The organism is Acidiluteibacter ferrifornacis, from assembly GCF_009909615.1.
Taxonomy (GTDB): Bacteria; Bacteroidota; Bacteroidia; order Flavobacteriales_E; family Vicingaceae; genus Acidiluteibacter; species Acidiluteibacter ferrifornacis.
Map to the genome: position 1 here is coordinate 173348 of NZ_WWNE01000005.1, position 230686 is coordinate 404033.

Consider the following 230686-nt stretch of genomic DNA (forward strand, 5'->3'; position numbering starts at 1 on the left):
CTAAAATTAATTCCTGAAACAACGGGATAGATGCCTCAGGGTTGTTAAGTGCCAATTGTAATTCAATTCTAAACTCTAATGCTTCCTTAATTTGATCTTTTGCTTGGATTTTCTTCGCTAAAGTGTAACTGCTATCTGCATAACGGGAAGCTACTTTGAAATCTTTTAATTCAAAATTACTTTTGGCAATCCCTAAATATTGTCTGGTGATTTCATCAGTTTGATTTAACTCTTTAACCATTTTTAAAGCCTGTAACCTATTTTGAATAGAACGATGATAATCTCCTAATTTAAAATAGACGTTTCCAATATTGCCTACAATTTGTGCCTCATTAAGATAATTGTTGGTTTTTACCGCAATAGCTCTTGCCATTTCATAATGCTTTAGGGCCTCTGAATAGTTTCCTAAATCACTAAACAGCATTCCTATATTGCTTAATGGACTAATGAAACTCGACGTATCCATTAAACTTTTAGAATCGGCCAAAGACTCCTTGAAGTATACTAGTGCATTCTTTTTATCCCCCAATTGGTAATAGGCAATTCCAATAAAGTTTTTGACTCTAGATCTACTTCGAACACTCCATTCGTCGGTCAATCCCTCATATTTTCTTGATGATTCCATCAACAATTCAATACTTTTCAAGTAATCTCCCTTTTCGCTATACACCGAACCGATCATTAAAATGGTGCGTGCTTCCCAGATGCTGTCGTTTAGAGATTTAAATAGTGCCAAACTGCTATCAAAAGCATTCAGGGATTGAGGGTATTTACCTGAATTTCTATAAATAGTCCCATAACAAGAAAGCGCTATCGCTAAGCACCTTTTGTTATTATACTCATTGGCAGTTTTTTCTATAAGTTGAGTAAAATACAGTGCTGAATCGTGATCCTTATAAAAATATTTTCGAGCAGAATAGAAATATTCTTTACAAATGGAATCCTCTTGATTTTCCTGCGTGAAGGAGGTTTCAAGATTAAAAAAATAGAAGATGAAAAAGAGGAGTAGAGGCAGTATCTTTTTTTTCACTCAAGCTGAATTTATTAAAAAGAAAACATTTTTAGCATTGCAAATTAAGTAAAACAATTGATGAAGTTAGTCGATTCTTAAACCTTTAGTTGTAGATTTTACTGACTTATATTTTGTAAAAACATTGTCTATAAAAATATAACAGTTTGAAATTTAAGTTTTGATTGAAGTTTATATCTAAGCTTTAATTCCAACACGGACGGTATAGTCTATTCTATGAAGCAATAAATGGATGTTGTTTTCTTGGAAATACTCATCTACAGCTTTTCGGCAACCTTCCCAATGACCATAATCATCAATCACTAAAACCCCTTTTTGTTCTAATTTGGGGTAGAGGTAGTTTAATTCATGCTTAGTGGATTCGTACCAATCTGTGTCTAATCGAAGCAATGCAATGTTTTCTTTGGGCAGGTTTTCAGGAATTGTATCTTCTACCATTCCTTTGATATAAGTGACATTCTCCTCAGGAAATGAGGTCAAACGCATATTCTTTTGAACATCTTTTAACTCTGCTAAACACCATACTGATTCTTCTTTATTGTGTTCATTATCGGTCAATAGGGTCGAAGCTTTTATTCCTCTAATATCTAAATCATTATTAGTAGGTTGAGACATTCCCTCAAATGTATCAAATAGATATAACCTTCTATCAGTGATGCTACGGTTTTTCAACATTTGAGCAATTAGCATTGAACTTCCTCCCCTCCAGACACCACACTCTAAAAAGGCTCCTTTAATGTTGTTTTTCAAAACGTAGTCTACCGAGCAGTATAACGAATATAAAGATTCAACATTGGTCATAGTGAAGGGTTTACAAACTTCGTAAATTTCCCAAAACTCTTTATTTTTTATATCGGAATAAGGTGGTTTACTTGAATCTATTTTATTAATCGAATACCCTATTTTGTTTAAAATTGTTTTGAGTAGTTCTTTCATGGAAATCAAATTTAGCGAGCGGGAAAGATATTAATTATTTCACGCATCTAGCGAAGAAAGTTAAAAGAATACAAAACGATAAGCAGTGAAATTGTGTGGGTCTAGAAGTGTGTGTTTTTCTGTAATTTTGCCGCCTACAATTACATACATGAAAACAAAGACATTAAAGAAAAACAAAGTCAACGTAGTTACACTAGGTTGCTCGAAGAACATATTTGATTCAGAAGTAATGATGAGTCAATTAAAAGCGAACAATTTTGAGGTGGAGCACGAAGCCAAACAAGATGATTCTGAGATTGTGATTATCAATACTTGCGGATTCATCGATAATGCGAAGCAAGAGTCGATTGATACCATCATCAGTTATGTAGATGCTAAAAAAGACGGAAGAGTAGATAAAGTGTATGTAACAGGATGTCTTTCTGAGCGCTACCGTGAGGAGTTGCAAGAGGAAATGCCTGAAGTAGATTCCTTTTTTGGAACTCGTGAGTTGCCTAGATTGCTGAAAACTTTGAAAGCTGATTACAAGCACGAATTGGTTGGAGAACGATTATTAACTACACCAAACCATTACGCTTACTTTAAGATTGCAGAAGGTTGCGATCGTCCTTGTTCATTCTGTGCGATTCCGCTAATGCGTGGAAAGCATGTTTCTACACCAATTGAACAATTGGTAAAGAATGCACAGTCATTGGCTGCGCAAGGGGTAAAAGAGTTGATTTTGATCGCTCAAGATTTGACTTATTACGGATTAGATATATACAAGAAAAGAAATTTAGCAGAATTGCTTCGCAATTTGTCTGATGTAGAAGGAATCGAATGGATCCGTTTGCATTATGCATTCCCTACAGGTTTTCCTGAGGATGTTTTAGAAGTGATGCGTGAGCGTGATAACATCTGTAATTATATTGACATTCCATTGCAACATATTAGTGACTCTGTATTGAAATCTATGCGAAGAGGAACCACTAAAGCAAAAACAACTGCATTGATTGAGAAGTTTAGAAAAGAAGTTCCCAATTTAGCGATTCGTACCACCCTAATTGTTGGATACCCCGGAGAAACGGAGGAAGACTTTGAAGAAATGTTGAAATGGGTTGAAGAAAGTAGATTTGATCGATTAGGTGCGTTTACTTATTCTCATGAGGAGAATACTCATGCTTATAATTTAGTGGATGATGTGCCTCAAAAAGTGAAGGAAGAAAGAGCGGAACGAATCATGGATGTTCAGAGTGGAATCTCTTTTGAACTGAATCAAGAGAAAATCGGCAAAGAGTTCAAAGTGCTTATTGATCGAGTAGAGGGCGACTACTTTATTGGTCGTACAGAGTTTGATTCTCCTGAAGTAGACAATGAGGTTTTAATTCATAAAAAGGATCATTTTGTGAGGGTCGGCGATTTTGTGAATGTAAAAGTGAGAGAAGCCGACCATTTTGACCTTTATGCTGACCCAATTTCATAACAAACACTATGTTGCATCAAACCATTCCTTTTCAGGCTACCGGATATTTTTCACCAATAGTCATTGATTATTTGAATCAATCGGAACGATTAAAACCGTTTTATGGAACTTACCCAAGTATTGAAAATTTTAAAGGAATCATTGATGCTAAAAGTAAGGAACCGATTGATCGTGAGGTTTTAGTAGCCGAGTTAACAGCTCAATATTCAAAATCAAAAATCAAAAAGGCTCCAGAGACATTTGAGAACATTGCTCAATTGGGAGAATCCAATACGTTCACGATAACAACGGGTCATCAGTTGTGTTTGTTCACTGGGCCACTGTATTTTGTGTATAAGATTGTCAGTATTATCAATTTGTGCAAGCAGTTGAAAGCCGCATATCCAGAGCAAAATTTTGTTCCAGTATATTGGATGGCGACTGAAGATCATGATTTTGAAGAGATCAATCACTTTAACTTTAAGAATAAGAAATTACAATGGAATTCAGGGCAGACAGGTGCTGTTGGACGGTTTCATTTAGAAGGAATAGAGGAAGTATTTGTTGAGTTTGAGAAGCTTTTAGGCGATTACAATGAGAATACCACCTTTATTAAAGAATTGTTCAAGAAATCTTATTTTCAACAATCTAATCTAGCGGATGCGACTAGAGTATTGGTGCACGAATTGTTCAAATCAGAAGGATTAGTGATTATTGACGGAGATAGTGCTGCATTGAAGAAATCGATGATTCCTGCTTTTAAAGAAGAATTGTTGAAGGAAGTGTCGTCAGACTGTATAGAGCAGACCAATGAAGAATTGGCGAAGCACTATAAAATTCAAGTAAATCCAAGAGACATCAACTTGTTTTACATCGAAAATGATATTCGTGAGCGAATTGTAAAAACAAAGGAAGGGTATCAAATCAACGATACAGAATTGACTTTTTCGGAAGCTGAAATGTTGAACTTATTGGAAACAAACCCAGAACGGTTTAGCCCAAATGTGGTGTTGAGACCTTTATATCAAGAAACTATATTACCTAATCTAGCCTATATTGGTGGAGGTGGTGAGTTGGCATATTGGTTTCAGTTGAAGTCGGTTTTTGAGAACTTTAAGGTTCAATTCCCTGCATTGATTTTAAGGAATTCTGCAGCAGTTTTAGACAATAAGCAAAGTAAATTATACCAAGAGTTATCCATCAGCTTGACTGAATTATTTACTCCTACAGTAGATTTAGTGAAATTGTTGGTGCAACGAAATGCCAATCACGATTTATCCATAACTGAAGAAAAAGAGTGGATTGAAAAGGCATATGCTTCTTTAATCGACAAAGCTGCTGATTTGGATGAAACGTATATTCCTCATTTCAAAGCACGATTGGCAAAGCACCTGAATGATTTGGACCACAGCAGCAAGAAGTTAATGCGAGCAGAAAAGCGCAAACAAGCTACTTTGGTAGAACGCATTGAGCGTCTGAAGCAGGATTTATTCCCAAATGGTGGATTGCAAGAGCGAAAAGACAACTTTACATCCATCTATTACCATTATGGTCAAGATTTTTTTAGAGCGCTGTATGCCAACTTCAGATTACCATCATCAGATTTTTCAGTTTTTATAGACGATCAGAAATAAAAAAACCGCAACATAAAATGCTGCGGTCTATCTATTTGTTGATTTTTTTATTACTTATTTCCAAAATAGTCTCCTGCTTGATTGCTACCAAATGGCATATACTTCGCACTTCCAAATGCCAATATGGGATAAAAAATATAAGGAAATAACAGTAATCCAAAGGTGTATAATTCATCTTTTCCAAATCGTTTAGCCAATAAGTTGGTCGACCATATGGCAATGATGACATTAGCAACAGGGATAAATAATAAGATAAGCCACCACGAAGGCTTGCCTATGATTTTAAGTAAAATGTAAAAATTGAAGATGGGAATAATACTCGCCCAACCCGGTTGTCCAGCTTTGGTGAAAAGCTTCCAATGTGCGATTACCATTATAAGCCAAATGATCGAACTGATTAAAAAAAATGAAAAGATAAATGCCATTCCAAGGCCTGAGACAACTGCTTCCAATGGATCCATAGTGGTTAATTTATAGTTAATAATCTCAAATATAGTGCATAATACTTGTTGTCTAATTAAAATGAACAAAAAAAAACCGCAGCATATTCCGCGGCGGTCAATTTTTCTTAAAACTTCTATTGCATTACAGCGGATAGTTCTTCTCCAAGAAGGCCTTCATGTCTTCCCAAGATTTTTTATCGGCAGCTTCGTTGTAGGCTATCGGAATACCAAATTTCTTACCTACTTCGGTTGAGTTTTCATTTGTGAAAGCGTGTGTAGCATTCTCGTAATTGATAAAATCATAATTTGCTGAAACGCTATCCATCCCAGCTTTAAATTTGCTCACATCTGCGTCAGAAACGAATTGATCGGATAATCCATGACAAACCAGAACGTCCGTTTCTTTCATTTCTTCTGTTGCATTAAAACCTGCTAAACCTCCGTGGAAAGAAACTACAGCATCTAAAGGAACTCCTAAGTTGGCCGCATTTAAAGAAACTGTACCACCGAAACAATAACCAATCGCAGCCATGCGATCAGGATTTACATTTTCCAAAGAAGCAAACTTCTCGTATCCTGCCATCATTCGAGCTTTCAATAATTCAGGATTGCCGTAAATTTTACCAGATTGTTCAGATGCATCAGTAGGACTTTCAACCGTCAATCCATTTCCATACATATCCACTGTAAAAGCGGCGTAACCCATTTCAGCTAACATTTTAGCACGTTTTTGTGGATATTCATTATTTCCCCACCATTCATGAACCACCATGATTCCCGGCTTCATTTCAGTAGAATTTTCGTCATAATAGTAATAACCTATTAGTGTGTCATTTCCTGATAGGTACTCCATTCTTTCCTGTACAATGTTAGGAGCCTTTTCTAAAACAATAGTGGAATCTGTCGATTCCTTAGAAGCTGTGTCATCAGTTTTTGGCTGTCCACAACCTACAATTATTAATGAGGAGAGTAAGGCAATAGTTATTCTTTTTTTCATTTGTTTATTTTTTATAAAGGTATTGATTGTGGGTGTAACAATTCAAATTACTTCCTGTTTCTAAATTATTTTCTTTTTTATTTGAAAATAATTTTAAAATTAATGAGCTGTAATTAAGTACTTTAAATACTAAATACTCTAATGCATAAGAAAATTAGGTATTAAATTGTTGTATACATAAGATTGTTATGTATATTTGCTCCATGTATTCATCAGAACTAATTAAAGGAACTTTAAAAACCATCGTGTTGAACTTGCTAAAAGAGCAAGGGAGAATGTACGGTTATGAAATTACCCAAAGGGTAAAAGATTTAACAAACGGCAAAATTCAAATTACGGAAGGGGCGCTGTATCCTACTTTGCACTCATTGGAGAAATCAGGTGAGCTGGAAACAGAAAAGGAGTATTTGGGAAAGCGAGTGCGGAAGTACTACACACTCACTGAGCAAGGCCAAACTACTGCAAGCCAAAAAGTAAATGAATTGACCGAATTCATGCAAACCATGAAGTTTTTGTTAGATCTAGACCCCCAATTAGGAAATGCGTAACGTCACCGATGAAGAAGTTATTTTCATTGATCATGATTTAGCAGCACGTGGAATAGTCTTGGAGGAGCTACGAGACAATTTGATCGATCACATTTGCTGTATCATTGAGCATGAAAGTACCATGGAAGAGGACTTTTACAAGTGCTATGAACGCGTATTGCCTCAATTTTTCAAGGAAGAATTGCAGGAAATACAAACAGAGACAGACAATTTACTTCAATTTAAAAACTTTTATACCATGAAAAAAATCATGAATATTTCAGGAATAAGTACCGTGTTTCTTATTCTTGTTGGCGCCATTCTGAAGTCGCTACATTTACCAGGAGCGGCGGTTACATTTCTTTTAGGAGGATTTACTTTCGCGTTTATGTTTCTTCCTATTTTAATCATTATTAAGCTAAAAGACGATGAGTCCACTACAGATAAAGTAGTTTTTAGTTTTGGATTGTTATTGGCAATGGCAATAGCTGTGGGGGTAATCTTCAAAATTATGCATTGGCCTTATGCCAATATGTTGATGTATTCTGGAACTATCATTTTTACCGCACTTTATGTTCCACTTTATTTCTTTACGCGTATCAGACGGCCTGAAATAAAGTTCAATACGATTGTTAATTCTGTATTGATGATTGCATTCGGAGGTATTATGTATTCTCTATTTGACTTAAGTTATAGTAAAAAATATGCCGATCAGATGCAAGAGAACCATTATTACTTGCACGATAATGCAATGTTGTTGTTCGAGACAAATCAGAGTCTGTATGCTGCTATTCCCGCATCCGAGCAAGCTAATCAATTAAAATCAATCACGTCAGAGGTAAATACTAATTTGGAGAAAATGGTGGGAACTCTAGTTAAAAATAAGAGTACTAGTGGACTAAATTCTTCTGTTCCGGAGCTGATGACAGCATTGAATCAATACAATTCTTTTGTTGGTACTTTAAATAACGCTAGTCTTAAGTCTATAGATGATAGTGGATTAAAGGTGATTGAAAGAATTAATACAGAGCTAGCTATGAATATTTTGGCAAGAGTTCAGCAGCAATTGGCTGTCAATGAGAGTGTGTTTTTAGGAAATCAAGTAATTGATAAGCAATTAGTTGCAAATTGATAATTATGAGAAGAAATATTGTTGTAATTATCGCAGCTTTTTGGCCACTTCTAATGGTATCACAAAATACTATAGAACTCAAGATTGACTCGATTTTTAACACTCTCTGCAAAGTGGAAAGTTCTCCAGGTTTTAGTGTCTGTGTTATCAAAGACGGTAAGCCTATATTGAATAGGGGGTATGGATTGTCGAGTTTGGAATATGGAATTAAGAATACAGACTCTTCTGTTTTTGATGTAGCATCTATGGCTAAGCAATTTACTGCAGCTTGTATCTGGGTTTTAGTCAATAAAGGGGATTTGTCTTTGGAGGATGATATTCGAAAATATCTTCCTGAATTGCCCGATTGGGGAGATACAATAAGGATAAGGCATATGCTTAATCATACCAGTGGTCTTAGAAACTACGCCACTATACTTGAGTTATCAGGATTCAATTATGAGGAACACTTTTTTGATAACCAATCTATTTTGGAACTCATGAGAAGACAAAATGGGTTGAACAACGAACCGGGAAAGAAGATGCTGTATGGGAATACACCGTATAATTTGTTGACAATTATCGTAGAACGAATAAGTGGAATGAGTTTTAAGAGTTTTGCGGATCAAAACCTGTTTATTCCGCTTGGGATGAAAAATACAACATATAGAGTGGACAACAACAGTATTGTGAAAAATAGAGCTGAAGGATATGTTTTATCAGAGGAATCGGTTTATAAAAAGTATCCTAGAATTGAGTCATGTTATGGCGCAGGAAGCCTATGGTCTACAGTTGACGATTTAGCCAAATGGGCTCAATTACTTCTGTATCCTGACCAAAATTATCAAAGTTTAGCAGATTTTTTACTCACAACCGTTGATTCAACCAATGCAAGTGCCGTTTCAACATATGCTAGAGGACTTAACCTGGATGATTATAAAGGGTATCAAACCATTCATCATAGCGGAATGACTCGGGGATATCGTTCAAATATGATCACTATTCCTGAAATTGAGCTAGCTGTTATTATTTTGGCAAATTTTGAGGCTGTTAACCCTGTAGAAATCACCTATCAAATTGTTGATTTTTTTGTTCCAAACGTTGAGGAAGAATTAGTAATAACAGAAAAGTACATCCATTCATTATCAGAGTTGCCAAAATATGAAGGAGGCTTTCAAGAGTTAAACAGTTGTTTAAAAATGGAAATTGTTTTGAAAAACGATACTTTGTTTGCTAAAAGCAGCCTTGGTAGGAATGCCGTCCCGTTAAAATCAAAAAGTGCTAATTCTTTTTGTCGTATGGATGATGAAAGTGTTGATTATGTTTTTGACCAATTGAATGAAAGTGATTTGTTGATCTATTTTGGCGGAACTCCATTTTACTTTAAACGTGCGACTTGGGCCAAGCTTTCCGAAATAAATTTGGATAATTACTTAGGAGAGTATTACTCAAAAGAACTAGATGTAACCTACACTATCTATAAAAATGGAGATGAATTATTTTTAGCTTATCCAAGGAATCCCAAAATTAAGCTTATTGCAGGACAGAAAGATGAATTTGGCAATGGTTATAGGACCAATTATTCGTTTTATAGAAATGAAAATGAATTGATTGAAGGGTTTAAGGTAGCCTCGGAAGGTATAGTTAAAGACATTGATTTTAAACTTAAAGTAGGAAATTAATTCCTGCTTTATTCCCAAAGTCCAATGGGGAATTAATGGACTTAAATGCCTTTTGAGCATATTTTGTTAAACAATTGAAAGCTTCCAAGGAGTGTGTCCTTGGAAGCTTTTGTTTATCCATGTATGGTTTCTGATTTACCGTATCGCTGAATCACTTCTGCTTCAAATTCTACCAACTCCTTCCATCGTCTATCTACATCAATGTCTTTTCCGTATTTTCTAGCGAAAGTGATGAAAGTGGTATAGTGACCGGCTTCACTAATCATTAGTTCTCGATAAAATTTCGCTAATTCTTGGTCGCTAATGGTTTCCGATAATAGCCGAAAGCGTTCACAACTTCTTGCTTCTATCATCGCCGAAAATAACAATCGATCAACTAATGCCTGTTGTCGGCTACCACCTTTGTTCATAAACTTATACAATTCATTGACATAGCTGTCTTTGCGCTCTCTACCTAAAGTGTATCCTCGCTTTTTGATGATTTCATGAACCATTTGAAAGTGCTCCAATTCTTCTTGCGCCAAGGCTAATAAGTCGGTTACCAATTCTTCGTGTTCCGAATTGTTGGTGATGATCGTGATTGCATTGGTCGCTGCTTTTTGTTCGCACCAAGCATGATCTGTTAAAATCTCTTCAATGTTTGATTCTACTACATTAACCCATCTTGGATCAGTCACTAATTTCAGGTGAAGCATGTGTGGTTTTTTTTGCAAAAATAAGGATAAAAGCTAATTGTTAATTATCGATTGTTATTGAGTCTGGAGTATGACTAACTTGAATCAATAGTTTGAAAATTTATCTGCAGCAAAGCGGGGGCAGCGCCCTGAAATCTTCGTAGAAAATAGAGTTTTAGTCCGAACAAGGGCCGTAGTCCTGATATTAATTTTTTTAACTACAAAAAAACATCCTGTCTATTGGAATAAACAGGATGTTGAGTTTCTTTTGTTCTATTGGTGTGATCAAAATCAACCTTTCAAATGAGTACTGTACAGCTTTCTGAACTTACTCAGTTTTGGATTAATCACTGCTTGGCAATATCCCGCATCACTGTTATTTTTATAATAATCTTGGTGTTCAGGCTCAGCCCAATAGAAGGGTGCAGATGCGGCCAATTCTGTTACTATTTTAGCATCGTAAACGGTTTGCACTTCCGCAATTGCTTCTTCTGCTATTTGCTTCTCAGCTTCGTCAGCATAAAAAATAATACTTCTATATTGTGTTCCTATATCTGCTCCTTGACGGTCTTTCGTAGTAGGGTCATGCGTGGTTAGGTGAATAATCAACAGGTTTTTTAAACTGATTATTTCATCATCATAATGCACTTCAACTACTTCGGCATGACCTGTTCTGCCAGTACATACTTCTCGATAAGCTGGGTTTTTGATAGCCCCCCCACTGTAACCGCTGTTTACTGCTGATACGCCTTTCAATTCTGAAAATATGGCTTCTGTGCACCAAAAGCATCCTCCTCCAATTATAACCTTTTTTGTCATTTTAAATCTTCTCTTTCTGTTCAACTTTCTTTAATGATAGTGCATTCATGCAAAATCTGAGACCACTAGGAGCAGGCCCATCCGGAAATACGTGTCCGAGGTGAGCATCGCACACATTACAAGTGGTTTCAACTCGAATCATGCCGTGGCTCGTATCTTTAATGTGAGCAATGTGATTGTCTTTAATGGGCTGAGTAAATGATGGCCAACCAGTTCCACTTTCAAACTTTTCTTTGGCATCAAAGAGTAAGGTTCCACAACATTTACAGGCATAAACTCCTGGTTCAAAAAGACTACACAAGTCAGAGCTATTGGCCCTTTCCGTTCCTTTTAGCCGAGTAACATAGTATTCTTCATCTGTCAATAAGGCTTTCCATTCTTCTGGTGCTTTCTCAACTCGTTTTGGTGGAGTTAAGTTGCCATTATTCGCATAGTTGATTACATCTTTCCAAGTCATCATATCTTTCTATTTCCTTCGGGATTATTATCAGTTTTGATCCAAAGTTACTTTCTTCTGTAACAATACTCGCTCGAATTGGTTTATTCATTGCTGATTAATTGGAGCTGTGGAAATATTGGATGTGCTATTAGTTTGCGCTGTATTTATTGATTTTTTCTTGCAGAACCGATTGGGGTTGATTGCCTTGTAGTTGGTCTATCACTTTGCCGTTTTTGATAAAGAATAGAGCCGGAATACTTCTTACTCCAAATTGTTGAGCCAATTCAGGCTGTTGATCTACATTCACTTTGTGAATTTCGAAAATAGCTTCATTTTTAGCAGCTAGTTCTGCAACTACTGGAAGTAAAGCCTGACATGGGCCACACCATTCTGCGTAAAAGTCTAATAAAATTGGTTTGTCTTGGGATAATAAGGTGTTATATTCTTTAACGTTATTGATTTCTTTCATCTTTCTGGAATTTAATTTTTTGTAAAGAAATAGGGAGAGATTGCCCATTTACAAATGCTCTCCCCATTATGGCTTTATATCTTTTCAGCAATTGGAAAGTCAATTGCAAAGTCCGCCAAATTATGAATGTAATTACTGATGATTTTGTCACCAATCAGCACTACTACATCAATCATATTTTCTTCGGTGTAACCAGCATTAAAAAATGCTTCTTTTGCGATTAAATCTACTTTCCCTCTATTGGTCACTACTTTGCTAGTGAATTCTGCCAATGCATTTAATTTGGAGTTGAAGGAAGCATTTCCTTTTCTGATTTCAAGTATTTCATCTTCTGAAAAGCCATTCATTTTACCAATAGCGGTGTGGGCAGATTGGCAATATTCACAACCATTTATTTGGCTTGTCACCAAATTAACGACTTCCTTTTCTTTATTGCTTAAAGTGGTTTTTCTACTTTGTAATGCTAAATAATCACCCAATGCGGTCTCGCTTTTAGCGTAATAGGCATATAGATTAGGAACAAAACCTAAGTTCTTTTCAAGGTTAGTAAATATCGCTTGATTGTTTTCTGATACTTCTGATTTTGTCGGTACTGAAAATGTTGTTACTGTCATCGTTTATATTTTTTAGTGTTATTAAAAATTTACACTGCAAAGTTGCGACGATAGTACTTCCTTCTGTTAGACTAGATTTCATGATGATTTATCAATTTTTCCCTATTTTTTAGATAGTCTGTATTCTGTAGGTGAGCAACCTTCTTGATTTTTAAAGAATCGACTAAAGGATTGGATGTCATTAAATCCCAATTCATCTGAAATGAGAGAAATGTCCTTTTCGGTATAGGACAATAATCGCCTAGCCTCCAACAGAAGCCGTTCTTGGATCAATTGGATAGGAGACTTTAAACCTAGCTTTTTGAAGGTGTTGGAGAGTGTTTTGGGGGATTTAAATAATAACTCGGCGTAATCAGCAACGGTATGTTTGGAACGAAAATGAACTTCTACTAAGTAATTGAATTCCCTTAAAAGGTCGCTTTGTTTAGGGTTGATAGGATGAGTTTTATCTTGATTACTACTTTGCTTGTTGTATATTCTTGTACAGAGTATTAAAGTCCGCTTTAGCATCATTTGTAGCATTTCCAGCTGCAAATCGTCTTTCATTTCAAATTCCAGTGCTGACATTTTCCATGCGGTCTCTAATATTTCAAGCTCCATCTCATCCGGAAACAATATCGGTAATTGAGCAGCGCCATAATATAAAACTCCTTTGCAACCGACCTCACTATCATGATCTATTATGCAAAAGAATGGACGGTTGAATCGCATAAGTTTCACTTCATTTATGCGATGGACAATGAGTTGGTGAAACTGAGTTAAGCAAACGATTTCATTGGCATTAAAATGATACTTTTTCCCGTCGATAATTAATTCATTTTCGCCCTCCGTGAACCAAAGTAGGAGAAGGGTTTCATTTTTTTGTTCCTTTAATAAATGACAGTTATTAGCATTAACTGTATCTAAACTAAAATATTCCCCTGTTTTTCCTATATATTCCATTAGTTCATTTGTTTTTTTGATGCTCTATTTTTCACAAACAACAATAATCCAAAAACAGCGAATCCCAGGATTGATAAAATAATGGAACTATTCCAATAGGGTGGGGTGAATTCCAATTCAATGGTATGATTTCCGGGAGTTAATGGAACCGCCATAAATCCCATATTGGCCAAATAGAGTTTCTCTTCTTTTCCATCCACTTTAATTGTCCAAGAAGGATCATATGGAATGGAAAAAAACAATGCTTTTGCCGAAGTAGTGGTAATGGTTCCTGTGATATGATTGTGAGAGAATTTTGTCATCACCATTGTTTCTGCTCGTCGATTGTTGACATCAGCCAAAATCATCTCAGGGGCATATTCTAGATTAATAGAGGAGGAGTTAAATTTAGACAACCCGTTAAATGCCACTAAATCTTCAGGTGAAAGTGCGATGGCTTTCAATAATGTAATCTGCTTCGCCAGGCTTTGATTGGTTTCGTCTTTTAGTTCTAAAAAGGATGGACTGTCAATCACCTGATCATAAGTAAATCCGAATGGGATAAACAATGGATTTTGTAATATTTTCAAGGCACCAACATCCATATAATCCTTGAACCAGAACCGTTGCGTGTTATTGTCTTTTATAAAAGCATATTTGGTGGAAGTCAATAATAAAAGTAGTGGACGAGTAAATAACCCTCCTGCCCATCGAGTTTGATGCTCGTTTGAAGCATCTATGACATCTAACGCTGCTAAAAAGTTGATGTAGTTTTTCTGATTGAAGGAATGGTATGAAGGTGAAGAAAAATACCCTTGCACTTTTGAATCGTTGTTACTTGCATGTATGGCAGGACCTGACCTAAAGTCAATCTTTTCAACTCGATAAAAGGTGGGGTCAGATTCCTTCAAGAATGCCATCGCGTCTATGGTTTCATCATTATAACCTACTTTTTGAGTAAATTCTAACTTCGACACGGTTTGACGCTTGGAGTTAAAAGTTGCATTTCCAATAAAGCAGGCCTCAATTGCCACTATCACCATGAGTGTATACACAGCTGGTGTTCGAAAGTTTTGGTATTTCATTCCTGCGATTACTAAAGTTTCCAATACCAGGAAGAATAATAGAATATTTTGCAAGTTATGGTCAATCGACACATTTGTCGCGTTATTAAAAGGGATATAAATGAGTAAAGCCACCACTAAGAATGAAGAGAATAAAGTAATCAAATGCACCGATTGCTTTTTATAGATAAAATGGAGTGCATGAATACTCCACATCAATAATCCAAGGGATACAAATAAAGAATACATTCGATAGTAATTTCCTGAAAATAGCCAGATGGCATTGCGGAAAAATGGAAAGAAAAAAGGAATTAGCACCAATACAAGACCAGTGATGTAAATGATTTTTTTACGCCTATCGAGGTGAAAAAGCAATTGAGGTAACAAAATTAAAGTGCTTAGTCCACAATAGAATGCAGGAGCTTCTAAATAATTGTTCCACCCTTTGTAAGCCATTTTGTTCTGTCCATTTAGGACTTCAAATTGAGCACCGAAAAAGAAATCATTGGAGAATAATCGACCTAAACCGGTGAGGAACTCTTTGCTTTCAATTATCGCCCACGGCGAATTGGCCATCAATTGTGCAAAAAAAGCCGATTCTCCCGTTCCTCTCGGGCTGTTGATGACTTGGTCAATCGTACTGACTAGCATGAATGTACTCATCAAAACACCCAAAGCTCCACAACCGATAAGGGTGAGGTATAGCATTCCCAACTGTTTAAAAATAGGCTGATTCTTATTCGATTCTAATGCCCTTAAGGTGCTATATATCAATAAAAATAGAGCGGCTAAGTATAAGTCGAACGGAAAGTTGAAAGCGAACAAGAAAACAGAAAGGGTGAACATCCACCATGATTTGTTTTGAAATAAACGTTCAAATCCCCAAAGCATCAAGGCGATGTATACCCCTTGAGTGGTGAAAATATACCAATTAGAACCTACAATCATAAATCCGCTAAATGCGTAGAGTAAGGCTCCAATTATCGCAGGGAAGTAGTTGATTTTTAAACTTCTTAAATAACAGTAGAACAGCATTCCAGCAGTAAATATTTTTAGTATTTCTACCCATGCAATTCCGAATGCGAGCTTGTCTTTTCCGATTAAATATAGAATCCAATTGAACGGGTCGCCAATGCTTAAAGGGAGTATATTTTGTCCCAATCCCTGACTGAACGACCATTTTGGAATGCCTTCCGTTGCTAGGTAGTTGGCAATATGCACCAATTGAGGATAAAAAACATTGATGGAATCGCTGGCGATGTCTTTAAACAAGAATAAACGGCCTCCAAATATAAAATCCCGAAAAACAAACAGCAGCATAACGAGCAGCAAACTACCCATCAATACCAATGCATTTTTTGGCGTCAAGCTTTCGAAGAAGTCTGGTTGAGGGAGTGTGTTTTTTACTGCAGTTGTCTCTTTTTTAGGTTGCTGCTTTAGTTTTGGCGATTTCTTGGAATTACTTTTAGCCATTTTGTTGTTCAGTTAGCCAGTCCTTTTGGACGAGGCTGTAAAATAGCAAAAAATCTTACTTTCTTGCAAGTGGAGGAGAGCGTTTTGAATTCTCCTCCAACAATACTATTATAAATTGGCGTGTTGTAAATACAAACGTTCACGTTAGAAGTATACATATATGTATAAAAATGAAATAAAAAGAATAGTTATATGTATTCTTTTTGTAATGAAGAAAGATTTTGGGAAGAAGGAATGGTCAGGAAGAATTAGATTCTTATAGATATATTAACTCTTTCCCCCTCGCTTCAAAATACGTCCTCTCGGCTCATTACCTTTGTGTAGCACAATGTCTGAATGTAAGAATGCTGCAGCTTTTGCTGAATCTTTTACTTTAATAGCACTGCGTTTCAACATTTCCGATTCAAAGTTCCTCAACACACTTTTTCTTAGTCCGGTAGTTCGCCAATTGGTATAGGCACCGCATTCTTTTCTGATGTTGCGAGCCAGCTCCAAAGCATCTAACAAGGCTTGATTGGCGCCTTGCCCTTTGAACGGACTCATTGGGTGAGCGGCATCACCGATTAAGGTGACATCTCCTAGCTTTTCCAATATTTTCGGTGTTAGTAATTCACGGTCATACACTGGATAACCCGAAATTTGAGCTTCTTCCGTTGCTGCTAAAATTTCAGGAATAGGAGAGTGCCATTGTGTTCTACGACAAGCTTCTGCTTTCAAAGCTGCAGCTCCTTGCGCACTCAACGCTCTCGCATCTTCCTCTGCCATTGGGAAACTGAGTTGCCACATCACCGTTTCTGCATCATAAGGCATCATGTAGATGCGTTCGTTTCCATTGGCGGTTTGAAACACCGTTGCCGAATCCAATAACGGACTTTCCACCGTTTTTAAATCAGCCAACGAACAAATACCCAAAATCACGATGCAATCGAGGTAACGCAAGGGCGCCTGGTCTTCGCCAATCAATAATCGCCTCACCGAACTGCGTATGCCGTCAGCACCGACTACCAAATCAGCTTTGGTGGTTGTTGTTTTTCCACCCACTTGGAAGGTGAGTTCAGACTTTCCTGCTTCACACTTTTTTAAGTCGACCAATTGATGTCCCCATTGCAGAGAATCATGTCCTCCCAATTGCTCCAACAAAGCCAACCGAAGCGATTGCCTTGCGATGTGTACATTGGTTCGCCTAGGAGACGATTGTGTATCCGATTGCATCCATTTTCGCATTCCCCATTCGCCAATCACATTTCCGTCCGTGGTATGCACCAAATGTCGTGTAGAAACCACGCCATTTTTCAAAGTAGAAATACCCAACCCTTTTATCGCATTGCTCGCTTGTTGAAGTGTCAATCCATACCCTTGAGAGCGCGTATCGAAACTGTCGTCTCGTTCATACAATGTAAATGGAATTTCTCGGTGTAAACAGGCCACTGCGAGGGCTGCGCCACCGATTCCACCACCAATAATGGCCACATGTGGGTAATTTTCTTTGTCGGCTGCAGGAGGTTTTGCTGAAGGAACCAAACCCGAACCTGAACAGGTAGGGCAAGGGTATAAAGTACCTTTTGGACGAACTGGAGCTGTTCCTTGGCGGCCGTTTTTTTCGAATTCATCCAATGCCAATTGGTAGAGGAGACGTAGCTTTTTACGAAGCCTATGCCTTTTCTTTCCACGTCCTTGACAATTTGGACAAAACGACCAGCTGTCCTTTTTGTTTTCCACTCTTTCTACTTTTAACCGCAATATAAGATTATAGCGCGCAAAGTTAAAGACACCTTTTTTAAGTTAAAGGCTGGGCAGCCCTAAAATAAAAACATCCAGATTTAAACAAACTTATTTCAATTTATATTCTAAACTGAATCAACTAAGTTGTTAGTTAGAGTGATAGCTGAATAGTTTTTTGATATTATGTTGCGGGTTGCTGTAATGTTTTGACAAAAAACACATCGTCCACTGAATTATTTACAAAACCATTCGGTAAGTCCTTTTTTGAGATGGACTCAAATCCATTCTTTGCATAGAATTTATGCGCTGCTTTAAATTGACTCATGGTTCCTAAATAAATGTGACTGATGCCCGCAGAGCTGCACCAATCATACACTTTTGTGAGTAGCAATTGAGCTGTACCCAACTCTTTTCCTCTAAATTCTTTCTTCACAAACATGCTTTTCAAAACTGCGCAATCGGCATCGAATTGAATCACTTTTATGGTTCCTACTATTTCCGTGTGGTGTTTCGCTATCCAATAATTATCTATGGATGGATCAGTTGGTTGATTGGGATTGAAAATAGAAATTTCGAACTCAGAGTCAATTGCTCGCATCATTTCATTCACTTCCAATTGATGCACTTTTTCGAAAGGGTGAATGGTGATCATAGTGGTGGGTGTAAAGAATATTTATGCCAATGTTTCAATGAATTGCTTAGCAGTCATTGTTGGGATTATTGAATTTTTAAAATCTTTTAGATTTCGTGTAATAATTACTTCTTGTTGATTTTCAACGGCGGTAAAATATTGAAGCCCACCTTCAAAATCTGTAAATGTATCATCATTCAATGCCAATCCAACCACTTTATCATCCAATGGTAAAATTTCTAGAATCAACTTTAACTTTCTTAAAATTGACTTAGTTTTACTTGAATCCATTTGTCTAAGCAGTGTGTAGCTCGTGTTTGCGATGGTTAATGATGAAATGGATAATTCAACCTGCTTTTTATCTGCAAGGGAGAATAGTATAGCAGCTTCTTCGAAAAAAGGTTCTCTACGTGATAATAGATCAATCACGATATTAGTATCGACAAATAGCTTTTTCATTTGTATTTTTTTTCTAAATAATCGCGATAATCTTTCTTGTAATCAAAGTCATTAGGTAAATCTATTACGCCACTTAAACTTTCTACTAGAGGAGTAATAGAACTTTTTTCTTCTCCCTTTTCTTTTTGTTGAGTAATGCTATCTAGGTAAAATTCGATCATTTTAGATAGACTAATTTTATGATTACGAGCATATTCTTTAGCTCGTTCGATTACATTTTCATTTAGTCTTAATGTCAACTTAGTTTCCATATGTGCCTGTATTAATTACGTACAAATATAATTAAATTATACGTCAAAATAAATTGTCAAATAATATTTGATTCCTCTGAGTTTTAAAAAGTTTATGAAATGCTAGGTTTATAAGTTAGTTCAAATTTAGTTTCTTTCCTTCAGATCAAATAACTACACCTCTTCAATAATGGACTGTCCTCTGGAACAATCACCTGAAGTCCATTCCCATGTTTCGTGCAATCGAATTTTGCCATTGGGCATGATTTCGGGAGTAGAAAAACAAATCCCCGTCATTAACTCACCCTTTTGATTGATTTGATGGTAACGCATTTCTATGTTGCCGTTTTCATCCACTAACCCGATTAAATGACCTTTCACAATATGCCCGCCTTTGTACTCGGAGGTCAAAATATTGCCAGTTTGTTGATACTCAAAGGTAGTTTCTTCAGAGGTTTCTCCATTGGCTGAATTTTGAACTGGTCTAAATGTCTTGTTGTGGTAGTTCATGGGTTGTTTAGTTGTGGGTTTTTCTTTTGAGTGGACGGAAAGTAAGAGTCAGTGGAGTTTTTTTATTCTTCAATATATTTATTAACGTCTTTTTGAAGTAAGTAAATTGAGAATGTGAAGTAGAACAGGTGGAAGAACCTAAAAATATAGTCTCTTGATTTTGTGAATCCTCCATAGTATTCATTATCCTTATTTTCTAAATCTATCATGTTTCTACTTACAATACCATTACAAGTAAACCAAATTCCAAAAAAGTTAAGGGGACTGTTAGATGAGCAAACTCAGGGATTTCTATACCGTAAATAAAAAGTCCGATTGGTATAATAAAAATAACGAATATATAACCTATTAATATTGAAGAAAGATAATTGAAGAATTTGCTATCTCTTCCATTTGCTTCAATGGCATACAGACCAATATGTCTTAACCAAATAACGAACATTGGCAGAAAAAGTTCATAACTCCATAAGGCCTTGTTTGGATTAAGGCTTATAATTTTCTTGGTGAATTTGCTTTTTCTGAAATCGCTCATTTGGTTGCAATGTAACGTTTTGACTATGGCAAGTAGGGCAGTAGAAAGCAATAAACTTTCATCCCGATAGTTAACGGGATTGCATTGAGCCAAATCGTTTTTTATTTTTTTCTTTTATTATTAATTCCTAATAGTGGACTGGATAATAGCGAGAACTTTGAGTTTTTAATTTCAAAAACCAAGGTTCCACTGAAATCCACTGGTTTTTCTCTTTGGGTTGCGACAGTCCAAGTCAATTGTGATTGTAAGAATTCATTTATACCACAGTCAATTGTATCTCTTTTGAAAGTCTGAATTATGTAATCGAAGTCTTCGCCCTCGCAATTAAGCTTGAATTGAATTATAACTTTATCTCCATCTGTAATTTCACAGTCGTCAATGGAAAAGTTTGAGTTTAATAAATCGTCAATTAAAATGAGTTCAGGAGTTGATTTTGGCATTACCTCTGTGACTGTGAAAATCTCCCCGTTTTTACCAAAACATAACTCTTGACTTAATAGTGATTGGTAAGAAATCAATGTCAAGAAAATAGATATTAATGATTTCATGTTATTATTATGTTTGCTAACGTTTTGACTATGGCAAGTGCGTGTTAAAACCTACTTCAATTTCTATTTGCAAAGTCAGTAGCCAATTGCCAAGGCGATTGGCTAATTTACTTTTTATAAGCCAATTCGCCGAAGGTGAATTGGCGAGCAAGTAGAGAGGAAGTGTCGGTTTTCTAAGGAGCAGCATTTGCTATAGTTGGTGTTAGCAAAAGTTTTTACTTTTAGTTATCATAAAGTATATTAACTTAATTGACCTTCATCTATTCCTCCAAATTGATTAAAGTATTCACCTCGATAAACGATAGATGCGAATGGATTACATTCTGAATTTCCTTCTAGATGGCATTGGTAGCAAACACTATATAGTCTGTAGTCAAAATAATTTTCTTTGCATGAATAGCACAATAATCGATTTGCTCTGTCCATCGTTGCAGCACAAGTTTTACAAAAGGTTACAGCATTAACAAGGTCATAATATGTTTCACTATGTTCCATTGAAATTACCAATGCTAATTTTCCTAAATCTTGCTCCCATGAATTCCAAAGCTTCTGCTTTAAGTCATAATATCTTTGATTACTGGCTTTGATATTTAACCTTTCTCTGACGTCGTCTTCATTTGGTCTCATTTGAAGGTCAGGTATATATTCAATAGTTTCTGGTTCATTAAACTCGCTCCAACAACCTGAACACCTATATTTTGGCTTCATTGTTTTTCTGACCGATATGCTTTGTTTTAAGCAATTGGGACAGACTTCTCTTATTTCAACATGTTTTTTTAGATATTTTTTATATTCTTCATCTGTTATTGTAGGTTGTGAGAAATTAATATCTTCTTTTGAACAATGTTGCTCAAATTTTTGCTCGAATAGAGTATTTCGGATATCTTTAAATTTTGGAGGTTGGACAAGATGTTGCACATACATTGGTTTGTACGCTTTATTTATGCCACATTGCTCACAATTTGATTTTATAAATTGCTCTCTTTTCTTTTTCCATTCTTTTGAGTGCCATGGTTTCGGCAATCTTTTTAAAAGTTCAAAAGCTTCCGAGTAATCAATTTTGTCACTTAATAAATCTTCTTTTATTTTAACTCTATTTGCGTCCATTTGAGAGAATAAAAAGTTTGATTTCTAATTTTTGCTAACACCAGGCTATGTTTTGTTAGAAGTACCTTATAAATTTTCTCTTAATCAACTAGGTTACTTCTAATGAAATATAGACGATGTTGTGTTATCGTATTTTTTATTAGCCTATTTTTCTGTTCAGTCTTACACTCTATAGGAGAATAAAAATACTTTAAATTTATATAAATAACTTAATTCCTCTATTTAAAGTAAGATACGATCCTCCGTCTATAATTTTTACTTTATTAATCCGTTTGAGAGGATTATCAATCTGCTATTTTATCTCTTTTTTATGAATTATAAAGATCATATGGTTTGTCAAAAAGAGGGTAGCTTGTCCATTAATCAGAACGTCAATAATAGGGCTGATTTTGAAGTTTGTCGACTTAAAAACTTGACTTTGTCATTTTTAAAGCCGAACTTCACTTTAAGTCTTTGGACGATATCACTCGTCAGAAAGTAAAACTTTCCACGGTAACACCGCAAGACTTAATTGAGTGATGACCTTCGTCATCTCTTTAAATCAGTCCTTTTATTGATCCCCTTCTCAAGCTAAAAATCTAGCAGATTTCTAACTCTAAAATTATCTATGGAACACAACAAGTGAATATGACGCACTTTGTGCGTCATATACCTATTTTAAAATGTTAATTTTTTATTTTAATAAAACTACTAATTGCTTTGAAATCAAATATAAAATCATTTATTAGTCGTTTGTTGTCGTTTCCACCAAGGCGGACGCATAAAAACGGATAAATGTTCAGCATCAAATTCGTAGTTAGTTTTTTCCAACCCCGAAGATAAGCCAAAAAGCCAAATAATCCACAGTCCGTTGAAAAATAAAGTGTTAAATGTTTAATGCGTTTTACTTTGTTGGAGCTTCTAACAATTCAATGTAAGATTTCCAATCCCACTCACTTTTGCTATAAAAACATCCATCATAAGAATAAATCATTTTCAAATTGAATGCAGTGCATACAATGACCAGAACTGTAAAAGAGATCCTCTTTATTTTGTTTAGTTTACCAATTTTATTGAATAAGTATGCCATTGGAAGTGAGAAAATTGCTAGATATTCAACATAGCTTCTACCACCGAAAGAACATCCAAAATTCCATGACCACCAAGATGAAAAAACATAAGAAATGAGTAAAAAAAGAATGAGTACTAAAAGACCATTCTTTTTTTTGTTTTTAGCCATAACTAGCATGGAAGCAATGATTAAAAAGTAAAATGGGGAGTATAGAAATAAACCATTGTCGGGAGAAAACCAAGATTTTAAGAACTGAGGATTTAACCAATTGAAGCCTTCATTTCCGTAGGAGTAAGTTAAAACTGAACCTTTAGTGTATTGCCAATAAATTAATTGTGGTAGAATAATACAGAATGCTGTTAGAACCATAGGAACTAGTCGCTTGGGATGGACCAATCTCTTAACTCTAAGTAAAATCTCCTTAATATTAGTATGGTCTAGAAAAAGGAAGGCCACTAAAAATAGTAGGTTAGTTGGTCGAATTAAAATGATTAACCCCACCAAAAAACCAAATATAATACTCTCATCTACTTTAGGATGTTTTAAATAATTGGTCTTTTGGATAAAGTATAGAAAAATACAGAATAGAGAAAAGGAGTATACATGTGACATTCCAGTGTCGTCTATTGCATAGTAATACAGATTGGTAGCAAAAAAAATGGACAATACGGTAAAGAGCGAAATTAGACGGCTAAAACGAACAATGAGAAACTGATAAAGAAACAGTAACCCTAATGTCAAGTAAAAGATGGCAGCAACATTGATACTCCAATGGTAAATAGGAGAGAAACCACTTTTTTCATGATCAAAGGCAGTTGCAGAAATGTTTGCGAGACAGAAAAAAGGTAATTGCATTAAGGCCACACCGTAGGTGTATTTTGTGATAACTTTTCCACTCGAAGGGTCTAGTTGAAAGCCATTTCCTGTTTTAGAATCAATTGAGTCTGGAAAGTTATTAGCATCGAAATCATAGAGTATGGCAGCAGGCAAATACACGTAATAACCGGCTTTGTCTGCCCATATTTCGCTGTGATAATTATAATATCCTGATTTGCTGTGTTTATTGAACGTCAAGAACAGAAGGACACCTATGAAACATATTATTACTAAGGCGTATACTTTTTTAACTTTCATATTTGTATGGAATGTTTGGAGTGAAGTAAGTGATAATACTTTCTATAGAATGGCCTGGCCTTGAAGCATTGGTTAATGGACTTTTAATGGTCTACAAAGAAATGATTAACGTCGTTTTGCAGCATAAAAATAGAGAATGTGAAATGGATAATTGAGAGAAACTAAAAACATAGTCACTTAATTTTGAAAATACTCTTTTATATTCATTCAAAACTTGCAGAAAAGTAAGGCGAAGTGCCTTGTATTTAATACGGCTTGTATCAGCTTTGTTTTTAATCCAATTTTGGGCTTGAGCAGCGATTACTAGTGTTCTAGTCAGTTATTTTTATTTTCTGAATCTAATTATAAGTTCAGCAATACCTATGTTTACTATCCATCCTAACCATGAAACTATCTGATAAGTATCCATTGGTGGTAGGGCAAAAGTGCCCACGATAATCCATTTGAACAATCTCAAACTTATAGCAGATAAGGTGAGAGCATAGCTGCGATAGATAAAGTTTTTGTGAAAAGTCCATTTTTTTGTTTGAGCATATTTATAAGCCATTAAAGAAAAGTAAATCCATAGAATAGATAGAAGACAAAAAGATGTTTGTGAATAGATTCCTCCATTAGCATGATAGCCCATCACAAGTCCAGAGGGTCCTGCAAGGATTACGATAATTCCAATATAGAATTTTCCAATGCTTCGATGCAGTTTTGGATACTTTATACGAATTGTACTTGAGAACTGGAAAAAGCCAAGTAGCAGAGTGAAAATACTTGTATAAACATGTGTGAAGAATGCAAGCTGATAATATGGTAGTTTAATTTCATTTTGTTTTATACCTAAGAAAGCCGTATTAAAATCAATAGGGATATATTGTATTGTAATCAAGATCATTAAATAGCTGAAATAGCCTAATAGGGCGTATATCAATAATTTCAATATGCCTTTCCGATTAATTACAACCCCAAACATAATCATCTAGGTCATAATCAACATGGGTATAGCTATAATGCCACCATTCAAATGGATAAAAGGTGAAACCCGCTTCTGCCATAATACCTTTCAGTAGAATCCTATTGTAAATAGCCAAAGAGTCTAAGTTTTTAAATGAGTGGTGAGACCTTTCAGAAAAATCATCAAAGTTTCCACCAAAATCTAGGATATTACCTAACGAATCAGTCAATGCTATATCAACAGCTAAACCTTTGTTATGCATAGAGCCTCCTTTTTTGGGTTCTGCTACATATCTAGGGTCTTCTACAATATCAAACATTTTTTGTTGATAGACTGCCGGGCGATAACAGTCAAACAAGAGTAGTCCTAGCCCTTTGGTTTTTGCTATACTATTTGCTTTTAGTAATGCTTTGGCTGCTTCAGGTCTTAGAAAGCAACGAGCACAAGGGTATATTCTTTGGCCAATAAAATTGCTTGAATCTGCATAGGCCATACTTTCAAAGATACCATCGTTTTTGAAAATTATTTCTGTCCATAACCTATCGTTAAAATCCAAAATTTGATTAACAAATATTGAGTCTGGCTCGTTTAGCATTAGTGAATCTGTTGCTGATGATTCAGGGGAGGTAGAACAACTTATGAGTAGACTAACCCCTGCCGAAATAATCATAATACTCTTTAGCATTTTTCTCATATCTTAATAGAAGTTGAATATTCTTTTTTTCAATTTCTGTTAAATCTTGCTTTATATCTGCATGAACTGGGATGTACCAATCTTGAGCATCAAAGAATACTCGTAAAGGCCTGCTTTTAAATGAATAACCATGACGTGCATAAATTGTATTTCTTATTACTACTAAATCACTATTTGTTAAGTTTTCTACGTCTTCTTTTGTGAGCTCTTTATTGGAAGCGTTTATCTCGTAAATTTTTTCAGTAGAAGATGCATATTCTCTTTTAACCCATTCATAAACTTGTTCATCTGGAGTTCCTTCATCATATACTTCAATTTGAGTCCCATAGTCTATGAATTTATCCCAATTTCCATATCTTCCGGCTCTTTCCAACATAATGTCGGGGTTATATACATATGACATTTGGTTTAATATATATTCTCGTTTAGGAATTTCAATACTTTGATATGCTTCCCAAACTCCAATCAAATGACCATCTACAATCTCAAAAGTAAATTCTCCATCGTATTTGTCATCCCCTGGTTCTTTAACAATGTATTTTCTCCCTTCATCAGTTGTTTTATGTTTACCATAAAAAGGTCGGTGGTTGCCTGCTACAACACTGTGTCCGATGATAGAGTCTCCTAGAATTGTATCAATTGAAATACTAATTTTATTTCTTCTTCCCCAATATAATCCTTCATCTGCAGCAATGTACTTGCCTTGTAGGTCAACCTCTTTATGAGGATTGAAGTATCCTACCCAATAATTATTTGTCGATGTATTTACGTTTTCAGATTTTGTTTCGTTAATTACTGAATCAATGGCGGTCCCATCTTCCACTATTATTTCAGCATCATTATTTTTAATAACATTATTACATCCAAACATGGAAATAATGGAGAGAAGTATTGTAATAGTTTTAAGCATCCTTCTTAATATTTAAATTGCCCACAACGTTTAGTATATGGCAAGTTGGGCAGTAGAAAGCGATAAACTTTCGAGTTTGCTCTGGGCCAAATGGTTGTATTTTGTTTTTATTTTATTCATTCTTAAAAGCCAAATCAACGATTTGGCGGTGTTGGTAAATAGCACTGAACTTTCGGAAACCACTAAACGCCATATTTGCTAGATACCGTGTTACCACCAGTTATTTTTCTTTCGTTGTTGTCAACCACGGTGTTAATATTAATGAAATTAGTCCTGCTGAAATAGCTGTCACGATTACATTTCCGTATTGTTTCAGTTCAAGTCCGCTTAAAAGTTTTACTGCAATAATTGTCAAAGTTAATCCCGCTAAAATTGCCCAATATTTCAATTTTCTATTTTCTTTTTCTGTCTTATTTATAGGCAGTTTGTAAATAGCAATAGCAATTACAAATCCACCAAGTAATGTTGAAGTGTGTTGTAATATTTTCAAGATTGGAATTTGTCCACTCAAAAATTCCACCGAGTTTTGTAATACAGGAATTGTTTGTACAAAATATCCGTGGTCGTGAGTAAAACTGTCCCAAAATATGTGAGAAGCCGCACCTATTAGAATTGAAACTATCACTACGAACCAGTTTTTTTTAAAGTGTACGTTCCAGTCAAACTGTCTAAATGCAGAAAATCTTGATTTTAAAATTGTCGGTAAGTTGTTAATTAAGCTGTCTCGAACTATGTTGTGAAAAATGAAAGCAAGCAAAACGCCTAATGGTAAGTCGAACCAAAAAAGTCCATCAATTGTATGACTGTAATTGCTCTGAATTTTCATTCTTAAAAAATATTCAAAGTCGGGTGTCATACTGCCGATTACAAGTCCAGTCAACGAGTACCATTGTCGAGGCAAAAATGTCAACGGTAAAACTATTGCTGGGTGTGAAAATGTAAATGGCATTTCTTCTTTGTCAGTTCTATATTAGTTACGGTGTCGTCTTTTTATAATTGGTGGTAACGTTTACTGTATGGTGCGTTGTGGTTTTGATAAAGATACTATTTCAGTTTAGCACTTAGCAAAAACCGCAAAGCGGTTTTGTAAATTGCTTTCAAAAACAAAATCCGCTTGCGGATTTTGCGACCCTCAAATAGCTACTAAATTTACTAAACCACCTTTCCCACAATGCACTATACAGCGTGTTGGCAATAGTTATTTTTCTAAAATATTTTTCACCGGCATTAAATATTCTTGATAATCAGTTGATCCAAGAAAGGTTAAATAATTTGTTTTTGCGTGTCTTGTAAGAGAACTACACCAATCTTGTACATTTTTTATTTCTGACTTTTTTTCCGACATATTCAATTCCAAAAATTCAGATTCTGCAATTGGTCCACCGTGAATATATGATGAAGTTTCATTATAAATCTCAGTCAATTTGGTCATGAAATTGTGTAAATCAGAAAAATCTGAATTGTTATATTCATTATTTAGTGCAGAAATTATTTTTTTTATATCAAACAGATTTGCTTTCCTATTTATCTCAATATAGTCTGCATCTTTCATGAAGCTGAATTCAGGGTGATTTTGGATAAGTCTTGCTAACCCTCTTTCCCCTTTTACATTCGTAATTGAATCTTGGGTCATAGCATTATAATTCTCTCTTTTAAACCCTTCTTGGCAATAGTAATATTTATAATAATCTTCACCTACTTCGTCACTTTTATCTTTCGATGTCCTAACATAAATATAATGTCCTACCAAGTATAATTCAATTGCTACTCTTTGTAGAATCTTTGACGAATAGAAATTATCATTGATTGAATACGAACCTTTACTAATTTGCTCAAGTTTTCTGATATTCTGAAAAAGTGCTTTTGCTGTATTTGGAAAATTAGAAGATTGTGTGTCCTTTTCTATTTTCTCTATGTTTTTAGAGAAGAAAGTTTCAATAGTTTTTTTGGGTTTTAATCTACTGTTTGTATCCATTCGTTCATGTAGTTCACAAATTTAAATTGTCCTTTTTCAGGGTAATCGTCAAAGAATGTTACAAAATAACCCCAATTTAACTTATGGGTTATCGTATTTTCAATTTGTAGTTCTCTAGAATGAATAAGACCTACTAAATTTTTGTTATCAAAAAGCAGGACAATTCTGAAGCCTGGTGAAGGGTCTTCTATTGAATTTTCGTAATTATATAACGATTCAAACTCATCATAATCAACTGCGTCTTTGTCCAATTTGAAGGTCTCTATAAACCCTTTCCAACCTGAAAAATTACGTCCATTTTCCGTCAAATTATTTTTAAAAGCGGTCTCAATCACGGTTTCTGGTTTAATATTATTCTTGTGAGTATAACCGTAAAGCATGGCATATGCAAAATCTCTGCCTTGACCCGAGCTTATGGAATGAGATTGAATGACTTTTCCGATTGTGTCGTTATTTACAATTATCAATCTGTCTTTCAGAATTGAATCCATCGGATATTCATTATAGTCAATGTCTGCATACACAAGAACTTGATACCAATCGTTTACAGGTTTTGTAGTTACTTCAATTAAGGCATTGTCTTTTAACTCGAATAGAATGTCACCGTTCGGTTTGTGACGAATATTTGCTGGTCCGTCAATTCTTTCTCCAATAATCAAATTAGTTTCCTTTGATTCAGATACTCTTGAATTTGCATTTTCAGTCTTATCAGCTACCTTTTTTTCTGACTGTTTGATGTTACAGGAGCAAATTAAGATAAGTATAAATATGGAGGTTAATTTTTTCATTTTGAATTATTGCCAACGGTCTCGGGTATGAAACGTAGGGCATTTCGAAGTACTTATCTGTCCACCGAAACGAACTTTACTAAGAGTTTAGAACTTGCGGAAACCACTGTCCGCCCTATGTTTTATACCCATTGTTGGCCACAGTTATTTTTTCAAATTATTTCTGTCACTTTCTCATAGAGATCGGGTAGGCAGTTTTGTCGTAACCTAAATTTTGTCCCGTGATTGTGACCTGTTCTTGCGTCAAAGTCGATTAAAATATTTCCTGCTTCTAATTGCTTCAAAAATCCACTAAAGTCAAACCGTTGGAGCATCAGCACCTTAGAATAATGGTAATATTCTTTTTTGGTTTCTTTATCCCTTTTAACAGCCGCTTGGACATAAAAGGCGTTCAATAGCTTGGTTCCTGCTTTATGTTCTAAATCGTCAAAACCCCAATAAGGTTGTGGGTCGATTTCACCAAGGCCAATATTTTTCTTAACTCCTTCTAGCCAAACAGAATGTCTTTCTCCAACTTTGCTGCTATCAAAAGAAATTAAAACTTTTCTTTCTTTATTGTCAATTTGAACACCGAATCCACGGTCACTCCTACCGTTCCCGTGAATAGTCATTCTAAAACTTCTTTCTGTTTCTGGATATTTTTCACCGGCTCTTTGGTGTGGCCAACCATAATGAGGAAGTAAAATGGAGGGCACAAATTTCATGGCTCTAGGTGAAGGCTCGATATGGAATAAAGTTGTTAGGGAGGAAGTTTTTAACCTTTGAGTTTTCAATTCCCATTCAGCAGCATTTGGAATTGGTAAATTATTTTCTTCAATTCCTAATAGGTCTTCAAGAGTGTTTCCAATTCCACCGTCATTTCCGTGTCTTCCATTTTCTATCCAACCTTGAGCAGAAATTTCTTTGAGTTTTTCAATCAAACTCTCTTTGGTGTATATGTTCATACAAATAGTTTTGTTTGTGCTTTGAACTTATTTAGTTCTGAGTGTATTTTGTTTTTTTCAATTCTTTTTTCCGCCATTTCACAGTAGTCAGGTGAAATGTCAATTCCAATAAAGTCTCGTTTATTTCCCATTGCAGTTATGGCAGTTGTGCCGCTACCCATAAATGGATCTAGAATAATTTGAGCATCTGTCGAGCATATTATTCTATCAATTAGCTGAACTGGGAAAGGAGCAGGGTGACCATTTTTCATTTCTTGGGTGAATTCCCAAACATCTCCATGTGCATTTGCTTTAGGAGCTAGTTTGAATTTTGGTTTTGCTATCAGATAAATCACTTCATATGTCGGTAGGAAATAGCCTTTATTAAAGTTTATTCCACCTTTTCTACGCCAAATAATTATTTGCCTAACAGGAAATCCATGAACGATATCCTGTCGGTCTTGTAACAAACCTGCTTGAACTCTCCATTTATGATTGTAAAAAATAGCTCCATCATCTTTAATCAACCGAAGCATTTCAGTGAGACAATCTCGTTGCCATTTTGAATATTCTTCGTGTGGCATATTATCGTCATAGTGCGAATAACCATTTATTAAAGAAGCATTTGACCATTTTCCGCCACGACCATCCTTCATTCCGTTCCCTGTCGAGTTTTTGAGGTTATAAGGAGGAGAAGTAACGACTAAATCAACACTTTCGTCAGGCATTGATTTCATGACTTCTAGGCTGTCACCACATATTATTTTATTTAAATAGTCGTTCTCAAAATTCATTTTGCTAATTTAATCAATCGCTGTCGGTTTTTTTAATTGTGGCCAACAAGTGGATATGACGCACTTTGTGCGTCATATCCATATTTTAAAATGTTAATTTTTTATTTCAATAAAACTACTAATTGCTTTAAAATCAACTATAAAATCATTTATTAGTCGTTTGTTGTCGTTTAAAAACGGATAAATGTCCATCATCAGATTCTTAGTTAGTTTTTTTCTAATTCCGAAGATAAGTGAAAAAAATCAATAAATAGAGTGGGAGTGTTTAAAATTAGAAACTTAAGTTGCTTTTTGGATAAAAGAGGTTCCTACTCTTAATAACTCTTTCTAAATTTCTTTTCTACGGAGAAATTAATCAAGTTCATGAAATTTTCATGCACGCCTAAGGTAATGTCCAGTTTCAATTGCTCGATCAATTTTAAGATTTGATCTGGTTGAAACTGTAAATCAGGAATAGAAATATATTTCTCGAAAAGTCCACCGATGCTTTTGTAGTACAATTGCTCAAAAATGTTCAAGTTCTCCGGCATTTCTTCGATGTACTCATAAGTGTTGATATTAAAAGATTCCAAAACATCTCCTACATAGTCTTTGTGTAAGATTTGTTTGGGGTTAACGATGTTCAACTCTTTAATTTCTGGGTTTAAATAGGCATATAATACTGCCTTAGAAACGAAGTCCACAGGAACGATATTCAGTCCACTTTTTTTGTCAATCCAAATCCTAAAGTTTTCTAACGACTTACTAGCATATTTATCCAGAAAAATTGCCCATGAGTAGAAGACGTCAAATTTAGGGGTTTCAAAGAATGGCATATCCAACAATCTACCACATATAATACTCGGACGAAGAATCTGAGCATTGATTTTTTTGGCAGTACATGTTTCTTTAACAAATAGCTCACATTCGTATTTCGATTGTTCATATGGGTTTCGGAAGTTTTTAACCTCATATTGCCCAATACTATCGTTTACTTTTTTGTTTTGAATACCATAAGAATAGGCAGTGCTGATGTAAAGAAATCGATTCACTTTTGATGGAAGTTCTTCTAGCAATCGTTTAGTAACTAATAAGTTCTGGGTGTGTACTTTCTCCTTTGATTCAGTGGTATGCAAAAGACTAGTTGAGCCGGCACAGTGAATCACCGAATCGAAATCATAGCGATTCAATACTTGGTTGTCTATCGTAGATAAATCATGGGCAATTACAGTAACTTTTTCGAGGCAAGCCTCTATTGAGTAATCATTTAAGAAAGCTGGACGAGATGGAGCTTTTAGTATCTCTAATAACCGCTGTTCGGCATTTACTTTTCCATCTCTTATTATCACATATAAATGATTCACTGATTGATCAACTATGGCTTTTCGGATCCATTCAAAAAGTATGTGACTTCCAACAATTCCTGTTGCTCCCGTTAATAGACAATTCATAGTATAATCATTATGCTAAATATATGCTGCAAAACTACTATTCCCTTTTTGTATTCCTAAAGGAAGTTAATTAATGTTTAGAAATTTCAATTTAAAGTGTCAATATCTTGATTAGTAGCGCCTTATTTAGTTTTTGCGGTGGTAATTCTGTATAAGCCAAACAAAATAAAAAAGGCGCAATGGAATTTTCATCGCGCCTTAGTCTAATTGTTCAGCTATTAGTGTTAATTATCGGAAGGCTTAACTTTCCTTAAATCAAAAATATCTTTTCTTCGGTCTCTTAGATTTCGAACACTTCCAAACTGATTCAATTCTCTTAATAAATCAATGTCACAATCTGCAATCAATATCATCTCGGTATTGGTAGTGGCTTCCGCTTTTATACCGTTGGCAGGAAAAGAAAAGTCGCATGGAGTAAAAACCATTGATTGAGCAAATTGAATATCCATATTGTGAACTTTAGGGAGGTTGCCGACACTACCTGCTATAGCCACATAACATTCATTTTCTATGGCCCTAGCTTGCGCACAGTGGCGCACTCTGGAATAACCATTCTGGGTATCGGTCAAAAATGGGATAAATAAAATATCCATTCCTTCGTCAGCTAATAATCGACTTAACTCGGGAAATTCGGAATCATAACAAATTAAAATTCCAATTTTTCCACAATCGGTGTCAAAGGTTTTTAATTCATGGCCACCTTGCATTCCCCATACCTTGGCTTCGTCAGGGGTAACATGTATTTTCTCATACCTTTCTACAGTTCCTTCTCGTTTGCACAAATAGCCCACATTGTAGAGTAAATTATCTTTGATTTCAGGCATACTGCCTGTAATGATATTGATGTTGTAGGATATTGCTAATTCAGAAAAACGTTTCACAATTTCAGGTGTATGCTTGGCCAATTCACGGATGGCTTCAGGTTCTGATAAGTGATTGTTTTCAGCCATCAATGGCGCATTAAAGAATTCAGGAAATAAGGCAAAGTCAGATCGGTAACCTGAAACCGCATCTACAAAATATTCCGCTTGTTGCATCAATTCTTCTAAGTCTTTATATAGCCTCATTTGCCATTGAATCAACCCTAAACGAATGACTTTCTTTTGTGTAAAGGCAACGGTTTTCTTCTTTTCATAATAGATATTATCCCATTCCAATAAAACGGCAAATTCATTGGATGCTTCGTCTCCTTCTAAGTAACCTTTTAAGACTTTTGAAGGATGAAAATCATTGGACATTTGAAAATTCAAAACAGGATCGTGAATTTCTTTTCGTTTCACCTTTTCGATATACTCTTTTGGTGTAAGTTGGTCAGCATATTTATGATAATTTGGAATTCGACCACCAAACGCGATTCCTTTAAGGTTGCGCTCTTCGCACAATTCTTTTCTGTAGTCATACAGTCGTCTTCCAAGTCTTAGTCCTCTATACTCAGATTTAATAAATACATCAATTCCGTAAAGGATATCACCTTTATTATCGTGTGTCTTAAAAGTATAGTTTCCAGTAATTTCTTTGTAGGTATGGTGTTCATCAAACTTGTCGTAATCCACAATAATGGAAAGTGCACAACCTGCTAGTTCTCCATTTATTTTAATAATGACTTGTCCTTCCGGAAATTTCTTAATTAATGATCCAATATGAGACTCCTTCCAGTAAGAATTGGGCATTGTGGAATAAGCTTCAATCATTACTTCTTTCAAGTCCTTATAATCATCTAAAGTAAGGTATCGTAACTCTATATTCTCGATGTTTTCTTTCATATTTATAGCTGTGATTTCTGTATCGTTTCACAAGCAAAGATACAATTAGTCTAAACATCAAAATAGACTCTAAATGCGTTAGCTTAAAATAAGTTGTACTGTATGAATTTAGGATTGAAACCAACTCAAAAAAGAGTAGTTGGAGAAAGGGAGGGTTTGGAATAATTAAGTTTCAGAGCTAGTCTTAGTACTTGTATAATACTCTAAAACTTTTATTAATATTTCCTTTATTTCATCTACCGACTTTGAGTGAAATACCTTGAAGGGAATTTCCCAATTTTCATTTTGAATCATTTGAATTTTAAACTCACCCTGATTGTCAGCAATGTTGCCATACCATCCTAAATCAATGATCATATCGTCTTCTTCAAATTTGCATTGTAAAAGGTCTTCGTATAGGTAATCCAGATTATCAGACTCATTGAAATTATTTACTGGATCATACGTGTAAAAGTCATGATGAATCACTTTACAGTCGGCAGGGAAATCAATTGCTTGAAGTCTTATCATTGGTCTTTAGATTTATAGTTTGAGGTAAAATTAATAGTATACGAAAAGTATTATTATTGTTCGGGTAGGTCAGAATGCATTGGTTCGGAATTACTTTTTATAACTCCATGCGATTATTCTACTTGTTTTGTTTCTCGTTCCCATGTTGATGGTTTTGATGTGCTTAGCTTTTGATTGCTTTAATAATTTATAAATGCCTTTTAGGTTAGATTCTTTTGAAACCAAAGTGGTAAACCAAGTTACATTCTTAAAAAATAGTTGGCTTTCATTAATCATATTTGCAATAAATTGGAATTCTCCACCTTTAAAGACCAGTTCATTCAGATTGCCCGAAAAATTTAGAATAGGAGATTTTACTTTTTTACCTGATAAGTTTTTTACTTTTCGAAGTGTTCCCTTTTTTGCCTCAGCAATAGAGGCATGAAAAGGAGGGTTACACATTGTGAAATCGATGGATTCTTCTTGGTTGAGAATTCCTTCAAAAATATGATTGGATTTGGATTGAATACGGCACTCTATTTTATCCTTCAAGATGGGATTGGCGTCAATTATTCTTTGAGCAGAAGAAATGGAGTTGGAGTCGATATCTGTTGCTATAAACTGCCAATCGTATTCTACAACTCCAATTATTGGATAGATGCAACTGGCTCCTGTTCCGATATCTACTCCAATTATCTGTTGGTTCTTGTTGATGTTAGTTTGAGGGCTATTCTTTAACAAATCAGCTAAATAGTGGATATAATCAGCTCTACCTGGGATAGGAGGACATAAATTGTCATCGGAAAATTCCCAATTCTGAATTTTGTAATAGTGATGGAGTAGTGCTTTGTTTAATAGTTTTACAGCTTTAGGATTTGAAAAGTCTATTGAATCCACGCCATATTTGTTGGGAGAAATAGATTTTTTTAACTCAGGAAAGGCCTTGATTAATGCCTCCAAATCATATTGTTCTCTATTTTTATTTCTAGGGTGTAAATTGGATTTAATGATTTGATTGAAGTTAGAGGCCATGTAAATTCCTTTTGAACTGACAAATCTAACGATTAGGCGATAGAGTTCAGCTCAAAGTTGAACAGATGTAAACGCAATACACGGTAGATTTTTAAATGTTGTATTCCAGGTCTCTGGGTAAATGAGATGTTATTGCCCTGAACTTAAGGCTAAAATTAGAAATACATTTACTCCTAAAGCAATTCCCCAATTGGTCCAAACCTTTCCTTGCTTGATTTTTTTGGCTTTGAATTTATAGCCTGTATAGTATTCGTCTTTGCTCATTAATTGAGCGTCGGGGTAGTTAAGGTTCCGTTCTTTAGGTGCAGATGCTGAACATAGGATTGCAGGAATTAATCCCGCAATTGGTGACAGCAGACTAACTACTAAAGTACCAGTGCCTGCCCCTTTGTAGCCGTTATAATATCTTACAGCATCATTTTGCCCTTTATAAAAAAGATTTTCAGTTGAAACGGTAGTTTCAGCAGTGGTAGTAGATGGTTCGGCTTTTTCTACATTGAATATCCCTTTTGTACCATTTTCATAACGAATCATTAAAACATCAGCTACTAAAACGATATGAACAGGTCCTTCAAGGTTATCAAATCTTTTGTATTTTATTTCTGTTGGTGATACTTCAAGTACTTTCGCTTTTATGTCTTCACTTGTTTTTAATGTTATAGTATCTTGTGAAAAGCAAATGGATAAAGTAAAAAGGGACAGAAGTAAAGAAATAATTATTTTTTTCATAAGTCAGCAGATGGAGATAATAAATATTTATAAATGATAGTTGGCTTTCTAATTTTCAAGAAGTAAGCCCTGCAATATTAATTGAAACTTTTTTAAAATCACACTGAATCTATAAAAATATCTATAAATTAAGAATTTAAAAATCAAGCAACTGAATTGCTATTAAAGTAGTTATTATACGCTCATTTCCTATGAATGCCCTACTTCAATTTTGACTATTTTTGTTTCAGATGAAAGTTTGTATAGCAGAAAAGCCTAGTGTAGCTCGTGAAATTGCCAATGTCTTAGGCGCAAATAATAGGCACGATGGGTATTATGAAGGAAACGGTTATGTGGTTACTTACACTTTCGGACACCTATGTACCTTGTTTGAGCCCAATGATTATGAACCTCATTGGAAAAGTTGGAACCTCAGTTATCTCCCAATGCTTCCTGATAAGTTTAAAACGAAAGTTGTCAATAATTCAGGAATCAAAAAGCAGTTTGAAATTGTCAAAAAATTATTTGAGACTGCTACTGTAGTGATCAATTGTGGTGATGCCGGGCAAGAGGGAGAGTTAATTCAAAGATGGGTTATAGAGCAGGCAGAATATAAAGGCGAAGTCAAAAGATTATGGATTTCTTCTTTGACAACAGAAGCGATAAAGGAAGGTTTTGAAAATCTACAACCAGCTGAAAAGTATGACAATCTATACTATGCCGGATTTTCTAGAGCCATTGGAGATTGGTTGTTGGGGATGAATGCCACAAGATTATATACTGTAAAATATGGCGGTTATAAGCAGGTATTGTCTATTGGTAGGGTACAAACCCCCACATTGGCAATGATTGTCAATAGATACAAAGAAATTCAAAACTTTCAACCTAAACCCTTTTGGGAATTACAAACAGTATACAGAGAGACGCTGTTCAATTGTGAAGAAGGTAAGTTTTTGAAGAAAGAGGAAGGAGAAGCTTTTGCTAATGTGGTAAAAGAGAATGACTTCGAAGTGCTTGCAATTACCAAGAAAAAAGGGAAAGAGTATGCTCCTAAATTGTTTGATTTGACAGGATTACAGGTTTATTGCAACAATAAATTTGGACTTTCAGCGGATGAAACCTTAAAAATAGCTCAGAAATTATACGAGCAGAAAGTGATCACTTACCCAAGAGTTGACACGACATTTTTGCCCAATGATATATATCCAAAAGCCCCTGGAATATTAGAAAAATTGACCACCTACCAATCTTTAACACAGCCGTTACTTGGGAAAAAATTAAGGAAGTCAAAAAAAGTGTTTAATGATAATAAAGTAACTGACCATCATGCATTGATTCCTACGGGAATACAAGCTCCTTTACATGGCAATTATTTAAAAGTATACGACATTATAGTTAAACGATTTATCGCTGTTTTTTATGACGATTGTTCGGTTGCGAATACCACTGTTTCAGGAAAAGTAGATACTGTGCCTTTTAAAACGACGGGAAAAGTGATTTTAGAAAAAGGGTGGAGGGTTGTTTTTGAAACAGCAGAAAGCAAAGACAAAAAAGAGAAAGATGAACTACCCATGTTTAAAAAAGGAGAAAAAGGCCCTCATGAACCTACCTTTTTGGAAAAAGAAACCAAAGCGCCTAACCAATATACGGAAGCTACTTTGCTAAGGGGGATGGAAACCGCCGGTAAGCAAGTGGACGATGAAGAAATGCGCGAACTAATGAAAGAGAATGGTATCGGTAGACCTTCAACTCGAGCAAATATTATTGAAACGCTGTTTAGACGGAAATACATTGAACGAAACAAAAAGCAAATTCTACCAACGGAAACCGGAATACAACTGATTGAAATTATTAAGAATAATTTATTAACCTCTGCAGAATTGACTGGTCAGTGGGAAAAACAGTTAAAAGAAATCGAAAAAGGTAAATTTCATGCTAGCTCATTCGTGAATAACATGAAGAATATGGTACATCATCTGGTCTACGAGGTGCGAATGGAACAAATCAATACAAAAATATCTCATTCTACAGAAGATGATTCTACAAAACTCGATGCACCATCTAAAAAGACTGCAATTGTTGGGCAGTCATGTCCAAAGTGCCAAGAGGGTTCTTTATTGAAGGGAAATTCAAGTTATGGCTGTAGTCGCTATAAAAGTGGATGTCATTTTATACTGCCCTTTTCATTTGAAGGAAAGAAGATATCTGAAAAGCAATATTTACGGTTGTTGCAAAAAGGAAGTACCGTCAATTTAAAAGGCTTTAAAACTTCTGACGGAGAAAAAGAGGGTTTGGTAAGATTTAGTGATGATTTTCAACTGGTATTGGAAGAAAAGAAAGGAGAGAAGTCGACTGTAACCCCAAACAAGCCTACTATTCTAGCATGCCCAAAATGTAACACAGGGACAGTAATCAAAGGAAAAACAGCTTATGGATGCAGTGCATACAAAGAAGGATGTGATTTTAGGTACAGTTTTGATACCATTCGAGAGAAGGCAAAGTCGCAGCCATTAACTGCAGAATTTGTTACCTCTCTATTAACAGAAAGTGCAATAGAATAGTTAGAAGCTCATAAAAATCAGGCTTCGATTACGGTGATAACCTTTTATAATTCGATAAAAAGTCCAAAATAGAACGCAGGGTGGTTTAATTCCTTATCTACATTTAATTCACATTTAACGGAGGCGGAACATAAGCCTTTTGCTAGCAAATCACATCCAGAGAAGAAGGGAGCACTTTTATGACTAAATCTTCCTTGACTTTTATGGGTTCTCCATCAATGTGGGCAATGTCTCTATGGTGCTTTATCTTAATCTCTTTTCCTTTATATGTTTTATAGTACTTCGACTTCTCCAACTGTTTACTAAAGAGCTTGAAAATCATATCAGGTACCATTAACGCTGGGAATTGTTCAAGTACACATACTGATATTAATCCATTGTCGATTTCAGCAGAAGGAGCTATCCACGCATTATTGCCGTATTGAGAAGAATTGGCAAAGCTGACTAGAAATGCATGGGATTCAATATTTTTACCATCAACCTCAATGGTGTACCGGTCTGGGATGAACTTGTAAAATTCATTAGCTGTTACTTTCATATAAGAGAAAAAGCCCCTTTGACCAAATTCTGAAAATTTCCATCCGACATGCGCATCAAACCCTAAACCTGCAGTTCCTAAAAAAGGTTCTCCATTGATTGTAGCGGTGTCTATGCGTTTTCTTTTAAAACGATTAATACATTTTATCGCCTCAACGGTATCCATTGGGATTTTAAGCGAACGTGCTAATCCATTTCCTGAGCCAAATGGCAAAATTCCTAAGGCAGTATTGGTATGAATTAAGGCTTGACCTACTTCATTTACTGATCCATCCCCTCCAACGGCAATTACTGCATCTAACTTATTTAATACACCATCTTTACTTAAGGTAACCGCATGTTTCGGGTGTTCCGTATAGATCACCTGATAGTTAAATTTTGAATGATCTAAGTGTTTTTCGATCAGCTGAATAACTTTGTCTTTGGACTGAACACCTGAGTTAGGATTGATAATGAAAAGTAACTTATATTTTGAGAGCGATACGGACAAGGGCTAAATTTTAGAACCCCAAATTTAAAGACTATTTCTTTAAGGAAAGTTCATTTGTTATCATTCTGTGGTTATACTGTTGAATTATTGCCTTCAACTGTTTTTCCATTTTATCCCTCTGTTTATTTTCAATTTCCATTAAATTGTTAACAAGAGTTGTATCCGAAGGGAAGTGATAAAGTCCAATCGTTTTTTCTCCGTCAAAATGTAGCGAGTAATCTTCTTCAATTAATTGATATACGCCTGTTAGATAGTTGACTGCAAAATGCTGATTTGTTGAGTCTAAGGGGTAGTTTCCAAAATTGAGTGCTTTTCCATCAAAGTTGGCTATTTCAAGACAAATGGAAGAAATATCTGCATGTTGAGTTACAGGTTGGTAATGGCCAATCGATGGCCCATTTTTCCAATTATATATAATTAATGGTACACTGAATATCCCTAGTCGATTCAAATATTTTGGTCGAATAGATTGAGCGGTGTGATCAGCGGTAATTACAAAAACTGTATTTTCAAACCAAGGCATCTTTTGAGCGGTTTCGAAAAACCTTTTAAGGGAATGATCTGAATATCCTACGCTCTCATGAACTTCAAGGATTCCTTTTGGAAATTTTCCTTGATGTTGATCAGGAATGGTGTAAGGGTGATGAGAGGATAAACTAAATATAGTAGAGAAAAAGGGTTCTTCTTTTTCACTCAACTCTTTAGCGAAATATTGAAAATATGGCTCGTCAAAAATTCCCCAGTTTCCATCATAGTCTGCTTCATTATCGTATTCTTTTCGCCCATAATATTTTTCGATTCCAGACATTTGTGCGAATGCGTCAAAACTCATGGTTCCGTTAGTTCCACCATGATAAAAACTACTGGAATAATTTAATTCAGAAAGCAGTGTTCCTATTCCTTGAATAGAATTATTATTATACCCGGAAGTTATGTATGGACTATCCATTAGGCTTGGTAATCCCGCCAGTATAGAAGGTAGGGCTTCTATAGACTTTTTACCGTTAGCAAAGGCATTGTCGAATACTATACTGTGCTCCATTAATGAGTCCAAGAATGGAGTATAACCCTTACCATTGTGGTATCCGCCAATGTATTCTTTTGAGAAACTTTCCAAAATAATCAAGACAATGTTTGGTCTTAGGTTAGTGTCCGCTTTATAGTATTGGACAGGGTTAAATCTTTGAGTAAGCTCTTTGTCATCAAAATAGTTCACTTCAGTGATTTGAGCCTTAAATAGTGTTCTAGTAATGGTGAAGGGAGTATTTAAAACCAAAGGAACATTTTGCACATTAGAATATTGACTTGCCTGAAGGGATGTGATAGGGCGTAACTGCCAACCACCTCTGCTGCTTAAAACAGCTATTCCAAGCCAGAGAACAAACAACAACCATTGGGTCCAAAATTTTGTTTCAGGAACAAAGTTGGACAAGGTTTTATTGTAGGTCCAATTGATTAACCATAAAAAAGCGACGAATACAATCCCTAAATACCAATAATCGAGTAGGAACTGAGGAATTAGTCTTAAGGTGTCATCTCCGGTTGTTACAAAATCTAATATATCAGCAGTGGTGCGCTTTAAGGTAAAAGGAAAGTAGGCCATGTCTATGACTGAAACCAAAACACAAACCACTGTTGAGAACAAAAAAAGTGCTTTTAATACTTGTTGATAACTGCGCTTATTTCTCAACTTTAGTGGCAGAATAGAGCCAAGAATGAAAGGTAAATAAGTGTAAGCAATTGCTGCTATATCAAAACGAATACCACCTATAAACACCCTGTAATCATAAGCAGAAAAATAAGCGTAATTAAAAACTAAAAAGGTTATTCTTAAAAGAGTAAATAATAAAAGAGCAATACCAATTCGCTTAATTAAAAGTAATGAATGGTGAAAATAGAGACTATTCAACGCTTAGGCTTTTGTTTCAACTGGTAAATATATAAAGAAAGTGCTGCCTTTGCCGACTTCACTTTTAGCAGTAATGTATCCATTGTGGTTTTCTACCACGCGTTTTGAGATGGCTAAACCAATACCCGTTCCACTATATTCAGAACGGCCATGCAGTCTTTGGAAGATAGTGAAAATTTTGTCTAAGTATTGCTCATCAAACCCAATACCGTTATCATTGATAGTTATTTCTATAAATTCTTCACTTACCAATAAGGGTATTTTCTGTTCTAATTTTACAGCAGGAATAATCTTAGTTTTTATTTTTAACACTGGATTGGTATCCTTTTTACGGTATTTAATCCCGTTAGAAATAATATTTTGAACCAATTGGCGCAATTGAACTGGAGTTCCATTTATTGTCGTCTCCGTTGTTAACTTCAATTTTACTTTTCCTTTCGCTTCGTGGATAGATTCACTTAAATCTTCCAATACTTCATTAATTAGATTGTTGATTTTAATCGATTTTCGATCTCCAATGTTTCGGGTAGAGCGTGAAAAGTTCAATAAATCCTGAATCAAAGTCTGCATTCGCTCCGTAGAATTAATCATTCGATCAAAATAAGTGCGACCTTTTTCATCAAGCTGCTCAGCGTGCTTTCTTAAAATAATATCGGAAAATGAAATCACTTTTCTCAGGGGCTCTTGTAAATCGTGTGAAGCGACATAAGCAAACTGCTCTAATTCTTGGTTGGTTTGGCTCAATCGATGAATGGATTCTTGCAATTGATCCTCCAAAGCACTTCTTAATTGAATATCTCTAATAAAGTGCAAATAGGCTAGAAGGATGATAATGAGGGTTAAAGCCGCAAAAATTGAAATAATTAAATAGTTTTCTTCTAAGGCAATGTCAACATCGTTATTACGTTTTTTTAGCAGATTCTCTTCGGTTTCCTCAATTAAGCTGATGATGGATTGAATATTTTCCATCACATCGATCTCCCGCTTCAGTGAAGTTTTTATCATAGCCTTATTGAGGATACTATCTTCTTTAGCGATGTGGATATCTTCAACTAAAGCATACCATTTGTCTATTAATGTCAATAACTGCTTGAAGCGCTTTTGTTGTTTGCTATTGTCTCTGGTCAATTCTTGAGACTCATTGTAATATTCCATCACTCCAATTTTGGAGTTAATGTATGGACGTCTAAATGTTTCGTCTTCAGAAACTAAGTACGCACGATGATTGTTCTCAGCATCTTTCAATTCCACTAACAATCGCTGCACATTAAACAATACTTCAGAAGTATGAGCAACCCAAGCACTCTTTACTTTAAAGGAATTTAGACTTCTATAAGAAACGATAGACAGTATTATCAAAAGCAGGATAGCTGCGCTTAATATAATTCTCAGCCGATTTTCAATTCGATTATTTTTCTTTTTTAATGGCATAAAAGGGGGTTAGTCTTTTCCGTTGATTCGATCGCTTTGCTTTTTCATTTCCATTAATCCGCATTTATCACAGTTGTGCGATTTAACTTGATTTCTAAAATTATATATCAAATAAAAAATAGCAAGAATAAGTAGTGAAAATATTCCGATAGTTTCTAAAGTCATTTTGTTGAAAAGAGCTAATGGATTTCTCCAAAGTTAGCTAAATTCACATAACTTTGATTGCTTTTAATATACCAAACTCAACACAATGGGCTTACTTTTTGATCATAAAGACATTCCACACTCTACACTTAAGGAGTTGTATAAAAACCTACTGAAGCCAAGAATGATAGAGGAAAAAATGTTGTTGCAATTACGTCAAGGCAAGATTTCAAAATGGTTTTCAGGAATCGGTCAGGAAGCTATTTCAGTGGGGACAACTTTAGCCCTTAACCCTGAAGAATACATCCTCCCGATGCATAGAAATTTAGGAGTTTTTACTTCTCGAGGTATTCCGTTGAATCGTCTTTTTGCTCAATTTCAGGGTAAAATGAGCGGGTTCACAAAAGGAAGAGATCGTTCGTTTCACTTTGGGACCAATGATTACAAAATTGTAGGTATGATTTCTCATTTAGGACCGCAATTGGGTGTAGCCGATGGAATAGGATTAGCGAGTTTATTAGATCGAAAGAAAGAAGTGACAGCTGTTTTTACTGGTGATGGTGGAGCTAGTCAAGGAGATTTTCATGAATCGTTGAACGTAGCTGCTGTCTGGAATTTACCGGTATTGTTTATCGTAGAAAATAATGGTTATGGTTTATCTACACCCTCTTCGGAGCAGTTTAAGTGTCAGCAGTTTATCGATAAGGGAATTGGTTATGGAATGGAAGCTGTTAAAGTAGAAGGAAACAACATATTGGACGTTTATTCTACAATAAAGTCATTGGCAGAATCGATGCGAGAAAATCCTCGACCAATATTGGTGGAATGCATGACTTTTAGAATGCGTGGACATGAAGAAGCATCAGGAACGAAATACGTACCCAATGAATTGTTTGAGGAATGGGAAACCAAGAATCCGGTAGACCGATATAGAGAATATTTGGAATTGATTGGCGTATGGGATGCTGATCAAGAGTCCCTCCTGCGATTGGAAATAAAGAATGAAATAGAAGAAGGCCTTACAATAGCTTATGCGGAAGACGATATAGTAGCTAATACTGAAACTGAGCTGTCAGATATGTATGCGCCATTTGATTTTCAGGAAACTGATCCAACTGGTGAAGTGGTAGAGAAAAGAATGATTGATGCCATTTCAGACGGCTTAAGAGAAGCCATGATAAAACATGACGACTTGGTGTTGATGGGGCAGGACATCGCAGAGTATGGCGGTGTATTTAAGATTACAGATGGATTTGTAGCACAATTTGGAAAAGAAAGAGTTCGAAATACACCATTATGTGAATCGGCTATTGTCGGAACCGCTTTGGGGTTGTCCATAAAAGGAAAGAAAGCCATGATGGAAATGCAATTCGCCGACTTTGTGACCGAAGGATTCAATCAAATCGTTAATAATCTAGCGAAAATCCATTACCGTTGGGGACAAAATGCAGACGTAGTCGTTAGAATGCCAACAGGAGCAGGAGTGGCAGCAGGTCCATATCATTCTCAGAGCAATGAAGCTTGGTTTACGCATACTCCGGGCTTAAAAGTGGTTTATCCAGCTTTCCCTGAAGATGCAAAAGGATTGTTGTTGACCGCTTTCGAAGATCCGAACCCGGTGCTGTTTTTTGAGCACAAAGCCTTATACAGAAGTTTGAGTGGTAAAGTTCCTGAAGGATATTATACCATACCTTTTGGGAAAGCAAGAGCCGTAAAAGAAGGAACACAGGTTTCTATCATTACTTACGGAATGGGCGTGCATTGGGCATTGGCCGTTTTGGAGAAGCACCCAGAGATTTCAGCCGACTTGATCGATTTAAGAACCTTGAGTCCGTTAGATACGGAAACCATCTACGCATCGGTGAATAAAACAGGAAGAGCTATTGTTCTGCAAGAAGATGTAATTAGTGGAGGAATCGCCTCCGACATTTCTGCATTGATTATGGAGAATTGCTTTACTCAATTAGATGCTCCAGTAAAACGATGCGCAAGTTTGGATTCAGCCATTCCGTTTAATCCTGTTTTGGAGAAAAACTTCTTGGCATCGAATCAGTTTGAAGCGGATTTGTTGGACTTGATAGCCTATTAAAAAGAGAATCACACAAAATTTATACTAACGACTCTTCCATTTTGGGAGGGTCGTTTTTTTTGCGCCCACATTGTTAATGAATCTTAAATCCTCTGTATATTTGTTTGATTGACTATTGAATAGAAAAACGATTATTACTTATGAGAACTAGACTGAAATTAATCTTATTACCTACTCTAATATTCTTTTCAACATGCATTTTTGCTCAAAAATACGAGATGTGGGGGATGACCTCAGAAGGAGGGGAGTTTGGAGCGGGTACCATATACAAAACAGATTCTTTTGGAAATAATTTAACCAATGTTCATTCTTTTGAATTTAATAAAGGAGAAGAACCTTATTACTCTAAAATATGTGAAGCGACCAACGGTAAATTCTATGGTTTGACTTCAGATGGAGGGCGGAGAGGTGATGGTGTATTGTTTGAATACAATGATTCCACAAATGAGTATAAAGCAATTTATGAATTTACTAGTTATTTCTCTGGGAGTTTACCACTCGGTGGAATCATTCAGGCTTCAAATGGAAAGCTTTATGGGATGACATCAGAAGGTAAACTAAACAATTCAGGGGTTCTGTTCGAATATGATTTAGTTGCAAAATCTTATCAAATACTATTCGAATTTGGAACTGCGAATGGAGGTAGGCCAAATGGTACATTATTAGAGGCTTCAAATGGAAAGTTATATGGAGTTGTTCCTTTTGGTGGAACATTTGGGGGTGGAATTTTATTTGAGTACAACACTTTAAATAATACTTTCACAACAAAGGTTAATTTTAATAGGTTAACAATTGGTAGTAATCCACAAGGTAGTTTAATTCAAGCGACTAATGGCAAATTATATGGCGTAACATCTTTTTTAAGTGGATTCTCTAGAGTAGGAACTCTGTTTGAATACGATATTTTACTGGATACCATTATCAAGAAATCAGAATTCTCGGGACTCAAAGGTTCAAATCCTCTAGAAGGACCTATTGAAGCATCTAATGGAAAATTCTACGGAATGACCAATACAGGAGGGGTTAATAATTTTGGTGTGATATACGAATACGATTTGGTTACAGATACCTTAATAGTAAAAACACACTTTGATAGCCTAACAAGTGGTAAGCATCCCACTGGTAGTTTGGTTGAGATTTCAAACGGACTGTTTTATGGTGTAGCGCGGTATGGGGGAATTAACAATGATGGAGTATTATTTGAATATAATAATCAGAACGATTCCTTATTGAAAAAGATTGATTTTGAATATACTCAGAATGGATATCAGCCAATGGGATCATTAACCTTAACTTCTTCAAATAAGTTGTTAGGGACTACTTTTTTAAGCGATACCGGAGCAGGGTTATTATATTCCTATGATTATATAGGGAATCAATTGAATAATTTAAAATTCCTAAACCATTCAGCTATTGGAAGACACCCTGAAGGAAGTTTAACCTATGCCAATAATGGAATGTTGTATGGAACTTCTAGAGAGGGTGGAGCTAACTATTGGGGTTCTTTATTTGAGGTAAATCCCTTAACAGGAGAAGTAAAGACTAAAGTTAATTTTGATTTAGTTAATACAAATGGCTTTCCTCAAGATAATCTACTTTATACAAAAACTAATAGAATGTTTGGAGTAGCGACATATGGAGGTACTTACCGAAGCTCAATATTATATGAATATGATTTTTTATTAGATACCATTTCTATTGCACATGAGTTTATTTATGGTACGAGCTCTAAAAGTAGTTTAATTGAACATTCTAATGGGAAAATATATGGCTTATCCTATCAAGGATCCTTCAGCAATAGTTTAGTAATTTTTGAATTTGACTATAATTCTAAAATATTTCGATCATTGAGTCCAATACCCGGATCTTCTTCTTATGGAATGATAATCGAAGGACCAAATGGTATATTATACGGTGTAAGTACTTCGGGGGGTGTAAACAATAGTGGATATTTGTTTTCTTATGACATCACTACGAATGCATTTAATTCGTTGTATGATTTTAATGGAGTTAGTGGTCAAGCTCCATTCAATGAGTTAACATTAGCAAGTAATGGTAAACTCTACGGAATGACTTTGTATGGTGGATCAAATGGCGAGGGCGTATTGTTTGAATATGATGTTACAACTTCAACTTACACTAAAAAGTTAGATTTTGTTGATACAATCAGTGGAGGTAACCCTGAATGTCAATTAAGGGAACTGAATCACGGCAAACTTTATGGAGTTGTGCCTTATGGTGGTAAAAATTACGGGGGGGTATTGTTTGAGTATTCTTTTATAACAGACACTTTGATTAATAAATATGAATTTAGTGGAGGATTAAATGGTGCAGAGCCATATGGAAGCTTGATAAAAATACCAACTTGTATTATGCCAAAAGGAACTAGAACAATTACTGCATGTAAAAGTTATGTTTCACCAAGTGGTAATCATGTTTGGACCAGTTCAGGACTATACTCTGATACGCTTCAAATTTCAGGCTGTGATAGCGTGATCTCTGTTGATGTAACCATAAAAAAAGTAGATGTTTCTATAACTAATTTAAGTGGAAATACATTAGTAGCAGGAGCACTTAATGTTTCATACCAATGGCTCGATTGTATTAATAATTATTCAATTATTACCAATGATACTAATCGAATATTCAGACCAGAAACAAGTGGCATTTATGCTGTTGAAATTACTTCAAATGGTTGTATAGATACTTCCGCTTGTTATCCAATAACAGTGGTAGGTATTTCTGAAAATCAACTCAGCAATAATTTCGCAGTATTTCCCAATCCGACCAATAGCAATGTCACACTATCTTTAGGTGGAATGTATGGCGCTTTCACCACTCAAGTATATAACGTACATGGAATGCTGATCAACGAAAGTACTCACCAATCTGCCAATCAAGTTGAGGTAGAGTTAGGAGAATCGGAAGGTATCTATTTCATTCACTTAATTACGAGCAATGGAGAAAAGGTGGTTCGGAAGGTAGTGAAGAACTAACATTATAAATCATAGAAATATACTAACGACTCTTCCATTTTGGGAGGGTCGTTTTTTTTTGCATAGAATTAAAAAAAAAGGGACAAATGTTAGATGAATGATGCAACTGTTTAGTTAATTTAAACGTTTATAATTAAATCTATTAATGGAAGATTTCAAACCTAAACTTACCTTTATGATGAAAAATAGACTAAAGCTACCTGTACTAATTCTCTTGTTACTTCTTTCAATTTTTACTTTCTCACAGAAACATGAAATGTGGGGTGTCACGACTCGTGGTGGACTATCAGAAAGAGGAGTGATATTTAAGGTTGATTCTTTGGGGAATAACTTTAATATCGTTTACGACTTCCCCGCCATAAATGCTTCAGAGCCAGGTTATGTAAATCTTTGTGAACATCCTAATGGTAAATTGTATGGTACAACAACTTCAACTTTTAGCAGTGCTAATGGAACAATTTTCGAATACGATCCTATTCTAAACGAAATTACTGTGAAAATTAATTTCGATACTTTGTATCTAGGTAATCCTTTTGGCGGGTTAACATTAGCGCCAAATGGAAAGTTATATGGGAATACTAGTTCAGGAGGAATATATAATGGAGGTACTATCTATTCATTCGATCCTGTAACAAATAAATATAGTTTAATTCACCAATTTCAAGATACTGTAACAGGTAAAAGACCTTTGGGTGATTTGCTTTTAGCAGCAAATGGAAAAATGTATGGACTGACAAGTTTTTATGACGGATTAAAAAATGTAGAAGGAATATATGAATTAGATATTATAACAAACACTGTAATTAGTGTTGCTGAATTTCCTAACTCTAGTGTTGGGGAATCCCCATCTGGTAAACTAATACAAGCTTCAAATGGTAAACTATATGGGCTAACAAGTGCAGGTGGAGTGAATGGAAAGGGGGTTCTTTATGAGTATGATTTAGTTTTAGATACCTTAATAAATAAATATAGTTTTAATCAATCTATAGGAGAGAATCCAGTTGGGTCCCTATTTGAAGCTGCTAACGGTAAGTTATATGGATTAACATATTGGGGTGGACTTAATTATAAAGGAACACTTTTTGAGTATGATATTTCTATCGATACTGTTATTAAGAAGGTTGATTTTGGTCGTGGATTTAATTTTAATTATTATCCAAGGGGAGTTTTTTTTGAAGATACAATTGGAACACTTATGAATCACGACGGACGAAACATTGTAACTTATAATTATTTAACTGACACATTAATTTTACAAGCGGGTTTTATTTCAATAGGCGTTAGTGCAATTGCAGGAGATTTAATTAAAACATCATCTGGAAAGTACTATGGGTTGGCAGCTTCGATTAATAATGATAATCACGGTGGGGTTTATGAGTACAAAAAAGCCACAGATAGCTTAGTCATTAAAAATAGGTTTAATTACAACGAGTTGGGAGGATCTCCAGTTGGAAGTTTGTGTCAAGCAGACAATGGAATGCTTTATGGAGCTACAGTTATTGGCGGCGAATTCAATGCAGGAGTTATTTACGAGATTAATCCAAATAATAATTTTATCAGAAAGGTAGTTGATTTAAGTTTTGGAGTACAGTATCAATTGATCCAAGCCTCCAATAAAAAATTATACGGCGTAAGTGGGAATAGTATTTTTGAATTAGATTTGAGTACTGATAGCTTAACAATAGTACATACTTTTAATACCTCAGGGATAAATTCTCCAATTGGTAGATTGTTGGAAGCAAGTAACGGAAAACTTTATGGGATTGGTCAAAAATATCTTTCTGGAGGACTAGGAGGTATTTTTGAATATGACATTCAGACTAATACTTTGGTAGAAAAACATTTATTCCTGAGCTCTTTCCCAGAAAGATACTCTGGAGGTTTAATAGAATCAAATAATAAACTGTATGGGGTGAATGCTTCAGGTGGATTTCACGGTAATGGTTCTATTTATGAGTTTGATTTATTGACAAATACTTTTTCAACTAAGTATAATTTTGTTGATACCATAGTAAACCCAAATGGAGAACTTTTGGAAACTTCCAATGGCGTCTTTGTGGGAACAACAAAGCGTGGAGGGGCAAACAGTGTTTTTGGTGTTAATGGTTCCGGAATTCTATATGAGTATGATAACAACAATAATAAATTTACAATTAAGAGTTTATTCATTAAGGATAGCACTGGATATTATGCCAATGAGGGTCTAATTAAAGGAGGAAATGGCAACTATTATGGGGTAACTAAATATGGCGGAAACAATAATAATGGAGTAATATTTGAATACAATCCTTCTACTAATATCAATTTACCTAAACATTCATTATCAATGTCAAGTACGGGAGGTATCCCATTTAGTTCTTTGACTAAGGTTTTAATTTGTCCTTCAGCGACAGTTACTTCTCTAGGAAGTAGTCTAAAAGCAGATGTCTCCAATGCCACCTACCAATGGTTAGATTGCAACAACAACTATGCAATCATCCCGAATGAAACAGGGCAATTGTTTACAGCAACAGCAATAGGAAACTATGCTGTTGAAATTACTTCAAATGGTTGTGTGGATACTTCCACCTGCTATCCAATTACAGTAGTCGGCATTTCTGAAAACCAACTCAGCAATAATCTCGCAGTATTTCCGAATCCAACCAATAGTATTGTCACATTATCTTTAGGTGGGCTATATGGTGCTTTTACTACTCAAGTGTATAACGTACATGGAATGCTGATCAACGAAAGTACTCACCAATCTGCTACCCAAGTTGAGGTAGAGTTAGGAGAATCGGAAGGTATCTATTTCATTCATTTAATTACGAGCAATGGAGAAAAGGTGGTTAGAAAGGTAGTGAAGAACTAACATTATAAATCATAGAAATATACTAACGACTCTTCCATTTTGGGAGGGTCTTTATTTTGTGTTCTTCTGGGTAACAAAAAAATGAATAAAACAATTCTGAAAAATTCGATTGCATTTCACCTTTCAAAGAGAATGTTGTTTGATTTCAAGAAGGTTAGGTTATTTTAAAATTATAATAAAAAGCCTTACATTTGCAGTCCAAAAAATCGACGTATTGGTATAGTCGGTTAACTATTAATTTCTTTCGTTTAAATACCAACAAGTAAACGAAATACAAGTAATTATTCAGAATGTCTGAAAACAAAGAAAAGGATACGAACCCTGCAGAGGAGATCGTGAACAAAGCAAAAGAAGTAGCAACTAATGCTGTAGAAGCAGTTAAAGACGCAGCAGAGGCTGTAGTTGAAGCAGTTGAAGATGCAACTTCAGAAGAATCAAATGAGCCAAAAGCAGATAACAGCATTAATGCTTCTGTAGCGGCTGACTCTAAAGATTTTGATTGGGATTCTATCGGTAAATACGATGAATTGTATTCAAAAGCTGAAAGAGAAAAAATGGAAGAAGTATATGGAGATACTTTAACTTCTATTAATGAGCAAGAAGTGTTAGATGGAATCATTGTTTCTAAAAACACAAGAGAAGCTGTTGTAAACATCGGTTACAAGTCTGATGGTGTTATCCCAATGTCTGAATTGAGATATAAAGACGAAGTAAAAGTTGGAGATTCAGTTGAAGTATTTATTGAAAGCCAAGAAGATAAAAATGGTCAATTATTATTGTCTCACAAGAAAGCAAGAGCGCTTAGAGCATGGGATAGAGTAAATGATGCGTTGGAGTCTCAAGAAGTAATCAAAGGTTATGTGAAATGCAGAACTAAAGGTGGATTGATCGTTGATGTATTTGGTATTGAAGCATTCTTACCAGGTTCTCAAATTGATGTGAAGCCTATCCGTGATTACGATATGTACGTAGATAAAACGATGGAATTTAAAGTTGTGAAAATCAACAAAGAATTCAAAAACGTTGTAGTATCTCACAAAGCACTAATTGAGGCTGAGCTTGAAGTTCAGAAGAAAGAGATTATTGCTCAATTAGAAAAAGGACAAGTATTAGAAGGTACTGTTAAGAACATTACTTCTTATGGAGTATTTATTGATCTTGGTGGTGTTGATGGTTTAGTTCACATTACCGATCTTTCTTGGGGACGTGTTAATCACCCAGAAGAAATCGTTGAATTAGATCAAAAGGTTAATGTTGTTATCCTTGATTTTGATGATGACAAGAAGAGAATTGCTTTAGGTATGAAGCAATTAGAGAAGCATCCGTGGGATGAGTTAGACGAGAAATTAACTGTAGGCGACAAAGTAAAAGGTAAAGTTGTTGTAGTTGCTGATTATGGTGCTTTCGTTGAAATTCAGCCTGGTGTTGAAGGTTTGATCCACGTATCTGAAATTACTTGGTCTAACCACTTGAAGCCTGCTCAAGAATTCTTTACTGTAGGTGATGAGGTTGAAGCTCAAATTTTAACCTTAGATAGAGAAGAAAGAAAGATGAGTTTAGGTGTTAAACAATTGACTCCTGATCCATGGGAAGGTATTGTTGAGAAATTTATCGTTGGTGATAAGCACAAAGGTAAAGTAACTAACATTTCTGACTTTGGAGTATTCGTTGAATTAGAAGAAGGTGTTGACGGTTTGGTTCACATTTCAGATCTTTCTTGGTCTAAGAAAATCAACCATCCTAAAGAAGTTACCGCTGTTGGTGATGAATTAGAGGTAGTTATCTTAGAAGTTGATAGAGAAAATAGAAGATTAAGCCTAGGTCATAAACAATTGGAAGAGAATCCATGGGAGACATTTGAAACCATTTTTGAAGTGGGTTCAATCCACCAAGGAACTATTACAGAAATCAATGCAAAAGGTGCAACAGTTGTTTTACCTTATGGAGTTGAAGCTTTAGCTACGAAGAAAAATATCGTAAAAGAAGATAATACTACTGCTGCTGTTGATGAAGTACTAGACTTTAAAATTGTAGACTTTAATAAAAATGCACGTAAAATTGCAGTGAGTCATACTCAAATTTTCAAGGATGCTGAGTTTGAAGAAGTAAAAGAGAAGAGAGCTTCTGCTAAAGCGGAGCATGCTCAAACTGCGAAGAAGATTAAGACGATGCAAGATTCACAAGAGAAAACAACTCTTGGTGATTTAGATGCTTTGTCTAAATTGAAATCAGAGATGGAAAAAGGAGAGAAGAAGTAATTTTCTTTTCGAAACCATAATAATTGATCCCTTCCTGATAAAATCAGGAAGGGATTTTTTTATATTTCAATTTTAATACATATTGAGTAAGTATGGAAATAATTACCGACCAGTTTTCTGAGGCAGCATTAAATACCTGCAAAACTTGTAAAACCGAATTACTCGGCCCGTATTGTTATCATTGTGGACAACGAAAAATAGCTAAGCGGTTTCAACTAAAAGATTCTATCAAATGGGTTTTTCATCAACTCTTTAATATGGATCATGGTCTGTTTTTTACAACTTTTCGGTTGTTTAAAAATCCACAAAAAGTTCTTTTAGACAACATTACTGGTGCGACAGTTAAGTATTTACATCCCTTTCGATTTATTTTTATTTGGGCTACCATTAGTGTTCTAATATCCTTGCTATTTGGATTGAATGAAAAAGCTCAAGAGTTAGGTATGCCCCAATCTGGAATAAAGGCGCAAGAAGTTGGAAAAGATGTTCAAGAGTTTATCAATAAATACCTTACACTGATAACAATAGGCACAGTACCCTTTTTTGCTTTTTACAGCAAACTCTTTTTTAGAAAGTTCAAATTGAATTATGCTGAACACCTAATTATTAATTCATATAGTTACGGGGTTACAATTGCCGTTGGTACATTGTTTTATTTCTTATGGCTTATTCCTGGATTCTTTTTGTGGTCTACCGCAATTTCTGCACTTATTACTGTGATAATTTTTTCTTGGATTTATAATCGGTTTTTTCAGGTGAATTTTTTGATAAGCCTAATCAAATCATTTTTAATCTATATCATTTCATACTTTACCATAATCCTGATAGGAGGGGTTATTGCTGGTTCAATGGCTATAATCAATAAGATTTCGTTTTAAAATCTCATTAAGAATTACCTTAAAAATACTTCAGCTTCATTAGTAAATGCTTTAAGTTCTATAGGGTTTCCACTAGGGTCTAAAAAAAACATGGTGCGCTGTTCTCCTGTTTTTCCTTCATATCGAAGTGTTGGCTTGATAATAAACTTGGTCTGTATGCTCTCTAGCTTACTTTGGATACCTTCAAACTCTTTAACGGTAATCAGACAGCCAAAATGGGGGATGGGTACTTTGATTCCATCTACGTTACCACAATAATCTAATGCTGGAATGTCTTTACTTACGTGAGCAGATAATTGATTGCCAAAGAAATTAAAATCGATCCAATCTTCAGTGGAGCGACCTTCAATACAATTTAATAATGCGATATAAAATTGGCGTGTACTTGCTATATCTTTCACCTTAAAGGCGTAATGGAATGTTTTCATGATGGTGTTTTAAATCTAAAAAGTACAAAAAAAACTCCCTACCTCATGGAGGTAAGGAGTTAATAAACTATAAAGAAATGGTTGTTATTTTAAATAGGTTACTCCCTGATTCCATAGGACAAAGCTCCAAATGTCAGCCCACTCTTCTATGGTTTTTGAAGTTGGTTTTCCTGCTCCATGTCCTGCATTTACATCTACGCGAATTAGCAATGGGTTTTTATCTGAACCTTTTGCTTGTAGTTCTGAAATGAATTTAAATGAATGAGCAGGAACCACTCGATCATCATGGTCAGCAGTAGTCACCATAGTCGCAGGGTAGTCTGTTCCTTTCTTCACATTGTGCAATGGAGAGTACCGATATAGATTTTCAAAACTTTCCTTTGTTTCACTATCTCCATATTCACCTGCCCATGCCCAACCAATAGTGAATTGATGATAACGTAGCATATCTAAAACACCTACACCAGGTAGTGCTACTTGAGCTAAGTCAGGACGCTGTGTCATTACAGCTCCTATTAAGAGTCCACCGTTACTTCTTCCGTGTATTGCCAATTTTTCAGTAGAGGTGTACTTGAATTTTTTTAGGTATTCCGCAGCTGCAATAAAATCATCAAAAACATTTTGCTTTTTTTCCTTCATCCCTGCCTTATGCCAATCTTCACCATATTCGCTGCCACCTCGCAAATTGGCAACGGCATATATTCCACCTTGTTCCAAGAAAACGGTTGTTTTTACATCAAAATAAGGCTTTATACTGATATTAAATCCACCGTATGCATAAAGAAATGTCGGATTCTGCCCATCCATCTTTAAACCTTTTTTGTGGGTAATAAACATCGGTATTTTAGTTCCATCCTTACTTTCATAAAATACTTGATTGGTTACATAATTGTCTCCATCGAAAGCGGTTTTAGCTTCATACCAAATAGAAGATTTCTTGGTTTTCATGTCATACTTGAAAATGGTTCCAGGTTTTGTATAGGACGAAAATGAATAAAAAGCTAATGAAGTATCTTTGTCTCCACTGAAGCCCGCAGATCCCAAACCAGGTAACTCTATTGCATGGCTGAAGGTTCCATCTTTTTCATAGATTTCAAGAGCAGTTACAACATCTTTCATATAGGAAGCTACCAATTGATTATTAGCTATGGTCACACTGTTTAAATAGTCCGTTTTTTCTGGTAAAACATCCACCCAATTTTCTTTCGAAGGATTTTTTAAATCTACTTTTACTAGTTTATTATTAGGAGCATTGACATTGGTAAATAATAAAACTTCTCCATTTTCGTAACCAACTACATTCTGTTCGTTTTCAAAATCATCCACTAAAGTGATAAAACCTTCATTTTTATCCAATTCTTTTACCATTAAAGTATTTCCTGAAGTCGATTCAGACCCTGAAATAATGAGTAGGGTTTGAGCTTCATTCACACCGGCATAAAAGTTCCTTTCCGGATTGACTTTATCTTCAAAAATTAATTGATCAGTTGACTGAGGAGTTCCCAGTTTGTGGTAGTACACTTTATGAAATTCGTTCTTGTTTGAGAACTCTGAACCTTCTTTAGGAGCATCATAACTACTGTAATAAAAACCATCTTTATACCAGGATATACCTGAAAACTTAACCCACTTAACGGTGTCTGCAGTCATTTCCATTTTATCCATGTTCATTACTTGAATTTCAATCCAGTCTGAACCTGCTTTAGAAACCCCAAAAGCCATATATTCTGCATCTTTAGAAAAGCTTAAACCATTCATGGCAGCTGTACCATCTTCTGACCATTCATTTGGATTTAATAGTACTTTTTCTTCTCCTTCTAGGCCTTCTCTGTAATAAAGAACAGATTGATTTTGAATACCATCGTTTTTATAGTAGAAGTAGTATTTTCCTTTGTTAAAAGGGGTAGATACTTTTTCATAATTCCAAAGTTCTGTCAGCCTATTTTTCAATTGATCGCGATAGGGTATCTGACTCAAATAATCAAAAGTAACTTCATTTTGTGCTTTTACCCAGTTCGCAGTTTCTTCAGAGCGATCGTCTTCTAACCATCGATAGGGGTCGTTTACTATTGTCCCAAAGTAATCATCAGAGATACTATCTTTCCTAACTTCAGGATATGGTTTTAAAGTTATACTAGTATTCAATTCTTCTTTTTTTTCTCCCTCTCCACAAGCAAACAAGCTAAGAATAGAGGAGGCTATAATTAATTTTTTCATTGATTAGTTTTTGCGTTTCAATGGTAAACTTAATCATTTGATTAAAATCAAAAATGGATTTAGTAAATCGAATAAGAAAATTGTACTTTCGAATTGTAATAAATTTCTAAGAAGATGAAGAAAATTATCGGATTGATAGTCGTTTGTATGATGATAACAGCTTGTTCTCATACTGACAAAAGTAAAAATGAGGTTGTTAATTTAGACGCTCAATTTGATACTTTTAAAACAGGTTTCATTGAGGAACTGTGGAAAATATTTCCAAGTTGGGCTTCAGCTGAAGGAATGCACGATTATGATCATATTTTGACAATCCCTAACGACTCATATCGTAACGAGGTGATACAGTTTTTAGACTCTTCTAAAGCGAGATTAAGTCGATTTAATTTAAAAAGTTTATCTGGTGGAAATACGACCGATTATTACTTGATTAGAGATTTTATTGATGGGCAGTATTTTCAATTGAATGAATTAAAGTCATACGAATGGAATCCTTCACAGTATAATCTAGGAGGTCAGTTTTTTACTGTTCTCAACTACCGAGACCATTCTCTAGAAAAACGACTTCAAAACATTTCTGAAAAATTAAAAGCTGTAGGAGATTTTTATACAACCGCAAGAAATGAAATTACGGCACCTACTTTAGTTCATACTAATTTGGCTATTCAACAATTAAAAGGGTCAATAAATGTTTTTGATAAAGCGATAAGAGATTCATTGGACGTCTCATCTTTAAATGATTCGGAGAAAAATGAAATTACCTTACTAGTAGATTCTGCTGTAGCTTCTATTAATGGTTTTGTTGGTTGGTTAGAAAATGAATTAAAGCCTCAGGTTGAGCGTGGTGAACGTTCTATTGATTTTCGATTAGGCACAGATTTGTACGAAAAGAAATTTAAGCACAACATGTCGTCAACGTTTACAGCCAGAGAAATCTATCAAAAGGCGATTGAGAGAAAGAATGATCTGCATGAAAAAATGTTTGCTTTAACAAAAAAAATGTGGTCTAAATATCTACCTGAATCAAAAATGCCTGAATGGAAGGAGGACGCCATTAGAATGATGATAGATACCTTATCAGGAATCCATGCTGATCGAGATTCATTTATTGTTACTATTCGCAAGCAAATTCCCGAATTAGAGCAGTTCGTAATTGAAAATGATTTAATGACACTCGATCCTGAAAAACCTTTGGTGGTAAGAGCAACCCCGGAATATATGCGTGGTGTTGCGGGTGCGTCTATTTCTGCTCCTGGTCCTTATGACTCAGAAGCGGAGACTTATTATAATGTCACTCCACTGGATCATTATTCACCAGAGCAAGCAGAAAGCTATTTGCGTGAATACAATCAATATATGTTGCAGATATTAAACATTCATGAAGCGATTCCTGGTCATTATACTCAACTAATTTATAGCAATCAATCACCCAGTTTAATCAAGAGCATTTTAGGTAATGGAGCGATGATTGAGGGTTGGGCCGTATATTCAGAATTGATGATGCTAGAAAATGGTTATGGTAATCATTCAGATGAGCTCTGGTTAATGTATTATAAATGGAATTTGAGGACTGTTTGTAATACGATTTTAGATTATAGTGTTCATGTCTTGAGTATGAATGAAGAAGAAGCTCTTCAACTTTTAATGAAAGAGGCGTTTCAACAAGAAGAGGAGGCAAGAGGAAAGTGGAGAAGAGTGCAATTATCATCCGTTCAATTGTGCAGTTATTTCACAGGGTTTTATGAGATAATGGAGCTAAGAAAGGAGTTACAAAAAAGAAAAGGAGAGTCCTTTGACTTGAAGGCATTTCATGAAGAGTTTTTAAGTTACGGAAGTGCCCCCGTGAAGTATATTAGACAACTAATGCTGAAATAATCCATAGAGTCGGATAGAAAATTCACTAGTTTTTAAGAGAGCAAAGTGGAATCATAGGTTATAATGATTTCTTGCATCTAATGATAATAATGAGAAGTAGCGAATATGCCAAGATGACTACAAACTAGTCGGTTTTAATTTTTAACTCACTAGCGACTTTTCCTGTTTCTGCATCAAATTGGATTTTTATAATTTGATAAGAGCAGGTTTTACAAATACCATCAAAGTAGTAATAGGTTAATTTTTGACCTAATTCATATCCTTTTCGATTATAGTGCTCAACTTTTCCTCTTTTTAAAGTGATACGATTCCAAATGGCATCAGGATATTCTTCCAACACTTTTACTTTTGCATTTTCTAATGAGGTAAGTTCTCCATTTGCAAGTTGGATGGCATAGCCTAGTTTAACCAATTGACTATCTATTACATTAAATTGATGGTCTAAATAAAATGATATGGAATCAATTAAGTTAGAATCAGTATATAAATAATAACGTGCTTCAGTTCCAAGTATGGTAGTATCAAATCGGATACTGTCGTTAGGTAAGAGACTGTCAGGTACTTTCGTAATTTCATTTTTGATTAACACAGTATCCAATCTAAATGTAGGAGCCATTTCTACGTTCCGATTCAAATAGTCAACCATATAATTGTGGATGGATTCTATCGTTTTTACTTTAGGGTCAATTTTTACCGCTAGTGTTTTATCGGTTTTAACAGAGCTCTTCTTTTTTGTTTGTGCAAAAGAAATCATGGAAAGCAATAAGCTTATTGTCAAAAGTGTTGTTTTCATGATTTTAGCTTAGGAGTATACGATTTGGTTATGGTTGATAATTCCTAAAGGTTTTCCAATTAGTTCCATTCCTATAAATGGGCTGTTCTTAGATTTAGAGGCGATGTCGCTTTTTTCTAGTTTCCAATTTTCTTCAGGGGAAAATAGTGTAAGATTAGCCATTTCTCCTTCTTTAATTTGAATGGGTTCCAATCCAAGAACTCTTCTGGGATTGTCTGCCAACTTCTCTATAATTTCTTCTAACTCTAATTTACCTTTCAAAGCCGTGTTAGCTGCTCCAAATGCCGTTTGAAGGTTGATAATACCGAAAGCAGCGTGATCAAATTCTCGCTTTTTAGCTTCTATATCCTCAGGCACGTGATTGGAAGTAATTACATCAATGGTTTTGTCTTTTAGACCTTTTATTAAAGCCTTAATGTGCGATTTGTCGCGAAATGGAGGTTGAACCTTGAACCTTGTATCAAACTCGTCCAGATAACTATCATCTATAAGTAGATGAGCAGCACTGACATCAGCGGTTACTCTTAACCCTTTTTTCTTAGCTTCTTTGATTAACTCTACACTTTTAGCGGTGCTGAGTGTAGAAAAATGTATTTTACCTTCTGTGTATTCTAGAAGATATAAATCCCGATTCACGATGATTTCTTCTGCTAATGCAGGAATTCCTTTTAAACCTAAATGCATGCTTTTCTCGCCTTCATGCATCATTCCTTTATGGCTAAGGTCTTTATGATCTGCATAATTAATAACCAAACCATCAAATGCTTTACAATAGAGTAGGGCAGTTTTTAATAAATTAGGATTCTGTACAGAAGCCTTTCCATCAGTAAATGCTACAGCGCCTGTTTCGTACATATCGAAAAGTTCAGCTAATTCAATACCATGAATTCCCTTAGAGATGGCTCCCATTGGCAATAGGTCCACAATAGCACCATTTGCCTTATTTTTTACATATTGTACTATCGATTTATTATCAATAGGTGGCTCTGTAGCAGGAGATATTGCCACAGCTGTGAATCCACCCTTGGCAGCTGCATTTATTCCACTTTCAATGGTTTCTTTATGTTCGTTTCCAGGATCTGAAAAATTTGCACCCAAGTCTAACCATCCAGCCGAAATATGCAGATTATTGTGGGTGTAGATATTAACCTTTTCTGGTGGAGTTAAGTTGTTTCCAATTGCTTCAATCTTACCATTATTAATGTATAAGTCTATGACTTGATTATGGAATTCAGAATGTTTTGAAATCAATTTGGCCGATTGAATAAAAAGCTTCATTTGCAATTGGTTTTTTAATGATAAAGTCTCAACAAAATTACTTCAAACCCTAAGAATAGCAAACATAAAATGATGCAATACTTCCACAAAGAAAATCCTTGGGTGTTTTCAGTTATTTCTTGACTCAAAAGTTCGTTATTCGAAGATAAAATTGCATATTGATTCATCCCATTTTGATCTAAGGAAGACCTTAACTCTTCCGAATTGAAAAACTCCATAGAAGATTCTCTTCGGTCATAATTGAAGCTTACTCCATTTATTAAATCTTCAGCATGATAAATATTAAAATTGCCCGCTTTTCCAATTTGTCCATGGGTAAATAATACAGTTTCACCATTTAAGTTACGCTGTTCAGGTATAAAGTCTGTTGAAGTTCCTCTAATAGTTAACGGCTGTTCGCTTTGACGATAATTTCCTACTTCTATTTTATTGTTAGAATTTAAAAAGTAAAATAGTGGAGTGGAGCGTTGACTTCGAAGCGCAATGTTGTATAAAGTAGGAACAAAAATAGCGTGCTCCGTAAAATTACTTGCAGATGTTGAAAGCTCTGTTGCTAGGGTGTAGATGTTTCCTTTATCAAAATTGGAATGAATTAAAAATGGCTTTCTATTCTGAAATCTTAAAAGTACTTCTCCTATTGATTTTATTTCAATATACTTCTCTACCACTGGTAAGTTTAAATTTTTTGGAACGTTCTCAAATACGTTCTGATATATAGGTGCATCCGTATTAATATAATCCACTTTAGAAGGAGCAGAAATTAATTTTCCATAAGAAACCGATAAGGCATTCAAACTATTTGAAATGGACGATTGTTCTGCAGTAGAACTTGAAATAAATAAACTTCCACCATTGCTTACAAATTTTTTTAGTTCCTGAACTAATCCACTCGAGTAGGAAGACAGTCCATTCACAATGATTAATTGTTGAGTATTGAAGTCGGAATAATTTACTTGATCTTTCGGTGATTGTGTTAAAGTGAAAAATGCATCGTTACCAAAAAGTGCTTTCAAAGATTTATTCTCTTCTTTTTCATTAATAACCATTATACTAATGTTGTCTTTGAGCATATAATTAAAATAGAACTCATCATCGAAAGTTATGGGGTAATCTTTGATACTGATTTTTGCCATTTGTATACCTTTTTCAGCATTCGTAAAGCTTAAAGTATCAGTTGTACTCTCATTGGGGCCAATATTAAAACTGCCTGGTGTTTTAGTTTTTCCATTAATTTCTAGTCGGATAGGTATGTTTTCATAACTTTTGCCTGAAGCATTGGTAATTTTAACGACAATTTTTTCCATGCCATTCGCTTGTCGATAAGGGCTGTAGAACCAGCAGCTGTCAATATACAAGTTAGATAAGGTAGTAGCTTCTAATGGTACAAAGTTCAGTGGAATAACCGTATCTAACTTAATGTCTTCAATTTTAGAGGTCTTCTTTTGAAAATCGGAAATCAAATAACACTGTTTGTTTGGTGCTTCATTAGAAACCATAATGTCCTTGAGGCGCTTTTCTACTTCAGCAATGGTTTTAGTCGCCGGACTTAAAGTAACAGTTTGAATCAATTCGATGAATTGTTCCTTATTGACCGCTCTTTGATGTTTGCCTTCAAAATCATTGGTCAATAAAACAAATTGATCATCAGGTCGATATGCCTCTAAAATGCTTAAGGTTTTATTCTTTGCTAAATCAAGTAGTTGACCGTTATTATTTTCGGCTTGCATACTGAATGAATTGTCTAGATAAATTCCAATCAATGAATTTCCAACTTTAGGAGCAGAATCACCAGAAGGTAGAATAGGTTGTGCAAAGGCAAAAACTAGAAATGTAATGGCTAAAATTCTACTTATTAATACCAATAAGTGTTTTAGTTTATTAGCAGATTGTGTTTCTTCTTTGATGTCCTTCAGAAAACGAACGTTGGTGAAATAGATCGTCTTGTATCTTCTAAAATTAAATAGATGAATGATGATAGGAATCGCAATGGCGATTAGGGCGTAAAGGAAATCGGGGTATACAAATTTCATCAAAGGTCGAAATTACAAATTAGAACCCAGTTGAACACTAATTTTGATGATGAATTTGAAACCATTGTTGCGCAATAATGGTTTTGGCATCTTCAAAGGTAGTTTGTAAAAAGGTGGTAGCATCCATTTTAATTAATTCGATGTTTTCATGTTCATCTTTAACCCCGCCTCCAGATCCACTCTGGTGACTCACTTCGGCATAAAACAAGGTCATGCGCTCGGTAACGGGACCAGGAGTTGTAAAAAACTTCGCTATTTCTTTGATTGAGTCAGTTTGGTAGCCTATTTCCTCCTCTATTTCCCGAATGGCGGTAGTGCTAGCAGATTCACCTTCTACATCTCTCTTACCTGCAGGAATTTCTATTAGTGCTTTTTCAGCACCTACTCTAAATTGCTTCACCAAGATGACTTTCTGTAATTGTGTATCCCAAACCAAAGCTGCTACAGAATCAAATAGATTAAACTGTTCTCGGTCAATAATTTTACCACTATATTCTTCTTCCAACTTCACGCTAAAGAGTTCATAAAAACCTTTAAATACAGACTTTTTTTCCCTTATTTTCATAGCTATTGGTATCTTTATCGTTTTTTTAAAGCAAAGTTAAGCTATTTATTAGCAAATAATTGAAGCTAAATTAGATTGATGATGGAAGTTGAGAAAATGGAATTCGAAGACATTAGACCGCTGCACGACAGTGAAGTAAAAGAAGGTATCGGCCGGTTACTAGCAGTAAAAGAATTTCGAGGAATGGTGGAATATGCTTTTCAGGGGATGATTCCATTCGAGAAAGTAGAGGAACAATTAAAACGCATTGAAACGGTTAAAGAATTTCAAAGTGGATTGATTACTAAAATGCTTGGGTTTGTAATCCAAAAAACTTCCGATTCTTTCACTTTTTCAGGATTAGAAAATATAGAGAAAGATAAAGCTTATTTGTTCTTATCAACACATAGAGATATCGTTTTAGATTCAGCGTTAATGAATTTGGTTTTAAACGATAATGAATATGAAACAGCTAGAATTGCCATTGGAGATAATTTAGTTAAAGAACCTTGGATAAATGATTTAGTTCGATTGAATAAAAGTTTTATCGTTAAAAGAGGTCGACAAGGGAAAGATAAAGTTTTGGCTTCTATGCAATTATCTAGTTATATCGCTCATTCAATCAAAACAGACAATGAAAGTGTATGGATTGCACAAAGAGAGGGTAGAACTAAAGATGGGATAGATAAAACACAACCTGGGTTAATTAAAATGTTATCTATTGCAGGGCGTAAAGATCCTGTAAATCATTTAAGATCATTGAATATTGTTCCTGTTTCTATTTCTTATGAATACAATCCCTGTGATGCGATGCTCTTGCCAGAATTGTTAGCGAAGAGTGAAGATCGTGAATATGTTAAATCACCAATGGAGGATTTAATGAGTATGATGAAAGGGATAGAGGGGAAGAAAGGTCGAATTCATTTGCATTTTGGCAGACCACTAAATGATTTTAGTGAGAACTTGAAGAACGTCAATGGAGAGAAATTTGTAAGTCAGGTGGTTTCTCTTGCAGACCATGAAATTTATCACACTTTTAAATTATGGCCCACCAATTATATAGCTTGCGATTTGCTTATAGGAAATCAACGTTGGGAGAATGAATATTCAGCGGAAGAAAAGGCCACTTTTGAAAAGGTGATGACCCAAAGAGTAGCCTCGGTGGAAGGAAATCCAGACAAACTAAAAGAGCTATACCTGAAAATGTATGCCAATCCTGTGATAATGAGGATGACTGAAACGAATGAAGAGAATTAATTCAAGGTTTTACGGATTCCTATAAAGATCAATATAAAAGCAGAGTAGTATATAAAAAACGGAATAATATAGTCTGCTAAATCGAAAGAAAGCATAATCCCCATCAATAACAATTGAAATCCTAATCCAAAGGTTGAAACAGCTGTCATAAGCCATTTTGGTATAAATTGATCTTTACAAGCGGTTTTGTCTAATTGGTAAATCGATCGATCAAATAAAGAATAGAAAAGCTGATAGAGTTTAAAAAGTAGGTTTACATTTTTTTGATGTTCCCCTTTTAGTGCTTTGGGCGCTCTTTTTTCAAAAACTCTACTCGTAGTATCTCCGTTATGCTTATTTCGAAGTATTACATAATAGTAATTGTATAACGTCCCTTGAAGTTGTAATCCTACGAAGGCAAGTATCATTTGTAGAAGTGAAGCTGTAGAAATGTACTGAATTGAAAGTAATAGTAAGAAATTCAGTATAATATCGGATACAGAGTCTAGGTATCTACCGACATAAGACGGTTGATTCTTAACACGAGCTAGTTCTCCATCTGCAGCATCTAATATAGATTTTAAGACTAAGAAAAATGCTGCTGCCCAATAATATGCATTCAATAGGCAACCAATGGCTATTAAGCCTGAAAATATAAATGCTACAGTAAGGTGTATTGCAGTAAACTTAGTGTCTTGTAGACTACTGGCTATCCATTTGGCAGCAGGTCTTCCATAATCGGATAAATCAAGAAATTGATTTTCCTTCGGTAATTTTGACATTTTTAAATCGACGCAGGCGGAGGGATTAAGACAGCTACGACAACACGCAAGTCTTTTAAATTATCTTTCTGCACTTTTTTTGTAAAAATACGACAGATATAACGAATAGACTGATAATTAAATAATTGATTTTTATTTTCTAAAAATTAAACTGAAGTCTAATGTTCAGTTGTCTAGAAGTTAAATAATTAGGGACAGCATATTGTTGGTTGCTAACATCGGTTACCCATAGGTAGGAAATCGTATTATTACGCTGCAATAGGTTAAATACTTCTGCGCTTAACCAAATGCTCTTAAAGTGTCTAAATGGATTTTTTTCTGAAAGTACACGCTTTTCTGATTTCAACATTTTTGAAAAACCAATATCTACTCTTAAATAAGCCGGAATTCTTAAGGTGTCCTTATAGCGCTCATTAGAGGGAGGTCCAAATGGTAAACCTGTAGCGTAATGGAAGGTTAAATTCGCTTTTAGGGTTGGATTCTTTGGCAAATAATCTTGAAAGAATAGACTAAAATTAAAACGATGGTCTGTAGGTCGGGGAATGTAACCTGGTTCATGTCGAATACTATCAACAGGAACACTGTTAAAAGTATAACCCGCAATTATTTTTTCACCATCGCTATTGAAATAATCAACGTAAAAATCATCTAAAATATCTTCTTCTGTCTTCATAAATCCAATGGTAGCCCATGATTCAACTCCTTTCACAAACTCTCCATTTACTTTCATATCCAATCCTGTGGCATAAGCATTGGCATTGTTTTCAGCATAATATCGGATTCTTACATTGTCAATTTCGTAGGGTATTACGTTCGTCATGTGTTTGTAATACACTTCCGTAGTCCATTTAAATGGTCGATCCCACGCTTTAAAGTTATAATCCACAGCACCAACCAATTGTATGGATTTTTGGGATTTAATATTCTCATTTAACTCTCCTTCAAAGTTTCTTAACTCTCGATAAAAAGGAGCTTGATAGTAGTAACCTCCTGACAATCTGAATAAGAAGTCTCTATCCCAATTGGGTTTAACCGAAAAGCTAGCTCTTGGACTAATGATGTTGTCGTTATTAAACGTCCAATAATTACTTCTAATCCCTGTTGTAAAGGTAATTTCAGTAGTGTCTTTTAATCGAAAAAACCAGCTTCTTTGAACATATCCCGTCACTCGATTAGAATTGATACTATTTTTAGCTTTGTAGACGTTACTCAACTCCAACTGCTGTTCTCTGATTATTGGTATCAAAGTGGAATCATATCCAATATAATCTTTAGGGTGGGGGAGAGAATAGCCAGCAGAATCAATCATGGTCCATTCACTTAATTTATCCTTTATCATTTCGCGTTGAAGTTTCACTCCCCATTCCCACGCTCCATTATTTTCAAATATTTTACCTTTATGCTCTACATTCACAACGCTTACTTCCAACATGTTTCGAGCATGGTTTCTAAATCCACCAACTCCTCTATTGAAAGCAACATCGCCAAAATTTTCGCTGCCAAGATCTCTATCCAATTCATCAATATAGTATTCTCCTAAAACATCAAAAGTTTCATCCTCATAGGCTTTGTAGGCCGACGTAATTAATTTTAAACTAGTGTTGGAATTTGGTTTATATTCATTGGTGAAGGCTCCAAAATAAGTTTCGTAACCGTTTAACTCTTGTCCCTCAAAGTAAACGGTCAACCGCAATGCTTCGTTAACTCTGCCAAACTCGGTTGTTCTAGTTTGAGGAATAAAGTTATATTGATTGCGAGAAATATTGCCTAAAAATCCTATTTCCCACTTTTCTGAAATGTCATATGTAATGTATGTTTGTGCATCAAAAAAGTTAGGACGGTATTGACCATCAGTATCTAAACTTCCTAATACGTACCTGTTGGTGCGGTATCGAACGCCAGCTAAGTAGGTCAATCGGTGATCACCAGGAGACCCTTCTAAGTGCATGCTAGCTCCTTGTAAACTTCCGCTAACAGAACCTGCAAACTCAGTTGGCTCCTTGTATTTAATATCTAATACGGAAGAATATTTATCACCGTATTTGGCATCAAATCCACCGGCTGAAAATTCTATTTCTGAAACCATGTCAGAATTGATAAAACTCAATCCTTCCTGTTGTCCTGATCTTACTAGAAATGGCCGATAAATTTGTACATCATTGACATAAATTAAGTTTTCATCAAAATTTCCACCTCTAACAGAATATTGACTGCTTAATTCATTGTTTGAAGTTACTCCTGGAAGTGTCTTTAGTAGGGATTCAAAATTTCCTGAAGGGTTTGGAATGAGATTGACATTCTTAGGATCAATTCGCTGCATGGTAGATGTGCGGTTTCGTTCTTCTTCTACACCCACTTCATTAATCTCATATGCTTTTGCCTCAATGGAGGTATTAATTTCCTTTTTTTCGCCTTCCTTTAAATTGACAGTAATGGTATTAATGGAATAACTAATATGAGAAATTATAATGGTTAGGTTTTTATTGGCTGAAACCGATAAAGAGTAATTTCCTTTTAAGTCGGTGGTTGTACCACCCGACTCACCTTTTACAGAAATATTTGCTGCAAAAACCGCATCTCCTTTTTCATCAGTAATGGTACCGTAAATTTCAGCGAATTGAGCTTTAGCCAATAACACTGAACTAAAGCAAATAAAAAGGAGAATGAGTTTCTTTAACATCGAGGGCAAAAGTAGTAAAATCGGGGAACGTACAATTTAATTTATTTGATGTAAAAACTTTCCTTGAACTGTTTTTATTGTCCATCAACGGTGCTTACATTTACTTAATGGATCAAAAATCTGGAATAAGTCGGTTTAATGTGCGAATTTATGGTGTTTTGTTTTCCAATGACCGTCAGCGAGTTTTAGTTTCAGATGAGTTTCGTTTCGGGCGAGCGTTTACAAAGTTTCCTGGTGGAGGATTAGAGTTTGGGGAAGGGGTATTGGATGCTTTAAAACGAGAGTTTTATGAAGAAATGGAGATAGATGTACTCAAAGCATCTTTATTTTATATCAACGAGAATTTTCAAGATTCTGCTTTTAGTAAGAAAGAGCAATTATTATCTATTTACTATTTAATAGAGGAGTATTCAGGACGGTTGCCAATGATTGCACAAGAACGATTTGATTTTGATCAGGTAGAAGAAGCGCAATCTTTTAGATGGATAGAAATATCCAAAATGTCTGAGGAAGAATTTACTTTTCCTGTAGACAAAGTAATTAGTAATAAATTAAAGTTGCTATAAATCAATTTTTTGTAAAATATCTATCAAACTTTCATTCCACTATTGTTCAACAATCATTATTTATTTTACCTTTGCCGCGTTATTGGTTTTTGATCCCCATGGGGTCGGAATTAAAAGGGAATTCGGTGAGAATCCGAGACTGTTCCCGCAGCTGTAAGCTTCAATAACTCTTTTACAACCCTTTGCCACTGTCCGGAATTTAGCGGATGGGAAGGCCGCTAAAAGAGGAAGTGAGTCAGAAGACCTGCCTATAACTTATAATGCTTTCGGGATAAAAGTGAAGTATAGGTTATTTGTCCGTCCATTGGATAATCTTTCTTTTCATTTTCCCGGTTTAATTATTTATTAATCATCAAATTAATTTAAACCGATGAAGAAACTTTTACTAATTTTTGTAGCAGCTGTAGCTGTGAATTCTGCATCTGCGCAGAAAGTGATCCTTGTAAATGGAGGCCAATATGGCAACAACTCTAGTAATGTAAATGTGGTAACTTATGATGTTGCTACAAAAGTGTATACCACTATTGATACCATTCAAACTCAATCAGTACAAGAGCTTTTAATTGATGGGAATACCGCTTACGTGGCTGCCCAAGATTCTATAGTAGCTTATGATTTAACGACTGACAAAAGAGTTGCAGCCACTCAATTTGCTGGCTTGAGTACTAAAAGTATAGCAGTTTATAACAACTATTTGTTAGCAGGAAACTGGTATGGTCAAACAAGTAACAATTTGTATATCTACGATAAGACTACTTTGACTTTAGTAGATTCTGTTCCTCAGATTACAAAAGGAGTTTCAAGTATGTTGATTTATGATACTACATTATTTGTAGCACAGAATTATTCAACAATCGGATATACAGATTCGGCAGGGTATTTAGCGGTAGTCAATTTAAATACAATGGACTATATTAACGACATTCAATTCAATAATAATGGTGAGGATTTGGGATACTTGATTCAAGATCCGAGCGGGAATGGATTAGTTGCGATTAATTCAGTTTCCAATACACTTTCTTACTACAATTATTTTTTTCCATTTACTTCAACTGACTCAATTGGCTTTGATATCTCAGCGCATGCGTCAAAACAAACGATATTTCATGATACTTTGTTTTTAGAAATGAATAATAGAATCGCGGCATATAATTTATTAAATAGAACAATAATTGACACCAATGTAGTAGATTATGATTCTTATGCTTTTACTTACGATACGTTGAATAATATGTTTTACGCGACTGCAAGTGACTTTTTTAGCTTTACTGAGGGTAAAATATTTAATAGAAATGGTGTACTAATAGACACTATGATTGTTGGTTACTCTCCTGAAGTAATCGGAATGTATTATAATCAAGTGACTTCTATAAGTGAAGAAGTTGCAAGTCAATTGAATGTGAGCGTTTACCCCAACCCAACAACTGATTATTTAACTATTTCTTCTAAAAACAACGAAGCGTCTGTTCAAATTAGAATAGTTGATTTGAATGGCAAAGTAGTATATGATGGTGTAAAAACAAGTTCATTTGATTTAAAATTAGATTTGACTTCTTACCCATCAGGCGCATACTTATTGATGGCATTGTCTGGTAAAAACTATACTGTTCAGAAGATAATCAAGAACTAATGAAGTATTTATTCAATATAATTTTATTGATGAGTTCAACGGTGCTTTTAGCACAAGGTCCTTATGCAGATCGAGCTGGCTTGGCGGGCAGCAGCGCGATGCATAAAGATTCTTCTGCATTCATTGGTTGGGCAAGTCAATGCCTTGTGCAAAGAGGATTGCAAGATACTGCAGACGCTTCTTCGGGATATGCAACGGTTGGAACTGTTTCTTCTGCTATAGGAAAGGCAGGATTAAATGGTGTTGTTAGTTTAGGAGATGGTGGAAAAGCTATCCTACAATTTGATTATCCCATTTACGACGGTCCAGGTCCTGATTTTGCAGTTTTTGAAAACTCTTTTTCACCAACATTTTTAGAGTTGGCATTTGTCGATGTGAGCTCAGATGGGCAGAACTACTTTAGATTTCCTGCTCATTCATTGACGGATACTACTCAGCCTATTGGCGGATTTGGAGCAGTAGATCCTACCAATATCAATAATTTGGCAGGAAAGTATGTAGCAAACTACGGTACTCCTTTTGACTTGCAAGAAATCCCGAATTCACCTTTATTGAATAAGGGTCAAATAACTCATATTCGAATAGTTGATGTCGTAGGTGCGCTCAATGAAAACTTTGCGACCTACGATACTGCTGGAAGAGCGATACAAGATCCATATCCTACACCGTTTGCATCTTCGGGGTTTGATTTAGATGCCGTAGGGGTTATTCACTCTTCGATTACTTCAATAAGAGAGAATTCGCTTTCCACCATAAAGGTTTTTCCTAATCCTGTTGAAGATGAAATAAATCTTTTAGGTGTTATTCAGAAGGTAGACTTTCAATTGAGTAATGCCTCGGGGAAAATAATTAAAAATGGTACTACTCAAAATAGGATAGCGGTTAATGAACTTGAGTCAGGTTTCTATTTTTTAAAAATTATTGAAAATCAACAGTTAAGAGTGATTAAAATTGTCAAAAAGTAGTGAGGCTAATATTCATCATAACAGCTTTTTTGTTGTGGGGAATTCATCCTGCTATTGCTCAATTTGGAGTAAAAGATACCGTTAAAATTAAAGAGGTGAAAATTTATAATTCACCTCAAATTGTAACTCCTGAATCAGCTTTCAAATCATTAGAAGTTGATTCTCTTGAACTGAGCGAGAAAAGCAGCGGAAATTTGGCGGATGTGCTCAATGAGCACTCGACCATTTTTGTAAAATCATATGGGAGTAACGGACTTTCTTCTGTTTCATTTAGAGGAACTTCTGCTGCTCATACCATGTTGTTGTGGAACGATATTCCTATTAATTCTTCAATGAATGGACAAGTGGATTTTTCATTAATTCCACTTGCCTTTTTCGATGGAGTGGAAATTGATTTTGGAGGAGCTAGTTTAGATAAGAATGCTGGAAGTTTAGGAGGAAGTATCAATTTGAAAAATGAAGTAGATTATTCCAATCGATTATCTATTTCTGCTCAGCAACGAATAGCCAGTTTTGGAAATAGTGGAACATCTTTCATTGTAAAAGGTGGGCGCGAAAAGTTGCAAGTACATTTAAGGAGTTTTTATAAATTCGGGGAGAATAATTATTCCTATGTCAACAAAGGTAAAGAGGGTTTTCCAGAAGAAGAGTTGGAAAATGCTGCAACACAGCAAACTGGAGTCATGGGAGAGTTGTTTTATCTTTTATCCAAAAGGAGTGAGGTGTCAGCACAATTCTCCTCCTTAATTTCTAAGCGAGAGATTCCTTCCATAATGTTGATAAACAATAACCGAGAAACGCAAAATGATTATTCTAATCGTTTTTCTTTAGGCTATATTTTTAATAGTGACTTTTGGCAGCTGAGTATAAAAAGTAGTCTTTTCGGAGACCAGTTGGATTATGAAAATCAATTGTTGCAAACCCAAACATCAACAGCTTTTAGAGGGGTTAAAAATGTAGCTACTTTTGTTTTTCAGCCTTCTACAAAGCATAGCTTTAAATCTAAATTACACTATGATTATGATGTAGCTGAGAATAAAGCCTATCCACAAGATGAAGAGCTTTCAAGAAAGGCTTTCTATTTAAATTATTCTTATTCTCCTTCCTCAAGAGTTATATTATCTTTAATCAATAGAGTAGAGGTAGTAAGTAATCAGCCTGCATTGATATTACCAGCATTTGGAATTTCTTACCAATTGTTTGAAGAAAGTAATTGGCTTTTGCGATTGAATGCATCAAAAAACGCTAAATATCCAAACTTAAACGATTTATATTGGCAGCCCGGTGGAAATGAAGATTTGAAGGTAGAACGTAGTAATGGTTTAGAATTAGGAATTGTGAATTCAGAATTAAAACTTTCAAAATCGGCTCAGTTCGATGTTAATGCCAATCTCTTTTATTTGAATATCCAAGATTACATATTGTGGGAACCCTCAGCTTTTGGTTATTGGAGGTCAAGAAATATAGAGGAAGTAGAAAGTAAAGGAGGAGAGCTAAATATAGGAATGTATCTAAATTGGGGGAAGTTAAAAAGCAGAACTATAGCTCAGTACGGATATACTTCCTCAGTGAATAAGCAGGTAAAGCAAGTCAATGATGCTTCTGTAAATAAACAATTGATTTATGTACCTGCTCACTCATTTAATTTTCGTTCCTCTTTTGAGTGGAAAACATGGTCGTTAATTTATCAAATGAATTATAATGCTGAAAGGTATACAACAACAGATAATAGCGATTATCTTCCTTTTTACACTCTACATAATTTACAATTTCAAAAGCAACTTACTGTTAGAAAACAACGTTTGGTAATTATGGCTGAAATAAATAACGTTTTTAATAGCAATTATCAAGCTATTCAATGGCGACCAATGCCCGGTAGAAATTATGGAATCACAATTAACTATCAATTATTAAAATGATGCGCTATAAATCAATACTACTTTGGCTGATAATAGTTCTACTGTTTTCTTGTAAGACCGAAGAGGATAAGAAAATAACTCCTTTGAGTAATGAAAGTGGAGTGGATGTAATTATTTTGAATGAAGGCAACTTTGGTTCAGGAAATGCGTCAATTGATTGGTACAATAGCTCAAACAATAAACTTTACGACCACGTTTTTAAATCAAATAATCAGAACAGACCAATTGGTGATGTAGTTCAATCCATGCAAATAATAGGAGATAAAGGATACATAGTTGTGAACAACTCTCAGAAAATTGAAGTGGTAAATTTGTCTGATTTTAAGTCGATTGGAAGTATCCAAGGATTAACCTCTCCAAGGTATATTTTGCCAATTAATGAAAGTAAAGCATATGTTTCTGATTTATATGCGAATGCTATTTCTGTGATTAATCTTAAAGATCGAGTAGTAGAAAAAACAATCCCCACCAATGGTTGGACGGAACAAATGGTTAGAATAGAAGATTCTGCTTATGTGTGTGACTTGACCAATAATCAACTTCTCGTATTGAATCTCCAAACTGATTCCATAATTAAAAGAACGCAGTTGATTCGTCAACCGGGCTCAATGGTTAAAGATAAAAACAATAATTTATGGGTGTTATGCAATGGAGGTTTTGATGAAATGATTCCTCGCTTATATCAAATAAATACTTCAGGTGATGTTATTCAAGTTGTTAATTTTGATAACATCAATCAATACCCTTCCAACTTGTTAATTAACGAAGAGAAAGACCATCTTTTTTATTTTAATGACGGAATTTTTCGGATGTCTATCACTGATAAAAGTTTGCCCAGTCAACCTTTTATCGAAAAGAAAGGTCGTTTGTTTTATGGAATGGGATTTCACCCCTCGTCTAGTGAGTTGTATGTAGCTGATGCAATTGATTATCAACAGCGAGGAAAGGTGTATAGATTTGATTTAGAAGGGAATGAAATTGCCACATTTCAAGCTGGAATAATACCAACAGGATTTATTTTTACACCATGAAAAAACGAATTGCATTTTCTTGGAGTGGAGGCAAAGATTCTGCATTGGCGCTTTACTTTTTGTTAAACGACGATTGGTACGAGGTGGTTTGTTTAATCTCGAATTTTAATGCAAACGGAAAGCTCAATATGCATGCTGTTCCTTCTCAATTGATTCAAAAGCAGGCACAACAGATTGGACTCCCGTTAAAAGAAGTCCATGTTAAAGACAATGACAATAAATCCTTCGAAAATGCAATGCGCGCAACACTGTTGGAACTAAAATCTGAAGGGGTAGAAGGAGTTGCATTTGGAGATATTTTTCTAGAAAATTTAAAAGAATATCGGACGAATAAACTCAATGAAGTTGGAATGGATGCAATCTTTCCTTTGTGGAGTAAGGATCCTCATGAGTTGATTGATTTGTTTCTGAAATTTGAGTTTAAAACATTGACTTGCTGTGTCAATGAAGACCTTTTGGGAGAACGGTTTATTAATCGATTACTTAACGAAGAATTTTTTGAAGAACTTCCTGATCATGTTGATGTTTGTGGTGAAAATGGGGAGTATCACTCTTTTTGTTTTGACGGTCCAATCTTTAAAAATCCTGTACACTTTGAAATGGCTGAAAGTTGGACAAAAGATTATGAATTTGAATTGGACGATGGTTCCCTAATGCAATCAACTTACCGATATAGTAGTTTAATTTCTTAATATCAATGGGTTAAAAAACCTTATCAAAAGTGATAAATCATAGGGATAATCAATTTTGAATTACGATATTTGTTATTACACAATAATTTGATTGAAAGCGCATTTTAAGGATATGAACAAAGCTTTAAAACTCACTATATTTTCCCTATTTCTTTTTATTTCAAGTCAAACACTTTATGCCCAAGATTGGAAAATGGTGTTAGAGGCCGTTGTAACAGAAGACGGCAGGAAACTTCCTAATGCATCTGTAACGGTGTATAAGAATGGGACAAAGGTGGAAACTGTAAATACTGATGCCAAAGGAAAAGCTACTTTAACCCTGGATGCAGGGGCCAATTACATGGTAACATTTTCTTCCATGGGGATGATTACTAAGAAATTAAATTTAGATACTAGAAATGTTCCACCAGAAGATGGAGGTCAGGATTTTTTCTTTCCAGCCGAAGTCGATATTTTTCAAAAAATTCCGGATTTAGATATTAAAATATTAGATCAACCGATTGGAATTATTCGATACAATCCGAGCATTTCCAATTTTGATGTGGATTTAGATCACACTCGAAAAGTAAAAGCAGAGTTAGACAAACTTCAAAAAGAATATGAAGCTAAGAAAGCTGCTGAGGCTGCCAATGCCGCCAATGCTCAAAAAACGTATGATGCTGCTGTAAAAAAGGCAGATAAATTTTTTGCAGCAGAACAATGGAAGGAGGCAAAAGCAGAGTATTTAATAGCTCAAAAAGCAAAACCCGACGAATTACACCCATCCTTTCAGTTGGGTGAAATTCAGTCCAAACTAATTAAAGAAGAACAGTCTGATGCCAAATATAACGCAGCTATGGAAGCTGCGAATAAGGCATACACAGCAAAGGATTATCAGCGAGCAATAGGGGAATATCAAACTGCGAAAAGTTTAAAGCCTTCTGAATCAGAACCAGAAGCTAAAATAAAAGAGATCCAAGGATTATTAGCGAATCAAGCTAAAACAGAGCAAGAATATTTAGCTGCTATTAATGAGGGTGATAAGGCGTTAATCGTAAATAATTTAGAGCAAGCTAAAACTGCATTTCAAAAAGCTGCGGAGTTAAAGCCATCGGAGTCCTATCCCAAAAACAAAATAGCCGAAATTAATGATGTATTGGAAAAGGCTGCTGCTAAGGATAAAGAATATGCTGCTGCTGTGGAGACAGGAAATAAAGCCATAGCCAGCAAGGATTTAACTGCTGCAAAGGCTGCTTTTCAAAAGGCACAGAGTATAAAACCTAAAGAACAACTGCCGCAAGACAAGTTGAAAGAAATAGAAGGCTTAATGGCTGCGCAAGCGAAATTAGAACAAAGTTATCTAGCAGCTATCCAAAAAGCGGATGATGCTTTAAAGGCGAATCAGTATGAATTAGCTAAAGCTGCTTATTCTGAGGCTTCTGGAATAAAGCCGACTGAAGAATACCCAAAGAACAAAATCAAAGAAATAGAGGATTATTTGTCGAAGCAACAAGCAAAAGAAAAGGAGTATACGGATGCAATAGCTGTTGCAGATAAGGCATTTAAGGACTTAGATTATGCGACAGCAAAAACCAATTATGAAAAGGCAATAGGAATAAAACCACAAGAAGCCTACCCTAAAGGTAAAATAACTGAAATTGAAGGTATTTTAGCCGAAAATGCTAAAAAGGAGCAAGAGTATACTACTGCTATTCAAGAAGGAGATAAAGCCCTTAGTGCTAAAAATTACGATGGTGCAAAGCTAGCTTATGAAAAGGCTAAAGGACTAAAGCCAAATGAAAAGTACCCACAAGATAAAATTGCAGTAATTGACGGTATACTCGCCGAACTCAACAAGAAAAATGAAGAATATCAAAAAATAATTGCAGAAGGGGATGAAGCCCTGTCAGCTTCAAATTATACCGCAGCAAAAACGGCATTTGAGAAAGCGGGTAGTTTGAAACCTGAAGAAGCTTATCCAAAGAATAAGTTGAAAGAGATTGAAGGCATTTTAGCAAAAGAGGCCGCTAATGAAAAAGCTTATGCAGATGCAATTACATCTGGAGATAACGCTTTGAAGGAGAAAAAATATGATGTAGCTAAGAAAAGTTATGAAGCTGCTATTGCTCTAAAATCTGCTGAGCAATATCCAAAGGATAAAATTAAAGAAGTAGAGTCTATTTTGGCAGAACAAGCTAAAAAGGAGCAGGAATATACGGCAACAATAGCTGCTGCTGATCAAGCATTGACAGCAAAAGATTATTCCACAGCAAAGTCTGAATTTGAGAAGGCCAGCGGTTTAAAGCCAAATGAAGCTTACCCTAAGGATAAAATTAAGGAAATTGCAGCGTTACTAGCTGAGGCCGAGAAAAATGAAGCTGCTTACGCAGAAGCTATTAAAAAGGCGGATGCTGCTTTTGAAAAAGAAACCTTTGAAGAAGCAAAAGCATCCTATAGTGAGGCGCTTAAGTTAAAGCCAACTGAGACTTATCCAAAAGATAAGATTGCAGAAGCTGACGCTAAAATAGCTGCAAAACAAAAGGAATTGGAAGAGATTCGTATTGCTAAGGAGAAAGAAGCAGAGCAGGAAAAGCTATATCAAGACGCTATTGCAAAAGGCGATGCCGCATTGAAAGCTAAAGATTACGCTGCAGCTGTTACTGCTTATCAAGGAGCATTAGCGATTAAAGCCGAAGAATCATATCCTGCGGATAAGATCAAAGAAGCTCAAACAGCCATCGCTGCACTAGAAAAAGTAGAACAGGATTATACTTCCGCTTTAAAGGAAGGAGATGATGCGCTAGCTGTTAGTGATTTTGTAACAGCCAAGGCTGCATACAACAAAGCCTTAGGCATTAAACCAGATGAAAAATATCCAAAGGATAAAATAGCTGAAGCAGATAAATTAGCAGCGAATGCTGAAGCTGCAGCATTGGCAAAAGCTGAAGCTGAGAAAAAGGAGAAAGAATATCAAGAGAAAGTGGCCGCAGCAGATGCAGACTTAAACGCAAAAAACTATGAGGAAGCTAAAGTAAAATACAATGCTGCATTAGCGATTAAACCCAATGAGCAATATCCAAAGGATAAAATTAAAGAAGCAGATGGTCTTATTGCAGCTGCTTTAAGCGAAAAGGAAGCTGCTGCAAGTGCGGCTAAGAAAGAAGCCGAATACGCAGCCTTAATAAAAGAAGCCGATGCCGCTCTTTCTTCAAAAAAATATGAAGAGGCTAAAGTTAAATATAATGCAGCCCTTCAGTTAAAGGACGAACAATATCCTAAAGATAAAATAAAAGAAGCTGATGATCTTATTGCTGCTGCAATGAATGAGAAAGAGGCTGCTAAAAAGGAAGCAGAATACCTAGCGGTTGTTGCAGAAGCTGATGGCGCAATACAAGCAAAGAAATATGATGCCGCAATTGATTTATACAACAAAGCATTAACTATAAAGCCTTCAGAGGCATACCCTAAGACTAAAATTGATGAGATCAATGCTCTAATAGGAGAAAAAGCCGCCGCAGAAGCAGCCAAAAAGAAGGCAGAAGAAGAACTAGCAAATTACAACAAGCAAATTGCTATCGCTGATGAATTGTTAGCCAAGAATAGTTTAGAAGAGGCGAAAGTGGCCTACGGTAAAGCCCTAGAAATAAAGTCTGAAGATTATCCCAAAAAACAAATAGATGAAATTAATAATCGTCTTGCCAAATTGGCTGCAGATAAAGAAGCTATAGCAATAAGTAAAGAAAAGGAAGCTAAACTTGATGCTGAATACAATAAAGTGCTAGAAGGAGCTAATTCTAAATTTGTCAGTGCAGACTATCCAGGAGCTATAGAGGGATACAATGCCGCATTAAAATTAAAGCCGAATGAATCCTATCCGGTTGAGCAAATTAAAATAGCAAAACAAAAACAAGAAGAGTATTTAGCTGCTGAAGCAAAGCGAAAGGCAGAAGAGGAAGCGAGCTATGAAACTAAGGCTACCTACTTAAATATTATTGCAAAAGCAGATCAATCTTTTGCTGAAGAAGATTATCCTGCTGCAATAGCGAAATATGAAGAAGCTTTAACTGTAATGGATGAGCAGTATCCTAAGGATCAATTGAAAGTCATTGCAGATAAAAAGGCAAAGGAGAAAGAGAAGGAAGCGGCCGAGGCCTTGGCGAAAGCAAATGCTGCTAAGGAAAAAGCTAAACTTGATAAGGATTACCAAATTGCATTGGATAAAGCGAATGCAGCTTATGATGCCAAGAATATGGAATCAGCTCTTGCAGCTTATCAATTTGCATCAAATTTAAAACCCAATGAACAATTTCCTCAAGATAGGATTAAGGAAATTCAAGAGCAACAAGCCTTAGCCGATGCGAAAGCCGAGGAAGCTCGATTGGCAAAGGAAAGACAAATGGCTGCTAAGGAGAAAGCTGCTCAAGATGAAGCTGCTTTTAATGAGTACATTAAAAAAGCAGATGTAGCATTTAAAGCCAAAGACTTGCAAAATGCGAAAAGCGATTATCAAGCAGCATTGAGATTGAAACCCGGAGAGTCTTACCCTGAAACTCAACTTAAATTAATTGCAGATCAGTTAGATGCTGAAAGAAGACAAAGAGAAGAAGAAGCACTTCGATTGGCTCAGGAGAAAAGACGACAACAACAAGAAGCGAATAAAATTAACGTAAGTGGAAAAACGGAGGCAGAAATTGAAGCGATGTATCGCGAAATGTGGGCCAAAAAGAACAGTCAAAAGGCAGAATTAAAGGAGGATGAAGCTGCTATTTTGGCTCAAAAGAAAAAAGAACAACAAGAGGCAGATGAAGCTCAACGACAAGAAGAGTTAAGACGATTACAAGATATTTCTGTTAGTCTGAATGAAAATAAGCCAGCTAATAGTGAGCGTTACCTCCAAAATTTAGATCAAGTGAATTCCTTGGCTGAAGGTTTAAAAGACGGTGAAGAGAGTAGAACGATGGCAGCAAAACGTTCTAGGGAGGATAAACAAATGGAGTTGGACGATTTACAAGAAGGAATGTCTGCAGGCAATGAAGAAAAGACCATTAATAACGTAAATGATAATTACGAAATAGTAAAAGCGAAAGCGGCTGCTAACGAAGAGCTATTAGCTAAGAAACGAGCAGAACAAGAAAAAAGAATCAGTGAAACTCGTGATGTTTTAGTTGATTTGGATCAGCAAATTCAAGCATACCGAGCTGAAAATGCTAAACAGCGCTTAGCTGCTACTGCAGGTTTGCCTACTGCTCAAGCTGAATATATGGAGAGCTTTAATACTTCAAATGTCAAAGAAGCGAATCAAATTATTGAAAGCAATCAGCAGAAGATAGATGCATTATTGAAAGCTAAAGAAGAGGCACAAGCTCAATACAATCAAGCTATGGAGCGAAAGTCTGGAGCGTTTAGAGATAATCATGTAGCTAGAGAAAAGGCGTTCGAAGAAAATTCAGAAAGACAAAAACAACGAATCAATGATGTGGACTTAGAGTCATATTATAGAGGGGAAAAGCGACCAAGAAATGATGCTGAATTAGCCAATAAATATGCACAAGGAGTTACGGAAGAAATAATTGATGGAGACATCAACAGCACTACTATCAGAAGAATTGTAGTGTCGGGAACACAAGTCGACATTTATGAGAAAACGTTTTATTCGTGGGGAGCTATTTATTACACTAAAAATGGCTCTAATATAGAAGAAGAAATGTGGACTAGAGAAACTAAGAAGTAGAATGAATCGTTTCTTATGGTTTTTAGCAGTATTGGTGGTTGGTTGTAATTCACCTGAAAGGGATTCCTTTTCTAGTATGGAAGAAGAACCTGGAACTGAATTATTTATTGAATACGCAAAGGGGTTTAAAATAATTCAATACGAAGGATATACGAAATTAATTGTGTTGAATACTTTTAAAGGCAATAATCAGAATTTAGAATATATTTTGGGTGCAGATTCAATTGATTCAATCAATAAAAATGGATTGTTTATACCCATTCCTATTAAAAGAATTGCTGCACTTTCATCTACTTATATCCCATTTATAAAATTACTTGAGGAAAGAAATTCTATTGTTGCAATCAGTGGAAAGAATACTATTTACGATAGTTTGATTTATGATTGGGCTAATACCGGGAGAATTAAAGATTTGGGTGAGCCGACTTTAAATGTAGAACAAACGGTACTTCTAGACCCAGATTTAATTATGGGATTTGCAATTGATGCCCAATCTATGAAACAACTTTCTGAATTAGAAAGATTCAACCAAAAGGTTTTATTGAATTCCGAATATATGGAGGAAACCCCGCTTGCAAAAGCAGAGTGGATCAAAGTATTTGGATTATTATATGATAAAGAAAAGGAAGCAGACAGTATTTTTAAGGTAATTAAAAAGCGGTATCTGAAGCTGTCGAATATGGTTAAAGATATTCATAGTCGCCCTTCCGTTTTCTCGTCCGCACCATGGAAAGGAACGTGGTTCGTTCCTGGAGGGAAGTCATTTCAAGCTACTTTGTTTGATGATGCCGGGGCCAATTACATATGGAGAGATAATACAGAGAATGTAAGTTTATCATTGGATTTTGAAGTGGTTCTGTCAAAGGCTATAGATGCTGATTTTTGGCTGAATACCTCGACCTTCCAAACTCTTCAAGAAATTTCAGACGAGGACGAACGCTTTGAATTGTTTAAAGCTTATAAGACTCAGAAGGTATACAACAATACCAAAACCTTAACGACTTATATGGGAAATGATTATTGGGAAACCGGTGCCGCTCGTCCAGATTTAATATTGGAAGATTTAGTTCACATTTTTCATCCTGACGTTAATCCCAATCATGTTTTTAATTTTTATCAAAAATTAAAATAGTTTGAACTCTAATGCATTAAAGTGGGGACTGCTAATTGGTACATTACCAATATTCATTGCGTTAAACGTTATGTTTGGTTCTATTACTATTCCATTTGCTGACATTTTATCCATTCTTTTGGGGCAAGATTCAACTTCTTTGGCTTTTGAAACAATCATCTGGAATAGTAGAATACCTAGAATACTAACCGCCATTTTATGTGGAGCTGCCATTTCTATTAGCGGACTACAAATGCAAGTTCTTTTTAGAAACCCATTAGCCGGGCCTTATATTTTAGGCATCAGTTCAGGTGCTAGCCTTGGAATTTCGTTGTTAATAATGGGAGCAAGCTTTTTTTCTATCACATCATTTGTTTACACTAGTTGGACTTTGGCCATTGCATCAACATTGGGAGCTTTATTAGTACTTTTTATTGTTTTTGTTATTTCACTAAAAGTTAAAGATATAATGACTGTTTTGATTGTCGGAATAATGCTTGGCTCTTTCACTACAGCGCTTATTGGTGTGATGCAATATTTCAGTTCTGCCGATCAATTGAAAACATTTATTATCTGGACAATGGGGAGTTTGGATGCAGTAAATTATGAAGAAATTTCGGTAATTACTCTGGTCGTTACAATTGGAATTCTAATTGGTGTATTTAATATCAAAGCCTTAAACCTTTTATTATTGGGGGAAGGATATGCCAAAAGTATGGGACTTAATTTATCCAAGAGTCGTTTGTGGATCATTTTAAGCACAGGGATGTTAGCTGGAGGAATTACCGCTTTTTGCGGACCTATAGGATTTATTGGCATCGTAGTTCCCCATCTTTGTCGTATTTGGTTTAAAACTGCTAACTCGAAAGTACTTTTTCCAGCTTCAATTTTGATGGGTATTAATTTTATGTTGTTGAGCGATTTTATTGCGCATGTTCCTAACTCTGATATTGTTTTGCCTATCAATTCAGTTACCGCCATTCTTGGTGTACCGATTATATTTTGGATGGTTTTAGGACAGAAAAAAATATCAAATAGCATATGAAAGCGCCAGTAATACAATTAAAATCCGCATTAGTAGGGTATGGGCATAGGGAAGGAGTCTGCCCAATTATGCTACCTATTAATGTTTCCGTTAAAGAAGGTGAATTTATATGTTTAATCGGTGAAAATGGAAAGGGAAAATCAACCGTACTAAAATCCATCTCTGGAGAAATACCTTATCTATCAGGAGAAGTATTAATTAATGGAAAATTACTTCCTTCTATTTCTGCTAGTGAACTAGCAGAACAAATGAGTTTAGTGCTCACTGATAGAATTCAGATAGGTATGATTACTGTTGGTGAATTGGTTGCTTTCGGAAGGTATCCATTTACCAATTGGTTGGCTAAAATGACACCGCTTGATTTACAAATCGTTCATGATGCCATGGACAGTTGTGGAGTTCTGAATTTGAAAGATCGCTATTACAGTAATTTGAGTGATGGAGAAAAACAAAAGGTTGCCATTGCGCGAGCACTAGCTCAACAAACGCCCTTAATACTGTTAGATGAGCCGTTAAACCATTTAGATCTTATAAATAAAGCAGAAATATTTAGTTTGTTGAAGCGGCTTTGTGTGGATTTCAAAAAGACGATAGTAATCTCTACTCACCAAGTAGAGTTAGCTTTACAAGCTGCAGATAAAATTTGGTTAATCAATGGGAAACATCAATTAATTGAAACTACACCTGAAGCCGCAATTGAGAATCATTTGTTTGAAGAGGCATTTATTAGTGATAAAGTGAAATTTGATCCACTTACTAAAACTTTTCAGCTAAAGGCTATTTAGTGGGAGCGCCATAAATTCGCCTTCTTCTTTTCATTTCCCGTTTCATTTTTCGATTACCTTTTTTCTGATCTTTTTCATAACCATTAACAACCTCTACACTTGGAGGTTTTCGGCCCATACCTTTTTTGTCAACCCCTTTGAAACCTTTGTATGGATTGCATCCGAGTAGTGTTATGAAACCCATAATAAGGAATCCTATGGCTTTACTTTTCATTCTTTAGCTTTTTGATGTCTGCAATCAATCGGTTTACATCAGTTTCGGAAGTACCGTCATAAAATCCCCGAATTCGTTTTTTCTGGTCAACTAAAATAAAGTTTTCAGTATGTATAAAATCATTCATTCCACCAGTACCTTCCGTTGTTACTGCAAAATAAGATTTTCGAGCTAAGCTATAAATTTCTGCTTTATCTCCGGTTAAGAATGTCCATTGTTGGGGATCTGCTTGATGCAAGGTCGCATACTCCTTAAGGATAGCAGCTGAATCATATTCAGGCTGTACCGTATGTGATACAATTTTAAAAGTAGTATCCCCTGAAAAAGCTTCTTGAACCCTTTCTAATTGGTTACTCATTACAGGGCATATCGTTGGACAAGTGGTGAAAAAAAAATCTGCTACATAAATCTTATTTTCCAAGAAACTATTGGAAACCGTATCACCATCTTGATTCACCAACTTAAAATTTCTAATCCTATGGTTTTTATAGATTTCCCTTTGATTCTCATCAACCAGTTTTGGATTTAAATCCTTAGGACTGTATATTTTTAATGGTTGTTCTTTATCCAACATAAAATAAGCGATGACCATACCTGTGAGCATTATAGCACCGCTGATGATAACCCCAACTTTACTTCCCATTTGCTTTTTTATCTTGCTCGATTAATATACCGATGTAATCATCTAACGCTTCTACTTCAATTTTCTTAATTAGTATCTTTTTCTCTTCATCTAATAGGTAAGTTTGAGGAGTGCTGTATACATCATATAAATGTCTAAAATTGCTAGTAAAATCGCCACCATCTGATCCATTAATCCAGTCTAAGTTATTGTCCTCAATGTATTTCAACCATGTTTCATTTTCAAAATCATTTCCTACTGCAAATACTTCGAGACCTTGGGTTTTGTATTTATCGTATATCTTCTTTAGTACCGGAGTGGACTTTTTACAATGTCCACAATCAGGAGACCAAATGTAGACTATAGTGTATTTAGCGTTAACATCATACAATTGAAGATATTTTTGTTGTGACGGATCTTTAACGATGATGTTAGGTGCTTTTTTACCAATAAGTAATGGTTCTAAGGCATCAGCTCTCTCCTTAATTTTTTTGATTTGCTTGTCTGTGACCCAATCTGCTTTACCTGCTAGATAATATTTTCTCGCCATATGCACAAAAATGGCATCCATCCCAATGTATTCAGATTTTTCATAAGTGGAAGTAATGTAACTCAAAGTGTATCTAAATATTTCAGGATTTGTAGCTCTGCTCAATAAATAGTCTCCAGCTACAATAATACTGTCCGGAATTTGAGGAGTTAATTTTGTGATGTAATATTCCATTTTATCATTGTAAGCAGGACTATTTAGGAATCGTTCATCATTAAAATCGATGTGGTCGAATAGATGAGCTTTAGTGTAGTAATAAGCAAAAGAGCTATCAATCTCACCTTTTTTGTTTTTCGGAGCTTCAGGAACATCCGGGTACTCCATAGCTTGTAAAAATTTGGCAGTAAACGATTCTTTGTTTTTTTCAAAAAAGTTTTTTCGATAATCATTTACCTCTTTATTCAATTCAGTCATTTGTTTTTCAAGCTTCTCTTTTTCCTTTTTAGAGCTATTGGTATCCTTTTCTGCAGCTCTGTAACTTGCCATCAGTTTTTGTTGACCAGTCAAGTAGTTCATATACTCATAAAAAAGCGTGTTCTCAGGACTACCAATTATTTTCATATTCTTTATCATGTCGGCAGTATCTGTCGTCATGCTAAAGTTTTGTCGGTCAACAAAAAAGTCAAAAAATCTACTATTATTGGCAACTATGGAATACATTCCTTCTTTTAAAGGTTTTTTTCCGGTGAAAGTAAATTCACCATTATTTACAACTGCTGTATCTTTATAATATTGGCCGCCACCATAATAATTTGAGAGGTAAATTATAGAGTCTTGTATTCCTTTTATTTTAAATGTTAATCGATAAGCATCTTGAGCAAAAAGTTGAACGGAAAGTGCTACAAGAATGAATGTTAGTAAGCTTTTTGAGTTCATCATAGAAAATTCATTTACTATCAAATTTACGATTTATAGATTCTATTTTAAGAAATTAACGAACGTTAACAGCAAATACCAAAGAAGAGAAGGCGACATTGAGGTATGGCATAAAAGGTGTAATTAAAAAATGGTTTATCAATCTTTTTTGACTTCTGTTTTCACTTTTAATCTGTATTATTGAATCATGGCAACGCCCCTTTGGATCACACTTATTATTGGCTGTATCATCGCAATTATTTTTGGGATCATATTTGGTTTTTATTTGCTTCAGGAGGCATTGATATTCAATCCTGTAAAATTGAATAAAGACTTTAAATTTCACTTTGATAAAACATTTAAAGAGCGCTGGTTTAATGTAAGTGAAAAGATAGCATTAAATGCTATTCATTTCCTGGTAGAGGATTCTAAAGGCTTGATATTTTATTTGCACGGAAATGCAGAGAATGTAAAATATTATGGGGAAGAAATTCAACATTTAACGGATTTCGGATACGACATACTACTTTTTGATTACAGAGGTTTTGGAAAAAGTGGAGGCAAGCTCAAACGGGAAAGGGATTTACAACGAGATGCAAAAATTATTTATCAGGAAATGCTGAAAGAGTATGATGAATCTAAAATCATAATTTATGGCTATTCTTTAGGTACGGGTATCGCTGCTCGATTGGCTAATCGGAATCACCCGAAAGCTTTAATCTTGGAAACTCCGTATTACAATTTCATAGACCTGATTAGGTGTCATAAAGCCTATTTGCCGGCAGACCTAATTACGAAATATAAATTCAGAACCGACAGATATTTAGATCAAGTGACTTGTCCTATTTATTTATTTCACGGCACAGAAGACAAACAAATTCCTTATAATTCGGCACTTCGACTAAGCAATTTACACCCTAAAGCAAAGTTTATCAGTATAGAAGGAGGTACTCACAACGATTTGATGAGTTTCCCCGAATTTAAAAAAGAAATAGCTTCAATTTTAGGTTAAGCATACATCGCAGCTTTGTTCATTTCTGAAGTAAAGTGAAATTTTATATCTGGGTAATTGTCCATAGTGATTTGCAATACCCCTCTAGTTTGCGCCAAGAATACCAAATTTTCATCCTTATCATTTACGATATAATTCGACTTCAATCGAACAAATTCATCTAAAATATCTTTTTTGTCTGAAGTAATCCAACAGGCTTTATAAAAATTCAATGGATGAAAATTACAAGTCGCGTTGTATTCGTGTTTTAAGCGGTATTGAATTACTTCAAATTGAAGTTCTCCAACTGTTCCTATGTACTTTTTATTCCCCATTCGTTGTGTAAACAGCTGAGCAACACCTTCGTCAGTTAATTGAGCAATTCCCTTTTCTAATTGCTTAGTTTTCATAGGATCTCCGTTAACAACTTCTTTAAAAATTTCAGGAGAGAAAGATGGAATTCCTTGAAACATAAAATTCTCACCTTCTGTTAGAGTGTCTCCAATTTTAAAGTTGCCAGTATCGTATAAACCTATTACATCGCCAGGGAAAGCTTTTTCGATTAGGTTCTTCTCTTGTGCCATAAAGCTTGTCGGGTTGTTGAACCTCATTTTTTTGTCCAATCTTACATGATGGAAAAACTTGTTACGCTCAAAGGTCCCGGAACAAACTCGTAAAAAGGCGATACGGTCACGGTGATTAGGATCTAAATTCGCATGGATTTTAAACACAAATCCACTGAAATTTTCGTCAGTTGGCATGACTTCTTTTCCTTCAGCTTCTCTAGCTTTAGGATTGGGTGCGATTTCAATGAACGTATCTAACATTTCTCTAATACCAAAATTGTTTACTGCACTTCCGAAAAATACTGGAGCAATACGACCTTCTAGGTATTCTTTTTTCTCGAATGGTTCGTACACGCCTTCAATTAATTCCACATCTTCTCGCAGTTGATCTGCATATTTACCAACTAATTCATCCAGTTTAGGGTCAGACAAATCACTAATGGTCACAACATCTCTTTCTATTTTTGTTTTATTAGAACTAAAAAGGTTTACATTTTTATCTACTAAATTGTAAACTCCCTTGAAAGTAGGACCTATGCTAATTGGCCAACTTAGAGGACGAACATTTATGTCTAATTTTTCTTCTAGCTCATCTAATAAATCAAATGGATCTTGACCATCTAAATCCATTTTATTGATGTAAACGATTACTGGAGTGTTTCGCATTCGACAAACCTCCATTAATTTTTCCGTTTGGGTTTCCACACCTTTTACACAATCAATAACTAAGATAACACTGTCTACTGCTGTCAAAGTTCGATAAGTATCTTCCGCAAAGTCTTTGTGACCAGGAGTATCCAACAGGTTAATTAATTTGCCTTTATATTCAAATCCCATTACAGAAGTAGCAACAGATATACCCCTTTGCTTCTCAATTTCCATAAAGTCAGAAGTTGCCGATTTGGTGATTTTATTATTCTTAACGGCTCCTGCAGTTTGAATGGCTCCTCCAAAAAGTAGTAACTTCTCAGTCAAAGTTGTTTTACCAGCATCCGGGTGGCTAATGATGCCAAAGGTTTTTCTTTTGTTGATTTCTTCTTGTAATTTCATGAAATGGATTTGAGACCGCAAAATTACGAAATTTGAAAAGGAGTTCGTAAACAGAATGAACGAAATCCGTCTTATTTAAATGGTGGAGATCGGTAGTTGAAGTGAAGTAAATTTTATTATTTTCGAAAAAAAATAAAATACTATGAATTACTTGAAAAAGGGTGCTGTTTTATCATCCATTTTAGTACTTGCAGCTTGTAGCAGTAAAATTAAAAATGAGACCGTTTCAGAAGTTGCTGAAGTTAATGAAGAAGAGCAACTAACATTTGAGATGCCCAGAATGAGTGGACAAGAGTATAAAGCAATTGATGAAGATTTATCTTCAAAGGGAATTGCGGTAATGAATAATGAAACTGGTGAGGCTAACTTCGTAGTTTATTGTTTTGGAGAACTCAATGATGTGGAAGACTGTATGCGTCATTTTTCAGATATGAAAAAAGGTCAAAAATTGAGTGTTGGATCAATAACGTTGGATGGAGTAGAGAAGCATTATGCCTATTTATTGAAGAATTAATTAGAGTGATTCACCAAGGCAGCTCGTGCATTAGCGAGCTGCTTTTAGTGGATCAAAATCATTTTAGCTAAACAGGGAGAGTTGTTCTGTGTTTCCTGCTTTGTTTTCTAGAGAAAGTAACTTTTGTTTAGCACGCAAACCGCCTGCATAGCCAACTAATTTTCCATCAGTTCCTATAATTCGATGACAAGGCACTATTATAGAAAGTGCATTTGCACCATTTGCTGATGCTACGGCTCTTATAGCTTTAGGATTATTTAAATTCTCAGAAAGTTGGAGGTAACTCGTTGTTTTACCATATGGTATTAAGAGTAATGCTTGCCAAACCGATTTTTGAAATTCGGTTCCACAAAATCGAATGGGGATATTAAATGCAATACGTGATCCTTTGAAATATTCTTCTAGTTGTTCTATAGTTGAATGTATTAAGCTTGAGTTAGAGAATTGATAAGTAGCGCCTAATTCGGTTTGAATTCTTCGATCAATGGCTAATCTCATTTTTCTATGTTTCCAGTCGCAAATGACTAGCTTTTCTTGAAAAGACCCTAATATCAATTGGCCATAGGGAGAGTTGTAATCTTGAATTTGAATTAATTTATCCATGATTTAGTAAAATTTCAGTCTTGGTAACATAATTCAAATCTAAATTGTGTAGACGAGTTCTGTCTAATTTTTTCTACAATTAAGAATGACTTTTGTTATTTATTTTATTAATTATAAATGCTTTACAAATTGGATTGTATTTTGCCTTTTAAAGTTTAGTAAAAACTTAAACGAACAATAATGGACAAGGATACAAAGAAAATACTAGTAAACGGAATTGCTATTTTAAGTGCATTTGCATTGAAAAAGGTTGCAGAAAAGCTCATAGAAAAATCAACAGAAGATGGTATCCCTGACGAGCCTGAAAATCCTTCAAATAATCAAACTTGGCCTCAAGCCATTGCTTATGCGGCTATCTCAGGTGCTGCAATTGGTGTTTTTAGGCTTATTGCAGAGCGCACAGCCAATCAACAATTAGAAAAAATTTATGACTAAAGTTGTATAAATAGATTTCTATTTTTTATCTACATACTTTACTCCGGCATTGATGGGTATATGAATGTCATTTTCTCTAGGAGGTATAGGACATGAATAGTTAGCATTGTAAGCACAATATGGATTATACGCTCTATTAAAATCAATGACTAAAATGTCGGATTCTGTAATTTCTAGGTCAATATATCTACCTCCTCCATAAGTTTCAGTTCCATTGGTAGCATCGGTGAATGGAAGAAATAAGTAATTTTCATATCCTTCTTTATTTTTTAAGTCTTCTGATTGATAAATAGTAAGCTCAATTGGGAAAGAATCAATTTGAAACGCAGCTTTATAAAAAGGGGAGTACAACGGAAGTCGATTGGTGGTGGTTTCCATTTCAAAGATTTCGACTTCTTCAATGCGTTCAATTTTAGCAACTACCACAAAATTTGTATCTATCGGATAAAATGGTAATTCTTTGAATGAAATTCGATCTTCAGTTTTTAATGGAGATTTCAAAGAATCAGCAAATTCCCTGTTTAACTGGTCTTGAAAGGCTTTAGCAGCCTCATATCTAGTTTGACCAAAAGACAACAGTGTTGAGCAAACAATAGCAATAAGAAATAATAGTCTCATAATTTTTGAATCTGAACTTGAGTATATACATTTTCACTCCATGAGCTTCCTTTACCAAACCCATTGTTGTTAGCACTAGTAATGGTGCACCTATGCTGCACTATGAATAATTCTTCACTAGTTCCAATCTCGACTATTATCGACATTTGACTAGAAGTGGAGGCAAACTTATTGGAATAACTCATTGTACCCGCGCCTGTAACTGCGTTTTTGGTAACGTTAAACAGTCTTACTTGATGTTCATCTACCTCAAAAGCAGGAGCAGAGATTGTAATCAAATAAACACCCGAGTCAATACTAATAGTGTCATTCAAGAGATTGACATTCGATAAATCACCACTAATGGTATTTAAATCTCTTTTTTGCCAAGACCCACTAAAGAACTTACCCCCATTGGTATTAACCGGCTTCTGATCACTGATTAGAGTAATTCCAGAGGTAGAAGAGTTTATAACATTGCTAATATAGGTGATGTTAGAAGTGCCACCTAAAGTATCCCAAGAAGCACCATTAAAGAAGTAAAAACCTTTAGTTCCATTGGTTTGAAAGACCATTAACCCCGTGGCAGGAGATGGAATGGAAAGGCGTTCTGAATCCAACATTCTTGGAGCTAAAAAGCCTTTGTCAGTAGAACGTAATTCCATAATGGAGGATTCATGTGGATTTCCACCGTCTTTATCAATTAAAACAGACTGACCAAACCCAGATTGGAGTGTGAAGACTAAAAGAATAATAAATGCTATTTCTTTAAAGGCAAGATTCAAGTGAAGAGTTTTGAATGAGTGTTGTCGAAACAAATATACATCAACCAAGGGTGATTTTCCTTATGTATTGGTAATAAACTTTGTCACTTGAGGTATAGTTATTATTACTTTTCAATCTAGAATATACGTCCGGGAAAGATCACAAAATCTATAAAATTGAATTCCAATTGATCCATTGAAATAGATTTCCCATTTGGCATATTTACATTCAAATTAGGAAAATACCTTAAATGAGTTCTTAAATAAAACATCTGTAGTCGATTGGGTCGAATATCCCAACCTACGGTTATACCCGGTTTAATACCACTATAATCATTTGTTGTGCGAATACCTGTTTGATTTTGTTGCACTTCTAGATATTCATAACTAAGAGCAGGGCCAATAAATGGAGCGAACCCGTGATAATCACCAAAATACTTATAAGCCTCAAGCGTTAATGCTTTTCGATTAGCTGATTGCTTAAAATCATACGCTTTTATTTCACTATTGTTTTGACGGTATGCCATTTGTATTTGAAGGTCAGGTTTATGCCAATAATATCCTAATCCAAATTCAATAAATACGGTTGCTTTATGATGATCAGCATACGGTGCTACCGATTCATTATGATTAGACTCTTTTGTGTAAAAAGCTGAAGATGGACCGACTCCCAAAGTCAAACCATTTAATTTCTTGCGTTTAGCCAATGTGTCGGTAACTGCTTGTGTGCGTCCGCTTTTCCAGTCTTTCTCAGCACTTAGGGTAGTTTCGATCATCCATTTGTAACCAATGGATAGCCAAAGAGGAGAAGTGTTGATGTTGATAGACTGAGAGGGAGAGATGAAATACTTATCACCTGATTGAAAATTATACCCTGCTCCAAGTTCAATTAAGTGATTTCCTTTATTGAAGATTAATCCTGCGGTTAATGGATATTTGAATCTTGTTAAAGTAGCTCCGTTTCCTTGTTTATAGTTGTGGCTCAAAAAAGCTGTTCCTATGAACGGCCTTATGGTATTGTGTTTGATTTGCCAAGGAAGGTATCTAAAACCGGTTTCCACACCTGCATCAAAACCACTATTGTTCCAGTTAACGATAGGTATTGCAATATAAAAATCTGCATGACCCCAAAAGTGAGTTCCCCCAATGATAAGTCGGGAACTATACTGATCTTCTATTCGAAATTTTTCCAATTCATTGGAAGTATTTAATCTAAAAGAAGAGGAACCTTCTCCTAGATTTACTTTTGAATCAAATCCAATGGTCATTTGTGCAAATCGATGTCTAGTTTTACCGCCATCGATATACGTTTGAGCTTGTATTGAAGTAACAAACAGACTGAGTAAAATTATTTGTAAAAGTTTCATGACTTTAAGTTGAATTGTTAGATTATTTTTTACTTGCGTACTTTTTTGTGTAATACATAATCATGGGAGTTAAAACTAGTGAAGGTAAAATCCATGGCAACCATTGCGGTTGAATAGAACTATACCATTCTGTTCTAGGCCCAGCTGTAACAATAAAAGCAGTTACTGTAGCTATATAGGTACCCATCATCATTCCAATATGTCTTCTAAGCCATGCCATTCTTGGAATAGGAAGACCTCGTGTAGTTTTTATAAAAATTCGAATATCACCTATCACTAAACTGATGCTAATTCCTCCAAATATCATCAGAACAATGTTTAGTGAATATATCATTCCAATCATGTTCAAAGCTCCAATTCCTAAAACAATCCAGTCCAAACTATTTGGTTTTAGCGTTTTATTTTGAATGCTTCTATAACCACTATAATTCATGTACAGTGAAAAAATTGCTATCATGAACAAGAAAAGGTTTTGTTTCAAAACTGATATAAGAAGCGCAGAAACTATTACCATAAGCATCGCATAAAAAAATACTCGACCAATTTTTTTATGTTGTTTGTTTCCTTTCTTTAGAATAAAAACAATTAGTCCACTAGTTAATGCGGTAAATCCTGAAATGATGTGGATGATCAATGAGAAATTTAATATTGTTTCCATAGTTATTTGTTTTTAGCAAATATGTGATGGAATTCATCGCATTTCAAGTAAAAAGGGATGTCTAGCAACTTTAGGGAGGAAAAGCAAAAGAAAATGGACCAAATACAAGTCTTAGGGGCGAATGGTAAGGAGCTCTTTAATGGTTGTATTGTGGGAACGACTAACAGGAACTCTCTCATCAGTATTCTCTAGGTGTAGTTTAAACCCTTGAGCATTTCCTGAAATATGTATTACCTTATTTAGATTAACAAGGTAGCTTTTATGACATCTAAAAAATTGAGAAAAGGAAGAAAGTTGACCATCTATCGATTTTAAGGTATTTCGCAATAGGATGGAAGTAAACTTATTTTGTTTTAAATAGAAAACTGTAATATAATTATCCGCAGATTGAATGTAAATTAATTCAACTGGCATCAAAATTAATGAGTCTGTATTGTTTTCCGATTCTAGAATAATTTGTTGGGGTAACTGCTCAGATTCTTCTGTTTGGGACGTTCTTAATTTATTATTTATTGTAGTTGCAGCTTTTTCAAACCGATTTCTTAATAATTTTTGATTGGTAAAAATAAAAAGAAGCAAAGGAAAAAAAGCAAGAGCTACCGTATACCCTTCGAAAATCAATAAGTTGCCAAAAGATAGGTTGGCGACTTCCATAAGGTTAGAATAAAGTAGATTAGCTAATCCAATGCAGGCAACATTTACGATTGACCAAAATACCTGTTTACCTACGTTCCAGTTTTTTTCAAGAAAATAATTTTGAAAAATTGACGGTATTAGGATATTTAAAAAAGACATGGTAATCAGACAGGCGAATCCGTATCCTGAAGTAAGTTTCAAAATACCGAAAGGGTAATTATTCAATCCAAACGGTTGAAAAAAGTAAAGAAAAAGGAAAACGAAACTACTCATCAGAAAAGACTTCTTCCAGTTGGAGGCATTGGAGTTTTCTGTAGGGTAGGGTGCTTTCAGTATTTTAATCATGTTCAATTTTCGTATCCGTATGGGTATAGTCAGTGTCTTTATATTTTTCACTTGATGATGACCTTCGCCTTTTGTATCGCTTTCTTTTCCGGTCTTTATCATCTGTTTTTACATTGTTATAATGATTATAAACTGTATTGATGAAACTCAAAATAATACCAATTCCAATAACGATATAAAAAATTGTAAAAACTTTACCTGGAGCTGTTTGTGGAGAGTAGTCTCCATAACCAACTGTAGTTAGGGTTATTACGGAAAAGTAGATGCTATCTATCCAATCCCAACCTTCAAGGAAATGATAAACAACCGATCCTATTGCTAAAGTAATAAAAGTGGTAATCAGTAAGTCTCTATAATCTTCATTTTTAAGGAAAGAGACTAACGTTCTAAAAAATATCATGTGTGTTCTAATAGTGTTGTTCAAATATAGTTCAGAGAAATCATTGAAACAAAATTCAAAAGGATACTTTATTAACTATCAAATTTTAATTTGTTTTAAACATTTCATTTTATCGACCAACTAAGGCTGCTTATAGAAACTACTTTGTTGAAATGCAACATTTCTTTTATCTTTCACCCATGAAAAAAAGGATCGTTTTATTAAGTACTTTATCTATATTATTATTTAGTTGTGATACTATGCAACCATTAGTAGGGGAGTTAGGTAGAGCTATTCTGGAAGAGCCGACAACTGCAGTTCCTACAGAATTTGAAATGGGTAGTGGATTAAAAGAGGCGCTAATTAAAGGTACTAAAAAAGGTGTGGCCAACTTGTCTGTAGAAGGTGGTTTTTTGGATAATCCAATGGTAAAAATACCTTTTCCCGAAGAGTACGATAAGGTAGCGAATACATTAAGGGATATTGGTTTAGGGAATCAAATTGATCAAGTTGAATTATCTTTAAATAGGGCAGCCGAAGATGCAGTTATTGAAGCTTCTCCATTGTTCGTAAATGCAATCACTTCAATGACAATTCAGGATGCACAAGAGATTCTTTTTGGGGGAAAAAATGCAGCGACTAACTTTTTAAGAGCCAAGACTACAGATGATTTAATTGTAGCATTTTCGCCTAAAATTAGTCAATCATTGGATCAAGTAAATGCCACAAAGTATTGGTCTGATGTTACCAATGTGTATAATAAAATTCCATTTGTAACCAAAGTAGATGGCGATTTGACCAATTATGTCACCACAAAAACAATTGATGGGTTATTCTTGAAAATTGCTCAAGAAGAAGAAGAGATCAGAGAGAATCCGATTGAACGAACCTCTTCAATTTTGAAGAAGGTGTTTGATTATGCAGCCACTAAAACAAAGTAAATAAAAGAAAAAAGAACAGCAAAAAGGAGCTCAGGGTTGAGCTCCTTTTTTATTAAATGAAATTACAACAATTGATTACCCAAAGATATATTGGCATTCCAAAGGTTACATTAAATGGAAATGTAATGGCTAATGCCATCGGAATAAAAATTCCGGGATTTGCTTTAGGAACAGCAATTTTAATTGCAGCAGGGACAGCGATATAAGAGGCGCTGGCGGCTAGAATACAAAACATTAATCGGTTGCCTACAGATAGTGTAAACCAACCACTAGCAAGAGCTACTACAATACCATTAATCAATGGGATGATGATTGCAAAAGCAGTGGTAAACCAACCACTTTTCAAAAAGTCAAAGAGTTTTCTTCCTGAAACTATTCCCATGTCCAATAGAAAAATAGCGAGAAAGCCTTTAAATAAATCGGTAGTAAAAGGTTCAATACCAACAGACTGCTTGTCGCTAGCTAAAACTCCGATTACTAAACTTCCTAGGATTAAAATTACTGAACCATTAGTTAGGGAGTGCTTGACCACCGATCCGATACTTATATTAGGTGAGGCAAGGTTTGGTTTACTGTAAAGTCTAATTAAAATCACACCGACGATAATGGCTGGTGCCTCCATTAAAGCCATAACTGCGACCATATAGCCGCTATATTCTATTTGTAAAGCTTCCAAAAACATAACTGCTGTTACAAAAGTTACCGCACTTATTGAACCATATGAAGCTGCTATAGCACCTGAATTTTCTATACTTAATCTTCTTTTTAATATGTAAAAAGTATAAATAGGAATAATAGAAGCCGCAATTATTCCAAACAACATTGCCCAAACAATTTCAGCATTCATCTCGCTATGAGCTAATTCTCTACCACCATTAAACCCAATAGAAAATAATAAGTACAAGGAAATAAACTTGGATGAGTTTGGAGGAATTTCCAAGTCACTTTTTAATCTTACAGCTATGATTCCGAGGACGAAAAACAAAAGTGCAGGATTGGTTAAATTATCGAATAGTAAATCTAAATTCATGGGTTTTGCTAAATGAATAAATAAAATAATTACAGATGTGCTGCTCTTTTTAATCGGTCATTGATAGTTTTACCTAATCCAATATCTGGAAGAGGTTCAACGACGGTATAGTCTAATTTTAATTGATCGAGATGATACAGTTGATGATACAAATTGCTTACTGCCTCCTCCATACATTGTTTTTTAGAAAGCGAAACGGCGACTATTCCTTTTGGAGCAACGAACTCATTAAAGTGAAGGACTCCAATTTTTTGTTCTTTAAATTCCTCAATAACAATTTCAAAGTCTTTAGAAACAATCGTTTTAGTAATAGGAGCATAATGCTTTTTAGACATACCCGGAGTTACAGTTTTTGAGGAGTTGTCATTATTAATGTAAACCTTGCCAATTGTATTCTCTAATTCTTCAATTGTTACAACTCCTAATCGATAAACGATGACTTTGTTTTTATTAAACCCCACAATTGTTGATTCTAATCCCTTCTTACATTTTCCCCCATCTAAAATCATAGGAAGCTCATTCGGAAAATAGGAGGCTACTTGCCTGGCTGAAGTTGGACTTATACGTTCGAAAGGATTTGCACTTGGAGCAGCTACAGGTCCAACTAATTGAATTAGTTTTAAAGTTGTTTTGTGATCTGGCATCCTTAATGCCACTGTTTCTTTTCCTGCAGAAATAACGGAACTAATGGACTTATTCTTTGGAAGAATTAAGGTCAGCCCTCCGGGCCAAAAGGCCCTAGTTAACGCTTCCGCCTTTTCAGGAAATTCTTTCACAACACTTTGTAATTGCTCGTAGTTAGCGATATGAACAATTAAGGGATTTGTTGATGGTCGTTCTTTCAATTGATATATTTGCTTTAATGCGTTTACGTTAAAAATGGAGGCACCTAATCCATATACGGTTTCCGTTGGAATTCCTACGATGCCCCCACTATTTAAAATTTTTGCAGCTTTTTCAATTGATTTTGAGATTAAAGCTGCCATTATTGAGCCAACTGTTTTGCAGGTACTAATTCTATATTGATGTCGCATCTAATTTTAAAATCTAACCCATTTTCAGCTGCATCAAGCACTAATTGCTTAATTTGCTCTTTCATGGCAGTAAGCTCTTTCACTCTTTTTTCTGAATGACTCACATTTCCATTAGATCGCTCTTGAATTCTAAAAGCTTCTACATCATGATACTTTATTTTATTACTAATAAGTGCCACTAAAATTCTTCCCGCGTCATCGGTGTCGTATTGACCTTCAATTAGTTTAAATGATTTTTTGTTTTCCATGATTATTTTATTTTGAAGTTGTTTTAAATTGTAATCGTTTCCACATCATTGCGATAAATAGTACTCCTATTCCTAGTAGGGCTTGAAAGGTTAAGTTTTGTGGTTCATAGAAGGTGAGAGAGAGACTAATAATCACCCACAAAACAGCGATTTTCATTTTTTTTCTTTCTTTTCTAAATGGCATATTGCTATTTTTTTGTGAATTATTGTCCTTGACCTAATGAGAATGCAGGTTTTCCTTCAAAGGCATATAAATTTTCAGTTTTGACAATATCTATTTGATTTTCCATAGCACTTCGTAGAAGTTTCAAGATTTCTTCTTTAGGGACATCGGTTTGATTTTCAGATTGAAATCTACATCTCCAATGGTCTGTACAAAATGTTTCTTTAAATCCTTCGGGCCACACCTTAATTCCTCTGTTGGTTATCATTTTTAGTTGCAATAAACCACCATCCAATTTTTGAAGTCTTTCTGCAATTTCATTTGGGTCTATTCCATTCCAATGGACAAAAGCATCTATTCCAAGTAGAGTTTTTGTTTTTGAAGGCTTTTTGATATAAGATGGAAGGACCAACGCTGCACCATTTTTAAAGTCTACCGGTGTTAAGGTCGAAGGCAATTTTCCTAAATTTTGGATTACTGCCTCTGCAAATTCGATTGTTCCAACTTTTTTCTTGCTTATGTTTTCCTTATAAATGTCAGCAGTATGTATTCCTTGTTCTATTGTTGTTAAAAGTGCATTTTTTATCTTTTGAGCCACAGAAGATTGACCGATGTGATTTAGCATTAATATAGCGCCCTCCAATAAACCTGTAGGGTTTGCTATTCCTTGACCTGCAATCATCGGGGCAGATCCATGAATCGCTTCGAACATGGCACATTCTTCTCCGATATTTGATGAACCTGCAAGCCCAACTGAACCTGTAATTTGTGCAGCAATATCAGAAATCATGTCTCCATAAAGGTTAAGAGTAACAATGACTTCAAAGTCTTCAGGAGTGTCGGCTAGTTTAGCTGAGCCTATATCCACAATCCAATGCTCATTTTCTATTTCTGGATAATCCTTCGCAACATCATTAAATACCTCTCTAAACAATCCATCTGTTTGTTTCATGATATTGTCTTTTGTCATACAAGTCACTTTTTTTCTTCCGTATTGTTTAGCGTATTCAAAAGCATATCGTACTATCTTTTCACAACCAGGTCGACTGATTAATTTCAAACATTGAACAACTTCATCCGTTTGCTGATGTTCTATTCCTGCATACAAATCCTCTTCATTTTCTCTAACAATCACTACATCCATTTTTGGATGTTTGGTGGATACGAAAGGATGAAGACTCATGCATGGTCTTACGTTCGCGTACAATCCCAGAAACTTCCGAGTAGTAACGTTTAAGCTTTTATAGCCTCCACCTTGGGGCGTAGTAATTGGTGCTTTTAGGAATACTTTGTTGTTACGAATGATATCCCAAGATTCATTTCTAATTCCCGAAGTAATACCCGATAAATAAACTTTTTCGCCCACTTCAATCTCATCAATTTCAATTTGAGCGCCTGCTGCTTTCAAAATTTTTAGAGTAGCATCCATTATTTCCGGACCTATTCCATCTCCTTTTGCAATGGTGATTCTTGTCATTGTGTTTGTTTTTAGATTAAATTGATGGTACAAATATTGGATAAACTAATCATATAATTTTATTTATATTTGTAATGAGAACCATTAAAATAGTTTATGAATTATACTTTACATCAATTACAAGTGTTCTTAAAAGTGACTCAATGTGAAAGTGTTACGAAGGCTGCTGAGGAGTTGCATTTGACACAACCTGCAGTCTCAATTCAATTAAAAAATTTTCAAGATCAATTTGATATTCCCTTAACAGAGATAGTTGGGAGGAAGCTCTTCGTTACAGAGTTCGGTAAAGAGATTGGAGTTGCAGCACAAAATATTATCAATGAGGTGAATGCCATCAATTACAAAACAATGGCACATAAGGGACAGCTAACTGGTCGGTTAATTTTATCTATTGTTTCAACTGGTAAATATGTAATGCCATTTTTTCTAACTCAGTTTTTAAAAGATAATCCGGGAATAGAGTTATCGTTGGATGTTACAAACAAAACTAAAGTAATACAAAGCTTGGAGCAAAACTTAGTAGATTTTTCATTGGTTTCTGTACTACCAGAAACTATAAAAATAGAGTCTGTCGAGTTGATGCAGAATAAATTGTACTTAATTGGAAATACAGAGAAATCATTCCGAAAAAAGCCATATTCTTATGATATTCTGAATGAACTTCCTTTAATTTATAGGGAAGAAGGGTCAGGAACAAGAAGTGTGATGGAAAAGTTTATCAAACAGAATAATTTACCCGTGCGTAAAACAATGGAATTGACCTCTAACGAGGCAGTAAAGCAGGCAGTTATTGCTGGATTAGGATATTCAATTATGCCTTTAATTGGGATAAAGAATGAGCTTAAAAATGAGACACTTCAGATTATTCCTGTCAAACATTTTCCAATCATTTCCAACTGGAACTTAATTTGGCTGAAAGGCAAGAGTTTCTCGCCTTCAGCTCAAGCATTTGTGGATTATATCCAACTTCATAAGAGTGATATAATCACCAAGTATTTTGATTGGTATGAGCGATATTAACTCTCAATTAATGTGACATGCGAAGTATTTTCAATACTATAATCCTTTTTAAGGCCTTTCAATTCTACAGTTACTTCTTTATCCTTGCTGCCAAATTCTAAGAAATCATCTATCAAATTTAGTACATCATGATCTATATAAACAGTATCTGCTGCATCAATGATTACTTTAGAACCTTTTGGAACATCATATAAAGTTTGTTTAATGGCTGCTTTATTCAAAAATGATACTTCTTGTGCTAGTTTTATATGAATTGTTTCTCCTTCGTGATGGTTCTCCTTGTTGAAGAAATAAGCCAGTTTGAGGTTGTCTCTTAAAATGAAGAAAACACTTACCACTAGTCCGATTCCAATACCTCTTAACAAATCAGTAGCAATGATGGCTACCACAGTCACTGCGAAAGGGATAAACTGATATTTACCATTTTTCCACATTTTTTTGAAAATGGTAGGGTTTGCTAGTTTGTATCCAATCATAATTAAAACCCCTGCTAAACTTGCCAATGGAATTTTATTAAGAATGAAAGGGATAGCAACAACAGAACTAAAAAGGAAAATACCATGTGCAATAGCAGAAACTTTAGTTCTACCACCTGAATTAACATTTGCAGAAGTTCTAACAATAACTGAAGTCATAGGAATTCCTCCAATTAGACCACTTAGAATATTCCCGATTCCTTGAGCTTTAAGTTCGGTGTTGGAGTTAGTGAATCTTTTTAAAGGATCCATTTTAACAGAAGCTTCTATGCATAACAAGGTTTCTATACTCGCGACAATAGCTATAGTGATTGCTACAATCCAAACGTCTATATTAGTGATGGCTGAAAAATCTGGTGTCTGAAACTGGCCAATAAATGCACCAAATGATTCAGGAACTGGAAGGTTAACTAAATGTTCTTGACTGATGGCAAAAGAAGGAGATAAAGCGATAAAAGCCTCATTTATCAATGTTCCTGCTATTACAACCACTAGTGCACCCGGTAGAAGTTTCAAACGTTTTAAAGCTTCTATATTAGCGAATGCAATTAAGATTAAAACAGAAATAATACTAACCGCCATCGCCCCAGGATGAGAATAGTTGACCGCATCAATAATATCAGAAAAAATATTATGGCTCATTGATTTGTCAATGAAGAAGAAGTCACCCTCATGCTCAATGTCATAACCTACAGCGTGTGGTAATTGGGTTAAAATAATAATGATACCAATCGCTGCAAGCATACCTTCAATTACATTAGAAGGGAAGTAGTTGGAAATAGAACCAGCCTTTAGAAAACCTAACAATAATTGAAAAACACCAGCCAATACTACCGCCAACAAAAATGCTTCAAATCCGCCTAAAGTAGTGATTGCAGTAATTACTATCGCAGTTAATCCAGCAGCAGGGCCAGAAACACTAATTTGTGAATTACTAAACAATCCGACAACAATCCCACCGATTACACCGGCGATAATTCCTGAAAATAACGGCGCACCAGAAGCTAATGCTATACCTAGGCAGAGTGGGAGTGCAACAAGAAAGACCACAAGGCCTGAAAGTATATCAGTTTTAAAGTACTTAGTATTTATCATAATGTGGTTAATTTAAGGTTGCACAAATATCACGTAAACCTATTTAGAAATAAAGTTAAAAAAAGTGAAGCAAAGTTATAATTTATCATCAATCAATACCTTTCGTTCAGATGCTGATTTTAATCGGGTTTCTCTGTTTATGATATCGGAGAGTGTGGCTCCTTTTAATCGGTTGACCGTTTCGTTTCTTATTTCTAAAAATACTTCTCTTATACCACAAGTTTCTTCATCTACACACTCATCACATCGTTCATAAAAACGATAGGTCACACAGGGAAGCAGTGCTACTGCACCATCAAAAAGCCTGGTGATCTCCGCCATGTCTATTTCTTCAGGTGCTCTATTTAATAAATAACCACCTGACTTCCCTTTCTTACTGTTTAATATTCTCGCATTTTTTAATGCTAGTAATATAGATTCTAAAAATTTATGTGGAATGTTTTGATCCGTACTTATTTGTCCAATTGGAATTGGCGCTCCAGAATCGTTTTTGGCGAGATAGACTAATGCATTTATGGCGTATTTTGTTTTCTTGGAAAGCATATTTGTAAAAATAAGCATTTAATAAAAACAGCGTTTCACCTCTCGGTAGAATCAAAAAAAAAGACTCGACGAATCGAGTCTTAAGTTTGTAAATCAATACACTAATCTTCTAAGTAACCAAACTTTCCGGTATTAAAATCTTCAAAAGCTTGAATCAACTCTTCTTTTGAATTCATCACAAATGGTCCGTGAGCAGCGATAGGCTCATTAATCGGCTCTCCACTTAGAAGCAGTACAATTGCATTTGTTGTTGCTTTTATTTCAAAATGTTCTCCCTTGTTGTCCATTAAAACAAAATGATCTGTTTTTACAATTTCTCCGTCATTTACGCTGACTTCACCCTCCACTACTAACATAGCTGTGTTGTAATGAGCAGGAAAGTTAAAAGCGGCTTTTCCTCCTTTGTTTAATTTTACATTATGCAAATGAATAGGAGTAAAAGTTTGTGCCGTCCCTTTGTTTCCATCGTATTCTCCTGAAATAATTTCAATTGATCCATTATTGTCAGGTAATTCTACCTTCTTGATGGTGTTATTGGTTACTTCCTGATACTTTGGTGCTGACATTTTGTATGCTGCCGGAAGATTTACCCATAATTGGACCATCTGAAACTCTCCGCCATTTTTACTGAATTCGCGTTCGTGGTATTCCTTATGAAGAATACCTGATGCGGCTGTCATCCATTGTACGTCGCCTTCCCCAATAACGCCATTATTTCCAGCGCTGTCGTGATGAGCAATTTTACCTTTGTAGGCTATAGTGACCGTTTCAAAGCCTCTATGTGGATGCACTCCAACTCCTCTAGGTGAATCAGTAGCAGAAAAATAATGCTTGCTATTGTAATCCAACATGATAAAAGGATCCATTCTTTGCATATCTAACTGATAGGCACTAGGTATGAAATTATGAACTCTAAACCCATCTCCAACAAAATGAGGTGTTATAGGGGCGTATACTCGTTCAACTGTTTTTGTTTTCATGATTTTTTTATTCAAAGTTAGCTACCAGAATCTGAGTGCACATTGACCTATGATAAGAACTCAATTTCGCGGAGAAAAGTGTCGCTTTGCTAATTCTTTTCGCACTCTGCTCAAGCTTTCAGGGGTAATCCCTAAATAGGAGGCTATCATCCATTGGGGCACTCTCAATAGTAAATCAGGGTATATAGAAATAAAATCGAGGTATCGTTCTTCGGCAGTTGCTTCTAATAAGAATTGAATTCGATGTTGGAGCTGTCGAATGTGATTTTGCAATAATCGTTCGTTATAATTTCTGAAAGCAGCACTGATCTCAGATGCTTTTCTAATAAAATCATTGCTAAAATAAATGACAGTAGAAGGCTCTATAGCTTCTATGTAGTAATCGGAGGGTTCATTAAAAAATACACTGCTTCTGTCTGTAATTATCCATCCTTCGGGAGCAAACTGAATGACATGTTCCTTTCCGGATTGATCTATGCTGTAGGAGCGAAGTAGACCACTTTCCACAAAAAAGGAATGGGTGCAAACGGCTCTTTTTTGAAGTAGAATAGTTCCTTTAGGGATTTCTTTTTCTTTTAAATAGGGGTGTAGACTCTGAAATTCTAGATCAGAGATGCCTGAACGTTCTACTAAATAAGTCTTAAAGGATAAAAACATTGCTGCAATTTCCTAAATATTTTGTTCAGTTTGGAAATTGTTTGAAACGATCTACTTTGAATATTGTTGAATCAATTGTGCCAATTGATCTGCAGGAACAACTCCCGATTGCCTCCATTTAATCTCTCCCTCTTGAAAAATGATCAAAGTTGGGACGCCTTGTATTTGAAACTTTGCAGCCACCTGAGGATTCTTATCGACATCTATTTTAAGGATTTTAGCTTTATCGCCAACTCTCGTTTTTAAATCCTCCAATATAGGTTTCATCATCTTACACGGACCACACCATTCTGCATAGAAATCCACCAATACTGGCTGGTCACTGTTTATTAATTCAGAAAATTTATTTGCCATTTTTGTTTATTTTATTTCTTCTAAAGGATGTATAGTGTTATTCTGTTAAAACCAACTTTCTTGTTTGATTACCAATCCTTAAGATATAGATTCCTTTATCAAATCCGGTTAAACTAAATTCTAGATTATTTTTAGTCAATTGCTCATCTATAATTAATTGACCCTTTGTATTGTAAATCCTTAAGTATTGGTTTTTGATTTTCAGTCCAGCAAGTTGGATTGTAAAATTGCCTGAACTTGGATTCGGATAGACAATAAACTTATTTTCAGTTCTATTTTCTTTGATTGAAGTTAAAGTTATATTATGGCAACCAGAGGTGTCTGTACATCCATTTTTTGAGACAATTACTGCAAAATTTCCATTTATTGAAGGAGCAAATAGCTGATTTGTATCTCCATGAATTGGAGTATAATTGCTATCGCAATTCACCCATTGATAAGATGCCCCATAAGTTTTAGAGACTAAGAAAGTCGGAAAAGTACTAACTGAAGTATCAATTGAAGTCACCTTTATAGAAAATGAATCTAAAGAGATACAATTGTTTGCATCTGTTATAGTGATGTAATAACTACCATTAGTTAAACTGTTAATAGAGTTAGTAGTATCTCCAGTACTCCAATTGTATTTGTAGGGTGATTTATCTCGACCCATTACTCGGGTAGATAAACCTAAATTTCTTTTACCTTTAGTATCAGCTGCTAAAACCCAATCAGCTGCAGAATTATTATCAATTCTTCCTATTCTTGTGAAATTTAATGAAGTGCTTGAACTAACAATTCCATTTCCTTTCCACTCATTATTGATTCTAATAGTATCTCCCTTAATTATAGGTGACATGGATTGTATTTGGGTGGAGTCCCAAAACCAAGCAACAAAATCTTGAACGTTTGCGTTGCTATCTATTAATGCGACCCAGCCCATTCCAGGACACTGCCAATACATATTACTTCCCCAATATTTAGGGTTTTGGTAATTACTATCATTTTTGAAATCTATCCAACCTTCTGGCAAAATACCTGACAGGTCCCAAGTATTAGGATTCTCAATGTTAATATTCGAGTATTGGTCGCCAATAGCAATATACCAACCCGTAGCATCAAAAGGAGCACCTGACACATTTGAAATTTCTACAAAATCTGGATCACAAATGCGGACTTCTGTAATTAATAACTTTTTTACTTTTCCAACATTGCCTCCTGTAGAATTTAAAGTTATAGATCCTACTGAATCATTATAGCAAGGAACATTTTGAATCACTTCATTCTTAATAATTGGGTAGGATTTAACAGTAAATGTATCAATGAATGCACAGTTATCCGCATCTGATATTGTTAAAGTATAGTTTCCAGCTTGTAACCCTGTAATAGAGGCTGAGGAGTCTAAGTTAGACCACGACAACTTATATTTATTTGATGGAATTCTACAGGTTTCAAAAATGGTATTGGGTCGTTTATTGCTTATCCCATCAAAAGCAGAACTAGTACAAGAATTAGAACTGTTTTTTCTAAACATTACAGTTGTGTCTGCAGTTATTGATTGTTTAACTTTATGATTATTAGAAAAACCTGGATTTACAAAACAAACTTCAATCACAAGGTTTGATACTCCGTCCCACAGATAAGGAGTATCAAATTGATGTTTATTCCAGCCTGTTGTCAGTGCAACGGTGCTAGAATTTAGAACTGATGATAAACCGTTAATCCAACTGCCTGAAAGTTTTGTATTATTGGTGCATCCTGCTTTTATAATAAAATTATAGCTATTGTTTGGATTTGAGCCAGAATTTACTTCAACATCGAAAGAAATAGCAGAGATTAAACTTGCTCCTGATATGCCTTGAGCATTTAATTCAGCTGCTGTGTATAAGATTTGGTGTTTAGAGGATCTTGAAAAATTTCCATAGACTGACGGAAATTCATAATTTATATTTAATAAAGAATCAAACCCTAAAGTATCGCTTTTAGAAATTCCTGTGCATAACGTTGTATTTATATTTGCACATAAATTATACGGTTTTCCTCCCTTAATACTGTCTAGTTGAATAATCCCATCATTTGAAGTTGGACAGTTCACATCATATATTGAGGCATCTATTTTGTAGATTGGCTTTTGAGAGTCATTTATTATTACAGAACCTAGAGTCACTTTATTTAAGTTATCATAAACAGAAACATCATATTTTCCTGCCGCTAAGTTTTTTATGGTATCTGTAGTTGCACCATTAGACCATTGGTAAGTAAATGGAGGAGTCCCAAACTCAAATCTGGATACACAGGCACTTCCTGTTTTAGAGCCAAAACATAGATTGTCATTAATTTTTTTTGTTTCTATTTTAAAGGTGCTATTGCTGAAAACCGTAATGTCATCAAGTGCAATATTTATATAACGTGAAGTTGCACGAATACGAAAAACAATGCTATCCATTCCTCCAAAAGGGGTTAAATCAATGATTTCTTCTTTCCAAGCATTAAGATTTCTTGTCCACGGCGGAACAAAGTCATTATTAAAAGAGACCCCATTATTGGTACTTACATCAAAATGTAACTTAGTGTCGCTACGAGGGTACGGAGAATTCAAGTGACTCCAAAATGAAATGCCTGGATTAGAGACTGCAGTAAAATCATAAATCGGACTTATAAGATTTGCAGAACTACCATAACAATTTAATACTCGCATATAAAGATATACTCCACTTGGAGTGCCAGTAGTGTGATCTGAGCTTGGACCGGTATTGATTGTTTGTCCAACTCCATTGGTGTCTGTTAACCAATCTCTTTGGTCTGTATTTACATTTTTCCATTTTGAAGTTAACAAACAAGTGTCCAAACAACCTTGATTACAGTAGGATTGATTGTCAAAATTTTCAATATCTGGAAATGTATTTGTTTGTCCAAAGACTAACAAACTCAATAGAAATAATAGTAGTGGGGAAATTACTTTCTTCAAAATCAGTACTAGTTTCAAGAATAATACTTTAAAATTAAAACAATCAAATAGATATTGCAACTTTAATCTATGAAAAGGTGATCAATTATTGTCAAAACTATTAAGATAAACTCAATAAATTATATTAATCAGTAAGTACAAAGAGTGATTTTATTTCTTCATATTTAACCGAATCCAACGATTGATTGTCAGATTCATTACTTGCTGCGCAGCTGCTATTTACACCACATGTTCCACCAAATAGGGTCTGAACCAATAGTACGCTACCGATAATATAAAACACTACTTCACCAGATCGATAGGCTTCAACTCCGACAATGATAGTTAGTGCTAAACGTACCAATCGAATCCAGTTCCAATGCTTTAAATTAATGAGGTTTTTCATTTTATTTTATTGTTCAAACTCATCCATCCTCCACCATTGTGCACTACTTGAAATCCATTAGATTTCAAAATTCCCTTAGCCGAAGCACTTCTCATACCCGAAGCACAACAAGTAATAATGGGCTTGTTTTTATCTTTTAATGTTTTCAACTTACTCGATATTTGATCTAAAGGAATGTTTACCGATCCCTTAATATGACCTTGTGAATATTCACCTTTAGTTCTTACATCTATTATTGTAGCTCCTTCACTAACTAATTGTTTATAATCAGTTTTAGGGCCCAATCCGAATAATTTTCTTAAACTATCTATCATTGTTGAGCTTGTATATAATTAACATCCAACCAAGATCCTGCATTACAGCAATCTAAACCTGTATGTGAAAGATAGTGAGCAGCTTGACCACTTCTTCCACCAGAAGCACAGCATAAAACAACTGGAGTTTTTAATGCTTTAATTTCATCCATTCTCGAAGTGATTTCTTGTAACGGAATATTAATCGAACCTGCTACATGACCTCCTGCAAACTCAGCAGTGGTTCTTACATCAACGATAGTTCCTTGCCCTGATTTAATAATTTCTTCTATATTCATTTTATTTATTTTTCTTTAGTTTTAGTTTGAAACAGACTAAATATCAATGCTCCCATGATTGAGCCGTATACTGTACTATTAATAGGATTGGAAGTAATGTTGCAGCTACCACTGTTACAACCGATTTTAAGGTAATAGAAATAGCCAACGATTCCTCCAAACACGAGGCCTACAATAATTAGAATATGTTTCTTTATAAAATTCATTTAAAAGCAAAGTTAAGGGCTTTTAAAACGAACTTCTGTTACCTATGTTACACTATTAAATGATGAGAGAAAATTATTCATCTGATTAAATTGTAAGAAAAATTAGGTAAAACTCTGATAACAATAATAGTATATAACATTAAGTTTGGAACAGGTCCTTAAATTTTATCTTATGAAAAAATTTGTTCTTCCTTTCTCGATTTTTATTCTTTTAGGTCCCTCACTCATTTCAGCAGATTTACTTTCAACAAGTGAACATATACCAAGTTCTATTAGCGCTGATGCTACCATAGGGGTTCTTGATTGGGCTAATCCTGTTAATGCTTGTTTATCCGATAATACTTATGCTTCTGCTACGACTCTTGTGCTCGGGGCAAAAACTAAATACATGAAAGCAACAGGCTTCGGGTTTAGTATCCCTCTAACTGCTACAATTACGGGTATAGAGGTGGTTATAGAAAAGGGAGCTTCTGGAGTCCTTCAAAAAGTAAGAGATGAGTCTATTCGAATTGTTAAAGAAGGAAATATTGTAGGTAATGATTTAGCAAAAAGTGACATATGGAGATTTTCCGATAGTAAGCATACGCATGGTTCATCTTCAGAAAAATGGGGAACTGATTGGACTGCTGAAGATATTAATCACCCCAATTTTGGTATTGCTATTTCAGTTAATTTGTCAGGTATAAGCGTGCTTCCCTCTGCAAGAATAGACTATGTTTCGATAAAAGTTTACTACAATAATCCTTTACCTATAAAAATGGTTGCATTTGAGTTAAACAAACATTTTGATCAGGCAGTTCAACTAAGATGGACTACATCAGCCGAGATAAATAATGACTTTTTTGAGGTGCAACGCTCTAAAGATGGGGTGAATTGGATGAAAAGAGAAGAACTTAAAGGAGCAGGAAATAGCAGTCAATTAGTACAGTACTCATTTCATGATAAAGTAGACTTTAGCGGGTGGGTATATTATCGTATTAAACAAGTGGATTTTGATGGGGCTTTTGAATATTCTGATACTAAAGCAATTGAAATCAATACTAATACTTATCTCAACACCATTTATCCTAACCCAAGCATTGGTCGAATCAATATACCTATTGATGAAAAAGTCGGCATCATAAAAATTTACAATAGTTCAGGTCGTCTTATCCTGAAAGAAATAGTGAGTCAGAGTAGTTTAGTTTCAATTGATATTGGTGACTCCAGTAAAGGGTTACACATTGCTCAATTAGAATCATCAAATGGAGAGCTACTTTTCAAAGAGAAATTCGTAATCCAATAGCGATTTTTGATTCTCAATGATTTAATTCTTCCCGATATTAGTTTTTATATTTAAGGGAAATGCCTAAAGGATTTAGGCATTTCTATGAATACTTGATTTAATGTACAGTGTAGGTTTGTATTAACCATAAAAACCACACTCATGAAGTATTTTAGTTTGCTTTTGTTTTCCACTTTCTATTTCGGTACAAATTCTATAAATGCTCAAATTATAGAATCTATCATTCACTCTTCAAATAATATTACTACCATCGAAAATGGAGGAAGTGGAGACTGGAATAAACCCACTAATATTATGCTTTCTGATAACAGTTTTGCCTCTACCACCAGTAATCAGAATGGGACCGTTTCAGAATATATCGTTGCTTCACAATTTAACTTTAATATTCCGACATCTGCCACAATTACAGGAGTGAAAGTGATGATAGAGAAGGAAGCTATAGGAGAACAACAAGAAGTAAAAGACGAGGTAATTAAACTAGTGAAAAATGGGATGATAATAGGAGAGAATTATGCCTTTCCTGCGATTTGGGAAAATGAAGAATTCTTCCAATCTTATGGTGGAAGTGATAGTAAATGGGGCACCTCTTTGAATGTAGAGGATGTGAATAATGGAGAGTTTGGTATTGCCCTATCTGTTAGACTAAATGGAGTGGGAGAAGTACCTAGTGCTAAGATTGATTACATAGGGATGGTTGTATATTATATTGATCCTTTGCCTATAAAATTGACTTCGTTTCAAATTAAAAAGTCGTTTCAAAACATGGTTTTACTGGAATGGACTACTTCATCTGAAATTAACAATGATTATTTTGAAATTGAGAGATCGATAGATGGTAAAAAATGGGAGAAAAGAGGACAAGTAGATGGAGTAGGGAATAGCAATCAGTTGAATCACTATGCCTTCAATGACCATTTGTCCAGCGAAAAATGGTTTTATTATCGATTGAAACAAATTGATTTTAATGGACAATACGAATACTCCCCAATAGAGGCAGTGGAAAACAATAAGGTTACTGATAACAACTACTTTTACCCTAATCCAAGTTCAGGAGTTATTCATTATGAGGTAGATGATACTATTGGAAAAGTTAAGATTTTTGATACCTTAGGCAAACTGTTGTTGCAACATAGCAATCATGAAATCGGAGTATTATCGATTGATTTAAGTACTATAGGAAAAGGTGTTTTTTTAGCACAAATTGAATCAAAAGAAGGAGAAACGGTTTCTGTACAAAGAATTGTAAATAAATAGCCTTATCAAAAAATGATAAGGCTATCCATTCAAAGCTTCTAGACTTTGAATGCAGTTGTAGTCTTTTTTGGAATGGAAAAAACAAAAATTTCTATCGAACTCATCATTGATTACCATTCTAAAACCACAAGACGAATAAAATAACAAAAGCGTCTACTCTAATTGCTAATTTAACAGTGATTTAACATTCGGTTTTATTTAAACTCTTCTGAAATAGAATTTATTTTGATGTAAGTTGCTGTTGTGAAGAGTTTTAAATCTTCTAATGTTTGAATCTTCTAAATGTTAAATTAATTCGTGGTTTAGTGATTTTTTTTGATTTTGGTAAAGCGTGTTTCCAAAAATGCTGTACTTCACCTTTCATGTCCAATAGGCTACCACCTTCTAAAAACAGTTCGACTTTTTTTCCAGATTCCTTATGCTTAAAGGCAAATTTTCTGGTTGAACCTAGACTTAGTGAAGCTATGGAACTATTGTTAACTAATTCAGGCTCATTATCACTATGCCAACCCATTCCTTCTTCTCCGCTGTGGTATAAATTTAAAAGACAACTGTTGTATTTTGATTCTGTGGCTGCTTCTACTATTTTTTTGAGTTCTAAGAGGGTTGCAGTCCATTTCAAAGCGATTTTTATCGAATTAGAGTAGGAGTAAGCGAAATTTTCATCAGCATACCAAGCCACTTTTCTCGAGGTAATCACCCGTTTGCCAAATAGCAAAAGTTCATCATGTTTCCAATCAATCTCTTGCAAAAGTCGTTGAAAATAATTTTCTTGAAGCTGGTGCTCTATTACTTGTTCGTAATAATAGACTTCTCCATCATAGGGCAGAAGATTGATGTTGGCATCGAATGGAAATAAAGAATTCACCTTTATTTTTTGGTTAATGTTTCTACTTCCAATTTCGGAGATTCTTTAATATAAATATTATTGTTCGAGAAGTTAATTTCTCCGTTGGTAGCACTTATTTCTTTTAGAATTTCTTTAAATAGTTTCGATTTCATTCCTCTTCTTCGGTTGTAGGTAACCACATATCTTAATGTATATTCTACCCAACTATCTTTAGCAGAAACTGATATCATTGGTTCCGTTTGAGCTTCTTCTAATCGATACTTGTTTCTCAGTGTATCCCACTGTTGATGAGATTGATTGCTCAAGTCTTCTGCGAATCGCTTACCAATTGCCAGTATGATCTCTTCTGCTTTATCATAATTACTACCATAATCAATGGGTATAATTATTTCATCCCATAGAAATGGAAAATCTCCCGAGTAGTTGAATACTGGCTCTTTAAGCACATAGCTATTGGCAATAAAAACGATTCTCCCATTGTACAAATCGCCGTTCACCCATTCACCAGTTTCCATAATGGTAGTGCGCAGAACACCAATATCCATTACATCTCCTTTAATACCGCCTAGTTGCACTCGGTCGCCTGTTTTGTAAAATCCACCAAACATGATGGCAATCCATCCTGCAAATGATGCGATAACTTCCTGCAATGCGAAGGCAACGCCAGCTCCCGCAACACCTAATGCTACCGTTAATCCGCCTAGCTTATCACTGAAAACCACAGTTAGTAAAACAATGGTAAGAATATAGCCCAAGAATGAGCTGAATTTTTTGGCCTTATATCTATTTTCATTGTCTTCAATCTTTGAAAATAATCGGCGTTGAATCCATTTGATAATAATCCAGATTATTGCCACACCAACAGCAATAGTAATTACTTTGCTGACTGTAGGGTCGTACAATACATTTTTGATATATTCTTGAATTTCCATTTAACTATTTCTCATTTTTTGGTTCAAATACCTGCCCACAATTATCACAGAATGCTGCTGCTATTCTGTTCTTAGCACCACAATTTTTACAATCTTTCCCTACCTCTTTGGCGTTGGACATTGCGACTGTCACAATTCCGGTAGGCACAGCAATAATGGCATAACCAATTATCATAGCTGCTGATGAAATGAATTTACCCAAAACAGTATGCGGAACCAAATCACCATAACCAACTGTGGTAATGGTTACAATTGCCCAGTAGATACTTTGAGGTATACTCGTAAAACCTTCTTCACCACCTTCTACTACATAAATCACAGTTCCCATTAGAGTTACTATGGCAATTAGAGCCATGAAAAAAATGCTAATCTTGTATAAACTCGACTTGAGCGCTTCAATCAACCCTTGTGCTTCTGTGCTAAATCGAACCAATTTCAATACTCTAAAAACCCTCAATAGTCGGAAGATTCTTACCACTAATAAATAATGATAACCCACCAAAAAGAAGCTTAGATAAGTAGGAAGTATTGATAATAAATCGACAATTCCCCAAAAGCTAAAAATGTATTTGATGGGCTTTGGACTAATCCAGATCCGTATTAAATATTCTAGTGTGAAAATAACTGTTAGGATCCACTCAATGATATAGAATTCAGCTTTGAAATTAGCCCCCAATTCTGGAACACTTTCTAACATGACTACCATTACCGAAAGCAGAATAATCCACAATAGTATAATATCAAAGTTTCTTCCTGCGCGGGTATCCGTACCAAATACAATTCGGTTGAGTTGTTGTCTTAATGTCATTTAATTAGTTCCATTTTTTGATTTTAAGGAATTGGTTGTTATGCAATTTTACATCAATCAAACACCAATATCAATAGGTAGGTTCATTTTTAATCAACAAGTAACTATTAGAATAAAAAAAGGAGATAAATTACTTTATCTCCTAATCTTTAAGTTTTTGATTCTATTGAAAGAAATATTTTAAACCTACTGTAATTGCACCTTGATCGTATTTATCTATTATCAAGTATTTGACTTCTGCGAAAGGCCTTAAGTTTTCGGTAGCTTTAATGTCTAATCCACCGCCGAAATTGACACCAAGTTCAGTGTCTCCTTCTCGGTCATCATCAAAGGCAGGATGATCATCGTATTTAACGCCAACACTTGTAATATTTAGCCCTACTAATCCGTATGGTTGCACGATTTCTTCCGAAGAAAGGAAATAGTAATTTAAATTTACATTGAAGTCATTCCAAAACCTTCTTTTTTCAAATGGGCCATTTTCGTCAACATTAAAGAAGGAGAAATCTGCGGCCAATGTTGCTTTTTCAGTAATGGCAAATCCTGCTCTTAAATCCAATCCTACTTCTTCCACTTCAGATCCGTAATCTAAGCCTACACCTGCACTAAATTGAGCCCTAGCGGTGGTTGTAATCACTAATAATAATCCTGTTAATCCTAATAATCTCAGCTTTTTCATTGTGTTAGTTTTGGTTTCTACTCTTTTAGTTTAAAACCAGAACGTACAAAGTTGATAAACGAGTCTCTTTCTTCTTTAGAGGTAAATACACTGAAAATTTGTTGAACAAGTCCTTTTTTGTTTCTTTTTTCTAAGTCTATTTCCCGTTGAATATTTCGAGGCTCTATTTTTTCCCCTTGTATTTCGTGGTCATGTCTTCCACCTACAAGTTCTTTGCCTTCTTTCAAAGCACTCAATTCGTCCGCTTTCGCAAATTTCTCTTTTGCACTTTCAATATAGCCCAACTTTTCTTCTAATAGACCTAAATTGTTGTAAGATACATCATCTAGAGGATCAATTTCAATAGCCATTTTATAATCGATGATTGCTGCTTCTGTATCTCCAAAACTATCTTTGACAAACGCTCTACTAGAATATCTGTACCCATTTTGGGGTTGTAATTCCACAGCTTTGTCCATATCTCTTAAAGCTTCCTTTTTCTTTCTTAAGTGCAGGAACGCAACACCTCTTTCGCTGATTAATTCTGCTGCGTCTGGAAAAGAGCTGATTGCCTTATTTAGAAGTTCAATGGCAGCTTCGTACTTTTGATCTTTTAATAATTCAATTGCCTTGGTGTGATATTTTCTAATCTCCATAATTGTAATTTGAACACAAAATTAAGCACTAAAGACTTGTAATATGAAAAAAGCATTAATATTAGGATCTACTGGATTAATTGGATCATACGTAGTCGAACAACTCAAAAACGATAGTAGGTATTCAAAAGTAATTTTAGTAAACAGAAGGGCAACTCATCCAACGCATCCTAAAGTGGAAGAAATCGTTGTTGATTTTAATCATTTGCAGTCTGAGTTCAACCAGTTAGCTATCGATGAAGTCTTTTGCTGTATAGGCACCACTATAAAAAAGGCTGGGAGTCGTGAAAATTTTAAAGCCGTAGACTATGCTATTCCAGTTCAGTTTGGGAAAATAGCCCTCCGAAACAAATGGCCTAATTTTGCATTTGTCTCTTCTTTAGGAGCTGATGCGAAAAGTTCTACATTTTATACTAAAGTGAAGGGTGAAGTTGAAGAAAAACTCATCGATTTTGGTTTCAAGAACCTTGTAATTGTTCGACCTTCTTTATTGCTAGGAGAGCGAGATGAATTCAGGTTCGGAGAGCGAATAGCACAATTGGCTTTTTCGGTTTTAGGATTCGTAATGGTTGGTCCACTTAAAAAGTATAAAGCCATTCAAGCTAAACAAGTAGCTAAGTCTATGATTTACTATATGAATCAGAAGAACTCCAAAATTATTCATGAAAATGATGAATTATTGGCAGTTTAAAGGCTTACATTTACCGTCTCAAAGGCATGAATATGAATATTCCAGACGTAGAAATTCCCAGAATTGTTATAATAGGTGGAGGGTTCGGTGGAGTGACTCTTGCCCAAGACCTAAAGAATAAGAATTTTCAAGTTGTTCTATTAGACAAAAACAATTATCACACTTTTCAGCCCCTTTTATATCAAGTAGCAACTGCCGGTTTAGAACCTGACTCTATCGCTTATCCTTTGCGAAAATTATTTGAAGATCAACCCAATTTATTTTTTAGATGGGCAGAAGCAAAGTACATTGATACGGCAACCAATATGGTAGAAACTAACATTGGACCCTTATCGTATGATTATTTGGTGATAGCGAGTGGTTCTGACACTAATTTTTTTGGATTAAATCAATTGCAAAAAGTCTCGATGACGATGAAAAGTGTCACGGAGGCTTTAGATCTCAGAAGTTGTATCCTACAAAATTTTGAAAGCGCATTATTGACTTCTGATTTAGAAGAACAAAACAGTTATATGAACTTTGTAATTGTAGGTGCGGGACCTACAGGAGTAGAGTTAGCTGGAGCTTTAGCTGAATTGAAAAATCAGATATTACCAGGAGATTATCCTGATTTAGATTTAAGGAAAATGAAAATCAATCTGGTAGAGGCTGCTGATAAAGTTCTGCCTCCGATGTCTAAGCAAGCTTCTGAAAAGGCTGAAATCTATTTGAAAAAACTGGGTGTGAATGTTTGGTTGAACACTGCAGTTGAAGATTACGATGGAGAGGTTGTAAAAATTAAGAACGGTAAAAGCTTTAAAAGTAAAACGCTGATATGGTCAGCAGGGGTAAAAGGTGCAATTATAGAAGGTTTAGCTGATGATATTGTAGAAAGAGGACGGTTACAGGTCAATGAATTTAACTTAGTAAAAAATCAAACCAATATTTTTGCTGTAGGCGATGTAGCCTTTATGAAAACAGAGGCTTACCCCAAAGGACATCCTATGGTGGCACCTGTGGCCAATCAGCAAGCGGCACATTTAGCCAAAAACCTCGTTGCAATCGCCCAAGGTAAAAAAACTGTTCCTTTTAAGTATTTCGATAAAGGTTCTATGGCGACCATTGGAAGAAATAGGGCAGTGGTAGATTTACCCCGATTTAGATTTCAGGGAACTTTCGCTTGGTTTGTTTGGATGTTTATTCATTTAATTTCTTTAGTTGGATTCAGAAATAAAATCGTCACCTTTTTCAATTGGGTATACAATTACTTTGTCTTCGAGAAGGGTGTTCGCTTAATTATTAGACCCTATTCTCGTAAAAAATAAGCTTTTGTTTTCGCTTAAGCGTTTTGATCAAATTGTGCATTTAAATAATAGGTCTAACCAGTTTTAAAAGCTTTGGAGGTCTGATAGGCTTATTTAGCTATCACGAATTACGCTGTGCATATTATTGTTCTAATTTCACCTTGAAGCACTTCATAAATATAAGGGATTTTCTTGTTCTTTTGGCTTGAACCAAAATGAACCAAAAGTTCAAGGCTTTGAGTAATTTAATCGTTAGTGTGTTTGAAATTATACAATTAAGTCTTCGATTAAATGCAGCACTTAAATAGGTAATAGATTTACTCTTTGTCTGATGATCTAGCCTTATCCCAATTAATATATGCTACAATAGGGTGGTGGTCACTTAGTTTTTCAGGCAATGTGAAGAATTGTTCAGCAACTAGACCTTCAGAGTGCAGAATATAATCTATTCGAAATGAAGGAAATTTCCCGATATAGGTTTGTCCAAAACCTCTTCCTGCTTCTAGAAAGGAGTCTTCCAAATCCTTAGCAAGTGCTTGATAAGCATAGGAGGTAGGAGTATCGTTTAGGTCGCCGCAAACGATTACCTTGTAGGGAGATTTTGCAATACTCTCTTTAATGAGATTTACTTGAGTTTCTCTACGTTGAAATGCCTCTTTCAATTTATTCAGCAGCATTTTTTCATTTCCAAAGTAGGTAGAGAAACTATTCGCATAAACATCGTTGATGGTTTTATAATCTACTCGTTCTAGTTTTATAGAAGCTAAATGCATATTGTATACCCGAATTATTTCTTTCTCCGTTTTTATATCTGTATAAATGCAAATGTTATGCTCTCCATCATCAAACTTTACACGGCCTCTGTTGAGAATGGGATACTTGCTAAAAGTAGCAATACCCCATTTGTTGGGTCCTTTTACATAGGAATATTCATCGTGTTTGTAGGTAATGTTGGGGAAGGTCATTAAGCTATCTAGCGTTTTGAACTCGTAGGTTTTATCTTGGCTAAAATAAAATTCTTGCAAACACAAAATGTCAGCTTTTTCGGTACGAATCAGTCGGAAGATATCGTTTCGAGTATGTTTGTCTTCCTGCCACATGTATAAATCAAACAGGCGAACATTATGGCTCATAATTTTTAAGGCATCAGGAGATGCTTCTTTCATTTTATTGAGCTGAATCATTTTAGGAATACTTTGATAACCTAAAATCAATACAATCAAAGATAGTACAAATCGAATTCTGCCGACAACCATCCAGCCAATAAGAAACAGTATGTTTAACAGAATTAATGCAGGAAGCGCTAAACCAAAAAATGCAGGAAACAATACGAAGGAAGGAGAAATATGACTTGCAGCATATCCAATCAGCAACGATACCGCTGCCAATATATTCAACAAATAGAATATTGCTCCAAGAAATTTAAACTTCTTCAAAATAATTAATGAATCGGGTTTATTTCTTGTTTAAACTCAATTTGTGTCCCATTTTTTCCTTTTTGGTTTTAAGATAAAGCTCGTTGTGTTTATTTGAATCTATCTCAAGGCTAATGTTTTCAACGATTTCTAATTGATATCCAATCAATCCAGTTCTTTTTTGAGGATTATTGGTCATCAACTTCATTTTGGCTACTCCTAGGTCTCTAAGGATTTGGGCACCAATTCCATAATCTCTTTCGTCCATTTTAAAGCCTAATTTTAAATTCGCTTCAACAGTGTCGAAACCTTCTTCTTGTAATTTATAGGCTTTTAGTTTATTCAATAGGCCAATTCCACGACCTTCTTGATTCATGTACACGATTACACCCTTACCTTCCTTTTCAATCATCTCCATTGATTTTTGAAGTTGTGGCCCACAATCACAACGGCAGGAGCCAAAGATATCTCCTGTGATACAGGAAGAATGCACTCGAACCAATACTGGTTCGTCTTTTTCCCACGTACCTTTGATTAATGCCAAATGTTCTTGACCATTGGTCAATTGCTTATAGTGGATCAAGTCAAAATTTCCGTGTTCGGTGGGCATTTTTACTTGTACTTGTCTTTCAATTAGCGTTTCGTGTTGAATTCTATAAGCAATTAAGTCTTTGATAGAAATCAATTTTAAATCAAATTTTTTGGCAATTTCTTTTAGTTGTGGCAATCGTGCCATGCTTCCATCTTCATTCAAAATTTCAACTAAAATACCAGCTGGAGAAAACCCTGCCATTCTTGCTAAATCGATAGATGCTTCGGTATGACCTGCTCTTCTTAAAACTCCACCTGGCTTTGCTCTTAATGGAAAGATATGCCCAGGTCGACCTAGATCTTCAGGTTTAGTGGCTGGATCCGTTAATGCATTTATGGTTTTAGCTCGATCATGCACAGAAATACCAGTGGTACACCCATGTCCAATTAAATCAACGGAGACAGTAAACTGGGTGTGGTGTAAAACCGTATTATTGGTAACCATCAAGTCTAGTCCCAATTCGTCGCATCGGCTTTCTACTAATGGTGCACAAATTAAACCTCTACCATGAGTCGCCATAAAATTGATCATTTCTGGAGTAACGGCTTCAGCAGCAGCAATAAAATCTCCTTCATTCTCTCTATCTTCATCATCAACAACGATAATAACTTTACCTTTTTTGATGTCTTCTATTGCTTCTTCAATTGCATTTAATTTCATGGAAATCGCTTCTTAAATTATGGGTACAAACTTACTTAAAAAATCAGGTTGAGATAGAGAAGAAACAGATAAAGACTACCTTTGTTGTCAAAATTTACGATCTTCAAAACTATAGCATTGGGAAGAATTATCGCGATTGATTACGGAGCCAAACGAGTAGGTATTGCTGTTACAGATACCTTAAAGATGATAGCAAGTGCATTAACAACGGTTGATAATGCTGACTTATGGGACTTTATAGTGAAATATTTGGCGAAAGAAGAGGTGGACATAGTAGTGCTTGGATTACCATTGCGTCTAAATAACGAATTGTCTGAAATAGAACCTCGCATTCAGAAGTTGATTCGAAAATTAAAGCATGAATACCCACATTTAAAAATAGAACGTCAGGATGAACGGTTTACTTCTAAACTGGCGGTGAAAGCAATGATAGAAGGGGGGATGAAGAAAAAGCAACGTCAAATTAAAGGGAATATTGATAAGTTAAGTGCGACTTTAATTCTTCAAGATTTCTTAGAGCGATGTCATTATTAATGATTGAACTGCACAGCGCTTTTAGGTAGTTTTAAATCAAAAATTCCAAAAGAGTAAGGAGCGAGTTCGTAGCTATTGTAGGCAAAAGATACTGAGTCCTCTTCGATTAAAATATTGGAGGTCAATAAAAATTCACGGTCTGATATAAAGAATCCATAGTCTTCTAAATCCATGGTTTCGTCCATGTTGACCTGCTTTTTCAGCACTTTCAATAGTTGCTCTTTAACGGCATTGGTATCTTTCATCCAACTGTAGGGATGCAATGTCTTGCCAGTCTTCAAATCAAGGGTAAAGTATAAAATTTCAGTATCAGGATGAGCTCCACCTGCGTAAGTCATTTGTTTTTGTTGGATGCTTGCGAATACGTCAGAAATAAAAGGAGCAGTGACGTCATTTATTAGTTGGTAGCCTATTCTTTCTTTGTTCTTTTTTTGGTCAATGGTATGCTTTTTAAAAAAAGCAGCTTTTAATTGGGGGATAGTGGCATTTTTTTTAATACTTTCTTCGGGAATAAAATCAATAAACGGTTGGACAAAAAGGGCATAAATGCTATCGTTTAATGACTTCAATAGCGATTGGTTTGGTTTTTCTCCACCTAGGGCAATAGTGGGGTAACTAGCCTCCAACTGCGCACATCCTCTTTGGTTGGGGAGATTACATTCTTCTGATTGTTCATTAATCCGATGAATTGTACTTGTTAAATCTTTGCTATCAAGTGTAAATTCCTCTTGGTTTGAATGAGTACAACTATATAGAGCGAAGCTGATTAGACTGAATAAGTAGTATTTTTTCATGACCATTAAATTTTATAGAATCAGTATCCATTAAAAACCTCCTTCATCACCACCGCCATCGTAATTGGATGGTTTTTGCCGCTGTTTAGCTTGGTTAAATCGATAACTAAATGTAGCAATAAATTGTCTTGGGCGCCATTGAAATTCAGATTCTGAAGTGAAGTTCTCTGTCTCTGTATAGGATCTCCATTTTCTAGTATTTAATACGTCTTGAACACTAAAAGTGATTGTGCCCTTATTTTTTAACACATCTCTACTTACTGCTAAATTGATTACTGTCATAGATTTAACTCTACCTTGAGCACTTTTATTTGGAGCTCTATACATTCCATTCAATTGGATGTCTGTCTGTTTGTCCAAACTATACTTCGCACTCATTCGAGCATTCCAATTGAAAGCATATACGCCGTAATCGGTCCCACTGTAGAAACCTTTTTGATCAGATAGAAATACATTTACAGAACCATTTACTTTTAATTTAGAAGTAAGATCTTTGGAAAAATTTGTTTCAACACCATAATCATCTCTAGTAGATAGGTTTACAGGTAGAGTGAAGGTTACTCCAGTATCATTTGCGAAACTAATTCTGTCGGTGACATCTGTAGAATGTTTATAATACGTACCGACATAGAATGAAGCTTTTTTCCAGTATTTTAGATAGCCCACTTCGAAACTATTGGTGTATTCAGGATTTAAGTCAGGATTCCCAGTACGAATGTTTCTAGCATCTGAAAAAGTAAAAAATGGGTTCAATGATCTAAATCTAGGTCGACTTATTCTGCGGCTATAGCTCCATTGCAATGAATTTTCATTTTTGAGTTTATAGGTAAAGGCAGCAGATGGAAAAAGGTCAGTGTAGCTTTTATTATTGATCTGGTTGGTAGTTTTGAGTTCAGTTCTAATTTCAGAATGCTCCATTCTAAGACCGACTTGGTAAGATAGTTTTTCATATTGCTTACTAAAAATACCGTAAGCTGCATAGACATCCTCTTGATAGTTAAATATGTTGGTAAACTCATCTAAGGTGTTTAAGCTGCCATTATTGTCGATTTCTTCTACCTTATAGTCGGTGTCAATGGTTCGTAAATTGGCTTTTGCTCCGGTTTCGATTTTCATTCCATTGTTTAATGGAAGCACATAATCCGTTTGAAACAAATAATTGATTTCGTTTTCTGAATTATCTGAGAATTGGCTTAGAGGAGGCTGTTCAATGTCTACTCCTTTTGTGGCATATTCTAAAATGTCTGACTGTTCTGTTTCACCGCCATCATTGTATTTAAAATCTGCCGTTAATTCTTTCCCTTTTTTATCAAAAGTCTTTTTGTAGGAAAGCGAAAACTCTTTGTTAACATCATCTTCACGCTCTTTACTTTTACGAATACTTTCATTAATCAGGTTTCCTTCTTGGTCGTAATCCATATAGGTAATTTCACCGATATTGTCTTCATCTGATATTCGATACAGTCCGGAGAGGGTAAGGGTGTTTTTGTCATTTAAGAATATGTCTGTCCCTAACATTATGTTATGAGAAATGCCTGAGTTTTCATAGTTTCTATCCAAATCAGTGCTATAACTAGTATCTGCTAAATAAAAGTTTTGTTCTGATTTTCCCACTCGATTAAAATTGGAATACCCAGTCCCGTAATTGATAAAGGCGTTGTACTTTTTTCGACGCATGTTTAAGTTTAAACTAACGCCATAGTTTTCCGGATAACCTGCTCTCAATTCCACAGAGCCATTGATTCCTGATTTTTTTTCTTCCTTTAGGATAATATTTATAATTCCAGCTTCTCCTTCAGCATCATATTTTGATGAAGGGTTGGTAATGACTTCTATTCGTTCAATCATACTTCCTTGTAACTGACGCAGGGCAGCAGTGGTACTTGTTCCTACAAGACCAGAAGGTTTCCCATTGATTAAAATTCGAACATTTTGACTACCTCTTAAACTCACATTTCCTTCAACATCAACTTCTACGGATGGCACGTTGTCTAATAAGTCAGAGGCATTGGCACCTTTCATCGTTGGGTCTGAACCTACATTAAAAACTTTTTTATCCAGCTTAAACTCCATTTGGCTTTTTTCAGCCACTACATTTACTTCGCTAAGCGTTTTGACATCTTGATCCAACGTAATGGACCCCAAATTAACATCTCCTTTAAGCAGATTTACATTGCTGATGCTTTTCGGTTTGTATGAAATAAAAGAAATATCTACACGGTAGACTCCTCTTTTTAAAGGTAGTTTAATGATTCCTGATTCGTTGGTGATTCCGCCATCCACCAAGGTAGAGTCTTTCATTCTAAACACAGAAATTGTAGCATAAGGAAGTGGAGTATTCGTTGCTCCATCTATTATTTTTGCGGTCAACTCAAACTGCTGTTCCGAATTTGGTCGGTCTTGAGCAATGGTACAAAAACTCAGTAGTATAAGTGCTTGTAGAAGCAGGGATTTATAATTCATGCTGCGAAATTATTGATTTAATCATTGACGCATAGACTGTCATTTGTTTAAAAAGTTTAAAATCGAATATCATTTAGTTCGATTTCACTTAATTTGCAACCGATGAAAGGATGGAAAGTGGTTTTTCAGTTGGTGTTGGCTATTACGCTGTTGGGATTAGCAGTATATTTTGTTCAACAGCAACAATTTGAATTGGAAAGGATTGTTGATCTTTTAGCACATGCAGATAAAGGAATGGTCTCCATTGGGTTGATTTTTACTGCAATTCTCATTGGGTCTCACGCTGCTTTATATTTTTTCAGTTTTAGGGCAATTGAAAAAGAAGTGACCTATTGGGAACTGATAGATTTATTTCTTAAGCGAAATGTAATCAGTGTACTATTGCCAGCAGGAGGGTTTACTTCTTTAAGTTTTTTCAATAAGGGGTTAAAAAATAAGGGATTAACTGCAGAGCAAATCTATTTGGCCTCCTACCTTTATGCCACTATTGGATTAATCTCGGTAGTTATAGTGGGGATACCATTTATTGGAATCATGTATTTTGTTGGCCATTTGGATTATACCTTATTAATCGGAATGGTCGTCCTGATTTTATTTTTGATAGTTCTAATTCTTTTATTTTATTCCGTTTGGAAACAAAAGTGGTTGTACAACTATTTGGTCAATAAGAGTCCCAAGCTGGAACAAAGTATCAATCGGATAGTGGAGGAGAAATTCATGCTAAAACCTTTACTGTGGGCCTTATTGGCGAGCATAATGATTGAAATAATTGGAGTGATACACATGTATATTTCTTTAGAAGCTATCGGTGTGCAACCGGATATTGTAGCCTGTATTTTGGCCTATATTGCTATGATAATATTGCTCTTAGCAAGTCCATTTTTGAGAGGAATGGGAGCGATAGAAGTGTCGATGACATTTATCTTAATGAAATATGGTTATACGGCTTCAGAGGCAGCAGCGTCCACTTTACTTTTCCGTTTTTTTGAGTTCTGGGTATTACTTGTTTTGGGAATGATTGCAATTGCTATCGACCGTGTACGTTTTTTTGTTGCCTAAGATTAATCTATAATTTTTGCTAGTTCGTCTATAGAAAAATAACTCACATAGGTTATTTTGTTTGAAAGTTGTTTTGAAAAATGGAGCGCTGATAGAATAATTTTATTACTTTAGTCTCTATAACCTTGATAATTGAAGCCTTTAGACCTCCATAAAGTAGATTTTGCAAAAATTCATTTACTGAATTCACCAGATGTGGACATGGAATACATCTATCGTGGCTACTTTTCAGACGAAGTCATAGATCATATTTTGGTTCTTGTAGAACGACAGCTAGAATTTAATGGAGAGTCGCATAAAATTCGAAAGAAGGCATACAACATCATGGTAGAAGGACTTCAAAATATTACTCGTCATCAATCAAATGCTGAAAGTGATGTAGAAAAAATAGGAATCTTTTGTTTGAAAAAGATCAATAATCGATACTACATCACTACTGGTAATCAGGTTGGTAACAAGGATGTAATTAAGTTGGTCTCTATGCTAGACAAATTAAATGGCATGAACAAAGAAGAACTTCGCAATTACTATGTAGAATTATTAAATAACGGGAGTTTTTCTGAAAAAGGCGGGGCAGGAATTGGGTTGGTCGATATGGCACGCAAATCTGAAAGTAAGTTGTATTACAATTTCAAATCAGTAGACTCCGAAAATCAGTTTTTCTATTTGAAGATTTGCTTGGATAGTCAATTAAATGATGAACCTGAGGAAGATCATCAAAAAGCAGTGAGCCTACATTTTGATGGTTTATCCGCATTGCATGATAAATTATTAAAGGAGCGTATTGTCTTAACATTAAGAGGGGTATTTACATTAGAAAATGTAGGAGATATAATCGAGTCCGTTAAAAAGTCGAGGGTAAGTACTTCTGATACTCGTAGTCAAACCATACTTTCTTTAATGTATGAAATGCTAATGAATATCATTCATTATGCTGCAGTAATTGAAAAAGTAGGGGGAGGACCTGGTGTTTTTATGATGAGTGAAAACCACGACAAAAGTGAATTGCTTTTTACCTCGGCTAACCTAATAAAAAACTGTGAGGAGAAAACCTTACGCAATGAGTTGATAACCATTAATTCTCTAAATGATAGCGAACTAGATTTTTATTTTTTAAAAAATAATACTGATGCGACTGGAATGGTGAAAACGGGTCAAGGGCTTATAAATTTTAGGAAAAGAACGAAAAGCAATCTGAATCACTATTTTGAGCGATTAGACGACAATTACACACTATTTACCTTACAGATCAACCTTAAAACTCCTTGTGAACCATACTCCTAAAGTTTTATTTTTTAGTTTTAACTTAGTTCTTCCTAACAATTATCCTTCTTTATAAATTCATTTTGTATTTTTATAGAGTCTCTATATCACGGAGGTAACTTTCTAACTAACTACAAAAAATGAATCTAAAAAACCTCTGCATCGTTTCCCTATTTCTGATTCCGGGTTTCAATTTTGCACAAGAAAAACTAAAATACACCCCCAGTGGCTCAGCCATACAAGTTGGTGTACTCTATCACAATATTGGCAGTTTTGGTGCTGCTATTGAACAGTATAAAACAGTATCTGAAGGTGATACGAATTATTTAATGGCGCAGTACGAACTATCTTTGAGCTATAATAGCGATGGTAAGTATACAGAGTCATTAGATGTTATTGCTTCAGCTATGGATTTAGGGAAAACACCCTATGATCAACGCTTTATCAATAATAAAGGAGTTGCTCTTAGAGAAATGGGGCAATTGTCAGAGGCAGTAAATGTTTATACAGAAGGGCTTAAGCGATTTCCATATAGCACCATGCTCTTTTATGGAAGAGGATTAGTGTATGAAAAACAAAAGGCTTATCAAGCTGCATTTGATGATTACAAACAAGCGGTTAAAATCAGTCCGTTTTATGCATTTGCACATTACAAAATGGGAACCTTATTGGAAAAAGCCGAACGGCCAATTGAAGGGTTGTTGTGTTTAACTCAAGCGGCAACTATCAATTCCTATACTCAGTTGAGTCAGTTATCCTTGGATTTAGCTGAAAATATTGCAATAGGTAAAAAGCCGGAGACTACCATTTCGTTGGAGACAGGAGCGCCTGAAGAAACCATACAGCTATTAGAAGCAAAACTAAAAGAAGAATTGTCTAGCGATAAAAAGAAATTAATCAATGAAAAGATTGACAATAAATTATTACAGAAAATCACCCAATTGCTTTCATCTGTCAAAGTAGACAAGGAGAATAAGAATTTCTGGTATACCTATTATTTCAACTTTTTTGGCCGGATTATACCTGAAGGACATTTTGAAGCCTATTCCAACTACGTAATGGCCAATTACAGCGATCCTAAAATTAGCAATAAAGCAAATAAAGAGAATACAGAGTCCTTTAAAACTTGGGGTAAAAAAGAGTTGGATTTACTGTTGATTCAAGAAATGGAGTGGAATGGAAAAAAGCAAGCAGTTAGACATTGGTTGAACAATGAAAATGGGTTGTCTGCCATAGGTAATATTAATGATAAACAAGATAAAAGAATTGGTTATTGGGAGTTTTACTTCAATAATGGTCAGTTGAATGCTTATGGTTTGTATAATCAAAATGGAGAACGAGAAGGAGTCTGGGTTTGGAAAGATAATTTGGGCAATAAAATTGAAGAAGGAAACTATATTGATGGAAAGGCAGATGGTGAATATCTATTGTTTCACTCCAATGGAAATTTGAAACGAAAAATGAATTATCACCTAGATACTCTGGACGGAGTTTATCAGGCTTACAGCCAATTTGGTACTTTAGTAGAAACAACTCATTTTAAGAAGGGAAAGAAAGAAGGTTTGACAAAACTCTATTTTGAGCACGGCCCTTTGCAATATGAAATTCCATACACGGATGATGAAATCAATGGGACTGTGAAAAAGTATTACATCTCTGGGGAAATCGATGAAACCATTGAAATGAAAGACGACCAAAGGAATGGAATCTTTCAATCTTTTTATTTGGACAGTACCTTGCATTCAGAAGGGGTGTATAAAGATGATCTTGAGAATGGAAAGTTTGTGTATTTCTTTAAAAACGGTCAAAAATCTGCAGAGCGAACCTACAAAGAAGGAAATCAAGTGGGAGTTTATCGGAACTATTACTCCGACGGTAAAATTGAAGAAGAAGGGACTTTAGATGAAAACGGTAAATTGAACGCTATTCTGACGAAATATGATAGGAATGGCAATAAACGATCTGAAAATGAATATAAAAACGGAGATTTTATTGGTTACGTCAACTATCATAATAATGGAGAGGTAAAGTCAAAAGCCAGATCTAAAAAAGGAACTCTAAAAACAGTTAGCTACCATTTTAATGAAACAAAAGCCTCTGAAGGAAATTTTAAATCTGGGAAAAGAGTAGGGAAATGGAAGTTCTATTACCCCAATGGTGAACTAGCTTCCGAAGAAGAATTTAAGAATGATTTAATAGTAGAAGAGGATATCAACTATTATAAAAATGGAGAAGTTGAAAATAGAGGAAAATATAAAGAAGGTTTAAGAGAGGGCTACTTTTCTACTTACTACATCGATGGGCAGCTGAAGGAACAAGGATTTTATCAGAATGATGTTATCGGCGGACCCAATGAGATGTACTATCCGAATGGCACTTTAAGTAGAAAAAGTTACTACAGCGGAGGACAGCTCAATGGATGTGATGTTTTCTACAACGAAAAAGGGAAGATTTCGGATAAATACTGTTATGACAATGGTGTATTAGAAGAGTATTTTAGCTATGATACGACTTCTAATATTTTGGATTACATTGTTTTGAAAAATGGAACTGCTGATTTTAAGTTGCGGCATTTGAACGGAAATCTAAGTGCTAAAGTAGCGTATCAGCACGGTGAGCTTCATGGAGATTTTGAATGGTATGATGGTCTCGATCATTTGGAAACTAAGGGCCATTATCAATATGGTAATAAAGTAGGAGAGTGGCAATATTTTTACGAAAGTGGCAACTTAATGTCAGGAGGTAAGTATGTTCTAAACGAGAGGGATGGAGAATGGAAATGGTTTTTCGAAAATGGCAATTTAGAAACAGTCGGTAAATTTCAGTCAGGAGTGAAGGTTGGCGCATGGGTGGATTATCATAAGAATTGTGAAAAAAATTACGAAGAGCACTATTTGGAGGGCAAACTTCACGGTTCTACTTTTTTATACGACAATGCTGGAGAACTACAACTTCAATTGAACTACTATGAAGGGACGTTAATTTCATACAGTTACCTAGACTCAGAAGGACAATTGCTCCCCGCTATTCCTTTGAAAAATGAATCTGGCAAAATATTGGCTTTCTTTAAGAATGGGAAAAAATCCTTTGAATATGAATTGAAAAATGGATTAAGAGAAGGAGAAATGACTTCTTATCACTCCAATGGAAATAAAGAAAAAACCATTCATTTTAAAAGCGACTTAGTTGATGGTAAAGGCCTTTATTACGATATAGATGGAAACCTTATCAAAGAGGTGCTCTACGAAATGGGCAATAAAAATGGGCGAGTAACTACTTATTATTCAACTGGAGAAAAGAAGAAAGAGCAGCAGTATTTGCTAGATGAGTTGTATGGAACTTCCACTTGGTATAAAAAGTCCGGTGAAAAAGAAAAAGAGCGTGTTTACTATGATAATCGAATTTTGACAGAGACCGTTTATTGATATTTTCACCATCTAACCATTCATACCAACCATAGCATCCTTTTAAAGATTTATTTGACCATTACTGTATAGAGTTGCTCAAAGCACAATGAATTCATTAAATTCGCTTGAAATTCTAAAAGAGAAATAATGAAGAAAGTTTTCATTGCAGCAATGGCCTTAGGACTGTCATATGGCGGTTTTGCAAAAGGTAAAGAAAGCAAAATTGAGTTTGTAGAATATGACTTGCCAAATGGTTTGCATGTTATTCTACAAGAAGATCATTCAACACCAATCGTAGCGGTAACCGTTTTGTATCATGTGGGATCTAAAAATGAGGATCCACAACGTACTGGTTTTGCACACTTTTTTGAGCATTTGCTCTTCGAAGGTTCAGAGAACATTGAGAGAGGTGAATATTTTAAGTTAGTTCAAAATAATGGGGGCTCGTTGAATGCCAATACCTCATTCGATCGTACTTTTTACTACGAGATTTTACCATCTAATCAATTAGAGTTGGGACTATGGTTGGAATCTGAAAGAATGCTACACGCCAAAATTGATCAAGAAGGAGTAGAAACTCAAAGAGGGGTTGTAAAAGAAGAGTTGAAGCAGCGAAATGAGAATACTCCTTACGGTAGTATTTTGAATGAAGTTTATGCACATGCTTTCGTTGAGCATCCTTATAGATGGACGCCAGGTGGATCGCCAGAATATATCAATCAAGCGAAAATGGAAGAATTTTTAGACTTCTACGCCACTTTTTATGTGCCTAATAATGCCACCCTTTCTATAGCAGGTGACATTAATGTGGAAGAAACGAAGAAGTTAATCGATAAGTATTTTTCTACCATCCCAAAAGGAACAAAAGAAATTCCAAGACCTACGATCGTTGAGCCAATTAAAACGGCAGAGGTTAGAGATACCGTTTATGATAATATACAATTGCCTGCAGTAGTGCAAGGATACCATATTCCTGCACAAGGAACTCCAGATTATTACGCAGCAAGTATGTTGTCTACTTTATTGTCTCAAGGAGAGAGTAGTAGATTGCAGAAAAATGTAAAGGATGAGAAAGAAGAAGCAGTTTTTGTTGGTTCATTTATGATTCCTTCTGAAGATCCAGGTTTGGCTTTGATGTTCGGTATTGCCAACATGGGCGTAGCTCCTGAGCAATTGGAAAAATCGATTAATGCGGAAGTAGAGAAAGTAAGAAAAGAATTGATTACCGAAGAAGAGTTGACCAAATTGAAAAATCAAACGGCCTCTGACTTTGTATCTGCAAACGGTAGAGTAGCTGGATTAGCAGAAAACTTGGCCAATTACCATGTTTACTTTGGTGATGCTAACCTGGTAAATACTGAAATTGACCGTTATATGAAAGTTACGCGGGAAGATATTCAACGAGTGGCTAATAAGTATTTCACTCCTGAAAATAGAGTGGTATTGTACTATTTGCCTAAAGCACAACAAAAATAAAATTCGATAGTAATCAAAGAATTATAAAAAGATACACATGAAAAAATTTAGCATATTAACGCTGATCGCTTTGATGACTGTGCCTGTTTTTGCACAAGAGTTGGATAGAAGTAAGCGTCCACAAGCTGGTCCTGCACCAGAAATTAAGATTGGAGAAACCCAATCGTTTACCTTAGACAACGGACTGAAAGTGTTTGTGGTGGAAAACCATAAATTACCAAGGGTTACTATTTCACTGAATTTCGATATTCAACCTTTTACAGAAGGCGATAAGAAAGGCTATACCGACATAGCTGGTGACTTATTGTCTACTGGAACGAAGAGTATGACCAAAGAAGAATTTAATAAAGCAGTTGACTTTATTGGCGCCAACTTCAATACTTCTTCAAGCGCGTTATACGCCTCAGGATTGAGCAAGTATGAGCCAAAATTGATTGAAATGGTTGCCGATGTAGCTATGAATGCCAACTTTACGCAAGAAGAATTGGACAAATTGAAGAAGCAATACATCTCAGGATTGGCTTCAGAAAAAGATGATCCGGATGCAATTGCAAGAAATGTAAGAAAAGTATTGATGTACGGTAGCGACCACCCTTATGGTGAGTTAAACACCGAATCGACCATTGAAAACATTGAATTGGCTGACGCTCAAAATTATTACAACACTTATTTTAAACCAAACATTGCTTACATGGCAATTGTTGGAGATGTCAACTTCAAGAAAACGAAGAAATTGATTACTGCAGCTTTTAAATCGTGGGAAAAAGGAGTGATACCTACTTTTACGTATCCTACGCCAACTGCTCCTGAAGCAACAGAAATCGTATTTGTAAACAAGCCTGGAGCTGTTCAATCGGTGATTAGTGTCAACTACCCTGTAGATTTAAAACCAGCCGATGCCGATAAAATTCCTGCTTCTGTGATGAATACATTATTCGGTGGTGGATTTACTTCACGATTGAATTTGAACTTGAGAGAAGCCAATTCTTATACGTATGGCGCTAGAAGTGCATTGAGCGATGACGAGTACATCGGTTATTTTGATGCGACTGCAAAAGTGAGAAACGATGTAACGGATAGTGCATTGGTAGAAACGATGAAGGAAATGATGAAGATGCAAGAAGGCGTTACTGCTGAAGAGTTGCAAGGCATCAAAAACTACATCACTGGTAACTTTGCGATTGGATTGGAAAATCCACAAACCGTTGCTCGATTTGCAATCAACAAAGAATTGTACGACTTACCTGCTGATTACTACAGTAAATACTTGATGAACGTAGCGAAAGTATCTCAAGACGATATTAAAGCGATGGCAGCGAAGTATATCCGACCAATGAATGCATACATTTTGGTAGTGGGTAACAAAGATGAAGTAGCGGACAAAGTGAAAAAGTTGAGCCCAACAGGTCAAATTAGATTTGTGGATACCTACGGAAATGAAGTAGTAGAAACATTGAAGCCTGCGCCTGCTGGAATGACTGCTCAGAAGGTTGTAGATAGCTACATTCGTGCGATTGGTGGCAAAGAAAACTTGTTGAAAGTGAAGACCATTAAATCGGTGATGAGTGCTGAAATGATGGGAAGAGCAATCCATGTAAATGTAACGTCTGAAGCGCCAAACAAATTCTTGATGGAAATGAAGATGGGCGAAATGGTGGTTCAGAAGCAAGTATACGATGGTGTAAAAGGAAAAGAATCAGGTATGCAAGGTGAAAGAGAAGTGACCGGAGACGATTTGGCAAGCCTAGCATTAGAAGCACAGTTGTTTCCTGAGTTGAACTACAATAAGGAAAACTATACTTTAGAATTAAAAGGAATCGACAATGTAAATGGAAAAGAAGTTTATGTAGTAGACATCACGAATCCATTGGGCGATAAGATGACTAATTTTTATAGCTTAGAAAGTGGATTGCTATTGCAAACAGAAACTACTGAAGAAACTCCTCAAGGGGCTTTTGTAGCTACTAAAGCTTTCTCTGACTACAAAGAGGTGAAAGGAGTGAAGTATCCTTATTTAATCAAGCAATCGTTCGGACCACAAGCATTTGATATGAAAATGGAATCGATGGAAGTGAATGCGAAATTGCCAAAAGGTACTTTTAGTGTGGAATAAGATTCCAACTAGAATAAAATGGAAAGGCGACTCGGTGGAGTCGCCTTTTTTTGTTTTTTGGTGATTATACGACAACAAATTTCTATGGTTAACACGATTGGGGCATTGAACTGTTTTAACTTTCTATTGGGCTTCTCAAATTAATTTAGTCATCAGTTTTTCGAAAATTATGTCTTTTCAACTCAGTCAAGATTTCCTTTTGATATTTTATGACTTCATCTATTCTTAGCATCCAAGCTCCAAATAGTCTGGTTATGAAAATTATTGCTACAATGATTATAAGTCCTATGATTACTTCCATAATTTTATAATTTTAAATTAATTCTTCAATCTATTATTCAATCCAAAAAAAAGAAGATTCACCATATCCTTTTAATTGAATGAATTACAGAAACCCGAAGATAGTATAAAAAACAATACAAAAAGAGTGGGAGCGTATGAAAATTAGTGGGTTATGTGGATGGATTGGAGAATTGTCTTAAATGAGGTTATTCTTTTATTTTTCATCTGCTTTGCCCAAAGCTTGCAATTTTTGTTCTAGCTCTTTCTTTTTAATCTTTTTTTCTAGAATCGTATTCTCTTTTTCTAACTGAGAGTTTTCATCTATTTCTAAAGTTGATTTTTTTAATAAAGTCCAAATAGAAAAAATTAAAGCAGGGATTAATGTCAAAATCAAAAGCAATAATTCTTGTTCTTTAAATTTCCAATAAATGATACCATTCGCAGTATTAAAAGGGTAGAGCCTTAAAATTAGAATTATGTGAATTCCACTTTGAATTAATGTCAAAAAAGCGAATATCTTATAGGTTATTTTCATTTTTTTATAATGTTGATCAACAACTTTATTATTTTCATTTATATTTAGCGATCGGAATTCTTTACAACGCCCATGTAAGATTTGTTGGGAGCTAAGTAAAAGTAATATTTTCAGTTTACCAAGTAGCAAAAACTGCTTTGCAGTTTTGTAATTTATCAATCATTACGAAATCTGCAAACTGATTTTGTGGAGTTTCAAAAGAAAACGAAACCTTCGTAACCTACTGATTCCTAATTGATTTTACACCATGTTATGCAATGCCTTTTTTACTCTTCTCTTAGTTTTTTTACTTCTAATTCGAGTTTCTCACATTCGAGTTCTGAAATCTTGTCATCATTCTTTTTAGACTTTTTCCATTTGAAAAAACCAAAACAGGCAAGTATGAAACCAATTGGGAAAAATATCCAAAATATGGTTCTATAAAATTTTATATAAGATTTTCTGATTTCTATTTCATCAGACATTCTTTCAGATTCTAATTGCTTAATATTATTTTCATTATTAATTGATATTATTTCTTTCAGAATTAAATTGGCTGCTTCTGACTTACCTTCTTTTAAAATCCGTTTTTCAAGCTCTTGTACACTCTTGTAGTTTTGATTGAAGACAAACTCCAACTTTTTCGCTTCACTCTCTAATTCAGTTGTCTTTAATTCTAAATCTTGAGTTTCCTTCAGTGGGTAATACACAGTTAAGACCATGAGAAGCAATCCCATAGTTACAAGATATTTATAAAGATTTTCTGAGCCTGCTAAGAAGCTATTTTCCATCTTTAAAAGGTTTTGTTAGTGCTGTTGTATCCATCTTTAAACTCTCAATAATTTTAGAAGTATTATCGAGGACTGTTCTATTATCATTAATAAAACTTTTAACTTCTGCGTCTTTTTCATCATCTAATCCGCCACACGAAGTTAAGAATATTAGATAAGCTAAAACTGCAAGACTCTTACCTTCTTTAATTAATTCTAATGCCCCTTTTGATTGTAAATTTATTTTTACAAAAAATTTATCATTAGATGGATCGGTAAATTTAAAGTCAGTATTAATATTCTCAACTAAGACTTCTATATTATCCATTAATTGTCTTAGTTCATCAAAGCTGATATTTTCTTCTTTCTCAATGTTTAAAACATAATGCGTATTGTCTCCTTTTTTATAAAGGTTTCCAATCACTCTATCAATATGAGGTGCATAATGATTTATACTACTAATAGCATGACGGTTAGATTTAACCTGATAAAAAATAGGGTTCAAATCGTCCATATATTTTACTGATTCCCAAACAACTTTTCTTCGTTTTTTGAATGTAGAAACCGAGTTCTCCTCATAAGCTTTATCATCTGCAACCCTTCCAAAAGCAATTCTGTCTGAATTTCTACTTGGTATGACAATTACATCATCTTTTTTTAGGTTAATAAAAGTTTGAACTTTGTTATAAGCTCCTGAGACTTTAATTTTTCCTGAAAAATCACTCAAATCAACTTTTTCAGATATTGCAATTCGTTTCTTAATTACTTCTTCACTAAGATTTTTGAATTCATAAAGAGTAAAATAGTCCCACGAAATTGCTATATATCCTCCATCTATAAAATTTTCAAAGTGTTTGCCGTAGTCAGTTCTTACAAACCAATAATCGGAATCAGTAGCAACTTTATTGACTTTATCTGTTATTTCTTGGACTTTCATCTATTATTTTTTATTTAAATTAGTAGTTGTGGTTTTGCATAACGGCTCGGCTAAGAAACGTAGGGCTTTCGAGGCGATTCACTGTCCACCGAAACCGAAGTTTGCAAAGTGAACGAACCTATCTGAAAGCCTTATCTGCCCTATGTTTTCTTAGCCATTGTTATGGGCTGTTTTTATTTATTTAATCTTTCTTTTGCTTCAATTTGTTCGTTGTACCAATATTTTTGAGTAACAAAATCAAGAGGCCAATCTCTCATAGCTTTCCTTTTGATTCCATCTTCCGGAATTGCTTTCATGTATTGGTATGCAGCTTTTTGTTCACTGAGCCAATATTCTTGAGTCGTGTAATCATTCGGCCAATCCTTTTCGGCTTTCTCTTTCAATTTTGCGAAAATTTGTTTTTCTTCTTCCTGAGCCTTTCTTAATGTCTCTTCTTCTTCTCTTAGCAGTTTCTCAGATATTTGGTTTTCCATTTTCATGTCTGAAAAGGCAACAATATATCGTCCTAAAGTGTCATAGTAATCAACTCGCTTATTCCCTTTAAGCCAAAAGTATTTTGAACCTTGACTTCCGTTATCGTATCTATTGTCACCATAACTTTTTTCAAGCATTGTTAAAAGTTCAGATTCAATAGTTATTTCATTTTCTGTCGTTTTTTTTGAGTTCTCTGGATAAATATGATTTACCACCCTGAATAACTCTTTATTCTCAAATGAGTATATCGAATTCGTGTATAAATTATAATTTGAAGCTCCCATTAAACTTACTATAGAACTATCATCATTCAGACTAATTTGATTGTCATCTAAAAGTTTGGATATATTTTTATTAAAGTCTTCTTTTGTCATCCCGAAGTAAAATCCAAGATTCAACGAGTCGCTCTTAACTCCTGATTTTAAACTTTCGCTTTCAAGTTGCTTTGCTGTTTTTGAACTATTCAGTTTAGTTTCTACTTGGCTATCTTCTTCCTGATTTTTGTTAGAGTTAGAACAGCCTATTAGCATTAATATTGAAATTGATAGTAATATTTTTCTCATGTCGTTTCAATTGTTTGTGGTTGTTATTGATTTTCGTTTTCCCTTAAACTCAGTCTGAAGCATTTCGTGAGTTCGTGAAAGAAAGCATATGTTTTTTATTGAACCGATTTCAATAAAAATTTCTTCTTGCTTACGCTCGGTCTTAATTAAAATTCTATGTTCAAATTGATGTTGTAAATCTTGTGTCTTTGTAAATAAAGTTGCATCAACAGTACCTTCTTGCTTAAAATTTAAATACGATGTTAATTTACCTTCAAATGGATAATTCAGCTCTGTTAGACTGCTTTTCACTCGGCCTAAGAATATATTAGGTTCTTTTATTACCAACGCATATTCTCCAAATTCCATCATTCGATCATCTATTTTGTGGATGTCTGTCTTGTTGAAACAATCAGAAGTTAAAGCGTATGAAGAAAAGCAAAAGAATGGGTCGTCCGTGAAATTAATAATTGTTCCTTTTGTGTTAGGAACGGGTGTGAATGAGCCTTTACCCAAAACTGGATGGTTATATTCTATTTTAGAAAATTGTCCATTTACAATGTTAAATGCTCCTTCGAACTTATCACCACGTTCTTTTTGTATTGATTGAGCAAAGGAATCTAATGCACCAAATCTCATTTGTCCTTTGTGCATCAGACTTTCTAAATGTTCCTTTTCTCCAAACTTTATTAAAGCAAATATCTTAGTCATTTATTTGAATATGGTTGTTTGCACGGTTTTTTAATAGCCCAAAACAAGTTGATATGACGGACAAAGTGCGTCATATTCCTATTTTAAATTATTTCTTTAAATCTATTATTCAATCCAAAAAAAAGAAGATTCATCATCTCCTTTTAATTGAACGAATTACGAAACCCGAAGATAGTATAAAAAACAATACAAAAGAGTGGGAGCGTATGAAAATTAATGGGTTGGGAGAATACTGAGAAGTGTTAAAGGAAACACCCACAAGTATTACCCTTTTTTTCGAATGATCATGACTAAACCAATCAAAAAGATGATTCCACTAACAATGAGTGGTGTCCAATCAGCTTTGCTCACTGCTATATCAATGCCTAAGAAGCTAAAGCTTTCTGAATCTTGAATCGCTTGGAAGCCGAATAATAGGGTTCCAACTAGTCCAATAATTAATAAAATGGTTCCAACAGCTTTCATAATTTAAGTTTTAAGGTTTTGTAAACTACAAGATAATAAAAAATTAAAAGCGCTGATAAAGGGACTTATAAATCAAAGGGGCATTGTAATTTTTAGGCTACAACATGTTGAGTATTGATGTAAATGCTTCACTATTACTGCAAGAAGTAAAAGGCAACTTTAACGGCGACTCTTTCAAATTGAGCATCTTCAAAAGATGCGAATACTCCCGCGTCCATCAAATAAAAGATTTGGGTTAACGAAAGTCCTAACTCTGCATAATGAATGTTTCGATCGGAGTACAGGTAGCCAAACTCCAACTTTTCATCCATATTGGTTCTGTTCAAAAACGGTAGAAATTTCAACAATAAGTGGTCATTTTCAATCGAAAAATGACTTTCTAGGTAGTAATCTTTGGTATTAAATCCATAGTAATCCAACAATCGAAACCCATTGATTTTAGGATTGTCAATCACAAAAGTAGGGGCTGTATTGAAATTCTGATAATCGGCAAAATAGATGGAATTGGTATTGAAAAAACGACCTGCTTCAAAATAGTAGTTCACCTTATCCAACAGTAGGAAAGGAAAGGTCTGCTGCACCGAAATTTTAATCAAATCGTAGTCTGCTTGGCTATTGAATACGTTTTCAATCCCTTTTCGATAACCGATTCCAAAAGTAGGGTAGTTGGACTCTAAAAGCACCTTTTGATTGTCTTTAAAGGTGTAGAACTGTCTTGGAGTCCATTCCAATTTAGCTCGAAAAGTGACCGCTGTATTATTTCGGATTAATTTCGGATTATTCGTTACTTCTATGTTCTCCGGAACATTCGGAGTGTATTCTTTATTGGTGATGTCGAGCAACTTAAAGTCTGAATTGTTGGAGAGTGCTTGACGGTAGGCATATTCTCCACCTAAGCTAAAAACCAAACCATTGATGACATCTATCTGATGGTCCATTTTAACGAAATCGTGTTGAAACAGTTTCTTCACGTTTCCTGTAAAGAAAGTGGTAGAAATGGTGTTCAAACGATCTGAAATGGGGTCGTTTTGGTTAAAACCAGTCGTTCTTCTACCTCCTGAAATATGGATGAGTCCTCTTTTCTCTTTATTGTACTGCGATTTAATTTCCAATCTACCTGTATAGGTTTTTCGAGCCACTGCATATCCCACAATAGGTGTAATAGTAATGAACTTGTCTCTTCGGTTGTCCCAAGTATAATCGAGTAGCGATTTGACCGGTAAAAATCCGTCTACGGTGTTGTAGTAGGGGAAGGCACCAATTAATAAACCCTTTGGCTCAAAGATGTGCTTTTTGTTTTTACTGATTATTTTATCATTGAAGAGAAACAGGTCTTTAAGCAAGCTGGGTTGTGCAGTACTTTCAGACTCATTTTTGGCGACCTTTTCATTCGAACGAATGGATTTAAAAGTTTCCAACTCTTTATCTGAGAGAGGAATCTGTCTCACAGCCTTCCATGCGCTATCGGATTGATTAAAGGCACTATCCGAATAGTTGATGCTATGAATGAATTTCACTTCCATCGATCTGGTCTTATCGTTCCGTTCCCTCTTTTTTTGCAGCTTTTTGATTAATCGAACAAGCTTATAGGTTTCTCTATTGGTCAATGTTTCCTTAGTGATGAGCTGCTCTATTTTATGCTGTTCTGCACTGTTGTTGAGTAGGATATTCGACTCGTAGTTTTCCAAATTACCTTTTGTTGCCTCATAATTTTGATCAATGCTCGCATCTATTTTATAATCCGTTTGAACGGTTAAATTACTCAGGCTTGCTAGGTAGTTCAATTGAAACCGTAGGCCTAATCCCTTTCCTGAAACTTTTATGAGGTGGTTGGTAGGCATCCAAACCAACGGCTTTATTTCATTGTAACGTTGTTTGTATTCCACTTGGAAATACTGCTTTTGGAGCACCACATCCACATGATTGATGTTCCATAAACCTTCATTGATGTATAAAAATCCTTTAATTAGGTAGCTTCCTTTCCGTTTTGGGATAATTTTAATTTTGTGAATGGTGCTGTTGTCTTCAATGTAACTGCCTTGGTATTCAAATTTATAGACTTTAAAGGCATTTCTACTTATTGGGTTAATGACTTCTTGTCCCCCTAATTGATAAAAGTCCAAATTGATATAGGAAGGAATTGCCTTGGTAGTGTCTATTAAGTCAGCTTTTTTAAAACTATACTTTTCTTTCACCGTGTTGGGACTGGTGTAAGAATAGTTCAAGATACTTTCAACCAAATCACCTGTTTGTACTTCTCCCAATCCTTCTTTTTCTGCAAACTTTTTAATGAGGTTGGGAATATTATCTACATCAGAAAACCCGCGAATATATAAGTCTGATTGATACCCTTCAATTTGTTTTTGATAATATTGAGCCATAACGATGGCTTTTCTCATAATGTTATAGGAAGGGTCTTCAACAATTGCACTTTCATTTTCGTTAGGAAAAAGATAGGAGATTGGGTTTAACTGAATCTGCAGTTGAGCTGAATTTCCATCCATAGAGATGGCTTGACTTTCGTATCCAACGCTTTGAATGTTGACTTTATAATCTCCACACTTTACAGGAATATCAAAACGACCATTAATATTGGCCATGGAAGCCGTTGCTAGTTCTTGTATAAAGATATTGGCGTAGGGGATGGGTTCTCCTTTCTCGTCTGTAATAATACCTTTTAGATTGCAGCTATTTTGCGAAAAGCTTACCGAACAGGCAGTTATTAGTAAAAAGAGAAAGAATGTTTGTTTCATTTATTGGTTTAAGCAAAAGAAGGTCCAAATTACAGGTTTTAGAGCGATCTTAATAAACATTATCCTGATTTATTGAAGAGAGGAGAGAATTACATGATTGAGTTATTAATTGGGTGGTTCTATAAAGCTCAAATGGATGGTTTGTTTTTGCTTGATTGTTGTGTTTAGGTAACTATACATTAGTACTAGAAACTCTCTTTTTACTTCTTTATATCTTCTGATGCCTATATAGTCGCAGCATTTTATTCTAAAAGTGGTTGAACTATTTTCTACTTATAAAGCAATTGGCTTTCTTTTATAAAATATATAATCGGTGACTATACTAGGAATTCCACTACTTTTTAGATCTGAAATCAGTTGTCCTCTATGGTGTGAGTGATGGTTCGAAATGTGGAATAAGATATCTGCAACCGCATTAGAGAAGGGCTCGCCTTTAGAGTTATTGTATTCAATAACTTTTTCAAGATTGGTGGAATCTATTATTTCAATAGTGGAATGATAATTAGCGGTATCAAATTTTGAAATATTTTCTAAAGAATGTGTTTCAAAAACTCCGAAGGGTTGGGTACCATTAATTCGTGCATTCCAAATCTGGTGAGCATTGATAGAGTGGGAAATTAGGCCCAATGACCTTTCAGTGACAAGATGCTGGTAATCCATCAATAATTTTACAATGGCTTGATTGGTCGCATGGTGATAATTATAGAGATCTTTAAAATAGTGCTTCATATAACTCATTGTTAAAAGGATACTAATGATGACTAATATAAGCATCTAGTGGATTGCTTCATTCAATCCCATTTATTTTTCTTACCACTTTTACAATTTAGAAGTAGGAAGGAGAAAACAAAGTAGTTGTTTTCATAAAAATAGCCTACCAAAAGTACATCTAATGGTAGGCTTCACAGTTGTTCAACGTATTGTTTTTGTTGTATAGTCAGTCTATTGATCAGCTTGTTTTACAAATTGGGCATCGATGAGCAGTTTGACTTTATCAGATACGACAATACTACCTGCTTCAGTTACAGCGCTCCAAGTTAAATCAAAATCCTTACGGTTAATTTCACCTCTTATTTCAAAACCTGCTTTTGTTTGTCCATAAGGATCTACCGCAATACCATTAAAATCAACGGAAAGTGTAACTTTTTGGGTTTTGTTTCTAATGGTTAATTCACCGATTAATTCCTCACCATCAAACGATTCGGATTGAAAAGTCATTTCTGGAAATTCAGCTGAGTTGAAGAAGTCATCTGATTGTAGATGAGCATCTCTATCTTTATTTTTAGTGTTTACTGAAGCTGTTTTAGCACTAAACCTAATGGTCGCATTTTTAAAGCTGTCATCAGCGGTTTCAACTGTGGCATCAAATTCATCAAAATGACCTGTTACGGTGGAAATCATCATGTGTTTTACTTTAAACGCTACTTCTGAGTGCGTTTGATCAATCTTCCAGTTGTTATTATACGTATTCATGTGGTTCTATATTTAATTAAAATTATATTTTACAGATTCATTGGGACTTCTATTAATAATACGCGCGCACGATCAATGGCATTTACTTGTAAATTCGGGGTGTCCCATATTCCCATACCATCTCTTTTGTTGAGTTGCTCTCCGTTAACTTCTACCGAGCCTTCAAGGATGAACACATATACTCCGTTGCCAGTCTTTTTTATTTCATAGTTGTCGGATTTACCTTTTTCAAATTTTCCGATGTGAAACCATGCGTCTTGGTTGATCCAAACTCCTTGATCTTCTTTGTATGGGGAGAGTACTTGATAGAATTGATTGGTTTTTTCAATGTCTCGAATTGAAATCTGATCATATCGAGGTGTTACGTTTTTAGTTTTTGGGAAAATCCATATTTGTAGAAATTGGACTTTCTTATCTTTATTCTTGTTGTATTCACTATGGTAGATTCCTGTGCCTGCGCTCAATACTTGTACATCTCCTTCTTTTATAACTGCGACATTTCCCATGCTGTCCTTATGTTCAAGGTCGCCTTCTAGAGGAATTGAAATAATTTCCATATTGTCGTGTGGATGGGTTCCGAAGCCCATACCAGGACTAACTTGATCGTCATTGAGCACTCGAAGCACTCCAAAATTCATCCGCTCTGGGTGACGGTAGTTGGCAAAACTAAAAGTGTGATGCGTGTCCAGCCATCCATGGTTTGCATGTCCTCTTGTAGCGGCTTTGTGTATGATTCTATTCATGGTTTTATTTTCTTTATTGGGGATATGATTAAAGCCAACCTGATCGACGAGTTCATCGTAAGTAGATGTTGTAGACAATGCATCTTTTGCTTGGAGCCATTGAGGAGCAATAGCTCCAATAAGACCTGTCAATATCGACTTTTTGATAAATTCTTTTCGTTCCATAAGACTTTGTTAAAATTATTGAGACAAAGTTGGGACTAAATAGAGTTCCTCAAAATATGAGAAATCGGTTAAGGCTTATGAAAATCCGATATTCTAAGAAAGGTGTTCTTTATTCCTGAATTGAGTAGGAGAGAGCGACGTACATTTTTTGAAGAATGCACTGAAATTAGCAGGTTCACTAAAGCCTAATTCAAAGCCAATTTCTTTATTCGATAAATCAGAGAAAAACAACAACCGTTTAGCTGCTGTAATAATTCTAGTCTGAATATATTCTTTAGCAGTTTTTCCGATACTTGATTTCACAATTCGATTTAAGTGATCGGGAGTAATGTGAAGTTTTTCAGCATAGTAAGAGGTCGAGTGTTCCTCCTTATAGGATTCATTTACGAGGTTCCTAAAAGCTTTTAAAGTGAAATTACCTGTGCTATCAATGCTGGAGTCCAATGGGTTTATGGCGCAAATATTATTGCATTCTATTAATAATAATTTGAGAAAGGCACCAATCGATAACTCTTTCATATTGCTTTCACTTTTGTGCAGCGCATATATTTCATGTCCGAATTTAAGAATCTTCTCAAATTGCTCTTTAGGCGGAAGGAGTGGAGGACTCTGACCGTAATTGTGGAATAAGTTTAAGCTTTCAATGAAGGACAATGGAATTGAATTTTCAATTAAAAATTCCGTTGAAAAAGTCATGGCGTAACCTGAGGATTGCTCATGTTCAATAACTTGATGTACTTGCCCCGGAGCGACAAAGTATATTTGTTGGTTGCCCATCTGGTATTCATTGAAATCAATTCTATGCACCCCATTGGCTTTATTGACTACCAAAACCGTATAAAAATTGTGTCTATGCGGCTCGTCTACCTGTCCGTTTCTTTTGACATATATATCTTCCATTTTAGAAATACTAAAACTGACGAATGCATCGTTTGGATTGACTTTCTTATAGGTTTTAATGGTGTCCATGTATAAGTTGAAACGCGTTTAAGATGGTAGAAAATTACACATGAAAATGATATGCTAAGAGTCAATTCGGTTATCATCCAAAAAAAAAGGAGTTAGTTTCAACCAACTCCTTTGAAATTTAGTTAATGATATCAATATCGATAAACTACTGCATTGACATTCATTCCAGCACCAACTGAGGCAATTAAGAGTACATCCCCTTCCGCAATTTGATGTCCTTTCAACTGGTTTTTCAAAATCAAATCCAACAATGTAGGAACTGTGGCGACAGAACTGTTTCCTAGTTTATGGATACTCATAGGCATTATGTTCTCAGGCATCTGCTTATCATACAACAGATAGAAGCGTTTGATGATGGCTTCGTCCATTTTTTCATTGGCCTGATGAATCAATATTTTACTAATTGCATCTATAGCCACACCACTTCGATCAACAGCTGTTTTCATGGCCAAGGGAACGTTGTTCAGAGCAAACTCGTATATTTTCCTTCCATGCATTTTAATGTATTTGGTTTCTTGATTTTCAGAAGGATTGTACGAACTCCCATAAAACAAATAATAGGCCTCATCCAATGTAAATGATTGGTTGGCTGAACTTAATATTCCACTATTACTGTTCTCATTTTTTTCCAAAATACAAGCGCCAGCACCATCAGAATAAATCATAGAATCTCGATCAAAAGGATCGACTACCCGTGATAACGTTTCAGTACCTACAATCAAACATTTAGAGGCCATTCCTGCTTTAATGAAAGCGTCTGCCTGTATTACACCCTGCAACCATCCGGGGCATCCAAAAATTACATCGTAAGCTACACAGTTAGGGTTTTTAATTTTCAAATTATACTTAATTCTAGAGGCAATGCTGGGTAACATATCAATCTGTGTATTCCCTTGGCTAACATCACCAAAATTTTGTCCAACGATGATATAGTCTAGTTCTTCTGGGTTAATACCAGAATTCTTTATTGCCCTTTCTGCAGCTATCGTCCCTATATCACTTGATTGTAAATCACTAGATACATATCTGCGCTCTTCAATTCCTGTAATCGCTTGAAACTTTTTGATAATTATTTCATTAGAGTTAGGAATCTTCAACTGTTGCTCATCAAAAAAATCATGAGAGAGAAAGTCTTCATTCTTTTGAATTATCGTAGGGATGTAACTTCCAGTCCCGGTTATTTTATTTTGCATTGAAACGTCATTTTAATTAAAGATATGCTCTTTTCTTCACACTGTATTGATTGGTTTTAATTATCGGACAATACAAATGATATAAAAAGGATTCTATCCGACTATTACTTCATCGAAGATTTGTTATGCAGCATTGGTTTCGAACTGATTTGAGGTGTTTTTTTCACCGCCTGCTTTCATCGCTTTCTCTCCTGCAAAGAATGTTTTATGATCGTCACCTAAATCTGAACCAGCCATTCTTTGATGTTTCACACAAGATACTCCTTTTCTAATTTCTTGACGTTGAACACCTTTTACATATGCTAGCATACCTTCTTCAGCAAAATATCCTGCTGTTAAGTCATTCATATGTAGGGCGGTGGTGTGATAAGTAGGTAGTGTAATCAAGTGATGAAAAATTCCGGCTACCCTTGCACCGTCACTTTGAAAAGTTCTAATTTTTTCATCTGCTAATCGACATAATTCAGAACCATCGTAAATGGCGTCCATCAAATTGGCTTTATCGTATTGAGCTACTTCCTTACCAGAAGTTAATAATTCTTCGTAGGCCTGCTTTCTAAAATTCAGTGTCCAATTGAACGATGGAGAGTTGTTGTAAACTAATTTAGCATTTGGAATCACTTCTCTGATGCGATTGACCATGTGTGCAATTTGCTGAACATTGGGGGTGGGAGTTTCAATCCATAGCAGATCGGCTCCATTTTGAAGACTGCTAATGCCATCTAGCACAACACGGTCGATATTACTTCCTTCTTTAAATTTATATAATCCGTTGGGTAGTCGAACAGGGCGAACTAATCTTCCATTTCTTTTTAACAAAACGTCGTCTTCCTTTGCTTCGTGTATACCGATTTCCTCTGCTTCAATAAAAGCTAAATATTGCGCTGCTAAATCTCCTGGTTCTTGGCTTACAGGTAGTTTTTGAGTTAACCCAGCTCCTTCAGAGTCGGTTCTAGCCACTATTATACCTTCAGTAACTCCTAATTCTAGAAAGGCATACCTAATGGCATTTAACTTGGCGATAAAATCCTCGTGAGGAACTGTTACTTTTCCGTCTTGATGACCGCATTGCTTGGCGTCAGAGACTTGATTTTCAATTTGTATAGCACAAGCCCCTGCTTGAATCATTTGCTTGGCCAATAGATAGGTAGCTTCTTCATTTCCAAATCCCGCATCTATATCTGCAATGATGGGTACAATGTGAGTTTCAAAATTATCGATTTGATCTTGTACGTCTTCACCCTGTTTTAATCTTCTAAATAAATCGTTCAGCTCAATTGCATCAGCCTGACGTAGGAAGTCGTAAATTTCTTTAATTAATGCAGGTACAGCTGTTTTTTCATGCATGGATTGATCAGGAAGTGGTCCAAATTCTGAACGAAGAGCTGCAACCATCCAACCAGAAAGGTAGAGGTATTTTTTTTCAGTGGTTCCATGATGTTTTTTGATGGCTATCATGTTTTGCTGAGCGATGAAACCATGCCAGCAACCTAGAGACTGAGTATATTGGGTTGGGTCGGCATCGTATGCTGCCATATCTTTTCTCATAAGAGCAGCAGTATAGTTGGCAATGTCTAAACCAGTTTTGAACTTGTTTTGAGCCATCATTCTGGCGGCATTTTCTGGATCTATTGAATTCCAAGTGGATCCATATTTTTCTTTCAGATTTCTTACTGCTTCTAGAGCGGAGTCATAATTACTTTGTGCTAAATTTTTCATAATTTTGAAATACGTTATTGATTAATAATAATTAGATCCTGTTAATTGTTGCCGCAATTGCAGGATTGCTTTTTTATAGGTACTTATAAGCAGGAAGAGTCAGAAATTCTTCAAATTCATCCGATAGAACTAGCTTGTCAAAAAGTTCAAATGCCAATATAAATCTTGTTTTAGGAATTTCATTTTTACCTACTGATGAAATAATTTTATCTACCTCATCGTGATAAAGTTCCATGTATAATTTCATATTAAACTTCCTTCCGTCGTCCAATACAACTTCATTTCTAAGCCATTGCCATACTTGTGTTCTGGAGATTTCAGCAGTCGCAGCATCTTCCATTAAGTGATAAAGTGCTACTGCTCCATATCCTCTCAACCAGGCTTCCGTATATAAAATTCCAATGTTTATATTTTTACGAATGCCTGCTTCGGTCACTGTTCCCTGTGGTAGTTCTACTAAGTCAGCTTCTGTAACTGTTAAATCGTTTAATGAAACCTCTAGTTGATTGGAGGTGGGCATGTGCTTATTGAATTCTTGCATGGCTACTTCCACCAAAGCAGGGTGTGCTACCCACGTGCCATCGTGTCCGTTCATCACCTCTCTTTCTTTGTCTTTTCGTACTTTTTCTAAAGCTTTATTATTAGCTCCCTCATCGTTCTTGATTGGAATTTGAGCGGCCATTCCTCCAATAGCTAATATTCCTCTTTTGTGACAGCGCTGAATCACTAGTTTAGAATAGGCCTCCATAAATGGGGTCGTCATAGTGACTTGATCTCTATCTGGAACAACAAAATTCGTGTGATTTCTAAACTTTTTGATGTAGGAAAAAATATAATCCCATCTACCACAGTTAAGTCCTACTATGTGGTCCTTTAACTCATAGATAAATTCATCCAATTGAAAACTTGCTGTGATAGTTTCGATTAAAACTGTCGCTTTGAAAGTTCCAACAGGGACACTAAGATAATTTTGAGCAAAAACAAATACTTCATTCCACCATCTTGCTTCTAGGTAATGTTCCAGTTTTGGGAGGTAAAAATAGGGGGCTGTATTGTTCTTCAAAAGGGTTTTTGTATTATGGTATACATATAATCCAAAATCGACTAAACTACCTGAAATTTCTACGCCATCAATCAGTAAGTGTTTTTCATTCAAGTGTAATCCTCTAGGTCTAACTATCAATACAGCCGTGTTGGATTTTAGCTGATATACCTTGTTTTTGGCCGGTTCAACCAAGGAAATTGTTTTTAAACTGGCATCTATCAAGTTTTGTTGACCCTCCATTACATTTTTCCATGTTGGGGCATTACTATCTTCTAAATCAGCCATAAAAGTTTTAGCTCCTGAATTCAGCGCATTGATAATCATTTTACGATCAATCGGTCCAGTAATTTCTACCCTTCTATCTTGAAGGTCGTGCGGGATGTTTTTTGCAGTCCAATCACTATCTCTAATATGTTTGGTTTCTCTAGGGAATTCTGGGTATTTACCAGTATCAAATACTTTTTGTTGATTGTTTCGCCTATCTAATAATTTTAGACGTGCTTCATTAAAATTTTGGTGTAAAGCAGTTAAAAATGTTAAGGCCTCTTCTGTTAGAATATTTGGATACTTGTTACTGACCTCTTTAGAAAATTTTATCGTTGAACGATTGAATACTATTGAATCCATTTGAGCTAATTTTTGTTTCAACAATATTAAATCAAAAAAATCAAAATTCCTAGCGAACGTTCGTTAAAAGTATATTTTCGCAAAAAAATATAGTTCGCAAAAAAGCTTATATTTGAATCTATGCAGGAAGATTATATCAAGATTATATTTGGCTTAAAACTAAAGCAGATAAGGGCTGAGAAGAATTTGTCTTTATTCGGATTATCTAAACTTTCAGGATTGTCAAAGTCTTATTTAAATGAAATAGAGAATGGGAAAAAGTATCCAAAACCAGATAAAATCTCCATTCTGTCTGAGAAATTAGATGTTCCCTACGACCAAATGGTGTCTTTAAAGCTAGATAAAAACTTAGCACCCATAGGAGATTTATTACAATCTAAGATTCTGAAAGAAATCCCATTGGACTTATTTGGAATTAAAGAAAGTACATTGATTGATATCGTAGCCAATGCTCCTGCAAAAGTAAATGCATTTATCAGTACAATTATCGAAATCGCTCAAAACTATAGTTTTAGTAGAGAGAGTTTTTTCTTGGCTTCAGTGCGATCTTTTCAACAGGCCAATAACAACTATTTTGATGAGTTGGAGCAGCAAGTGTTAAAATTTGTGGAGGCCTATCAAATTGACTTTAAACAACCGATAACCTCTTCAGAATTGGAAGAGATTTTAGTGGAAGAGTATGGTTATTCCATACAGTCGAATGAGTTGGACAAGTATGAAGCTTTAGGAACGTTGAGAACGGTTTTTATTCCAAGGACGAAGACCTTATTGTTAGCTAATGCGATAGATGAAGCCCAACGCACTTTTATTTATGCAAAAGAAATTGCCTATAATTTTCTAAACATTTCAGATCGACTCTATACATTTCCTTGGATTAAGTTTGATTCTTTTGATCAGGTGTTGAATAATTTTTATGCATCCTATTTTGCTGGAGCTTTAATTCTATCCAAAGAAAAATTGTCACGTCAACTAACAGAAATATTTGAAAAGAAAACTTTTGATACGACTTTATTCTTGAAAGCCATTAATGATTTTAATGCTTCACCAGAATCATTTTACCAAAGGTTGACCAATATCTTACCAAAAGAGTTCAACATCCAAAACCTTTATTTTTTAAGATTTACTCATGAAGCCGGGAGTGATGTCTATAACTTAAAAAAAGAGTTGCATTTATCGCATCAGCATTCACCACACGCCAATGAAACCAATGAATTTTACTGTAGGCGTTGGGTGTCATTACAAGTGTTGAACAGTATTAGTACTACTAAAAAGGAACATGAGTTTGCAGTTCAAATTCTTAACTATAAAAGTGATGGTTTAAAGTACCTAGTATTTTCGTCAGCGACTAAAGATCCATTTAAGGAAAACCATTACCGTAGTATTAGCATTGGGTTACTTATCAATAAACAACTACATAGAAAACTTCACTTTTTAGCTGATGAAGGAATTGTGACGAAGGACGTAGGAGTGACGTGTCAACGTTGTGCTATAGAAAATTGTGAGGTGAGAAAATCTCCTGCTACTTTATTGGAAAAGTCTATTAAAAATAAAAAAATAGAGCAAATTGTAGAAGAATTGAATCGAAAATTTAGTTGATTAAATAGCCTATCAGTTTTAGTCAAGTTTTAATTTTTCTACCACTGCCTCTCCAGACTCATAGTCTCTTCCATAAAATAAGACGTATTTAGCTTCAGTGCTCGTGTTTAAAAAGCCTTCTTCTAATTGGACAAATAGTTTTTCGATGTATAGCTTTCGTTGGTTGATTACTACATACATCTGAGGGTGTTCTCCTTTGCTAGTAGTCAAGAAAAAATGGATTTTATCTGTGGCTGCTAATCTAAATTCATAAAGTTGAGACGAATTGGCCAGTAGGGTCATGCCATAGGCCATTTTTTTCTGTATGCTTGTTAAAGGTTTTTTTACAGCTCCTTCTGTATATACAATCCTGTATTCATTGATGGGTTTTGAGGCGTCAATTTTACCTGCTCTTATATTCGCTTCATAAACATAAGTATTGTAATTGTTACTGTGCTGAATATAGAACAATTGATTTGGTGTTTTGGGTGGAGTGGGATATCCATTTTGAGCAAAACTTTGGATAAAACAGAAAGCAGCTAGAACTAGTAAGTGGACGATTTTCATTGATTATGTTAGAATTTAATAGAGAGCGTCAATTGTCAATTAAAGGACAAATTTAAGAAATGAATACATGGAGAATGGATAAAGCAGGACTGTTGGTGTCCCGCTTTCATGCATTACCGTTTTTTCTAACATTAATGGCGGATTTTAAATCTATTAATCAAAGGATTGATTAGAGAATAAGCAGTCCTACTTATTCTTCACATATATCAACCGGATGTTGTTTTCTCCAGTTTCTTTTACTTCAATTTCAAATTCGCCTAAGCTCTTAATAAAAGGGTATAATTTAGGATAACCATAGTTCCTCGGGTCAAAGTCCGGTTTCTTTTTTATGATAAAACTTCCTAACTCTCCTAAAAAGGCCCAGCCACTATCATCAGATATTTCATCAATACTTTCTCGAATGAGCTTCATCAAGTTTTTATCTATTTTGCTAACAGAATCGGCTTTGTTGTTCGCTTTATTTTGTTTGTTTGCTTTTTCAGTAATTTCTTGTTCTTGGGCTTTCTTTAAGATCTCAATGTAGATGAATTTATCACATGCTGTTATAAAGGGTTTTGGAGTTTTCTTCTCACCAATTCCGATGACCAACATTGCCGCTTCACGGAGTCGGGTAGCAAGTCGTGTAAAATCACTATCACTAGAAACGATGCAGAATCCATCTACTTTTTTAGAGTACAATAAGTCCATTGCATCTATAATTAAAGCACTATCACTAGAATTTTTTCCTGTTGTGTAGCTATACTGTTGAATAGGAGTGATGGCATTTTCTAATAGTACATTTTTCCATCCCGATACATGAGGTTTGGTCCAATCGGCATATATTCTTTTAATGGTAGGATTGCCATATTTGGCGATTTCATCTAACATCTCTTTCACGTTGGCATAAGGTACGTTGTCGGCATCTATTAAAACTGCCAATTTTTGATCTTTCATATTGTATTTTCATTTTTAGTGAGTAGTAGTGGGGTTGATGGTGAAATTACCCAAAGTTTAGCTGTTGGGACTCCCTCAAAGTCAATTACTGCTTAAACATTGCGGTTCTCTTTTTTTAGCGCCTGGTATAAGTAATTTCCTATTGAAATGAATATCAGTAATAAAAAGAGTGGGAGAAATAAAACTCCGAGTCCATTTTGTTCATTTAAAGCTGTTTGAATAGTGGAGTAGACGATATAGAAAAGACTCGCGGTTATAATGGTGTTTAGTTTTCGAATGAATTGAGTGGCTTTCAGATATTGTTGCGCAGCATTCTCCTTGGTAATCTGAACAGGATAATTGAAAAGATGAGGAAATCGATTGAGAATGAAAAGACCAACACTCATTACCACACCAAGAATTGGTAATGTCCAAATTTTGCCTTTTTGACTTAATTTATCAGGCTCACCCCAACTATTGTAATGGGTGGGAATACTTTCAGAGAGGTCTGAATAATAGTATAGCGGCCAAGCAATTAAGAATATAAGAAATATCAAAGTTAGACCATCGAAAATACGGTCTGAAAATTCTCGTTCAATATTTAGTTTAGGGCGAGTCATGTTTATTCATTATAAGTAGCAATTCTTATGGCTATCCGATACTTTTTTATGAATTCTTTATCCATTAAAAGTGAAAATTAATGATAAATCAATTAAAGTATTTCGCTAAAGGTGTTTCACAAACAGTATGTTATCAATGTATTTTAATGTATCCAGAAGAGGGTTTGCTATAAAAATACCATTGATAGTTTGGACAAGAAGAAAACTTATATCCTATCATTTACCTAGTCCCAAAGGTTGGGGCGATCAACATTCATTGTTCTCAAATAGGAAAGAAATTGTCCTGTATGCACAGTTTCGTGATATCCAATTCGCAGAAGATATTGACCGAGATTTTTCTTTTCTCCATTTCCAGGGTGAATGATTTCTTTTTCATTCAATTCATTAGCTGAAAATTGTCGAATACTTTCTAAAAATTCATTTCTATAAGGTTGAGCAAATTTAATTTCATCTGATACAGCGCCAAAAGGACGATTTTTCCATGGCGTTTGATAGTTTGTCATGCTACCATTATTGATGATGATGTTCCAACCATAGTCCGCTTCTAATACGTGACGAATCATTGCGATTGCCGACATTGCCTTTTCGTCAGGTTTCCAATTGTAATGACTCTCTGGAAGTGCATTCCACAGTTTTATGCTTTTTCTTCTGATTTCAATTAAGTTGAATAGGATTAATTCAGTGGGTGTCATTTTTATCGTTTGTTAGTGGTTTTCAGTAGTTGGGAAGGGAGTATTCTACAGCTTAAGTTGCAGAATACTGCTTCCTTAGGGATAGAGAAATGTCATTTTTATTTTAAGCTAAATTAAAAAAAATGAAGGTGAAGATAAAATAGCACTAATCTTTGAATTAGGTACTATTACCTTTGTTCACTCTAGCCTTACCTTACTTGAGTCCTGTCATAGTTCGGTAAAATCCAATAGATGGAGAATTACAATACTATACAATAGGATTTTTCTGCATTCTACTTTTATTTTCATGTTTCCAAATCAACAATAGTCGTGGATTAAAACAAAAGGCAATCGAGTGAAATTTACTTTGAGCCCAGTTCAATAACTTGTAAATCTCTGATGAACTCTTTATCTATCACAAATTTAACTAAGGTTTGTACTTTGTGAAATCCGTGTTTTCCAGCTGCTCCTGGATTAATATGCAGTAAGTTCAACTTTTTGTCATTCATCACCTTTAAGATGTGCGAATGCCCACATATAAAAAGCTTGGGAGGGTTATTTTGGATTTCTTTTCGAATAGATTGGTCATAACGATCGGGATACCCTCCAATGTGGGTGATCCAAACATCAACTCCCTCACAGAAAAAACGTTGGTGTAAGTGATAGTCTCTGCGAATGTCAAATCCATCTATATTCCCAAAGACTGCTCTAACTGGTTTAAATTCTTTCAACTCATCAATCAACTCCAATGTGCCTATGTCACCAGCATGCCATATTTCATCGCAATCTTCAAAATGAGTGTATACAGCCGGAGGTAAATAGCCATGGGTGTCAGAGAGTAAACCAATTTTTTTCATCACCTCTAAATTATTACTAAAAAGCGAGCTTTAAAAATTGAATTGGTTTTTATGAAGAGATAGTGCGTTAATTGTCGAATATTTAGTTCTCTATGTGAAGATTTAAATCTTATATCTTACATTCTTTATGTTATAGAATAATTCCTTTTTTAATCGGCCCAAAGTGTATACAAATCATTATAATTTGTTCATTTTTGTGTTATGCACAGTTTTCTATCTACTTCTATTGGTGATGTTTTTGTTGGTAAATCAAGTGTTTTAATTGATTTAGCTCACTTTTTAAGTGAGAATTATTCCAATTCTGCTAAAATTGTATTGGTTGATTCTAATACAATTGCGCATTGTTTTCCCATTTTAGCTGAAGCTATACCGGAATTAAAAGAAGTAGAACTAATTGAAGTGGAACCTGGCGAAGGAAGTAAGGATTTAGAAATTTGTGCACACATTTGGCAAACTTTAAGCGAGTTGAACATCGACCGTCATGCTGTAATCATTAATTTGGGTGGTGGAGTAGTGACTGACTTGGGCGGCTTTGTGGCTGCTATTTATAAACGAGGAGTTGATTGTATTAATGTACCCACCTCTTTGTTGGCTCAGGTTGATGCCAGCGTTGGTAGTAAGAATGGAATTGATTTTATGGGATTTAAAAATCAACTGGGTGCTTTTACTCCTCCAAAAGGGGTTTTTGTGTGTATTGATTTTTTAAGAACACTGGATAAACGGCAATTGATATCAGGAATGGCCGAGGTATTTAAACATGGTTTAATTGCTGATTCTGCCTATTTTAATGAGGTGGTTGCTCAATTGAATGATATTGATTTTGAGAAAGTGGTATTTAAGAGCATAGCCATCAAGCATCAAATTGTGACGAATGATCCTTTTGAAAAAGGAGAACGGAAAAAATTGAACTTTGGACACACTGCAGGTCATGCAATCGAAAGTCTTTCGCTTGAAAAAGGAGTGGAGCTATTGCACGGAGAAGCAATTGCTATTGGTATGTTGATTGAAATAGAGTTATCCCTATTGAAAGGCTTATTTTCTGTTCAGCAACAAAAAGAAGTTTATTCCTTGTATCAATCGTTTTTTCCACTTTTTGCCATAAAAGAATCAGATATTGAGGCTATTATTCAGCGAAGTAAACAAGACAAAAAGAATCGAGGTGAAGTTTTTCAATTTACCTTATTGGAGTCGATAGGAAAAGCAATTATCAATCAAGAAATATCGAATAAAGAATATTATCAAGCGATAATCAATTACAACAATCAATTAACCTTATGAATTTAAAAATCAGTCATCCTACTAAGTTTTTATTCGGTAAAGTGGAGTTGCCTGCTTCAAAGAGTATTAGTAATCGTTTGTTAATCATTCAACGGTTATGTAAGCAGTCGTTTGAGATACTGAATTTAAGTGAGGCTAATGATACTCGTTTGCTGCAAGATATTTTAAGTGAAGATCGGAATGTGGTAGATGCACAAGATGCAGGAACTACTTTTCGGTTCTTAACAGCTTATTACGCCATGACTGAGGGTGAAAAAATTCTTACTGGAAGCGAACAGATGAAAAAACGTCCAATTGGAGTTTTAGTGGATGCTTTACGGGAGTTGGGCGCTGATATTTCATACATGGGGGAAGAAGGTTATCCGCCAATAGCTATTCGTGGTTCTAAACTCAAAGGAGGAGAAATATCTATAGATGGGAGTATTAGCAGTCAATACATATCGGCTTTATTATTAATTGCCCCAAGCCTATCTGTTGGATTGAGTTTGCATTTAAAGGGAAAAGTAGCATCAACTCCCTACATTAAAATGACGTTGAAATTGATGAACAAATTGGGTATTAGCTACCTTTGGAAAGGAAATGTGATTACCATTCCAAGTCAGCCATACAAACCCTTGACCGTAATCGTTGAGCCTGACTGGAGTGCTGCCTCTTACTTTTTCAGTTTTGCGGCATTGGCTTCATCCTCAGAATTGACCTTAATGGGACTAAATAAAGAAAGTATTCAAGGAGATCGAATTGTGGCTAATCTATTTGAACAGTTTGGTGTTAAGGTTTCTTATCTAAAGAAAGGAATTAAGTTGCGTAAAGAGATTGTAGAGAATCCTTTATTACAGTTTGACAATGATTTTAACGATTATCCTGATATGGTGCAATCGTTTATTCCAATTGTTGCTGCAAGTGGTTTACCTGCGGTTTTTTCAGGTGTAAAGAGTTTACGGATTAAAGAAACCAATAGAGTAGAAGCACTGAAAATAGAAATGAAGAAGTTTGGCATCGAAATTATTGAATTGGATGAGGATCGCATAGAATTAAAGGAGCAAGCTTTAAAGGAATCTAAAGAACCCATAGCGACCTACAATGATCACCGTATGGCGATGTCTTTGGCTTCAATGGCATTGACACAAGATTACATCGAAATCCACAATGCTGAAGTGGTCAACAAATCCTTTCCTAATTTTTGGGAGAATCTAGACCGAATTGGGTTTAAAATAGAGGAAATGTAAGTGGATTTATGCAATCCTATGTCTGTTTATGGTGTTTTATTTCAACTGATTACATCTATTTGTGATTTATTTATAGTAGTGGTTTAAAAAATCAAGAAATCCTTGAAAATAATAGTAGTTTTAGATTTCCTTAAAACTATTAATATGAGATTTTCAATTTTAATTTTCTTAATCATCTCTTTTTCATTTTATGCGAAAAGTCAGAATGATTCTATCGTGTCAACCAATTCAACTGAAAGAGTAACAGGCTTAAAAGCAGGGACTATTTTTGTAGGAGCTTCAAGTAACTTTTCTGTCACAAAAAACTCACCGATTTCTAGTTTAAATCAAACTATAAATACTATTATGTTCTCTCCAAAATTGGGTGTTTTTATTGGGAAGGGCGTTTTGTTGGGCTCCGAATATCAATTGTATAGGTCTAAGAGAGAAATACCGTTTATTAGCAATTATCAATATAATTCCAGTAGAAAGTATGTTGATAATGAACACTTGGTTTCAATTTTTGTAAGGTATTACTTTGGGTCTTGGAAGTTAAAACCATTTTTAGAAGTTAGTGGTGGAATTGGCAAATATAAGTCAACTTCAGAGGAAAAGGTCCATGGTTCTAATATAACTTACAATGAAGAATTTAACAGTGACATTAAGGAATGGAAGTTATCGGCAGGATTAAGTTATTTTATAACTAAACGAGTTTCCATAGATGGAATAGTTGGTTTTGGAGAAACAAAAGGAGATAAAAGTTATACGAATCAGTTTGTCAGAGCAAACTTTGGATTTTCCTTATTCTTTTAATACAACTGCAAAATAACTAAATTGAAACAAGAAAAAAGGTTTATCAGAAAATGATAAACCTTTTTTAATCTATTAAATGCCCTTAGTATGGAGAAGCTTCTTTCGTTTCAAACTCATTAGTGTAGTCTTTCACTATGTTATAAATACTATCTCTTTCCAAAGGTTTTCGATTGACTTGTTTAATTAACTTTACCAATTGCTCAGTTGTCATTGCTGGATTTTGTTCTTCTGCACCTGCCATTGAATATATCTTGGTGGTATCGTCTATCGTTCCATCGATGTCATTAACTCCATACGATAAAGATATCTGAGCAGTATCTCTACCAATCATTGGCCAATAAGCTTTTAAATGTGGGAAGTTATCCATATATATTCTAGCGATTGCGTAATTTCTTAAATCTTCAATCACAGAAACCTCTTCCACATGACTCATTTGATTATTGCCATTTCTGTATTTCAACGGTATAAAGGTGTTGAAACCTCCAGTCTTATCTTGTAATTCTCTTAAACGGTTCATATGGTCCACACGATCTTCAAAACTTTCGATATGACCATATAACATAGTGGCATTTGAAGGCATTCCTATTTCGTGGGCCGTTTGATGAATCTCTAACCATTCATCAGAAGTACACTTATCTTTGCAGATCTCTTCACGAATGGCTTCGGCAAATATTTCTGCTCCACCACCTGGCAGGGAGTTTTGTCCGTGGTCTTTCAAAATTTGGAGACCTTCTCTATAACTCACTTTTGCCTTTCTACACATATATTCTAATTCTACGGCAGTAAAAGCCTTAACATGAATATCAGGTCGGATTTCTTTTATTTTTTTAATCAAATTCGCAAAATAATGAAGTCCCATTTTGGGGTGTACACCGCCTACGATATGCACTTCTGTAACTGCTGTACCCTCGTAACTTTTAACTTTTTCAATTATTTGCTCTTCAGATAACTCCCATGCATCATATTCTGTCTTTTCTCTCAATAGCTTAGAATACGCACAAAATTTGCAATCGAATACACAAATGTTGGTCGGTTCTACATGAAAATTTTTATTAAAATAAGTGTTATCACCGTGTTTTCTCTCTCTGATAAAATTTGCCAGAGCTCCAACAAAGGCTAACTCTCCTTTTTTGTAAAGAATTACTCCTTCATCGAAAGTGATACGCTCTCCTGCAATTACTTTATCGGCTATTTTTCTTAAGTCTTGATCTAAATCTTTACTTAGAACAAGCTCTATTTGGGGTGCGGTCATGTCGTTCAAAATTTGTCCAAAATTAGGCAATCACCTAGAGAAAACGGGATTTATTGAGCTACTTTTAAAAACTTTTCAGTAAATGAAGTACTATTTGATGTGATTCTCAAAAAGTACATTCCCGATTCCAATGTTGATACATCTAATAACAAATTAGTATTGCCTTTGGTTGTGTATGCTGAAACTATTTTTCCATCTATAGCATAAATATCAACTTGGTAGTTGTTGATTTTAGTAGAAGTTAATTGGATGGTTTTAGTAGCGTAGGTTGGAAATATAGTGAAATCAGATTGAAGTGAATTTTCTGTAAGACCAACTAGACCACAACCGTTGGAGGTTAAAAGGCTAGTTCGATACAGTTGTATTGCCGATATCATTCTGTTTTTTTGACCTAGAGTAAAGGCGTTCATGCAAGCATCATCGACATAATCCATATAGTTCATGAACATATCTCCACTATTTCCACATGAAGGAGAGGGATGATTTAAACAGCCGTAGTTTTCTTCATATTGAGTAGGCGTATCTGAAACGAAGTCGGTGCTATTGCAGCCTCCATTTCCACTTCCCCAAAGGTGTTCTAAGTTGAAAAAGTGTCCAATCTCATGAGTTGCTGTTCTCCCTTTGTCATATGGAGAGGTTACCGTTCCTAAAGTTCCAAAATTTCTGTAATCGATGACTAAACCATCATAAGCAGCAGGAGCAACTCCTGGAGGATAAGCAAATCCTAAGTATGTGTTTCCAAGGTCGCATACCCATATATTTAAGTATTCATCTCTATTCCAAATATCTTTACCGCCCTGTGAGGTTCGGTAGTAGTTATTGGTCGTTCCAATTTCATTAACTGTGGTAAACGTTCTAGTAATTCCAGAAGTTGGATTACCATTGGGGTCTAACGTCGCTAAACAAAATTCAATTTCTGTATCTTCTCCTGAAAAGGTAGATGGTGTTTGACTGGCATCTGCATTTAGTCTTCTATAGTCTTGATTTAAACTATTGATTTGAGACTGAATTTGAGTGTTTGAAATATTTTGAGTTGAATTTTGGTAAAGTATATGCACTACCACGGGAATAGTAATTAAAGTCCTAGATTTAGCTAGTGGATATGCAGCAATCTCTTTGTTTTGCTGGTTTCTTAATTCAATAAGTTCAGGGTTTTCTGCAATTCGTTCTGCAATTTTATAATCAGACCCACAGCGCTGTTTTTGAGCTATTGAGCTCAAAAACAGTAGGCTAAAGAATGATAAAACGATTATATTTAATTTCATCTGATTTTATTTTAATTGTAGGCAACTATTGAAACAATTCTAACGTCTTAAAAACAATAAATATGTAGTTTATACTTAATTAGTTTTTTGAATTCCCATAATTCAAGCCTTCAGTCTTCCCACTGAAGGCTTTTTTATTGACCACAAAATTTGCAATATTTCGCATCACTTTTATGCTCAAATGATTCCTTGGTCAACATTTCTTCAAATATAAGCTTTATCTTATTTTCAAAATCTTCTATAATGTCATCAGACTGAAATTTAGATCCGAATACAATAGGGAATAGCCCTTGCTTGATTTTGCGCAATGAAATAATGCCTGATATTGGCAATTCCTTAGTTATGTGTTTTTTATGGTATAAATAGGCGTAAAAAAGCAATTGAAATGCTTGGGCATGTTTACTGAAGTCAATCTCTTCAAATGGCTTATCTAACTTTAAATCCTTTTCAATAACGATTCCAGTTTTATAATCGATTACTCGAATGTTGGAATTCCATTCATCTATTCGATCTATTTTTCCTCTCAGTATACAAGGTATTTCAGCTCTGTTGTATTGGAATGTCAAGGTCGTTTGGAAGTTTTCTTCTAATCCTATAACCCTTAGCTGATTGTTTTTCAAAACCTTCTTTTCCTGTTCAAAAAATAAATGAATATAATCTTGGGCTACGTTAAAGATTAAGTGATTTTTACCGAATTGGATGGTTTGCTGGCTGTATTTGTCAATGAATAGACTAGAGCATTTTGCTTGAGCTATTTTCTCTAGATCTGTGATCATTTCAGGTACAATATTTTGATTCAAAACTCCTCTATAGGCCTCTTCCAACGACTCATGAAGGATGTCTCCAAAAGAATTAGGTGCTATGCTTTCTTCCAATTCTTCTGGTTCCTTTAATTTAAGAATGTATCTGTAATAAAAGTCTAGTGGGCAGTTTAAATAGGTATTAATCGCAGAAGGTGATACTCCTCGTTTAAAGTATTCAATAATTTGTTGTCTTATTTCTGCCGTTTTATCAATCTTAATTGTGGTAGCCTTGTATTCTTTTAAATTGGTCTGTACGAGTTTTTCTTCCATTTTTATGTGTGGATTGTACTCGTTTAATTCATGTAAAATTTGTTTTATGAATCGACTAGGTTCACCTCCTCCAAGTGGGTCGGGGGTGGAGTTATAAAGCAATGATACCGATTCTGTTCGTTGAATCAATCGATAAAAGTGATAAGCGTATATGGCGTCTTTTTCTTTATGAGTGGGTAAACCAAATTGTGTTTTAATATCATATGGTAAAAAGGAATTTACAGTTTTTCCAGAAGGTAAAATTCCTTCATTGACAGAAAGCATAATTAAATGTTTAAAATCAATTGTTCTTGTTTCCAAAACACCAAGTAACTGCAGACCCATCAAAGGTTCTCCGAAAAAGGGAATTGTAGATTGTCTGCAAAGTTGTTTGAAAATAGAGTAGAAGGTGCTAGTTTCAGTTATGCTGTTGTAATTGTGTTGTAAATCTGTAATTTGATTAAAAATCTTAGCGAAATGGAATAAATATTCTAATTGTAATTGGTTCGTTCCATTTTCATCGCCGTCATTGTAAAAATTTTTAGCTTGGTTGATTAAATGGAGAAGCTTTTTAAGAAGAGCGTTTACAGATAATTGTTCAGGGTCAAATATGCAGATGGATTTTAAAAATGGCAAGTACTCTGCCATCTTCTCTTGATTTAAGTATACTATATTGTTTTGTCGAATAGCGGTTTTTTGTGCTCCAATTGTTGATATTTCTGAAATAGGAAGTATAGTTTGCATAAAGGGGTGGTCCAAAATATTGAATACATCTTTATAAAAGAAAGAATAATCCTTTCGCTGTTCGTTTTGCAGCTCTGCTTTGGCGTGAATATGAATAAATCGTTCAAAAAAAGTATAAATTGGACTGTTATTTATCGGATAACCCATTGTTATGTTTACAGCATTCACTGCTTCGGGTAACGATTGTAATACAGGAATTAATAAGTTTTCATCGCACAATACAACGGCAGTATCTTTAAAATTATTCGGATGATTCATTTCCTGTAACAATTGTCCTGCTAGTTTGGCTTGACCTATATTTTTTGGTACAGAGTAAATGTCAATTTTTTTTGGAGATTTAAAATGTTGACCAATCCACTTAAAACCATTGTTAAAGTTAGTTTTCTTTCTTAATTGCCTTAGAAATAATCCTGCCTCATGAAGTTCATCGTTTAGGTAGTATTCATCCGCGTCAAAAAGCATTGTTGCTTTTTGAGCGTGAATTAACCTTTCAATTATTTGTTGTTCAGCAGCGGTTAAGGCATTAAATCCACAAAAATAGATGTGTTGATAGGATAAAGTTGCCACTTTCTCAGTGGTAAGGTTTTCAGCCGCCAATCGGTAGGATAAACCAGAATAGGCTTGTTTCTTTTTGCTCAAATGTTCTCTGAATGCCGTATATAGCGACTGCATCTGTTTCCAAAATTGCAAATATTGATGTTGCACGTCGCTTATTTCTTGAGCTTCTAAGTTCCATATCTCAATGGCTCTTGCCTCATTAACGTATGAAAAAATAGCTTCAGGATCAATCAAATATCTATCAATTTCGTTGAAGTCCTGAAGTAGAATTTGTCCCCATTGAATAAATTGGTCAAAACTATCCTGCTCCTCTTTAGGAACTACAGTTTGATAAACAGAGAATAATTCAAATTGAAGAGAAAGATTGTCCAATACATTAACGTCGGAAAGTTCTTCTAAAAATTCTTCCGCACTTATGATTTGAGGACTCCAAATGGGATTTTCTATCAGTTGGCCAAAATGTTTTTTTAAAAAGAGAGCGGCTCTTCGGTTTGGAAGAATAATCACAGAATCAGCGACCTGATCTTTTTGCTCGTTTAAAACGTATTCAGCAGTTTGGTATAGAAAGTCTTGCATGCAGTAAAACTACTCAATCGCCAGTTTAAAACCAACTCCGTGAATATTGATAATTTGTATCTTTTCGTCTTCTTTGAGGTATTTTCTTATTTTGGAAATAAAAACATCCATGCTTCGACCACTGAAGTAATCATTGACTCCCCAAATCTGCTCAAGAGCTTCTTCACGATTCATGATATCATTCATATTCTCGCACAGTTTTTTCAATAAATCGGTTTCCTTTTTGGTGAGTTTGGTGCGTTCTCCGTTTAGTTCAAGGTATTGATTGTTAATGTTAAAGTAATAGCTCCCTATTTGATATTCCTTTGGACCTTCTTCTATTTTTTTTCGTTGTTGTTTGGTTCTATTTAAGGTATTCTTGATTCTCAAAATCAATTCATCGAAATCAAAAGGTTTAGTAATATAATCATCAGCACCGAGTTTCAATCCTTTGATTTTATCTTCTTTCATTGATCGAGCTGTGACAAACAAAATGGGAATCAAAGGATCTTTTTCTTTTATAATTTTTCCTACGGTGAATCCATCGATTTTTGGTAACATCACATCCAATAAGCAAATGTCAATTCGTTCGTTTTGGATGGTTTTTATGGCTTGTTCACCATCTACGCAAAGCTTTACATAAAACCCTACTTCTTCTAATTTGTCTTTGGTTACAAACCCCAGATTAGTGTCGTCTTCTAACAATAAGATGGATGCGTTATATTGTTTCATTTTTGGTTCCTCTTTATGGTTTAAAGGGAAGAAAGATGGTGAAAATGGATCCATGAGGGGTATTGTTTTTAAGTTTAATCCAGCCTTTATGCAAGTGTACCATGGTTTTAGAATAATTCAAACCAAGACCATAACCTTTCACATCGTGTAAGTCTCCTTTAGTAACTCTATAAAATTTATCAAATATTTGTTTCTTGTCCTTATCTGAAATCCCGATTCCTTGGTCTTTAATTTCTAAGTAAATACCTTTTCTATCCGAGTAGGTAATCAATTCAATTTTTGGATTTTCAGCAGAATACTTAATTGCATTGTCTAACAAATTAAACAATACATTTCCAATATGAAAAGCGTCCGCTATAATTATTGATGGTTTAGCATCGAATTGGGTAGTAAGGACACCATTTTTATCTTTTAAAATTAAATCAAAACTTCTTATGGTTTGAAGGCACAATTGATGAAGATCTACTTCCTTTTTTTCCAATTCTATGGAGCTATTCTCTAAAGATGCCATTTGAAGGACTTTTTCAACTTGTGTCTTTAACCGGTTGTTCTCTTCTTTTATAATTCTTGCATAGGTGTTTAATCGCTGTGGGTTTTCAATAATATCTGGACGAGTGAGCACGTCTGTACTTAAAGATATGGTAGAGATCGGAGTCTTTAACTCATGGGTCATATTGTTGATAAAGTCCGTTTTGATTTCATCAATCCTCTTCTGTTTGAGTATGACCCATATGGTGTAACTAAAGAACATCATTACGATGAGCATGAAAATAGAAGAGTAGATCCAAATGTCAATTGCATCTATGATGTAAGAGCGCTTGTCTGGAAAATAAACCCCAAAATAGTGGGTACTTTCCTTCCAACGCTCATTTCTAGAAGCAAAATTGATAAAAGAGCGGTCATCATTCTCTAATGGGACATTTTTTCCAAAAACAATAGAGTCGGAAAAACAGTCATAAATTACATATTCGAAATCGGTTTTAATATTTCTACTTTCAAATTCCTTCGTAATGATACTTTCCAGTAAAAATGGGTGAAGAGTATCGTTTGTGCTGACAATAAAAAAGTTAGATCGAATTTGTTGTATGGGGGCATATAAATCTGAAGTGTCTTTGGTTAACTTTTGTACGGTTCTTGCCACATTGTTTAGTGCTACAAAAACCCGCTCGTTAAACTGTTTAGATTCTAAATCGAATGCTTTATTCACCCAGAATAATTGAAAAGAACCAACCCCTAATAAACTTACAGCGGCAAAAAGAATAACTAAACGAATGGTTTTTTGATTCATATGGGTGTAAATTTAACGTCAAAATAGAAATTTAGAATCACCTTAACTTATAATTAACGTTTATGGAATTTCCTCAGTACCGAAAATACAAAAATGGGAAGTCTTTTTTTAAAATAATGTCCATGGATAAGTTTATTGAAATTCAATTGATAGGCCACCAGTTTTTAAAGTATGAAATGGAAGCGAAGATACTTCCTGATCGAAACTATATTCATGATATGTTGCTTGATTATACACAGAATTGGGATTTGATTACTGCCGAGGAATTTGATAAGGTGAATAACAAAGTTTAATTTCTAACAATAAAAATTGCACTTTTGCGTAATTAGACAAATTATCTTCTATGAACCACCTCAAACTGTTGACCCTATCACTCGTTTTATTAATATCACCTTTCATCAATGCTCAAAATGGTGGTACAGATACCTATGAATTTCTTGACCTGACATATTCTGCGAGAGTTGCAGCTATTGGAGGAAGTGGAATTGCAGTGAAAGACAATGACCCCAATTTAGCCTTACAAAACCCCGCTTTGCTAAATAAAGAAATGGATAACCAATTGACATTAAACTATACTAACTACTTTACCGATATTAATTACGGATATACTTCCTTTACCAAACATTATGATTCTGTCGGAACATTTAACCTTGGTATGCGATATGTGAATTATGGAGAATTTGAAGAAAGAGACGCAGGAGGGAATAAATTGGGAACCTTTAAAGCGGGTGAATATGCAATTGTAATGGGGTATGGAAGGGAACTGAACCAATATTTTAGTGTTGGAGCTAACTTGAATACCATTATCTCTTCATTGTACGATTACAATTCATTTGGAATGACAGTTGATTTAGGAGGTACCTATTATAAAAAAGAAAGTGGTTTTACAGCCAGTTTAGTATTAAAGAATATGGGAGCTCAATTTACTACCTATGATAATGACAATAGAGAACCGATACCTTTTGAAATTCAAGCAGGTATTTCTAAACGTCTCAAAAATGTACCTTTAAGGTTCTCCTTGATTGCTCATAGCCTAGAAACTCCTGACCTAACTTATAAGAATCAAATTGATTCTGGCAATTCTTTGTTAGGTGACACCGAGGAAGAAAAGGATAAGGATGGCTTTTTTGAGAATGTAGCGCGTCACTCCATTGTCTCCTTAGAATTTATTCCTTCTGAAAATTTTAATATTCGATTTGGCTATAATTATCAAAGAAGAAGAGAGTTGTTAGTAGAGGAAAAGACTGGTTTAGTTGGCTTTAGCTTTGGTTTTGGCTTGAGAATTTCCAAATTTCATCTAAGCTATGGTCGAGCGGCCTATCATCAAGCAGGAGCAACCAATACATTTTCTGTGGTAACACGCATCTCAGATTTTTACAATTAGTGTAATTTAGCTGCATGTCAAAAATTGTGATAGCCATTGATGGTTTCTCCTCATGCGGTAAAAGTACCTTAGCTAAGAACCTTGCTAAAAAATTATCCTACGCGTTTATAGATACCGGAGCAATGTACCGTGCGGTAACATTGTATTTCTTGAGAAAAGGGATTACAGACTTTAAAGGACTTTCTCGTCAAAGAGTAATCGATCTTTTGAAAGAAATAAATATTGATTTTCGATTTAATGAATCTAAACAGTTTTCAGATACTTATTTAAATGGTGAGAATGTAGAAGATGAAATTAGAAGCACTGCAGTAAATAATGCTGTAAGTGCATTGAGCCAAGTTTCAGAAGTTCGTGCTCAAATGGTAGCGCTTCAACAGCAATTAGGTGCTAAGAAAGGAGTGGTGTTGGATGGACGTGATGTAGGAACTGTTGTTTTTCCAGATGCAGAATTGAAACTGTTTATGACTGCAGATCCTGTGGTTCGTGCTCAACGAAGATTTGATGAATTGCAGTCTAAAGGTGTTGAAATTTCCCTAGAGGAAGTCAAAACCAACTTAGAACAACGAGACTATAATGATACCCATAGAAAAGAGCATCCCCTGGTAAAGGCAGATGATGCCATCATACTCGATAACACCAACATCAACAGAGAAGAGCAGTTGCAATTGGCCTTAGATTTAGCCTTGGAGAGAATTGGGTAAGGGGAGAATATTTTATTTATATATTAGAAAAATCAGCATTACGGAATATATTATTTTTTGTAATGCCTTAGTTTTTTTCAAGCTATTTTAACATCTCTTTCAGTACACTTTCCATGGATTTACTCTCAGGAAAATAAGTCAGAATTTTAGAAATAACTGCGTCAATCATCGTGTCGGGGCATGAAGCACCGCTTGTCAATATCACTTTTGTAGGATTGTTTTTTGGTAAAAAGTTTTCCGTATTTCTTAATTCTTGGTGGTGATAATTGAAATGCTGAATGCGTGATTCATCTAGAATCTCATCAGCTGACGAAATGAAGTAAGTTGGCAATTTGGCTTCGCACAGTTCTACAATATGGGAAGTGTTAGAGCTGTTGTAACCACCCACAACGATTGCTAAATCAGCGTCAGCTTCTAATAAGCCATAAGTCGCTTGCTGATTATCATTGGTGGCGTAGCATAACGTATCTCTGGTGTCTGCAAAATGATTCTTTAAGTTATCAGCGCCATATTTCTCCAACATCACTTGTTTGAAATAATCTGCTATTTCTTGAGTTTCACTAGCAAGCATAGTGGTTTGATTGACAACACCAACTCGTTCCAAGTGTTTTTCTATATCGAAATCAGCAGAGTACATTCCTTCAAAACGCTCGAAAAATACCGAGGCCTCTCTTTTTCCTAAAATAATGTCACCAATAATACGTGCTTCAACAATGTCTTTTATAATAATAGATGGCGCACTTGCATTACTGTGAGAGAAAGTAGCACGAGTTTCTTCATGTTTGTGTTTGCCATGAATTAAAACCGTGTAATTATCTTGTCCTAGTTTATCGGATTGTTTCCATACTTTATTCACGAAAGGGCAAGTCGTATTGTATTTCTGAGTTTCAATGTTTTTGTCCTTTAGTAATTGTTCAATTTCTAAAGTCGTTCCAAAAGCAGGGATTATAACGATATCATCCGATTTTAGATCATCCCACTCTATAAAGTGATTGCCTTCAGTGTCCATAATAAAGTCGATTCCTTTCGATTGTAAGTCAGCATTTACTATTGGATTGTGGATCATTTGCGACAATAATAAAATGCGTTTCCCAGGATTTTCTTCAACTGCTTTATATGCAATTTCTATGGCATTTTCCACTCCATAGCAAAAACCAAAATGTCGTGCAATGTAAAATTGAACAGGTCCGAAATCGAGCAAAGTAGGGGTAAAGTCCTTTTTGCGAGGGTCGCTTATTTTTCGTGCTTCTTTGATAGAACCGATGAATGAACTTCGGTAATAGGTAGGGATATCGAACTGCTTCATAATACTGTTTTGCAGTTCAAAATTAAGGATAAGATCATTGAAAAAGGGGTAGGGATAAAAAAAATCACCTGGCGACCAAACCAGGTGACAAATTGGTTAAAACCTAATACAAATTAACCAAAAACTCTAGCGCAAAAATAGACTAATATTCCCATTGGCATGCAAGAACTTTATAAATGGTAGGTATAATTACATAAGTGGCGACAACATCTCTCAGAGAAGACTTTTTAATCTATTTATTTTATCCTTATAACATTTATAAGATAATTTTATGCTGGGACTATTTCAATAAAACGATAGAATGGTTTAATTTGCACAACTTAAAAATACATTGATAAATCATGGGAAGAGCGTTTGAATATAGAAGAGCAGCCAAAGAAAAAAGATGGGATAAGATGTCCAAAGTTTTTCCAAAGTTGGCGAAGGCCATTACTTTAGCAGCGAAAGAAGGTGGAATGGATCCTGAAATGAATGCCAAATTAAGAACGGCTATTCAAAATGCGAAAGGGGAAAACATGCCTAAAGATAACATTGAAAATGCTATCAAAAGGGCAGAAGCAAAAGATGCTGAGAACTACGTTGAAGTCAATTATGAAGGAAAAGGGCCTCATGGAGTGTTAGTATTTGTAGAATGTGCAACAGACAATACCACTCGAACCGTTGCGAATATAAAATCATACTTCAACAAGGCTGGTGGGAGTATTGTACCGACAGGTTCTTTAGAATTTATGTTTAAAAGAAGAGCAGTTTTTGAATTTGAGATTCCTGAAGGTGTTGATGTTCAAGAATTAGAATTAGAGCTAATTGATGCAGGACTTGAAGAAATTGAAGTAGATGGCACAACGGCCTATGCATATGCCGATTGGACTGACTTTGGAACTTTAAGCCAGGCATTGGAAGACCAAAAAATCGAGTTGACAAAATCTAACTTACAACGTTTCCCAACTACACCTGTAGAGTTTACAGATGAACAAATGTTAGATATTGAGAAAATGATGGATAAAATTGAGGATGATGATGACACTCAGGCAGTTTATACCAATATTGCTTAATAAACAGATTCAATAGAATGTGAGCCGTTTGAATTTTTAAACGGCTTTTTTTTATACAAACGATAAGGTTCCAATGAAGAAAATTCAATAATATTTATATGGATTCAGTTAGACATGCTCGCTCTCTGAATCTAAAATCTGTCTGACTGCCTTATCGTAGGCTTCTATTGTATTTGCCTTCTTAATCAACTTCACTACTTTTTTTTGGTTCTGAAAAGTGGTTGCGAAGTATTCCCAATAGTGAAGCATTTTTAAAGTGATGTGTTTAGCTCCTGATAAAGTTTGTTCAAACTCGGAGAATAAAGTATCATGAAACTTACTAAACACTTCAATTCGATTATTGGGATATTCTGTGCTATCATTTTTAATCATTTGGGGTAAAAATGGATCAGCAATTAACCCTCTACCAATCATCCAATTCGAAATGTTTGGAAATCGTTTTTTCAGAGCTCTATAACTTTCCACTGTGGTGATGTCTCCATTGTAATAAAGCGTGTGCTTACTGTGATCGATACAACGCTGAAAACCATCCAAGTCGACACCACCTTTATACAACTGTTTGCCAATTCGAGCATGAATTGCCACGTTTTTGATTGGATATTTTTCCAAAACAGGAAAAACATCCAAAATTTCAAGGTTATGCTCGTAGCCCATTCGCATTTTCATAGAAACAATAATATCCGTTTCATTATGAACACGCTCTAGAATTCCATCTATTCTTTTTGCGTCGCTAATTAATCCTGATCCCATGCAACGATTAATCACCATTGGATAAGGACAACCCAAATTCCAATTCAATTCTTTGTAGCCCAATGACTGTACATATTTTGCGACGAAGATAAATTCATCAGCATCATTGGTCATTATTTGAGGAATGACGGTTAAAGTATCGTTATTTTTAGGCAAAATATCTCTCTCGTATACAGGCTTTATCTCTAACTTTCCATTCAGTCTGATGTATGGGGAATAAAAAGTATCTATTCCACCAAAGTATTTTTGAAAGGCATTGCGAAAGCGAAAATCAGTGAAGCCTTGTAGTGGAGAAGATAGTAGGTTTGGTGCCATTGGAAACCAAAATTAGAGAAAGTGATTGGGTTTTTTCGTCCATTATGGCTTCAAATAATCTAATGTATTGACCATTTCAAATTTGGGGCTTCGTTGAATAAACTCCCTAAGCATGGCAGTATGCGCTGAACCCATTAATATTAAAACTCTGTCTTCTTTGTTCATTTTGATACGGTTCAAATTAGAGTATATTTTCATGTTTCTAAGGTAGAATTGAGCAGCTTGTTCTGCTCCTTGAAATCCACTGTCAATTCCTACATATAGAAGTTTATCAGCATTGGTATTGAGTGAATAATCTAGCATCACGGGGTCATTGATTAACCTCAATTTCTCAATTAGGGATAATTCATCAAAATGATCGTTTAAGTCGGCGATTTCAGGATAATGTTTAAATGGTTCATTGGTTAGTTCTAAATAGGTCTCTCGATCAATGGAATTTTCAAGTTCAGGACTATTTTCTATAAAATCTCCTAAACTGTAATTGTATCCCATATGATTATCAATACCAAATACTTGTTTCAAACCGTTCATATGAGCTACATCAAACCCAACCATACTAAGTTCTCCATAATTCGTATTTAGAATTTCTGGTTGTTTTATATAGGCTTGATATGCTGTATTTATCTCTTGATGATATTCAGGGATGTATTCCAGACAAACTATAGTAGGTTTAAATCGAGCGAGTAATTTAGAGAGTTCACGTATTTCTTGTTGCTTTTCGGCATCATTTTCATCAAATTCAACAGAAGTAGCATCTGAAGTGAACCCAAAATGAAAGCTTCCAACATTTAAAACTTGAATTTTGTTAGGAGAAGGTGAGGCAGTTGTTTTCTTTGGTTGTTGAAACGGGGTGGATTCTGTACACCCCCAGAAGACTATTGATAAGATAATGAGTATTTTCTTCATAGGTTCCTATGGTATAAGTGAATAATATTTTGGAGCAGAAATATAATTGTTATTTACAAAATAGCACGAATTAATTATAGCAAATAGGAAGTAGTTATCATCAACTTAAAGGGGGCATTTCTAAATTGATCGCACAAAAAAACCGTCTCCCTAAAAGGAAGACGGCCATTTACACTATAAAATACTACCAGAATTAACCGATAGAAACTACTTCGATATCAAATACTAAATCCTTACCTGCTAATGGGTGGTTTGCATCTAGTTTAATATGATCATCAGCTACTTCAACAATTGTAACTGGCATTTGTGTACCATCTTGTTGTCCTGCCGATAGAGTCATACCTACTTCTGGTTTAATCTCAGCTGGAAGCTGATCTTTAGGAACCGACATAACCATGTCTTCTCTAGGTTCTCCATATGCCTCAGCACATGGAATATTTGCTACCGTAGATTCACCAGCTGCTAAACCGATTACTGCTTTATCAAACCCTTGAATTAATTGACCTGACCCAACAGTAAATTCTAATGGCTCTCTTTCTCTCGAGCTATCGAAAACTGTTTCGTCTGTTAATTTTCCTGTGTAATGTACTTTAATCTTGTCGCCTTCTTTTACTTTTGACATATGCTTGTTTTTATTCTAAACTCCTTGATTTTTATCAAGTTTTTTGCAAATTTAACAGTAATATAAAAGCCTACCTAATTATATTGGGGTAACTTTCTTAAATAAATATAAATAATAGTCTTTACATGATGGATCTCAATAAAATAATCAAAAGTGCACAATCTTCTAATTTTGGATTGTGGAAATTTAATTTCATTCTTCACAGGGTTATCCCATTTAATAAACCGCACAATTTAAAAGTAGTGCACATCGATTCCAACAAAGTTGTGGTCAATATTCCCTACAAAAAATCTAATTTAAATCACATAAAAGGATTGCATGCATGTGTACAGGCCACCGCTGCAGAGTATGCTTCCGGCTTATTGCTGTTATCTCGTTTGGGGTTTAAAGACTATAGAATCATTATGGAAGGTATGGAGTTAAGTTATTTATTTCAAGGCAAAATGGATGCAGAAGCAACTTTTGAGATTAAAGAAGAAACACTTCAAAATGAAATAATGACACCTTTGAAAAAAGGAGAAGTTATCTATTATAAATGTCATATTTCTGTAAAGGATAAAAAAGGGAATGAATTGTGTATTGCTAAAACAAATTGGCAATTGAAGCCTTGGAATAAAGTAAAAACAAAAATGAATTAAAATGAAAAAATTGAAACGAACTGCGGCAGTAGTGGCACTAATATTGGCAACTACACTTTCTATTACTGCTCAAGAAAATGCACAAAAAAAACCTGTAAAGAAGATGCAGAAAGAGCAAGAATCAACTTCTAAAATAAAAGCAGAGACTGTAACTGAAAAGAAAAGTCCGTTGCGTAAGGCCGATGCGACCATTAATGGTGTAGCGATTGAAATCGAATATAGCGCACCTTCAGCAAGAGGAAGAGAAGTTATGGGCGAATTAGTTCCTTATGGTGAAATATGGCGAACGGGTGCTAATAATGCAACCACGATTATGTTTTCGAAGAAGGTATTTGTAGAAGGGAAGGAAGTTCCAGCTGGTACCTATTCATTATTTACCATTCCTAATGAAGACGAATGGACGATTATTTTGAATAAAGATGCCAAACAATGGGGAGCTTATAAGTATGACGAATCAAAAGACCAATTAAGAGTAAATGTTAGACCTCAATCAACTGACATCAAACGCGAAATGTTGGACTTTAGTTTTAATGAAGACAATGAGTTGGTGCTACATTGGGAAAATGTTATGGTTCCAATAAAAATCAAATAGAAAGAAAACTAATAAAGTCGCCTCACTTGGAAACAAGTGGGGCGTTTTTTTTTACAAAAAAGGATCATTTTTGCGCAGTTTTAGTGGTTAATGACTTGCTAAATAGAGCTAAAAATAAAGCCCTAAGTATTCTATAATAGAGCGAGAAATGATAAAGTGTTAAGTAAATCCTTGTTGATTAATTTGTTAAGCTTTTTGGATTCGTCAGGCATATCCTCTGAATATCCATTTAATAAACTTACTTTTGCACCTTAATAAAATACAACACATTTGAATAAATTTTCAGCATTAGGGCTTTCAGATTTACTGACGAAATCCCTTCAAGATATGGGGTTCGAATCCCCATCAGAAATACAGGAAAAAGCAATTCCAGTATTGATCCAAAACCAAAACCATTTTATCGGATTAGCACAAACTGGAACAGGAAAGACTGCTGCGTTTGGTTTGCCACTAATTGATTTGATTGATATTAACGATCGACACACTCAGGCAATTGTTTTGGCGCCAACACGTGAGCTAGGACAGCAAATTGCTGCACAGTTTCAAAATTTCTCTAAATATTTGCCAGAGATAAAGGTACTTGCCGTTTATGGAGGAGCGCCAATTTCGAATCAAATTAGAGCACTTAAGGATAAGCCACAAATTATTATAGCAACTCCTGGTCGTATGATCGATTTGCTGAATAGGAAAGCATTAAATATAAGCAAAATTCGCTATGTCGTACTAGATGAGGCGGATGAGATGTTAAATATGGGGTTCAAAGACGATTTGGATGAAATCTTGTCGCACACTCCAAAAGAAAAGCTTACTTGGTTATTCTCGGCGACAATGCCAAAAGAGATACGAAGAATAGTAAAAACCTATATGCATGACCCTGTAGAAATTTCCGTTAATTCTGGAACTTCTACAAATAAGGATATTGAACATCAATATGCAGTAGTTAAAGTTTCTGATAAAACAGAAGCTATCAAACGTATTATGGATGTGACTCCTAAAATGAAGGGAATCATTTTCTGTAGAACCAAAAGAGATACGCAAGCTTTAGCAGATGATTTAAAGTCTGCTGGCTATCATGTAGATGCATTAAATGGTGACCTGTCACAGGCACAGCGAGATAGGGTGATGCGCCAATTTAAAGCGCATGCTTTACAAATGGTTGTAGCTACAGATGTTGCGGCCAGAGGTATAGATGTAGATAACTTAACGCATGTGATTCATCATGCATTGCCAGATGATATTACCTATTACACTCACCGAAGTGGACGAACAGGTAGAGCAGGAAATAAAGGAATTTCCATTGCATTTATTTCTGCAAGAGATCAGAGAAGATTAAGAGAGATAGAAAGAAATTTAGATGCCTCTTTTTCTAAAATTGAAATTCCTTCAGCCAAAGATATTGCTGAAAAAAGAATTTTACAGTGGGCTGAGCTATTGGCTAAAACTGAAATTTCTTCTCATATCAATCACGACTTATTGTCTGCAGCATTGGAGACCCTTAGTAGCTTCTCAAAAGAAGAATTAATTTCTAAGTTAGTTTCTAATGAGCTGTCGAGTTTAAAATTGGATAAATCCAATAGAGATTTGAATGAAGCAGAAGGAAGAAGCTCTAGAGGTGGCGATGATAGAGGAAGTAGAGGCAGAGGTCGAGATAGAGGCGAACGTGGAGGAAGAAGAAGTGAACGGGGTGGAGATCGAGATACACGATTCGGTGACAAAAAAAAAGAAAAAAAAGAGGGAAGAAGAGATTATAGTCGACCAAAGGAATGGATGATGCTAAACATCGGTAAGCAAGATGCTATCCGGAAAAAAGATTTAGTTGAGTTTATTGCTGGTGAGGCTAAAATAGATAGGAGAGATATTGGAGACATCGTCGTGAAAAACGATCGCTCATATTTTGAAATAGAAAAACGACAAATGGATAGAGTTTCAAAAAGTTTAAGAAACTTCCCATTGGATGATAGAAAATTAGAAGTGAGTCAGAGTACGCCTAGTGGAAAGTAATCTTCATCGAGGAATTCAAAAAGTCAAGTCTTTCACAGTCTTGACTTTTTTTGTGATTAATTTTTACTAAAGGGTTTCTACATTATAGGTTAGGGAGTGGATTGATTGAATTAATTAACAAAAAATAAATTATAAATTAATGAGTTAGAATTGTTTTATGAAGTAATAATCCCGTACATTTGTGGCTGAATTAAAATTATTATAATGAAAGAAGGAAAAGTAAAATTCTTCAATGATACCAAAGGATTTGGTTTCATTAAAGATGACAACGATGACAAAGAGTACTTTGTACACGTAACAGGATTAATTGATGAGATTAGAGAAAATGATGAAGTAACGTTTGAGTTGCAGGAAGGTAAAAAAGGCCTTAACGCTGTTAATGTAAAACTTGCTTAATATTTATAGAATTTGAATCTTTAAGCCTAAGCCTTTCTCTTTTGAGGAAGGCTTTTTCTTTGCTTAGTATTTTGCTTTTTATATCTCTAGAAATAGATATTTCGATAAACAATTTTAGAAAATGGATGTTTACCAAATTAAACTACCATCATGTTTGGATTATTCAAGAAGAAATCAGAAAAAGAGAAATTACAAGAACAATACAAAAAGTTATTGGAACAATCATTTGAGCAATCAACAATAGATCGCAAGAAAAGTGACCAATTGCAAGCAGAAGCGGAAGAGGTGATGAAAAAGATAGAGCGAATTAAGGCATAGCTTCTTTAAATCAATTTTTCGCCAATCATTCCCACAAGAAATCCTACAATCGCACCAAGAGAAGTCGCTCTTTTATTCTTTAATTGACTGTTTGGAATAATATCTTGAATCAATAAATATAAAATCCCACCACTAGAAAAGACCATTAATATCGCCGTGAGATTTGGATACTGACTTAATACAAAGTGTCCTGTTAGTGCGCCAATAATTCCTAAAAAGCTAAGGAAAAAGAAAATGACTAAAGTCTTTTTGGTAGAGAAGCCGCTTATGACTAAATCGCGATATGAGTTAAATGCTTCAGGTAAATTTTGAAGACCAATAAATACTGCTAAAAGAGTAGCCGTTGATGGTTCAATTGCAAAAACAGCTCCCAATGCGATAGATTCTGGAACAAAATCCATCAGCATAGCCATTAGTGTAGCAGTTTGTCCACCTTTTTTCACCAAGTAAGAATCTAGGGCGTAGAAGCATATTGCTCCGGATAAAAATGAAATAATCAAAGGAAACAGACTTAACTCTTCCAGACCTTTTGGAACTAAAACCAATGCTAACGCAGACAAAATGATTCCAGCACCGAAAGACATTAATGTGTAGATAATGTCATATTTTATTGGACTTTCTTTAACATGATGATTAAACACATGCGCTAAAACGCCACCTATAAAAACGGTAATTCCTGCGAATCCTGAAAAAAGAAGTAAACTAAGTAACAATTTTTGGGATTAAAATTTTACAATAATTCGGCCTTTGGTTTTACCTTCTAAAATTGCATCTAAATAAGGGTTCAATTCTTCTAGTGAAATATAAGTGGCGCTATCTTCTGGTAAATTGACATTCCATTCATTACCTAACTTTTTCCACAATTCAGTTCTTAAATTCATTGGGCATTCGGCAGATTCTACTCCTAATAAATTGATCCCGTTCAATATAAATGGATAAACTGTTGTAGATAAATCAGGACTAGCAACCAGACCGCAAGTTGCGACATTTCCGTTTCTATCACATGCTTTTAATAAGGTAGCTAACGTATTTCCACCAACAGTATCTATTGCGCCAGCCCACTTAGGACGTAGTAGAGGGCGGTTACTATCATCGGAAGTAAAACTTCTGTCTTGTATTTCTGTTGCGCCCAAACTTGTTAAATATTCTTTCTCAGATTTTCCAGTTGATGCAATTACCTGATATCCTGCATGAGCCAATAGGGCAACTGCCATTGAGCCTACACCTCCTGTAGCCCCAGTAACGACTATTTTACCCATTTCAGGTTTCTGCCCCCCTTTAATCATTTTATGCAAGGCTAAAGCAGCCGTAAAACCTGCTGTTCCAAACTGCTGACTTTTTTCAAAACTTAGATTTTCTGGTTTCTTTACTACCCAATTGGCAGGCACTCTAATATATTCTGCAAATGCACCGTCATGATTCATTCCCAAATCGTAAGAAGTAACAATGACTTCATCACCTTTCTTGAATCGATTGTCCTCGCTGCTTTCTACTATTCCTGAAGCATCAATTCCTGGAGTGTGTGGGTATTTTCGTGTAATTCCTTTGTGTCCTGATGCTGAAAGTCCGTCTTTATAATTTAATCCTGCAAACAGGACTTTAATAACTACTTCACCAGTTGGGAGTTGTTCAATCGTTTTGTCTTCTATTTTTCGACTAAAGGTTCCGTCTGTATTTTCTCTGACTACTAGTGCTTTGAATGGATTTTTCATGAGTTCTTTATTTTGCAATTAGTAATTTAAAATTATCGTACTTCATATATGTCCTATCGGCATTCCAAAAATATACCTTTAGCTCTTCTTCAGGGTGATTGAGGGGAAGTTGAGTTCTAAACTGAATGTGTTCCCAAACACCTGTTGTATCTATTTCATTTTGAATGTAAAAAGGTTCGTAAAGTTCAGATCCATAGCTAACTACTAGAGTAGCTGTTGAGTTAGTGTCGGGCATCCAAATGTCAGCATCGACTACCACATCAATAGGTAAGGGACCTTCACTTTTTATGATTTGGCTATAGGTTAACCCGTATTCTATGGATGAATTCAATTCCATTTCTTGTGACAATGTTGGGGATAAATTACTATATCCATTAGGTATAGAGTCAAATGAACCATTGAAATTAAGTTCACTAAAATGATAAAGGTGCTGAAAGAATTGAATGCTTTTTGGATCTTTTGTTGGCTGATAAAAACGAATTCTTGAGGTTTGTCCTACCAAATCTAATTTCTTAATAATAGATGGGTAATTCATGTAAACATCTGAAAACAAAAAAGTATCAATCATGGTGACATAATCCAATCCATATTCTAATCCTTCTTTAATGCTGACGGAGTCAGTAGATAAAACTGCAACACCACTTCTATTCATAAGAATAAACGGAGTATTTGTTGTTACTGCATCTATGGCAAGAACAGTTTTGTCATTCGAAATTTCCAATTCGTCCATTAAAAGACGTGCATCTTTAAAAGCTCGATAAGCTATTTTTGCACGATCTTTATTTTGAGTTCTATATCGTTCATTGAGCTTAACTTTTGTATTGTAACCCATATTTATAGTAAAAATGACAAATAGCGCCATGGCTACATTTTGATAATCTTTTTTGATAGCAATAAACGAAATGCCTAAACCAAAAAATAGGAGTATTACTGGAAAAAAAGTATCTATAAAATAATAATCATGGTCAACAAATTGTTGCCCCATTAATTTAAAAAAGAGGAGACAGCCAAGAAGGTAAAAAGAGTTGAAATAAAGTATGTTCCTTTGAATAGCAGTAGGGTGAAATGGATTAACAGTTTTCCATATTAAGATCCAAATACTTCCTGCAATTAAAAGGTAGTGATAGGGGCTAAAATACTCACCTCCCCAACGTAATCTTATTTTACCTAAAGTGGTAGATAAATAGTCCATTGAATCGATAGAAAGAAATTTATCCAGAAAAATAGATCCATAAGTCTCACTTAAATTCTGATTGTACAGCCAATATAAAGCAACTATAACAAGACCTAGAATGGGGAAATACAATTGCTTGATATGCTCTCGCTTTTTGATAATTAGAGCGACCAAAAGACAAAGTAAAGCAAATAATGGGATCACAAATGGTAGCCGAATTAAAGCTGCTAGCGTCAGAAAAATGATGCCCTTTAGGTATTTTGTAGTGCTAGGTTGATGCCATTGACTAAGTATATAATATAATCCAATGAATAGTAGAGAGAAAGAGGGAATTGAAGGCAAAAATCCATTGAGGTAATAGGCATAGAATGGAGCAAAATAAGTGAATAGCATCATGGCTAATCCTTTTAATTTATCCCTCGTTAACAACCCAAAGAATCGATAGACGAAGAATAATCCTATGAGCCCCCATAATAGCATATAAGTTCTAAAGACAGTAACAATATCCCACTTAAAAATATATGAAATGCATGCTATAATGTACTCATTGATTGGAAAGTCTACAGCGGTTATTCCATGCCTCGTTATAAGGTTAAAATTGCATGGATGAAAAAAGTCAAATCCATTTTGCAGAAAGCATAAAGCTATGGCCAATCTGTCTGATTGTGTCCATGCATGAACGTGAACAGGGAATAGGGTTGATGTAGGCCAATAGAAGATTAAAGCTCCAATAAATAACACTGTGATTGCTATCGTATTAGTGTTCTTTGAATCTAAGAAATAAGCGCGCAGTTTTTCCATTGTATACTTGTCGTGAAAGTAGACATTTCTAAGGAATGTAGAAAGCGGATAATCTTCATTTTTTACATCAAAAGTTGGTCCTCTGTTATGATTCGAATAAAAAAATGATAATGAAAAAGTCCCTTGATTCATTTAAATCAAGGGACTTACTCTAACAAACTACTTACTATTTATTAACTCACTATTTCTTTTTCGATAGGAGCTCGAAATACGATTTGATCATCAAATACATCCATAACCATCGTATCTCCATTTTGAATTTTGCCGGCTAATATCTGTTTTGACAATTCATTCAATACTTTTTTCTGAATGACTCTTTTTATAGGTCTTGCGCCAAATTGTGGATCAAACCCTTCTTCGGAGATGAATTGTATGGCTTCGTCAGAAAAACTTAAGTTAATGTCGTTCTTAGCAGCAAGCTTCACTACATGTTGTAATTGAATTCGAACAATTTGATCTAAATTCTCCTTACTTAACGGAGTAAACATAATTGTCTCGTCAATACGATTGATGAATTCAGGCCGCATTGAAGTTTTAAGCAGACCAAATACATCTAGTTTGGTTTTTTCATAAACACGCTCAAATTCCGCTTCTTTAATTCCTTCAAAATTTTCTTGGATAATATTAGATCCTAAATTCGAAGTCATAATAATGATGGTATTTTTAAAGTTCACCAATCGTCCTTTATTGTCTGTCAATCGCCCATCGTCTAATACTTGAAGTAAAATATTAAATACATCTGGGTGTGCTTTTTCAATTTCGTCTAACAATATAACAGAGTAGGGACGTCTTCTAACAGCTTCTGTTAATTGACCACCTTCATCATACCCTACATATCCTGGAGGCGCTCCAACAAGTCTAGATACTGCATGTCGCTCTTGATATTCACTCATATCTATCCGAGTCATTGCATTCTCATCATTAAATAAATAATCACTTAATGCTTTTGCCAATTCAGTTTTACCAACACCAGTAGTTCCCAAAAAGATGAATGACCCGATTGGCTTCTTCTGATCTTGTAAGCCCGCTCTGCTTCGACGTATCGCATCTGAAACTGCTACGATAGCTTCGTCTTGACCTACCACACGTTGGTGCAGTTCATCTTCAAGTCGAAGAAGTTTCTGTCTCTCACTCTCCAACATTTTACTAATTGGAATTCCTGTCCACCTAGCAACCACTGATGCAATTTCTTCAGCATCCACTTCCTCTTTAATAAGGGTGGACTTGCCTTTATTTTCTTTCATTAATTGCTTGAAGTGTTCTAGTTCATTTTCAGCATCTTTTATCTTACCATATCTAATTTCTGCTACCTTTCCATAGTCTCCTGCTCGTTCAGCTTGCTCAGCCTCCAATTTGTATTGATCTATGGCTTCTTTAGCTTTCTGAACTCCATCTATAATGCTCCTTTCGCTTTGCCATTTGGCATTTAATTCATCTCTTTTCTCTGAAAGGTTTGCAATTTCTTCTGATAGAGAAGCTAACTTTTTTTCATCCTTTTCTCGTTTAATTGCCTCTCTTTCAATTTCTAGCTGCATTATTCTTCTATCTAACTCATCCATTTCTTCAGGTTTTGAGTTGATTTCCATTCTTAACTTTGAGGCAGCTTCATCGATTAAATCAATTGCTTTATCCGGTAAAAAGCGGTCTGTAATATATCGTTGAGACAGCTCCACTGCTTGAATTATCGCTTCATCTTTTATCTGAACCTTATGATGCGTTTCATATTTATCTTTAATACCTCTCAGAATTGAAATAGCATCTTCCGTATTGGGTTCATCAATCAATACCTTTTGAAAACGTCTTTCAAGTGCTTTGTCTTTTTCAAAGTATTTCTGATACTCATTTAAAGTTGTTGCGCCTACTGCTCTTAATTCACCTCTAGCTAAGGCGGGCTTAAGAATGTTGGCTGCATCCATTGCACCTTCACCGCCACCGGCACCGACTAAAGTGTGAATTTCATCAATAAATAAGATGATTTCACCTGCTGAAGCAGTTACTTCTTTGACAACAGACTTCAATCGCTCTTCAAATTCTCCTTTATATTTGGCTCCGGCAACTAAAGCTCCCATGTCCAAACTGAAAATCTTCTTAGAAGTTAGATTGTCAGGCACATCTCCATTCACGATTCGGTGTGCGATTCCTTCTGCTATAGCGGTTTTACCAACTCCCGGTTCACCAATTAATATCGGATTGTTTTTTGTTCTTCTAGAAAGAATTTGAAGAACTCTACGGATTTCTTCATCTCTACCAATAACAGGGTCTAATTTACCTGATGCAGCCATTTTATTCAAATTGTTAGCATACTTTTCAAGTGAATTATAGGTTTCTTCTTGAGAGGCAGAGGTTACTTTTTCTCCTTTTCGAAGTTCTTCAATGGCTTTTTTCAAATCCTTTTCATTTACACCACTATCTTTCAATAGTTGAGCAATTTGATCGGAGTTGTTTAATAATCCTAATAACAAGTGTTCTAAGGAAACATATTCATCACCAAAACTTTTCAAGTAGGAGGTCGCTAACTGTAATGCTTTGTTTGCTCCTTTAGATAGATATGCTTCTCCACCGCTTACTTTAGGGTAGGAGGTCACAATTCGATCTAAAGCTTGTTGAACATTATTTAAGTTTACGCCTAGTTTTTGGAATAAATAGGGACTAACATTTTCATCAACGTTAAATATTCCCTTAAGTAGGTGTCCTGTCTCAATGGCTTGTTGCCCATTTTCCATTGCAAGTTGCTGCGCACTTTGCACGGCTTCTTGCGATTTTATTGTGAAATTATTAAAATTCATATTGTGGATTTTTCGTTAGTTTTTATTTGACGAAAATGGATTAACAATTTATCTTCCATTCTATAAAAAAATATAAAATCGGAAAATTTGACATAAAAAAAGGAGCTTTTCATTCAAAAAGCTCCTTTTTGCAGACATAATGTCTGTATTATTCTACAATTAATTTCTTTTTAATAGTTCCTTGGTCGGTAGTTATGGCTACAAAATAAATTCCCGATTCTAGAGAAGATACATCAATTTGATTTTTATTCAAACTTGATTTAATTGATTGACCTAAAGCATTAAGTACTTCGTAAGAGATAACCCTAGTCTGTTGGTTATTGAATTCGATGGTTACAATATTTCTAGCAGGGTTAGGGTAGAAGTATACAGTGTTAGAAGAGTTCCTTTGCTCCGCTAGTGAAGTAATAGTATTGTTTCTAGTAAGAATCCATTGTTCAGGATCAAATACTGCGTTGGTAATAGTAAAAGGTATGGACACATTGAATGTTTGCCCTGAAAATGTATGATCCAATACCACTGTAGTGTCTTCTCCATTTGGGCCTTCAAAATATATAGGTACAGGCATTTCAAAAAAACTAACCGATGAATGAGAAGTCGTTTGTTGTATGTTAATGTCTGTCGTTGCTCCATTTTGATTGTAAGAAACTTGGTAGTTTGGATAACCTTGACCGTAATACCAATCATCTAAAAATTCGGTTAAATTTAACCCTGAACTTGCTTCTAAATGTTGCTTTAATTGTGCTGTTTTTGCATAACCGTATGCCAAAGAAGTATCATTTAGATAATTTCTACAACCTTGGAAAAATGCAGAATCACCCATTTTCCATCTTAGCATATGAAGTAAATAGGCTCCCTTGTTATAAGACAATCTGCTGCTAAATATAGAATTAACACTAGTCGTATCGGTCACAAACACCGATCCACCTGAAAAGGAAGTAGCCGAGTTGGAAGTGGAGCTTTTCCAATTCGACCAAAATTGAGGTTGAACGTTTTCATAACTCAATCCTGTCAAATAGGTTGCAAAACCTTCATTCAACCAGATATCTTGCCAGGTTCCACATGTTACTTTATTGCCAAACCATTGATGAGCCAATTCGTGGGCAACCAATCCAAAACTGTAATTAACCATAAAACTCATCGTTTGGTGTTCCATGCCGCCACCCCAACCAAATTGAGCATGACCATACTTTTCATTTTCGAATGGATAAGGTATAAACAAACTATCAAAAAGGTCAATTAAATCTGCAGTGATAGGGGTTTGCGTTACAGCTTGAGAATAGGTTTCTGGGTAAACATAATTCAAAATTTCTAATGAATCAGTGCCTTGTACCAAGTAATCGGAATATATACTATAATTGGTAACCGCAAATGCTACAAGATAAGCTGTTATTGGATAGCGATGTCTCCAATGGCTTCTTGTAAAAGAGTTAACTGTATCTCTAGCAACTAAAATTCCATTAGATGCTGCAAGGTAAGCAACTGGATTAGTAATAATAAAATCAATAGAGTCTGCTTTGTCGGTTAGGGTTTGTTTACATGGCCACCAGTCCTTGGCTCCGTATGGTTCAGAAAGGGTCCACATAGCAGAAGTACCATTGTGTGCTTGAGTAATAAAAGATCCAAAACCTCCTCCAGTAGGGGTTCCTTGATAGAAGATTTGAACTGAATCTAAAATACCGATTTGTAAATTGGTAGGAAATATAATCCTCAATACATCATTCGTTAATTGCATAAACGAGATGTTGGAATTATTGTATTTTACAGAGTCTACTGTTAATGAATTCAATAAATCCAGCTCAAGAGAACCCGCATTGTTTTGACTGGCAATAAAATGCATCGTAACGTCTCCTTTGATAAATAAAACGGCAGGATCTACCGCAATATTTAATCGGTAGTATTTTACATCATAATTCGATGAGTTTGCATTGGATTTATTGTTGTTGTTCAGCATCATTTTTGTGTCTAAAATGTGCGATTTACAATTTTGATTGCTAAAGTCCGGAGTTTGAGCATTGGAATAACTCAAGCCCATGAAGGTGGATAGCAACAATATAAGTTGTCTTTTTAACATAGTCTATTAATTGATATATTCTAAATTGAACCTAAAGTTAGACTAAAAGTTGGGAACTTGAGTGGCTTTTTGGGCTCTTATTTTTTGAATGATGAATACGATAGTGAAGAATATGCCTGTCATGGTAGCCATAGCACCAGCTATCGAGCCATCCATGGTGTAAGCAAGGTAGTAACCAGAAATGGCTGATAAAGTTCCAAATAGAGCTGATAATAACAACATTTTCTTCAAGTCGTCTACTATAAGGTATGCTGTGGCAGCTGGAACAATTAAAAAGGCCACGACTAAAATAGCACCAACAGATTCAAAAGCAACGACTGTAGTTAATGAAACAGAACTCATTAAAGCATAGTGCCAAAAAGCAGCACTTATACCGATAGCTTTAGCGTACTCTTCATTGAATGAGGTGATGAATAAACCTTTATATCCCCATATAATAAAAGTAACGATTAGGATTAAAGTAACACCTCCAATCCAAACAGGACGAGGACCTAAAGAAACTCCTGATGCTAGATAGAAGATATCCAAAGGAACCATCGCAATTTCTCCATAAAGAACGCAATCTTGGTCCAAGTCAATATTGTCTGCAAAGAAGGATATAAGAATGATTCCTATTGCAAACAGCCATGTAAAAGTGATTCCGATAGCAGCATCAGATTGAAGCCTCGCTTTTCTATGAAAAAGTTCAATGATAACAGTTGTAAGTACGCCTAGACATGCTGCTCCAATTAGCATTGGGATGGTTTCTCTGCTACCTGAAAACAAAAATGCTAATACGATTCCTGGTAGTACAGCATGAGAGATAGCATCACCTACCATTGCCATTTTTCTTAAAATAAGGTAGCAACCTAAAAGGCTACAGCTTATTGCAATTAAAGTCCCTGTTAAGATAATCCAAAAAGAGGCCATCAGTTTTGATCGAATTTAGTGAGAATTAGATTCCATTTTGTTTCTATTTCTTGTTCTGTAAGGTCTAATGATTCTGTCAATAAAACAGTTAATTCTTTTTTTGTGGAGGTGTTGCCATTGATTAAGACGTTCAAGCCCTTTTCTCCTTTAAGTTCAAAAACAAGTTCACATAATGCAGCTCCAGCAGGATAAGCGACCTGATATCCTTTGTAAGGATTGTTATGATCAAAAATAGAGTGGAAATTGGTTGATGAGTCATTAAAAACATCATCACTTAATAGTTTCATTCTATTTTGATATTCAGTAATATCGACTTTTGTACCCAGAAAAGTGGCTAGACCCTCTTCAATGATATGACTTCTATTCTGATTTTCAGGTAATAGTTGATGGATAAATTCATGAGGATAAAACTCATCCTTGATACAAGAGATTACCATCTGTTCTTTAGATTTTCCTGTAGTGATACCAGTAAAATAGTAATCGAAATTTTCTAATTGACCCATCTGATCAATGTCATTAGCAATGTAGTAGTTAAAGTGATAGTTCGTGTTTTCTGGATTGTATTCTTTTAGAATCTCAGCACAAAATTCATTGGCTTTTTGAGCCCGTTTTTCTGAAAAGTCATAATCAAAAGGGTAATGAAACGTAATGTGCTTTGTTTTAAAGGTATTCCACCCAGAAGTTACATTTTGTAAGGAGTTTTCCAATACCCATTTATTGTTTTCTTTTACTGCAAAAAGTTGGTGAATGGCCCAAACTTTAGAGCCAATATATGCCGGTTCAGTGGTGTTAGAGGAATAGAGAACTTTAATTCTATATTTTTCATCAACCGGCTCAATGGATAGTATAAAAGGTGGAAAATATCGTTGAATTTCTTCACCTGTAAAAGATTGAAATAGTGTGGCTCTTGAAAGATCAAAATCTTTGAATTTTTTCTTCTCCTCAGAATTCCAGTATGGGTTATTTTGAATCAATTCCGGTGATGAATTTAAGTAGTTGGAATATAGTTGTATTATTGATCTGATGTCTGCATTATTAGTATCCACTCTATTACTTACTGAGATGGAGGGAGGCGTCTTGGTTTGCAATGCAGAGCATGAAAAAATAGCGATAGAAATTCCAAAATAGAGTAATAAAAGGTGTTTTATTTTCATCATTAATCAGTATAAGGAATATTACTTTGGTGTGGGTCTTTAGTTGGATAGTTGAGTTCTTTCTCCAATAATCTTTCTACCTCGGGAGTAATGATGTGCTCAATCGCTTCGGCATCATTATGAACATGATCTGGAGCTAATTTCAATTTTTTATTTAAGTACATTTCCCATAGTCGATGTAGTCGAACAATTCGTTTGGCTTCGATTAACCCTAATTTTGTCAGGTGCCATTTATTGTTAAGAATTCTAATTTGATTTTTTGATTTTAAATAAGCTAAACCCTTTGTTAACTCTTGTGGATAAAAGTCTCTAGATTCAAGTAAAGTTGAAAAGTCAAACCCTTGGTGATAATCTTCACTTTCTTCACTTAAATGGAAAAACAGTTTTAATATATTCTCATTTCTTATTTTCAATCGATTCGACTGTTGGCGCTTAAGTTGGGGAAGAATGCCATTTTTTGGTGCGAAAAAAATAGAAGAAAGGGCAATGAAAGATAAACAGACAACTATCCATGGGCCAGTAGGCATAGAGGGGTAAAGGTAACTAATATAGGTTCCTAGTAGTGCAGAAAAAGCTCCAAGAATCGTGGCTATCAGAATCATTTTCCACAATTGATGTGTCCAAAAGCGCGCAGCAGTGGCAGGCGTTATTAAAAGTGCAGCCATTAAAACTACCCCTACTGCTTGAATCCCCACAGCAATGGCCAATACCGTTAAACTTGATAATACAAATTCCAAAAAATTGACAGGAAGTCCGATGGATCTTGCAAAGTCAGAATTGAAGGATATCAATTTAAATTCTTTGTAAAAAAGGAAAACCACAAATATTAAGGCAATTGCTACACTTCCAAAAATAGTTACATCATCAGAGGTGAGTGAAGCAGCTTTCCCAAACAAGAACTTATCTAATCCTGCTTGTGAGGCATTTCCTGAGTGCTGAATAGCAGTCAATAATAAAATTCCGAAGCCAAAGAATACACTCAACACTATTCCAATTGAAGTGTCGGACTTTAATTTGGAATGGTTGGAAATGTAATTAACCATGAGTAATGATATCCAACCTGATATAGTAGCTCCGATTAATAAGTAAATGGGATTCTTGGTTCCTGAAATGATAAACGCTAAACATACCCCAGGGAGTATGGAGTGGGCAATAGCATCTCCAACCAATGCTTGTTTTCTAAGAAAAGCGAAACAACCAACAATAGCAGCAGCAGCGCTTAGTAGCATTGTTCCAAATGCTACAAATCTTACATTGGGGTCAGAGAAAGACAGAAAGTCAAGTAAATCGTTCATTTATTTTCTTTTTTTCTCTCGAATAGGGAAATCGTGTTCTTTTACCAGTTCTCCAACCTTGCTCAACACATTCAATTTGCCTCCATAAGCTTCTTGCAATAGCTCTTCGTTAAAAATTTCAGATTTAGGGCCAGAAGCTACAAGCCGAGTATTTAAAAGTACAATCCAATCAAAATAATCCTTCGCTGTCTGAAGGTCATGATGAACAACTATTACAGTTTTTCCTTTGCTTTTCATTTCTTGCATAAGGGTCAAAATAGCTTGTTCTGTAGCTGCATCAACTCCCACAAAGGGTTCATCCATTATAAATAAGTCAGCATTTTGTGTCAATGAGCGTGCAATAAAAACGCGCTGTTGCTGCCCACCAGAAAGCTGTGAAATTTGCCGGTTACTAAATTCCAATAAATTAACTTTTTCTAAAGCTTCAGCCGCAATGTCTTTATCTACTTTTTTGATGCGCTTAAACAAGTTTTTTGGACTATACCTACCCATTAAAACTACATCCATAACACTGGCTGGAAAATCCCAATCTACTGATTCTCTTTGTGGAACATAACTAATTCTATGACGCACATCATTTAGTTTTTGACCAAATATTTCAACATATCCACTGCTTAGCGGAGTTAATCCCATGATCGATTTAAGAAGTGTAGTCTTGCCAGAGCCATTAGGGCCAATTATCCCAATTATTTGTCCTTTTGGAAGTTTAAAATCAACATTCCAAAGCACGGGCTTTCGATTATAACTTACTGTTAGGTTGTGCGTTTCAAGCGCTATTTCTTCCATTATCTTAATGCGTTAACGATGGAGGTAACATTGTATTTAACCATGCCTAAGTAGGTGCCTCCGGATGTTCCTTTATCGCCCATAGCATCTGAGTATAGATTGGCTCCAATTTTTAAGTCATATCCCTTTTCTTTGCATCCTTCAATGACCGCTTCCATTGATTTTTGGTTAACAGAAGTTTCTACAAACACTGCTTTGACTTTATTTTTTATTATGTATTCAACCATATTTGTAACATCTCTAAGTCCATATTCTGAAAGCGTAGAGATGCCTTGTAATCCTTTAACTTCAACATCATATGCTTTTCCGAAATATCCAAAAGCATCGTGAGCAGTTATCAAAATGCGTTTCTCTACAGGTAATTCACTGATTTTATTTTTTATCCAAGTGTCAATGGCTAATAAGTTATTAGCATAGGATAAGCCTTGGTTAGTAATTTTTTCAGCATTAATACTGTCTTCAGCCGCAATTTGTTTGGTTACATATTCACAAGCAGTGGACCATAAGGTAGCATCAAACCAGATGTGTGGATCTTGAGCTCCTTTAAATTGGTCTGAAGTAATTAATAAGGATGGATCTATGCCTTCTGCAGCAGCAATTACCTTTTTATTTCCTTTTACCTTTTCAAAGATTTCACCCATTTTACCTTCTAAATGTAGTCCATTGTATACGATAATGTCTGCGTTCATTAAATACTGGATATCATTTTGAGTGGCTTTGTATAAATGAGGATCAACTCCGGCACCCATTAATACTTTCAAGTCAGCCTTATCTTTAACAATATTGCTAACCATGTCTCCTAAAATATTGGTGGTAACTACTATTTGAAGTCTTTTTTCTACCGGTTCTGATTTTTCCACTTTTTTAGGTTCAGGCTGTGTGCATGCCAGAGAGAATAGGAGTAAGGAATAAACTATTTTTTTCATCTTTTACAATTAAATAAATTTAATATATAGGTTTTTACTAATGTCGAAAGAGATAGTAATGTTTTCTTTTCCTGCAATTTGAACTATTGCAGATTGGTCAAACTCAAATCGATTAATCAGTTTTACACGTGTGCCCAAAACCAATTTTACAGCATCCAAATATTGAAGAAAAGAATTTGAATGTTCTTTTACTCCTACTATGTGAGCTTCTTCTCCAATAGGTAATGCAGATAATACTGTGTCATGGATTTTATTAATTCTTCCTTCTTTATCAGGTATAGGGTCTCCATGAGGGTCAAATTTGGGGTATTCTAAAAAACTATCCAATCGATCTACAAGTGCTGATGAGCGAATGTGCTCCAACTGTTCTGCTATTTCATGTACTTCGTCCCATTTGAATTTTAGTTTTTCTACTAAAAAAAACTCCCAAAGTCTATGTTTTCGAATTACATCGATAGCAATGGCCATACCTCTATTGGTAAGTGATGCGGGTTGATACTTGGTATAATTCACCAACTTTTTTTCGCTCAGTTTTTTTAGCATATCTGTCACTGAAGAAGCTTTAGTGTCAAGTTTTTCTGCAACAGCATTTGTGCTTGCACCACCTTGTTGGATTTGATTCAAACTATAAATAGCTTTTAAATAGTTTTCTTCTGCTAAAGAAATCATGTAATTGTGTTTTAGACAAAAGTACTTTAAGTTTTTGTTCCCAACCTTAAAATTTTTAGAGTTGCCTAAAAATGATTATAAAATGTGTTAAGATGTGGGGTAGAGTATTAAGATAAGTATTGTTAAAATGGGTTGAATAATTGTACGATTACAAATGTAAAACAACTTCAATTTACATTTGTCAATACCTTTGATGTTACAAAAGTAAATTACAATAATAGGGTGTTTACGATTGTAAATAGTAGTTTGCAAGACATTCAGACTATTAGTTTACAATTCTAAATAAGCTATTCATTTAACTAATTTATTATAAATAATATCCTTTAAATCAACATTTAGTATAGTTTATTTAAATCTTTAGTTGATGTGATTTAGCTTTATTCTATTAACCTTTTGTATAGTTTTACTTATGTAACTTTAAATTTAATTACATTTGTAAATATGGATTTGATAGATAGGTTTAAATATGTAATGAAGGTTTACAATGAATCACCTTCTAGTTTTGCAGACAAAATTGGTGTGCAACGTTCAAGTATTTCACACATATTGAGTGGACGAAATAAACCCAGTTTGGATTTTATTCAAAAGATAATGGAGTATTATCCAAAAATAGATGCTCAATGGTTAATTAATGGAAAGCAATCCAATCCAAAAGAAGTGGAAGTTGGTTTGGATAGGGAAATTGAAAAAGCGCCATCCACTATTATTTCATCGGAAAATTCTAAGATTAAGGAGGAGGAACCAGGACCATCATTCTCGAATAATGAAGAAAAAAGTGAAGAAAAAGAGGATCTTAATTCTAAATCAAACGATTTATTCAAAAAAAAAATCGATAAGATAATAGTGTTTTATACTGATAATACTTTTGAAGTATTTAATCGATAGAATTCAGCCAATTAATTGCTTTGGACTCGTCGTTAAAAAGTCGTGTAGGGATGTTAGGCTTGTTAAAGCGAATGAAAAAGTTCGCGACTAATCTTATTCCAATACTATTGACCAATAATGCGCTCCTCAATCCTAATTCTGGAGCTCGTTTATGTTTAGCTACATAGTCGCGTGCTTCAGGAGAGATATTATAGTTAATTACTCTTGCATCTGTTATTAAAAAACGTCTTCCTAGTTCGGCGTATGGTAGAAATGTATTCGTTAATTCTATCATTTCGTCAAGTTCCATATCAGCTCCTTCTTTGAATTTAAAATAGAGCTTGTTGGTAGAAAATTGATAAAGAGTAACCGCTGGAAAATCTTTAATTAATTGAAGATTTTCAATTTCAATCGATTCGGTATGGTTCAATATCTCTGAGATAATTTAGGTGTATTAGATTTGTTGTACTTAAATTTGCTTTTCAAAAAAAACACTCCATGTATAGCATAATAAAATCTATTCTATTCAAGTTCGATGCTGAAAAAGTTCATCATTTTACCTTTCAGTTGATTAAATCAACCTATAAACAGGAGTGGGTTAGAAAATTAATCATAAAAAACTACAGTTTCAAATCAAATCTCCTTTCTAAGCAATTGATGGGGCTCGATTTTCCTAATCCTGTTGGTTTAGCTGCAGGTTTTGATAAAGATGCAAAGTTATACAAAGAATTGTCTGCTTTTGGTTTTGGATTTATAGAAATTGGAACATTAACGCCCAAACCACAAGAAGGGAATCCCAAACCAAGGTTATTCAGGTTGCCAAAGGATGAAGCGATAATAAATCGCATGGGTTTTAATAATGGCGGCGTAGATGAAGCTGTAGAACGATTGAAAAATAGACCTAAAGGCATTATAGTAGGCGGTAATATTGGAAAGAATAAAGTGACACCTAACGATAGCGCAATGGACGATTATACCTACTGTTTCAAAGCGCTTTACGATTATGTGGATTACTTTGTAGTAAATGTAAGTTCGCCCAATACTCCTAATTTAAGAGATTTACAAGAAAAAGAGCCATTAACTAATTTATTGAAAGGTTTACAAGTTTTAAACCAACAACAAATCCAACCGAAGCCAATTCTATTAAAAATAGCTCCCGATTTAACAAATACTCAGCTGGATGATATAATAGAGATTGTGAAGGCTACTCGAATTAATGGGGTAATTGCAACCAACACCACGATAGATCGATCTGAATTAAAAACTTCAACCTCAAAAATAGAAGCCATAGGAGCAGGTGGTGTAAGTGGTAAACCTTTAACTAAAAGATCAACAGAAGTAATAAGGTATTTGAAAACTGAGTCTAAAAATAGTTTTATTGTGATCGGAGTTGGTGGAATACAAACTGGAAGGGATGCTATTGAAAAATTGCAAGCAGGTGCAGATTTATTGCAAATCTACAGTGGTTTTATTTATGGAGGACCCGGAACGGTGAAGAGAATTAATAAGGAAATCGCGAATTATTTTAAAAATACCGCCAATGCTTAAGTTAACTGAATGCCCAAGAGATGCCATGCAAGGATTGCATGATTTTATTCCAACTGATGTTAAAGTTAATTATATCAATCAATTATTAACAGTGGGTTTTGACACTATTGATTTTGGGAGTTTTGTTTCACCTAAGGCAATACCTCAAATGAAGGATACTGCTGAAGTCCTGAAAAAGTTAGATCTAAAGGATTCGAAATCTAAATTATTGGCAATTATCGCTAATGAAAGAGGAGCAAAGGATGCTTTTCATTTTGAAGAAATAGATTATTTGGGTTTTCCATTTTCTATTTCTGAAACCTTTCAGCAGCGTAATACCAATTCTTCTATAGAGGAGTCATTGAAAAGGGTAGAAGCTATTCAAAATGGCTGCTTGAAAAACAATAAGCAATTAGTGGTATACATTTCAATGGCATTTGGAAACCCATATGGAGATGTATGGCATCCTGATGTGGTTACGGAGTGGGCGGAGAAGTTGGCGGCATTAGACATTGCTAAAATAGCCCTATCTGATACTGTTGGAGTTTCAACCCCTGAAAATATAAGTAGTTTATTTGCCCAATTAATCCCTGAATTACCTAATATTAGATTTGGAGCTCATTTACACACTACACCTGATACATGGGAAGAAAAGGTAGCTGCAGCCTATAATAATGGATGTATTGAATTTGATGGTGCCATTAAAGGGTTTGGTGGCTGCCCGATGGCGGCAGATGAACTAACTGGAAATATGCCAACAGAAAAAATGGTTGAATATTTTTTTAAGAACAATATTGAAACAGGAATAAATCGGGATCATTTTTCGGACAGTGTTCTGTTTGCAAACCAAATTTTTCCAGTTTAACTACTAATTTCAGACCGTGATCTTAACGATTAATTGATTATTTATTTATAGGTAGGAAAAGCCAATTTTCTATTTAAGCGATTAACCTTTTTTATAAGAACAAAGCAATTGGAAAGCTGTTTAAAGTTGTAATTTTAAACTTATGATTGGATTCCGATTTAGTGAATTTACAGAAGATTCCACCCAAACGCCATTTGAGCGTTTATTGAAGCTTTTTTTAGAGTTGATGACTTATACCTCAGGTGATGTAGAGGAGGCATTTGATTGGATGAAACAATTGGATGCTGCTCATCACATTACCGATGATGATTATACTTTAGATGACTTCCGTAAGGATTTAGAAAAAAAGAGCTTACTCCGGACTGACCCAAACGATTCTACTTCAAAAATTACATCGAAGACTGAACAATTAATCCGGAAACGGGCATTGGATCAAATTTTCGGTAAAATGAAGAAAGGGACTAATGGAAATCACCAAACCAAATATGTGGGAAAAGGTGAGGAGTCCACTTCTAATAAACGTCCCTTTCAATTTGGTGATAGTTTTGAGCAAATCGACTTTACAGAATCTTTTAAAAGAGCTCAAATAAATCATGGAATTGAAGATTTTCAAATGACGGAAGATGATTTAGAGGTTCAGGAAACTAGCCATAAAACACAGTTATCAACGGTGTTAATGATTGATATTTCTCACTCAATGATTTTATATGGAGAAGATAGAATTACTCCTGCAAAAAAGGTGGCCATGGCTTTGGCCGAATTCATAACCACTCGTTATCCGAAAGATAGTTTGGATATAGTGGTGTTTGGAAATGATGCATGGCAAGTCCAAATTAAAGATTTACCATATTTAACGGTTGGTCCATATCATACTAACACTGTTGCAGGTCTAGAATTAGCCATGGATTTACTGAGAAGAAAGAAGTCGTCTAATAAACAGATTTTGATGATAACAGATGGAAAACCAACTTGTATTATTGAAAACGGAGAGTATTATCAAAACAGTTGGGGACAAGATCCTAAGATATTAAACAAGACAGTGAATTTGGCAGCTCAATGCCGAAAATTGAAAATACCAATCACCACCTTTATGATTGCTGAAGATCCATACTTACAGAAGTTTGTGGAGCAGTTTACCGAAGCGAACAACGGCAAAGCGTTCTATTCAGGTTTAGATGGGCTTGGAGGTTTCATATTTGCTGATTACGAACGAAATAAAAAGAGAAATATATGAGCGATTTAACGCAGATCACCACTTTGGGAGAACTAAAGAAAAGTGGATATCAATCCAAGAAAGTAAAAGATGAATTGCGAGATAATTTATTGGGTAAATTAAAATCAAAAGAACAGGTTTTCAAAGAAATACATGGATACGAGGATACTGTAATTCCAAGTATAGAGCGAGCAATTTTAGCTAAACATAACATTAATTTATTGGGCTTGAGAGGGCAAGCCAAAACAAAGATTGCTCGATTGATGGTTCATTTACTGGATGAATACATTCCTATTGTAAAAGGCTCAGAAATTAATGATGATCCCTTTAACCCCATTTCTTTTTATGCTAAAGAATTGATATTACACGAAGGGGATAAAACTCCCATCACTTGGTTGCATAGAGAAGATCGATATACAGAGAAATTAGCAACTCCAGATGTTAGTATAGCAGATCTAATCGGTGATATTGACCCTATTAAGGCGGCTAACTTAAAGTTAGATTATTCAGACGAGCGCGTTATTCATTTTGGTTTGATTGCAAGGGCGAATAGAGGGATTTTTGTTATTAATGAGTTGCCCGACTTGCAAGCAAGAATTCAAGTTTCATTGTTTAATATTTTACAAGAAGGGGATATTCAGATTAGGGGATTTAAATTGAGATTACCTTTAGATTTACAATTTGTTTTTACTGCCAATCCAGAAGATTATACCAATAGAGGATCGATCATTACTCCACTTAAGGATAGAATACAAAGTCAGATAATGACACATTACCCCAAGAATTTAACTTTGGCCAGAGAAATAACTGCACAAGAAGTTAAATTAAGTCCTTTACAGAAGGAGTTGGTAATTGTTCCTGAACTGTTAAAAGACTTACTCGAGCAAATTGCTTTCGAAGCAAGAAAAAGTGAATACGTAGATGCTAAGAGTGGCGTTTCAGCACGTTTAACAATTGCTGCTTATGAAAACATGGTTAGTTCAGCAGAACGAAGATGTATTATAAACGAAGAAAAAATAACAACAGCCCGTGTAGCAGATCTTATGAATGTTGTGCCGGCTCTTGTTGGAAAAATTGAAATGGTTTATGAGGGTGAGCAAGAAGGGGCGGTAAACGTAGCATACGCTATTGTGCAAGCTGCTATTCGAACATTAGTGGTAAATTATTTTCCAGAATTGAAAGATTTGAAAAAGAATAAAACAATAGAAGCAGAGAAGTATAATTTGATTATTAATTCATTTTCTAATAACGTAGTCGATATTGAGTCCGACTATACTGATCAAGTGTATCAAGAAGAATTGACTAATATACCTGGAATGAAAGAATTAATAGAATCAAAGTTTAAAACTCTACCAAAACAAGAGCAATTTTTAATGATGGAATTTTTACTGCATGGATTGGCAGAATATTCACTGCTAGGCAGAAAGCGCATGGAGACCAAATTGCGTTTTAACGATTTATTTCAGTCGATGCTCTATTCAAACGAGGAAGAAAACGAAGAAGACTTTTAATTTTAAAGAGTTTGGTGCACCTTTGCAAAAATTTATAACATTAATTCAATGATCAAAAGAATCACATTAGTATTGGCTGTGGCATTAAGTTTCACGGCATGTAAGAAGGATGATAATAAAGAAACGGTATTGTTATTTTCTCCTGAACAAGATAAGCAGTTAGGAGCTCAATTAAAGGCCGAAATTTTTGCTAATCCTAATGAATATCCTGTTTTAGATGAAGCTAAATATCCTTTTGCTTATGAATATATTAGAGGTCTTAAGGATAGTATATTAAATACGGGAAAAATCGGATATAAAGATGAATTCGCTTGGGAAGTTTATATTATTCAAGATGACAGTGTCTTGAATGCCTTTGCCTCTCCTGGTGGATACATTTTCTTTTATACAGGTTTGATTAAATATTTGGATAACGAAGATGATTTAATGGGCGTTATGGGGCACGAAATTGCGCATGCTGATCGTCGTCACTCAGTGAAACAAATGCAACGTCAGTACGGAATTAGCTTATTGTTGAATATTGTTTTAGGTAAAGAGCCTGGACAATTGTCACAGATTTTAGCTGGAGTTGCCGGCAATACCGCAGGGTTAGCTTTTAGTCGTGATGCTGAATCTGAAGCAGACGCCTATTCTGTTGAGTATTTATCTCAAACACCCTACAGATGCGATGGAGCTAAGACTTTCTTTGAGAAGTTAAGTGCGGCAGGTGGAAGTACTGTGCCAAAATTTTTAAGTACGCACCCGCCAGCAGCTGATCGAGTAGTTGAAATTGAAAATAAAGCAATTGAATTGGGTTGTGATACCACTTATTATTCTCCGAGTTCGTACCAAACTTTTAAGAACTCCTTACCTTAATTAACTTATGAAAAATACGTTTTACACATCAATAATATTATTGTTTCTAGTTGCTGCTTGTAGTAATTCAACTCCTGAAACAGTAAAAAAGCAATCACAAAAAGCAAAAAATATTCAAGATTTGAATGGCTTTAGCAAAGCTTATTTTGCCAGTGGGTGTTTTTGGTGTGTAGAAGCCATTTTTGAGGAAGTAGATGGTGTAGTAGAAGTGGTTTCAGGATATGCCGGAGGAACTGAAAAAGATCCAACTTATGAACAGGTAAGTGCAGGGAGAACATCGCATGCAGAAGCTGTTGAAGTTTATTATGATCCTTTAAAAGTAGATTTTAAAACTCTTGTTGTGGTGTTTTTCGGTTCTCATGACCCGACAACACTAAATCAGCAAGGACCTGATAGAGGAGCTCAATATCGATCTATTGCTTTTTATAATGATGAAAATGAGCGAAGAATTATTGAAAATCATATTAAAGCGTTAGAAACTGAAAACGTGTTTGATGGTGAAATTGTTACAGAAGTAAGGCCAATACAACACTTTTATAAAGCAGAGGAATATCATCAAAACTATGAAAAGAATAATCCCAATAATCCATACATCCAGAAAGTGTCAATTCCTCGATTAAAAAGGTTTGAGGCTAAATATCCAGAATTACTGAAAAATCATTAGGAGCAATATAGTCACATGATAATCAAATCCCGAGATACTCAAATATAAAAAGTACTTCGGGATTTTTTTTTCTAATTGGTGCTATTTCATTTGGTGGTAATGGTCCAAATACTTTTTAGCCATCGCTCCATTGCCCACATTCTGATAGGTTATTCCCAAATAATAATAGTTTTGAATGTTCGTAGGGTTTAATTCAATAGCCTTAGCAAAATAAGGAATAGAAGCTTCTAATTGACCAAGAGTAGCTAAGGTTGCCCCCATATTAGCATTGGCATCAGCCATATTGGGATTTGCTTTTAATGCTTTGAAATAAGTATTTTTAGCAGCTTCATATTGCTTCATTTCGAAGTAGATGGCTCCTAAGTTAGAAAGGACTATTGCATTATTGGGGTTTAGTTCGATTGCTTTGAGATAATATTTCTCAGCTTCAGCGTGTTTTTTAGTTCTATATTTCAAGAGTCCTAAATTTCCGTAGGCGTCTGAATAGGATGGGTATAATTGAATCGCCTTTAGGAAATGTTGTTCAGCTTCTTCATAGTAATGTTGTTGTTCTACTTCATTGACTGCTTTTAAAGCTTTTTCTTTCATAATTTCTAATGCATAACTGTAATTACAACGAGCACTATTGGGACAATTTTTAATGTCTGTTGAGTAGAGAATGAGGTCGCTCTTCCAAGCTTTGTTTCTGCTGATGGTTTTCACAGAAAATAAAATAAGTACTATGACTGTTCCAATCACACCAATCATCTGGAACTTTTTCTGAATAATCAATCGCTGAATTAAATATCCGGCAATGATGCAAAATCCTAAAATGGGTAGGAAAACCAATCGTTCTCCGAAGTGCGTTCCTATGGTGATAATTAGATTGGATGATACACTTAATGTAATTACATACAAAAAGATACCGAAAGCAATTAAACTTTTAGTTTTAGTCTGCGTTATTGCAATTATAGCTAAAATCACAACCACAATTAATGAAAGATTAAATTGCCAATCAGTCAAAGAGACTAAAGGGATTTGTTGAATGGAGTAGTCATTCATCAAGGTAAATGGGAAGATTATCTTATATAGGTATAGCCCCATTAAATAAATTTTAGTTGCAAATAAACTAGCCGTAGAATCGATGCCAACAAGCATGTTGTCAATTTTAGCTACAGGTGCGCTCGATGTCATTGACTTCAAGGCATTGAATCGCAAAATAAAATAGGGAATCAATGGGATTAGAAAAGGAAGCGTTTTCTTTAAACTGTCACTGATGGATTGTTTTTCAAAAAAGTATAATACAATTACAATTACTCCCAAAAAGGTGATAGCGCTTTCTTTAACTAACAAAGCTATAAAAAGAGCAAACATTGATAAGTAAAGCTGTTTCTTCTCATTTTTTGTAACCCATCTATGCAAATGATACAATAGGACGATTAATAGTAAGATAGTTAGAATTTCATCCAAACTTTTAATGTTGGCCACCACTTCGGTATGAATGGGATGAGCTATAAATAATGCAGAAGCGATTAACGCTACAATAGGATCCATCCATCTAATCAATAATTGGTATAGCAGTCCTCCTGAAAGCGCATAAAGCAACAGGTTAGTCAAATGAGCAAACCACGATTGGTCCGGAAAAAACTCCCATTGCAAAGCAAAAATCGAAAGTGTTAAGGGACGATATAATGAACCTGATTGAAACCCATACCCATATCTATAGTGGGTTGTAAATATGGTCTTAATTCCGTCTACTCCTTTTTTTACAACAAAGTTTTCCTTGATTAAGGAGAAATCGTCTAAAACATATCCATGATTAAGGGTGTTGAAATATAATCCAATGGCGAAAACAAATAGGAGATAAGGAGCATATTTTCTAATGTATTGATTCATTCTTCTGATTTAAAGAGTGGATTATCACTGGGGTATTTATTTATTAATTTTTTTGGGTTAAATTGCAGAAACAAATATGAGTATTATGACAGCTAAAGCAAAAAAAATTACATTAAACATTATTACAATTTTATTGATGGTTGCATTTATAGGTGCAGGATTTGGCAAATTAATGCGTACAGATATGATGGTCGAAAGTTTCGATCGTTATGATATTCCTATCGGACTAATGCTTTTACTAGGATTTCTAGAGCTATCTGCGGCTTTAGGACTGTTGATTCCTAAAGTTCGTTTATTTGCTGCTACTGGTCTTTCAATCATAATGGCAGGGGCTATAGTAGTGCATGTTTATCACAATGAAATGGATCAGCTTGTAGGACCAGTATTACTATTTGTATTGTTGATTGCTTTCATCACAATGAGAAAGCAGTTGCTCAAGACCACGAAAACAAAAAAGAAATAGTGGTTTCACTTCACTTAAACTCATGTTATTGTGACGTTACAGACTGACGGAATGATTTTTGCTGCAATGTTTGTATTATTAACTTTCTAAAAATCAATAGAATTATGTTACAAACTTCCAGAGCAAACAAGAATTTTAATCAGTTAATGGATTCGGCAATAAGAAAAGTAAAACGAAAAGGGTTTGATGATATTAGATCAGTTTCAAAAGATTATGATTCGCCTGTTCCATTTAAAAAGAAAGATTCAGAAATTCAATTTACGCCTGATATAACCGCAAAAAATAGGAGAGGAAAGCACTACTTTGAAATCGCTCAAAAAACAGATGATGTCAATCAAATCGTCAGTAAATGGAAATTACTTTCCACAATGGCTGACCTTAAAAACGGTCAATTAAATATTTTAATTCCATTTGGTCAAAATAAATTTACTGAGCAATTGGTGCACGAGCATGATATTAAGGCTAATCTGATTAAGATGGATTAGGTTAGTCCTTTTTTTCAAACCTACGTTGAAGGTCAATCATTTTAATGGCAGTTACAGCGGCTTCATCTCCTTTGTTCCCCATTTTTCCACCACTTCTATCTATACTTTGCTGTTCATTATTATCTGTTAAAACCCCAAAGATGACAGGACGGTTATAGTTGATACTAACATCAACAATTCCTTTGGTAACGCCTTGACAAACAAAATCAAAGTGTTTGGTTTCTCCCTGAATGACACAACCCAGGCAAATTACACCTTCTACATCAGTATTTTCTAATAATGTTTGAGCTCCTAACGGCAGTTCAAATGCTCCGGGAACAGTGATAATGGTAATGTTATCCTCAGTGGCACCGTGTTTCAACAAGGTGGCCTTGGCTCCGTTCAGAAGTCCTGAAGTAATTTTCTCATTCCACTCAGAAACAACAATTCCGAATCGCATTGACTGCGCATTCGGAACTGTTTCTATGTTGTATGCTGATAAATTGGCTGTAGCCATATTTTTCTTAATTGATAAACGTTTCTACTCTAGCGATGTACTTTTCGACTTCACTACCTTCAGCAGTAGCACTATAGTCTTTTTTAATTGCTTTAAAGGCTTCTAATGCATCTTTGTATTCTCCGGCAGCTTCATACGCCATTCCAGCTTTCATAAAATAGATAGGAGAAGTAAATTCGTTAGCATTCTCTTTAGCCGCCTTAGAATAAAAGCTTGCTGCTTTAGACTTATCACCTAATTCCATGTATGCATCTCCCTGAGCTCCTAAAGCGATTGAACTAATTAGAACATCATCGCTACTAAAATCTTCCAATGCGTCGATAGCTGCTTCGAACTGACCGCTTCTTAAAAATGAAATTCCAAGGTAATAGGACGCTAAATTTCCAGCTTTTGTGCTACCAAATCGATCTTGAATCTCTAAAAATCCCAGATTTACACCATCACCATAGATTGCTTTATTCAAAGAATCTTGAGCAAAATACTGTTCAGCCATGAACATCATTTCTTTTGCTTGTTGTTCATTGGGTGCTGCAACGAAGTTTGCATATGCAAAATAACCTGCGATAACTACCACGATACCAACAATCACTGAAATGATTGGCTTTTTATTTTCCTCTATAAATGTTTCAGTTTTGCCATATACTTCTTCTACATCTACAAATAATTCTTCTTCTTCGTTTTTATGCTTAGCCATAGTTCAATTGTTTATAAGGCTGCAAAAATACTTTTTTTTTACAATCGACAAATTTTTTAAGTAGCATGTTTCAAAGTATTCGATTGCTTAATTTTGGATCGCACAAAAAAAGGGACATGCATTTAAAGAATATATCGGTTCTGAACTTCAAGAATTACAAAGAGGCTACTTTGGATTTACATTCAAATGTCAACTGTTTTGTTGGAAATAATGGAGGTGGAAAAACCAATTTGCTAGATGCTATTTTTTACCTTTCCTTCAGCAAGAGTTATTTCAATCCATCGGATTCACAAATTATTGGACATGAAGAGCCATTTATGGTTATTCAGGGAGATTTTCATCGATTAGATCAAAATGAGAGTATATACTGCGGTATTAAAAGAGGGCAAAAGAAACAGTTTAAACGAAACAAAAAAGATTATACACGTATTTCTGATCACATTGGTTTATTGCCTCTAGTAATGATTTCGCCGTCCGACTCATCATTAATTCTAGATGGCAGTGATGTCCGACGACGTTTTTTGGATTTAATAATTAGTCAATACGACCGTCCTTACCTTGAGCATGTTATGCAGTATAATAAAGCGATTGCACAACGGAATAGATTGTTGAAAAAGTTTGCAGAAATTAGAAGTTTTGATGAAGATAGTTTGGCCATTTGGGACGAACAATTGATACATCATGGCCAAAAGGTCTATGATGGAAGGAAGTACTTTATCGAGAACTTTATTCCAATTTTTCAGAAATACTACACTTTTATTGCTGAAAATAATGAATTGGTTCACTTGGATTATGTCTCTCAGTTAAATGACTCTAATTTTCAAGAAGGTCTATTGGCAGCTCGAAATAATGACCGTCGTGCGAATTATTCTACAGTGGGAGTGCATAAAGATGATTTAGAGTTTTCAATTAATGGTTTTCCAATTAAAAAGTTCGGATCGCAAGGCCAACAAAAAACGTATTTACTAGCATTAAAACTGGCTCAGGCAGAGTATATTCAGAAAATAGTTTCTATCCCACCAATATTGCTTCTAGATGATATTTACGATAAGTTGGACGATAAACGTGTAGCCAAGTTGATGGAAATTGTGAGTAGTAACGACTTTGGTCAGATTTTTATAACCGATACACATGAGAAAAGACTCTCAGATATATTTAAGGAATTGGATATAGATTGTCGTACTTTCGTGGTAAAAAAAGGAACTGTAGATGTCGCATAAAAATGAAGCACCACTAAAAGAGTTGATTGATAAAATGCTTCGAGCGTATGGTTTGGCCAATAAGCTAGATGAAGTAGAGTTGATTCAATCGTGGGAAAAAATAGTAGGAAAAATGATTGCGAAACACACGAAAGAAATTTATTTAAAAAACAAGGTTCTTCATTTAGAATTGGATTCTTCCGCTTTGAAACATGAATTAAATTTGGCAAAATCAAAGTTGATTGAAAAGTTAAATGGTGATTTAGGAAAACCAATAGTTGCTGATATAGTTATTAAATAGAAGGAGCATTGATTGATAATATAAAAACAAAAGCTGCCAATTTATTGCTGAAAAGCAAGATTGCTAAATTAAAACGCGAAGTTCGGTCTACTGGCTTGGAATCAGCTAGATCTGTCGGGATTGTCTTTCATTTTGACTTGAAATCAGATGAAGTAATTCGAGATTTTGCCAGATTCCTAAAAGAAGAACGAATTAAAGTAGAAACGTTAGGTTATATCAGTAACAAGGAATGGTATGATAAAGCGAAACCAGAATTGGATTATCAATATTTTAGTAAAAAAGAAGTAAACTGGTTGTACGTTCCTCAAAAAAAAGAGACATTAGATTTCATAAATAAAGAGTTTGATATATTAATTGACTGTTCTATTCGTTCCTACTTTCCAATTAGATATATTGTTTCTTTATCAAAGGCAAAATTTAAAACGGGGTCAAATATTACGTACAGAGCAGAGGTATGTGACTTAACCATTGATATATCAAGTGATAAAAGTATCCCATTTTTAATAAAACAACTTAAGCATTACCTCAGTTTAATTAAATAAAATGAAAAGAAAATTTACAGGAACCGGTGTAGCAATTGTAACACCATTCAACAAAGAAAAGGAAGTCGACTATAAAGGACTTGATAATCTAGTGAACTACATTATTGAAGGAGGAGTTGATTATGTTGTAGTACTTGGAACCACAGGAGAATCAGTTACATTAAACAAGGATGAAAAGAAAAAAGTAGTAGCTCAAGTGGTCAAATCGGTTAATAATCGTGTGCCTATTATGATAGGTATTGGCGGCAATAATACTCAGGATTTAATAGAGACAATGCAAGAAACCGATTTTTCAGGTATTGACGCTATCCTTTCGGCAAGTCCGATGTATAATAAACCTACTCAAGAGGGAATTTACCAACATTACAAGGCATTAGCCAAAGTGGCTCCACGACCTATATTTTTATATAATGTTCCTGGGCGAACAGCCAGTAATGTATTACCAGAAACTACTGTTCGACTAGCGAATGATTTTAAGAATATTATAGGAATTAAAGAAGCTTCAGGAAATTTAGAACAAGCAATGGCCATCAAATTGGCAATGCCTAAGGATTTTTATCTAGTTTCTGGAGATGATGCTTTAGCATTACCATTTATCGCAAGTGGAGGAGAGGGAGTTATTTCTGTAGTTGCGAACGCTTTGCCTGCTACCTTTTCAAAAATGATAAATGATGCTTTAAATAATGATGTGGTAACCGCACAAGAAAATCATTACAAAGTGTTCAATATTATTGGAATGCTATTCGCTGAGGGAAATCCTGGTGGAGTGAAAGCGGCTTTGCAAATTCTAAATATTTGTGGGGACGATGTTCGTTTGCCTTTATGGCCAATTAGTGCAAACTTGTATAATTCTCTCAGCAAAGCATTGACGCCATTTAAATAGCGTATCATTAAAGTGGCAGATTAGCTATCAACGTCAACCCATAAGTCAGTATAAAAGCAAAAGCTGGAGCAACCATCCATACTGTCAGAAACTTTTTTACAGTTTTGTTTGAGAAAGTACTCTTCTTACCAGTTTTGGTCATGCTAAGCGCAATAAAGCAAGCTCCATTTAATTGCACTAGTGATGTAGGAACGCCCTTCACGATAGAAGCATAGAGTAGGAGTGAAGCGACAATTACTGAGGTCAAAGTGGCATAGAAAGGAGTAATGTCCACGATTTCTTTTCCTGCAGATCGAGTGACTTTAAATCCTAGTAGGTAGCTACCAAATCCAAAGAATGGAGCCATTATCATTAAAGCCAGCATGGAAATAGACCATCCGTTATAATTAGCTATTCCAAATTCGTTGTAAAACAATGAAGCTATTGGCCCAGCAGCGTTAGCTACATTATTGGCTCCTACTGAGAACGCAACATAAAGTGAAGCAATGATTAACGCAATTTTTAGACCTTGATAACTTCTAATGTGTTCAAAATCTCCTTCCAGAGATTTTGTTTTAATGTGTGGAAATATCCATTTTGAAACAATGTAAGTAATTGTAAATGCTAGGATTGGAAGAATAAACCACATTGGAATGATTTCGAAGAATAAAGTATTTACTTCTAGTTCTCCTAATGCTGCTGCACCGCCTGCTATAGCTAATACAGTAGTCTGACTAGTAGACTGAGGAACACCCATTAAGTTGGCCGCAAAAAGTGAAATTGTGATAGTAAAGAGTATGATAGAGGTATATAGAGGGGTAAATAACTCGGGAGCTAATATACCTTCTCCTAAGGTTAATGAAACTTCTTTACCTCCTATAAATGCGCCAGCAATTACCATAATCCCGAAAAGAATCGGAATCCATTTCTTTTTTAAAATGTCTGCCCCGTACGCTGCAGCAAATGAAGTAGATGTGCCACTTGCTCCCATATTAATGGATAAGAAAAGGGCTAAAAGAAAGGGTATAAGTAAAGTACTAACTATTTCCACCAAGGTTATTTATAAAAACTTGGTAAAAGTAATTAAAACTCTTTAATTCCTATCGTTTTAGTATGGATTGAATTTTAATTTCTAATTACTTGTTTTGCAAGATGTTGAGATGGTACGTTAATCTTATTTCCAGAATTGATCGCTCCAATTGTCACAAATAGTACCTTCAGAAAGCACTTTTTCTAGAACTTTAAGTTGTTCCGGAGTTGCGATGGATTGAATTTCATTGAATAGTACCCTTTCTTCAAAGCGGATGTGTTTTTCTAATTCCTCTTCAAAAGCATGAAGAGAACGTTCCAAGTTTTCCCTATTCTCTATTAAACGAATTAATCGCCGATGTTCAGCTAAAGCTCTTTTAATTAGCTCATGATGATTTCCTAAAATAGGGAATACACTGCTTTCTTCCGCTCTAAAATGCTCTTCTAAATATTCCTCATAAAACCACTGAACATAATTTGAAATTCTGTCAAGCGCCACTTTTTTAGCTAACCCTTTTCGGATTTTCATACATAACAATAGGCCTTGGTGGTGTTCTCTACTTAACGGTTGTAATGAAATGTGCCTTTTAATGGGTTTTCTTTCTTCCATTATTTTGAAGGGAGTACTTTAAGGGTGCTTACTCAATTTTTCTACAATTTTAGCAGCAGAGCTATTGGAATAGACTCCATAGCCATTAACGACAACCCCTTTTAGGTTGAACTTCGCTGATGAGATGGCATAGACAATCATAGAGTCCCCAGGATCATTCATTCCCTCAAACCGATAAACAGCATCAATTTCAAAGTCTTCATCGGACAATTGAACATCATGTTTTTCGCAAATAATACAATCCTTCTCATCAGAAATGGAGAAGTCAAATGTATACCCATTCTGAGCTAAATCGTGTAAGGCTTCAGTAACCGTTTCGTAGTCTTTTCTTTCCATCACTTTTGTTTTTAGGCTTGGAGGTTCAATCACCCCAATTTGTTTTTTCATTATCAGTCCATAAGTTAGGAAAAAACTTTCGTTGCTGAAACTTTGGATGTAAGTACTTTTTCCATTCAGAACCACCCGTAGCGGCTTTGTTTTCTCCTTTTTTATCTAAGTAATGTTGTGCCGTCTGTAAGTGTACTAATGGCCATGCTACATTGTATAAGTGGTCAAATTCCCTTAGTTTATTTTGCAATTCTTCAGATGGACTTTCTATATCCTGTAATCGATCTTGGATGGTTTTACCTTTCATTTTTTTAGCTAGTGAAATCAAGCCATCTAAGTATTTGTCTTCAAATTGCTTTAAAGTCAATGTTTTTTTACCAGTTTTTCGATTCATTCCAGCATCTTTCCAATAGATATGTTCAAAATAATCTTCTACTGTTGGATTGTCGCCAATGCGCTTTTTGCCTTCATCATTAATTAGGTTCTCTAGTTGAGTACAGTACAATTCGATGTATCTAAACTGAACACTTTGAAATCCACTAGCAGGTGCTAAAGTCGCTCTAAAAGTATTGTAATCATCGTAGTCCATACCATCCTTCATAATGTCGAATGAGTTGATTAACATTTCCGTGTAGCGATTAAGTCGACTAAATTTTGACATTAAAAATTCTTCTGTTAAGGAGTCCTCCTCTAGAATTTGTTTGATTTCATGAACCATCAATTTTAACATCAATTCTGTTACTTGATGATACAAAATGAAAATCTCTTCGTCTTTAAAATCAGTACGTGGACGTTGTAAAGAAAGCAGGGTTTCTACCTCAATATAATCCCAATAGTTAATTGGTTTTGCCTGTAATAAACCATTCAAATAGGTGTCGGGATTTTCGCCTATTTCTTGATATTTTTTATTGATTTTTTCAATGATATTTTCTTGACTCATGTTCTATTTTTTGAATAAACGGATACCGAATATGGTTAAACAAATAACTTTAATAACCTCTAAAGCAATGTAATAAAAATACAAATACGATGATGGTACAATTTGACCTTGTATGATTAACTCCGCTCTAGCATCTAAGTCGGGTAGGAGCCAGAATGTTTGTAAGATGAGGATAGAGAAGGAGATATAGTAAAAACCCAAAGAAAATGACAATAATTTTCGACTATTGAGGTATTGAACTAGAATCGCAATCGCAAAAATCCATTCTACTTTGTTGAGTGCTCCAAATACTAGTTGACCGATGCCTAATCCAAGAGATAGTGTTATTCCATTGGCTTGAAATTTTAGCCAAGCTTCCATAAAACTGATGGCGGAAACAAAGCCAATCCATAAAAATGTGACTACAATGGCAACCGGATATTTTGTTTTAACACTCATGAGATCGGAGAAGCGCTATTGTTTTGATAATACTGAATTTTAAAATGGAACATTTCAGCCATTTTTCCTGCTCGCCATTTAGCTTCATCGGCCTTTTTACCTTCGAACAATTCATCAATTGTATGATGAAATATTTCAATCCATTTACTAAAATGCTCTTTTCCAACTGGTAGATTGGCATGTGGAGCAAAAGGACTACCATTATAGGTATGTTCTTCCAATAATATCGTTTGCCAAAAGCGATACATTTTTTCTAAATGTTCTGGCCATCTATCTTGAATACGATCATTAAATATTTGTCCTAATAAATCGTCTTTTCGGATTTTTCCGTAAAAGGTGTCCACTAAGTTTTTGATATCGTTAATATCTAGAATTTCACTGGGCATAAAGCAATTGGTTTATTGTCTTAAGAAAGCTAATCCGGTTTCTACCCCTTCCGCCATTTCTTTGATTGTTGTGTTTTCTAACATGTGCTGTAACTCGTTTCGGATTTCTTTAAACTTGAAATGCACCGGACAAGGATGATTTTCATTACACTGTTTTAACCCAAGTCCACAGCCGGTAAATAACTTATTTCCATCTATGGCTACCACTACTTGAACAAGTTTAACTTCTTTCATTTCTTCTACAGGAATAAAGAAACCACCATGCGGACCTTTGATAGAATGAACAACGTTGCTCTTCACTAATTGCTGTAATATTTTTGCCGTAAAGGCTGTAGGAGAATCAATTTCTTCTGCTATATCAATTAGGGTTGCACGTTCTTCTAAAAGCGACTTTGAGGCAATGTAAATTGCAGCTCTGATGCCGTACTCACATGCTTTTGAAAACATATTTTAGATTTTATTACAAAGTTAGTAAATCTAATTAATTCGGATAGTTTTGTCCTAATTAATTTTTATAAAATAATAAGTTCAGGAAAACCAGAATTTGTCGGATTAAGAAATTGAATCTGTTTATCGTTTAATAATTCGTTTATTCACAACTCCATCAGAGGTTACTATTCTTAAGAGGTATAATCCGTTCTTTAGGTGGTGGGTATTTATTTGATTATCATTTGATTTTAATAATTCCTTCCCTTCTAAATCATATAAAGTTAATTCGGTTAGCTGCATAGGTGAAGGAATAATGATGTTTAGTAATGAGTGAGTTGGGTTGGGAAATACACTAATTTCCTTAATTAAAGGGTTTTCTTTAGCCGAAGAAGTGGCACACATCACATGATTTAAGTGTTGCCATATTTGATTACAAAACGCTGTAGGAACCGAAAAGACAGCTCCAGAAGGAGGGTTGCCCATTCGTATCATTACCATTCGTTTGTTTTTAGAGATATTGACAATTTGTCCATTTTTACCCAAGGCAGCTATCATATCGGTGGGAGCATCAGGAAATAATGGACCTGGAAAAGTCAGTTGAGTCGAAGGTAGTTTGAAATTTGACTTTCCATTCAACCACCATAAGTATCCATATGAAGGATTAATTGGTTGGGAGGAATTTATCATATCATTGTAATAAGTTTGATCTGTCAATACTGAATCACCATTCCAAGTTCCATTAGCTTGAATTAATAATCCAAAACGAGCCATAGATCTTGCTTTACTAAAAAACACATTGTTAAAACCAATTTTTAACCACAAGCCTTGCATGCCTGTTTTGGAAAATAATCTAGTATTGGTAAATGATTGATAGGAGGAGTTGCTAGCTTGTTCCACTACATTTTCTATCAATGTATAGGGTGCATTGTGGTAGGCCCATCTTGTTCCGGCATCAGCTTTATAATTCAGGCAAGTATCAATTGTACAATCTACATTTCCGCTATCGTCCAAACCGCTGGTCATCGTTAGTTGATTCCAAATGCTGATTTTTCCCTCTTCAACTGGCGTGCAACTCGTCCACCCTTGCCCCAAATACTTTGAAGTACTGTCTGATATTGAGAGTAAGCCTTCTTGTTGTGCAATTCCCGTTAGTACTGCAGTAACTGTTTTTCCGGCTGATGCCCAATACCAAGAACTGTCCTTGGTAAATGTTCCAAAGTACTTTTCAAGTACTATCTTACCATCTATCAACACAATAAAGGCTTTTGTGTTTTCAGTCTCTAGAAATTGATACAAACTATCTATTTCTTGGAGACACCATCCCAGCGCCTGTGGAGAAAGTGTGTCCCAAGAACTCGATTGAAGCTTACTCGGAAAATAAATAGATTGAGCAAAAATAGGAACTGAAAGAAACAATACCATCGACGTAATTATACTTTTCATCTGATTCCTATTTAATAATTGAAATAAAAATACGAAAAAGTCAATTCATTATTCTTTTCTGCGATTAGGTCGTGTATGGGTATTTATTATTCGACTCTTTTCAAGTTCTACAATCGGATTTTTTCGATAACCCCATATTTTTTCACGTGCCATTTTTCCACTTTCTTTCAAATCAATGATTGGATAAGGATAGTCTGTTCCTAGTGATACACCACAGAAAACTTGATCCATATTCGTCATTTTCCATGGTTCATGTATGAATGAACTTGGAACATTTAAGAGTTCTGGCACCCATTTTTTTATAAAAACTCCTTCCGGGTCGTGATCATATGATTGTTTAATTGGATTATAAATCCGAACAGTATTAATGCCAGTCGTTCCAGCCTGCATTTGAAATTGTGGGTAATGAATACCTGGTTCGTAATCTAGAAATTGTTGTGCTAAGTAGTAAGCACCATCTTTCCAGTTTTGATCAAGGTGATGGCAGAAAAAAGAGACGACCATCGCTCTCATTCTAAAATTAATCCACCCAGTTTTTGCGACGCATCGCATACATGCATCTATAAGTGGATAACCAGTTTTTCCATTTTTCCAAGCTTCAATAAAAGAAGGGTTGTAGTCGTATTCCAAGGTTTCATATCCTCTGTTTATGCATATTGTTTCATACGTACATTCCACCTCAAATTTTTGAATAAAATGACAATGCCATTTTAATCTAGTGATGAAATTTCCATATGCTCGCTTATTATTAACATAGTTGGGATGAAACCTAACATGATGAAGTGCTTGCTTTATGGTAATGTTTCCCCAAGCCAAATAAGGTGAAATTCTTCCACAACTCAATCTGCTTTCGGTGGGTTTGGAGATGTGTTTACTGTAATTTTTACCTCTCTCCTGGGTGAATGAGTTTAGATATCTCCATGCATTGACTTCTCCGGCAGGTTGCCAATTGGAATCGTAATTATTTATTAAAGCTAGAAACTTATTAGGTAGTGGAAAATAATTGAATTGTAGAACTTCTTTAGAAATAGTGTATCTATTCTGTAAAGTTGCTTTGCTCATAGTATCAAACCAACTTTTGTCCCAGTTCACTCTGTTTTTAATACCTCTTACGATTCCATCCCGCTGAAACTCCTTCCATTGGATGCCATTGTCCTTTAATAGATGCTTAACAGCGATATCTCTTTTCCAAGTTAAAACAATTCCTGTTTCATTGTAACTGTAGACCTTATTTATCTGAAAGGTATGGATCAGTTTCTCAAAAATGTTGAGCGCACTACCATACTGGATGGTTACTTGTTTTTGGAAAGGAGAAAGTAACTTGTTTATTGTCAGTAAGGAGTTGTAAATAAATTGTAGATGTCTGATTGAGGTATCAGGATGTGTTATGATATCTGGTTCGAAGCAATACAGTATCAGGTACGGGAGTTTGGAGTCTTCGGCAACAAAAAGTGGTGCATGATCTTGAGTACGCAAATCACGTTTTAACCAAACAATATTTATAGGATTCTTTTCTATAGTCTGCACTCGAAATAGACAAATGGAGCGCAGATTTGTTTTTCAGTTCAATAGCTTATCTTTCAATATAATCTTGATAGGTGACTTGTGTAAGTGCCTTTCCTAAATCGACTAAAGAGTTTAGTCCTTCATTATTATTAATCAAATTACTTTTTTTGTGGTAATCATAAAGTACTGCTCCATGTTGATTGACAACCCCAAACCCTTTATTAAATACATAGTGCGCATAATGAGCATCAGACTTTATGAATATATTATTGCCCCATTCAAATGAGCTATTATCACCTTCAATAAGAGGTAGGAAGGAATAGGCAAAATCAGTATGGCTTCCAATATTTGAGATGATAGTATCTTTACACGCTAAAGCACCACCCAACCATAACATAGGTATGTGAAACTTGTGTTGTGCATGGAAAAAACCATTTAGTGCCGGTAGTGGATGACCGTGATCTGCCATGATAATGATTACACTATTATCCCACCAGGGTTGCTTTTTTGCTTCTGCGATGAATTTTCCTATAGCTTCGTCTGTATAGTGGTGTGCACTTCTAAATAGGTTAGCTTCAGAGTCTTTCCCAAAGGCATACGTTCCGGGGAACTCAAAAGGTTCGTGGCTCGTTAACGTAAATAATATCTTGAAAAACGGTGTCTTTTGTTCTTTATTAATATCAGATAAAAATCGATTTAGTAGCACATGGTCGTGCACTCCCCACTTTGAATTCCAATCTTTTTTCTTGAAGTCTTCACCAGAAACGAATTCGTTAATCCCTCCATTTCTGAGATAAGAGTTCATATTTCCAAAATTTAAATCACCGCCATAATAATAAGAATTGTGGTAACCTATTTCGCTCATTTTCTTGGTCATGAATGGTAAGGAACTCGCTTTGTTGGTATTTTTTATAATGCTTTTATTTGGTTGTGGAGGATAACCGCTCAGGATAGAAATTAATCCTTTATCACTGCGGTCGCCGTTAGAATAAAACTGATCAAAGAAAACACCTTCTTTTACAAGCGAATTTAAGTTAGGTGTCACATTCTGTTCACCACCTAACTGCGCAACAACCTTAGCAGTTAAACTTTCCCAAAGGATTAATATAACGTTGGGTCGGTTGGTATTAAATAGCTTTAGACTATCGTTAGTGATAGAAACCCTTAATGGTTTTCTAGCTGCTTCAATAATAGATTTAGCAGTATCTATTTCCATTTCAATGAATGGATTGTCAGTGCTGTAGGCTTTGTAGCTTAACGCATTAATAAAACTCCAAGTAAAGTTAACAGCAGCATGATTAGCAAACATTTTATCTGAAAAATATACATTGCTTTGATTCACAGGAACTGTTTGTAATCCACCTCTTCCAGCAATTCCAAGTGGAATAATACAAAGTAAAATAATTGGGGCATGCCAAAATTTTACGGCCTCCAATTGGAGTAGTTTTCGACTAATCATTCGATTGAAAAGAAAACAAAGTAATACGGAGAATCCAATCCAAAAGGCAATACTACCAATTAGCAAAGGGGTGGTAACAGAGGCAAACATTTCTTTCGGTGTATTTAGGTACATCAAAGGTGTAGCGTCCAATCGCATACCCCAAGAACGATATAATCCTATGTCAAACAAAAATAAAATATTGACAGTGAAGATGATTAAGTAAGAGTATACAGTTATTATCGATTTTGTTAGTTTATTCTTTAACCATACCGATACCGAAGTAATCAGAATAGGAATAAATGTAAAATAACTAGCGGCAGCTAAATCTAATCGTAAACCTTTAAACGGAATCATCCAAAAAGTGAGACTATCTAAATCTGCGGTGTAATCAGAGTGGTAGGCTAAAAAAATAAATCGAGTAATGATGAAATATCCTACAAAGAATAAATAGTAATTCAGATTGAAGAAAATTCGATCCAATAGGGGTCTCATTGTGTTTAAATTTTACCCACAATATTAACCCTATTTTAACGAATAATTTACTTTAGCTGCAGTGCCACTAAATCTTCCACACTGATTCTGTCCGCAATACTATCCCACAAGGCAATTCTTTTCTTTAGTGCTATTTGAGCAATCTGCGAAGCTTCTTTCCATTTTTGCTCATCGTTACCGCACAATTCTGCAACCATTTGGAGAGATAATGGACCGTGCTCATCTCCGTCTATTTCAATATGCCTTATTAAATAGTAAGTGAGTTTGTTGTAGGAAACATGTTGATTATTTTTTTCTGCATTTTTGACAATTTCTATAAAAATGTCGGGTATTATATCTTCTCTTCCGAAGGTAAATGCTGCAGCAATTAAGTGAGGTTGATCGCTATTAATTGTCTCAAAGGTAAAGGCGACGAATTCCTTTATGGCTTTCGAAGCTCCAATTAAGTTGAGAGAATCAGGTACAGCCACTCCTTTTGAAATAGAATTGATTAAATTCAATATTGGTTCAGTGTTTGCCTTAATTTGTTGCATCGCATCTATATACATTTCAAAATGACTTTTGGGCTCATTCAGTTCATTCACATCGCTTTCTTCTCCAAAAACTATCTCATTAATGAACCTCGAGAGAATTGGATTTTTAGAGGGTATCCAAGGAAGCGAAACGGACGTTAACTTTATCTGGAGGGCTTTTAATAATGACATAAAATCCCAAACAGCAAAAACATGAGATTCCATAAAAGTTTGAATATCATTAATGCTATTTAATTGATTATATAGGCGATGATCGGTTAATTCTTTTCTTAAGGGTAGAATTTCATTTTCAATTTGGGCTATTCTTGAGTAGTTCATTCGATGATTTTTTACAATTTTAAAGTTGATAATTTGGACAAAAAAAACACCCAATTAAATAAGTTGTTTTAATCCTATTTAATTCGGTGCTGAACTTCAGAAGGAGATTAAAAATTATTCTCCCGCTCCTAAATTGTAGATTTCTTGAATTTCATGTAATTTTTCATCAAAATCTATTTTTAAATCTATCAATTGTCCACTTTGTACATCAAACACCCATCCATGTACCAAAGGATAGCCACCTTTCAGATAAGTCTTTTGAACAACGGCCGTTTTAATAACATTGATGCATTGCTCTTCTACATTTAATTCAACCAATCGATTGTATCTTTTGTTTTCATCTGCAATGGCATTTAGCTCAGTCTTATGCAGTCGATAAACATCTCTAATGTTTCTTAACCATGGGTTTAAGATACCTAAGTCTTTAGCTTGCATAGCGGCTTTAACACCCCCACAAAAATAATGACCACATACAACTATGTGCTTAACTTCTAAGGTGCCTACTGCATAGTCAATTACACTCATTGCGTTCAAATCAGTATTTGCAATAACGTTGGCTACGTTTCTGTGGACAAAAACTTCACCGGGTTCAACACCCATTAATTCTTCGGCAGTCACTCTACTATCACTGCAACCAATATATAAGAAATTAGGATTTTGACCTTCAGCTAATTTTTTAAAAAAATCTGCATTAGTGGCTTTCTTTTCTGCAATCCATTTTTTGTTGTTCTCAAATACTTCTTCGTAAGTTGTCATTGTGTTATATATTAAAATTGTTGTTAGTTAATTTTTCAGAAAGTGCCCATAACTTTTCTGCTACCTCTTCATCATTTGCAATGGGAGTGCTTTTTGCTATAGTCGGTTTCCCTTTCATTTCATTAAATCCTCCGGGTCCTATGTAATCACCTCCATTAATTTCAGGATGAAGGGACGCAACAATAATTGGCAAGGCAGCTTTTTCAGGTGAATGAGAAAACAAAGGTTCAAAAATTGGGGCAACTACTTTAAACCAAGTAGGTAAAAATTGAAATAAATTGGTAGCTGAGACACCTGGGTGAGCGGCAACAGAAAGAATAGATTTATTCTTCTCTTCTAATCTCTTGTTTAACTCTTTAGCAAAAATAAGGCAAGCCAACTTACTTTGGGAGTAGGCAGCCACTTTATTGTATTTTCCCTTACTATTGATGTTGTTAAAGTCAATCTTCCCGGATTTATGAGCGATGGAACTTAAAGATACCACCCTTGAATTTGGAGTGCTTTTTAATTGGTTTAGTAGTAAATTAGTTAGTAAAAAGTGACTAAAATAATTAACCCCCATTTGACTTTCAAAACCGTCCTCGGTTAATGAAAATGGAGGAATCATAATTCCAGCATTGTTCACTAAGATATCTAAACGCTTATATTTAGTATTAAAAGTATCCACAAATTTATGGACAGCATTCAAGGATTTAAGGTCAAGTGGAATTATATCCAGTTTTGCTGTAGCGATTATACTTAGAATCTTATTCTTAGCTACTAAGGCTTTTTCTATATTACGGCAAGCCATCACCATCTCAATACCTTTTGAAGCGAAGAATTTAGTAGTCTCAAATCCAAGTCCATCATTAGCCCCTGTAACAACTGCTACTTTACCTGATTGATCACTGATGTCCTTGAGATTAAAACTATTCATTCGTTTTATTTGTTAACGAAGTTAATGTTTATTGATAGATTAGCATTGATAGATAATACAACCTATTTTTTTGAATGAGCTAAATTCTTTCTAAATGAACTTTACCAATCTTCTACTCAAAGTTTTAAAGGCGTGAACGTTATCTCTTATAGGGTGTTAAAAAAAGCAAAAAATACTAAACATACTTACAGAGTCAATAGCAATACTATTAATTTTGCATAATTATTATTTATTATGGATCGATTTTTATCTAAAGTAGAAATTAAGGTAAATGAAAAACTATATCTTAAACATCCTGATTCTAGCGAGTTGGGTAAAAAGATTATTGCTGGAGCAATAGAATTAATAGACAAAATAGGATTTGATGCTTTTACATTTCGAAAACTAGCTGCTCATATTGAGTCTACAGAAGCTTCCATTTACCGATATTATGAAAGTAAACACAAATTACTTCTTTATCTTACTTCTTGGTATTGGGGATGGATGGAGTATCGTTTGGTGTTTTCAACAACCAACATCCATTCCGCAAAGGAGCGTTTAGAGCGTTCAATTAATTTAATTACAGAACAAGTTACCGATGAAAATAGTTATACTCACATTGACGTTGTAAAATTGAATAGAATTGTCATTAGTGAATCTTCTAAAGCATATTTAATAAAAGAGGTGGATATAGAGAATAAGGAAGGTGCCTATACCGACTATAAGCAATTTGTAGCGAGAATTAGTGATATTATTTTAGAAATAAATCCAAAGTACAAATATCCGCACATGCTTATTTCAACTGTTATCGAAGGAGCACACCACCAACATTATTTTGCAGAACATCTTCCAAGGTTAACGGATGTCATAAAGGGAGAAGATTCTATTTCTATATTTTACACCGATATGGTTTTGAAAACAATAATGGATTCACGTAAAGTTAAACTTTCAGTATAATGGAGAAAGAAGCGATTACCCTAACAGCTACTCAGCGATTTTGGAGGTTATTAAAACCTGATCAAAAAGAAATTAGAAACGTATACGTTTATTCAATTTTTAATGGATTGATCAATTTATCTCTTCCTCTGGGTATACAAGCCATAATCAACCTCATACAAGGAGGGTTGGTAAGCACTTCGTGGATTGTTTTAGTATTTTTTGTAGTCGCTGGAATAGCCTTTGCAGGTATTCTTCAAATTTATCAGCTAAGGATTACGGAAAGTATTCAACAAAAGATTTTTGCACGTGCCGCATTTGAGTTCGCTTATCGAATACCTAAAATAAAAATGGAACGATTATATCAGCATTATGCACCTGAACTGATGAATCGATTTTTCGATATAATGTCTGTACAGAAAGGACTTTCTAAAATTTTAATAGACTTTTCAGCAGCTGCATTGCAAGTCGTATTTGGACTAATTTTGCTGTCGTTTTATCATCCGTTCTTTATCATTTTTAGTTTTATACTTGTGGTTTTAGTTTATGTAATTTTTAGATATACTTCAGTCAGAGGGTTAAAAACGAGTATTAAAGAGTCTAAACACAAGTATGAATTAGCGCATTGGTTAGAAGAGGTTGCGCGAACAGCTACCAGCTTTAAATTGGCAGGAGACTCAAATCTTCCGTTAGAGAAGGTTGATGGGCACGTAGGTAGTTATATAGAGGCACGTCAGAGTCACTTTAAAATATTAGTTCAACAATTTTCAATGATGGTTTTGTTCAAAGTCATTGTAGCAACAGGTCTTCTGATTATTGGAGGATTATTGGTAATCGAACAGCGAATGAATATTGGGCAATTTGTAGCTGCAGAGATAATTATCCTTTTGGTGATAAATTCAGTTGAAAAACTAGTATTGAGTTTAGAAACAATATACGATGTGTTGACGTCTCTAGAGAAAGTGGGTGAGGTGACTGATTTAACATTAGACACCAATGAAGGAATAGATTTATGTAAGGAATCTTCTGGTAAAGGGTTAGAGATTATGTTAGACAAGGTTGTTTTTGCTTATCCAGGTTATTCGAAAAACACAATTGAAGAGCTTTCATTAACTATTTCAAAAGGTGAAAAACTGATGATAGCAGGCCAAAATGGTTCAGGAAAAAGCACTTTACTCAATCTAATTTCTGGGTTGTTTGATGTTCAAAAAGGAACTATTTCTTATAATGGATTTGCTAAGAATAACCTACAAATGAATTCTTTGAGAACAGAAATTGGAGGGTACCTTAGTCATGAACAGTTATTTGAAGGAACAGTAACGGAGAATATTTCTGTGGGGCGTTCGAGTGTTCCATTTGAAAACGTTAAATGGGCTGCTGAAAAATTAGGGTTATCTGAATTTATTAAAACCTTACCCAAAGGATATGATAGTCCATTAGACCCTTTGGGAAAAAAGTTGCCACGCAGTGTTGTGAGTAAAATTTTATTGGCTAGAAGCATCGCTTCTAAACCTAAGTTACTGTTGCTAGAAAATGCATTTGAAAGTATTGATGAGATTGATGTTGTAAAAATCATTGATTTCTTAACTGATAAAAGCAATAACTGGACTATGGTCTCCATCTCTTCGAATCGCCACCTAGCCGAACGATGTGATAAAATAGTATTTATGAATCGTGGTTCAATATTGAAATACGGAACCTATGAAGAAATGAAAGAAATCATCAACTTTATAAACTTATAGCATGCTGAATATATCTTCCAATAGTTCTGTACGGAAACTTCAAAATGGCAAGTTTCCTTCTCTGGAAAAAGTCGAGCGAATGCAGTCGAGTAGAAGGTTGATTCGTGTAATTACAGGACTTTCAATTGCTTTGTTTTTATTTTTCTTTTTGCCATGGACACAGAATATCCGTTCTAAGGGTAATGTGACTACCTTAAAACCGAATCAAAGACAACAGTCTATTCATTCCATTATTCCTGGGAGAATCGAAAAATGGTTTGTGCAGGAAGGGGATAATGTTAAAAAGGGTGATACTATTTTGTATTTAACTGAAGTTAAGGATGATTATTTGGATCCCGACTTATTAAGTAATACTGAACAACAATTGAAAGCCAAAGAAATGTCTGTTAATTCATACATGGAAAAGATAAAAGCTTTGGATAATCAAATTGATGCATTGGCATTAACTGGTCGATTAAAATTAGAACAAGCTGAGAATAAACTCAAACAGGCCTATTTGAAGATAAAAAGCGATAGTATGGATTATCAAGCTGCACAGATTAATTTTCAAGTAGCAGAGGAGCAATTTAAGCGAATGGAAAAGCTTTATGAAGATGGTTTAAAATCGCTAACTGATTTAGAAAAACGAAAGTTGACCTTACAAAAAGCACAAGCCGAACTTATCTCCTATGAAAATAAGCTACTAACCAGTAAAAATGAGGTTTTGAATGCCAAAGTAGAGTTAACCTCTATTAAATCCCAATACAGAGATGAAGTAGCCAAATCTGAATCTCAGAAATATACGGCATTATCAAATATGTATGACGCTGAAGCAGTTGTAACTAAATTGCAAAATCAATACATGAATTATTCTGTCAGGTCCGGATTATATTATGTGACAGCTCCTCAAGATGGGTATATTATTCGAACGGTTCAATCTGGAATAGGTGAAACGATTAAAGAAGGAGAAGAGATATTGACCATTATGCCAGCCTCTTATGATTTGGCGATAGCAATGTATGTTCAGCCTATAGATATTCCACTATTAGAGATAGGACAACACGTTCGTACACAATTTGATGGGTGGCCCGCAATCGTTTTTTCAGGATGGCCAAATGTAAGTTATGGTACTTATGGCGGAACGGTGTATGCCATAGATAATTACATCAGTGATAATGGAAAGTATCGGGTGTTGGTTGCCCCTGACACAAACGATGTCCCTTGGCCAAAAGCATTAAGAGTGGGAGCAGGCTCTACCAGTATGTTGTTGTTGAAAGACGTGCCAATATGGTACGAGTTATGGCGAAAAATTAATGGATTTCCACCTGACTATTACAAAATTAACGATAACGGAAACAAAGAAAAAAGTGCGGCGACTGATGAAAAGTAGTAACTTCTTAATTGCTTTATTATTAACAGGATTCACTTTGCAGGTATCTTCCCAAGAACTTACTGGGAAAGTGATGTCCTTTGATCAGTTTATGGAAATTGTGAAAACTCATCATCCGATAGCCAAACAAGCTAACTTAAAAATACAGGTAGGGGAAGCAACTATGCAGCAAGCTAGAGGTGGATTTGACCCGAAACTATTCAATGATGTGAGTCAAAAATACTTCAATGATAAAAATTACTACAGCCTCATTGATGCCGGGGTTAAAATTCCGACTTGGTTTGGCATTGAAGTGAAAGGTGGCTATGAGCAAAATAAAGGCAATTACTTAAACCCTGAGAATAATACTCCTTCCAATGGATTATGGTATGCAGGAATTAGTTTACCGGTAGGAGCAGGTCTTTTTATAGATGAAAGAAGAGCAGAGCTCAGAAAAGCTCAACTTTTTCAAGAAATGAACACTGCAGAGCGGCAACTTATGGTTAATGAGTTATTATTTGAATCTGGCAAAGCCTATTGGGATTGGTTTGAAGCTTATAATATCTACAGGGTGTATCAGGAGGCAGTTGCTTTAGCCAATGTGCGATATCAGGGAGTTAAACAAAATGCCTTATTAGGCGATCAGCCTGCGATGGACACAGTGGAAGCCGGAATTCAAATGCAAAATAGACAATTGGCATTACGCCAATCTAAATTGGATTATGACAATGCGGCCGCTCATCTAATGGTCTTTTTGTGGGCAGATGGTACTATACCATTGGAATTGGAGAATGGAACACAACCTGAGGTAAATGAGAACATATTAGGAAAGGGAGTAGACCCATACTACTTTGCTCAGAGAGATACCTTACTAATAAAGCATCCTAAATTGAAGCAGTTTCAATTGAAAATGGAACAAATCGCCATTGATCAGCGCCTAAAAAGAGAGCAGTTAAAGCCTACTTTAAACTTAAAGTACAATGCTTTAAGTGAAGCAATAAATTCTACGCCATTTGAAGAATATAACGCTAATAACTACAATTGGGGATTAGAATTCTCAATGCCAATACTCCTGAGAAAAGAGAGAGGAGCCTTACGATTGGCCGAATACAAAATGCAGGAGGCAGAATTAGAATATGGCAACCAGACTGCTGAAGTACTCTACAAAATCAATTCTGCATTGAATGAATGGGAAGCAACTAAAGATCAGTTAGATATTTACACTCAAACGGTATTGGATTATAATCGATTACTCAATGGTGAACGACAATTGTTTAATGCAGGAGAAAGCTCTTTATTCATGGTGAACTCAAGGGAGGTTGGTTTTATTAGTGCCCAAATCAAACAAATAGAGATCTTAGCTAAAAACCACAAAGCAAGATTAAAAACAACTTATTCATTTGGATTATTAGGAGAACAATAATTTAGAGCTTTTCTACACGAGATTTTAATGCATTATTCATCACTACAAAGCCTGGTTTCGTTTGAACTATTAATTGTTCTTTCAAAAGAGGTACAAGCCATCCTGAAAAACGTTCTGAGTGTACTAATTTTGTTTGTTGTTCACTGATTTTGATGAGCTCAAATCGATGATTTCCATCGAATAAACCACTCACAAACAGCTTCCCTTTCCATTCAAAAACAGTGGGGGCTTGATTGTGAATTATTTCAGGTTCAAATTTCATCCCTTGTACATTAACTACTAGATGGTTGTTGGTTTTTGGATGTTGGGAAATATTAAGAATAAATGGATTCCATTCAGAATATTGTTTCCAATCCATCAATACTTCCCAAATTAGTTCAGGAGTACTATTGATGATAATTTCAGTTTTAATTTCGAAGGATGGTTTCATCTTTTTTTACAAAAGTAGTCGGCTTAAAATTCAATCGACTTGACATTTGTCAATAAGTTACAAAGGAGAAGCGTTAGGGTGTAAATAGAAAGAAGGGGCATCACAGCTATATTATTCTAGCATTGGCAATGGAATGGTTGGACTGTGCTTAATATTTGATAATTTCGTGCCCTCAAAAAAAAGACATATGATTTCAGTTGATGGCCTTGCAGTAGAATTTAGCGGTGAAACCTTGTTTAGCGATGTCTCATTTGTGGTGAATGAAAATGATAAAATAGCTTTAATGGGAAAAAATGGTGCCGGAAAATCCACTATGATGAAAATCATAGCTGGGGCACAAAAACCTACCCGAGGTAAAGTAAACGCACCGAAGGATGCTGTAATTGCCTATTTACCCCAACACTTGTTGACTGAAGATGATAGTACTGTATTTGAGGAAGCTGCGAAAGCATTCAAAGAAATTTTCTCCATGCGCGATGAAATTGATTCTATCAATAAACAATTAGAAACAAGAACTGATTATGAATCATCGGAGTATATGGCTTTGATTGATCGAGTTAGTGACTTAGGTGAAAAATTTTATGCCATTGAAGATATAAATTATGATGCTGAAGTTGAGAAAGCGCTTAAAGGTTTAGGTTTCAAACGCGAAGACTTTTCACGTCCAACAAGTGAGTTTAGCGGTGGTTGGAGAATGAGAATTGAGTTAGCTAAAATTCTTTTACAAAAACCTGATTTAATTTTATTAGATGAGCCGACCAATCATATTGATATAGAGTCAGTGATATGGCTAGAGCACTTTCTAATCAATAAAGCTAAGGCGGTGATTGTTATATCGCATGATAGGACTTTCATAGATAATATCACTAATCGAACCATTGAAGTAACGATGGGTAGGATATACGATTACAAAGCAAATTACAGTCACTACTTACAGCTGAGAGAAGAAAGAAGGGCGCATCAGCAAAAAGCCTTTGCGGAACAACAGAAAATAATAGCAGACAATAAGGCCTTTATTGAGCGATTTAGAGGAACTTACTCTAAAACAAATCAAGTAAATGCTCGTGAAAGAATGTTAGAGAAGATGGAACTTATTGAAGTGGATGAAGTTGATACTTCAGCATTAAGGTTGCGTTTTCCTGCTGCACCAAGGTCTGGTGATTATCCAATTAGTGTTTCTCATCTTTCAAAACAATACGGAGACCATATAGTATTTAAAGACGCTAGTTTTGCAATTAGTCGTGGAGAAAAGGTGTCTTTTGTCGGAAGAAACGGGGAGGGAAAATCCACCATGATTAAAGCTATTTTAGGGGAAATTGTAATAGAAGGGAAGTGTGAATTAGGACACAATGTAAAAGTAGGGTATTTTGCTCAAAACCAAGCAGCCCTTTTGAACTCCGAGTTGACTGTTTTTCAAACTGTTGACGAAGTTGCAAAAGGAGAGATCCGAACCCAGATAAAAACCATTTTAGGAGGATTTATGTTTAGTGGTGATGATATTGATAAAAAAGTCAGTGTTTTGTCTGGGGGGGAGCGAACGAGACTAGCTATGGTAAAATTACTGCTAGAGCCTGTTAATTTATTGATCTTGGATGAACCTACCAATCACCTAGATTTAAAGTCGAAGGACGTATTGAAGGAGGCGCTAAAAGCTTTTGATGGAACACTTGTTTTAGTATCTCACGATAGAGATTTTTTACAAGGATTATCAGAAAAAGTATTTGAGTTTAAAGATCAACGAGTGATTGAGCATTTTGAAACCATTGATGCCTTTTTAGTAAGGAATCGAATTGAAAATATTAAACAATTGGATTTGGTTTAACTCATAAGTGGAATGATGATGACTTTTTTGCTTTTAAATTTAAAGTGTTAAAATGGTAAGTTTTAAATTATTATAGAAATGTTCAAGTCATTATACATTTTTGTGATTGTTGGTTTGTTGCCGAATAGATTCATCATGAATTGAGTTTAAAAAATCTTTAATAAACTTCTCGTTTAACCCCAATGCCACACCATTTTTTAAACTTCTTGATAAAATTTCTTGCCAACGTTCAATTTGAAAAACAGTTACGTTTTTTTCTCTTTTGTATTGGCCTATTTGCTTGGCAAGACTCATGCGTTCTGCAATTCGTTCAATTAATTCATTATCAATTTGATTAATTTGTTCTCGAAGAATTTCAAGTTTAGATTTAAATGCTACATCAGTGGAGTATTTGCTTTTTGGAGTTAGCCCATTAACGATTTCATTTAATTGATCGGGACTGAGTTGTTGTTGCTTGTCACTTAATGCAACCTCAGGGTTTATGTGTGTTTCAATCATTAAACCATCCATATCTAAATCAATTGCCTTTTGAGCCACATGAGGAATTAATTCAGGTTTACCAGAAATATGACTTGCGTCACAAATAATGGGTAATTCAGGATAAGTTGCCTTTAATTGGATTGCGATATTCCAGTTGGGATAATTCCTGTATGGTCCGTTTTCAGTCATATGAAATCCACGATGAATAGCTCCTAGCTTTCTTATGCCTGCTTTATTGATGCGTTCCAAAGCTCCAATCCAAAGTGCCAGGTCGGGATTTATGGGGTTTTTAACTAAAACTGGTATATCTACTCCCTCCAAGGCGTCTGCGATCGCTTGAACGGAAAATGGATTAACTGTTGTTCTTGCTCCAATCCATAAGACATCTACACCAGCTTTTAAACAGGCTTCAACGTGTGAGGCGTTGGCCACTTCTGTAGTAATTTGAAATCCAAACTCCCGCTTAATCTCTTTTAACCATTCCAACGCTTCAATACCTATTCCTTCAAAAGTATTTGGACGTGTTCTAGGTTTCCAAATGCCAGCCCGAAAAAAAACGTTTTTGAAGTTTTTGTGGATACCAGATGCAGTACTCCTAAGTTGTTCTGGAGTTTCAGCGCTACATGGACCAAAAAAATAAAAAGGACGATCGTGCCCCCCTAACCATTTCTGCTCGTTTTCTAAATCTAATTTATCTGTCATAATCCATCCTACCCATAGTATACAGACCTAGTATACATACTTAATAACACTTAAAAATTGCTTATGTTTATCACTTTGCCCAAAGAATTCTAACACCTAAGCCATTCTGAATTCCATACTCTTGAAAGCCTGCTTTAAGATTAATTTCAGTGTAAGTTAGGTTATAGTAAAGGTCGGCAAGGATTTGTTCATTCAAATGAAATTTGTATCCTAAACCAGTTCCACCTCCAAATCCGACTCCACCAATGCGTTGACTAGGAAGATTAAAATCATAATGGAATAATTCATATTGCTGGTTATTAACAACAAAATTGTTGCTTTTCATTTCTACATCGGTAGCATTGCCAAACAAAGAAATATATGCCGAAGACTGGTTAGAAGTATAGAAATTATATTGTACTCCTAAATTGACATGGATTCGACTCTCTTTGCCAAAAATTGGTATGGATTGATAAGTAGGGCCTACTTGTTGGTTTCTAGGGTCGTTTATAGCTACAGTAAAGGCTTGTTCATATCTCAATTGTACTGTGTTAAAGTCAAGAAATAACGACCAACGCTTGCCTAATCTATATCCAGCGTGTAATCCAATTTCAAATGCGGTATTGTATTTAGGATCATTGGGGTATTCCTCTATGGTATATGGATGCTGGAAATAGTTATTAAAAATTTGTTGGTATTCTTGACGATTAAAAACAGTTTGAATTCCATAGGGAGTGGCACCTGGAGTTCCGGAATACATTCCCGCGGTATTGTTATTGGCAAAAAAAGCTCCAAAATTTATCCCAATAAAAAATCGAGTAGTATCCTCTTGCTCATCCATATAATTATAAGCTCCTTCTTCTTGGGCTAGTAATGGGGAATTACCAATTAAAAGAATTAATAATATGCTGTAGTAATTAATGGATTTCAACATTGAGGAAATTTTATTTAAAGTTCACAAAAATAAGGAAAGTGTGATAATAAAAAATAATGACATTTTGGACAAATAAGTTAATGCAATCGTAAAATGAAACATAGCAAAATGTATTTTAACTCTGTTATAATTGTAGCATGAAATATATAATAATTATCCTCTCTTTTTGGGGGTGGAGTTCAATTGTAGCACAAAATACTGTCTCTATAAATCAAACTAATAGTTTAGAGTTGGAGACCATCCTAACTCATAAAAATTCGCTAATTGCTGCAGTAATGGAGAGGACGAATTCAGTTGATAGAGTCGTGATTTATAGAAGTGTTAATGAAGGTCTCAACTGGCAATCGATTGATACCATACAAAATGGAAATCAAGGACGTGGAGACGCGTATGATCCTGTAATGACCATTGATAGCATAGGAAACATATACTTAGTGATGATGCGAAGAAATAATGGAGGTTCAAGCATACTAAATATGGATTTAGCACTTTATAGGTCATCGGACGATGGTGCGAACTGGCAATTTATAAGTTTCCCGCACGTAAATGATGAAATTGCAGACTATCCTCAAATAGTAGCAACAAGTAATGGTGAATTGCATATGGTGTATTCCTATTTTAGTTTTACTCCAATTGTAGAAGGAGTTGTAAATTATATCAAAAGCGTTGATGGTGGAGTTAGCTGGAGTGTTCCTCACTCATTTAGTATTCCTTCTAAAAATCCTGTCGGTCCCGATATAACAAGCCTACCTAACGATAAGTTAATGATATCTTTTGGAGATAATAATCAAAAAAAAATATATGCATCAATAAGTGATGATTTAGGGGGGACTTGGTCTCCACTTGACACAATTGATAATAGTGAGCACAACGCACTTTGTAAGCCTCTTCGTTTATCTAGAGGACAATACAAATCAATTTTGAGCCATCGACCTCATCAATTAAATACTGATTTGAACTATCATTTTCAAAACTCGGATACAAGTAGATGGCATTCAACTTATATAAGTGTAGGAGCATATGCTGAATTTTTGCAAGACTCTATTGGAGGAATACATGTGATTTATAACCAAAAAAACGGCAATAATTTTTTTCTTAACTATTGTTTCTCCACAGATTCTGGACTCACTTTTAGTACACCTTCTATTTTGTATTCTGCACCATTTCAGTTAAATGAACCGGGTGAATACCAATCCTTAATTCAAGTAAATGATAGTTTGTTATTTACTGTTTTTTGCGATTGGTCAGCCAATTCAAAAGTAAAAGTATTGTCGTTTCGGCCCTATCTATCTACTTCTGTCTATTTAAATGAAAAGGAGTTAATCAATCCATCGACTCTGAAAATATATCCAAACCCTGCAAAAGAGTATATAACTTTGGATTTAAGTGTTTTTCCTGATGCAAAAGAGCTTCTTATTTTTAATGTTAAAGGAGAGCTCTTAATTCAAAAAGAAGTTAATGCTCTATCTCATGTGAAAGTTCCAATTAGTCGACTTACGAATGGGATTTACTTGATACAGTTAATTTCAAGTGATAAGATTATAGTAGATCGATTTCTAAAACAGTGATTGTGTAGGAATTTAATTTTTGCTGCAGTCATGATGCACTAGGGTATGATGACTCCAACAATTATGCGAGTTTACCCGTATTGTGGTGTGTAATGTTTTGAAATATTTTTATCCCCAAATCAAATTAAAACTAAACTAAAAATGAAAAAATCTACACCCATAGGTCAATCATGGACTAAGGAGAACTTAACTAAAGCATTAAATACAGCTGTTGCTGTAGAGTTATTTACAATTCCTGTATACTTAAGTGCTGCATCTTCAATAAAAATGGAAAATCGAGCAGATAAAGTTATTCCGGCTACTGTTCATTCAAGCACTTCAGACAGCGGAACAGTCACAGAATTGTTTTCCGCTTATGATGTTATCATGTCTGTAGCAGTACAAGAAATGTATCATTTGACTTTGGCTTGTAATATTGCAAATGCATTAGGAGTTAGGCCTTCTGTAACTGCTCCCGATTTAAATAATCCTCCGAGTTGTTTGAATGGAATTATTGGAAAACCGGTAAAAGGTAATTTAAGCACGCTCATTGATACAATGCTAGCAATTGAAGCTCCTGACCCCAATTACCACTACGATGAAAATCCAAGCAATCCAGTTTCTCCAAACGGACCTAAACTATACCAAGAAGAATACGATTCAATTGGTGACTTATATCACGCTTTAGCCTATGGAGTGGAAGCTTTATGGGATGAATTGTATTCCGCCGATAATGATGCCTATCAAAAACTTAATTTTCAAGGAAAATATGGAGAAGTAAAGCAATCGATTCAAACGCTAGAGGATGCATTGAATGCTATGGCTTGTATCGTGGAAGAAGGAGAAGGTAATGGAGCCGAAGGTTTTATGCCTGGAGCATATGTTCCTGAACCTGGCCAAGAATATCAAGAGTTGGATGAAATTAGTCATTGGGAACGATTTAATGATATAAAAACTTACCTAAAAACCAATACTATTCCTCAGTATCAAGAAACAAATAGTGAAGTAATCAATGTAGCTCAAGGTAAACTAACAGAGGCATATTCTAAGGTAATTAATCAGATGAATGCTGATTTTTCGTCCCCAAACACTAGTTTAAATTTGAGAGGAATGTCTGAAACCGGCACATTAGCCACATCGGTTTGGCAAGGTGGAGAGGCCCCTCAGTGGAATTATACTAGCAAACCAACTCCTTGGCCACCTATACCTGCAGATGCGCACGTTTGTCAAGGTTTGAATATGTGTGCAGGAAAAGGGTTTAATAATTCAGGAACTGGTCCAGGTGATGGAGACTGTGCCACTGTAGAACAAGCATGCAGTACGTCTAATCAATGTAAAGGTCTGGGTGGTTGCGGATATGCTCCTGCAGGTCAAACTCCAACTCCCGGCTTAAATGATTGTTCAGGTCAAGGTGGATGTCAATCTCCGATTTCTCCCTGCCAGGTCTATTCTAAGGGAACAAAAACTTATGGAGGAAAGCATGTTTGGGAGGTAGCCAGAACTTTGTTTGAAGAAAAAGTCAAAAAAGCAGGTAAGACCGTAAAACCCAACAATGGTAAAGTAATGCCACGAAGGTATTCTCCTGCTTTAAATCCTACAAGTGGCGACCAAGGGAATACTTGTCCATTGCCTACCAAATAATATCATTGATGAAGTGAACAGCGATGCAGAAGTTTCTGCATCGCATTTTTTGTTTGAAATGGAAAAAGAAAAAGCGTTCCCTTACCTAGGATTTGGTCTAGGACTTAGAAGTAAGCACTTTCAGTATATACTCAATAATAAGCCAGAGATTGATTGGTTTGAAATTATCTCTGAGAACTTTATTGATTCTAAAGGTTTTCCAAGATATGTGATACATCAAATTGCTGAACGCTATCCTGTTGTGATGCATGGGGTTTCAATGTCTATCGGAAGTACTGATCCAATTAATTTTGACTATTTAAAGAAGTTGAAAGTCATGGAAAAGGAAATCAATGCACAATGGATTTCCGATCATTTATGTTGGACGGGAGTATTGGGAAAAAACACTCACGACTTATTGCCGTTGCCTTTGAATGAAGAAACTTTGAAACATGTTGTTGAGCGCATCAAAGTGGTAAGTGATTTCTTAGAGCGCCCATTGGTTTTGGAAAATCCAAGTTCTTATCTTCAATTTAAGTCTGATACATTGACTGAATGGGATTTTATCCGAGAGATGGCCAATCAATCCGATTGTCGATTATTATTGGATTTAAACAACGTTTATGTGTCCTCTTTCAATCATCAGTTTGATCCGTTTGAATACGTAAAAGCATTGCCATTGGAAAAAGTGGTGCAGTTTCACTTAGCTGGGCATTTAAATAAAGGTACTCATATCATCGATACACACGACAATCATGTGGTTCAAGCCGTTTGGGAGCTATACCAAAAGACAATCCAATTAACAGGGCCAGTTTCTACTTTGTTGGAATGGGATTCCAATATCCCTGAGTTTCCTGAATTGAAAAAGGAAGTGTTAAAAGCGAAAGCGATTTTTGAAAATGGAAAACTTCCTGAAGAAGTACTGATTTCAAATAACACAGAAACAGTCTCCAATGCATTGTCAACCACACCAGCTATTTAGGAATAATGAGTGATTTAAAACAAATTCAAGAATGGATGGTGGGAGTGATTACTCATCCAAAAGGCGCTGTAATTGGTGCAGAAGAAACTTCCATCAACGACCAACATTGGAACATTCAATCTGTTGTTTCTCCATCGGATACATTGACGAGTGAACAGCGAATAGGAATTTATCACAACGGATATTTTGCTCGGCTAATCGAATGTTTTAAAGTAGAATATCGTGGGTTATTGAATGCATTGGGTGAAAAACTATTCCAACACTTTGCATGGAATTTCTTATTGGAACATCCATCCACAAGCTATACTTTAAATGATTTAGGTAAACTATTTCCCTCTTTTTTGGAATCGACTTTATTGGAAAATGAAAGCGCTCCAGAATCATGGCAGTTGTTTATTCTAGACGTGGCCAAATTTGAACGAACGTTTACTGAAGTATATAACGGGGAAGGACATGAAACTTTATTAGATACCAAATCAAGCAATCAACTTCAAACCTCTCCTGCAATCGTGATGTTAGATTTGAAATTTCCGGTTGCAGAATGTATTGGTCATTTCCGAGAAGATAATTTCACCTCATTTCCAGAACCGATGA

At 35.0% G+C, this 230686-nt stretch carries 212 protein-coding genes and 1 riboswitch (2 of these 213 cut by a window edge); of the genes, 74 read left to right on the forward strand and 138 right to left on the reverse strand.

The window, feature by feature from the left end; all coding sequences use genetic code 11:
* On the reverse strand, positions 1-1030 hold the 5' portion of the coding sequence (locus GQN54_RS05080; protein WP_160632433.1) for a tetratricopeptide repeat protein. The gene continues 725 nt to the left of window position 1, outside the view; 1030 of the gene's 1755 nt are visible here — the first part of the coding sequence; the start codon lies at positions 1028-1030; its stop codon lies beyond the left edge, outside the window.
* 177 nt (positions 1031-1207) lie between these two features.
* Complete coding sequence (locus tag GQN54_RS05085; protein ID WP_160632434.1) at positions 1208-1966, reverse strand: TylF/MycF/NovP-related O-methyltransferase; 759 nt, start codon at positions 1964-1966, stop codon at positions 1208-1210.
* A 148-nt stretch (positions 1967-2114) separates the two neighbouring features.
* Between GQN54_RS05085 and rimO the strand changes: the two genes are divergently transcribed.
* Together rimO and bshC are read left to right on the forward strand one after the other, a co-directional pair.
* Positions 2115-3428, forward strand: coding sequence for a 30S ribosomal protein S12 methylthiotransferase RimO (gene rimO, locus GQN54_RS05090; protein WP_160632435.1), 1314 nt, complete (start codon positions 2115-2117; stop codon positions 3426-3428).
* 8 nt (positions 3429-3436) lie between these two features.
* A complete protein-coding gene (gene bshC / locus GQN54_RS05095) occupies positions 3437-5041 on the forward strand; it encodes a bacillithiol biosynthesis cysteine-adding enzyme BshC (protein ID WP_160632436.1) in 1605 nt (534 codons plus the stop codon).
* Positions 5042-5091: 50 nt separating this feature from the next.
* Here bshC and GQN54_RS05100 read toward each other — a convergent pair whose 3' ends face one another.
* Positions 5092-5502 carry a DUF5684 domain-containing protein gene (locus tag GQN54_RS05100; RefSeq protein WP_207554826.1) on the reverse strand — a complete coding sequence of 137 codons (411 nt, stop codon included), beginning with the start codon at positions 5500-5502 and terminating at the stop codon, positions 5092-5094.
* Between the two features lie 124 nt (positions 5503-5626).
* The gene (locus tag GQN54_RS05105; protein WP_160632437.1) at positions 5627-6481 is read right to left on the reverse strand and encodes a dienelactone hydrolase family protein; all 855 of its coding nucleotides are present in this window, start codon (positions 6479-6481) and stop codon (positions 5627-5629) included.
* A 203-nt stretch (positions 6482-6684) separates the two neighbouring features.
* On the opposite strand from GQN54_RS05105, the gene GQN54_RS05110 reads away from it, so the two are divergent.
* The 3 genes from GQN54_RS05110 to GQN54_RS05120 are packed head-to-tail and all read left to right on the forward strand — an operon-like array spanning position 6685 to position 9801.
* Positions 6685-7029, forward strand: a complete 345-nt coding sequence (locus GQN54_RS05110; RefSeq protein ID WP_207554827.1) for a PadR family transcriptional regulator — start codon at positions 6685-6687, stop codon at positions 7027-7029.
* Positions 7022-8140 carry a hypothetical protein gene (locus GQN54_RS05115; RefSeq protein ID WP_160632439.1) on the forward strand — a complete coding sequence of 373 codons (1119 nt, stop codon included), beginning with the start codon at positions 7022-7024 and terminating at the stop codon, positions 8138-8140. The genes GQN54_RS05110 and GQN54_RS05115 overlap by 8 nt, the downstream gene beginning before the upstream one ends.
* Before the next feature lie 5 nt (positions 8141-8145).
* Positions 8146-9801, forward strand: a complete 1656-nt coding sequence (locus GQN54_RS05120) for a serine hydrolase domain-containing protein (RefSeq protein WP_160632440.1) — start codon at positions 8146-8148, stop codon at positions 9799-9801.
* A 113-nt stretch (positions 9802-9914) separates the two neighbouring features.
* Here GQN54_RS05120 and miaE read toward each other — a convergent pair whose 3' ends face one another.
* From miaE to GQN54_RS05260, 28 genes are all read right to left on the reverse strand, one after another.
* Positions 9915-10496 (reverse strand): tRNA-(ms[2]io[6]A)-hydroxylase, encoded by a 582-nt coding sequence (gene miaE / locus GQN54_RS05125; protein WP_160632441.1) that lies wholly within the window; start codon positions 10494-10496, stop codon positions 9915-9917.
* Between the two features lie 270 nt (positions 10497-10766).
* Positions 10767-11294, reverse strand: coding sequence for a peptide-methionine (S)-S-oxide reductase MsrA (gene msrA / locus GQN54_RS05130; RefSeq protein ID WP_160632442.1), 528 nt, complete (start codon positions 11292-11294; stop codon positions 10767-10769).
* A gap of 1 nt (position 11295) precedes the next feature.
* A complete protein-coding gene (gene msrB / locus GQN54_RS05135) occupies positions 11296-11754 on the reverse strand; it encodes a peptide-methionine (R)-S-oxide reductase MsrB (protein WP_160632443.1) in 459 nt (152 codons plus the stop codon).
* 127 nt (positions 11755-11881) lie between these two features.
* Positions 11882-12202: a thioredoxin gene (trxA, locus tag GQN54_RS05140; RefSeq protein WP_160632444.1), complete on the reverse strand. Its 321-nt coding sequence runs from the start codon at positions 12200-12202 to the stop codon at positions 11882-11884.
* A gap of 74 nt (positions 12203-12276) precedes the next feature.
* Positions 12277-12816, reverse strand: a complete 540-nt coding sequence (locus GQN54_RS05145; protein WP_160632445.1) for a carboxymuconolactone decarboxylase family protein — start codon at positions 12814-12816, stop codon at positions 12277-12279.
* A 102-nt stretch (positions 12817-12918) separates the two neighbouring features.
* The gene (locus GQN54_RS05150; protein WP_160632446.1) at positions 12919-13758 is read right to left on the reverse strand and encodes a helix-turn-helix domain-containing protein; all 840 of its coding nucleotides are present in this window, start codon (positions 13756-13758) and stop codon (positions 12919-12921) included.
* Complete coding sequence (locus GQN54_RS05155) at positions 13758-16274, reverse strand: YfhO family protein (protein ID WP_160632447.1); 2517 nt, start codon at positions 16272-16274, stop codon at positions 13758-13760. Before GQN54_RS05155 ends, GQN54_RS05150 begins: the two co-directional genes overlap by 1 nt.
* 267 nt (positions 16275-16541) lie before the next feature.
* Complete coding sequence (locus GQN54_RS05160) at positions 16542-17993, reverse strand: FAD-dependent oxidoreductase (protein ID WP_160632448.1); 1452 nt, start codon at positions 17991-17993, stop codon at positions 16542-16544.
* 184 nt (positions 17994-18177) lie between these two features.
* Entirely contained in the window at positions 18178-18648 is a 471-nt protein-coding gene (locus GQN54_RS05165) for a GNAT family N-acetyltransferase (RefSeq protein ID WP_160632449.1), read from the reverse strand.
* Positions 18649-18669: 21 nt separating this feature from the next.
* Positions 18670-19086 (reverse strand): type II toxin-antitoxin system VapC family toxin, encoded by a 417-nt coding sequence (locus tag GQN54_RS05170; protein WP_160632450.1) that lies wholly within the window; start codon positions 19084-19086, stop codon positions 18670-18672.
* On the reverse strand, positions 19083-19337 hold the full coding sequence (locus tag GQN54_RS05175; protein WP_160632451.1) for a DUF6364 family protein: 255 nt from the start codon (positions 19335-19337) through the stop codon (positions 19083-19085). The genes GQN54_RS05170 and GQN54_RS05175 overlap by 4 nt, the downstream gene beginning before the upstream one ends.
* Before the next feature lie 153 nt (positions 19338-19490).
* Positions 19491-19826 (reverse strand): n-acetylglutamate synthase, encoded by a 336-nt coding sequence (locus GQN54_RS05180; protein WP_160632452.1) that lies wholly within the window; start codon positions 19824-19826, stop codon positions 19491-19493.
* Positions 19827-20459: 633 nt separating this feature from the next.
* A complete protein-coding gene (locus tag GQN54_RS05185) occupies positions 20460-20906 on the reverse strand; it encodes a hypothetical protein (protein ID WP_160632453.1) in 447 nt (148 codons plus the stop codon).
* 240 nt (positions 20907-21146) lie between these two features.
* Entirely contained in the window at positions 21147-22013 is an 867-nt protein-coding gene (locus GQN54_RS05190) for a hypothetical protein (protein ID WP_160632454.1), read from the reverse strand.
* 883 nt (positions 22014-22896) lie between these two features.
* Complete coding sequence (locus GQN54_RS05195; protein ID WP_160632455.1) at positions 22897-24198, reverse strand: glycosyltransferase family 39 protein; 1302 nt, start codon at positions 24196-24198, stop codon at positions 22897-22899.
* A 325-nt stretch (positions 24199-24523) separates the two neighbouring features.
* Entirely contained in the window at positions 24524-25126 is a 603-nt protein-coding gene (locus tag GQN54_RS05200) for a DUF2306 domain-containing protein (RefSeq protein WP_235932974.1), read from the reverse strand.
* A 13-nt stretch (positions 25127-25139) separates the two neighbouring features.
* Positions 25140-25826 carry a M15 family metallopeptidase gene (locus GQN54_RS05205; protein ID WP_207554829.1) on the reverse strand — a complete coding sequence of 229 codons (687 nt, stop codon included), beginning with the start codon at positions 25824-25826 and terminating at the stop codon, positions 25140-25142.
* Positions 25789-26745 (reverse strand): YARHG domain-containing protein, encoded by a 957-nt coding sequence (locus GQN54_RS05210; RefSeq protein WP_160632457.1) that lies wholly within the window; start codon positions 26743-26745, stop codon positions 25789-25791. Before GQN54_RS05210 ends, GQN54_RS05205 begins: the two co-directional genes overlap by 38 nt.
* A 220-nt stretch (positions 26746-26965) precedes the next feature.
* Positions 26966-27694 (reverse strand): DUF4184 family protein, encoded by a 729-nt coding sequence (locus tag GQN54_RS05215; protein WP_160632458.1) that lies wholly within the window; start codon positions 27692-27694, stop codon positions 26966-26968.
* Positions 27695-27943: 249 nt separating this feature from the next.
* Positions 27944-28720, reverse strand: a complete 777-nt coding sequence (locus GQN54_RS05220; protein ID WP_160632459.1) for a hypothetical protein — start codon at positions 28718-28720, stop codon at positions 27944-27946.
* The gene (locus tag GQN54_RS05225; RefSeq protein WP_160632460.1) at positions 28699-29508 is read right to left on the reverse strand and encodes a hypothetical protein; all 810 of its coding nucleotides are present in this window, start codon (positions 29506-29508) and stop codon (positions 28699-28701) included. Before GQN54_RS05225 ends, GQN54_RS05220 begins: the two co-directional genes overlap by 22 nt.
* Positions 29509-29660: 152 nt before the next feature.
* Positions 29661-30452, reverse strand: coding sequence for an MvaI/BcnI family restriction endonuclease (locus GQN54_RS05230; RefSeq protein ID WP_160632461.1), 792 nt, complete (start codon positions 30450-30452; stop codon positions 29661-29663).
* On the reverse strand, positions 30449-31225 hold the full coding sequence (locus GQN54_RS05235; RefSeq protein WP_160632462.1) for a DNA-methyltransferase: 777 nt from the start codon (positions 31223-31225) through the stop codon (positions 30449-30451). Before GQN54_RS05235 ends, GQN54_RS05230 begins: the two co-directional genes overlap by 4 nt.
* A 314-nt stretch (positions 31226-31539) precedes the next feature.
* Positions 31540-32655 carry an SDR family oxidoreductase gene (locus GQN54_RS05240; RefSeq protein WP_160632463.1) on the reverse strand — a complete coding sequence of 372 codons (1116 nt, stop codon included), beginning with the start codon at positions 32653-32655 and terminating at the stop codon, positions 31540-31542.
* Between the two features lie 224 nt (positions 32656-32879).
* Entirely contained in the window at positions 32880-34418 is a 1539-nt protein-coding gene (locus GQN54_RS05245; protein ID WP_160632464.1) for a carbon-nitrogen hydrolase family protein, read from the reverse strand.
* A 165-nt stretch (positions 34419-34583) separates the two neighbouring features.
* Positions 34584-34928, reverse strand: coding sequence for a hypothetical protein (locus tag GQN54_RS05250; protein ID WP_160632465.1), 345 nt, complete (start codon positions 34926-34928; stop codon positions 34584-34586).
* Positions 34929-35018: 90 nt separating this feature from the next.
* Positions 35019-35939 (reverse strand): 23S rRNA (adenine(1618)-N(6))-methyltransferase RlmF, encoded by a 921-nt coding sequence (gene rlmF, locus GQN54_RS05255; RefSeq protein WP_160632466.1) that lies wholly within the window; start codon positions 35937-35939, stop codon positions 35019-35021.
* Between the two features lie 129 nt (positions 35940-36068).
* Positions 36069-36668, reverse strand: coding sequence for a hypothetical protein (locus GQN54_RS05260; RefSeq protein ID WP_160632467.1), 600 nt, complete (start codon positions 36666-36668; stop codon positions 36069-36071).
* Between the two features lie 230 nt (positions 36669-36898).
* Here GQN54_RS05260 and GQN54_RS05265 point away from each other — a divergent pair, with 230 nt between their 5' ends.
* Positions 36899-39208 (forward strand): DNA topoisomerase 3, encoded by a 2310-nt coding sequence (locus tag GQN54_RS05265; RefSeq protein ID WP_160632468.1) that lies wholly within the window; start codon positions 36899-36901, stop codon positions 39206-39208.
* A 142-nt stretch (positions 39209-39350) separates the two neighbouring features.
* Here the strand turns inward: GQN54_RS05265 and GQN54_RS05270 are convergent, their stop codons facing one another.
* From GQN54_RS05270 to GQN54_RS05280, 3 genes are read right to left on the reverse strand one after another with little or no spacing between them, the layout of a single operon-like run.
* Positions 39351-40235, reverse strand: a complete 885-nt coding sequence (locus GQN54_RS05270) for a diacylglycerol/lipid kinase family protein (protein WP_160632469.1) — start codon at positions 40233-40235, stop codon at positions 39351-39353.
* Positions 40236-40266: 31 nt separating this feature from the next.
* The gene (locus GQN54_RS05275) at positions 40267-42144 is read right to left on the reverse strand and encodes an LTA synthase family protein (RefSeq protein WP_160632470.1); all 1878 of its coding nucleotides are present in this window, start codon (positions 42142-42144) and stop codon (positions 40267-40269) included.
* A gap of 3 nt (positions 42145-42147) precedes the next feature.
* A complete protein-coding gene (locus GQN54_RS05280; protein WP_160632471.1) occupies positions 42148-43575 on the reverse strand; it encodes a sensor histidine kinase in 1428 nt (475 codons plus the stop codon).
* A gap of 250 nt (positions 43576-43825) precedes the next feature.
* Between GQN54_RS05280 and GQN54_RS05285 the strand changes: the two genes are divergently transcribed.
* From GQN54_RS05285 to GQN54_RS05305, 5 genes are all read left to right on the forward strand, one after another.
* Positions 43826-45808, forward strand: coding sequence for an alpha-ketoacid dehydrogenase subunit alpha/beta (locus GQN54_RS05285; RefSeq protein WP_160632472.1), 1983 nt, complete (start codon positions 43826-43828; stop codon positions 45806-45808).
* Positions 45809-45948: 140 nt separating this feature from the next.
* On the forward strand, positions 45949-48804 hold the full coding sequence (locus tag GQN54_RS05290) for a choice-of-anchor tandem repeat GloVer-containing protein (RefSeq protein WP_160632473.1): 2856 nt from the start codon (positions 45949-45951) through the stop codon (positions 48802-48804).
* Positions 48805-48982: 178 nt separating this feature from the next.
* Positions 48983-51655, forward strand: coding sequence for a T9SS type A sorting domain-containing protein (locus GQN54_RS05295; RefSeq protein WP_207554830.1), 2673 nt, complete (start codon positions 48983-48985; stop codon positions 51653-51655).
* A gap of 290 nt (positions 51656-51945) precedes the next feature.
* Positions 51946-53913, forward strand: coding sequence for a 30S ribosomal protein S1 (gene rpsA, locus GQN54_RS05300; RefSeq protein ID WP_160632475.1), 1968 nt, complete (start codon positions 51946-51948; stop codon positions 53911-53913).
* Positions 53914-54005: 92 nt separating this feature from the next.
* Positions 54006-54791 (forward strand): DUF3667 domain-containing protein, encoded by a 786-nt coding sequence (locus GQN54_RS05305; RefSeq protein ID WP_160632476.1) that lies wholly within the window; start codon positions 54006-54008, stop codon positions 54789-54791.
* A gap of 14 nt (positions 54792-54805) precedes the next feature.
* On the opposite strand, the gene GQN54_RS05310 is transcribed toward GQN54_RS05305, so the two are convergent.
* Both GQN54_RS05310 and GQN54_RS05315 read right to left on the reverse strand, forming a co-directional pair.
* Positions 54806-55219, reverse strand: a complete 414-nt coding sequence (locus GQN54_RS05310; RefSeq protein ID WP_160632477.1) for a VOC family protein — start codon at positions 55217-55219, stop codon at positions 54806-54808.
* A gap of 84 nt (positions 55220-55303) precedes the next feature.
* Entirely contained in the window at positions 55304-57436 is a 2133-nt protein-coding gene (locus tag GQN54_RS05315) for a prolyl oligopeptidase family serine peptidase (protein WP_160632478.1), read from the reverse strand.
* A 114-nt stretch (positions 57437-57550) separates the two neighbouring features.
* On the opposite strand from GQN54_RS05315, the gene GQN54_RS05320 reads away from it, so the two are divergent.
* Positions 57551-59311, forward strand: a complete 1761-nt coding sequence (locus tag GQN54_RS05320; protein WP_160632479.1) for a DUF885 domain-containing protein — start codon at positions 57551-57553, stop codon at positions 59309-59311.
* Positions 59312-59435: 124 nt separating this feature from the next.
* On the opposite strand, the gene GQN54_RS05325 is transcribed toward GQN54_RS05320, so the two are convergent.
* From GQN54_RS05325 to GQN54_RS05340, 4 genes are read right to left on the reverse strand one after another with little or no spacing between them, the layout of a single operon-like run.
* Positions 59436-60104: a hypothetical protein gene (locus GQN54_RS05325; RefSeq protein ID WP_160632480.1), complete on the reverse strand. Its 669-nt coding sequence runs from the start codon at positions 60102-60104 to the stop codon at positions 59436-59438.
* A 9-nt stretch (positions 60105-60113) separates the two neighbouring features.
* Positions 60114-61382, reverse strand: a complete 1269-nt coding sequence (locus tag GQN54_RS05330; RefSeq protein ID WP_160632481.1) for a dihydroorotase — start codon at positions 61380-61382, stop codon at positions 60114-60116.
* Between the two features lie 14 nt (positions 61383-61396).
* The gene (locus GQN54_RS05335; RefSeq protein ID WP_160632482.1) at positions 61397-63412 is read right to left on the reverse strand and encodes a BatA domain-containing protein; all 2016 of its coding nucleotides are present in this window, start codon (positions 63410-63412) and stop codon (positions 61397-61399) included.
* A 37-nt stretch (positions 63413-63449) separates the two neighbouring features.
* Positions 63450-63977, reverse strand: a complete 528-nt coding sequence (locus GQN54_RS05340) for an NUDIX domain-containing protein (RefSeq protein WP_160632483.1) — start codon at positions 63975-63977, stop codon at positions 63450-63452.
* Positions 63978-64055: 78 nt separating this feature from the next.
* Here GQN54_RS05340 and GQN54_RS05345 point away from each other — a divergent pair, with 78 nt between their 5' ends.
* On the forward strand, positions 64056-65213 hold the full coding sequence (locus tag GQN54_RS05345; RefSeq protein ID WP_160632484.1) for a 1-acyl-sn-glycerol-3-phosphate acyltransferase: 1158 nt from the start codon (positions 64056-64058) through the stop codon (positions 65211-65213).
* On the opposite strand, the gene GQN54_RS05350 is transcribed toward GQN54_RS05345, so the two are convergent.
* Both GQN54_RS05350 and GQN54_RS05355 read right to left on the reverse strand, forming a co-directional pair.
* A complete protein-coding gene (locus tag GQN54_RS05350) occupies positions 65210-65974 on the reverse strand; it encodes a CDP-alcohol phosphatidyltransferase family protein (protein WP_160632485.1) in 765 nt (254 codons plus the stop codon). The two genes, GQN54_RS05345 and GQN54_RS05350, sit on opposite strands and share 4 nt — an antisense overlap.
* 139 nt (positions 65975-66113) lie before the next feature.
* Complete coding sequence (locus GQN54_RS05355; RefSeq protein ID WP_160632486.1) at positions 66114-68654, reverse strand: TonB-dependent receptor; 2541 nt, start codon at positions 68652-68654, stop codon at positions 66114-66116.
* A 107-nt stretch (positions 68655-68761) separates the two neighbouring features.
* On the opposite strand from GQN54_RS05355, the gene GQN54_RS05360 reads away from it, so the two are divergent.
* The 10 genes from GQN54_RS05360 to GQN54_RS05405 all read left to right on the forward strand — a co-directional run bounded on the left by GQN54_RS05360 (position 68762) and on the right by GQN54_RS05405 (position 84108).
* Positions 68762-69220 (forward strand): NUDIX domain-containing protein, encoded by a 459-nt coding sequence (locus tag GQN54_RS05360; protein WP_160632487.1) that lies wholly within the window; start codon positions 68762-68764, stop codon positions 69218-69220.
* 66 nt (positions 69221-69286) lie between these two features.
* Positions 69287-69486, forward strand: a riboswitch (cobalamin riboswitch).
* 104 nt (positions 69487-69590) lie between these two features.
* Complete coding sequence (locus GQN54_RS05365) at positions 69591-70850, forward strand: T9SS type A sorting domain-containing protein (protein ID WP_160632488.1); 1260 nt, start codon at positions 69591-69593, stop codon at positions 70848-70850.
* Entirely contained in the window at positions 70850-71815 is a 966-nt protein-coding gene (locus tag GQN54_RS05370) for a T9SS type A sorting domain-containing protein (RefSeq protein WP_160632489.1), read from the forward strand. The genes GQN54_RS05365 and GQN54_RS05370 overlap by 1 nt, the downstream gene beginning before the upstream one ends.
* Positions 71815-73734: a TonB-dependent receptor plug domain-containing protein gene (locus GQN54_RS05375; RefSeq protein WP_160632490.1), complete on the forward strand. Its 1920-nt coding sequence runs from the start codon at positions 71815-71817 to the stop codon at positions 73732-73734. Before GQN54_RS05370 ends, GQN54_RS05375 begins: the two co-directional genes overlap by 1 nt.
* Positions 73731-74765 carry a DUF5074 domain-containing protein gene (locus tag GQN54_RS05380; RefSeq protein ID WP_160632491.1) on the forward strand — a complete coding sequence of 345 codons (1035 nt, stop codon included), beginning with the start codon at positions 73731-73733 and terminating at the stop codon, positions 74763-74765. The genes GQN54_RS05375 and GQN54_RS05380 overlap by 4 nt, the downstream gene beginning before the upstream one ends.
* Positions 74762-75457: a Dph6-related ATP pyrophosphatase gene (locus tag GQN54_RS05385; protein ID WP_160632492.1), complete on the forward strand. Its 696-nt coding sequence runs from the start codon at positions 74762-74764 to the stop codon at positions 75455-75457. The genes GQN54_RS05380 and GQN54_RS05385 overlap by 4 nt, the downstream gene beginning before the upstream one ends.
* Before the next feature lie 112 nt (positions 75458-75569).
* Positions 75570-81167: a hypothetical protein gene (locus tag GQN54_RS05390; protein ID WP_160632493.1), complete on the forward strand. Its 5598-nt coding sequence runs from the start codon at positions 75570-75572 to the stop codon at positions 81165-81167.
* A 1-nt stretch (position 81168) separates the two neighbouring features.
* Positions 81169-82299 carry an ABC transporter substrate-binding protein gene (locus GQN54_RS05395; protein ID WP_160632494.1) on the forward strand — a complete coding sequence of 377 codons (1131 nt, stop codon included), beginning with the start codon at positions 81169-81171 and terminating at the stop codon, positions 82297-82299.
* 1 nt (position 82300) lies between these two features.
* Positions 82301-83323, forward strand: a complete 1023-nt coding sequence (locus tag GQN54_RS05400) for a FecCD family ABC transporter permease (RefSeq protein WP_160632495.1) — start codon at positions 82301-82303, stop codon at positions 83321-83323.
* A complete protein-coding gene (locus GQN54_RS05405; protein WP_160632496.1) occupies positions 83320-84108 on the forward strand; it encodes an ABC transporter ATP-binding protein in 789 nt (262 codons plus the stop codon). The genes GQN54_RS05400 and GQN54_RS05405 overlap by 4 nt, the downstream gene beginning before the upstream one ends.
* On the opposite strand, the gene GQN54_RS05410 is transcribed toward GQN54_RS05405, so the two are convergent.
* The 3 genes from GQN54_RS05410 to GQN54_RS05420 are packed head-to-tail and all read right to left on the reverse strand — an operon-like array spanning position 84101 to position 86373.
* On the reverse strand, positions 84101-84322 hold the full coding sequence (locus GQN54_RS05410; RefSeq protein WP_160632497.1) for a hypothetical protein: 222 nt from the start codon (positions 84320-84322) through the stop codon (positions 84101-84103). The two genes, GQN54_RS05405 and GQN54_RS05410, sit on opposite strands and share 8 nt — an antisense overlap.
* Positions 84312-84965, reverse strand: coding sequence for an SCO family protein (locus GQN54_RS05415; protein ID WP_160632498.1), 654 nt, complete (start codon positions 84963-84965; stop codon positions 84312-84314). The genes GQN54_RS05410 and GQN54_RS05415 overlap by 11 nt, the downstream gene beginning before the upstream one ends.
* A complete protein-coding gene (locus GQN54_RS05420) occupies positions 84955-86373 on the reverse strand; it encodes a TlpA family protein disulfide reductase (RefSeq protein ID WP_160632499.1) in 1419 nt (472 codons plus the stop codon). Before GQN54_RS05420 ends, GQN54_RS05415 begins: the two co-directional genes overlap by 11 nt.
* Positions 86374-86557: 184 nt before the next feature.
* On the opposite strand from GQN54_RS05420, the gene GQN54_RS05425 reads away from it, so the two are divergent.
* Entirely contained in the window at positions 86558-87361 is an 804-nt protein-coding gene (locus tag GQN54_RS05425; protein WP_160632500.1) for an alpha/beta hydrolase, read from the forward strand.
* Here the strand turns inward: GQN54_RS05425 and GQN54_RS05430 are convergent.
* Positions 87358-88956, reverse strand: coding sequence for a peptide chain release factor 3 (locus GQN54_RS05430; RefSeq protein WP_160632501.1), 1599 nt, complete (start codon positions 88954-88956; stop codon positions 87358-87360). The two genes, GQN54_RS05425 and GQN54_RS05430, sit on opposite strands and share 4 nt — an antisense overlap.
* A gap of 142 nt (positions 88957-89098) precedes the next feature.
* Here GQN54_RS05430 and GQN54_RS05435 point away from each other — a divergent pair, with 142 nt between their 5' ends.
* On the forward strand, positions 89099-89470 hold the full coding sequence (locus GQN54_RS05435; RefSeq protein WP_160632502.1) for a hypothetical protein: 372 nt from the start codon (positions 89099-89101) through the stop codon (positions 89468-89470).
* A gap of 63 nt (positions 89471-89533) precedes the next feature.
* Here the strand turns inward: GQN54_RS05435 and GQN54_RS05440 are convergent, their stop codons facing one another.
* Entirely contained in the window at positions 89534-90073 is a 540-nt protein-coding gene (locus tag GQN54_RS05440) for a methylated-DNA--[protein]-cysteine S-methyltransferase (protein ID WP_160632503.1), read from the reverse strand.
* A gap of 180 nt (positions 90074-90253) precedes the next feature.
* Here GQN54_RS05440 and GQN54_RS05445 point away from each other — a divergent pair, with 180 nt between their 5' ends.
* On the forward strand, positions 90254-90508 hold the full coding sequence (locus tag GQN54_RS05445) for a DUF4235 domain-containing protein (RefSeq protein WP_160632504.1): 255 nt from the start codon (positions 90254-90256) through the stop codon (positions 90506-90508).
* An 18-nt stretch (positions 90509-90526) separates the two neighbouring features.
* Here the strand turns inward: GQN54_RS05445 and GQN54_RS05450 are convergent, their stop codons facing one another.
* The 6 genes from GQN54_RS05450 to GQN54_RS05475 form a co-directional block, all read right to left on the reverse strand.
* Entirely contained in the window at positions 90527-91126 is a 600-nt protein-coding gene (locus tag GQN54_RS05450; protein WP_160632505.1) for a DUF1684 domain-containing protein, read from the reverse strand.
* Positions 91123-91890, reverse strand: coding sequence for a hypothetical protein (locus tag GQN54_RS05455; protein WP_160632506.1), 768 nt, complete (start codon positions 91888-91890; stop codon positions 91123-91125). The genes GQN54_RS05450 and GQN54_RS05455 overlap by 4 nt, the downstream gene beginning before the upstream one ends.
* 116 nt (positions 91891-92006) lie before the next feature.
* Entirely contained in the window at positions 92007-93236 is a 1230-nt protein-coding gene (locus GQN54_RS05460; protein ID WP_160632507.1) for a hypothetical protein, read from the reverse strand.
* A gap of 22 nt (positions 93237-93258) precedes the next feature.
* A complete protein-coding gene (locus tag GQN54_RS05465; RefSeq protein WP_160632508.1) occupies positions 93259-93894 on the reverse strand; it encodes a DUF2306 domain-containing protein in 636 nt (211 codons plus the stop codon).
* Positions 93895-94005: 111 nt separating this feature from the next.
* Complete coding sequence (locus GQN54_RS05470; RefSeq protein ID WP_160632509.1) at positions 94006-94875, reverse strand: LytR/AlgR family response regulator transcription factor; 870 nt, start codon at positions 94873-94875, stop codon at positions 94006-94008.
* On the reverse strand, positions 94868-95275 hold the full coding sequence (locus tag GQN54_RS05475) for a potassium channel family protein (RefSeq protein WP_160632510.1): 408 nt from the start codon (positions 95273-95275) through the stop codon (positions 94868-94870). Before GQN54_RS05475 ends, GQN54_RS05470 begins: the two co-directional genes overlap by 8 nt.
* A 179-nt stretch (positions 95276-95454) precedes the next feature.
* Between GQN54_RS05475 and GQN54_RS05480 the strand changes: the two genes are divergently transcribed.
* Positions 95455-96195 (forward strand): DUF4197 domain-containing protein, encoded by a 741-nt coding sequence (locus GQN54_RS05480; RefSeq protein WP_160632511.1) that lies wholly within the window; start codon positions 95455-95457, stop codon positions 96193-96195.
* 52 nt (positions 96196-96247) lie between these two features.
* Here GQN54_RS05480 and GQN54_RS05485 read toward each other — a convergent pair whose 3' ends face one another.
* From GQN54_RS05485 to GQN54_RS05505, 5 genes are read right to left on the reverse strand one after another with little or no spacing between them, the layout of a single operon-like run.
* Positions 96248-97225, reverse strand: a complete 978-nt coding sequence (locus GQN54_RS05485) for a sodium-dependent bicarbonate transport family permease (protein ID WP_160632512.1) — start codon at positions 97223-97225, stop codon at positions 96248-96250.
* Positions 97226-97254: 29 nt separating this feature from the next.
* Positions 97255-98211 (reverse strand): L-threonylcarbamoyladenylate synthase, encoded by a 957-nt coding sequence (locus GQN54_RS05490; protein WP_160632513.1) that lies wholly within the window; start codon positions 98209-98211, stop codon positions 97255-97257.
* The gene (locus tag GQN54_RS05495; protein WP_160632514.1) at positions 98211-98507 is read right to left on the reverse strand and encodes a hypothetical protein; all 297 of its coding nucleotides are present in this window, start codon (positions 98505-98507) and stop codon (positions 98211-98213) included. The genes GQN54_RS05490 and GQN54_RS05495 overlap by 1 nt, the downstream gene beginning before the upstream one ends.
* Before the next feature lie 7 nt (positions 98508-98514).
* Positions 98515-98691 carry a hypothetical protein gene (locus GQN54_RS05500; RefSeq protein ID WP_207554831.1) on the reverse strand — a complete coding sequence of 59 codons (177 nt, stop codon included), beginning with the start codon at positions 98689-98691 and terminating at the stop codon, positions 98515-98517.
* 19 nt (positions 98692-98710) lie between these two features.
* Positions 98711-100147 carry an NADP-dependent isocitrate dehydrogenase gene (locus tag GQN54_RS05505; RefSeq protein WP_160632516.1) on the reverse strand — a complete coding sequence of 479 codons (1437 nt, stop codon included), beginning with the start codon at positions 100145-100147 and terminating at the stop codon, positions 98711-98713.
* 96 nt (positions 100148-100243) lie between these two features.
* Here GQN54_RS05505 and GQN54_RS05510 point away from each other — a divergent pair, with 96 nt between their 5' ends.
* Complete coding sequence (locus GQN54_RS05510; protein ID WP_160632517.1) at positions 100244-101167, forward strand: LysR family transcriptional regulator; 924 nt, start codon at positions 100244-100246, stop codon at positions 101165-101167.
* Here GQN54_RS05510 and GQN54_RS05515 read toward each other — a convergent pair.
* The 10 genes from GQN54_RS05515 to GQN54_RS05560 all read right to left on the reverse strand — a co-directional run bounded on the left by GQN54_RS05515 (position 101164) and on the right by GQN54_RS05560 (position 109402).
* Positions 101164-102738, reverse strand: coding sequence for a SulP family inorganic anion transporter (locus tag GQN54_RS05515; protein ID WP_160632518.1), 1575 nt, complete (start codon positions 102736-102738; stop codon positions 101164-101166). The genes GQN54_RS05510 and GQN54_RS05515 overlap by 4 nt on opposite strands.
* 75 nt (positions 102739-102813) lie before the next feature.
* Positions 102814-103299: an RrF2 family transcriptional regulator gene (locus GQN54_RS05520; RefSeq protein WP_235932976.1), complete on the reverse strand. Its 486-nt coding sequence runs from the start codon at positions 103297-103299 to the stop codon at positions 102814-102816.
* Between the two features lie 83 nt (positions 103300-103382).
* Positions 103383-104261: a pirin family protein gene (locus GQN54_RS05525; RefSeq protein WP_160632519.1), complete on the reverse strand. Its 879-nt coding sequence runs from the start codon at positions 104259-104261 to the stop codon at positions 103383-103385.
* Between the two features lie 60 nt (positions 104262-104321).
* Positions 104322-104918: a Crp/Fnr family transcriptional regulator gene (locus tag GQN54_RS05530; RefSeq protein ID WP_160632520.1), complete on the reverse strand. Its 597-nt coding sequence runs from the start codon at positions 104916-104918 to the stop codon at positions 104322-104324.
* 51 nt (positions 104919-104969) lie between these two features.
* Entirely contained in the window at positions 104970-105272 is a 303-nt protein-coding gene (trxA, locus tag GQN54_RS05535) for a thioredoxin (protein ID WP_160632521.1), read from the reverse strand.
* Between the two features lie 37 nt (positions 105273-105309).
* Complete coding sequence (locus GQN54_RS05540; RefSeq protein WP_207554832.1) at positions 105310-108219, reverse strand: T9SS type A sorting domain-containing protein; 2910 nt, start codon at positions 108217-108219, stop codon at positions 105310-105312.
* Positions 108220-108343: 124 nt separating this feature from the next.
* On the reverse strand, positions 108344-108604 hold the full coding sequence (locus GQN54_RS05545) for a hypothetical protein (RefSeq protein ID WP_160632523.1): 261 nt from the start codon (positions 108602-108604) through the stop codon (positions 108344-108346).
* Complete coding sequence (locus GQN54_RS05550) at positions 108601-108918, reverse strand: rhodanese-like domain-containing protein (RefSeq protein ID WP_160632524.1); 318 nt, start codon at positions 108916-108918, stop codon at positions 108601-108603. The genes GQN54_RS05545 and GQN54_RS05550 overlap by 4 nt, the downstream gene beginning before the upstream one ends.
* Positions 108915-109196, reverse strand: coding sequence for a rhodanese-like domain-containing protein (locus GQN54_RS05555; RefSeq protein ID WP_160632525.1), 282 nt, complete (start codon positions 109194-109196; stop codon positions 108915-108917). Before GQN54_RS05555 ends, GQN54_RS05550 begins: the two co-directional genes overlap by 4 nt.
* A gap of 5 nt (positions 109197-109201) precedes the next feature.
* Complete coding sequence (locus GQN54_RS05560) at positions 109202-109402, reverse strand: DUF6132 family protein (RefSeq protein WP_160632526.1); 201 nt, start codon at positions 109400-109402, stop codon at positions 109202-109204.
* Between the two features lie 172 nt (positions 109403-109574).
* Here GQN54_RS05560 and GQN54_RS05565 point away from each other — a divergent pair, with 172 nt between their 5' ends.
* Together GQN54_RS05565 and GQN54_RS05570 are read left to right on the forward strand one after the other, a co-directional pair.
* Complete coding sequence (locus GQN54_RS05565) at positions 109575-110687, forward strand: T9SS type A sorting domain-containing protein (protein ID WP_160632527.1); 1113 nt, start codon at positions 109575-109577, stop codon at positions 110685-110687.
* A 141-nt stretch (positions 110688-110828) separates the two neighbouring features.
* Complete coding sequence (locus tag GQN54_RS05570; protein WP_160632528.1) at positions 110829-111941, forward strand: T9SS type A sorting domain-containing protein; 1113 nt, start codon at positions 110829-110831, stop codon at positions 111939-111941.
* 262 nt (positions 111942-112203) lie between these two features.
* Here GQN54_RS05570 and GQN54_RS05575 read toward each other — a convergent pair whose 3' ends face one another.
* The 5 genes from GQN54_RS05575 to GQN54_RS05595 form a co-directional block, all read right to left on the reverse strand.
* A complete protein-coding gene (locus GQN54_RS05575) occupies positions 112204-112809 on the reverse strand; it encodes an alpha-ketoglutarate-dependent dioxygenase AlkB family protein (RefSeq protein WP_160632529.1) in 606 nt (201 codons plus the stop codon).
* 2 nt (positions 112810-112811) lie between these two features.
* Positions 112812-113723, reverse strand: coding sequence for a mechanosensitive ion channel family protein (locus tag GQN54_RS05580; protein WP_207554833.1), 912 nt, complete (start codon positions 113721-113723; stop codon positions 112812-112814).
* A gap of 4 nt (positions 113724-113727) precedes the next feature.
* Complete coding sequence (locus GQN54_RS05585) at positions 113728-114531, reverse strand: ion transporter (protein WP_160632530.1); 804 nt, start codon at positions 114529-114531, stop codon at positions 113728-113730.
* 163 nt (positions 114532-114694) lie between these two features.
* Positions 114695-115210: an outer membrane protein gene (locus GQN54_RS05590; RefSeq protein WP_160632531.1), complete on the reverse strand. Its 516-nt coding sequence runs from the start codon at positions 115208-115210 to the stop codon at positions 114695-114697.
* A gap of 17 nt (positions 115211-115227) precedes the next feature.
* Positions 115228-115845 (reverse strand): tetratricopeptide repeat protein, encoded by a 618-nt coding sequence (locus tag GQN54_RS05595; protein WP_160632532.1) that lies wholly within the window; start codon positions 115843-115845, stop codon positions 115228-115230.
* A 43-nt stretch (positions 115846-115888) separates the two neighbouring features.
* Between GQN54_RS05595 and GQN54_RS05600 the strand changes: the two genes are divergently transcribed.
* Complete coding sequence (locus tag GQN54_RS05600) at positions 115889-116536, forward strand: NAD-dependent epimerase/dehydratase family protein (RefSeq protein ID WP_160632533.1); 648 nt, start codon at positions 115889-115891, stop codon at positions 116534-116536.
* 32 nt (positions 116537-116568) lie between these two features.
* A complete protein-coding gene (locus GQN54_RS05605; RefSeq protein ID WP_160632534.1) occupies positions 116569-117840 on the forward strand; it encodes an NAD(P)/FAD-dependent oxidoreductase in 1272 nt (423 codons plus the stop codon).
* 296 nt (positions 117841-118136) lie between these two features.
* Here the strand turns inward: GQN54_RS05605 and GQN54_RS05610 are convergent, their stop codons facing one another.
* Both GQN54_RS05610 and GQN54_RS05615 read right to left on the reverse strand, forming a co-directional pair.
* Positions 118137-119255, reverse strand: a complete 1119-nt coding sequence (locus tag GQN54_RS05610) for an endonuclease/exonuclease/phosphatase family protein (RefSeq protein ID WP_160632535.1) — start codon at positions 119253-119255, stop codon at positions 118137-118139.
* Positions 119256-119274: 19 nt separating this feature from the next.
* Entirely contained in the window at positions 119275-120486 is a 1212-nt protein-coding gene (locus GQN54_RS05615) for a bifunctional 3,4-dihydroxy-2-butanone-4-phosphate synthase/GTP cyclohydrolase II (protein ID WP_160632536.1), read from the reverse strand.
* A 117-nt stretch (positions 120487-120603) separates the two neighbouring features.
* Here GQN54_RS05615 and ruvX point away from each other — a divergent pair, with 117 nt between their 5' ends.
* Positions 120604-121020, forward strand: coding sequence for a Holliday junction resolvase RuvX (ruvX, locus tag GQN54_RS05620; RefSeq protein WP_160632537.1), 417 nt, complete (start codon positions 120604-120606; stop codon positions 121018-121020).
* Here the strand turns inward: ruvX and GQN54_RS05625 are convergent.
* Both GQN54_RS05625 and GQN54_RS05630 read right to left on the reverse strand, forming a co-directional pair.
* Positions 121017-121814, reverse strand: coding sequence for an RsiV family protein (locus GQN54_RS05625; protein ID WP_160632538.1), 798 nt, complete (start codon positions 121812-121814; stop codon positions 121017-121019). The genes ruvX and GQN54_RS05625 overlap by 4 nt on opposite strands.
* Before the next feature lie 30 nt (positions 121815-121844).
* Positions 121845-124277, reverse strand: a complete 2433-nt coding sequence (locus GQN54_RS05630) for an outer membrane beta-barrel family protein (protein ID WP_160632539.1) — start codon at positions 124275-124277, stop codon at positions 121845-121847.
* A gap of 102 nt (positions 124278-124379) precedes the next feature.
* Here GQN54_RS05630 and GQN54_RS05635 point away from each other — a divergent pair, with 102 nt between their 5' ends.
* From GQN54_RS05635 to GQN54_RS05655, 5 genes are all read left to right on the forward strand, one after another.
* A complete protein-coding gene (locus GQN54_RS05635; RefSeq protein ID WP_160632540.1) occupies positions 124380-125336 on the forward strand; it encodes a lysylphosphatidylglycerol synthase transmembrane domain-containing protein in 957 nt (318 codons plus the stop codon).
* Positions 125337-125468: 132 nt separating this feature from the next.
* A complete protein-coding gene (locus GQN54_RS05640; RefSeq protein ID WP_160632541.1) occupies positions 125469-126620 on the forward strand; it encodes a SiaB family protein kinase in 1152 nt (383 codons plus the stop codon).
* A gap of 119 nt (positions 126621-126739) precedes the next feature.
* A complete protein-coding gene (locus tag GQN54_RS05645) occupies positions 126740-130024 on the forward strand; it encodes a tetratricopeptide repeat protein (RefSeq protein ID WP_160632542.1) in 3285 nt (1094 codons plus the stop codon).
* Positions 130025-130153: 129 nt separating this feature from the next.
* Complete coding sequence (locus GQN54_RS05650; RefSeq protein WP_160632543.1) at positions 130154-131482, forward strand: M16 family metallopeptidase; 1329 nt, start codon at positions 130154-130156, stop codon at positions 131480-131482.
* Between the two features lie 37 nt (positions 131483-131519).
* Positions 131520-133595, forward strand: coding sequence for a M16 family metallopeptidase (locus GQN54_RS05655; protein WP_160632544.1), 2076 nt, complete (start codon positions 131520-131522; stop codon positions 133593-133595).
* 145 nt (positions 133596-133740) lie between these two features.
* Here GQN54_RS05655 and GQN54_RS05660 read toward each other — a convergent pair whose 3' ends face one another.
* The 6 genes from GQN54_RS05660 to GQN54_RS05685 form a co-directional block, all read right to left on the reverse strand.
* A complete protein-coding gene (locus GQN54_RS05660; RefSeq protein ID WP_160632545.1) occupies positions 133741-133896 on the reverse strand; it encodes a hypothetical protein in 156 nt (51 codons plus the stop codon).
* Positions 133897-134091: 195 nt separating this feature from the next.
* The gene (locus GQN54_RS05665; protein ID WP_160632546.1) at positions 134092-134571 is read right to left on the reverse strand and encodes a hypothetical protein; all 480 of its coding nucleotides are present in this window, start codon (positions 134569-134571) and stop codon (positions 134092-134094) included.
* 107 nt (positions 134572-134678) lie between these two features.
* Positions 134679-135182 carry a hypothetical protein gene (locus GQN54_RS05670; protein WP_160632547.1) on the reverse strand — a complete coding sequence of 168 codons (504 nt, stop codon included), beginning with the start codon at positions 135180-135182 and terminating at the stop codon, positions 134679-134681.
* Complete coding sequence (locus tag GQN54_RS05675) at positions 135172-136098, reverse strand: hypothetical protein (RefSeq protein ID WP_160632548.1); 927 nt, start codon at positions 136096-136098, stop codon at positions 135172-135174. Before GQN54_RS05675 ends, GQN54_RS05670 begins: the two co-directional genes overlap by 11 nt.
* Positions 136099-136271: 173 nt before the next feature.
* Positions 136272-137135: a hypothetical protein gene (locus GQN54_RS05680; RefSeq protein ID WP_160632549.1), complete on the reverse strand. Its 864-nt coding sequence runs from the start codon at positions 137133-137135 to the stop codon at positions 136272-136274.
* 6 nt (positions 137136-137141) lie between these two features.
* A complete protein-coding gene (locus tag GQN54_RS05685) occupies positions 137142-137825 on the reverse strand; it encodes a hypothetical protein (RefSeq protein ID WP_160632550.1) in 684 nt (227 codons plus the stop codon).
* Between the two features lie 53 nt (positions 137826-137878).
* On the opposite strand from GQN54_RS05685, the gene GQN54_RS05690 reads away from it, so the two are divergent.
* Positions 137879-138061, forward strand: a complete 183-nt coding sequence (locus GQN54_RS05690; RefSeq protein ID WP_160632551.1) for a hypothetical protein — start codon at positions 137879-137881, stop codon at positions 138059-138061.
* Between the two features lie 28 nt (positions 138062-138089).
* Here the strand turns inward: GQN54_RS05690 and GQN54_RS05695 are convergent, their stop codons facing one another.
* The 9 genes from GQN54_RS05695 to aceB form a co-directional block, all read right to left on the reverse strand.
* Positions 138090-138290, reverse strand: coding sequence for a hypothetical protein (locus GQN54_RS05695; RefSeq protein WP_160632552.1), 201 nt, complete (start codon positions 138288-138290; stop codon positions 138090-138092).
* A gap of 134 nt (positions 138291-138424) precedes the next feature.
* Positions 138425-141043 (reverse strand): DUF5686 family protein, encoded by a 2619-nt coding sequence (locus GQN54_RS05700; RefSeq protein WP_160632553.1) that lies wholly within the window; start codon positions 141041-141043, stop codon positions 138425-138427.
* 273 nt (positions 141044-141316) lie between these two features.
* Complete coding sequence (locus GQN54_RS05705) at positions 141317-141772, reverse strand: DinB family protein (protein ID WP_160632554.1); 456 nt, start codon at positions 141770-141772, stop codon at positions 141317-141319.
* 213 nt (positions 141773-141985) lie between these two features.
* Positions 141986-142516 carry a YceI family protein gene (locus GQN54_RS05710; RefSeq protein ID WP_160632555.1) on the reverse strand — a complete coding sequence of 177 codons (531 nt, stop codon included), beginning with the start codon at positions 142514-142516 and terminating at the stop codon, positions 141986-141988.
* Between the two features lie 29 nt (positions 142517-142545).
* A complete protein-coding gene (locus tag GQN54_RS05715; RefSeq protein WP_160632724.1) occupies positions 142546-143259 on the reverse strand; it encodes a pirin family protein in 714 nt (237 codons plus the stop codon).
* Positions 143260-143517: 258 nt separating this feature from the next.
* Positions 143518-144393 (reverse strand): helix-turn-helix domain-containing protein, encoded by an 876-nt coding sequence (locus GQN54_RS05720; protein WP_160632556.1) that lies wholly within the window; start codon positions 144391-144393, stop codon positions 143518-143520.
* 131 nt (positions 144394-144524) lie between these two features.
* Positions 144525-145586, reverse strand: coding sequence for a 3-oxoacyl-ACP synthase III family protein (locus GQN54_RS05725; protein ID WP_160632557.1), 1062 nt, complete (start codon positions 145584-145586; stop codon positions 144525-144527).
* A gap of 123 nt (positions 145587-145709) precedes the next feature.
* Positions 145710-147305 carry an isocitrate lyase gene (locus tag GQN54_RS05730; protein WP_160632558.1) on the reverse strand — a complete coding sequence of 532 codons (1596 nt, stop codon included), beginning with the start codon at positions 147303-147305 and terminating at the stop codon, positions 145710-145712.
* A gap of 73 nt (positions 147306-147378) precedes the next feature.
* Complete coding sequence (gene aceB / locus GQN54_RS05735; RefSeq protein ID WP_160632559.1) at positions 147379-148977, reverse strand: malate synthase A; 1599 nt, start codon at positions 148975-148977, stop codon at positions 147379-147381.
* 120 nt (positions 148978-149097) lie between these two features.
* Between aceB and GQN54_RS05740 the strand changes: the two genes are divergently transcribed.
* Positions 149098-150573: a helix-turn-helix domain-containing protein gene (locus tag GQN54_RS05740; protein ID WP_160632560.1), complete on the forward strand. Its 1476-nt coding sequence runs from the start codon at positions 149098-149100 to the stop codon at positions 150571-150573.
* Between the two features lie 18 nt (positions 150574-150591).
* On the opposite strand, the gene GQN54_RS05745 is transcribed toward GQN54_RS05740, so the two are convergent.
* The 5 genes from GQN54_RS05745 to GQN54_RS05765 all read right to left on the reverse strand — a co-directional run bounded on the left by GQN54_RS05745 (position 150592) and on the right by GQN54_RS05765 (position 154179).
* Positions 150592-151119, reverse strand: a complete 528-nt coding sequence (locus GQN54_RS05745) for a DUF4833 domain-containing protein (RefSeq protein WP_160632561.1) — start codon at positions 151117-151119, stop codon at positions 150592-150594.
* Positions 151120-151305: 186 nt separating this feature from the next.
* On the reverse strand, positions 151306-152052 hold the full coding sequence (locus GQN54_RS05750; RefSeq protein ID WP_160632562.1) for an NYN domain-containing protein: 747 nt from the start codon (positions 152050-152052) through the stop codon (positions 151306-151308).
* Between the two features lie 92 nt (positions 152053-152144).
* Complete coding sequence (locus tag GQN54_RS05755) at positions 152145-152651, reverse strand: DUF1648 domain-containing protein (RefSeq protein ID WP_160632563.1); 507 nt, start codon at positions 152649-152651, stop codon at positions 152145-152147.
* A 224-nt stretch (positions 152652-152875) separates the two neighbouring features.
* Positions 152876-153343 (reverse strand): DinB family protein, encoded by a 468-nt coding sequence (locus tag GQN54_RS05760; protein WP_160632564.1) that lies wholly within the window; start codon positions 153341-153343, stop codon positions 152876-152878.
* A gap of 341 nt (positions 153344-153684) precedes the next feature.
* Positions 153685-154179 carry a metallophosphoesterase family protein gene (locus tag GQN54_RS05765; RefSeq protein ID WP_160632565.1) on the reverse strand — a complete coding sequence of 165 codons (495 nt, stop codon included), beginning with the start codon at positions 154177-154179 and terminating at the stop codon, positions 153685-153687.
* 201 nt (positions 154180-154380) lie between these two features.
* Between GQN54_RS05765 and aroB the strand changes: the two genes are divergently transcribed.
* The 3 genes from aroB (at position 154381) to GQN54_RS05780 (ending at position 157475) form a co-directional block, all read left to right on the forward strand.
* Entirely contained in the window at positions 154381-155457 is a 1077-nt protein-coding gene (gene aroB / locus GQN54_RS05770) for a 3-dehydroquinate synthase (protein ID WP_160632566.1), read from the forward strand.
* Positions 155454-156683, forward strand: coding sequence for a 3-phosphoshikimate 1-carboxyvinyltransferase (locus tag GQN54_RS05775; RefSeq protein WP_160632567.1), 1230 nt, complete (start codon positions 155454-155456; stop codon positions 156681-156683). The genes aroB and GQN54_RS05775 overlap by 4 nt, the downstream gene beginning before the upstream one ends.
* 144 nt (positions 156684-156827) lie before the next feature.
* Positions 156828-157475, forward strand: a complete 648-nt coding sequence (locus GQN54_RS05780; RefSeq protein WP_160632568.1) for a hypothetical protein — start codon at positions 156828-156830, stop codon at positions 157473-157475.
* 82 nt (positions 157476-157557) lie between these two features.
* Here GQN54_RS05780 and mqnE read toward each other — a convergent pair whose 3' ends face one another.
* The 5 genes from mqnE to GQN54_RS05805 all read right to left on the reverse strand — a co-directional run bounded on the left by mqnE (position 157558) and on the right by GQN54_RS05805 (position 164921).
* Complete coding sequence (gene mqnE, locus GQN54_RS05785; protein ID WP_160632569.1) at positions 157558-158727, reverse strand: aminofutalosine synthase MqnE; 1170 nt, start codon at positions 158725-158727, stop codon at positions 157558-157560.
* Positions 158728-158777: 50 nt separating this feature from the next.
* Positions 158778-159992, reverse strand: coding sequence for a M43 family zinc metalloprotease (locus GQN54_RS05790; protein WP_160632570.1), 1215 nt, complete (start codon positions 159990-159992; stop codon positions 158778-158780).
* Positions 159993-160126: 134 nt separating this feature from the next.
* A complete protein-coding gene (locus GQN54_RS05795) occupies positions 160127-162922 on the reverse strand; it encodes a PD-(D/E)XK nuclease family protein (protein ID WP_160632571.1) in 2796 nt (931 codons plus the stop codon).
* 9 nt (positions 162923-162931) lie between these two features.
* Complete coding sequence (locus GQN54_RS05800; protein ID WP_160632725.1) at positions 162932-163633, reverse strand: response regulator transcription factor; 702 nt, start codon at positions 163631-163633, stop codon at positions 162932-162934.
* A 13-nt stretch (positions 163634-163646) separates the two neighbouring features.
* The gene (locus tag GQN54_RS05805; protein ID WP_160632572.1) at positions 163647-164921 is read right to left on the reverse strand and encodes a sensor histidine kinase; all 1275 of its coding nucleotides are present in this window, start codon (positions 164919-164921) and stop codon (positions 163647-163649) included.
* Positions 164922-165043: 122 nt separating this feature from the next.
* Between GQN54_RS05805 and GQN54_RS05810 the strand changes: the two genes are divergently transcribed.
* Genes GQN54_RS05810 through cmk form a run of 3 tightly spaced genes read left to right on the forward strand, consistent with a single transcriptional unit; the run spans position 165044 to position 167006 of the window.
* Positions 165044-165214, forward strand: coding sequence for a hypothetical protein (locus GQN54_RS05810; protein ID WP_160632573.1), 171 nt, complete (start codon positions 165044-165046; stop codon positions 165212-165214).
* Between the two features lie 50 nt (positions 165215-165264).
* The gene (porQ, locus tag GQN54_RS05815; protein WP_160632574.1) at positions 165265-166305 is read left to right on the forward strand and encodes a type IX secretion system protein PorQ; all 1041 of its coding nucleotides are present in this window, start codon (positions 165265-165267) and stop codon (positions 166303-166305) included.
* A gap of 14 nt (positions 166306-166319) precedes the next feature.
* On the forward strand, positions 166320-167006 hold the full coding sequence (cmk, locus tag GQN54_RS05820) for a (d)CMP kinase (RefSeq protein ID WP_160632575.1): 687 nt from the start codon (positions 166320-166322) through the stop codon (positions 167004-167006).
* 82 nt (positions 167007-167088) lie between these two features.
* Here cmk and GQN54_RS05825 read toward each other — a convergent pair whose 3' ends face one another.
* Positions 167089-168312 (reverse strand): 4-hydroxy-3-methylbut-2-enyl diphosphate reductase, encoded by a 1224-nt coding sequence (locus tag GQN54_RS05825; RefSeq protein WP_160632576.1) that lies wholly within the window; start codon positions 168310-168312, stop codon positions 167089-167091.
* Positions 168313-168653: 341 nt separating this feature from the next.
* Here GQN54_RS05825 and GQN54_RS05830 point away from each other — a divergent pair, with 341 nt between their 5' ends.
* Positions 168654-169364 carry a YebC/PmpR family DNA-binding transcriptional regulator gene (locus GQN54_RS05830; protein WP_160632577.1) on the forward strand — a complete coding sequence of 237 codons (711 nt, stop codon included), beginning with the start codon at positions 168654-168656 and terminating at the stop codon, positions 169362-169364.
* Between the two features lie 108 nt (positions 169365-169472).
* Here the strand turns inward: GQN54_RS05830 and GQN54_RS05835 are convergent, their stop codons facing one another.
* The 3 genes from GQN54_RS05835 to GQN54_RS05845 all read right to left on the reverse strand — a co-directional run bounded on the left by GQN54_RS05835 (position 169473) and on the right by GQN54_RS05845 (position 171957).
* Positions 169473-170429: a tRNA dihydrouridine synthase gene (locus tag GQN54_RS05835; RefSeq protein WP_160632578.1), complete on the reverse strand. Its 957-nt coding sequence runs from the start codon at positions 170427-170429 to the stop codon at positions 169473-169475.
* A 42-nt stretch (positions 170430-170471) separates the two neighbouring features.
* Positions 170472-171335: a DUF5694 domain-containing protein gene (locus GQN54_RS05840; protein ID WP_160632579.1), complete on the reverse strand. Its 864-nt coding sequence runs from the start codon at positions 171333-171335 to the stop codon at positions 170472-170474.
* A gap of 193 nt (positions 171336-171528) precedes the next feature.
* Positions 171529-171957, reverse strand: coding sequence for an FKBP-type peptidyl-prolyl cis-trans isomerase (locus tag GQN54_RS05845; protein ID WP_160632580.1), 429 nt, complete (start codon positions 171955-171957; stop codon positions 171529-171531).
* Between the two features lie 125 nt (positions 171958-172082).
* Here GQN54_RS05845 and GQN54_RS05850 point away from each other — a divergent pair, with 125 nt between their 5' ends.
* From GQN54_RS05850 to GQN54_RS05870, 5 genes are all read left to right on the forward strand, one after another.
* Positions 172083-172595 (forward strand): DUF4442 domain-containing protein, encoded by a 513-nt coding sequence (locus tag GQN54_RS05850; RefSeq protein WP_160632581.1) that lies wholly within the window; start codon positions 172083-172085, stop codon positions 172593-172595.
* A gap of 1 nt (position 172596) precedes the next feature.
* Positions 172597-173187, forward strand: coding sequence for a DUF2911 domain-containing protein (locus GQN54_RS05855; protein WP_207554834.1), 591 nt, complete (start codon positions 172597-172599; stop codon positions 173185-173187).
* A 270-nt stretch (positions 173188-173457) separates the two neighbouring features.
* Positions 173458-175188, forward strand: a complete 1731-nt coding sequence (locus GQN54_RS05860) for a DEAD/DEAH box helicase (RefSeq protein WP_160632582.1) — start codon at positions 173458-173460, stop codon at positions 175186-175188.
* A gap of 204 nt (positions 175189-175392) precedes the next feature.
* Positions 175393-175584, forward strand: coding sequence for a cold-shock protein (locus GQN54_RS05865; protein ID WP_160632583.1), 192 nt, complete (start codon positions 175393-175395; stop codon positions 175582-175584).
* Positions 175585-175734: 150 nt separating this feature from the next.
* A complete protein-coding gene (locus tag GQN54_RS05870) occupies positions 175735-175902 on the forward strand; it encodes a Lacal_2735 family protein (RefSeq protein WP_160632584.1) in 168 nt (55 codons plus the stop codon).
* A gap of 5 nt (positions 175903-175907) precedes the next feature.
* On the opposite strand, the gene GQN54_RS05875 is transcribed toward GQN54_RS05870, so the two are convergent.
* The 11 genes from GQN54_RS05875 to GQN54_RS05925 all read right to left on the reverse strand — a co-directional run bounded on the left by GQN54_RS05875 (position 175908) and on the right by GQN54_RS05925 (position 190188).
* Positions 175908-176615 carry a ZIP family metal transporter gene (locus GQN54_RS05875; RefSeq protein ID WP_160632585.1) on the reverse strand — a complete coding sequence of 236 codons (708 nt, stop codon included), beginning with the start codon at positions 176613-176615 and terminating at the stop codon, positions 175908-175910.
* A gap of 9 nt (positions 176616-176624) precedes the next feature.
* Positions 176625-177614 carry a YhdH/YhfP family quinone oxidoreductase gene (locus GQN54_RS05880; RefSeq protein ID WP_160632586.1) on the reverse strand — a complete coding sequence of 330 codons (990 nt, stop codon included), beginning with the start codon at positions 177612-177614 and terminating at the stop codon, positions 176625-176627.
* A gap of 7 nt (positions 177615-177621) precedes the next feature.
* Positions 177622-179721 (reverse strand): glycosyltransferase family protein, encoded by a 2100-nt coding sequence (locus GQN54_RS05885; RefSeq protein WP_160632587.1) that lies wholly within the window; start codon positions 179719-179721, stop codon positions 177622-177624.
* 41 nt (positions 179722-179762) lie between these two features.
* Positions 179763-182375 carry an ATP-dependent chaperone ClpB gene (gene clpB / locus GQN54_RS05890; protein ID WP_160632588.1) on the reverse strand — a complete coding sequence of 871 codons (2613 nt, stop codon included), beginning with the start codon at positions 182373-182375 and terminating at the stop codon, positions 179763-179765.
* A gap of 148 nt (positions 182376-182523) precedes the next feature.
* Positions 182524-184449 carry a M1 family aminopeptidase gene (locus GQN54_RS05895; protein WP_160632589.1) on the reverse strand — a complete coding sequence of 642 codons (1926 nt, stop codon included), beginning with the start codon at positions 184447-184449 and terminating at the stop codon, positions 182524-182526.
* 42 nt (positions 184450-184491) lie between these two features.
* A complete protein-coding gene (locus tag GQN54_RS05900) occupies positions 184492-185358 on the reverse strand; it encodes a metal ABC transporter permease (protein WP_160632590.1) in 867 nt (288 codons plus the stop codon).
* Entirely contained in the window at positions 185358-186515 is a 1158-nt protein-coding gene (locus GQN54_RS05905; protein WP_160632591.1) for a hypothetical protein, read from the reverse strand. The genes GQN54_RS05900 and GQN54_RS05905 overlap by 1 nt, the downstream gene beginning before the upstream one ends.
* Positions 186515-187807, reverse strand: a complete 1293-nt coding sequence (locus GQN54_RS05910; RefSeq protein WP_160632592.1) for a metal ABC transporter permease — start codon at positions 187805-187807, stop codon at positions 186515-186517. Before GQN54_RS05910 ends, GQN54_RS05905 begins: the two co-directional genes overlap by 1 nt.
* On the reverse strand, positions 187808-188593 hold the full coding sequence (locus GQN54_RS05915; RefSeq protein ID WP_160632593.1) for a metal ABC transporter ATP-binding protein: 786 nt from the start codon (positions 188591-188593) through the stop codon (positions 187808-187810).
* The gene (locus GQN54_RS05920; protein ID WP_160632594.1) at positions 188593-189519 is read right to left on the reverse strand and encodes a metal ABC transporter solute-binding protein, Zn/Mn family; all 927 of its coding nucleotides are present in this window, start codon (positions 189517-189519) and stop codon (positions 188593-188595) included. The genes GQN54_RS05915 and GQN54_RS05920 overlap by 1 nt, the downstream gene beginning before the upstream one ends.
* 9 nt (positions 189520-189528) lie before the next feature.
* Positions 189529-190188, reverse strand: coding sequence for a metal-dependent transcriptional regulator (locus GQN54_RS05925; protein ID WP_160632595.1), 660 nt, complete (start codon positions 190186-190188; stop codon positions 189529-189531).
* Between the two features lie 441 nt (positions 190189-190629).
* On the opposite strand from GQN54_RS05925, the gene GQN54_RS05930 reads away from it, so the two are divergent.
* Positions 190630-191073 carry a helix-turn-helix domain-containing protein gene (locus GQN54_RS05930; protein WP_160632596.1) on the forward strand — a complete coding sequence of 148 codons (444 nt, stop codon included), beginning with the start codon at positions 190630-190632 and terminating at the stop codon, positions 191071-191073.
* On the opposite strand, the gene GQN54_RS05935 is transcribed toward GQN54_RS05930, so the two are convergent.
* Positions 191063-191482 carry a DUF7793 family protein gene (locus tag GQN54_RS05935; protein WP_160632597.1) on the reverse strand — a complete coding sequence of 140 codons (420 nt, stop codon included), beginning with the start codon at positions 191480-191482 and terminating at the stop codon, positions 191063-191065. The two genes, GQN54_RS05930 and GQN54_RS05935, sit on opposite strands and share 11 nt — an antisense overlap.
* Positions 191483-191550: 68 nt before the next feature.
* On the opposite strand from GQN54_RS05935, the gene GQN54_RS05940 reads away from it, so the two are divergent.
* The 6 genes from GQN54_RS05940 (at position 191551) to msrA (GQN54_RS05965) (ending at position 197687) form a co-directional block, all read left to right on the forward strand.
* Positions 191551-192600 (forward strand): quinone-dependent dihydroorotate dehydrogenase, encoded by a 1050-nt coding sequence (locus GQN54_RS05940; protein WP_160632598.1) that lies wholly within the window; start codon positions 191551-191553, stop codon positions 192598-192600.
* Positions 192593-193444 carry a hydroxymethylglutaryl-CoA lyase gene (locus tag GQN54_RS05945; protein ID WP_160632599.1) on the forward strand — a complete coding sequence of 284 codons (852 nt, stop codon included), beginning with the start codon at positions 192593-192595 and terminating at the stop codon, positions 193442-193444. The genes GQN54_RS05940 and GQN54_RS05945 overlap by 8 nt, the downstream gene beginning before the upstream one ends.
* A 142-nt stretch (positions 193445-193586) precedes the next feature.
* Complete coding sequence (locus GQN54_RS05950; RefSeq protein ID WP_160632600.1) at positions 193587-194678, forward strand: vWA domain-containing protein; 1092 nt, start codon at positions 193587-193589, stop codon at positions 194676-194678.
* Positions 194675-196168: a sigma 54-interacting transcriptional regulator gene (locus tag GQN54_RS05955; RefSeq protein ID WP_160632601.1), complete on the forward strand. Its 1494-nt coding sequence runs from the start codon at positions 194675-194677 to the stop codon at positions 196166-196168. The genes GQN54_RS05950 and GQN54_RS05955 overlap by 4 nt, the downstream gene beginning before the upstream one ends.
* 48 nt (positions 196169-196216) lie before the next feature.
* The gene (locus GQN54_RS05960; RefSeq protein WP_160632602.1) at positions 196217-197023 is read left to right on the forward strand and encodes a M48 family metalloprotease; all 807 of its coding nucleotides are present in this window, start codon (positions 196217-196219) and stop codon (positions 197021-197023) included.
* A gap of 7 nt (positions 197024-197030) precedes the next feature.
* The gene (gene msrA / locus GQN54_RS05965; RefSeq protein WP_160632603.1) at positions 197031-197687 is read left to right on the forward strand and encodes a peptide-methionine (S)-S-oxide reductase MsrA; all 657 of its coding nucleotides are present in this window, start codon (positions 197031-197033) and stop codon (positions 197685-197687) included.
* A gap of 81 nt (positions 197688-197768) precedes the next feature.
* Here the strand turns inward: msrA (GQN54_RS05965) and GQN54_RS05970 are convergent, their stop codons facing one another.
* Positions 197769-199562 (reverse strand): tetratricopeptide repeat protein, encoded by a 1794-nt coding sequence (locus GQN54_RS05970; protein WP_160632604.1) that lies wholly within the window; start codon positions 199560-199562, stop codon positions 197769-197771.
* A gap of 85 nt (positions 199563-199647) precedes the next feature.
* Here GQN54_RS05970 and GQN54_RS05975 point away from each other — a divergent pair, with 85 nt between their 5' ends.
* Together GQN54_RS05975 and GQN54_RS05980 are read left to right on the forward strand one after the other, a co-directional pair.
* A complete protein-coding gene (locus GQN54_RS05975) occupies positions 199648-200025 on the forward strand; it encodes a DoxX family protein (protein ID WP_160632605.1) in 378 nt (125 codons plus the stop codon).
* 104 nt (positions 200026-200129) lie between these two features.
* A complete protein-coding gene (locus GQN54_RS05980; protein ID WP_160632606.1) occupies positions 200130-200510 on the forward strand; it encodes a hypothetical protein in 381 nt (126 codons plus the stop codon).
* A gap of 1 nt (position 200511) precedes the next feature.
* Here the strand turns inward: GQN54_RS05980 and ribH are convergent, their stop codons facing one another.
* Both ribH and GQN54_RS05990 read right to left on the reverse strand, forming a co-directional pair.
* On the reverse strand, positions 200512-201006 hold the full coding sequence (ribH, locus tag GQN54_RS05985; RefSeq protein ID WP_160632607.1) for a 6,7-dimethyl-8-ribityllumazine synthase: 495 nt from the start codon (positions 201004-201006) through the stop codon (positions 200512-200514).
* Between the two features lie 7 nt (positions 201007-201013).
* Positions 201014-201700 carry a tetratricopeptide repeat protein gene (locus GQN54_RS05990; RefSeq protein WP_160632608.1) on the reverse strand — a complete coding sequence of 229 codons (687 nt, stop codon included), beginning with the start codon at positions 201698-201700 and terminating at the stop codon, positions 201014-201016.
* Between the two features lie 116 nt (positions 201701-201816).
* Here GQN54_RS05990 and recF point away from each other — a divergent pair, with 116 nt between their 5' ends.
* The 4 genes from recF to dapA are packed head-to-tail and all read left to right on the forward strand — an operon-like array spanning position 201817 to position 204625.
* Positions 201817-202920 carry a DNA replication/repair protein RecF gene (gene recF, locus GQN54_RS05995; RefSeq protein ID WP_160632609.1) on the forward strand — a complete coding sequence of 368 codons (1104 nt, stop codon included), beginning with the start codon at positions 201817-201819 and terminating at the stop codon, positions 202918-202920.
* Positions 202910-203200, forward strand: a complete 291-nt coding sequence (locus GQN54_RS06000) for a DUF721 domain-containing protein (protein WP_160632610.1) — start codon at positions 202910-202912, stop codon at positions 203198-203200. The genes recF and GQN54_RS06000 overlap by 11 nt, the downstream gene beginning before the upstream one ends.
* Before the next feature lie 8 nt (positions 203201-203208).
* On the forward strand, positions 203209-203742 hold the full coding sequence (locus tag GQN54_RS06005) for a DUF6913 domain-containing protein (RefSeq protein WP_160632611.1): 534 nt from the start codon (positions 203209-203211) through the stop codon (positions 203740-203742).
* Position 203743: 1 nt separating this feature from the next.
* Entirely contained in the window at positions 203744-204625 is an 882-nt protein-coding gene (dapA, locus tag GQN54_RS06010; protein WP_160632612.1) for a 4-hydroxy-tetrahydrodipicolinate synthase, read from the forward strand.
* 7 nt (positions 204626-204632) lie between these two features.
* Here dapA and GQN54_RS06015 read toward each other — a convergent pair whose 3' ends face one another.
* From GQN54_RS06015 to GQN54_RS06075, 13 genes are all read right to left on the reverse strand, one after another.
* Positions 204633-205655, reverse strand: a complete 1023-nt coding sequence (locus GQN54_RS06015) for an inorganic phosphate transporter (protein ID WP_207554835.1) — start codon at positions 205653-205655, stop codon at positions 204633-204635.
* Between the two features lie 123 nt (positions 205656-205778).
* Positions 205779-206243, reverse strand: a complete 465-nt coding sequence (locus GQN54_RS06020; RefSeq protein WP_160632614.1) for a hemerythrin domain-containing protein — start codon at positions 206241-206243, stop codon at positions 205779-205781.
* Positions 206244-206261: 18 nt separating this feature from the next.
* Positions 206262-206630 carry a phosphoribosylpyrophosphate synthetase gene (locus GQN54_RS06025; RefSeq protein WP_235932978.1) on the reverse strand — a complete coding sequence of 123 codons (369 nt, stop codon included), beginning with the start codon at positions 206628-206630 and terminating at the stop codon, positions 206262-206264.
* Positions 206605-207510 (reverse strand): tryptophan 2,3-dioxygenase family protein, encoded by a 906-nt coding sequence (locus GQN54_RS06030; protein ID WP_160632615.1) that lies wholly within the window; start codon positions 207508-207510, stop codon positions 206605-206607. The genes GQN54_RS06025 and GQN54_RS06030 overlap by 26 nt, the downstream gene beginning before the upstream one ends.
* A 3-nt stretch (positions 207511-207513) precedes the next feature.
* Positions 207514-207948 carry a hypothetical protein gene (locus GQN54_RS06035; protein ID WP_160632616.1) on the reverse strand — a complete coding sequence of 145 codons (435 nt, stop codon included), beginning with the start codon at positions 207946-207948 and terminating at the stop codon, positions 207514-207516.
* Positions 207945-208334 (reverse strand): group III truncated hemoglobin, encoded by a 390-nt coding sequence (locus tag GQN54_RS06040; protein ID WP_160632617.1) that lies wholly within the window; start codon positions 208332-208334, stop codon positions 207945-207947. Before GQN54_RS06040 ends, GQN54_RS06035 begins: the two co-directional genes overlap by 4 nt.
* A gap of 12 nt (positions 208335-208346) precedes the next feature.
* On the reverse strand, positions 208347-208781 hold the full coding sequence (locus GQN54_RS06045; RefSeq protein WP_160632618.1) for an RrF2 family transcriptional regulator: 435 nt from the start codon (positions 208779-208781) through the stop codon (positions 208347-208349).
* A 123-nt stretch (positions 208782-208904) separates the two neighbouring features.
* Complete coding sequence (locus GQN54_RS06050; protein WP_160632619.1) at positions 208905-210206, reverse strand: serine hydrolase; 1302 nt, start codon at positions 210204-210206, stop codon at positions 208905-208907.
* Positions 210207-210254: 48 nt separating this feature from the next.
* Positions 210255-211733, reverse strand: a complete 1479-nt coding sequence (locus tag GQN54_RS06055; protein WP_317163946.1) for a cryptochrome/deoxyribodipyrimidine photo-lyase family protein — start codon at positions 211731-211733, stop codon at positions 210255-210257.
* A gap of 46 nt (positions 211734-211779) precedes the next feature.
* Positions 211780-213645, reverse strand: a complete 1866-nt coding sequence (locus GQN54_RS06060) for an LTA synthase family protein (protein WP_235932980.1) — start codon at positions 213643-213645, stop codon at positions 211780-211782.
* 47 nt (positions 213646-213692) lie between these two features.
* Positions 213693-214496 carry a DUF3050 domain-containing protein gene (locus GQN54_RS06065; protein ID WP_160632620.1) on the reverse strand — a complete coding sequence of 268 codons (804 nt, stop codon included), beginning with the start codon at positions 214494-214496 and terminating at the stop codon, positions 213693-213695.
* A gap of 114 nt (positions 214497-214610) precedes the next feature.
* Positions 214611-215252 (reverse strand): carbonic anhydrase, encoded by a 642-nt coding sequence (locus GQN54_RS06070; RefSeq protein WP_160632621.1) that lies wholly within the window; start codon positions 215250-215252, stop codon positions 214611-214613.
* Positions 215253-215256: 4 nt separating this feature from the next.
* Positions 215257-216168: an oxidoreductase gene (locus GQN54_RS06075; RefSeq protein ID WP_160632622.1), complete on the reverse strand. Its 912-nt coding sequence runs from the start codon at positions 216166-216168 to the stop codon at positions 215257-215259.
* Positions 216169-216402: 234 nt separating this feature from the next.
* On the opposite strand from GQN54_RS06075, the gene GQN54_RS06080 reads away from it, so the two are divergent.
* From GQN54_RS06080 to GQN54_RS06095, 4 genes are read left to right on the forward strand one after another with little or no spacing between them, the layout of a single operon-like run.
* On the forward strand, positions 216403-217104 hold the full coding sequence (locus GQN54_RS06080; protein WP_160632623.1) for a TetR/AcrR family transcriptional regulator: 702 nt from the start codon (positions 216403-216405) through the stop codon (positions 217102-217104).
* Entirely contained in the window at positions 217104-218825 is a 1722-nt protein-coding gene (locus GQN54_RS06085; RefSeq protein WP_160632624.1) for a peptidase domain-containing ABC transporter, read from the forward strand. Before GQN54_RS06080 ends, GQN54_RS06085 begins: the two co-directional genes overlap by 1 nt.
* Before the next feature lies 1 nt (position 218826).
* Positions 218827-220194, forward strand: a complete 1368-nt coding sequence (locus GQN54_RS06090; protein WP_160632625.1) for an HlyD family secretion protein — start codon at positions 218827-218829, stop codon at positions 220192-220194.
* Positions 220184-221596: a TolC family protein gene (locus GQN54_RS06095; protein WP_160632626.1), complete on the forward strand. Its 1413-nt coding sequence runs from the start codon at positions 220184-220186 to the stop codon at positions 221594-221596. Before GQN54_RS06090 ends, GQN54_RS06095 begins: the two co-directional genes overlap by 11 nt.
* Before the next feature lies 1 nt (position 221597).
* On the opposite strand, the gene GQN54_RS06100 is transcribed toward GQN54_RS06095, so the two are convergent.
* A complete protein-coding gene (locus GQN54_RS06100; RefSeq protein WP_160632627.1) occupies positions 221598-222026 on the reverse strand; it encodes an SRPBCC domain-containing protein in 429 nt (142 codons plus the stop codon).
* Between the two features lie 187 nt (positions 222027-222213).
* Between GQN54_RS06100 and GQN54_RS06105 the strand changes: the two genes are divergently transcribed.
* Positions 222214-223848, forward strand: a complete 1635-nt coding sequence (locus tag GQN54_RS06105) for an ABC-F family ATP-binding cassette domain-containing protein (RefSeq protein ID WP_160632628.1) — start codon at positions 222214-222216, stop codon at positions 223846-223848.
* 90 nt (positions 223849-223938) lie between these two features.
* Here GQN54_RS06105 and GQN54_RS06110 read toward each other — a convergent pair whose 3' ends face one another.
* Together GQN54_RS06110 and GQN54_RS06115 are read right to left on the reverse strand one after the other, a co-directional pair.
* Positions 223939-225030 carry a chorismate mutase gene (locus tag GQN54_RS06110; protein WP_160632629.1) on the reverse strand — a complete coding sequence of 364 codons (1092 nt, stop codon included), beginning with the start codon at positions 225028-225030 and terminating at the stop codon, positions 223939-223941.
* A 70-nt stretch (positions 225031-225100) separates the two neighbouring features.
* On the reverse strand, positions 225101-225943 hold the full coding sequence (locus GQN54_RS06115) for a hypothetical protein (protein WP_160632630.1): 843 nt from the start codon (positions 225941-225943) through the stop codon (positions 225101-225103).
* 137 nt (positions 225944-226080) lie between these two features.
* Here GQN54_RS06115 and GQN54_RS06120 point away from each other — a divergent pair, with 137 nt between their 5' ends.
* The 4 genes from GQN54_RS06120 to GQN54_RS06135 all read left to right on the forward strand — a co-directional run.
* Positions 226081-227511: an exo-alpha-sialidase gene (locus tag GQN54_RS06120; protein ID WP_160632631.1), complete on the forward strand. Its 1431-nt coding sequence runs from the start codon at positions 226081-226083 to the stop codon at positions 227509-227511.
* 141 nt (positions 227512-227652) lie between these two features.
* The gene (locus GQN54_RS06125) at positions 227653-229131 is read left to right on the forward strand and encodes a ferritin-like domain-containing protein (protein WP_160632632.1); all 1479 of its coding nucleotides are present in this window, start codon (positions 227653-227655) and stop codon (positions 229129-229131) included.
* On the forward strand, positions 229091-230092 hold the full coding sequence (gene bufB / locus GQN54_RS06130; protein ID WP_317163948.1) for an MNIO family bufferin maturase: 1002 nt from the start codon (positions 229091-229093) through the stop codon (positions 230090-230092). The genes GQN54_RS06125 and bufB overlap by 41 nt, the downstream gene beginning before the upstream one ends.
* Before the next feature lie 5 nt (positions 230093-230097).
* A protein-coding gene (locus GQN54_RS06135) for an HvfC/BufC N-terminal domain-containing protein (protein WP_160632633.1) crosses the window boundary here: on the forward strand, positions 230098-230686 show its 5' portion. It continues 158 nt past the right edge of the window; the window shows 589 of its 747 coding nt (coding positions 1-589); it begins with the start codon at positions 230098-230100; its stop codon lies off the right edge, out of view.

Coding starts and splice junctions, on each gene's coding strand:
- GQN54_RS05085 (WP_160632434.1), bottom strand. CDS start 1,966: ATGAAAGAACTACTCAAAACAATTTTAAACAAAATAGGGTATTCGATT.
- rimO (WP_160632435.1), top strand. CDS start 2,115: ATGAAAACAAAGACATTAAAGAAAAACAAAGTCAACGTAGTTACACTA.
- bshC (WP_160632436.1), top strand. CDS start 3,437: ATGTTGCATCAAACCATTCCTTTTCAGGCTACCGGATATTTTTCACCA.
- GQN54_RS05100 (WP_207554826.1), bottom strand. CDS start 5,502: ATGGATCCATTGGAAGCAGTTGTCTCAGGCCTTGGAATGGCATTTATC.
- GQN54_RS05105 (WP_160632437.1), bottom strand. CDS start 6,481: ATGAAAAAAAGAATAACTATTGCCTTACTCTCCTCATTAATAATTGTA.
- GQN54_RS05110 (WP_207554827.1), top strand. CDS start 6,685: ATGTATTCATCAGAACTAATTAAAGGAACTTTAAAAACCATCGTGTTG.
- GQN54_RS05115 (WP_160632439.1), top strand. CDS start 7,022: ATGCGTAACGTCACCGATGAAGAAGTTATTTTCATTGATCATGATTTA.
- GQN54_RS05120 (WP_160632440.1), top strand. CDS start 8,146: ATGAGAAGAAATATTGTTGTAATTATCGCAGCTTTTTGGCCACTTCTA.
- miaE (WP_160632441.1), bottom strand. CDS start 10,496: ATGCTTCACCTGAAATTAGTGACTGATCCAAGATGGGTTAATGTAGTA.
- msrA (WP_160632442.1), bottom strand. CDS start 11,294: ATGACAAAAAAGGTTATAATTGGAGGAGGATGCTTTTGGTGCACAGAA.
- msrB (WP_160632443.1), bottom strand. CDS start 11,754: ATGATGACTTGGAAAGATGTAATCAACTATGCGAATAATGGCAACTTA.
- trxA (WP_160632444.1), bottom strand. CDS start 12,202: ATGAAAGAAATCAATAACGTTAAAGAATATAACACCTTATTATCCCAA.
- GQN54_RS05145 (WP_160632445.1), bottom strand. CDS start 12,816: ATGACAGTAACAACATTTTCAGTACCGACAAAATCAGAAGTATCAGAA.
- GQN54_RS05150 (WP_160632446.1), bottom strand. CDS start 13,758: ATGGAATATATAGGAAAAACAGGGGAATATTTTAGTTTAGATACAGTT.
- GQN54_RS05155 (WP_160632447.1), bottom strand. CDS start 16,274: ATGGCTAAAAGTAATTCCAAGAAATCGCCAAAACTAAAGCAGCAACCT.
- GQN54_RS05165 (WP_160632449.1), bottom strand. CDS start 18,648: ATGATCACCATTCACCCTTTCGAAAAAGTGCATCAATTGGAAGTGAAT.
- GQN54_RS05170 (WP_160632450.1), bottom strand. CDS start 19,086: ATGAAAAAGCTATTTGTCGATACTAATATCGTGATTGATCTATTATCA.
- GQN54_RS05175 (WP_160632451.1), bottom strand. CDS start 19,337: ATGGAAACTAAGTTGACATTAAGACTAAATGAAAATGTAATCGAACGA.
- GQN54_RS05180 (WP_160632452.1), bottom strand. CDS start 19,826: ATGAACTACCACAACAAGACATTTAGACCAGTTCAAAATTCAGCCAAT.
- GQN54_RS05185 (WP_160632453.1), bottom strand. CDS start 20,906: ATGAAATCATTAATATCTATTTTCTTGACATTGATTTCTTACCAATCA.
- GQN54_RS05190 (WP_160632454.1), bottom strand. CDS start 22,013: ATGGACGCAAATAGAGTTAAAATAAAAGAAGATTTATTAAGTGACAAA.
- GQN54_RS05195 (WP_160632455.1), bottom strand. CDS start 24,198: ATGAAAGTTAAAAAAGTATACGCCTTAGTAATAATATGTTTCATAGGT.
- GQN54_RS05205 (WP_207554829.1), bottom strand. CDS start 25,826: ATGCTAAAGAGTATTATGATTATTTCGGCAGGGGTTAGTCTACTCATA.
- GQN54_RS05210 (WP_160632457.1), bottom strand. CDS start 26,745: ATGCTTAAAACTATTACAATACTTCTCTCCATTATTTCCATGTTTGGA.
- GQN54_RS05215 (WP_160632458.1), bottom strand. CDS start 27,694: ATGCCATTTACATTTTCACACCCAGCAATAGTTTTACCGTTGACATTT.
- GQN54_RS05220 (WP_160632459.1), bottom strand. CDS start 28,720: ATGGATACAAACAGTAGATTAAAACCCAAAAAAACTATTGAAACTTTC.
- GQN54_RS05225 (WP_160632460.1), bottom strand. CDS start 29,508: ATGAAAAAATTAACCTCCATATTTATACTTATCTTAATTTGCTCCTGT.
- GQN54_RS05230 (WP_160632461.1), bottom strand. CDS start 30,452: ATGAACATATACACCAAAGAGAGTTTGATTGAAAAACTCAAAGAAATT.
- GQN54_RS05235 (WP_160632462.1), bottom strand. CDS start 31,225: ATGAATTTTGAGAACGACTATTTAAATAAAATAATATGTGGTGACAGC.
- GQN54_RS05240 (WP_160632463.1), bottom strand. CDS start 32,655: ATGAATTGTCTATTAACGGGAGCAACAGGAATTGTTGGAAGTCACATA.
- GQN54_RS05245 (WP_160632464.1), bottom strand. CDS start 34,418: ATGAAAGAAAACATCGAGAATATAGAGTTACGATACCTTACTTTAGAT.
- GQN54_RS05250 (WP_160632465.1), bottom strand. CDS start 34,928: ATGATAAGACTTCAAGCAATTGATTTCCCTGCCGACTGTAAAGTGATT.
- rlmF (WP_160632466.1), bottom strand. CDS start 35,939: ATGGCCTCTAACTTCAATCAAATCATTAAATCCAATTTACACCCTAGA.
- GQN54_RS05260 (WP_160632467.1), bottom strand. CDS start 36,668: ATGAAAAAAATAATTATTTCTTTACTTCTGTCCCTTTTTACTTTATCC.
- GQN54_RS05265 (WP_160632468.1), top strand. CDS start 36,899: ATGAAAGTTTGTATAGCAGAAAAGCCTAGTGTAGCTCGTGAAATTGCC.
- GQN54_RS05280 (WP_160632471.1), bottom strand. CDS start 43,575: ATGCCATTAAAAAAGAAAAATAATCGAATTGAAAATCGGCTGAGAATT.
- GQN54_RS05285 (WP_160632472.1), top strand. CDS start 43,826: ATGGGCTTACTTTTTGATCATAAAGACATTCCACACTCTACACTTAAG.
- GQN54_RS05290 (WP_160632473.1), top strand. CDS start 45,949: ATGAGAACTAGACTGAAATTAATCTTATTACCTACTCTAATATTCTTT.
- GQN54_RS05295 (WP_207554830.1), top strand. CDS start 48,983: ATGAAAAATAGACTAAAGCTACCTGTACTAATTCTCTTGTTACTTCTT.
- rpsA (WP_160632475.1), top strand. CDS start 51,946: ATGTCTGAAAACAAAGAAAAGGATACGAACCCTGCAGAGGAGATCGTG.
- GQN54_RS05305 (WP_160632476.1), top strand. CDS start 54,006: ATGGAAATAATTACCGACCAGTTTTCTGAGGCAGCATTAAATACCTGC.
- GQN54_RS05310 (WP_160632477.1), bottom strand. CDS start 55,219: ATGAAAACATTCCATTACGCCTTTAAGGTGAAAGATATAGCAAGTACA.
- GQN54_RS05315 (WP_160632478.1), bottom strand. CDS start 57,436: ATGAAAAAATTAATTATAGCCTCCTCTATTCTTAGCTTGTTTGCTTGT.
- GQN54_RS05320 (WP_160632479.1), top strand. CDS start 57,551: ATGAAGAAAATTATCGGATTGATAGTCGTTTGTATGATGATAACAGCT.
- GQN54_RS05325 (WP_160632480.1), bottom strand. CDS start 60,104: ATGAAAACAACACTTTTGACAATAAGCTTATTGCTTTCCATGATTTCT.
- GQN54_RS05330 (WP_160632481.1), bottom strand. CDS start 61,382: ATGAAGCTTTTTATTCAATCGGCCAAATTGATTTCAAAACATTCTGAA.
- GQN54_RS05335 (WP_160632482.1), bottom strand. CDS start 63,412: ATGAAATTTGTATACCCCGATTTCCTTTACGCCCTAATCGCCATTGCG.
- GQN54_RS05340 (WP_160632483.1), bottom strand. CDS start 63,977: ATGAAAATAAGGGAAAAAAAGTCTGTATTTAAAGGTTTTTATGAACTC.
- GQN54_RS05345 (WP_160632484.1), top strand. CDS start 64,056: ATGATGGAAGTTGAGAAAATGGAATTCGAAGACATTAGACCGCTGCAC.
- GQN54_RS05350 (WP_160632485.1), bottom strand. CDS start 65,974: ATGTCAAAATTACCGAAGGAAAATCAATTTCTTGATTTATCCGATTAT.
- GQN54_RS05355 (WP_160632486.1), bottom strand. CDS start 68,654: ATGTTAAAGAAACTCATTCTCCTTTTTATTTGCTTTAGTTCAGTGTTA.
- GQN54_RS05360 (WP_160632487.1), top strand. CDS start 68,762: ATGGATCAAAAATCTGGAATAAGTCGGTTTAATGTGCGAATTTATGGT.
- GQN54_RS05365 (WP_160632488.1), top strand. CDS start 69,591: ATGAAGAAACTTTTACTAATTTTTGTAGCAGCTGTAGCTGTGAATTCT.
- GQN54_RS05370 (WP_160632489.1), top strand. CDS start 70,850: ATGAAGTATTTATTCAATATAATTTTATTGATGAGTTCAACGGTGCTT.
- GQN54_RS05380 (WP_160632491.1), top strand. CDS start 73,731: ATGATGCGCTATAAATCAATACTACTTTGGCTGATAATAGTTCTACTG.
- GQN54_RS05385 (WP_160632492.1), top strand. CDS start 74,762: ATGAAAAAACGAATTGCATTTTCTTGGAGTGGAGGCAAAGATTCTGCA.
- GQN54_RS05390 (WP_160632493.1), top strand. CDS start 75,570: ATGAACAAAGCTTTAAAACTCACTATATTTTCCCTATTTCTTTTTATT.
- GQN54_RS05395 (WP_160632494.1), top strand. CDS start 81,169: ATGAATCGTTTCTTATGGTTTTTAGCAGTATTGGTGGTTGGTTGTAAT.
- GQN54_RS05405 (WP_160632496.1), top strand. CDS start 83,320: ATGAAAGCGCCAGTAATACAATTAAAATCCGCATTAGTAGGGTATGGG.
- GQN54_RS05410 (WP_160632497.1), bottom strand. CDS start 84,322: ATGAAAAGTAAAGCCATAGGATTCCTTATTATGGGTTTCATAACACTA.
- GQN54_RS05415 (WP_160632498.1), bottom strand. CDS start 84,965: ATGGGAAGTAAAGTTGGGGTTATCATCAGCGGTGCTATAATGCTCACA.
- GQN54_RS05420 (WP_160632499.1), bottom strand. CDS start 86,373: ATGATGAACTCAAAAAGCTTACTAACATTCATTCTTGTAGCACTTTCC.
- GQN54_RS05425 (WP_160632500.1), top strand. CDS start 86,558: ATGGCAACGCCCCTTTGGATCACACTTATTATTGGCTGTATCATCGCA.
- GQN54_RS05430 (WP_160632501.1), bottom strand. CDS start 88,956: ATGAAATTACAAGAAGAAATCAACAAAAGAAAAACCTTTGGCATCATT.
- GQN54_RS05435 (WP_160632502.1), top strand. CDS start 89,099: ATGAATTACTTGAAAAAGGGTGCTGTTTTATCATCCATTTTAGTACTT.
- GQN54_RS05440 (WP_160632503.1), bottom strand. CDS start 90,073: ATGGATAAATTAATTCAAATTCAAGATTACAACTCTCCCTATGGCCAA.
- GQN54_RS05445 (WP_160632504.1), top strand. CDS start 90,254: ATGGACAAGGATACAAAGAAAATACTAGTAAACGGAATTGCTATTTTA.
- GQN54_RS05450 (WP_160632505.1), bottom strand. CDS start 91,126: ATGAGACTATTATTTCTTATTGCTATTGTTTGCTCAACACTGTTGTCT.
- GQN54_RS05460 (WP_160632507.1), bottom strand. CDS start 93,236: ATGAAACTTTTACAAATAATTTTACTCAGTCTGTTTGTTACTTCAATA.
- GQN54_RS05465 (WP_160632508.1), bottom strand. CDS start 93,894: ATGGAAACAATATTAAATTTCTCATTGATCATCCACATCATTTCAGGA.
- GQN54_RS05470 (WP_160632509.1), bottom strand. CDS start 94,875: ATGATTAAAATACTGAAAGCACCCTACCCTACAGAAAACTCCAATGCC.
- GQN54_RS05475 (WP_160632510.1), bottom strand. CDS start 95,275: ATGATATTTTTTAGAACGTTAGTCTCTTTCCTTAAAAATGAAGATTAT.
- GQN54_RS05480 (WP_160632511.1), top strand. CDS start 95,455: ATGAAAAAAAGGATCGTTTTATTAAGTACTTTATCTATATTATTATTT.
- GQN54_RS05485 (WP_160632512.1), bottom strand. CDS start 97,225: ATGAATTTAGATTTACTATTCGATAATTTAACCAATCCTGCACTTTTG.
- GQN54_RS05490 (WP_160632513.1), bottom strand. CDS start 98,211: ATGGCAGCTTTAATCTCAAAATCAATTGAAAAAGCTGCAAAAATTTTA.
- GQN54_RS05495 (WP_160632514.1), bottom strand. CDS start 98,507: ATGGAAAACAAAAAATCATTTAAACTAATTGAAGGTCAATACGACACC.
- GQN54_RS05500 (WP_207554831.1), bottom strand. CDS start 98,691: ATGCCATTTAGAAAAGAAAGAAAAAAAATGAAAATCGCTGTTTTGTGG.
- GQN54_RS05505 (WP_160632516.1), bottom strand. CDS start 100,147: ATGACAAGAATCACCATTGCAAAAGGAGATGGAATAGGTCCGGAAATA.
- GQN54_RS05510 (WP_160632517.1), top strand. CDS start 100,244: ATGAATTATACTTTACATCAATTACAAGTGTTCTTAAAAGTGACTCAA.
- GQN54_RS05515 (WP_160632518.1), bottom strand. CDS start 102,738: ATGATAAATACTAAGTACTTTAAAACTGATATACTTTCAGGCCTTGTG.
- GQN54_RS05520 (WP_235932976.1), bottom strand. CDS start 103,299: ATGCTTATTTTTACAAATATGCTTTCCAAGAAAACAAAATACGCCATA.
- GQN54_RS05525 (WP_160632519.1), bottom strand. CDS start 104,261: ATGAAAACAAAAACAGTTGAACGAGTATACGCCCCTATAACACCTCAT.
- GQN54_RS05530 (WP_160632520.1), bottom strand. CDS start 104,918: ATGTTTTTATCCTTTAAGACTTATTTAGTAGAACGTTCAGGCATCTCT.
- trxA (WP_160632521.1), bottom strand. CDS start 105,272: ATGGCAAATAAATTTTCTGAATTAATAAACAGTGACCAGCCAGTATTG.
- GQN54_RS05545 (WP_160632523.1), bottom strand. CDS start 108,604: ATGAAAAACCTCATTAATTTAAAGCATTGGAACTGGATTCGATTGGTA.
- GQN54_RS05550 (WP_160632524.1), bottom strand. CDS start 108,918: ATGATAGATAGTTTAAGAAAATTATTCGGATTGGGCCCTAAAACTGAT.
- GQN54_RS05555 (WP_160632525.1), bottom strand. CDS start 109,196: ATGAATATAGAAGAAATTATTAAATCAGGGCAAGGAACTATCGTTGAT.
- GQN54_RS05560 (WP_160632526.1), bottom strand. CDS start 109,402: ATGAATTTTATAAAGAAACATATTCTAATTATTGTAGGCCTCGTGTTT.
- GQN54_RS05565 (WP_160632527.1), top strand. CDS start 109,575: ATGAAAAAATTTGTTCTTCCTTTCTCGATTTTTATTCTTTTAGGTCCC.
- GQN54_RS05570 (WP_160632528.1), top strand. CDS start 110,829: ATGAAGTATTTTAGTTTGCTTTTGTTTTCCACTTTCTATTTCGGTACA.
- GQN54_RS05580 (WP_207554833.1), bottom strand. CDS start 113,723: ATGGAAATTCAAGAATATATCAAAAATGTATTGTACGACCCTACAGTC.
- GQN54_RS05585 (WP_160632530.1), bottom strand. CDS start 114,531: ATGACATTAAGACAACAACTCAACCGAATTGTATTTGGTACGGATACC.
- GQN54_RS05590 (WP_160632531.1), bottom strand. CDS start 115,210: ATGAAAAAGCTGAGATTATTAGGATTAACAGGATTATTATTAGTGATT.
- GQN54_RS05595 (WP_160632532.1), bottom strand. CDS start 115,845: ATGGAGATTAGAAAATATCACACCAAGGCAATTGAATTATTAAAAGAT.
- GQN54_RS05600 (WP_160632533.1), top strand. CDS start 115,889: ATGAAAAAAGCATTAATATTAGGATCTACTGGATTAATTGGATCATAC.
- GQN54_RS05605 (WP_160632534.1), top strand. CDS start 116,569: ATGAATATTCCAGACGTAGAAATTCCCAGAATTGTTATAATAGGTGGA.
- GQN54_RS05615 (WP_160632536.1), bottom strand. CDS start 120,486: ATGAAATTAAATGCAATTGAAGAAGCAATAGAAGACATCAAAAAAGGT.
- GQN54_RS05625 (WP_160632538.1), bottom strand. CDS start 121,814: ATGAAAAAATACTACTTATTCAGTCTAATCAGCTTCGCTCTATATAGT.
- GQN54_RS05630 (WP_160632539.1), bottom strand. CDS start 124,277: ATGAATTATAAATCCCTGCTTCTACAAGCACTTATACTACTGAGTTTT.
- GQN54_RS05635 (WP_160632540.1), top strand. CDS start 124,380: ATGAAAGGATGGAAAGTGGTTTTTCAGTTGGTGTTGGCTATTACGCTG.
- GQN54_RS05645 (WP_160632542.1), top strand. CDS start 126,740: ATGAATCTAAAAAACCTCTGCATCGTTTCCCTATTTCTGATTCCGGGT.
- GQN54_RS05650 (WP_160632543.1), top strand. CDS start 130,154: ATGAAGAAAGTTTTCATTGCAGCAATGGCCTTAGGACTGTCATATGGC.
- GQN54_RS05655 (WP_160632544.1), top strand. CDS start 131,520: ATGAAAAAATTTAGCATATTAACGCTGATCGCTTTGATGACTGTGCCT.
- GQN54_RS05660 (WP_160632545.1), bottom strand. CDS start 133,896: ATGGAAGTAATCATAGGACTTATAATCATTGTAGCAATAATTTTCATA.
- GQN54_RS05670 (WP_160632547.1), bottom strand. CDS start 135,182: ATGGAAAATAGCTTCTTAGCAGGCTCAGAAAATCTTTATAAATATCTT.
- GQN54_RS05675 (WP_160632548.1), bottom strand. CDS start 136,098: ATGAAAGTCCAAGAAATAACAGATAAAGTCAATAAAGTTGCTACTGAT.
- GQN54_RS05680 (WP_160632549.1), bottom strand. CDS start 137,135: ATGAGAAAAATATTACTATCAATTTCAATATTAATGCTAATAGGCTGT.
- GQN54_RS05685 (WP_160632550.1), bottom strand. CDS start 137,825: ATGACTAAGATATTTGCTTTAATAAAGTTTGGAGAAAAGGAACATTTA.
- GQN54_RS05690 (WP_160632551.1), top strand. CDS start 137,879: ATGACGGACAAAGTGCGTCATATTCCTATTTTAAATTATTTCTTTAAA.
- GQN54_RS05695 (WP_160632552.1), bottom strand. CDS start 138,290: ATGAAAGCTGTTGGAACCATTTTATTAATTATTGGACTAGTTGGAACC.
- GQN54_RS05700 (WP_160632553.1), bottom strand. CDS start 141,043: ATGAAACAAACATTCTTTCTCTTTTTACTAATAACTGCCTGTTCGGTA.
- GQN54_RS05705 (WP_160632554.1), bottom strand. CDS start 141,772: ATGAAGCACTATTTTAAAGATCTCTATAATTATCACCATGCGACCAAT.
- GQN54_RS05710 (WP_160632555.1), bottom strand. CDS start 142,516: ATGAATACGTATAATAACAACTGGAAGATTGATCAAACGCACTCAGAA.
- GQN54_RS05715 (WP_160632724.1), bottom strand. CDS start 143,259: ATGAATAGAATCATACACAAAGCCGCTACAAGAGGACATGCAAACCAT.
- GQN54_RS05720 (WP_160632556.1), bottom strand. CDS start 144,393: ATGGACACCATTAAAACCTATAAGAAAGTCAATCCAAACGATGCATTC.
- GQN54_RS05725 (WP_160632557.1), bottom strand. CDS start 145,586: ATGCAAAATAAAATAACCGGGACTGGAAGTTACATCCCTACGATAATT.
- GQN54_RS05730 (WP_160632558.1), bottom strand. CDS start 147,305: ATGAAAAATTTAGCACAAAGTAATTATGACTCCGCTCTAGAAGCAGTA.
- aceB (WP_160632559.1), bottom strand. CDS start 148,977: ATGGATTCAATAGTATTCAATCGTTCAACGATAAAATTTTCTAAAGAG.
- GQN54_RS05740 (WP_160632560.1), top strand. CDS start 149,098: ATGCAGGAAGATTATATCAAGATTATATTTGGCTTAAAACTAAAGCAG.
- GQN54_RS05745 (WP_160632561.1), bottom strand. CDS start 151,119: ATGAAAATCGTCCACTTACTAGTTCTAGCTGCTTTCTGTTTTATCCAA.
- GQN54_RS05750 (WP_160632562.1), bottom strand. CDS start 152,052: ATGAAAGATCAAAAATTGGCAGTTTTAATAGATGCCGACAACGTACCT.
- GQN54_RS05755 (WP_160632563.1), bottom strand. CDS start 152,651: ATGACTCGCCCTAAACTAAATATTGAACGAGAATTTTCAGACCGTATT.
- GQN54_RS05760 (WP_160632564.1), bottom strand. CDS start 153,343: ATGACACCCACTGAATTAATCCTATTCAACTTAATTGAAATCAGAAGA.
- GQN54_RS05765 (WP_160632565.1), bottom strand. CDS start 154,179: ATGAAAAAAATTGGTTTACTCTCTGACACCCATGGCTATTTACCTCCG.
- aroB (WP_160632566.1), top strand. CDS start 154,381: ATGCACAGTTTTCTATCTACTTCTATTGGTGATGTTTTTGTTGGTAAA.
- GQN54_RS05775 (WP_160632567.1), top strand. CDS start 155,454: ATGAATTTAAAAATCAGTCATCCTACTAAGTTTTTATTCGGTAAAGTG.
- GQN54_RS05780 (WP_160632568.1), top strand. CDS start 156,828: ATGAGATTTTCAATTTTAATTTTCTTAATCATCTCTTTTTCATTTTAT.
- mqnE (WP_160632569.1), bottom strand. CDS start 158,727: ATGACCGCACCCCAAATAGAGCTTGTTCTAAGTAAAGATTTAGATCAA.
- GQN54_RS05790 (WP_160632570.1), bottom strand. CDS start 159,992: ATGAAATTAAATATAATCGTTTTATCATTCTTTAGCCTACTGTTTTTG.
- GQN54_RS05795 (WP_160632571.1), bottom strand. CDS start 162,922: ATGCAAGACTTTCTATACCAAACTGCTGAATACGTTTTAAACGAGCAA.
- GQN54_RS05800 (WP_160632725.1), bottom strand. CDS start 163,633: ATGAAACAATATAACGCATCCATCTTATTGTTAGAAGACGACACTAAT.
- GQN54_RS05805 (WP_160632572.1), bottom strand. CDS start 164,921: ATGAATCAAAAAACCATTCGTTTAGTTATTCTTTTTGCCGCTGTAAGT.
- GQN54_RS05810 (WP_160632573.1), top strand. CDS start 165,044: ATGGATAAGTTTATTGAAATTCAATTGATAGGCCACCAGTTTTTAAAG.
- porQ (WP_160632574.1), top strand. CDS start 165,265: ATGAACCACCTCAAACTGTTGACCCTATCACTCGTTTTATTAATATCA.
- cmk (WP_160632575.1), top strand. CDS start 166,320: ATGTCAAAAATTGTGATAGCCATTGATGGTTTCTCCTCATGCGGTAAA.
- GQN54_RS05825 (WP_160632576.1), bottom strand. CDS start 168,312: ATGAAGCAGTTCGATATCCCTACCTATTACCGAAGTTCATTCATCGGT.
- GQN54_RS05830 (WP_160632577.1), top strand. CDS start 168,654: ATGGGAAGAGCGTTTGAATATAGAAGAGCAGCCAAAGAAAAAAGATGG.
- GQN54_RS05835 (WP_160632578.1), bottom strand. CDS start 170,429: ATGGCACCAAACCTACTATCTTCTCCACTACAAGGCTTCACTGATTTT.
- GQN54_RS05840 (WP_160632579.1), bottom strand. CDS start 171,335: ATGAAGAAAATACTCATTATCTTATCAATAGTCTTCTGGGGGTGTACA.
- GQN54_RS05845 (WP_160632580.1), bottom strand. CDS start 171,957: ATGTCAAAAGTAAAAGAAGGCGACAAGATTAAAGTACATTACACAGGA.
- GQN54_RS05850 (WP_160632581.1), top strand. CDS start 172,083: ATGATGGATCTCAATAAAATAATCAAAAGTGCACAATCTTCTAATTTT.
- GQN54_RS05855 (WP_207554834.1), top strand. CDS start 172,597: ATGAAAAAATTGAAACGAACTGCGGCAGTAGTGGCACTAATATTGGCA.
- GQN54_RS05865 (WP_160632583.1), top strand. CDS start 175,393: ATGAAAGAAGGAAAAGTAAAATTCTTCAATGATACCAAAGGATTTGGT.
- GQN54_RS05870 (WP_160632584.1), top strand. CDS start 175,735: ATGTTTGGATTATTCAAGAAGAAATCAGAAAAAGAGAAATTACAAGAA.
- GQN54_RS05880 (WP_160632586.1), bottom strand. CDS start 177,614: ATGAAAAATCCATTCAAAGCACTAGTAGTCAGAGAAAATACAGACGGA.
- GQN54_RS05885 (WP_160632587.1), bottom strand. CDS start 179,721: ATGAATCAAGGGACTTTTTCATTATCATTTTTTTATTCGAATCATAAC.
- clpB (WP_160632588.1), bottom strand. CDS start 182,375: ATGAATTTTAATAATTTCACAATAAAATCGCAAGAAGCCGTGCAAAGT.
- GQN54_RS05895 (WP_160632589.1), bottom strand. CDS start 184,449: ATGTTAAAAAGACAACTTATATTGTTGCTATCCACCTTCATGGGCTTG.
- GQN54_RS05900 (WP_160632590.1), bottom strand. CDS start 185,358: ATGGCCTCTTTTTGGATTATCTTAACAGGGACTTTAATTGCAATAAGC.
- GQN54_RS05905 (WP_160632591.1), bottom strand. CDS start 186,515: ATGATGAAAATAAAACACCTTTTATTACTCTATTTTGGAATTTCTATC.
- GQN54_RS05910 (WP_160632592.1), bottom strand. CDS start 187,807: ATGAACGATTTACTTGACTTTCTGTCTTTCTCTGACCCCAATGTAAGA.
- GQN54_RS05915 (WP_160632593.1), bottom strand. CDS start 188,593: ATGGAAGAAATAGCGCTTGAAACGCACAACCTAACAGTAAGTTATAAT.
- GQN54_RS05920 (WP_160632594.1), bottom strand. CDS start 189,519: ATGAAAAAAATAGTTTATTCCTTACTCCTATTCTCTCTGGCATGCACA.
- GQN54_RS05925 (WP_160632595.1), bottom strand. CDS start 190,188: ATGATTTCTTTAGCAGAAGAAAACTATTTAAAAGCTATTTATAGTTTG.
- GQN54_RS05930 (WP_160632596.1), top strand. CDS start 190,630: ATGGATTTGATAGATAGGTTTAAATATGTAATGAAGGTTTACAATGAA.
- GQN54_RS05940 (WP_160632598.1), top strand. CDS start 191,551: ATGTATAGCATAATAAAATCTATTCTATTCAAGTTCGATGCTGAAAAA.
- GQN54_RS05945 (WP_160632599.1), top strand. CDS start 192,593: ATGCTTAAGTTAACTGAATGCCCAAGAGATGCCATGCAAGGATTGCAT.
- GQN54_RS05950 (WP_160632600.1), top strand. CDS start 193,587: ATGATTGGATTCCGATTTAGTGAATTTACAGAAGATTCCACCCAAACG.
- GQN54_RS05955 (WP_160632601.1), top strand. CDS start 194,675: ATGAGCGATTTAACGCAGATCACCACTTTGGGAGAACTAAAGAAAAGT.
- GQN54_RS05960 (WP_160632602.1), top strand. CDS start 196,217: ATGATCAAAAGAATCACATTAGTATTGGCTGTGGCATTAAGTTTCACG.
- msrA (WP_160632603.1), top strand. CDS start 197,031: ATGAAAAATACGTTTTACACATCAATAATATTATTGTTTCTAGTTGCT.
- GQN54_RS05970 (WP_160632604.1), bottom strand. CDS start 199,562: ATGAATCAATACATTAGAAAATATGCTCCTTATCTCCTATTTGTTTTC.
- GQN54_RS05975 (WP_160632605.1), top strand. CDS start 199,648: ATGACAGCTAAAGCAAAAAAAATTACATTAAACATTATTACAATTTTA.
- GQN54_RS05980 (WP_160632606.1), top strand. CDS start 200,130: ATGTTACAAACTTCCAGAGCAAACAAGAATTTTAATCAGTTAATGGAT.
- ribH (WP_160632607.1), bottom strand. CDS start 201,006: ATGGCTACAGCCAATTTATCAGCATACAACATAGAAACAGTTCCGAAT.
- GQN54_RS05990 (WP_160632608.1), bottom strand. CDS start 201,700: ATGGCTAAGCATAAAAACGAAGAAGAAGAATTATTTGTAGATGTAGAA.
- recF (WP_160632609.1), top strand. CDS start 201,817: ATGCATTTAAAGAATATATCGGTTCTGAACTTCAAGAATTACAAAGAG.
- GQN54_RS06000 (WP_160632610.1), top strand. CDS start 202,910: ATGTCGCATAAAAATGAAGCACCACTAAAAGAGTTGATTGATAAAATG.
- dapA (WP_160632612.1), top strand. CDS start 203,744: ATGAAAAGAAAATTTACAGGAACCGGTGTAGCAATTGTAACACCATTC.
- GQN54_RS06020 (WP_160632614.1), bottom strand. CDS start 206,243: ATGGAAGAAAGAAAACCCATTAAAAGGCACATTTCATTACAACCGTTA.
- GQN54_RS06025 (WP_235932978.1), bottom strand. CDS start 206,630: ATGAAAAAACAAATTGGGGTGATTGAACCTCCAAGCCTAAAAACAAAA.
- GQN54_RS06030 (WP_160632615.1), bottom strand. CDS start 207,510: ATGAGTCAAGAAAATATCATTGAAAAAATCAATAAAAAATATCAAGAA.
- GQN54_RS06035 (WP_160632616.1), bottom strand. CDS start 207,948: ATGAGTGTTAAAACAAAATATCCGGTTGCCATTGTAGTCACATTTTTA.
- GQN54_RS06040 (WP_160632617.1), bottom strand. CDS start 208,334: ATGCCCAGTGAAATTCTAGATATTAACGATATCAAAAACTTAGTGGAC.
- GQN54_RS06045 (WP_160632618.1), bottom strand. CDS start 208,781: ATGTTTTCAAAAGCATGTGAGTACGGCATCAGAGCTGCAATTTACATT.
- GQN54_RS06050 (WP_160632619.1), bottom strand. CDS start 210,206: ATGAAAAGTATAATTACGTCGATGGTATTGTTTCTTTCAGTTCCTATT.
- GQN54_RS06060 (WP_235932980.1), bottom strand. CDS start 213,645: ATGAGACCCCTATTGGATCGAATTTTCTTCAATCTGAATTACTATTTA.
- GQN54_RS06065 (WP_160632620.1), bottom strand. CDS start 214,496: ATGAACTACTCAAGAATAGCCCAAATTGAAAATGAAATTCTACCCTTA.
- GQN54_RS06070 (WP_160632621.1), bottom strand. CDS start 215,252: ATGACAACTTACGAAGAAGTATTTGAGAACAACAAAAAATGGATTGCA.
- GQN54_RS06075 (WP_160632622.1), bottom strand. CDS start 216,168: ATGAATAGTTTTAATCTCAAGGACATCAGTGATCAATCAGGTAAAGTA.
- GQN54_RS06080 (WP_160632623.1), top strand. CDS start 216,403: ATGGATCGATTTTTATCTAAAGTAGAAATTAAGGTAAATGAAAAACTA.
- GQN54_RS06085 (WP_160632624.1), top strand. CDS start 217,104: ATGGAGAAAGAAGCGATTACCCTAACAGCTACTCAGCGATTTTGGAGG.
- GQN54_RS06090 (WP_160632625.1), top strand. CDS start 218,827: ATGCTGAATATATCTTCCAATAGTTCTGTACGGAAACTTCAAAATGGC.
- GQN54_RS06095 (WP_160632626.1), top strand. CDS start 220,184: ATGAAAAGTAGTAACTTCTTAATTGCTTTATTATTAACAGGATTCACT.
- GQN54_RS06100 (WP_160632627.1), bottom strand. CDS start 222,026: ATGAAACCATCCTTCGAAATTAAAACTGAAATTATCATCAATAGTACT.
- GQN54_RS06105 (WP_160632628.1), top strand. CDS start 222,214: ATGATTTCAGTTGATGGCCTTGCAGTAGAATTTAGCGGTGAAACCTTG.
- GQN54_RS06110 (WP_160632629.1), bottom strand. CDS start 225,030: ATGACAGATAAATTAGATTTAGAAAACGAGCAGAAATGGTTAGGGGGG.
- GQN54_RS06115 (WP_160632630.1), bottom strand. CDS start 225,943: ATGTTGAAATCCATTAATTACTACAGCATATTATTAATTCTTTTAATT.
- GQN54_RS06120 (WP_160632631.1), top strand. CDS start 226,081: ATGAAATATATAATAATTATCCTCTCTTTTTGGGGGTGGAGTTCAATT.
- GQN54_RS06125 (WP_160632632.1), top strand. CDS start 227,653: ATGAAAAAATCTACACCCATAGGTCAATCATGGACTAAGGAGAACTTA.